We start from the raw sequence: 230,686 nt of genomic DNA on the forward strand, positions 1-230,686 counted from the left end.
TGTGCCCTTATTCTTTCAGACCCGCTTTTTCGTGTCAAACCAGCTCATTTTCAACCAGTTGACTCGATCTTGCTTATCTTAGAGAAATTCGAGCGACCCCGTTTCCAGGGCAACCCCTCAAACTTACCAGCCCTTGAGCGGCTCTGCGAACCGATCTTTGAAACCGTTGGTTTGAAAGGATCACCGGCAAACATGACGCAGCCATACTGAAGTCACCGGAGTGAACTAAGTGGTTTGCGCCGGACCCTGCCGACTTCGAAAGATTAGCAGTCCCCCAAGACCGCTCGGGACGTAACCGCGAAGCTCACGAGGCAACGGAGACACACGACGGACACCCGGCGGACGCGCAGCGGACACGGAGAGACCCGGAGAGCCGTGCCCGGAGGATGCGCGGAAGACTCGGAGGGGACCAGGAACCGGGTCCGGCGGGAAACATAGACTCGGCGGGGGGAGCAGCCAGACGCCGCCTACGGCGAAGAAGGTTCCCAGCGAGCGCGTGCACCACGGGGACACCGTGGTCGATGACTACGCGTGGCTGACGGTCAAAGACGATCCGGAGACTGTTGCCTACCTGGAGGCGGAGAACGCCTATACGCAACAGGCGACCGCGCATCTCAAGCCCCTGCAGGAGAAGCTCTTCCAGGAGATCAAGGATCGCACCCTGGAGACGGACCTGTCGGTCCCCACCCGCAAACGCGGCTGGTGGTACTACTCCCGGACCGAGGAGGGCAAGCAGTACGGCATCCAGTGCCGGGTGGCGGCCGAGGGAGAGACGCCCCCCGAGCTGAAGGCCGGCGAGGCCCTGCCCGGTGAGGAGATCATGCTCGACGGCAACGAGCTCGCCGGAGACAACGACTTCTTCTCCATCGGCACCAGCTCGATCAGCCCCGACGGCACCCTGCTCGCCTACTCCGTCAATTTCACCGGAGACGAGCGCTTCACCCTGAAGGTGAAGAACCTCACCACCGGTGAGACCCTCTCCGACGAGATCCCCGGCATCTTCTACGGCGGAGCCTGGTCGGCCGACGGCACCACGTTCTTCTACACGACGGTCGACGACGCCTGGCGGCCCAACCAGGTCCACCGGCACACGATCGGCACTCCGGCCGAGGACGACGTGCTCGTCCACGAGGAGAGCGACGAGCGGTTCTGGGTCGGCATCGGTCTCAGCCGAAGTGAGCGCTACCTGGTGCTCTCCGCCGGAAGCAAGATCACCAGTGAGATCCGCATCCTTGAGGCGGACGATCCGGCGGGTGAGTTCCGCGTCGTACGGCCTCGGGAGACCGGCGTCGAGTACGGCGTCGACCACGCGGGCGACCACTTCCTCGTCCTGCACAACCAGAACGCGGAGAACTTCGAGCTGGCCACCGCGCCGCTCGACGATCCCGGCAGCTGGACGCCGCTGATCGAGCACCGCGCGGACACCCGGCTGCTCGACATCGACGCCTTCCAGAACCACACCGTGGTGCACTTCCGCCGCGACGGGCTCACCGGCATCCGCATCCTGCCCGGGGACGCCGAGCCCTACGAGATCCCCTTCCCCGAACCCATCTACGATGTCGCACCTTCGGGCAACCCGGAGTTCGGCACCGGGCGGCTCCGGCTGGGCTACACCAGCATGGTCACCCCGCCCTCGGTCTACGACTACGACCTTCAGGCGCGTGAGCTGGTCCTGCTCAAGCAGAAGGTCGTGCTCGGCGGCTACGACCCGGCCGACTACGAGCAGTTCCGCGAGTGGGCGACCGCCGAGGACGGGACCCGCATCCCCATCTCGATCGTGGTCAGGAAGGGCACGGACCGCCCCGCGCCCACCGTGCTGTACGGCTACGGCAGCTACGAGATGTCGATCGACCCGTCGTTCTCCATCGCGAGGCTCAGCCTGCTCGACAGGGGCTTCGTCTTCGCCATCGCGCACATCAGGGGCGGCGGCGAGATGGGCCGCCACTGGTACGAGGACGGCAAGTTCCAGAAGAAGAAGAACACCTTCACCGACTTCATCGCCGCCGCCCGGCATCTCAGGGACGAGAGCTGGTCGAGCGCGATCATCGCCAGGGGCGGTTCGGCCGGCGGACTGCTCATGGGAGCGGTCGCCAACCTCGCACCGGAGGTCTTCGCGGGCGTGGTGGCCCAGGTGCCGTTCGTGGACGCTCTGAACACGATCCTCGACCCGTCGCTGCCGCTGACCGTGATCGAATGGGACGAGTGGGGCGATCCCCTACACGATGCGGATGTGTATGAATATATGAAGTCATATACGCCCTACGAGAACGTGGACGACCGGGTCTATCCGCCGATCCTGGCCATCACCAGCCTCAACGACACCCGGGTCTTCTACCACGAGCCCGCCAAGTGGATCGCGAAGCTCCGCGAGGTCGCGAACGGCGGGCCGTTCCTGCTCAAGACGGAGATGGACGCCGGACACGGCGGCCGAAGCGGCAGGTACGACTCCTGGCGCGAAGAGGCCTTCACCCTCTCCTGGATCCTCGACACAGCCAAGGTGACCCAATGACATATCTCGCAGCCGACGACCGCTACGACGAGCGGCAGCCGTACAACAGGGTTGGCAGGAGCGGGCTCAAGCTGCCCGCGGTCTCCCTGGGGCTCTGGCACAACTTCGGCGACGACAAGCCCTTCGAAATCCAGCGGGACATCCTCAGGAGGGCCTTCGATCTGGGAGTGACCCACTTCGACCTGGCCAACAACTACGGCCCGCCGGCCGGCTCCGCGGAGACCAACTTCGGGCGGCACTTCCGCGAGGACTTCGCCCCCTACCGCGACGAGCTGGTCATCTCCACGAAGGCCGGATACGACATGTGGCCCGGCCCCTACGGCGAGTGGGGGTCGCGGAAGTATCTGCTGTCGAGCCTGGACCAGTCGCTGGAGCGAATGGGGCTCGACTACGTCGACATCTTCTACAGCCACCGGTACGACCCGGAGACGCCGCTGGAGGAGACGATGGGCGCTCTGGACCACGCGGTCCGGTCGGGCAAGGCGCTCTACGCCGGCATCTCCTCCTACTCCCCGGAGCACACGGCCCGGGCCGCGCGGATCCTGAGGGAGATGGGCACGCCGCTGCTGATCCACCAGCCCTCCTACTCGATGCTCAACCGGTGGATCGAGGGCGGGCTGCTCGACGTCCTGGAGGAGGAGGGCGTGGGCTGTATCGCGTTCTCCCCGCTGGCGCAGGGAATGCTGACCGATCGCTACCTCGACGGCATCCCCGAGGGCTCACGGGCCTCCCTGGGGCGCTTCCTCACCCCCGAGATGCTCACCGACGAGACGATGCGGCACATCCGCACCCTCAACGGGATCGCGAGCAAGCGGGACCAGTCACTCGCGCAGATGGCGCTGGCCTGGGCGCTGCGCGACAAGCGTGTCACCTCGGTGCTGATCGGCGCGAGCAGCGTCGGGCAGCTGGAGAACAGCCTCGCGGCTGTGGAGAACCTGTCGTTCGCCGCCTACGAGCTGGAGGCGATCGACCGGGACGCGGTCGAGGCGGGCGTCAACATCTGGGCCGCGTCCAGCCAGGCCTGACTCCACCGCCCCCACCCTCCGAAGAAAACCCCCGCAGGACCCGTGAGGGTCTCGTCAAAGGGCCTCGTGTCGCTGCAGGTAGGTGAACGAGGCCCAGCCGGGGAGCACCGGCAGCCAGAAGGTGAGCAGCCGGAACAGCAGCACGGCCGAGGTGGCGACCTCGTAGGTGAGGCCCGAGAGCGTCAGGCCGAGCGAGAGGGCGCCCTCGACCGCGCCGAGGCCTCCGGGGGTGGGGGCGGCCGAGCCGATGGCGTTGCCCGCGAGGAAGACGATGGCCACGGCGGCGAAGCTCAGGGAGCCGCCGAAGGCGTGGACGCAGGCGTCGAGGCAGACCACAAAGAAGATCGTCAGCAGCAGGGTGCCGGTGAACCCCTGGACGATCTTGCGAGGTGACTGGATCACGTCCAGCAGCCTCGGGATGACGCCGGAGAACAGCGGGCGCAGGCGCGTGATGATCAGGCGTCGCAGCCGGGGGATGCCCATGATGACCACGATGAGCACGGCCGCGGCGAGCAACGTGATCACCAGCGTGCGCGACGGGGTGAACGACGTGGCGGCGCTGGAGCCGGTGACGTAGGCGAACAGCAGGAGCAGCACGATGTGGAAGGCCAGGCCGATGAGCTGGGAGGCTCCCACGCTGGCCACCGCCTGGCCCGGCGGGATGCCGCGCTTCTGCAGGTAGCGGGTGTTGATGGCGACACCGCTCACCGCCGCGGGGGCGACCAGCTTCACGAACGATCCGGCGAACTGGACGAGCACGGTCCGGCCGAGCGGGAGTTTCTCCGGCACGAAGCCCATCAGCATCAGCGCGGCGGCCACGTAGCTCAGCATCGCGGCGCCCAGCGCCACGCCGGTCCAGCCCCACTTGGCCGACGTGATCATGTTCAGGTTGATCTGGGTCAGGTAGTAGACCAGGAAGTACGCGGCGAAGGCGCTGCCGATGATGGTGATCAGGGTCCGGGGGCGGAAGCGCTCCAGGCGGACCCCTTCGACCTCGGCCTCGGCCTTGGGTTCGAGCTCGACGATCCGTTCGCGGATCGCGGTCAGCAGCTCCTTGTTCTTGGACAGCGCGGCCCTGGTCTCGCGGGTGAGCGCGATCCGCTGGAGCAGCGGGAGCGCGCCGGCCAGCGCGCTCGGGCCGGCCACCCGCGCGGCCGCGTCGACCGCGCGCGCGGCGCCGACGCGCAGGCTGAGATAGGTGAGCAGCTGAGCGATGTCGAGGCGGAGCAGCAGGTCCCCGGCGGCGATCTCACCGCTGCGGGCGTCCATGAGGATGACGCGGCCCTCGTTGTCGACGTGGATGCTGTCGCCGGTCAGCCTCCGGTGGGCGAGCCTCTGGACCTGCAGGAGCAGGACCTGCTCCCAGATCTGGGCGAGCAGGTTGTCGTCGATCTCCTCGTCGGGGATCTCGTCGAGCGCGCGGGTGTCGGTGTGCTCGTAGGCGAGCAGCGCGGCCTCGGTGCCGATCTCGCTGGTGCCGACGAGCCGGGGTGTGCTCGCCCCCGCGGCCTGCGCGGCGTACGCCATGAGGGCTTCGCGCTCCAGCTCGGGACGGAGCGAGCGGATGGCCCTGCGACGGGTCTCGGTGTTGAGCCGGATGCGCCGCCAGAGCCGGTAGAGCAGCCCGGCGACCTGACGGTCGCGGTCGAGCACGGTGACGTCGAGGCGGCTGCCGTCCTTGAGGCCGATGGCGTATCGGCGGCTGCTCTGGTGGTCGTCGTCCAGCCTGCGGGCCTTGACCGGCTTGAAACCCAGCTTGCGGATCGCCGCGACGATCGCGCTGCCCGGCGGCCGGGTGTTGGGGCTGCCCACGCCGTACAGGATCGCGTAGCCGACCGCCAGTCCGAGAAGGATCGAGACGACGATGCCGAGGATGGTGGCGGCCGTCGCGGCGAACAGGGCGACCGCGTTGAGGGCCACCGCGCTCCACAGGGCCGCCCGCCAGGTGGGCCGGCGGGATATTCGTACGGCGGTGACGTAGGCGATGACCGGGGTGAGCAGGGTGTTGATCGGCTCGACCTCGCTCCGGCCACCGGTCAGCAGGAGCCGCAGATCCCCCGGGCCCGCGTGGAGGATCCATTCGCCGAGGGCGAAGGAGAGCACCATCCCGGCGATGGCCGCGAAAAGTCCCTCGGCCACCCGCAGGCCGTCGCGGTGGAGAACCCTCTCGATCGCGAAGGCGGCGGGGACGCCCAGCATGGCCGCCCCGCTCAGCACCCCGGCCAGACCACTGAGGAGGAACGGCGCCCGGTTCGTGCCGTCCGTGACGTCGCCTTCGAGACCGTTGAGAGTCTTCTGCGCGACGAGCGCGAGCAGCACCACGGCCGTCAGGCCCAGCACGGTGGCCAGGAACCGCAACAGGTCGGAGGGCCGGCGGATCCGCTGCGGGAGCAACGGCTCGACGACGAGCACGACGGAATCATCGCCCGTCGATCGCCCCGCGCCATCGATGGACGTCATCTCGTCCCATTGCTTGATTTCCGTCACCGCCAGCGATTCTGCCCGGTTCGTATTACAAGTGCGTCATCGATCATCATTACAAGTGCGTCACTGATCTTCTTCTCCAGTGTCCACAATTGAAATTATGCGTATCTCAGTGGCCTCCGACAGCCTCGACGGCGTGGCTTCCATCTTGATCTCTGAAATCGAAGAAAGAGGTCATACGGTGATACCCCACGGTGCCGTGACCGATGAACGCGCCGACTGGGCGTGGTGCTGTTCTCGTGCCGCCGAGGATGTCGCCTCGGGCGTGGCCGATCAGGCGATCGTGTGCTGCTGGACCGGGACCGGGGCGTCGATCGCCGCGAACAAGGTGCCGGGAGTCCGGGCGGCCCTCTGCTCGGACGCGGCGACCGCTGCCGGAGCCCGGCGATGGAACGACGCCAACGTGCTGGCGATCAGCCTCCGGTTGATCTCGGCGCCCCTGCTGGAGGAGATCCTGGATGCCTGGTTCGCCGCGAGTGCCAGCCTCGACGAGAACGATCAGGCGAACATAGCGTACCTGTCCGAGATCGAGAATTGACCCTCCGAACTGCGGCGATGCTGGATCAATGAGGCTAAGGCCTGAAAAGCTGATCATCATGCGCTGTCGTCCGTTCGCCACCGCCTATGCCCCCTACGGGGTTCCGTCCAACGATCGCGATCGTTCTCGCCGCGTCGCGTCTCATCGTGAGCGCGGGAGGTCGCCCGCCCCGCTCTCGACGGAGGAGTTCCGTATGCGCGCCCGCGCCCGCAGGGGGCTGCTGGCCGCGATCACCGCGGCGTCGGTCCTGGCCCTGCCCGTCGTCGTCCCTCTCCCCGCCGGCGCGGAGGCGGATCTCGGAATGTCCCGGTCCGCCGGGACACCGGCCGCGGAACCAGGCCTCAAAGCGGCCGGCGCGGCGGTCAACGTAGCGGCGATCAAGCGCCACCTGGAACAGCTTCAGAAAATCGCCGACGCCAATGGCGGTACCCGCGCCTCGGGCACCCCCGGCCACGAGGCCTCCGTCGCCTATGTCGCCGACGTGCTGCGTTCCGCCGGGTATCAGGTCACCCTGCAGGAGTTCGAGTTCCCGTTCTTCCGTGACATCACGGAGCCCACGCTCAGGCGGGTGGCACCCGAGGCCAAGACCTATGTGCGCAAGGTCGACTTCAGGACCATGACCTACTCCGGATCGGGGAACGTCACGGCTCCCGTGCAAGGAGTGGACCTGGTCCTGCCGCCGTCCCCTGTGCCGAGCTCCACCTCCGGCTGCGAGGCGAGCGACTTCGCCGGGTTCGTCTCGGGGAACATCGCGTTGATCCAGCGGGGCACCTGCCCCTTCCAGGTCAAGGCCGAGCTCGCCCAGGCGGCCGGCGCCTCGGGCGTGATCCTCTTCAACGAGGGCCAGCCCGACCTACTCCCCGACGACCGCAGGGGCCTGATGGGTGGCACGCTCGGCGCCCCCACCACGAACATCCCCGTCGTCGCCACCACCTTCGCCGCCGGCGAGGAACTGGCCGTCCCCGGGACGACCGTGACGCTCGTCACGAACACCGAGGGCGATCCACACCGCAGGACGCGCAACGTCCTGGCCGAGAGCCGCTGGGGCGACCCGAACAAGATCGTCATGCTCGGCGCCCATCTGGACAGCGTCGCGGACGGGCCCGGCGTCAACGACAACGGCTCCGGCACCGCGGGCATTCTGGAGACGGCGCTGACCATGCGCGACATGCAGACCAGGAACCGGCTCCGCTTCGCCTTCTGGGGGGCCGAGGAGCTGGGCCTGCTCGGTTCCAAGCACTACGTGGCGGGCCTCCCCGCCGCGGAGAAGGCGAAGATCAAGATGTACCTGAACTTCGACATGATCGCCTCGCCGAACCACATCATCGGGATCTACGACGGTGACAACTCCGACGCGATCGGCGCCCCCGCGGGTCCTCCGGGCTCGGACCAGATCGAGAAGTTCTTCGAGGACCACTTCACGAGGTCCGACCTGCCGTACGTCGGCACCGACTTCACCGGCCGCTCCGACTACGGTCCGTTCATCGGTGTGGGCATCCCCTCGGGCGGCCTGTTCACCGGCGCCGAGGGCATCAAGACCGCCGCCGAGGCGGCCGCGTTCGGCGGCCAGGCCGGGGTCGCCTACGACGTTTGCTACCACAAGGCGTGCGACACCATCGCCAACGTCAACGACAGGGCTCTGACGGCGAACGCCGACGCGATCACGGCGGCGGCGCTCGCCTACGCCCGCAGCCGCAAACTGCCCGGCGGCGACGCCACCGTCGTCTCCGCCCCCGTTCTTCCCGTCCTTCCCGGGCCGGGAGTCGGTGCGGCCGGTCTCGAACCCGACCACGACCACGCCGTCGTCTCCAGGTAGCGCCCGCACGGTGACGGATCACCCGTCGCCGTGCGGGAAGCGCCTCGTGGAAAGCGCCTCAAACCGGCATCCCGAGCCGCAGCCCGTCGCCGTGCGGGAAGCGGCTCGACGCCTCGTGGGAGACGGCTCGTGGGAGGCGGGGAGGGCGCGAAGCCGTACCCTCTCCGCCTTCCCTTTTGCGCGCGGCTACAGTCGAGGGCATGTCGTTGGGTGAATTGCGAGTGTTGGGGGCGTGTCCGCTGGACTGCCCGGACACCTGTTCGTGGGTGGTGACCGTTCAAGACGGCAAGGCCGTCAAGATGCGTGGCAACCCCGACCACCCCTACACCCGCGGCGCGCTCTGCGTGAAGGTCAACCGCTACCTGGAGCACACCCAGGCGCCCGACCGCATCCTCCATCCGATGCGGCGGATCGGACCCAAGGGATCCGGCCGGTTCGAGCGGATCAGCTGGGACGAGGCCCTGGAGGAGATCTCCGTACGGCTGCGCGGGATCGTCGACGAGCATGGCGGCGCGGCCATCTGGCCGTACGTGGGCACCGGCACGCTCGGCTACGTCCAGGGATCCGAGGGGGTGGCCGGTCGGCGGTTCTGGAACGTGCTCGGAGCCTCCAGGCACTTCCTGAACATCTGCTCGGCGGCCGGGAACACCGGGCTGTCGCGGATCAACGGCACGCCCGGCGGCATGGATCCGGAGACCTTCGCCCTGTCGAAGCTGATCCTGCTCTGGGGCACGAACACGCTGACCAGCGGACACCACCTCTGGAAGTTCGTTCAGGACGCCCGCGCGGCCGGGGCGCACGTGGTGGCGATCGACCCGATCCGCACCCGGACCGCCGAACAGGCCGACGAGCACCTGCCGATCCGGCCCGGCACCGACGCCGCCCTCGCGCTCGGGCTGATGAACGTCGTCCTCTCCGAGGGGATGGAGGACCGGGACTACCTGGAGAACCACACGAACGGCTGGGAGAACCTCCGCGCGGAGATCCTGCGGCATCCCCCGGCGCGCGTGGCGGAGATCACCGGGCTGCCCGAGCCGGACATCCGGGCCCTGGGCGTACGGCTGGCGCACACCCGGCCCACCGGCATCCGGGCCACGATGGGCATCCAGCGGCACGCGGGCGGCGGCACCACGATGCGCACGATCGCCGCCATCCCGGGGGTGACCGGCGACTGGCGCCATCCCGGCGGCGGGATCGCGTACTCCACCAGCGGGCACATCCACCTGAACATCGACACCCGCGACGACCTGCTGGCCGAACCGGTCCGCACGCTCACCATGACCCGGCTGGCCGACGAGCTGGACGAGTCGGTGAAGTGCCTGTGGGTGTACGCGGCCAACCCGATGAGCTCCACCTCCAACCAGAACCGCATCCGCGAGAAGCTGCTGCGTGAAGACCTGTTCACGGTCGTGATGGAGCAGTTCCCGACCGACACCGTGGACTACGCCGACATCGTGCTGCCCGCGACCATGCAGATCGAGCACACCGACCTGCACGCGGGCTACGGGCACATGTATCTGATGTGGAACGAGCCCGCCGTCGAGCCGCCGGGCGAGTGCCTGTCCACCGCGGAGACGTTCCGCCGCCTGGCCCGGCACATGGGCCTCACCGAGCCGTCCCTGTACGACTCCGACCTGGAACTGGCCGAGCAGTTGCTCTCCTCCGGTCACCCGTCCCTGACGGGCATCACGGTGGACCGGCTGCGCAAGGAGGGCTGGGTCCGGCTCAACGTGCCGCAGCCGTTCGTGCCCTTCACCGATGGCTTCCCGACGCCCTCGGGGAGGATGGAGTTCGGCTCGGAGCCCGCGTACGTCCCCTCGCACACGGCCTCGGCCACGCGCGGGGCGTATCCGCTGACGCTGATCACCCCCGCCTCCCACACGTTCCTCAACACCATTTTCGCCAACAACCCCGAGCTGCTGCGGCGTTCGAAGGGGCCTCGGGTCCTGGTCAATCCGGCGGACGCCTCGCGACGGGATCTGAGCGACGGGCAGCGGGCCCGGGTGTTCAACGACAACGGCGAGTTCGAGGCCGTGGTGGAGGTCAGCGACAAGGTGCAGCCCGGCGTGGTGGCCTCCACGAAGGGGCACTGGCGCAAGCTGAGCCGGGGTGGATCGACGGCGAACGCGGTCGTGGACGCACGCGACGCCGACATGGGCCGGGGCGCCGTCTACCACGACAACCTGGTCGAGCTCGGTCCCTGTACTTCTTGAAGGCCATGAGGGTGCCTGATCGCCGGTGAGGAGCCGGTCGGCGCGGCCGGGCAGAGCGCCTTCGGCCCCTGATCGCCGGTGAAGGGCCGACCGGCGTGGTCCCCGCCGGGGAGGATGACCGGCAGGCGGCCGGCCGGCTTCACGGATCGGCGGCGAGAACCACCGCCTCGCCCGGTGCCGCCGAATGATCGGCCGGCTCGGCGCGGACCGCGACCCCCTTGAGAAGGGCGATCAGCTCAGCGCGAGCTTGTATCCCTCGTGGGACGCGGTGAAGCCGAGCGAGTCGTAGAACCGGTGGGCGTCCTTGCGGGACTTGTCCGTGGTCAGCTGGACCAGGGCGCAGCCGCGGGCCCGTCCGCGGTCGAGGGCCCACTCCATCATCTTCCTGCCCAGTCCCCGCCCGCGCAGATCGGAGGCGACGCGGACCGCCTCGATCTGCATCCGGAGCGCGCCCCGGCGGGAGATGCCGGGGATGTAGGTGAGCTGCATGGTGCCCACGACCTCGCCGCCCAGCTCCGCGACGATCAGCTCGTTGTTGGGATCGGCGTCGATGACCTCGAAGGCGGCGCGGTGCTCGTCCCCGAAGGTCCCCTGCCGGGCCGCGGCGACGACGTCGTCGGCGAGCATGGCCACGATGAGCGGGACGTCTTCGGCACGGGCGATACGGAAATCCACTGACATGCCAACCAACCTATCCAGCGCGGAAACGGATCCCTCAACGCGGCAGGGCGGCCGCGGCCGAGGAGGACTCCGAGGCGCGGGCACAGGACCCCTTTGGCCCGGCAGAGCCGCCACGGCCCAAGGGGGCTCCGGGGCGCGAGCGCGGAGGCCGAGACCGCCTGCCGGTTCGACCGGCCGTCACGGCTGCGGCTCGTTGGTTCCGTGCCGGTCCCGGATGCAACAACCCTGGGAACAATCAGGGTTGCTCCCCGATGTGCACAAGGGGCTCGAAAGGGCAACCTGAAGGCATGAAAGACGAACTGACTCGACAGGACGAGATGTCCCTCGCCGGAGCGGCCCTGCGCGGAGCTCCCTGGAAGGCCGCCGCGGTGACCGGTGGCGCGGTCGCGGCCACCAGTTTCGGCCTGGGCGCGATCACCGGAAGCGCCGATCTGACCTGGGCGATGACGGTCGGCATCGGCCTCTTCGCTCTCATCGCGGCCATCGGCTCGGTCAGCAAGCCCAACGTCGGCGACCGGGTGACCCGGCAGGCCCGGCTCTGGGCGCAGCGCCACCCCTGGAAGTTCTCCCTCTATCCCGCGCTCGGCTCCGCGGCGCTCATGTATCCGGTCCAGCTCATCGTCGACGGCGAGGGCGTGTTCGGCGCGGCGCTGGACGCGCTCCAGGGCGGGGTCCTGGTCTATCTGATCACGGCGATCGTGGCTCTGGCCATCAGGGGACGAGGCCAGTCTTCCCTGCCCTCCGGCCGCTGAACGGCATCAGGACCTGCGCGCGTCAGTCTGATCACGGCACTCGGCGGCCTCGGCGTGTTCGCCCTCGCCGCCGCGCTGCCGCACTCCACCCCGAACGCAGGCCGGAACCCGCCGCCCGGATCCTTCCGGTAAGGGCCCCCGCGCCCTACCGGCCGAACCCTCTACGACTTCTCGTACGCGGCGCGGCAGACACAGAACTCGTTGCCCTCCGGGTCGAGCATGACCACCCAGCCCTTGTCGTCGGGGTCGCGTCGTTCCTCGTGGACCACGGCGCCAAGCCCCACCAGCCGCTCGACCTCCTGGTCACGGGTCGTGCCATCGGATCCGGTGACGTCCAGGTGCAGGCGGTTCTTGACCGACTTCCCCTCGGGAACCCTGATGAACAGCAGGTTCAGCTTGCCCTGGAGAAGGACTTCGTCGTCCTCCTTCCCGTCGTCCGGGTGGATCTCCCAGCCGGTCGCCTTGCTCCAGAAGGTCGCCAGCTCGTACGGCTGGGCGCAGTCGAAAGTCACGAAGTGAACGTCAATCATGCGCCCACCCAACTCGACACCACCTAAGCTGTCAAGCAGGTTTTCGACACCGCCCATGCCGTAAAGCAGGTCACGGCACGCGACGCTCGGCATCAGCCGTTTCGGCGTTCCGGCCGGCACCCGTTCAGCGCTCTCGCCCGTGCCAGGTCAGCGCCTCCGGTCGGCGTTCCGGGGTATGGCGTCCCCGGTCAGTGCCCGCCACCGGCGAGGTTGAGACCGACGATGCCGGCGACGATGAGCAGGATCGAGGCGACCTTGAGAAACGACACCTCGTCACCCAGGAAGAGCATTCCGAGCGTGGCGGTGCCGACGGCGCCTATGCCGGTCCAGACGGCGTAGGCCGTACCGATCTCCAGACTTCTGAGGCCCATTGCGAGCAGGGCGAAGCTGAGAAAGGCGAAGATCAAGAATCCGAGACTCGGCAACAGCACGGAGAATCCGTTGCTCAGCTTGAGCGAATACGCCATTGCGACTTCGAACAGACCGGCGATGACGATGACAACCCAGGCCATGACGACTCCTCTATAAAGATCTATAAGGAGCGTCGTCTTTTCAGTCCGGGTACGGCGCGTCTCGTCCGGGAGGCCTCCCCGCTGGGGGCTCTGTTATTGAAACGGGGCAGATCTCACATTGATTCCCACCAGAGTGTGAACCACTGGTCGCGGGGCACCGGCCACATGTCCAGCTCGATCACGGTCGCGATCACCTCATCGGCCCGGTCCCGGCCGAGGCAGAGCCTCCGGCAGGCGCTCTCCGCCAGCTCGTCCAGATCGGCGAAGCGGGTCAGCGGCGCCAGGCGCCGCTCGTGGCGGACCTCGTGGCCGAGTGCCTCCGCCGTGGCGATCACGTCGTGGACCGTGGGCCGCGCCGGGCGGGTGATGCCGTGGAAGTGCTGCCAGAGGGGGTTGAGCCAGCTCATCGGGTGCCGCTCGGTGAGCTCCAGGACGACTCGACGGCGAGCGTGGGCGGACAGCTCGGTGAGAAAGCCGGACAGGTCAGGCACGTTGTAGACGACGTGCGCGGCGACCGCGACATCCGCCGGCGGGGTCTCGGCCGCGACGTCGGGCCAGCGTCCGTCGACGATCCGGGTGGGGACGCCCAGCCTGGCCGCCCGGGACGTCAGCTCGGCCAGCATCGCGGCGGAGGGGTCCACCGCGATCAGCTCTCCCATGCTCGCGGCCAGCGGAAGCGACGCCGCCCCGGTGCCCGCGCCCACGTCCAGCACGCTCCCGCCCCGCGGAAGCGCCTCGGCGACCCGTGTCAGGGTCGGCCCCTCGGGGTCGGCGAGGGCGCGATCGGTCCGCTCGGCGAAGCGTGCCGGTGAATAGCCCCAGGGATCGGCCGGGGCCTTCGCCGCGATCTCCTCCGGAATCCCCCACCCCGCGAGGTCGGCCCGCCACTGTTCGTCCATTTGAAGAGCCTAGAAGAGCCGGCCGGGCCGGTCGATCGACGCCGGGCCGTAGATGCGTGGCGGACCGGTCGATCGACGCCTGGCCGTAGGTGTGGCGAACACCCCAATTAAACAGTTTTCTACGGGTTACTGGCGGGTAGCATTCCGGGTAAGGTTACTGGTGAGTACGTAAGAGTCCCGGTTCCCCCGGTTTCAAGGAGCAGACCCCATGGGCCACTACAAGAGCAATGTCCGTGACCTGGAGTTCAATCTCTTCGAGGTGCTTGGACGCCGGGACATCCTGGGCACCGGCCGCTACCCCGACCTGGACGAGGACGTCGTGCGGAGCCTCCTCGAAGAGGTCAACCGCCTGTCCACGGGCGTGCTCGCCGACTCCTTCGAGGAGGGCGACCGCAAGCCGCCGGTGTTCGACCCCGCCACCAGCTCGGTGACGATGCCGGAGGGCTTCAAGAAGTCCTTCGCCGCCTACCGCGAGGCCGGCTGGACCAACATCGGCCTGCCCGTCGAGATGGGCGGTCCCGGCCTGCCCAGCAGCGTGAACTGGGCGCTCGCGGAGATGATCCTCGGCTCGAACCCGGCCATCTGGATGTACTCCAGCGGACCGGCCTTCGCCCACGTGCTGCACACGATCGGCACCGAGGCCCAGAAGCGCTACGCCGAGCTGGCCATCGAGAACCAGTGGGGCGCCACCATGGTGCTCACCGAGCCGGACGCCGGTTCGGACGTGGGCGCGGGTCGTGCCAAGGCCGTACGGCAGGACGACGGCACCTGGCACATCGAGGGCGTCAAGCGCTTCATCACCAGCGCCGAGCACGACCTGACCGACAACATCTTCCACCTGGTGCTGGCCCGCCCCGAGGGGCACGGCGGCGGCACCAAGGGCCTGTCGATGTTCCTGGTCTCGAAGTACCACGTGGACCTGGAGACCGGCGAGCTCGGCGAGCGCAACGGCGTCTACGTCACCAACGTCGAGAAGAAGATGGGCCTGAAGGTCTCCACGACCTGCGAGCTCACCTTCGGCGACAAGCACCCCGCCGTGGGCACGCTGATCGGCGAGGTTCACGAGGGCATCAAGCAGATGTTCATGATCATCGAGCACGCCCGGATGATGGTGGGCACCAAGGCGATCGCCACGCTCTCCACCGGCTATCTGAACGCGCTCTCCTACGCCAGGGAGCGGGTGCAGGGCGCCGACCTCACCCAGATGACCGACAAGTCGGCTCCGCGCGTGACCATCACCCACCACCCGGACGTGCGTCGCGAGCTGATGCTCCAGAAGTCGTACGTCGAGGGCATGCGGGCACTGGTCCTGCTCACCGCCACCTACCAGGACGACGTGCTGATCGCCGAGCACGAGGGCCGCAGGGACGAGCACGCCGAGGCGATGAACGACCTGCTGCTCCCGCTGGTCAAGGGTGTCGGCTCCGAGCGCTCCTACGAGCTGCTGGCCCGCTCCCTGCAGACCCTGGGCGGTTCGGGTTACCTGCAGGAATACCCGATCGAGCAGTACATCAGGGACGCCAAGATCGACTCCCTCTACGAGGGCACCACCGCGATCCAGGGCCTGGACCTGTTCTTCCGCAAGATCCTGCGCAACCAGGGCGCCGCCCTCGGCTCGCTGTACGGCGACATCACGGCCTTCGCCGCCTCCGAGGCGGGCAACGGCCGCCTGAAGGAGGAGCGCAAGCTCCTCGCCGAGGCCGCCAACGAGGTCAAGGCCATGGCCGACGCCATGGCGGGCTGGGCCATCGGCTCGCTGGAGGCTCCGAAGGAGGTCTACAAGGTCGGCCTCAACACCACGAGGTTCCTGCTCGCCCTGGGCGACGTGGTGATCGCCTGGCTGCTCCTGCGCCAGGCCGAGGTGGCCCTGACCGCCCTGGGCTCCTCCGCCATCGCGCCGGAATCGGGCACGGGCCGGAGCGACAAGGCCTTCTACACCGGCAAGGTCGCGGCGGCCTCGTTCTTCGCCCAGACCGTCCTGCCCCGCATCGCCGCCGAGCGCCGCACGCTGGACGCCACCAACCAGGACCTGATGGAACTGCCCGAAGAGGCCTTCTGATTTCTCCACCCGACCACCTGCTCCCGCGGCAGGCCGACGGGTGAGGGGCGATCCTGTTCGCAGGACCGCCCCTCACCCGTTTTCCCCGTCTTTCTCTGTACGGCCATGCACACCGCCCTCGTGCCGTTCACTCCCACAACCCTCGTCAGGAAGGGTTATGACGCCTGCTTGTGCTGATATTCCGCGACCGAAGCCATGATCACACTGATGGGAACCACGGCGTCCTGCCCGGCGAGCGCCGCCTCCACCCATTCCCTGATGAGCGCGGTGGGCTTGACTCCCCGCTCCCGGGCTCGTTCGCGGACCTGATCCATCACAGGCTTCGGCAGCCGCAGGGAGGTGACGATCATCACCTCGTCGGCGGGCACCGGCTCACGCGGAACCGCCCGCTCCAGATCCGCGGTCGTGTCGTGCTCGTCGTAGTAGGCGGCCAGTTCGTCGATCTTGTCTCGTGTCACAGTGATCATCTCGCCTTCTTGGTTCAATGGGCTGGTGGATGAGGTCGAGGCGCGGGCGAGGTTCGGGGCGGCCAGGGTGGCCCGGCTCGCCACGGTCGACGAGCTCGGCCGGCCCCATCTGGTACCCGTCACCTTCGATGTGGACGGCGACACGGTCTCCTTCGCGATCGACCACAAGCCGAAGCGCACCACAGATCTCCGTCGCCTGCGCAACATCGCGGCCGATGACCGGGTGTGCCTTCTGGTGGATCACTACGACGACGACTGGTCACAGCTGTGGTGGGTCCGCGCCGACGGGAGAGCCCGGATCGTCGAGGGCGGTGACGGCGGTGACGACAGTGACGCACATGAAGCCCGCGAGCGGGCTCTCGCCCGCCTGGCCGAGCGCTACCGGCAGTACCGCGACCGGCCCCCGCAGGGACCGGTGGTCCTCATCGCGGTGGAGTCCTGGACGGGATGGTCCTACACGGGCCTGTAGTCCCACATGTCTCGCCGGGCCCCCTATGCCCGAGTAACTCCGGACCGAACTAAGACATTGACATCTGAGCGCTGTTATTCTCATACTGAGATTATCTCAATCTGAGAAGGACATGCGATGGATGAATCCGAGTTCCTGGCCGGCTACGACCCGCGCGCCTACCCTGCGGTCGCGGTGACGGTCGACGTGGTGGCGCTGACCATTCGCGGAGAGGCGTTGCACGTGCTGCTGGTCCAGCGGGGCGAGCAGCCCTATGCGGGACTGTGGGCGTTGCCCGGCGGATTCATCCGGCCCGGGGAGGATCTGCCGGAGGCCGCGGCGCGGGAGCTGAACGAGGAGACGGGTCTCACCGGGCGGGTGCACATCGAGCAGCTCGCCAGCTACGGAGCCCCCGAACGGGATCCGCGCATGCGGATCGTGTCGATCTCCTACCTGGCCTTCGCACCCGACCTGCCCGATCCCCGGGCGGGCTCGGACGCGGCGGACGCCGCCTGGCATCGGGTCGACCGGCTGCCGAAGCTCGCGTTCGACCACGAGCGCATCCTCGGACACGGCCTGGAGCGCGCACGCGACAAGCTGGAGTACACACCGCTGGCCACCGCGTTCGCAGGCGAGAGGTTCACGATCTCCGAGCTGCGCGCCGTCTACGAGACGGTCTGGGGTGTGCCGCTGCACGCGGGCAACTTCCACCGCAAGATCCTCTCGGTGCCCGGGTTCGTGGAGAGCACCGGGGAGACCACCGAGAGCGGCGGTGCCAGGGGCGGCCCCCGCGCCAAGCTCTACCGGGCCGGCGACGCCCGGCTCCTCCACCCCGCTCTGCTACGGCCCTCGCGAGAGGAGGAGGTCAGATGACCACGACCGCCGAGGCGATCGCCCTGGTGGCCGCCGCCCGTACGCCGGGCGACCTGTTCGGCGGCGACTCGCCGGGCCGGAGATACCGGCGGCTGGCGCGGCTGCTCCATCCCGATCTCGCGCCGGGGCCGGACGCCGCCGCGGCCTTCGCCAGGCTGGCCGAGCTGTGGGCGGCACACGGCCGGGAGACGAGAACCGCCCGGGACGACGGTCAGGGCAGCGAGACGAGGACTTTCCGAGACGGCAGGACGGGAAACGGCGAACCGGGAACCGGTCAGAGCGGCGGCCAGGACCGTGAGACGGGGACCCGTCGAGGCGGCGAGAAGGTGATCACCACCAGGCGGGGGACCTACCGGATCGGAGCCGTCTTCCGGCGGGGCGCGTCGGCCGTGCTGTACGAGACCGGCACGGACACCTTGCTCAAGCTTCCGCACAGCCACGCGGACAACGACCTCATGCGACGCGAGGCCGACGCGCTCAGGACGATCGCGAGGGACGGCGACCCGCTGTTCCTGCCGTACGTGCCCCGGCTGGTGGAGTCGTTCCGGCACCGCTCGAACGGGGTCGAACGGCAGGCGAACGTGATCAGCCGGGTGCCGGACGGGTTCGTGAGCCTCGCGGAGATCGCGCGCCGGCGACCGGTGCTCGACCCGAGGGACGCGGCGTGGATCTGGCGGCGGCTGCTGGTGGCGATCGGACTGGCCCACAGGGCCGGGGTCGTGCACGGTGCGGTGTTCGGACACCACGTGCTGGTCCACCCGGTCGACCACGGCCTGGTGCTCGTCGACTGGGGCCAGTCGGTCCCGCTCGGCACCCCGCTCACCGCCCTCGTGGCCAGACACCGCGACGACTACCCGGCCGAGGCTCTCACCAGGAAGCCCGCCACCCAGGCCACCGACATCCACCTCGCCACCCGCTGCGTGGCCGCCCTCATGGGCAACCGCGTCCCGGCCCCTGTCCGCCACTTCGTCCGGGGAAGCCTGGCGAGCCCGCCGGGCGACGCCTGGCGGCTTCTCGGTGAGCTCGACGACCTCCTCGACGACCTGTACGGCCCCAGGAAACACCGACCGCTCCATCTCTGAACGCCCCCAGGAAGCACCGACCGCTCCATCTCTGAACGCCCCCAGGAAACACCGACCGCTTCACCTCTGAACGGCCCCCAGGAAACACCGACCGCTTCACTTCCAAACAGCCCTCTCCACCTCTGAACGGCCCCCAGCCGGCAGGCGGCCCCGGAAGCGCGGGCACCTCCGTCTCCGGCCGACGGCCTCGGGCCCCTTGCACGCCCGATCAGAAGCCTCAAAAAGCACGAGCCCCCCACCCCTGACTTCAGGAGACATCCCTCATGGGAAGCGGAATCTGGTCCACCGACGTCTACTCCGCCGCCGAGAGCTACCGTGCGGCCAAGGGCGACAGCGCCTTCGCCTACAGCGACAGCGGCGCCCGTACCGTTCATGACGATCTCGATCCGCTCGGCGTGGCGGTCCGCGAGAGCCGCGACTCCGCCGAGCACCCCAACACGCTGGCCGTCGCCGTCCTCTTCGACGTGACCGGCTCCATGGGCGGGGTGCCCCGCACGCTCCAGACCAAGCTGCCCGACCTGCTCGGCCTGCTGCTCCGCAAGGGCTACGCCACCGATCCGCAGATCCTCTTCGGCGCGATCGGCGACGCCACCTGCGACCGTGCCCCGCTACAGGTCGGGCAGTTCGAGTCCGACAACCGGATGGACGAGCACCTCGGGAAGATCCTGCTCGAGGGCGGGGGCGGCGGCCAGAAGAGCGAGTCGTACGAGCTGGCGATGTACTTCATGGCCAGGCACACCGCGATCGACTGTTTCGAGAAGCGGGGGCGCCGGGGTTACCTGTTCATCATCGGCGACGAGCTGCCCTATCCGAAGGTCAAGCGCCGCGAGGTCGGCAAGGTCGTCGGCGACAGGCTCCGACAGGACATCCCGACCAGGGACCTCGTCGCCGAGCTGACCAGGGTCTACGACGTCTACTACATCCTGCCCGCCGGAACGAGCTACGCGGGGGACGATCAGGTGCTGACCGCCTGGCGCGAGCTGCTCGGCCAGAACGTGCTGGAGCTGGACGACCTGGACGCGGTCTGCGAGATCATCGCGCTCACCGTCGGCCTCGGCGAGGACGCCATCGGCCTGCAGGAGGGGCTGGACGACCTCGACGAGCTCGGCTCGTCCGCCGGCGCGGCCGTGGGCAGGGCCCTCGCCCGGCTCGACCGGGGCACGCTCGTGGTGGCCGACGACCTCGACCTCGGCGGCAAGAGCGGCGTGATCAGGCTGTGAGCAAACCACCCTTGCCGGCGAGAGCGATGTGGCCGGACTTCGAGCGGCGGACGCCCCCGAGCACCGCCACTCGGCCCGGACCGAGAACGAAGGCGTCGTATGCGTGAGCACGTGATCGTGGTCGACCTCGGGTACGGCGACGCGGGCAAGGGCACCGTCGTGGACTGGCTCTGCGCGCAGGAGCCCGTCCAGGCGGTCGTCAGGTTCAACGGGGGCGGGCAGGCGGCGCACAACGTCGTCCTGCCCGACGGGCGGCACCACACGTTCGCGCAGTTCGGATCGGGGACGCTCAGGGGCGTGCCGACCCACCTGTCCCGGTTCATGGTCGTGGACCCGCCGGCGCTGGCGGCGGAGGCCGCCCACCTGCGTGAGCTGGGGGTTCCGGATCCGTTCGGGCTGCTCACCGTGGACAGGGACGCGCTGCTCGCCACGCCGTACCACGTGGCGGCCGGCCGGGCCCGGGAGCTGGCACGGGCCGCGGACCGGCACGGGTCGTGCGGGATGGGCGTCGGCGAGACCATGGCGTATGCCCTGGCCCATCCCGGTCTTGCACCGACGGTCGGCGACTGTGAGAACCCCGCCCGGCTCACCCGCAAGCTGCACGCGCTCCGCGAGACGCTGGACGTGACGGGGCCGCCCGTGGAGGACTGTGTCGCGGCCTACCGGGCGTTCGCCGAACGGGTGATCCTCGTGGACTCCTCGTTCATGACCGCGCTGCTGCGCAGGCGGCCGGTGATCTTCGAGGGGGCTCAGGGCGTGCTGCTCGACGAGTGGTACGGCTTCCACCCCCACACCACCTGGAGCACGACGACCTTCGCCAACGCGCTGGCCCTGCTCGACGGGTCGGGTGCCGTAAAGCTCGGCGTGCTGCGTACCTACACCCCCCGGCACGGGCCCGGTCCGCTGGTCACCGAGGATCCCACGATCGAGGTGGCCGAGGCCCACAACGGGACCGGCCCCTGGCAGGGTCCGTTCCGCGTGGGTCACTTCGACGCGGTGGCCCACCGCTACGCCCTGGCGGTCGCCGGCGGGGCCGACGCGCTCGCGCTCACCCACCTGGACGCACCGGTGTCACGGATGTGTGTCTCCTACGACATCGGCGAGCTTCCCGTGGGCCCGGCGGGCGACCTCGACGCGCAGGCCAGGCTGACCGATCGGCTGCGGACGGCCCGGCCCCGCTATGCCGACGGCATCGTCGACTGGCCCGCGGCCGTGACCGAGGCCCTGGGAGTCCCGGTGTTCCTGGGCTCCTCGGGACCGACCGCCGCGGACAAGGCCGTATTCAGTAGTGTGATCACGCACGAGAGGGTATGACCAATCTCGTACGCTCCCTTTACCTGATCGCTAACTTTTACCCGGAGGAACCGATGGGTGTCGGGGTCAGCATCTTTTTTCTCACGATCGGCGCCATCCTCCGATTCGCCATCGAACCCGACGTTCTCGGCAGGAACGTACACATCGACGTCATCGGCCTGATTTTCATGATCGTCGGTGCCATCGGGGTCGTGTTGAGCCTCGTGATGGCGCCCAGGCGCGGACGGGTGTCAGATGATCGCCTGCTGCACCGTGAGAACAACCCGCCGGAAGTCTAGGCCTGGAAGACGAACTGTGCGGCTGCCCGGGATGCCACGATCGGCTTGATGTGTTCGGCGATCGCAGCCTGGTGCACGGGGTGGTCGCGGTAGACCAGGAAGTCGTCGACGTCGTCGAAGTCCGCGACGATCGCGAACTCCTGGTTACCGGGGTTCACGCCCGCGTCGGGGCCGAGGGTGTAGGCGCGGATTTCCGGAATGGCCCCGGGCAGCTTGGCGAGCTCGGCCGCGACATTGGCCTTCTGCTCGTCGGTGGCCCCTTCGGTCCATGTGAACAGCACGACATGCCTGAACATGATCTTCCCTTCGTTCGGGTGCCCGGCCAGCGTACGGCCAGACAAGGGAAGCATCGACGGCGGGGACGCCCTCGGGCCGCCTTCCTCAACCGGGCTCCGCGCCGTGCTCGGCGGCCTCGATCCCTCCGCCTCCCCCTGGTCCTTCTCAGATCCGGCATGGTGTCGCGCTGCGTTTGACGGGCTCGGTCCTTCCGTCTTCCCGGGGTCCTCTCAGACCCGGCGCGGTGTCGCGCCGTTGCGCTTGACGGGCTCGATCCTTATCGAATCGGGCCCCTGAGCGGGACCGAGCACGATCGTGCGCGCCGTTTCGGGTATGAGGCGGAGGTCGTGCGTGATGAGGATGGTCGTGCGGCCGGACATGAGCCGCTTGAGGGGTTCCATGATCCGTGCCGCAGTGGGTGAGTCGAGCCCGGTCATCGGCTCGTCGAGGACGAGCACCGGGGAGTCGCGCAGGATCGCCCGGGCGAAGGCGATTCGCTGACGCTGGCCGCCGGAGACGAGCCGGCCGCGTTGCCCGAGGGGTGTGTCGTACTGCTGGGGCAGCGTGCCGATGAAGTCGTGCACGTCGGCCATGACCGCGGCCCGGACGATGTCGTCCATGCCGGCGTCCGGACGGCCGTAGGCGATGTTGTCGCGCACCGTCCCGGAGAAGAGCAGGCTCTCCTGCTGGAGGATGGTGATGTTCTCGCGGAGTGCCTGGCGCGACATGTCGCGAATATCCACTCCGTCGAGAAGGATGCTCCCGGCCGAGGGATCGTAGAACCGCAGCAGGAGCTTGGCGAGGGTGGACTTGCCCACGCCGCTCGGCCCGGTGCACACGATGAGCTCACCCGGATCGGCGCTGAAGGACAGGTGCCGCAGCGTGGGCCTGGACCTGTTGGGATAGGTGAAATCGACGTCGACGAACTCGACCCGGCCGTGACTTCGCGTCGCCGGCTGAGCGGTCGCGTCGCGGTCGGTGACGGCAGGCCGGATCTGGAGGATCTCCATGACGCGGTCGGCGCCCGCCGCCGCCTCGGAGACGTTGAGCGCGATCTGACCGAGGTTCTGGACCGCCGGGTAGAGGTAGGCGACGTAGGCGGCGAAGGCGAGCAGCCCGCCGATGGTGAGACGCCCCTCCACGATCTCCCACGCGCCGACTCCGAGGATGACGAGCAGGCAGATGGTCTGGATGACCTGGGCGACCGGTCCGTACAGTGCGGACAGCCGGGCCTGAGTCACGTTGGCCTGCAGCCAGGTGCTGCCTTCGGCGTGCAGCCTCTCGGCCTCGGCCTTCTGGCGGTTGTAGGCCTGGACCAGGGACTGGTTGGCCAGGCTCTCCTCGATGACGCTGTTCATCGTGCCGTTGCTGAGCCGCTCGCGTGCGGCGGCGTTCCTGAACTTCGCCGCGAAGTACTTGGAGACCAGCAGGAACGCCGGGACCATCACGAACGTCACCAGCGCCAGATCCCACCGGATGTAGAAGGCCGCTCCGGCGAAGAAGATCACGCTGGCGATCGTCATGAAGAGCCGTACCAGGCCGGAGCCGACCAGTTCCTCGATGGCCTCGATGTCGTCGGTGAGCCTGGCCATCAGGTCGCCCAATCGGCGGTTTTCAAAGAAGTCAGGGGTGAGCGTCTGGATGTGGGCGAATGCCTTGTCCCGCAACCGCAGCAGAAAGCGTTCCCCGCCCACGGCCGTGGCATAGGCGCCGATGAAGGAGGCGATCCCCGCGACAACCGCGAGACCCAGCCAGGCGAGCGCGGGAACCCAGAACGCCTCCAAGGCCTGACGGCTGAGCACCTCGTCCGTGATGAATCCGAACAGCCCAATTGAGGCCACCTCGCAGACCGCCGCCACGATCGCGAACAGAACGCCGACCGCAAAAAGTCTGCGAACGCCACGGGTATAGGGCCAGAACTGCTGGAAGGCCTTCCGGATGGAAACCGCCGGCGCGACTGGAGGTGGCTGCACCATTAGTTTTAGTTCCTCCTCGGCTTGGTTCTTCCTCATTGACGCGCCTCCCAGTCGGCCCCTCAGAAGAGTGAGAGCCGACGGTTTCACCGTCGGCTCTCAGGTGGAGCTGGTTACCACCAACCGCCCCAGCGACGGCGACGGCATCCACAGCCACCACCGCAGCCGCCGCGGCGGCGCCAGCCCCAGCCTCCGCCCCAGCCCCAGTCGCGGGTCGGGAAGACCTTGTTGAAAGTCATTGCGTTCTCCCCTCGAACTGATCTTTCGTGCCTTACCAACCATGACATTAGCACTCATACCCGGACAAACAGGCTAATACAGCACGTATTGAAGATGTTTTAACCGCCCATTCCAATAAGCTCCCAATGTTGACCTAGGTAAACTCTCCCAAAATTACAACCCGACATTCTCTCAAAGACTTTACCTAAGAAGTTGAACCTTAAAGAAAGATTCAGGTAAGCCCCAAGGAGCGATTTTCATAATTTGCAGGGCACCTCCACCGCGTACGGCATACCGCCCCCCAGATGGGCTTCTGACTTTCATCACAAGAATTGACGCGCCGGGTCAGTAAATGAACGACGGCGGAGAGTGGCATATCGAAGTGCCCCCGGAGGGGAGTTCCGAGCGGGGCCCGGACGGCAGCAGGGGTCTCCGGACGGACCCGGGCATCCGGCGCCCGACGGCATCCGCGCGTGACGGGAAGGGGCGCCGGGGAAACATCCGCGGAGACGCCGCGAGCCCGCCCCCCTTTCGGCGGGGACGGGCTCGTGGTCTCACGTGTCGGCTCCGGACAGGCGGAGCGTCCTATGTGCCGGCCTCGGACAACTGCTGCCTCCTACGCCTCCTCCGTGCCGGAGCACCTGGAGAGCAGGACCTGTCGCAGGTCAGCCCCAGGCGAGCATGCGGAGCGGATCCTGGAGCATGGCGCCGATGTCGCGCAGGAAGAGCGAACCAAGCTCGCCGTCCACGACCCGGTGATCGAAGGAGAGGGCGAGCGTGCAGACCTTGCGCGGCACGATCTGCCCGTCCACCACCCACGGCATGTCCCTGACCTGGCCGAAGGCCAGGATGGCCGACTCGCCCGGGTTGAGGATCGGGGTGCCGGCGTCCACTCCGAACACGCCCACATTGGTGATCGTGATCGTGCCCCCCGCCATCTCCGCGGGCTGGGTACGGCCGGCCCTGGCGGTTTCGGCGAGGGCGCCCAGGGCTCTGGCCAGATCCGGGAGGGAGAGGGCGTGAGCGTCCTTGACGTTGGGAACGAGCAGGCCACGCGGGGTGGCGGCGGCGATGCCGAGGTTCACGTAGTGCTTGACCACGATCTCCTGGGCGGCCTCGTCCCACGCTGCGTTGATCATCGGATACCGGCGTGCGGCGACGAGCACCGCCTTGGCCACCAGGAGCAGCGGCGAGACCTTGACCTCGGCGAAGTCGGGCAGCTGCCGTAGCCGCCTGACCGCGTCCATGGTCTCGGTCACGTCCACCTGGAGGAACTCGGTGACGTGCGGCGCGGTGAACGCGGAGCTCACCATCGCCTGCGCGGTCGCCTTCCGCACCCCCTTGACCGGGATCCGCTCCTCACCCTCACCGGCCCGTACGGCTCGCGCCGCCACCGCCGGGGCAGGCGGGGCGTCGATCGCCGAGTGGACGTCGTCCCGCGTGATCGAGCCCTGCGGGCCCGTCCCGGTGAGTGCGGTCAGGTCGACCCCGAGGTCCCTGGCCAGCTTCCGCACCGGAGGCTTGGCCAGGATCGCGCCCCGGCCCGGCGACGCGATCGTCTCCACGGCGGCCGCGGTCCCGGTGGGGACCGGCTCGCTCCTCCAGGCCGATGACCGGGTCTGCGGCTCGGCGGACGGGCGGGCCGGCGGCTCGGCATACGAGCGGGCGGACGGCTCGCGGGCAGGCGGTTCGGCGGAATCCGTGGGGGACGGCTTGCGGGGACGGCGCTTGGCCGTGCCCATCTTGACGCCGTATCCCACCAGGACCGGCTGGCGCTCCTCCTTGGGAAGCGACGGCACCATGTCGTCGTTCAGTGCCGCCCCACGTTCGGAGGCGGAATCGGGACCGGATACACCGGATACAGAGCCGGAGACGGGGCCGGGACCGGGGTCCGTGCCGTCGTCCACGGAGATGATCGGCCTGCCGACGTCCACGGTCTCGCCCTCGTCGGCCATCAGCGCGGCCACCACGCCCTCGAACGGGCAGGGCAGCTCGACGACGGCCTTGGCGGTCTCGATCTCCACGATGATCTGGTTGACCTTGACCAGGTCTCCGACCTTCACATGCCAGCGGACGATCTCGGCCTCGGTCAGGCCCTCGCCCACGTCGGGGAGCTTGAACTCCTTCATCGTCACCCCCTTCTCAGAACGCGAACACGCGGTCGACGGCGTGCAGGACCCGGTCCAGGTCAGGCAGGTAGTGATCCTCCAGCCTGGAAGGCGGGTAAGGCGTGGACGGCCCGCCCACGCGCAGTACCGGGGCCTCCAGGTTGTAGAAGCACTCCTCGGTGATCCGGGCGGCGAGCTCGGCCCCGAAGCCGTTGAAGACCGGAGCCTCGTGCACCACGACGCACCGTCCGGTCTTCCGTACCGACTCTACGACCAGCTCGACGTCCAGCGGGTTGAGTGAGCGCAGGTCCACGACCTCCAGTGACCGGCCGTCGTCCTCGGCCGCCTTCGCGGCCTCCAGGCAGGTCTTCACCATCGGCCCGTAGGCGAGCATGGTGACATCCGTGCCCGGCCGTACCACCTTGCCCTGGTCGAAGGGCAGCCACGCGGCGGAGCCGGCCGAGGAGGTGGGGATGTCCACCTCCGCCTTCTCCCAGTAGCGCCGCTTGGGCTCGAAGAAGATGACGGGGTCGTCGCACCGGATCGCCTGCTGGATCATCTCGTAGGCGTCGGAGGGGTTGGAGCAGGCGACGACGCGCAGGCCCGCGGTGTGGGTGAAGTAGGCCTCGGGCGACTCGCTGTGGTGCTCGACGGCGCCGATGCCGCCGCCGCAGGGGATCCGGACCACGACGGGCAGCTTCAGCTTGCCCAGCGATCGCAGCGGCATCTTGGCCAGCTGCGTGATGATCTGGTCGGCCGCGGGGAAGACGAACCCGTCGAACTGGATCTCGCAGACCGGGCGGTATCCGCGCAGCGCGAGACCGATGGCCGTCCCGATGATGCCCGACTCCGCCAGCGGGGTGTCGATGACCCGCTGCTCGCCGAAGTCCTTCTGCAGCCCGTCGGTCACCCGGAAGACTCCGCCGAGCTTGCCCACGTCCTCGCCCATGACGAGGACCTTGGGGTCGTCCTCCATCGCCTTGCGCATGCCCTCGTTGAGCGCCTTGGCCAGCGTCAGGATGGTCATCCCTCGAACCCCTCCAGGTAGGCGCCGAACTGGGCGCGCTCTTCGTCCATCAGCCTGTGCGGCTCCGCGTAGACGTGATCGAAGATGGCGAGCGGTTCGGGGTCGGGCAGCGCCAGACAGCGTTTGCGCACGTCACGTCCCAGGTCGTCGGCCTCGGCGTCGATCGCGTCGAAGAACTCCTGGTCGGCGATCTGGTTTTTGAACATGTAGGACCGGACCCGCTCGATCGGGTCCTTGAGCTTCCACGCCTCCAGTTCGGCGGCCACCCGGTAGCGGGTCGGGTCGTCGGAGGTGGTGTGGGCGCCCATCCGGTAGGTGAAGGCCTCGATGAGCATCGGGCCCTGTCCGGACCTGGCGTCGGCCAGCGCCTTGCGGGTCACGGCGAGGCAGGCGAAGACGTCGTTGCCGTCGACCCGGACGCCCGGGAACCCGAACCCGCTCGCCCGGCGGTACAGCGGGATGCGGGACTGCTTCTCCAGGGGCTCGGAGATGGCCCACTGGTTGTTCTGGCAGAAGAACACCACCGGCGCGTTGAACACCGAGGCCCAGATGAACGACTCGTTCACGTCGCCCTGGGAGGTCGCGCCGTCACCGAAGTAGACGATCGCGGCGGCGTCGGCGCTGTCGCGCTGGATGCCCATGGCGTAGCCGACCGCGTGCAGGGTCTGGCTGCCGATCACGATCGTGTACAGGTGGAAGTTGTGCTCCGCGGGGTCCCAGCCACCGTGGTTGACGCCGCGGAACAGGCCGAGCAGGTTCACCGGGTCCACCCCCCGGCACCAGGCCACGCCGTGCTCCCGGTAGGTCGGGAAGGCCATGTCCGCTTCGGTCAGCGCCCGGCCCGAACCGATCTGCGCGGCTTCCTGGCCGAGCAGGGAGGCCCAGATTCCCAGCTCGCCCTGGCGCTGCAGGGCGACGGCCTCCAGGTCGACGCGGCGGACCAGGACAAGGTCCCGGTACAGGCCGCGAATCTCCTCCGGGGTCAGATCGATGTCGTAGTCGGGATGCTGGACCCGTTCTCCTTCGGGGGTCAGCAACTGAACGAACTCTGGGGGTGCTTCTCCGTGAGAGGCGTCGGCTGTCACGTGCCGCTCCTGTGTGCTCGGGGCCGTCTGGATGGGTTCGCCACCCCTGTCCGGCCGATCAGCGTCGCATTCGACCCGTTTGGTGGTGGTTCGTCCGCGTCTGAGGACATCGTGGCAGAGGTCACATACCTATGCGCAAGACCCATCTCGACGTCCATAAGATCCCCGTTCCCCTCGTACTTCCTTTCACCCTCGCACGATAGGACTCTGGCCCCTGCGTCGAAGTGCCGGGCAGGCCCGTTACTCTTGAGGCGCCGGACCGGCTCCGCTACAACCAGGAGGAACACCGTGGCGCGCGTCATCGTCGACGTCATGCTGAAGCCCGAGATTCTCGACGCGCAGGGGCAGGCCATCGCGCGAGCGCTGCCGCGGCTCGGCTTCTCCGGTGTCTCAGCCGTACGGCAGGGCAAGCGGTTCGAGGTGGAGCTCGACGGACCCGCCGACGAGGCCGCACTTGCGGACGTCCGAAAGATGGCGGAGACCCTGCTCGCCAACACGGTGATCGAGGACTACACGGTCACCGTCGACGCGTAGGCCGTCACATATCACACATCAGATTTCCTCGAATCCGGTTAAATCCCGCTTCGGGTGCCGCAGAATCCCACGGCTTGACCACCACTAAATAACATTAAGGTTATTTTGCGGTTAGCCCGGATTCTGTAGGGAAGCCTTCACTGGGTGACATCTCACCCGGGAGGGAAACCGGTGAACATGGAGTTCTCGCTGGCTTTACCGAGAGAGGCCATCGGCATTCCGATGGTCCGCAGGGCGCTGGGTGACTCCCTGCGTTCGCTCGGCGTCACCGAGGATTGCATCGCCGACATCCTCCTCGCGGTGACCGAGGCATGTGCCAACGCCGTACGCCACGGCGGCCCGGCCAACCGCTACGAGGTGGAGACGGAGATCGGCTACGGCCGCTGCGACGTCCGCATCATCGACAGGGGCCAGGGGCTCGTCCGGGTGCCGGAGCGCTACCCGGCGACGGACGTCGAGAACGGCAGGGGCATCCTCATCATGCAGGCCGTGGTGGACGAGATCTCCTTCGACATCGCGCCCGGCAGGGGCACCATCGTGCATCTGCGCAAGCACCTCGACTGGGACGAGGACGCCCTGTTCCTCAACGATCGCGTGCTCGCCGCCGTCTGAGCCGTCCGGGTCATCCGAGCCCTTTGAGGCGCCTGAGCTGTTCGGGCCCTTCGCGACCGCCTGAGCCGTACGGCGGTGCACACCGCCGTACGCGCCGGTGCCCGCCGTACGATCCTCCGCCTCCCGAGCCGATCCCGGCGCGATGAGCTGTGCGATCGGACACGTCCGCGCGTGACCTCCCCCCGGGAGCGGATAGCCTGGGAGCACCGCCGCAGACCGACGTCCGATGTGTGAGACGTCGGCGCGGTGCTCGTTTGTGGAGGGGAACGCTGCCATGAGTGCTGCCCGCGTGGGCGTCGTCACTTTTCCCGGAACTCTTGACGATCAGGACGCGGCCCGCGCCGTGCGTCACGCGGGCGGCGAAGCCGTCCCGTTGTGGCACGCGGACCCCGATCTCAAGGGTGTGGACGCGGTCTTCCTGCCGGGTGGGTTCTCCTACGGGGACTACCTGCGCTGCGGGGCGATCTCCAGGTTCGCACCGTTGATGGGAGAGCTGATCCCCGCCGCCAAGGCCGGTCTGCCGGTTCTGGGCACCTGCAACGGCTTCCAGATCCTCTGTGAGGCCCACCTGCTGCCCGGTGCGCTGATGCGCAATGCCGGGTTGCACTACGTCTGCCGCGACCAGGGCATCCGGGTGGAGAGCAACACCACCCCCTGGACCTCGGACTTCACCGAGGGCCAGGAGATCGTCCTGCCGATCAAGCACGGTGAGGGCCGCTACGTCGCCGACGAGGCGACCCTGAGCGCCCTGGAGGCGGGCGACCAGGTCGTCTTCCGCTACACGGGAGGCAACCCCAACGGCTCCCTCAACGACATCGCGGGCATCCGCAACGAGGCGGGAAACATCGTCGGGCTCATGCCGCACCCCGAGCACGCCGTCGAGGACCTCACCGGCGCCCCGAGCACCGACGGCCGCGGATTCTTCTCCTCCATCCTGAAGAGCTGGGTGAACGCATGAGTCTCGACACCGTCAAACGGGCCGAGGACACCCCCGACGAGCCGCAGCCGTACGCCGCGCTGGGCATGAAGATCGACGAGTACGAACGGGTCCGCGAGATCCTCGGCCGTCGGCCCACGGGCTCCGAGCTGGCCATCTACAGCGTCATGTGGAGCGAGCACTGCTCCTACAAGTCCTCCAAGGTGCACCTGCGCCAGTTCGCCACCAAGGCCCCGAAGTCGGAGGCCCTGCTCGTCGGCATGGGTGAGAACGCCGGCGTCGTGGACATCGGTGACGGCTGGGCCGCCACCTTCAAGATCGAGTCACACAACCACCCCTCCTACGTCGAGCCGCACCAGGGTGCGGCGACCGGCGTCGGCGGCATCGTCCGCGACATCATGTCGATGGGCGCACGGCCGATCGCGGTGATGGACGCGCTGCGCTTCGGCGCGGCGGACGCCCCCGACACCAGGCGGGTGCTGCCCGGCGTGGTCGAGGGCATCAGCCACTACGGCAACTGCCTCGGCCTGCCCAACATCGGCGGCGAGGTCGTCTTCGACCCCTGCTACATCGGCAACCCCCTGGTCAACGCGCTCTGCGTGGGTCTGCTTCGCAAGGACCAGATCAAGCTGGCCATCGCCCCCGGGCCTGGCAACAAGGTCATCCTGTTCGGGGCGCTGACCGGCCCCGACGGCATCGGCGGCGCGTCCGTGCTGGCCTCGGCCACGTTCGAGGACGAGTCGCAGGCCAAGCGCCCCAGCGTCCAGGTGGGCGACCCGTTCATGGAGAAGCTCCTGATCGAGTGCTGCCTGGAGCTCTACCAGGCGGACATCGTCGTCGGCATCCAGGACCTCGGCGCCGCGGGCGTCTCCTGCGCGACGACCGAGCTCGCGGCCAAGGGCACCGGAGGCATGGACGTCAGGCTGGACCTCGTCCCCCTGCGCGACCCGTCGCTGCGGCCCGAAGAGATCCTGATGAGCGAGTCTCAGGAACGCATGATGGCGATCGTCACTCCCGACAACATCGATGCCTTCATGGCGATCTGCGCGAAGTGGGACATCCCATCGACCGTGATCGGGGAGGTCACCGACGGGGGCCGCCTGGTGATGACCTGGCACGGCGAGACCATCGTGGACATCCCGCCGGGCACCGCGGTCGACGAGGGCCCGGTCTACGAGCGCCCGTTCCACGAGCCTGCCGGTCAGGTCGCGCTGAACGGCGACGACCCGAACCGCCTCGACCGCTCCTCCGACCTGCGCGCGACGCTGCTGGAACTGCTCGGCTCGCCCAACCTCGCCTCGAAGGAGTGGGTGACCTCCCAGTACGACCGGTACGTCCGGGGCAACACCGTGCTGGCCCAGCCCGCCGACGCCGGAGTACTGCGGATCAGCGAGGTCATGCCGGGCGCCGAGGAGACGACCAGGGGCATCGCGCTGGCCACCGACGGCAACGGCCGCTACGCCCGTCTCGACCCCTACGCCGGGGCCCAGCTCGCGCTCTCCGAGGCGTACAGGAACGTGGCCGTGACCGGCTCCACTCCGCTCGCCGTCACCAACTGCCTCAACTTCGGCTCCCCCGAGGACCCCGAGGTCATGTGGCAGTTCTCCGAGGCCGTACGCGGCCTGGCCGACGCCTGCAAGATCCTCGGTGTCCCGGTGACCGGCGGCAACGTGTCGTTCTACAACCAGACCGGATCGACCCCGATCCACCCGACCCCGGTGGTGGGCGTGCTGGGCGTGATCGACAACGTGGCCACGCGGGTGCGGACGGGCTTCACCGGCGACGGCGACAAGGTCATCCTGCTCGGCGACACCGACGAGGAGTTCGGCGGCTCCGAGTGGGCTCACGTGACCCATGGCCACCTCGGCGGCCTGCCTCCCCAGGCCAAGCTGGAGTCCGAGCGCGACCTGGCGCTCGTCCTGACCGAGGCCGCTTCGCGGGGTCTGCTGACCGGCTCCCACGACTTGTCCGACGGCGGTCTGGCGATCGCCCTGGCTGAGGCCTGCCTCGCCCAGAGCATCGGCTGCACGGTCTCCCTGACGGGCGACGACGCGTTCGTGGACCTGTTCAGCGAGTCGTCGGCCCGCGCGCTGGTGACCGTGAGGCCGGAGTCGTTCGACGCCTTCGCGGAGCTCTGCGCCAGCCACGAGGTGCCCTGCTACGGCCTGGGCACCACCGGCGGCACCACGCTGACGATCGCGAACGTCCTGGAGGTTCCGATCACCGAACTCCGGGAGACCCACACGGCCACCCTGCCGGGCATCTTCGGCTGATCCTCACACACGCGAAAGGGGGTGCGGCTCGTACGAGCCGCACCCCCTTCGTCGATCAGAAGCCGAACGCGGCGTCTGGTGCGCAGTAGGCGTGGACCACGAAGTCGGCGATATCTGTCGAGCTGTGATTGGCGACGCCCACGCTCCAGCTCCTCTTGGAGGGGCCGTTGGAGACCACGCCGACGGGGGCAAGAGGGACGGAGGCGTTCGGACGCACTCTTACGTGCCCGCCGGAGAACGGCATCCGGCCCTCGGGGCACTCCGCTTTCGCGGAGGCGACCTCATTCGCCGCTTGCTCGGACGTGAACGGCGTGACCGCGTCGTGGAGCGGATCAGCTGAGGACTTCTTCCCGAATCCGCGCCTGGCGGCTACTCCTCCGGGCTGTAGAAGATGAGGGACATGTGGACGGGCACGCCGTCCTCGTCGTCGCTTCCGTCGAAGTATTCGTCAATCAAGGCGGCGAGGCGGTCGCGCAGCTGCACGGCCCGCTGGGGAGACAGCCGAGCTTCGACTACCGCACTGATCGGGTTGCGGTACGACGTCTCGGGGGACGTCCGCTGATCGAGGCGGACCCTGCCCGAGGTCACGGCTACCGCATAGTCCTGGAGGAAGCTCTCGCAGCTCGCCATGTCGATGGCCAGCAGGTGGTCGGACGGGTCGGCGGTCTGGCCGAGCAGCGCGCTGTCCCAGCGCAGGCCGAACTGGCCTGTTCGGTAGCGATATTCGACGATTCCCGACACCAGCCGGGTTTCGGCAACCACGATGAGGCTGCACGCCTCCAGCTGCTTGACGTGCCGGTACAGCTTGGTGGGCGGCTCCTCCAGCTCCGCGGCCATCTCCTTGACGGACAGTATCGGCGGAGCTTGGCGCGCACCGCGCATCAGCAGTCGGAGGATGGCCAACCGGAGCGGGTCCGACAGCACCCGCAGCGTCTCGACGTCGTTGACCAGGCGGACCGGAGCAGGGTCACCGACCGCTGCTGTTGGAAGCACCATGCCGACCATCCTGCCATTGATTCTTCCTCGCGACACCATTAACGTCGGCGTGAATGATTTCTCTTACGAGAACATTTACGAGAGGATGAACGCGATGTCGTCCGCCGAAGGTATCGAGGCCGCCCCAGTAGCGGGTGAGCCTCCTCCCCCGCTACGGCGCAACCGGCGCTTCCAGTTGTTGTGGATCGGGTCGACGGTCGGTTTCCTGGGCAGCGAGGCTGCGGAGGTCACCTACCCGCTTGTGATCCTCGCGGTGACGGGATCACCCGCCCAAGCCGGTCTGTTCGCGTTCGTGCAACTGCTGGCGGGGGTGGTGCTGGCGCTGCCCGCAGGTGAGGTGGTCGATCGCTGGGACTGTCGGCGCGTCCTCCTCCTCGCCGACGGGGGTCGCGCGCTCACCGCCGGCAGTGTCGCGGTGGCCCTGATGGCCGGTCATCTGACGATGGTTCACCTCGTGGCGGCCGCCGCCGTACTGGGCGCCGGCTCGGCGTTCGGGGGGCCGGCCCGCATGCTCGTGGTGCGTGCCGTGGTGCCGAGCAGCCAGCTGACCGCGGCCCTGACCCAGGAGGAGGTCCGTAACAGCGCCGCGGGCCTCGCCGGCCCTCCCCTCGGCGGACTGCTGTACGGCTTGAAGCAGATACTGCCGTTCCTCTTCTGTTCCGTGAGCTTCGCGGTGTCCTGGTTCTGCATCCTCATCGTCCGCACCCCTGCGCGGATCACCTCGTCGACGGCCGATCCGGCACCGGAGAATGAGGCCGGCGGCTTGCTGATAGGGGTCAAGACGCTGTGGAACGACCCCGTGCTGCGCAGCGCCACCTTCGCCGTCACCGCGCTCAACGCCGCGGGCGCCCCGCTCGTCCTGATCGCCACGATCATCCTGCAACGGCAGCACACCCCCTCGTGGATCATCGGAACGGTGATGGCCGGCCTGGCGCTTGGCGGCTTGGCGGGCGCCGCTCTCGTCGGTCCGCTCCACCGCCGATTACGTCCTGGTGTACTGCTGGTCGGTGTCGTGGTCATGCAGGTACCGGTGTTCGCGGCACTCGTGCTGCCGTTCGGGCCATGGTGGGTGATGGCCGTGCTGGGCTTCGCGATGCTCGGCGTACCGGCCCTCGGCGTCCTCATCGACGTGCTGGTGTTTCGCGGAGTCCCGGCCGACAGGCTGGGCAGGGTCATCGCGTCCGCGAGCATGCTTTTCGGCCTGGGTGGACCGCTCGGAGCGGTCGGCGCCGGCCTCATGCTGCAATATCTGAGCGTCTCCACGACGATGCTGGTGTTCGCCGCGATGCTCGGCGTCACGGGTGCATACGCCGCGTCCCGCAAGCATCTCCGGGAAGCCCCATGGCCGATCGCCGCAGCTCAACCACCGCTCAGATGATGCAGCCGGGGACGGGGTCAAACCGCCGGTCCCCCGCTTTTCAGGTGCAGCAATTGGATCACTGGCCCTCGCGGTCGGTTTGGCAGGGGCGGCGGGTCGCCGGCGGAACGGTTCCGGCAAAAGCAGCAGGCCCCTCCCGGTGAACGGGAGGGGCCTGGCTGGTCATGCGGGTGGCGTGGGCCGGAAGGGATCAGCTCTTCTTGAGGCAGATCGCGTAGACGGTGCCCTTGGAGCTGCCGCCGCCGCTGTTGACGCTGTTGCGGTTGTTGTCGCCGCCCGAGGAGAGCTTGTTGATCTTCACGTTCCAGCCGTTGCCGCTGGGCATGGAGGCCGAGGCGACGTAGTCCTCGTCACCGATGGAGTAGCCGCCGCCGGTCACGACCTCGTCGGAGGTGCAGCTCGCCGTGCCGCCACTGCTGGTGAGCGTCCCGGTCGCGGTCCGCGTGCTCAGCGTTCCGCCCTTGCCGTCCTTGCCGTCGGCACCCTTCGGGCCGGCGGGGCCCTGGGGGCCGGTCTTGCCGTCGGTGCCGTCGGCGCCCTTGGTGCCCGGAGCGCCGTCCTTGCCGTCCTTGCCATCGGTGCCGTTGGCGCCCTTCGGACCGGCGGGACCCTCGGGGCCGACCTTGCCATCGGTGCCGTCCGCGCCCTTCGGGCCGACGGGGCCCTGGACGCCGTCCTTGCCGTCGGCACCCTTCGGGCCGATGGGACCCTGGATGCCGTCCTTGCCCCTGAAGCCCGTCCTGCCCTGCGGGCCGGTGGGACCGGTGGGCCCGGTGGCGCCGGTCCTGCCCGCGGGACCCTGGGGGCCCTGCGGGCCGGCGGTCGCGAAGCTCTGGGAACTACCGCCGGCGCTCTGGGCCCACTTCACCCGGATCTCGGTCGGCTTGCACACGGTCGTGACGTTGACGATCCGTGTGTAGCGCGTCTTCTTGTGCACACACGCGTGGATCTCGGCGCCTGCCGACGACGACGCGACGGCGCTGCCGCCCATCGTAAGCAGGGATCCGGCCAGCACGCCGACGGCCACGACGGCAAGCGGGCGTACGCCCGGCAACTTGAAAGCCACGAGGCTTCCTTTCTGGGACACCAGAGCCTGGTGTGATTGGGGAGCTACAGGTAGTACACGCTTCAATCGTTCCAATGGTTGTCGCATGGAATGTCACGCTTTGGATTCGAAGGGAAACTCAGAGTTTGACCGCCCGTCCGGACTGACGGCGCCTGGAACGATCAGACTCCCGAGGGAAACCTCGCCCACCAGGCGCGAAGCGGCGAATCATGAGTCAGCGAAGAGGTTCCGGTCGCCGCCCGATCCATCCGATGCACACGCTCCGAATCCCCGCTCGGATGATCACCGCAGGGCCGGGCTGAAGATGGGCACGAGCGATTCGTCGCTGTCCGGTTCCTTACTCACATCTCGCGGCCAGACCACCGACGCCGAGTGCCGCTTCCCGTCCAGCTCCAGGTCGATCCTGATCGTGTACGGGGCCTGCCCCACGGCACGCAGCACGCTCTCGTTGGGCACCTCGGCTCGGAACCGGACCTCTCCCCTCGGCCGGCACTCATTCACCTCGCGGGGAAGCTCGTAGGTCGATCGGCCGTCCCGACCAAGAATCGTGAGCCTCGCACCGGCCTCGCGCGGTGTCGTCCGCAAATGATCGATCCCGAGTTCGAAGGTGCCGTAGTTGTCCGGAGTGCCGTCATGGTTGTAAAAAGCGCTGAGATTCGCCCGGGGATCGGGCATCGGGCCAGGAACCGACGTGGTGAGCGCGAACGCGACGACGAGATCTCCCCCGCCCGAAGCCCTGCCGAACAGATCGATCCGATACTTTCCAGGAGGTCCGGCGGGTTCCAGCCGCCAGCGCCCCGCTCCGGTGGGGACGACCCGCGCGGGGAGCCGGACGTCGCAGGGCGTCGGCCAGGCAACGGCGGGCTGGAGCTGTGTCGCCCCGAACGTCCAGTCCCCCAAAGGAAAGGAGACGGTGACGTCGCCTGTCACCGTACCCAGATCCGGTAGGTCCATCGGCCTGCCGTCGACGCACCCGGTGCGATGGCAATACGTGAAAGCGCCCAGAGACAACTCCGTGCCCCCGCCGCGCACCACCACCGACGGTGGCGCGGTCGTTCTCTTCGGAGCCGCTGCCTCCGACGACCTGGTGACAGTTGCCGCCGGAGCGGCCTCCGGCGGCACAGTCCTGTCGCGCACGCTCTCGGACGGCGCGCAGGCCATCACCAGAACCGCCACGGAGACGGATCCGACCATCCGATACCACCGCACATTGACCTCCCGAGGCTCCTACCGAGACGACGGATCATCGGCCGGTTCGGTTCGGGCTCGGCGGTGCGGCGGGACGTACCGGCATGAGCCGTACCCCCGTCATCGACCAGGACGGGCCCATCGGGGGTCGGAAACCCGATGAGCCCGCCCGAACGCCCGGAGAAGCCACCGGGGTACGGAGAACGACCGGCCCGCGCCGTGCGGACGACGACCGGACCGAGTTCACATGTTGATCATGTGGCCCGCCAGTCCGTGGATCGCCTCCTTGACCGCTTCGCCGAGCGTGGGGTGAGCGTGCACGTTCCGCGCCACCTCGTGGACCGTCAGGTCCCACCGCTGGGCCAGCGTCAGTTCGGGCAGCAGCTCGGTGACCTCGGGCCCGATCAGGTGGGCGCCGATCAGCTCCCCGTGCTCGCCGTCGCTGAGGATCTTGACGAACCCGACCGCGTCCCCCAGGCCGTGAGCCTTGGCGTTGGCGCTGAACGGGAACTTGGCCACCTTCACGTCGAAGCCCAGCTCTCGGGCCTGTGCCTCGGTGAAGCCGAAGCTCGCGATCTGGGGCTGGCAGTACGTCGCCCGCGGGATCATCACATAGTCGAGCTCCATCGTCTCCGCACCCGCGATGGTCTCCGCCGCGACGATCCCCATGGCCTCGGCGGCGTGCGCGAGCATCAGCTTGGCCGTCACGTCGCCGACGGCGAAGATGTGCGGCACGTTCGTACGGCCCCGGCTGTCGATGTCGATGGCGCCGCGCTCGGTGAGGGCCACCCCGGTGCGGTCGAGCCCGTACCCCTCGACGCGCGGCTGGAAGCCGATCGCCTGCAGCACCTTGTCCGCCTCGAGGACCTGCTGCCGCCCGTCACGTGAGACCGTCACGCGCACCTTGTCGCCGGAGTCGTCGATGGACTCCACGCGCGTCGAGGTCAGCACCTCGACGCCGAGCCGCTTGTAGCGCCGGGCGAGCTCCGCCGAGACCTCCTCGTCCTCCAGGGGGACAAGGCGATCGAGGAACTCCACGATCGTCACCTTGACGCCGTAGTTGTGCAGCACGTAGGCGAACTCGACCCCGATCGCGCCCGCACCCGCGATCACGATGCTCTCGGGAAGCGTCTCGCTGAGGATCTGCTCCTCGTAGGTCACCACCCGCTCCGTCACCGACGTCCCCGGCAGCAGCCTCGTGGTCGCGCCCGTCGCGATGATGCAGTGGTCGAACGTGAGCGTCTCGGTGCCGCCGCCGGTACGGGCCACCTCCAGCGTGTTGGCGTCGGTGAACGTGCCGCTGCCGTCGTACTCGGTGATGCCGTTCTTCTTCATCAGGTAGTGCACGCCCTTGACGCGCCCGTCGGAGACCTTACGGCTGCGCCTGAAGGCCTCGCCGTAGTCGAAGGTGACCTTGCCCTCGACGTGGATGCCGAACGTCTGGGCCTCGCGCGTGAACAGATAGGCGAGCTCGGCGTTGCGCAGCAGCGCCTTGGAGGGAATGCATCCCACGTTGAGGCAGACGCCGCCCCAGTAGCGCTTCTCGACGACCGCGACACTGAGCCCCAGCTGGGCGGCTCGGATCGCGGCCACGTATCCTCCGGAGCCGGCGCCCAGGACCACGACGTCATAGTGAATGCTCATGGTTCGGAGACTATTAAACGCGAGGTCACCGAGCTTACAAAGGGGTGGCAATCGGATACGCCATCCGCACTGGCGGCATACGGGATAATTAGATCGTTCGGGGGGAACCGCGCCTGTTGGGCGTGGGCCGGCAAATCGGGGGTCTTCCAAGGGCTCCCCAAGACACGGAGGCCACCGTGCCGACCATTGAGCCGACGAGCACATCCATCGAGAACCGCACCAAACAGGAACCGTACCTGCCACCGGCGACGCAGCCGGTCCGCACGGTTGTCTGGGTGATGCATCTGGCGTTACCGATGGCCGGGCTCTGGCTGCTGCTGGCCAACCCCGAGAGACTCGACATCATGTGGCAGGACAATCCCAGCCACTTCTGGTTGATCATCGCCGTGGCGGGGATCAACGTGGTCCTGGGCGCCATGATCAGCCAGGCGTCGACCCGGCGATCCGATGCCCGCCTGTTCCTCGTCTCGCTGGTGTTCCTGGGCACCGCGGGATTCTTCCTGATGCACGGCCTGGCCACGCCGAAGGTGATCCTGGACGGACCGAACTACGGGTTCGACCTGGCCCATCCGGTCGGTCTGCTCGTCGCCTCGATATTCGCGTTCGTCTCGGCGCTGCCGCTGAACCAGCGGGCGGCCCAGGCCGTGCTGAGATGGCAGGTGTGGCTGAGCGTCGGGCTCGTCCTCCTGCTCGCCGTCTGGGGATTCGCCTCCCTCGTGTCGGGCCTGACCCCGCTGAGCAGCAAGTCTCCGCCCCAGGGCGCCGGCCTCGGCGGATTCGAGCTGATCGGGGTCGCCCTGTACGTGGCTTCGGCCATCATGATGTTCCAGCTCCACCGCAAGCGCCCGGCGGCCATGCTGATCAGTCTGGTCACCGCCTACGCGCTGCTCGCCGAGGCGATGATCGCCGGAATGTCCCACCACAACTGGCACCTGTCGTGGTGGCTGTGGCACATCCTGCTGACCCTGGCCTTCGGCTTCGTCGCCTACAGCGCCTACATGCAGTTCCGGCGAGAGGGCACGAGCGCGGGACTGTTCGACTCGGTGGCGCTGTCCGCGACGGTCAAAAAGATCAGAGCCGACTACGAGGCGGCCCTGGAGGAGCTCGTCGGCCACCTCAGGAACAGCGAGGAGAGCAAGGTCCCGATCGCGAACAGGCTGGCGGGCAAGTTCGGGCTCACCGAGGCGCAGGCCGCGGTGCTCGACCGGGCGGGCGAGGCGCTCGCCAACGAGCGGGAGCTGTCGGAACGGCTCGCCGCGCTGGTCGACACGGGCAACCAGGCCCGCGTCGGCCTGCCCGAGGGCGAGATGCTGGCCCAGGGCCTTGAGCGCGTACGGCAGGCGTACGGGGACGTGCGCATCGAACTGGTCGCGGACGGGCGGTTCACCGTCGGCGAGGAGGAATACTCCAAGCAGGACTTCCCGGATAACCAGCCGCTCCGGCGTGAGGGAAAGGTCATCCACCCGCTCACCGTCAAGGGCGTGCTCGCCGGTGCGCTGGAGGTACCGGTGGGCAGGACCCCGCAGGACGAGGCACTCGCCGCCACGCTGGCCAGCCAGATGTCCATCTCCCTGGAGAACGCCCGGCTCTATCAGGAGCTGTCGACCCTGTTCCGGCAGTACATGTCCCCGGACGTGGCGAACTCCCTGCTGGCCGATCCGCAGACCGCGGCGCTCGGCGGCAAGCTGGTCGAGCTGACCGCGCTCTTCGCCGACCTCAAGGGCTTCACCAGCTTCTCCGAGCAGGCGGCGCCCGGCGAGATCGTCGAGATGCTGAACCGCTACCACACGGCGGCCGTGCCCATCGTGCTCGGCAACGGCGGCACGATCGTGCAGTTCGTGGGTGACGCGATGCTGGCGCTGTTCAACGCGCCCGCCGAGCAGCCCGATCACGCCCTGGCCGCGGCGAGGGCCGCCCTGGCCATGCAGGAGGCGGCCGAGGCGATCGCCGAGGGGATGCCGGGCTATCCTCGGTTCCGGATCGGCGTCAACACCGGGCTCGCGCTGGTCGGCAACATCGGCAGCCCCGAGCTGCGCGGCTTCAACGCGATGGGCGACTGCGTGAACGTGGCGGCCCGGCTGGAGGGCGTCGCCGATCCCGGTACGGTCGTGATAGGCCAGAGCACCCTCGACCAGATCGGCCCCGGGGCCACGACCCAGGCACTGGGCTGGCTCAACCTCAAGGGCAAGGAACAATCTGTCAACGCCTATGTACTGTCTGCGTTGCCGTAGAAATGCCTTTTGGCGCGTGAGCCGTACGAAGATAATCGAGATCGCCAGGAGGTGCTCATGAGTTCCACCCCCGAACCGGGCGAATTTGTCACTCGCCTCACCGAAGACGAAGTCACCGCTCTGTACGCGGCCGGGCGACCCCGGAAGTGGGAGAGGGGGGCGACGATATGCACCGAGGGCGATGTGTCCGACTGGGTGCTCGTCCTCACCTCGGGCCGCGTCAAGGTCTCCTCGCACACCGAGGGCGGGAGCGAGGTCGTCCTCGCGGTGCGCGGGCCCGGCGCGCTGCTCGGCGAGTTCGCGGCCATCGACGGCCTGCCGAGATCGGCCACGGTCACCGCGCTGGAGCCGGTCGAGGGCGTCACCATCCGCGATTTCTCCGGCTACCTGCACGATCACGGCCGGGTCGCGGTGATGTTGATGCAGATGGTGACCGGCAAGTTGCGCGACGCCGACCGCAAGCGGATCGAGTACGGCGCGTTCGACACCACGGGCCGGGTGGCGACCCGGCTGCTCGAGCTCGCCGAGCGGTACGGAGAGATGTCCAACGGCGCGGTCCGGGTGGCGCTGCCGCTTTCTCAGGACGAGCTGGCCGGCTGGACCGGAGCCTCCCGCGAGGCGGTCAGCAAGGCCCTGCGCTCGCTGCGGGACCGCGGCCTGATCGAGACCGGCCGCCGTCGAGTGATCGTCCACGACATGGAGGGCCTGCGCAAACGAGCTCGCTGACACCGGTTGCCCGACCGTCACCGGGTGACGGAGGTGACCGGCTTGTACGACCGTGACCAGGTGACGAAGGTGACCGGCGAGAAGTGCGCGTCGCGGGCCGGAGGAAGCGTGCGCGATCTCCCTGAGGATTACCATGCGACTCCCCAAGGATTAACGTACGGCGTACATCAGACTGGGATCCATGGTCGTAATAGCCCAAGACCTACCTGGATCCCCCGAATACGTATCCAAACTTCGCTACGCGTGGCGGGTCTGCTCGGTCACCAGCCTTGGCCTGGTGATGATCGGCATATCCGGAAGCACGCTCAACGTGGCCCTTCCCACCGTGGTCAGGCACTTCCACGCGGACGCCTTCGCCGCCGGATGGGTTCTGCTGGCGTTCTTGCTCGTCAACACCGCCACACTGGTGTTCTTCGGCCGGGTGGCCGACCTGCTCGGACGCAGAGAGATCTACCTGGCCGGATTCGCCCTCTTCACGCTGGGTTCGCTGCTGGCCGGGCTGTCGCCCGGCATCTGGTTCCTGATCGGGATGCGGGCGGTTCAGGCCGTCGGTGCGGCGATGGTCCTGGCGAACGGGACCGTGATCATCACCGATGCCTTCCCGCCCGACCGGCTCAGCCAGGGCATGGGCGTCTACATCGGCACGCTCTCGGTCGCCCAGCTCGCCGGCCCCACCCTGGGCGGGCTCGTCGCCGAGACCGCGGGCTGGCAGTGGATCTTCTGGGTGAACGTGCCCGCCGGACTGATCGCCCTCGTCTGGGGCGCGTTCACCCTCCGCCGGGTTCCCAGGGGACCGCGCCGGCCGGTGGACGCGCTGGGCAACCTGATCGTGTTCGCCGCGCTCTCCTCCGCTCTCGTCGCGCTGTCCGAGGCGGGGTCGCGAGGTCTGTCCAGCCCGGTCGTGATCGTCGGCGCGTCCATCGCGGCGCTCCTCGTCCCGGTTCTGATCGTCGTGGAACGCCGGGCGTCCCACCCCGTGCTGGACGTGCGGTTGTTCGGCGAACGCATGCTGGCCTTCGCCAACCTCGCCTCCTTCTGCAACGCGCTGGCCCGCGCGGCGCTGATCCTGCTGGTCGCCCTCTACTTCCAGGCGGCCATGGGCGTCGACGCCGTCACCGCCGCCCTGGGCGTGCTGCCGGTCCCGATCGGCACGGCCCTCGCCTCCCCGATCACGGGCGCCCTCGGACGCAGGGTCCCTCCCTACGCCCTGTCCGTCGGGGGGGCGCTGCTGAGCGCGACCGGGCTCGGGGTGCTGCTGGTGAGCACCGATCCCGGCACGCCGTACTGGATCATCGGGGCGGGCCTGTTCCTCTGCGGTTGCGGCAGCGGCACCTTCCTCACCGGCAACACCACGCAGGTCATGGCCGCTCTGCCCGCCGGGAGCCTCGGCGTGGTGAACGGCTTCCGCATCATGATCATGAATGTCGGGGCCGTGCTCAGCGTCGCCCTCACCCTGAGCGTCCTCACCGGCTCGGTCAGCGCCGAACTGCGCGGGCAGGTCTACGCGGGCACGCTGTCCCGCGTGTCGCCCGTCGCCGTGGATCAGCTCATGACGGGCTTCCAGAAAACCTACTCCGTCCTGTTCGCCGTCGCTCTCTGCGGAGCCCTCTTCGCGAGCCTGGCCCGCCCACGGACTGCTGTCCGAAAGGTGGGTAATGGTGAGTAATAAATTGGAATCAACGAGATAGCGACCATGAAGCGGGTATGACTGGCCGCGCGGCGGAAAATCACTAATTGGCACTCGACAAAAAGCGGGCGCCCTTTTTCGGGGGAATTGGAATGCGTAGTCGAGTGCTGGTCATTCTTGCCTTCTGTACGGCCGTGCCCGCGCTGAGCGTTTCCGGTGCCCTGGCACACACGGACGGCGTTTTCGCGGCCGTCTCGTCCGGGCCCGACGACAAGGACGCCCGGCAGCCGGGCAGGCCCGGTTCGTCGTCCACCGGCGTTTCGGTACGCGTGCTCGCTCCGACGCCCACGCCCACTCCGACCCAGTCCGGCTATTCCGGGTCCGGCAACTCGAACTCCGTGAACGTCCAGTCCGGTGGATCGGACTCGACGGGCTCCGGATCCGACGGTTCGTGCTCGGCCGGCTCCGGACGCGGCGGGCCCTGTTCCGTGAACTCCGGGACCGGCGGGGGTCCCGCCCTGCCGTTCACCGGTGTCGACGGCCGGCAGCTGATGATCCGGGTCCTGACGGGGGTGGGAGCCGTCCTGTTCGGTACCGCTCTGGTCTGGCTGTCCATCCGGCGCCGCCGCTTCCACGGCAGAGCCTGACCTCTCCGCCGCATCGCCCGCCCACACGGCGTCACGGCTCAACCCTCGCCATGGACGCCACCCGTCCACACGGCGTCACCGCGTCACGGCTCAACCCTCGCCGTGAAGGCCACCGTCTCCACCCGTCCACACCGCGTCACCGCTCAACCGTTACCACGGCGGACGGACAGGCTCTCGATGCCCGCCACGAGGAGGTCGACGCCGAAGGTGTCGTACAGGTCGGCGCTGCCACCCTCGACGAGGGGGACGGCCATCTCCACGATGTGCGGGTAGACGTCCGGGGGCAGTGACTGGAAGTTGACGCGCTTGAGACGCAGCTGCTCGGCTCTCTCCTGGTCCGACATGCCGGGACTGCGATGGCTCATCGGACCGGCGGCCAGGGCGATCGCTCCCTGGAGCAGGTATTTGGAGATCAGGCAGCTCTCCTCGTAGGAGAACCGGGCCTGTATGGCCAGGCCGAGGCTGGTGTCCCACACCCGGAGGAAATTGGGCACCGCCATGTGGTCCACCTCGCTCAGCACCTCCGCCGCGCAGGGGTGACGCCGGAGCACCCTGACGAGACCGCCGACGAGCTCGCGAAGCTGATCCTGCCAGGGACTGGCGTAGTCCTCCTTGATCACGAAGCCTTCGACCAGGTGGTCGGCCATGCCGATGGCCAGCAGTTCCTTGTTCTTGAAGTGCCAGTACAGCGCCATCGGGGTGACCCCCAGCTCCTGGGCGAGCCGCCGGATGGTCACCGCCTGCAGCCCCTCGGCGTCGCCGATCTCCAGCGCCTGCTCGACGACCACCTCGCGCGTCAGTTTTCCCATCACATTTGACAACTATACGTCGTACGGGTTCCACTATGCGGTGTACATGTACGTCGTACAAGTACACCGTAGAGGAGTGGGAGTGACGGACAACCGCAGATGGTGGGCGCTGGGCGCGGTAGCGCTGGCCACCTTCATGACGTATCTCGACAACAACGTGGTCAATGTGGCCCTGCCGACCATCCAGCGGGACCTCGGGCTGAGCATCTCGGGGCTCGAATGGATCGTGAGCGGCTACATCCTGGTCTTCGCCGGGCTGATGCTGGCCGGCGGGCGCCTGGCCGACGTCTTCGGGCGGCGGCGGGTCTTCATGATCGGTCTCGCCGTGTTCACCCTGTCGTCGTTCGCCGCCGGGATGGCCACGGACGGCACCATGCTGATCGCCGCCCGGGCGGTGCAGGGCGTGGGGGCCGCGTTCCTCACACCCACCGCGCTCGCGTTGCTCACCTCGATCTTCCCCGACGCGAGGGAGCGTGCGACGGCGGTCGGCCTGTGGAGCGCGGTGGGCGCGCTGGCCCTCGCCCTCGGGCCGCTGACCGGCGGGTTGATCAGCGAGCGCTGGCACTGGGGCTGGATCTACCTGCTCAACGTGCCGATCGGGATCGTGACCTTCGGGCTCGGGCTGTGGGCGATCAGGGTGCCCCCGCAGGATCGGGTACGGCGCAGCCTGGACGTTCCCGGCCTGGTGACATCGAGCCTGACGCTGTTCGCGCTGACCTACGGGCTGATCGAGGGCTCGGGGGCGGGATGGACCTCGCCGGAGATTCTGGGCGCGTTCGGAATCTCGGCGGCCTCGGCGCTGGCGTTCGTGGTGACCGAGATCAGGAGCCGGGAGCCGATGATCGACCTGTCGCTGTTCAGGTCCCGGGTGTTCAGCGGGGGCATCCTGTCGATGGGGCTGTGGTCCTTCGGGGTGTTCGGAATCTACTTCTTCACCGCGCTGTACCTGCAGAACGCGCTGGGCTTCTCACCCCTGGAGGCCGGGGTCGCCTTCGTGCCGATGGCGCTGGTGATGGCCGTGACCGCCGTCTTCGCTCCCAGGATCAGCCGGATCGCCGGAACCGCGCGGACCGTGGCGGCCGGGCTGCTGCTGATGGCCGTGGCGGTGTTCGGGATCTCGTTCATCGGGGAGGGCGGGTCGCTCGGTGACCTTCTGCCGTGGTTCCTGGTCTACGGACTGGGCGGCGGGCTGCTGGTGCCGCTCACCACCGCCATCCTGGGCACGCTTCCCGCGGGCCGGGCCGGGGTCGCCTCGGGTGTGCTGAACGTCTCGCGGGAGATCTTCGGCCTGCTCGGGATCACGATCCTCGGGGCGATTCTCAGCGCCCGGCAGACCTCGCTCGTGGCGGACGGCGCCAAGCCGCTGACTGCCTTCCTGGAGGCCTACCAGTCCACACTGGTCATCGCGGCGGCCATCGTGCTGGTGGGTGTGCCGCTCAGCCTGTTCGCCCTGCGGATCCCGCAGCCGGCGGACCCGGAGACGACCCCCGCCGAGCGTCCCGCCGTACCCGTGGCGTAGGAGGCGCGGAGCAAACCGAGCACTCCGCCGTACTCGTGGCGTAGGAGGCGCGGCGCGGAGAAAGCCGGGCGCCCCGCCGTACCGACGGCGTAGGAGGCGCGGAGAAGGCGGACGGCACCGTCCGCGCCCATCCCCCGCGTCCGCCCGCAGAACGGCTCGCGCCCTCTTTCTCGCAGGAGGGCGCGAGCCGAGGGCGTGATGCGGAACGGCTCGCGTCCTCCGTTTCTCACCGGAGGACGCGAGCCGTTCCCGAGGATCAGGAGCCGATCTTCTTGCCCTGCTTGTGCCAGACGACCGCGACGGACGGGCGGGGCTGGCTGGTTCCACCGTCGGGCCAGTGGCTGGTGGGGGCCTCGGGGGTGGCACCGGTGGACTCGCCCGGGTGCTGAACCGCCACGAAGACGCTGCGCTGGTCGCCGCTGATCAGCGGGCCGCAGGTCTCCGCATAGGCCGGCACGCTCAGGAACTGACGCAGGTAACCGCGCTCGGAGCCACGGACCGGCATGACGAACAGGCCGTCGTGGGCGCCCAGCTGGTTGCCGTCGGTGGAGATCCAGAGGTTGCCGTCGGCGTCGAAGGCGACGTTGTCCGGACAGGAGATCGGCGAGACCTTGGCCTTGTCGAACCCGCCGAAGTAGGTCGAGGGATCGGCGGGGTCGCCGCACACCAGCGGCAGGGACCAGGCGAAGGTCGTGGCACCGGCGTCGTTGCGCCGCTCGGTGATCTCCAGGATGTGGCCGTGCTTGTTGGCCGGACGCGGGTTGGCCTCGTCCACCTGGGCCGGGGTCCGGTTGGTGTTGTTGGTCAGGGCCACGTAGATGCCGCCGGTGACGGGGTTGCGCTCCACGTCCTCGGGGCGGTCCATCTTGGTCGCGCCGACCTTGTCGGCCGCCGTACGGGTGTAGACGAGGACTTCCTGGGCGGTCATCCCCGGCACGTGCGAGACGTTGCCGCTGACCAGGGGGATCCACTTGCCCGAACCGTCGAACAGCTTGTCCGAGGGAAGCTTCCCGGTGCCGTCGATCTCCGCGGCCGGGCTGTCGCCGGTGAACTGGGCCACATACAGGGTGCCCTCGTCCAGCAGCGACCGGTTGTGCCGGTCGAAGCCGCGGATGTAGCGGTTCTTCGAGACGAACTTGTAGACGTACTCGAAGCGGGAGTCGTCGCCCATGTAGGCCACGACCCGGCCGTCCTCGGCCAGGGAGGTGGTGGCGCCCTCGTGGGCCAGCCGGCCGAGCGCGGTGCGCTTGATCGGGACGGAGTCGGGATCGAACGGGTCGATCTCCACGATCCAGCCGGTCCGGTTGATCTCGTTCGGGTGCTTGGCCAGGTCGAAACGCTCCTCGACCCGGTCGAACCGGCGGTTGCCGCTCGGAATCCCGGTCGTGGCGCTCACGCCGTACCTGGTCAGATAGGGCTTCTGCGCCTCGGGCACGCCGTTGCCGTTGACGAAGTACTGGTTGAAGTTCTCCTCACCGCTCAGCACCGTGCCCCACGGGGTGGTGCCGCCGGCGCAGTTGTTCAGCATGCCGATCGGCTTGACGCCCGCCGGATCCGCGGCGGTCCTCAGCAGGGCGCTGCCCGCCGCCGGACCGGTGAACTTCATCGGGGTGTGCACGGTGATGCGCCGGTTGTAGCGACGCCGGCCCCGCGTGACCAGCTTCCACTGGCCGGACTGGCCGACCCGCTCGATCTCGACCACCGAGCCGCCGTGCGCGGCCATCGCGATCTTGATCTGCTCCGGTGTCGCCGCGTCGCCGTTGGTGTAGCCGCGGAACATCAGATTCTCGTCGGTGTACTCGTGGTTCACCCAGAGCAGGCCGCGCTGCTCGCCCATCGGGAAGAGCGTCACGTAGTCGCAGTTGTAGCCGAACTGCGCGGCCTGGGCCGCGGCGGTCTGGTGCTCGAAGTCGAACGCCGGGGCCCCGGGCAGGACCGGGTCGCCCCAGCGCACCACTGCCGCCGACGCGTAGCCCACGGGAACGGTCAGTTTGTCGTCGGTGTTCGGGGGGACCGCGGCGAACCGGATCTTGCCCTCGTCGCCGTGGCCGTGGCCACCGCCGAAGCCGGAGGTCCTCGCCTCGGCATCGGGGTCGGCCGCGGCCGGGAGCGCCGTGGTGGCCCCCACGCCGACCACGAGCGCGCCCAGGGCGCCGGCGCGCAACACTCCGCGGCGGGACATGGCATCGGCGACCACGTCGCCGAAGTAGGTGTTGTCGCTGGTGTTCAGCACGTCGTGGGCGCACTGGTTACCGCAGCGGAACTGGCAGGTGAGCGCGGTACGTCCGCCCTTGTGCGGGCTTCCGAGCAGCGGGAGCAGTCGGCGCGGCGATGGGTTGGCCACAGGTTCCTCCGGGGGGTGGTGTGTGGTCGTTCCGGCCCGGACCCTATGAGTACCCGCCTAATCCCGGATGAACGATGCCTGTCCGGACAATGAACCATTCCCCCGAATCGGCCGATCCGGCGGACGGGCATGATGGAGACGTGCCGCCTTACAAGCCTGACACCGCCAAGGTCCGCGCCGCTCTGGACGCTCAGCTGACCGCTCTCGACGAGCCCTCCTACGACGGGCCCGGGGGGCTCGCGGCCCTGCTGGACGCCTGCGTGAGCGTGGTACTGCGGGCATACGAGCGGCAGGTGCGCCCGGAGCGGGAGATCGCACGCTTCGCCGTACGGCATCTGCTGGACCGGCTGGCGACGGCGGCTCCCGGGCGGACCGTCGAAGTACGGGTTCCGCCCTACGCGGCGGTGCAGTGCGTGGAGGGTCCCCGGCACACCCGGGGCACCCCGCCGAACGTGGTGGAGACCGACGCCCGCACCTGGCTGGAGTTGGCCACCGGACGGCTGACCTGGGCCGAGGCGATGTCAGCCGGGAAGGTCGCGGCGAGCGGGGCCCGGGCCGACCTGTCGGAGCACCTTCCGGTGCGGTAGGCGCCGGCCGATGTGGTGACCGCCTTGCCCGCGTGGCGACCGTCTGTCCAAACGGAGGCGCCGCCAACACGATGAGCGCCTGTCCGAACGGACGTCCGCCAACACGATGAGCGCCTGTCCGAACGGACATCCGCCAACACGATGAGCGCCCGTGGAGGCGGTAACCGCCTCTCGGGCAGAGGCGCCCGGGACCCGACGGTCCCGGGCGCCCACTCGGCCGGTCAGGGCGTGGTATTGATCTGGACGCCGAACTTGTCCTCGATACAGCGCTGCTGAAGCTCTTGGGGCAGGCCGACGCAGTCGCCCACCTTGTTGTAGATCCAACTCACCAGCACCGCGGCGATGATCATCGTGAGGACGCTCAGGGCGATGCCCACCCAGGCACGGCCGCGGTGGGAGTTCTTGACGACCGCCACGATGCCGATGATCAGTCCGACGATCGCCGTCACCAGGCCGAGACCGCAGACGACGAGCAACAGGATGCTGACGATTCCGAGCACGAGCGCGGCGGTGCCGAGGCCTCCGCCCTGCCCTCGTCCGGGCTTGTAACCCGGTCCCGCCGGGTATGGCGTGCTGCCCGGATACATGGGACCCCCGGGCGAGGACGGCACCTGATACGGCGGCGGAGCCCCCTGGGGCGGGTAGGAGGGATAGGCCGGATCACCCCCGCCCATGGGCGACGGCTGCTGGGAGGGGCCTCCGTAGGGCTCTCCGGGCCGGGCGCCCTGGCCCGGGCCCTGGGAGCCTTCGCTGTGGCCCTGGGAGCCCTGGCCACCTTGGGAGCCCTCTTGAGAGCCCTGGGCTTGGAAGCCCTGGCCACCTTGGAAACCCTGGCCCTGGGAGCCCTGGCCATGAACGCCGCCGTAGGGCTCGCTCCCCTGGGCGCCCTCGTGAGCGTCCCTGGCGTGGGCGCCTCCCCCGAAGGACTCGCTGCTCTGGAAGCCCTCGCGGACCTCCCCGGTGTGAGCGCCTCCCACCGGGGACTCGCCTCCCCGCGAGCCACCCTGGGCATCTCCGGCGTGAGCTCCGCCTTGGTGAGGCTCGCTCCCCTGAGATCCCTCGTCATGGCCCTGCCCGGCGTGAGCGCCTACCGGGAACGCGCCTCCCTGCGAGCCGCCGTAGACGTCCCCGGCGTGAGCACCTCCCGAGCCTCCGTAGGCGTCTCCCGCGTGAAGATCCCCGCCAGGGGAAACGGCGCCGGAAGGCGCCCCCGGCGTACCCGTCGCGGGCGTGTCGTACGGGCTGCCCTGCGTCGGCGGCGACTCCGCGTGGAAGCCGCCGGCGGGCTCGTCGAACCGTGGCGGAACCTCCTCCGACCGCGGCGGAACCGAGGAGAAGCTCTCGGAGGCCGTGGGCGGGTCGTAACGCGAAGGCCGGGAACCGGCCAGTGGTGCCTCCGGCCCGTTCGAGCTCTCCGAGATGGAAGGCTCCGAGTCGCTCTCCCAGCCGGGATACGCCGGCGGTGTGGCGCCCGGCATGGAATAGGAGGTCCGCTGCTCAGCGGGCGGGGGACTCTGCAACCCGTACTGTCGCGTGGCGTCCGGGTCGGCCTGGTCCGGCAGGGGGATCTCGGGCGCGGCCGGAACGTCCGGATGCCGCGGCAGCGAGGGATCCTCGGGCACGGGAGACCGTGTCCACCTCGGGGCCCCGCTGGGATCGAGCGGCTCAAGTGGCTCAAGTGGCTCGATGGGCTCCCATTCCGGGGTCTGGCGCCCCGGGGAAGGCTCCCCCGAGGGAGACCCGGACGAGGCCGGGGGCTCCGGGGACCAGGTGTAGGGCTCGGCGGGCTCCGAAGGGGCCGGCGCCGACGGCCAGACAGGAGTGTCGGCGGGATGGTCGGACTCCCCGCGGGTGGTCCCGGCCGGATCGGAGGACCTCTGCTGCCAGGTGTACGGCTCGGCGGGCTCCGAAGGGGCCGTGGACGGTTCGGCCGAGGAAGGCGCGGCCCACGGGGGTGACTCGTCGCGGTGAGGCGGGGTTCGGGCAGGGTCGGGGGATCCCGGTTCGCCCGGGACAGCCGCCTCTTCTTCGGAGGTGCCCGACGGCTCCTCCGAGCCGGACCCTTCATGCTCTGGTCGCCGATCCCGCCGGGGATCGGGCTGACTCGGGTCCTTAGGTGTTGTCACGTCTGCTCTCCCGACGCATAGTCATGCCGGATACCTCACACTCCCCTGTTCACCGCCGATGAAACAGCCCGACACGGCAAAACACCGACGATCATTCGGTAACGGTGCTCCATACCCCAGAGGTGGACCCGGGGCGCGAGCAGGGAAGAGTCCGACCTAGAATGAAGCATGTGCTGAAAGGCGACGGCCATCTGAGCCATGACCTTGATCCCCACGACCAACCCCCGAAGGACGCATGTGGCGTCTTCGGCGTTTGGGCCCCTGGGGAAGAAGTCTCCAAACTCACCTACTACGGGCTGTATGCGCTACAGCACCGCGGGCAGGAATCTGCGGGCATAGCGGTCAGCGAGGGAAGCCGCATCCTCGTCTACAAGGACATGGGTCTGGTGGCCCAGGTCTTCGACGAGTCGGTGCTCGGGACCCTCCGCGGTCACCTGGCCATCGGGCACTGCCGATACTCGACCACCGGGTCGAGCGTCTGGGAGAACGCCCAGCCGACGCTGAGCTCGACCGAGGACGGCGGGCTCGCGCTCGCCCACAACGGCAACCTGATCAACACCCCGGAGCTGGCCCGGCGCCTGACTCCCGGGTCGACCAGGGCGACCACGGACACCGAGGTGTTGACGTCGCTGCTCGCCCAGGACCGCAGCCAGCCCATCGATGATGCCGCCGCCGAGCTTCTTCCCCAGGTCAGGGGCGCCTACTCGCTCGTTTTCATGGACGAGAAGACGCTCTACGCCGCTCGCGACCCGCAGGGCGTCCGCCCGCTGGTCCTGGGCCGGCTGGAGCGCGGCTGGGTGGTCGCCTCCGAGACCGCCGCGCTGGACATCGTGGGCGCCACGTTCGTCCGCGAGATCGAGCCGGGCGAGTTGATCACCATCGACGAGCGCGGCGTGCGCTCCCGCAGGTTCGCGCTGGCCGAGCCCAAGGGATGCCTGTTCGAGTACGTCTACCTGGCCCGCCCCGACACGACGATCGCCGGACGCGGCGTGCAGACCACCCGCGTCGAGGTCGGCCGCGTGCTGGCCCGCGAGCACCCGGTCGAGGCAGACCTGGTCATCCCCACGCCCGAGTCGGGCACCCCCGCCGCCGTCGGCTACGCCGAGGAGAGCGGGATCCCGTACGGCCAGGGTCTGGTCAAGAACTCCTACGTCGGCCGGACCTTCATCCAGCCGTCCCAGACGATTCGCCAGCTCGGCATCCGGCTCAAGCTCAACCCGCTGAAGGAAGTGGTGGCGGGCAAGCGCCTGGTCGTCGTGGACGACTCGATCGTGCGGGGCAACACCCAGCGGGCGATCGTCAAGATGCTGCGCGAGGCGGGCGCCAAGGAGGTCCACGTCCGGATCTCCTCGCCTCCGGTCTCCTGGCCGTGCTTCTACGGCATCGACTTCGCCACGAGGGCCGAGCTGATCGCCGGCTCGCTCACCGTGGAGGAGATCCGCGCCTCCCTCGGCGCCGACTCGCTCGGATACATCTCGCTGGAGGGCCTGACCGAGGCCACCACGATCCCCGCCGATCGGCTCTGCCGCGCCTGCTTCGACGGCGTGTACCCGATCCCCATCGATCAGGACAACGTGGGCAAATACGTCCTAGAGGCCAAGCGGTGAGCGGACGAGCCGACAGGCACGACACGATGGTCGTACGACCGAAGAAGGAGGTCGCATGACCAGCTATGCCGCTGCCGGCGTGGACATCGACGCGGGTGAGCGCGCCGTCGAGCTGATGAAGTCGAAGGTCGCGCGGTCACGCCGGCCCGAGGTGGTGGACGATGCCAGCGGTTTCGCCGGTCTCTTCGACGCCTCCGCACTCCTGAGCTACAAGCGGCCGCTGCTCACCACCTCGACCGACGGCGTCGGCACCAAGGTCATGCTGGCCCAGAAGCTCGGCAAGCACGACACGATCGGCATCGACCTGGTCGGCATGGTCGTGGACGACCTGGTGGTCTGCGGCGCCGAACCGCTGTTCATGACCGACTACATCGCCTGCGGCAAGGTCGTCCCCGAGCGGATCGCCGACATCGTGGGCGGCGTCGCCGAGGGCTGCCGCCTGGCGGGCTGCGCCCTCATCGGCGGCGAGACGGCCGAGCACCCCGGTGCCATGGGCGCGGACGAATACGACCTCGCGGGCGCCGCCACGGGCGTGGTGGAGGCCGAGAAGATGCTCGGCCAGGATCGGGTTCGCGCGGGCGACGTGGTCCTGGCTCTGGCCTCCTCCGGTGTGCACTCCAACGGCTACTCGCTGGTCCGGCACATCATCAAGCTCGCCGACCTGTCCCTGGAGGCCGAGCTCCCCGAGCTGGGCCGGACCCTCGGCGAGGAGCTGCTCGAACCCACCAGGATCTACTCCCTGGACTGCCTGGAGCTGGCCCGCTCGGTCGATGTGCACGCGTACGCCCACATCACCGGCGGCGGCCTGGAGGGCAACCTCTCCCGCTCCCTCCCCGCGACCCTGGACGCGCTGCTGGACCGCTCGTCCTGGACCCCGCCCGCCGTCTTCGACGTGCTCGCGGGGCACGGCAAGGTGGCACAGGCCGACATGGACCGGACCTTCAACCTGGGTGTGGGCATGGCGGCGATCGTTCCCGCCGACGCGGTGGAGCCGGCCCTGGCCCTGCTCAAGGAGCGGAGTCTCCCGGCCTGGGTGCTCGGCGAGATCGTCCCCGGCAGCGGCCAGGCGCGTTTCCGCTGAACCCGCCTCACGACTTCCCGTGATCCGTTGGGATCTGCCGCTTCCAGCCCGGCCGATCCCAACGGATCACGAAAAGCCCCGTTCACGGACCCCGTACGACCCGCCGGCCGCGCCGTACCCGTGAAGGCGGGCGCGGCTCAAACCGATACGGCCGACCGATACGGCCGACAGTCGCCCGGTATGACACAAAAAGATCTGGTGCGACCGAAAGATATGCGGCACGCCCAAAAAGATACGTTGTGGCCCTGGACACGCCAGAAGGCGCTTCGGGTCACCGAAGCGCTGCCACGGTCCGGCTCACAGTGAGCAGAACACCCGGCGGCTTCTCAGCCGCCGGGTGTTCTGTTGACACTTAATGTGAAGCTCGCCTAGCGGCGGCCGGATGTCCCGTCGTCGCGGTCGTCTCCGGAGCCGGAGTCCTCGGCATAATCGGCGTACCGAGCAGCCAGCTCATCGTAGGCGTCGTTGGAGTCGTCATTGTGGTTGGAGTCATCTCTGACCCCTAGCTCGTCGCGAAGACGCTCAAGATCAGTGCCACCGCTGTTGTACTTCAGCTGGCGAGCAACCTTGACCTGCTTGGCCTTTGCTCGGCCGCGCCCCATTGGCTCGACCCCCTCGTGTGGGGTCGTGCCCGACCCCTCGTCGCTAACGCACCACGCACTGACGCCACCTGACTTGAGGCGTCGGCTCTCGTTCGACTACAACCGTACATGTTTTACGCCCGGCTCGGTACGCCGTATGGGCGTGAGGGGCTAGTGGCCCAGCCAAATGCCCCTAATTCGCCCGACTTCCGACATTCTGCGCTCGGCTAGCCTATCGGCTGCGACGGCCGGGGGGACGCCATCCTTCGCCGCGCTGGCAAAGATCTTGAGAGTCGTGTCGTAGATCTGGGTGGCCTTTGCCTTCGCCCGGTCCATGTTGAATCCCTGGATCTCGTCCGCGACCTGGATGACGCCGCCGGAGTTGACGACGTAGTCGGGCGCGTAGAGGATCCCGCGATCGGCGAGTTGCTTCTCGACTCCGGGGTGGGCCAGCTGGTTGTTGGCCCCGCCGCAGACGATCGTGGCGCGCAGACGGGCGACCGTGTCGTCGTCCAGCGCCCCGCCGAGCGCGCACGGCGCGTAGACGTCGATGTCGGCGTCGGTGAGCTCCCGCCGTCCGGCGACGACCTCCACTCCCGGATGGAGTTGGCGGACCCGCTCGACGGCCTGCTCGCTCACATCGCAGATCACGACCTCGGCGCCGTCCTCGACGAGGCGGTCCACCAGGCGGTGGCCCACCTTGCCCACGCCCTCGACGCCGACTCGCCGGCCACGGAGCGTCGGCGCGCCGTAGACGTGCTCGGCGGCGGCGCGCATGCCCTGGAACACGCCGTAGGCGGTCAGGACCGACGAGTCTCCGGCTCCTCCGTTGGCCAGCGTGCGACCGGTCACGTAGGAGCTCTCACGGGCCACGATGTCCATGTCCTCGCTGTAGGTGCCCACGTCACACGCGGTGAAGTAGCGGCCTCCCAGGGACTGGACGAACCGGCCGTAGGCGCGCAGCAGCGCCTCGCTCTTGTCCGTCGCCGGATCGCCGATGATGACGGCCTTGCCGCCACCGAGGTCGAGTCCGGCCAGGGCGTTCTTGTAGGCCATCGCCCGGGAGAGATTGAGCACATCGGCCAGCGCGGCCTGCTCGCTCTCGTAGGGGTAGAACCTGGTACCGCCGAGGCTTGGGCCGAGGGCGGTGTTGTAGATGGCGATGATCGCGTGAAGGCCGCTGCGCTCGTCGGTGCAGAACACGACCTGCTCGTGCTTCGCCTGGCCGTTTACCGGGCCTGCGTCCTTGTGGGACAGCCCGAAGACGTCGGTCACTGTGGTGACTCCCAGTCGTCCGTTTCCGCCGCCCCGTCGCGGCGGAAATCACTCTTAGCGTAACCACAAGCTCAAGCGGGACAACGAGGCGAAGTGTCCCTTCTCAGCAGGCGAGACGCAGGGGGGTCGTCGCCACCGACACAAGGTCGATACCGGACAACAGCAGGTCCTTCATGACACGATGCGGTCGTGCTGCCCTATGCCGCGTACCTCCGCGTCTACGAACCGCTGGCCGCGTTCACCCCGTCGGAACGCCTCTCATGGGCCGCCTACGCCGAGGCGACCGACCGTCCACGCCGCGCGAGCGCGCTCCACGCCGAGCACGGCGAGGCGGTGCGCCGCCTCCTGGGGGTACCTCCGACCCCCGCACCCGCCCAGGAGAGCCCCAACGCCTATCTCAGGCGCGTAGAAGAGGTTCTGTACGTCTGCCCGTGGCAGAGCAGGCTGAGGTCGTGGCTGGCCTTCTCACGCTTCCGCGGAACGACCCCGGTCAGGCTGATGGAGCGGTTCGTGCCGATCTCCGTCGCCGAACAGACGGCCGACGACTTCGACAGGTTCAAGCGCCGCAGCGACTCGACCGCCCTGCGCACCAACATCCGCGGCTCCACGTGGCACATCCCGACCTCGTGGTTCATCCCCTTCGACGGGAACGAGCGGTGGCTGGTCCTCGACGGCGACAAGCAGCCCGAAGGCACGACCACCACCCGCAACCTGATCTACGTCACGTCCATGGCCCACGCCCGGCGCCGCAGCGCCCGCGCCCTGCAGATCATCCGCAGGCAGGTGGGCGAGGTCTCGGTCACCGCCGAGGTCGAGGATGTGGCACGCTGGCTGGAGGAATTCCACCCGCACTCGCTGGTCGAACTCGACTACGGCGGCATCGTCAACCTCATGGACGACGAGACACTCCAGGCCGACCAGTCGGTGGCCGAACTCGCGGCGGCTCTCACGGGTCTGGAAAGCGGCGAGGAAGAACTGGCGTTCGCCATGTACCAACGGGTCATCCTCCGCTGGCGATCAATACAACTTCTCGAATCGGCAAACTGAGTCGCAAATCATCCTCGCCACCTGCATAAGTAGGTCGGTCGATGACCGGGGATGCACCTACGAACTGAGTAGTTTGCCGTTTTCACTGCGATACCACGAAACGTGTCGCTAGAATCACCGAGCGTGACAACAACACGTGCACAAGAGAGATGAGTCGCTCAAAGGCTCGCCAATCGCTCTACGTGGCTGTATGGTCACATCGGGTGATGCCGCATATGGTCCGAACAGCCGCACGCAAGGGGCCATAAGGGGACATCCGTGACAAGCGTCAAGTCGCAGGATCGCTGTCGCCGGTCCACATGGAGGAGAGGCCGCACAAATGTCAGCTCGTACACCCGAGGCAGAGCCGCTGCTCACCCCGGCGGAGGTCGCAACCATGTTCCGCGTCGATCCCAAGACCGTTACTCGGTGGGCGAAAGCGGGCAAGTTGACGTCCATCCGCACTCTGGGTGGACACCGCCGGTACCGGGAGACTGAGGTTCGCGCGCTGCTGGCGGGGATTCCGCAGCAACGCTCTGAGTAAAAACGGGGGCTGTCACTGACTTAGGGGGAATCGAATGCGCGCTCACCCTGTGAGCGCGTAAGTCATACGGATTGTGGGGGGAGCGGCGTCGCCCGCCCGGCGCCGCCCCAGCATGCGTTCCGTACGGCTTCCATCGGCCCCCTCCCCCCGTCTGTGGCCTACGGCTTCCTGCCCGTGAGGATGGCCTACGGCCTCGCGTGCGGACAGGACTTACGAGGCCTGACCGCAGATCAGCTTTTCCAGCAACTCCCCGGCCTGCGGATCGTGTCTCGCGGCCACCTCGAGCAGTGCCAGCATCTGGTCGACCAGCATGCGCTCAAGCGCCGGCCGCCCCATGTCGCCGTGTTCCAGCCAGTCGAGGCCCGCCGTCTCCACGGAGGCGGTCCACGAACGCAGAGTGACGCGGAGTGCGGGTCCCGGCTTCTCAAGACGCATCTGCTTCATGATGAGGCGGAGCAGATGCTGCCTGACGGCGTCGACGATCTCGCCGATCTCGCCGTCGCGGTTGTCCGGACCCCCCTTGAGAAGCGCGGCGAAACCCGCCGCGTGCCCCTCGACGAAGTCGAAGTAGCACTTGAGGCCGTCGGCCAGTTCCTCGATCGGGCGTCCGCCCTCATGAAAACCACGGGGACCTTCGAGAACTTCGGGACTTTCGGGGCGGAGCCTCGCCTCCAGCTGAGCCGCCGCGCTCTTCAGCGCGGCGACGTAGAGCTCCTGCTTGCCGCCGAAGTAGTGGTAGACCAGGGCGCGCGACGCGCCCGCCGCCGAGGCCACATCGTCGATCGAGACGCCTTCGGCATCACGTTTGCCGAAGAGTTCGAGGGCCGCTGCCATGAGCTCCTCACGGCGCCGGTCAACACTGAGCCTGCGCCGCGCCGGTCGCGTGCCGCCCGCCACGGTTTTTACCTGTTCGGCGGCTCCGGATGTCGAACCCACGGGACGAAGACTATCGGAGGCGATACTCGGCGGCGGTGGGTCAAGATCCCAGTTACCTTCCGCTCAAGCCGTACCCCATTTGAGACTCGATCGTTTTGAGTGACAAGGTGCCCATCCACCATCCCGGGGGAGAGCCATGTCAGGACCGCCGGTCAACACCACCGTCACCGTCACCCGAGCCCGCGGGTTCGCCGAACCCGTCCTGCCGGACGGCTGCGGACCACGCCCACGACCCACGATCCGAAACGTGGCAGAGCGAGCCGGTGTCTCCAAATCACTGGTCTCGCTGGTTCTGCGTGGATCGCCGCACGTCAGCGAACACCGCAGGCAGGCCGTGCTGCAAGCGGCAAGAGATCTCGGCTACCGGCCCAACGCGGTCGCGCGCAGCCTGGTCGAAGGCCGCACCCATCTGGTCGGGGCGCTCGTCGCCGACCTGCACAACCCGTTCTACGCCGAGTTCCTCGACGGCCTGCAGGAGAGCCTGCACGGCGACGGACTCCGGTTACTCATCGGCAACAGCCAGTGGGATCCCTCCTTCGAAGACGAGGCGGTCGAGGCGTTCCTGGAACTCAGGGTCGACGGGCTCGTCCTCCTCGGCATCGCGCCCACCAGTGGGACGCTCATCGAGGCCACCGGCTACACGCCGACGGTCGTGGTGGGCGAGCGTGACATCGGTCTCGGCGGCGTGGACATCGTCGTGGACGACGACCAGCTCGGCGCACGCCTGGCCATCGACCATCTCGTAGATCTCGGCCACCGCCGGATCGCCCACATCGAGGGCGCCCGCTCCTCCTCCGGACGGTTCCGGTGCGAGGGTTACCTGGTCGCGATGCGGAGACACTCTCTGGCGCCGTACATCATGGTCGAGGAGGGCGACTGCACGGAGGAGGGCGGTGCGCTGGCCGCACGCAGCCTGCTCACCCGTGACCCCCGGCCCACAGCGATCTTCGCCGCCAACGACCTGGTGGCCATGGGCGTGCTCTCCGCGGCGGCCGAACTCGGTCTGCGGGTGCCCGAGGACCTGTCGGTGATCGGGTACGACAACATCCACCGCGCCGGGACCCAGCCGATCTCGCTGACCACCGTCGATCAGCCCCGCCGCGCCATGGGCCGCTCGGCCGCGACACTGCTGAACGACCGGATCGGTGACCCCGGCAAGGCCTCACGCCTGCGCCAGATCGCCCCACAACTGGTCGTACGGCACAGCACAGGTCCCACCGAAGGGTAAAAAGTCTGCCTGGAGCGTTACAGTCGCGCCCAGGCAGGCTTCAAGCCCTCGTCAAGGTCGGGTCAAGCACCTAAGTGGCGATAAAGCACTGGTGTTGACTCTGGGCTGTGACGAGGGGGGTAACAATGCGTGATCCAGAACTGGTGTCATGCGCCCAGCGCGCCGCTGCCGAGCTTGAGCGGGCATGGGCGCATTGGCGGTCCACCCGGGGCCGGAGCGGGGATGCCGGAGCCGAATCCGTGGCGAGCTACGTGGCCCATTCGATCGACCACCCGTGGGGACGCCCGCGCGTGGTCCTCGGACTGGACGCCGAGGACGCCAGGGAACTCGCCTCACTTCTACAGAAACAGGAAGTCGGGGAACACGTCTGGTGATAACGGCTTAGTCACGGCACCGAGCCCCGTAAGTTGGGTGCTTGACGATTCCTTCAGGGAGGTTGCCGTGACCAGCAAGGCACTAGCGACGGCCCTTGTCGCGTGCGCCCTGGGTGCCGCCGCCTGCGGCGCTACCGCCAACGGCGCCAGCGTGGGCTCCGCGCAGGACGGTGGGGCCATCTCTCCCGCACAGGACACCGCGGCGGACTTCGCGTCGCCGGCGAAGGAGGCGGGGACGAACTCCGCGCCTCTGGCAGAGAGCCCTGCGGCGAGCCCCGCGGCCGGCAAGGACATCCAGGCCAAGGCTCTGAGCGGCAAGGTCGTGGTCATCGACCCGGGCCACAACGGGGGCAACTACCGCGACACCGCGGCGATCAACAAGAAGGTCAACGTGCTGACCCAGTGGAAGGCCTGCGACACCACGGGCACCTCCACCAACGACAACTACAGCGAGGCGGCCTTCACCTGGGACGTCTCCCAGCGCCTGGCCAAGATCCTCAAGAGCCGGGGCGCGACGGTGAAGCTGACCCGGGCCAACAACACGAGCGTCGGCCCGTGCATCACCCAGCGGGCGGCGATCGGCAACAAGGCCAAGGCGGACGCGGCGATCTCGATCCACGCCGACGGAGCCCCCTCCGCCGACCACGGCTTCCACGTGATCATGCCGAAGAAGATCGACGGTCCGGTGGATCCCGTGGTCGGAGCGTCCAAGAGGCTGGGCATCGACGTCCGCAACGCCTTCAGGTCCGGCACCGGCATCCCGTACTCCACCTACATCGGCAGCAAGGCCCTGGACTACCGCAGCGACCTCGGCGGCCTGAACCTCTCCACCGTTCCCAAGATCTTCATTGAGTGCGGCAACATGCGGAACGCGAAGGAGGCGGCCGAGTTCCGGCAGCCCGCGTTCCGGCAGAAGATCGCGCTCTCCCTGGCCAACGGACTGCAGAGCTATCTGAAATAGCGGGAGCCCGGGCCGGTTTGACATGATCTAAGGCATGACCGACCTCCTGCCGCGTCCCGCTGTCTTCGAGCCCGGCGGCGGCTCCTTCGAGCTCTCCCCCGGCGCCTCCGTCTCCGGTCCCGCCGAGCTGGTGGACGCGGTGAGGCTCGCGCTCGCCGTACTGGACCTGCGTCCCGCCGAGTCCGGGACCGTCACGGTGGAGGCGGACGCGTCGCTGGGCGCGGAGGCGTACACCCTGGAGGTGACGGCCGACGGCGTGCGGATCACGGCCGGAGACCGGGCGGGGGCGTTCTACGCGGGCCAGACCCTGCGGCAGCTGCTCCCCCACGACGCGTTCCGTACGGTGGCCCGGGCCGGATGGACCGTTCCGTACGGCCGGGTGGAGGACGCGCCACGATTCTCCTGGCGCGGGGCGCACCTGGACGTGGCACGGCACTTCATGCCCAAGCGCGAGGTGCTCCGGATGGTCGACATCATGGCGGCGCACAAGCTGAACCGGCTCCACCTGCACCTGGTGGACGACCAGGGTTGGCGGGTCGAGAGCAGGGCGGCTCCCCGGCTGCACGAGGTGGCGTCGCACCGGCCGCGCACGACCACCAGCTACTACAGGGAGGAACCGGCCTTCGACGAGGTGCCGCACGGCGGTTACTACACGCTGGACGACCTCGCCGAGATCGGCGCCTACGCCCGCGCGCGGGCCGTGACGATCGTGCCGGAGATCGACGTGCCGGGGCACGCCTCGGCGATCCTCGCCGCCTACCCCGCGCTCGACGCGCGTGCCACGGCCGGCCGCGAACCCGAGCCGTTCGGGGTCCTGGAGCGATGGGGCATCTCCCCCGCGATCCTCTCCCCGCTCCCTCCGACGGTCGACTTCCTGGCCGTGGTGATCGACGAGATGCTGGAGGCGCTGGGCGAGACGCCGTACTTCCACATCGGCGGGGACGAGTGCGTGCTCGACCACTGGGCCTCCTCCCCCGAGATCGTCGCGTTCGCCGAAGAGCTCGGGCTGGAGAACCTGAGCGACCTGCACGCCTGGTTCCTGCGCCGGCTGGCGGACGTGCTGGCCGAGCGGGGCAGCCGGGCGGTCGTGTGGGACGAGGCGTTCGTCAGCGGCATGCTCAGGCCCGACACGATCGTGATGCCGTGGCGCGGGCTCGGGGTGGCCCGGCGCGCGGCCGAGGCCGGGCACGACGTGGTGCAGACGCCGGTCTTCCCGCTGTACTTCGACTACGCCGAGGCCTCGTCCGAGGAGGAGCCCATGGCGATCGGCGACGCGATCACCGTCTCGGACGTCGCGGCCTTCGTCCCGGCGCCGGAATCATGGACGGCCGGGCAGCGGGAGCACGTGCTCGGAGCGCAGTTCCAGCTCTGGAGCGAGCGCCTGCCCGACGGCCGGGCGGTGGACTACCGGGCCTGGCCGCGGGGATGCGCGCTGGCCGAGGTCGCCTGGTCGGGCTCGGCGGGCTCCGGGTTCGAGGCCCGCCTCGAAGGGCACCTGGGCCGCCTGGACGCGCTGGGAGTCGAGTATCGCCCGCTGACCGGCCCGCGCCCCTGGCAGCTCGGTGGGGCCGGTCATCGTCGTCACCGTCCGGGAGTGGTCAAGGTGGACGAGGTCATGAAGCACCTGGAGGAGATGACCCACGTCGCGGACTCGACCCGTCCGAGCATGTAACCGGGCTCAGGCCGTCACCTCGTAGCCGGCCTCCCTGATGGCGGCGCGGACGGCGTCGTCGTCAGGGGAGTCGCCGGAGACGTCGACCCGGCCGCTCTCCAGGTCGACGTCGACCCCGGTGACGCCGGGAACCTCGCCGACCTCTTCCTTGACCGAGCTCACGCAGTGCCCGCAGGTCATGCCGGTGACGGCATATGTGGTCACGCTCATCGCACCTCCAATGTCCTGAGTTACCCCCCAAGGGTATAGCTCAGGACGCGGTGCGGCCGATTATCTCCCGAACGCCGGTGGCACCGTGCCGGCGGAGGCGGCGGGCCAGGGCGCGGTTGACGCGATGGGCCCAGAGGGGCCCCTCGTAGATCATCGCGCTGTATCCCTGGACCAGGGTGGCTCCGGCGAGCAGGCGTTCCCAGACGTCGTCCACGTTCTCGACCCCGCCGACGGAGACGAGCACCAGGCGGTCGCCCACCCGGGCACGCAGTCTGCGCAGCACCTCCATCGAGCGGGCCTTCAGCGGACGGCCGGACAGTCCACCGGTCTCGGTGCTGGAGACGCCCTCCCGGCTGATCGTGGTGTTGGTCGCGATGATGCCGTCGAGCCCGAGCTCAAGGGCCAGGTCGGCGACCGCGTCCACGTCCTCGTCCGTCAGGTCGGGAGCGATCTTGACCAGCAGCGGGGTGCGCCTGGGGGTGCCGTCGGCGACCTCCTTGACCGCCCGGAGCAGAGGGCCCAGCAGCCTGACCGCCTGGAGATCGCGCAGACCGGGGGTGTTCGGCGAGCTCACGTTGACGACCAGGTAGTCGGCGAGCGGGGCCAGCTCCTTGGCGCTGGTCACGTAGTCGTCGACGGCCTCGGACTCGGGCACGACCTTGGTCTTGCCGATGTTGACGCCGACGATCGCCGGAACCCCCCTGGGCCGGCTCAGCGTCCGGGCCACGGCGCTCGCGCCCGCGTTGTTGAAGCCCATCCGGTTGATGATCGCCCGGTTCGCGATCAGACGGAACAGCCGGGGCCTGGCGTTGCCCGGCTGGGCGTACGCGGTGATCGTGCCGACCTCGACGTGGCCGAAGCCGAGCGCGGACATGGCCCCCACGAAGCCCGCGTCCTTGTCGAAGCCCGCCGCCAGCCCGAACGGGCTGGGGAAGTGCACTCCGAAGGCCTGGACGCGCAGGATGGGATCACGCGGCGCGAGACGGCGGTGAACCAGCCGTCTGACCACGGGCGTCACCGAGAGAAGGCGGAGCGCGCGGACCGTCAGATGGTGCGCGTCCTCCGCGTCGAAGCGGCTGAGGACCTGGTTGAACACGAGTCGATACATCACCGACCAGGTTAGTCCCCCGTCGAGGTGCGGCCGGTGCCAACCGCACCACTGGACTGCCGGATGACCAGGCACTGATCGAGCTCCAGCAGCCGCAGCAGCCGCAGGACCGGACCCGACGGCCGAAAGATGATCATCAAGCCGCCCCGGTCGCGCATGTGCTCGTGGGCCCAGAGCAGGGTCCTGACGCCGGCGCAGTCGAGGAAGGTCACGTGGGCCAGGTCGAGCTCCAGCCTCACCGCGGTGAGGGCGCCGAGGACGCGTCGCAGCTCGACGCCCGTTATGACGTCCAGATCGCCGTAAACACTGATCTCCGTCCTGCCCGTGACGGTCTCCGGCGACGTGAGCAGGATCACCGTGTGTCGCCCGCTCCTTCTCCCAGCACCTCCGCCGCCAGATCGGCCACCCGGCGGCGGCTGTCCCTGGCCTGCTTGCGCAGGCCGGTGAAGGCTTGGGTGGCGGTGAGGTCGTGCTTGCCCATCAGATAGCCGACGGCCCGCTCGATGACCACCCGGTAGTCGAGCGCGTACTGAAGCTGCTCGGCCAGGGCGCTCTTCTCCTCCGCGGCCATCGCGGCCGTGAGGAGCTGCTCGATCACGTCGGCGTAACCGTACAGAGCCTGGACGTCGGACTCGTCCCACTCGTAGGGCTTGGACTGGTAGACGTTCAGCGTGCCCACCGGATCGCCGCCGAGCCGTACCGGCACGCCGGCGACCGCCCGCACATCGGGATGGAGCCGGTCGGCGAGCTTCGGCCAGCGTGGATCCGTCTGAACATCGGTCGAGGTCACCGCGGTGTTCTCCGCGTAGGCGGACACGCACGGCCCCTGCCCGAGATGAAGCTGGGCCCCCTCAAGGCTGCGCCCCCGGTCATCGGTGGTGACCAAGTAGCGCAGATCCTTGCCCTCCTCCGCAAACATCAGACCCGCACCGGAGTATCCGAACAGCGTGTCCACCACACTCACAGCCCGCTCCAGCTGCTGGACTATGCCCGTCGTGGACGAGGACGTCTGAACCTTTCTCAGGCTAGCGACCAGCGCTTCCGGATCAATGTGAGTCATATGCGGGGCGCCTTCCAGCGTCGGCCTGGTTACTTGACGTGCGCACTACGACTTCCCTGAAATAGGAGAATTATGGGCAAGGGTCTGCAGGACCATCACCATGAGCCGGCCGAGGCCTTCTCCTGTCTGCACTTTCGAGGGCTGCCATTCATGGCTGATGCGGTCGTAGAAATTCAGGGTGCCGATCAGCTGTTCTTCCACTCGCAGCGGAACCGAGAGCACCGCGCGGACTCCGGAGACTCCCGCCGCCAGGCCGGGGAAACCGAAGGGACGTGCCGCGTAGAGGTCGTTGACCGCGACGTCCACCCCGTGGGTCAGGCTCTCGATGGCCGGTCCGGCCCCGATCTGCTCCTGGAGCAGCTCCAGTCTCCTGCCGTCGTCGTCGGAACCGCCGATCGCACGCAGGCGGTTCTGGTCGTCCAGGAGCATGAGTGCCGCACCATCGGCACCGAGAACGTCCGCCAGAGCGTTGAGAGTGCGCTCGACGAGCCGAGAAAATTCAAGAACCTGGGTCATGAGCGGGCTTCCTACATGCTGAGGTAGCTCCGCGGACACAAGGCGGAATGAGCTTCGTTCAAAGACTAGTGCTGCTCGATGACTCCGGCCAAACCGTCCGCCACGTTGATCACCGGCCAAGGTCACATATCGCCGTCAATACATCGTTAAGCATTCGGCAAACAAAGATCGACAGAGTGGACGCATGAACATGCCGTCACGTTCCGCCATCGTCCGCCGACGTCGCACCTTCGTGCATGTCGTGCTCCGGGATCTCTCGGAGACCGGCGACGTCACCGTGCCACCCTGGTGGGCGGACGAGATCCAGCGGGAGTTCGGTGGACTGAGCGGATTTCTGGCGGAGCTGAGCCGCCAGTGGTGGACGGCCTACGCCGCGCATCTGGACGCGCTGATCGAGCTCGGTGCGGGCGATCCTGCCCAGGCGTGGGCCGACGTCACCGAGCAGATGCCCCACCTGCGAGCCGTCCTCGACTCCTACGCCGACGAGGCCGCGCTCGCCGAGGCCGAGCAGCGTCACTGTGACGTCCTGCGCTGGACCACGCGGCGCGACATCCGCCGCGCCGCCTGAGGGCTCTCCGTCGCCCGCAGGCATATCCGCGAGCAATCGGGTAGCCATAAACGATGCTCAGGTTTCTCGATGGTCACTCTTCGTCAAATAGGTTCTCGCGGCGCCGGGTCGCGGATGATCAGGCCGCGGATCGGCGGCTGGGTGTACGGCTGACGCTGGCGGCTGTGGCCGTCGCGCTCTTCACCGTGCCGTTCGTCATCCTGCTCATCCTCGTGAAAACCTCGTTCGCCCCGCTGAGCGACTTCGACGAGAGCATCGCCCTCCAGTTGCACGCGCACGCGGTGGCGGACCAGGACTACACGAACTTCCTGAGCATAGGGACCGAGGTGTTCGGGCCCTGGACCTGGCGTGTCCTGGTGATACTGACCGGGATCTGGCTCTGGTACCGGGGAGCGCCGCGCCTGGGGATCTGGGCGGTCGCCACCATCACCTTCGGCGGCCTGCTCAACCTGGCCGTCAAGGCGGCCGTCGACCGCGCCCGGCCCGACCTGCCGGACCCGGTGGCCTCCGCGCCCGGCGCCTCCTTCCCGTCCGGGCACGCGATGGGCGCGGCACTCGGCGTGTGCATCCTCATGCTCATCCTGCTGCCCTCCCTGAAGAGCTGGGCCGCCCGGATCATCGCCTGGCTCGTCGCCGGCGCCATCACGGTGTTCGTCGCCTACAGCCGGGTGGCGCTCGGCGTCCACTGGGTCAGCGACGTGGTCGCGGGCGTCGCCCTGGGCATCGTGGTCGTCGTGGGCGCCGCGATCGGATTCGAGACCTGGCGCAGAGGTGAGGGCCGCAGGCCCGCCGAGCCCCTCAAGGAAGGCATGGAGCCCGAGGCGTTCTGAGAGTCACGTGGTGGCTTCCGGGGCGTTCTGGGCGCTGTATTGGCGGAGCCCGAGGCGTTCTGAGAGCCGGATCTAGGGTAGCTCGCGCGCCATGTCTAAAATGTCGATCGACTTCAAAGGCGCGGCACGCCTCATCCTGCTCCCCCTGGCCGTCATGGCCGCCCTGACGATCGGCGTCGGGCTGCTCATCACCCAGGTCCTGCAGACGACCACCCTCATCGCGAACGACGAGGGGGTCAACGAGCAGCTGGTCACCGACCGCACGGCGTTCTTGAACGACGTCACGGACAGGATGACCTCGTTCTCGGACATGCCGACGATCATCATCGCCACCGTGGTGCTCATCATCGCCTTCCGACTGGCGTTCAAGCGCTGGAACGAGTCGATCTTCCTGACGCTGGCCGTCTTCTCCCAGTCGGCCATCTTCCTGCTGGCGACCGTCTTCGCCCAGCGGAAGCGCCCCCTGGTCCAGCACCTCGACCCCGCGCCCCCCACCTCCAGCTTTCCCTCCGGGCACACCAGCGCCGCGGTCGCCTTCTACTGCGGCGTCGCCCTGGTGCTGACCGTCCACACCAACCGGTACAAGATCCTCAACGTGCTGTGGTGGGCGATCGGCCTGGCGATCCCGCTGGGGATCGGATACTCCCGGATGTATCGCGGCATGCACCACCTGAGCGACGTGAGCTGGGGCCTCCTGCTCGGCGCGGTCTGCATCGCGGTGGCCGCCAACGCGCTGCTGTTCCGGCCCGTGGTGAGCGAGAAGAAGGAGAAGGCCGCCACGCGGGAATCTCCGCGATCTCCGCGGCCCGTCTCCGAACGGTGACCGGGCATCACCGCCGGTCACCTCGTGCGAAAGCCGCGTTTTCGATCATGTGTACGCTTGGAGCGGTCTAGATTCGAAGGCGCGTAAATAAGGAAATGCACCCGTGCACGCAGATGACTGGAGCACGATGGACGAGTTCCGGTCATCGGCCCGGGCACCCGGACAACTCAGCGACGCGGAAAATCAGGAGACGGACGGCGGCTATCGTCGGCCCGGCTCAGCATGAGACGGTAGGAACCACCAGAACCAAGCCTCACATCTGTCACTTCATGTAGCCCAATGATCGCCCTATGCTACGAAGTAAGATAGAAACCTCGATAGGGAGATTCAACTCTCCCTTATGGGGGAAGAGCAGCCAGCCGGCCGGACCCAGACGCGTTCGACGGCTACCCTCTAGGAAGGAAGCCGGTCCATGGATCGTCAGTCCGTTGTCTGCCATACCTGCACGGGCGTCCTGCCCGCCACCGACTCTCGCACCTACACCATTCAGCGAGGGCGTCTCATCGTGAGCAACGGATACTGCACCTGTCCCCCCTCCGCACAGCAGCCCCCCGCGCAGACGAACCAGACCGCGCAGCAGTCCGCGCAGGCCATGGAGTCCGGCACGCACCGGCAGCCGCAGCAGGGCGAGCAGCAGCCCGCGAACCAGGGTGTGATGGCGGGCGCCTGAGAAACACCCGGTAAGTAGGGGAGCTGTCGTGGGTCGGGGGGCCTGCGCGCGGCAGCTTGACCCCTCCCATCGACCCGCCGACCACGTGTCGTGTCGCCGACAGCGTGGGTTCAGCGGGTCAGCCGGACAATCCCCACGCCGCGACCACGGCGAGGCCACTCGTTCCGAGTAGGCCGATAAGCACCACGATGGCAATCACTCGACGGTTCATAATCTGGAGCTTAGCCAGACGCCTCGGACGAAGAGGTCCGACAAGACGCCTCGCTCGGACCGGCGTGTCCACGCGCCGTCGTCACGGCTCCGGCACGGTTCCCGGCCACCTGGGCGTGATCAGCCGGCCCTGCTCGGCCCGGATGATGTGGATGACCGCGTTGATGAGGGCGAGGTGGGTGAATGCCTGGGGAAAGTTACCCAGGTGGCGCCCGCTGAGAGGATCGATCTCCTCGGCGTAGAGACCGAGAGGGCTGGCGAAGGAGAGAACCTTCTCGCAGAGCCTGTGGGCGCGGGCGTACTCTCCGATCTCCGTCAGCGCCGAGACGAGCCAGAACGAACACATCGTGAAGGTGCCCTCCTCCCCGGCCATGCCGTCGTCGGTGTCCTTCGTCCTGTAGCGCAGGACCAGGTCCTCGACGGTCAGCTCGTCGGCGATGGCGAAGACGGTGTCGCGGACCCTGGGGTCGGTCGACGGCAGGAAGCGCACGAGCGGGATGAGCAGGAGCGACGCGTCCAGGGCATCGGTGTCGTAGTGCTGTCTGAAGACTCCGCGCTCGCTGACGCCGTTGGCGCAGACGTCGGCGTGGATCTCGTCGGCGGCGGCCTGCCAGCGACCGGCCAGATCCAGTTCCTGGCGGAGCCGGGCGAGCCGCGCGCCCCGGTCGGCCGCCACCCAGCACATGACCTTCGACGAGGTGAAGTGCTTGGGTTCGCCGCGCACCTCCCATATGCCCCGGTCGGGATCCCGCCAGTATTTGAGGGCGGCCTCGACCTGACGCCTCAGCATCGGCCAGATTCGCTCGTCCAGGCGTTCACGGGTCCGGGTGTGGATGTAGAAGGAGTCGAGGACGGCTCCCCAGACGTCGTTCTGGCGGTGACGGTAGGCGGCGTTGCCGATCCGGACGGGTCTGGCCCCCTCGTACCCTTCGAGATGATCGAGGATGCGCTCCTCCAGGACGCGCTCGCCGTCGACGCCGTACATGATCTGCAGCTCCTCGTCCCTCTCCGCGATGTCGGCGATGAACCAGAAGAAGTCGTCGGCCTCCCAGTCGAACCCGAGCGTGTACAGGGCCCAGAGGGCGAAGGTCGAGTCCCGGATCCAGGTGTAGCGGTAGTCCCAGTTGCGGCCTCCGCCCGGCACCTCGGGCAGGGAGGTGGTCGCCGCCGCGACGAGCGCGCCGGTCGGGGCGAAGGTCAGCCCCTTGAGCGTGAGGGCGCTGCGTTCCAGGAAGCCGCGCCAGGGATGGTCGGGGAAGTCGCCTCTGGCAAGCCAGTGCTGCCAGTGGTGGGCGGTCCACACGAGCCGGGCGTACGCGTCCTCGAAGGTGTAGGGCGGCTCGTGCGTGGTCCAGGTCAGCGCGCAGAAGCGGGTGTCTCCCTCTCGCAGCAGGGTACGCGCGGTCGCCCGGCCGCCTTCGAACCCCAGTCGCAGGTCGGTGGTGAGCATGAGCTCCAGCTCCTGCCCGTCCGCCCTCGCGAGGCCCTGGTGGTAGCCCCGCTCCGTGTAGGCCCAGCGGACCGGTCTGCGGCCGTAGTCGAACATCGGCTCGCAGTCCAGGGCGACCTGCGCCTCCCCGCTGACGCAGCGCACCGTACGCAGCAGCACGTGGGAGGCGTCGTAGTCGGTCGGCGCCCTCCTGTGGGTCTGGGAGAGCTCCTCGTCGTGATGCCAGGGGCCCATGAGGAGCAGGTCGCGCACGATGATCCAGCCGGTCGGTGTGCCCCAGCTCGTCTCCAGCACCATGGTGCCCGGGAGATATCGGCGCGCGGCCGGGACCCTGATGTCGGCGGGACCGATCCGGAAGCCTCCGGCGTCCCGATCGAGCATCGCGGCGAACACGCTGGGCGAGTCCATCCGTGGCAGGCACAACCACTCGACGTTTCCGCTCGGCGCGACCAGGGCGCTGACCTCACAGTCGGACAGGAAGCCGTAGTCCGCGATCGGCGGAAAGAGCGAGGAACCGGAAAACGGGCCCACCGGTGGTTCGGCTGTCATGCGACTTTTCTACCCTGGACTCCCATTTAGGCACGCTCACCGCTGATCGAATCGGCCGCGGCCCCGAGAGCCCCTCTGGATAACAAATTGGTATCGGTGGCAGCGTAGCCTGGCAGGGAGTCGCCCCTCAGGAGGTCTGCCATGCGCATGATCAAGCTTCCGTTCGGGGAGGAAGTCGTGGCCCTTGGCCAGGGCACCTGGCACATGGCTGAGGATCCCTCGCGCCGGGAGGAGGAGATCACGGCGCTGCGTCTCGGGCTGGAGCTCGGCATGACGTTGATCGACACCGCCGAGATGTACGGCGGCGGCAGTGTGGAACGGCTCGTCGGCGAGGCGGTCGCCGGCCTCCGCGACGAGGTCTTCCTCGTCGGCAAGGTGCTGCCGCACCACGCCACGACCGAAGGCACGATCACCGCCTGCCGGGACAGCCTGCGCCGCCTCGGGACCGACTGGTTCGATCTCTACCTGCTGCACTGGCGGGGGCCCACTCCGCTGGAGGAGACGCTGGCGGCCTTCGAGAAGCTGACGGCCCGGGGCGACATCCGGAGCTGGGGCGTGAGCAACTTCGACCTCCCGGACATGGAGGAGCTCGCGGCCCTTACCGGTGGGAGCGCCGTACAGACCGACCAGGTCCTCTACAACGTCACCCGGCGCGGCATCGAATACGACCTGCTGCCCTGGTGCCGCGAACGCCGCATTCCGACCATGGCCTACTCGCCGATCGAGCAGGGCCGGCTGATCGGCCACCCCGCGCTCAACGCGGTGGCCGCCCGGCATCGGGCGACCACCACCCAGGTGGCCCTCGCCTGGGTGCTGCGTGACGACGATGTCATCGCCATCCCAAAGACCGGAAAGCCGGAGCACGTACGGCAGAACCAGGCGACTCTGGACATCCACCTCACCGAGGAGGATCTCAACGAGCTGGACATGGTTTTCTCGCCGCCGCCAGGGCCGCGACCCCTGGAGATACTGTGAACCGCCCCCTGACGTACGGGGCCCGCCAACGCCCCCGCCGCCGCCTCTCGTGCCGGGAAAAGCCATTTGGTCCCTATTTCTGAGTGAACTTTTCGGACAAATCACTGTCGAATCTGCTAGTAAGATGCCCGACCAGGTTCACGTCAGAGAGGTTCATCGTGGGGCGCGACGGCAATCAGGAACCAAACATAGAGAGTCCCGGCGAGCAGACGGGCCCGCTCGGGCCCGAGCCCCAGCGAGGGATCGATCACCACCCCACGGGCGACATGCTGTCGGACGGGTGGATCCAGGAAGCCGCTCAGGAGCCCGTTCCGAACGTCGGCGACCGGGTGATCCTCCACCTCGACGGGTCCCGGGAGATCATCAGCCCCGACGGATCGCGAAAAATCGTCCACCTTGACGAATATCGGGACACTTCCGAGTTCAACAGGGTGGACGCGCACACGGGCGCCCAGGACTCCGCGCAGGCCCGTGGTTTTCTCGGGGCGGGGTGGAGGGATGATCTCGATCTCCCTGACGAGCGTCGTCACAAGGGCAAACGCAAGAGCAGGATGCTCCTGGCGGCCGTCGGCGGGATCGTGATCGTCGGGCTCGCGAGTGGATGGATGATGTCCTCCCCCACGAGCACGACGCCCGGCACCTCGTGCTCGTCGGGCGCCCAGTGCACGACGGCCGAGCATCCTGAGCAGCCTTCGGAGTCGCCGACCGACCAGCCCGAGGAGACGACGGACCCGTCCGTCGAGCCGACCGTCGCCGTCACGCCGACGACCGTCCCCCGCGTCCGGGAGTCCCGCACCTCGGATCCCCGTCCGACGGTGACCAGAAGCAGCGCTCCCCCGCCGAAGCCGAGCCCCACGCGACAGCGGGAGGAGAGCAGCTCCCTCAACCTGGACCCCGAGTCGGAGACCCCGGCCAGGCCCGCACCCTCGCCGACGAAGTCGACGAATCCGGCGAATCCGAGCGAGAGCGCCCCTCCGGCCGAGAGCTCCACGCCGACCCAGGAGCCGACCTCGGGGGGAAACCCGAGCCCCAGCGACCCCCCGAAAAAGGGCGGACTGCTGGACTGGCTGTTTTGACGCACTCCTCGCCGATGAAGACCTGCTTCCCGCACCGGCCTGAGACCGAGGAGGCCGGTGCGCGCGTCGGCGCTCGCCGATCGGTGAGGGTCAGCCGAGGATGCCGCGGTCGTACGCGACCGCAACGGCCGCGGCCCGGTCCTTGACCCCCAACTTGCCGTAGAGATGGGTGAGGTGGGTCTTGACGGTCGCCTCGCTGATGAACAGCACGGCGGCGATCTCACGGTTCGACGTGCCCTTGGCGACGAGCGCGAGCACCTCGCGCTCCCGGGTGCTGAGCGGCTCGTTGCCCGGTGTCCTCACGTGCGAGATCAGGCGTGAGGCGATGGCGGGCGACAGCACCGTCTTGCCCTCGGCCGCCGCCCGTACGGCCGTGAAGAGCTCGTCGCGCGGCGCGTCCTTGAGCAGGTAACCGGTGGCGCCCGCCTCGATCGCGGGGAGGGTGTCGGAGTCGGTGTCGTAGGTGGTGAGCACGAGCACCCTGCAGCGCAGGCCGCGACGGGTCAGCTCGGCGATCGCGGCGACCCCGCCGGAGCCGGGCATCCGCAGGTCCATCAGGACCACGTCGGGGTCGAGGATCTCCGCGAGCACAACCGCCTCGGCTCCGTCCGCGGCCTCGCCGAGGACCTCGAAGCCGGGGGACGCCGCGAACATGCCGCGCAGCCCGTCACGGACGACGGGATGGTCGTCGACGATCAGCAGGGTGATGGTGCGCTCAGCCATGACGCACCAACGGTACGCGAGCCGAGACGGCCGTGCCGTGTCCCGGCTCGGACTCGATGTCGACGGTCCCGGCGATGCGTTCGGCGCGGGCGCGCATGCCGCCGAGGCCGAAGCCGCGGCCGGTCTCGCGCTGGAGCACCGCGTACGGATCGAAGCCGCCGCCGTCGTCGCGGACGTCCAGGCTCACCTCGTCGTCCATGTACGAGAGGGTGACGCCGACCCGCGTGGCGCGGGCGTGCCGGCCGGCGTTGGCGAGGGCCTCCTGGGCGATACGGAGCACGGTGGCCTCGATCTCGTCGTGCAGCGGCTCGACGGTGCCGGTGACGGTGAACTCGGCCCGTACGCCCAGCGAGGTCGACCACGTCTCGACGATGTTCTTGAGGGCGTCTGGAAGGGTGTCGTGCTCCAGCGCCCCGGGGCTGAGGTCCTGGACCGAGCGGCGGGCCTCCCCCAGGCTGTGGCGGGCGAGGTCCGCGGCTCGCTCGACGTGGGCGTGGGAGGCCGCGGGGTCGGCGCTGTCGACGGCCGCCTGGAGCTGGGTGATGATGCCGGCCAGGCCCTGCGCGATGGTGTCGTGGATCTCGGCGGCCATGCGCCTGCGTTCGTCGTTGACGCCCGCCTCGCGGGCCTGGACGAGGAGCTGGGCGTGCAGCCCCGCGTTCTCCTCCAGGGCCTGCTCCAGACGGGCGTTGGTGAGCTCCAGCTCCGCGATGGTGGCGACCTTGTCCTTGGCTCTCTTGGCCTCTTTGAGACTGATGTCGGCGAAGACGAAGGTGAGCGCGACGTTGAGCGCCAAGAGCGCGCCGAAGGCGACCCACTGCAGTCCCTCGGCGGGCGGCAGGCCACCGGACTGCGAGCCCGCCATGGTCACGGCGGTGGCGAACATTCCGGCGTACATCTGACGGCGTGGCAGCAGGCGGTCGGCGTCGAAGTAGCCGAGCACCGCGTAGACGGCGAAGAACGGGTTCAGCCAGGTGAGCGCGAAACCGAGAGCGAACCGTACGACGTAGTAGGCCCGGCCCGCCGCGTTGTGCTCGGGCCGGCCGGGACCGGTCCTGTTCCACCACAGGTGCAGGACGAGCGCGGCCACGATGAGTGCCCCGGTCGTGTACTTCTCACCACCGGTCATCGCAAACAGGTCGGCGGTGGCGGCCGCGAGCAGTGTGCCGAGGCCCAGCAGGGCGTACGGGCCCCAGCGGAAGAACCGGTCTCCCCAGTTCTTGGCCGTCGTGTCGCTTGCCATACGCCCCGTCTCTCCTTGTCCTGATATATCCGGTCACTCCCACCGGAACCAGCGTGCCGCAACAGAGATCAGAATCACAGTCCACAGTGCCGTGACCCCGAGATGGGACCAGCTGGGCCAGTCGCCCGCCGCCGCCTGGTTCAGCGCCTGCGCGGCGGCCCCGAACGGGGTGAACTCGACGATGCGCTGCAGGAGGTCCGGCATGGCCTGGACCGGCACGTAGATGCCCGCGGTGAACATCGCCGGGAAGAAGGCCGCCAGGCCGATGGCGTTGGAGATCTTCGTGGTGCGCGAGATCGCGGTGATCGTCGCTCCGAACGCGAGCGCGCCGAGCGTGGCGAGGATCAGCGCCAGCGCGTAGCCGAAGAACTGTTCGGGAAGCGCCACACCGAAGGCGAGGCGGCCCACGGCCATCGCGAGGATCGCCGAGCACAGGGCGGCCGCGCCGTTCAGCACGATCTGCGCCGTCAGCAGCGAAACGGGCCGTACCGGGGTGGTCGACATGCGTCGCAGGATGCCCCGTTCCCGGTAGCCGGTGAGGACGGGTGGCAGGACCTGCAGCCCGGCCATGATCATGGCGAGCAGTACGACCACGGGGACGTACAGGTCGACGGTCCGGAGGCCGCCGATCTTCGGATCGGGGGTCCGGAAGGACGGGATCAGGCCGAGGATCGTCAGCAACACGGTCGGGAAGGCGATGACCCAGAAGATGGCCGCGGGCTCACGGCTGAAGAGCCGGGCCTCGGACTTCAGCACGGCGGTGGACACGGACATGTCAGGCCTTCCGTTCTTCGAGGTTCGCTGTTTCTTCGAGGTCCGCCGTGGGGCCCGCCGTGAGGTCGAGGAACGCGTCGTCCAACGTGGCGTCGGCGACGCGGAGTTCCTGAGCGGTGATCCCGTGCCGCGCGAGCAGTGAGAGCACGGCGTTGACGGTCTCGTTCGTTCCGTTGATGATCACTTGGCCGTCCTTGCGCTCCACGGAGGCGACCGCGGGCAGCGTGGCCAGATCATCGTCGCCGAGTGGCCGCGAGGGCGTGAACGAGATGACGGTCGAGTGCGCGGAGCGGCCGATGAGGCCCGCCGGGGTGTCCAGGGCGGCGACCCTGCCCGTGTTGATCACGGCGACGCGGTCGCACAGGTGCTGGGCCTCCTCCATGAAATGGGTGACCAGCAGGACGGTCACCCCCGAGTCCCGCACGTCCTCGATCAGCTTCCAGGTGTCGCGGCGGGCCCGCGGGTCCAGGCCCGTGGTGAGCTCGTCGAGCACGACGACCCTGGGATTGCCGATGAGCGCCAGCGCGATGAACAGCCGCTGCTTCTGGCCGCCGGAGAGCTTGCCGAAGCGGGCGGTGAGCCGGTCGGTGAGGTCGAGCCGCTCGACGAGGGACCGCCAGTCGGCCGGCTTCGGGTAGAAGGCGCTGTAGAGCTCCAGCGCCTCGCGCACCGTGAGCTTCTCCTGCAGTTCGCTCTCCTGCAGTTGAGCACCGAGAATCCGGGTCACCTGCTCGTGGTCGGCGACCGGGTCGAGACCGGCCACTCGGACCGTGCCGGCGTCGGGCACGCGCAGTCCCTCGATGCACTCGACGGTCGTCGTCTTTCCCGCACCGTTCGGGCCGAGGATCCCGAAGATCTCGCCCTCCTCCACGGAGAAGGACACCCCGTCCACGACGGGTCTGCCCCCGTAGGCCTTGCGCAGCCCACTGACTTCGATAATCGCCATACCTTGAGAATCCCGGTGAACGACTGCCCGGCACATCGCCCATCGCGCTCGGAACCACCTCATCCGATCGGTTGATACGCGCCTACGACCTCCCGGACTGTCGCATTAAACGCTAAATGTCGCTTTTATAGCCGTTTGGTGGATTTGGACAAGGGTAAGGAGGTGAGAATTCATGTCGATCTCGGGGGAGAATGACAATGAGAGGACACGACCGGCGTCCCGAAGAGAAATCGAACATCAGGAAACCCGATGTCTCCGGGGGAATGTCGAGACGGCAGTTCTCCCTGCTGGGAGCCGCGGCGCTGGGCGGCGCGGCCATCCCGAAGGCGATGACACCCCAGCCCCGGCCGACCCCGCCGGTGCCGAGCGGGACCGGGAGGCAGGTGCCCCCGGTCGGGTTCGTCCTGGCCCACGAGCAGTTCCAGACCCCGGACCTGGTCCGGTTCGCCGAGATGGCCGATCGGGCCGGGTTCGGTCACGTCTGGGCGAGCGACCACTCCCAGCCCTGGCAGGAGAACGAGGGTCACGCCATGTTCCCCTGGCTCACGCTGGCCCTGGTCGGCGATCACACGTCGCGGCTGACGTACGGCACCGGCGTCACCTGCCCGCTCTACCGGCACCACCCCGCCCAGGTGGCGCAGGCCTTCGCCTCTCTCGGCGTGCTGACACCCGGCAGGGTCTTCCTCGGCGTCGGCACCGGTGAGGCGCTCAACGAGCTGTCCTCGACAGGGCGGTTCGACCGCTATCCCGAACGTCATGACCGGCTGATCGAGGCCATCCAGCTGATCCGCAGGCTCTGGACGGGCGAGCGGGTCACCTTCAAGGGGCGCTTCTACCAGACCGACCAGTTCAAGCTGTACGACGTGCCCTCCCCGCCGGTGCCGATCTACGTCGCGGCCAGCGGCCAGAAAAGCGCCTATCTGGCGGGGCGCTACGGCGACGGTTGGGTCGTGCAACCGAAGGATCTCGCCACCCCCCGGCTGAGCGACGCGTTCGCCCAGGGCGCCCGCGCCGCAGGCAAGGACCCCGGCACCATGCCGAAGCTCGTCGAGAGATGGGTCGTGGTGGGCGACCAGACCGACGCGGACCAGGCGGCGGAGAAGTGGCGCTTCACCGTTCACGGGTTCGGCGACCTGCTCTACCAGCCGAATCCGGTGACCATTCAGCGCCTGGCCGAAGAGCGCTGGAAGCTGGAGCAGGTGTATGCCGAGTGGCCGCGTGGCACGGACCCGCAGGTGCACATCAAGGCCACCCAGAAGCTTCTCGACGCCGGTGCCACGCCGTTCATCCATTCCGGCCAGGCGGACCAGCAGCGGGTGATCGAGTTCTACGGCCGGGAGGTCCTCCCGCACGTGCACCGCTGAGCGGACCCCGTCCCGCCCTCTCGCGGGGCAGCGGCCGAATGCGCCCTTCTCGCACGGGGCAGCGGCCGGGTACGCCCTCAGGAGCCACCCTCGTGGGGCGGCGGCCGAGCAGAAGGGGGCCATCGCCGCTCCCGGCGATGGCCCCCTTTGCCATCAGATGTCGGGACTAGGGCTGCCGGGTGAGCCGGAACGACTGCGCGGCGGTGCCGTCACAGGTGCGCTGGACCAGCTGGACGCTGTCGGCCGTCGAGGCGTTCGGCACGCTGATGCACTTGGCGCTGAGGCGGCTGACGAAGTGGTAGTTGCCGCCGCCTTCGGAGACCGCCTGCCACTGCTGGTTGTTGCCGCCGCCGTACGTCCACTGCTGGAGGGGAGCGCCGTCGGCCAGGGAGACGTTGGTCACGTCGATGGCCTGGGCGCCGTTGTTGCGGTTGTTGATCCGCGCGAAGCCGCCGCTGGTCGGCTGGACCTGGAACTGCTGGGCGAGGGTGCCGTTGCAGGCGTACTGCTGGATCGCGGCGCCGCTGGTCGTGGCCGCCGCGCGGACGTCCACGCACTTGCCGCTTCCGCTGTTGACGAGGGTGTACCAGGCGGTCGGCGAGATGGGGTCCGTGGGGTCGGGAGTGGGGGTGGGCGTCGGGGTGGGGGTGGTACTCACTCCGCCCAGCCACTTCAGGCCGTCGATGACAAACCGGTTCTGCACCTCGCTGGAGAAGGTGGACGACAGCCCGGTGTTGGTGGAGTAGTTCATGTCGTTGTGGCCGAAGTTCGTGTAGAGCATCTTGTAGTTCTTGTTGGTCCACATGATCGGGTAGTAGCCACTACGCCAGGACTGGTTGGGGTCCGTTCCGACGGGAAAGCTCGACGGGTCGATGGACCCGAGGATCTTGATGTTCGGGTTGTTCCTCAGGTCGTTGTTCCAGCTGTACCACTCGCTGATCGAGGAGGTGAAGGTGGCGGGAAGCCGCGCGGTGGAGGGATGGGTCCCGCCCTCCGTGCGCAGGGTGACCGAGGTGGGACCCCAGGTGTTGGACTTGAACGCCCCGGTGCCCAGGAACTCGTTGTGGTACCAGGACCAGCTCTGGGGGTCGGTGTTGAACGCGGAGACGTGGAATCCCATCCACCCTCCGCCGTTGCGCACGTACTGCTCGAACGCCGATCGCTGGGCGGCGTTCTGGGGCAGGTCGTCCAGGAAGAGCACCACCTGATACTGCTGGAGGTTACCGGCGTTCAGCAGGCTCCAGTTGTTGGTCGAGGTGTAGGAGAAGTTGTTCTGCGCGGCGGCCTGCGGGAACCACTTGTTGGCGTCCTGCACGAAGTTGATGTGGGCCGCGTCCCAGGTGCCGCTGTAGAAGGCGAGCACCTTGAAACTCGGGGCGGCCGAGGCCTGCGCGGTGCCGTGGATCGGGATGGCCGTGAGGCCGAGCATGACGGCGAACATGGCAATCAGCCTCATCCACGTCCGCGTCGTGCCCGCCATATTGTCCCTGGTCATGTAGGTAGCCCTCTATCTCGTGATGGACGACATCACCGAATGACAGCGGAATCCGTCCTGCCCGGGGCATGACGACAACCAGGCCTGCCGGCATTTCGGTAAGCCACATGGGCGATTCTTGTCGGGCTTAATTCAAGTTCTGTTAAATCTAATTGTCAAGTTTCTTTCATAAATCGAGGAGAGGTCGCCCGTTACGGACGCGGTGAAGGCGGTGAAGGCGGTGAAGGCCGGGCGAGGCGGCGAAGGGGGGCGAGGCCTACCGCATCACGCGCAACGGCATCGGGACCGCCGGACTGCGCCCCCTGACCCCAAGACCGTGCCTGACCGCGGAAGAACCGGTCACCCGGCATCGCCGGCTACCGCGCGGGGACTACGAGCTCATGCGTCAGGAGTCCGATGAGTCCTTTGATGCGAAAAAACACATATTTGAGCGATTGCCCCTCTTGTACCAGTACGGCAGGGTATCGATAAGTTGCATCTCATGAACATCGCTATTACCAATGGATTTGTCGTCCCCGTTGACGGCGAGACGATCGACGGCGGCACCGTCCTGATCCAGGACGGCAAGATCGTGGCGGTCGCCCCCGACGCCGAGGTCACGGTGCCCGCGGGCGTCACGACGATCGACGCGGGCGGCTCGTGGGTACTGCCCGGCTTTGTCGAGGCACACGGTCACCTCGGCGTCCACGAGGAGGCCGAGGGCTGGGCCGGCCAGGACACCAACGAGATGACCGACCCCAACGGCGCCCGGCTGCGTGCCCTCGACGCGATCAACCCGGCCGACGTGGGCTTCGCCGACGCCCTGTCCGGCGGCGTCACCACCGCCGTCATCAAGCCCGGCTCGGGCAACCCCATCGGCGGTCAGACGGTCGCCCTCAAGTGCTGGGGCCGTACGGTCGACGACATGCTGCTCCGCGAGCCGGTGAGCGTGAAGAGCGCGCTGGGCGAGAACCCCAAGCGTGTCTACGGCGACCAGAAGAAGCTGCCCTCCACCCGGCAGGGCGTGGCCGCGGTGATCCGCGACGCGTTCGTCAAGGCGCAGGACTACAAGGCCAAGCGGGAGCACGCCCAGGGTGAGGGCAAGCCGTTCGACCGCGACGGCACGCTGGAGATCCTCGTCCGGGTGCTCGACGGCGAGCTGCCGTGGTGCCAGCACACGCACAGGGCCGACGACATCGCCACGGCCCTGCGGCTGGCCGACGAGTTCGGCTACCGCCTGGTGATCAACCACGGCACCGAGGGTCACCTGATCGCCGACGTGCTCGCGGAGAGGAACATTCCGGTGATCATCGGCCCGCTGCTCACCAGCAGGTCGAAGGTGGAGCTGCGCCAGCGGTCGCTGCGCAACCCCGGCATCCTGGCCCGCGCCGGCGTCGAACTGGCGATCACCACCGACCACCCGGTCGTGCCGATCCACTTCCTCGTGCACCAGGCGACGCTGGCGATCAAGGAGGGCCTGGACCCCACGGTCGCGCTGCGCTCGATCACCGTGAACCCGGCCAAGATCATGGGCCTGGACGACCGGGTCGGGGCGTTGAAGCCGGGACTGGACGGCGATGTCGTCATCTGGTCGGGCGACCCGCTCGACATCATGAGCCGCGCGCTCCGGGTGTTCATCGAGGGCCGCGAGGTCTACAGCTTCTCGGCGGACAAGGGTGAGGGCGAGGTCGCCGACCCCTACTACCGCGAGGCCTGATCCTCAAGCGCGGAGGGGAGCCGTCCCGAGACCGGCTCCCCTCCGCGCTCCAGGACTCCGCGCTCCCGAGACCGGCTCCATCTGTGCTCCAGGGCTCCGCGCCCCCGAGGCCGACTCCCCTTCACGTTTCAAGGCTCCGCGCTCCCGAGACCGGCTCCCCTCCGTTTCGGGACTCCGCGTTTCACGACGGGCCTGACCGTGCGTCCCCCGAACATCACCGGGCACGGGGAGGCCCGGTTCGTTGCCTCACCACGAGCCTGACGTGCGCCCGAACATCACCGGACGCGGGGAGGCCCGATCTGCCGCCTCACCATGGGCCTGACATGCGTCCCGAGCATCGCCGGGCACGCGTGCCGACCCGCTCTCCCCCACCTCACAACCGCCCCCGGTCTCGGACTGGACATCGAATCACATACCCTCCATAAGGTTGCCTCAGGCAATTATATATAGTTGCCTTAGGCAACCATGTGGAGGCGGTCATGTCACCGAAGGACGTCCCGTATCTCCCCTGCACGGCTCAGACAGTGAAAGGACCTTGATGACAACCGCAGTACCGGCCGAGGCACGGGAGGCGGCACCTGATTCGGCTGCCCCGATGACGCATCGGCAGATCTTGGAAGCGCTGTCGGGACTGCTCCTCGGCCTGTTCGTGGCGATCCTGTCGTCGACCGTCGTGTCGAACGCGCTGCCTACGATCATTTCCGACCTGCACGCGGGCGAGACCACCTACACCTGGGTCATCACCTCGACCCTGCTCGCGACCACCGTCTCGACCCCCATCTGGGGCAAGCTCGCCGACCTGATGAGCAAGAAGCTCCTGGTCCAGCTCGGCCTGATCATCTTCGTGATCGGCTCGGCGATCGCCGGTCTCTCCCAGAATCCCGGGATGCTCATCACGGCCCGGGTCATCCAGGGCCTCGGCGCCGGCGGTCTCACCGCCCTGGTCCAGGTCATCATGGCCGCGATGATCTCGCCGCGCGAGCGGGGCCGCTACGCGGGCTATCTCGGTGCGGTCTTCGCCCTCGCCACCGTCACCGGGCCGCTGATCGGCGGCGTCATCGTGGACACCGACTGGCTCGGCTGGCGTTGGTGCTTCTACGTCGGCGTGCCCTTCGCCATCCTGGCGCTGATCGTCCTGCAGAGGACCCTCAAGATCCCGGTGCTCAAGCGCCAGGTCAAGATCGACTGGACCGGGGCCATACTGATCGTCGCCTCGGTGTCGTTGCTTCTGGTCTGGGTCTCCTTCGCCGGCACCAAGTACGACTGGCTGTCGTGGCAGACCGGGGCGATGGTCGGCGGCGCGATCGTGCTGGCCCTGCTTTTCATCCTCGCGGAGATGAAGGCCAGCGAGCCCATCATCCCGTTGTGGCTGTTCCGCAACAGGGCGATCAGCCTGGCCGTGGTGTCCAGTCTCATGGTCGGTGTCGGACTGTTCGGCGCCACGACGTTCCTCAGCCAGTACTTCCAGCTGGCTCGTGGGGAGACGCCCACGAAGGCCGGGCTCATGACCCTGCCGTTGATCGCCGGACTGGCGCTGTCGTCGACGATCACGGGGCAGATCATCACCCGGACGGGCCGATGGAAGATCTTCCTGGTCACCGGCGCCGTCCTGCTCACCGCCGGCTTGGGGCTTGTGGGCGGCACGCTGGCGTATGACAGCCCGTACTGGCTTCTGGCGATCTACATGTTCGCCATGGGCGCGGGCGTCGGCATGACCATGCAGAACCTCGTCCTGTCCGTCCAGAACCAGGTGAAGATAAGCGAACTGGGCGTGGCCAGCTCGTCGGTCGCGTTCTTCCGTACGCTCGGCGGTGCGATCGGCGTCTCGGCGCTGGGGGCCGTACTGGGCAACCGGATCATCCAGTACACGGAGGACGGCCTGGCCAGGCTGGGCATCCACAACTCCGTGAGCGACGGCTCCATCCCCGTGATCTCCGCGCTCCCCGCCCCGGTGCGCGCGGTCGTCCAGAGCGCGTACGGCGACGGCGTCGGCGACGTGTTCCTGTACGCCGCCCCCACCGCGCTTCTGGCCCTGATCGCCATCCTCTTCATCAAGGAGGTTCCGCTGCGGACCTCCGACAGCGCGCCGCTCCCCGTCGAAGCGGACGTGCCCTCGACCAATGGCGCGATCTCCGGTCGCCACGCCAACCGCAATCCGCAGGAGCTCCTACCCGTGGGTGCAGACCGTCAGAACAGCTTCAACGGCTTCGCCGCCGCCCAGACGCCGGCTCAGGGCCCGCCGATCCAGAGCCTGTCATCCCAGGGTCTGTCGCCCCAGGAGATGGCGTACGCGTCGGAACCGCAGTACGGCGACAGCGGGATCCGCGGCTTCATCCGCGGCGACAACGGAATGCCGGTGGGCCACGCCACCCTCACTCTGATCGACGTACGGGGCCATCAGATCGGTCGTGCGGTCGCCCAGGCCGACGGCTCGTACAGCCTGCGGACCCCCGGCAGCGGCACGTACGTCCTGATCGCCTCCGCCGGCGAGCACGACCCTCAGGTCGCGACCCTGGTCGTCGGCGACAAGCCGCTGGAGTTCGACCTGATGCTCACGGGCTCGGGCAAGCTCACCGGCACCGTACGCGACGCGGAAGGCACGCCGGTGGCCCAGGCCATGGTCATCGTGACGGACGTGCGCGGAGAGGTGGTCACCACGGGCATGACCGGCGCGGACGGCGTCTTCGCCTTCGGCGGGGTCGTCGCGGGGACCTACACCCTCGCGGTCAGCGCCGAGGCGCACCGTCCGGCGGCGGTACCGGTCGAGGTCGGAACCGGCCAGACCACGCAGAACATCGAGTTGCTGCCCGGCGCCCGGGTCCGCGGAACGGTCCGTGTCAAGAACGGAGACGGCCCGCTCGCCGACGCCCGGGTCACGCTGCTCGACGCGGCGGGCAACGTCGTCGGCACGGCGACGACCGGCGAGGACGGGGAGTACGCCTTCGCCGACCTCACGGGCGGTCAGTACACCATCATCGCCACCGGGTACCCGCCCGTGGCGAGCACTCTCAATCTGACCGGGCAGGGTGACGACGGTCACGACCTCTGGCTCGGCCATCCGGAATGACCTGGTACGCCGGGCCGTGTCCGCAAAAGGGACCGGCCCGGCAACCGGAAATCCGGCAACACAACCCGACGGCGAGGCGCCCGACATACCGGGCGCGGCCACCCCGTACCAATACGCCGGGCGCAGTCACCCAGTAAGCGAGTGAAAGCAGGATCACCATGTACACCAGCCCTCAGGCCACTGAAAGCGCCCCCTCGGAGCGGCGCGGCCTGCATGCCCTGGTGCGTACGAAAGACGGCTGGGCGGTACAGCACGCGGTCATCACCGTGACCGACGGGTACGGCAACCAGGTCGTGCGGACCGAGGCGGATGCCGAGGGCGCGGTGATGACCGCCCCGCTGGCGCCCGGCGTCTACACCGTCGTCGTCACCGCGGTCGGCTACTCACCCATCGCGTCGACGGCGATCGCGACCGCTTCCGGCACCGCCGAGCTGGGCGTCCTCGTGCTCGCGCGGCAGGGCGGTGTTGAACTGCCGCCGCCCGGCGTGTGGACCATCGATCCCGCTCATTCGAAGGTGGCCGCGACCGCGCAGCATCTCGGGCTGTCCAGCGTGCAGGGAAGGTTCACCGAGTTCGCCGGCCGGATCGACGTCGGCGCGACCGCCGAGACGTCCAGCGTCATGGCCGAGATCAACGCGGCGTCGATCACCACGGGCAACGGCACGCGCGACGACCATCTGCGCTCGGCCGACTTCCTCGGTGTCGAGTCGCATCCGACGATCTCCTACCGGAGCATCGGGCTGTCCGTCACGGGTCCGGACCGGTGGACGCTGTACGGTGTCCTGACGATGAGCGGCATCACCCGATCGGTCGATCTCGACCTCAGCTACCTCGGCACGAGCCCCGACCCGTGGGGTGGTCTGCGGGCCGCGTTCCGCGCCGTCACCGAGCTGCGCCGCGAGGATTTCGCGATGAACTACAACCAGGTGGTGCAGGCGGGGATCTCGCTGATCGGGGCCACCCTGAAGGTCGAGCTGGACATCCAGGCGATCCAGGGGGAACCCGCGCCGGAAGCCTGATCGTTTCCACTGTGTGGAGGATGACCGGCTCCGCTGAGTGGCCCGGCCGGCTCCCGGCCGAGTGGCCCGACAACCATCAACACCCGAAACCGACCGGTGATCGCCGGTACCCGAAAACGAAGGGAGAGGATCATGATGACCGAGGTGGAAACGGCAGCTATCCCCGCCGACGAGCACGAAGCCTACTGTGCGCTCGAACAACAGCTCGGGGTCCTCTTCCGGCGTTCGCGTGCGCTGTCCGCGCAGGTGGGACGTACGGTGCACCCCGAGCTGGAGCCCGGCGCCTACGGGATCCTGGGACGCATCGTGGAGGTGGCGCCGGCGCGTTCCAGCGACCTGGCCGCCTACTTCGGTGTCGGCAAGGCGACCGTCAGCCGCCAGTTGAAGGTGCTGGAGGAGCTCGGACTGATCGGGCGCGAGCCCGATCCCCTGGACGGCCGCGCCCATCTCCTGAATCTGACCGAAGAGGGACGCCAGCGGTTCGACCGCGCGCGGGTGGCACGCCAGGACCGCTTCTACGCCCTGCTCGCCACCTGGCCGGAGGAGGACGTGCGATCGCTGGCCCAGATGCTGGCCCGCTTCAACGCCCTCACCGAGACGATAGCGACGTGAGATCTCAGGGCTTGGAGGGCTCCAGCTCTTCATGATCCGCCTCGTGGCCGGGCTCTTCCACAGGTTGAGGCGCAGGCCCGCCGGCCTGTTCCCGCGAGAGCTCATCGGCTCCCGGAACGGGACGCCGGATGAAGAGGCAACCGGCCGCGAGCATCCCGACGACGGTGATGGCCAGCAGCAACAGCCGGTAGTCCAGGACCGCGATCAGGCCGGCCCCCACCGCCATGGAGGCCGTCTGCGGCACCGTGACGCTCAGTTCGAACGCCGCGAAGCTCCGTCCGAGGAGCTCGACCGGAGTGGTGCGCTGGATGGCGACCGACACGCCGATGACCATCCAGGGGACGGTGACACCCAGCAGGAACATGCCCGCCACCACAACCGCGTCGTACGGCGTCGTCAACATCGCGCTGCACACCGCGCAGGCGACCAGGCCCCAGGCGACCAGCAGGCTCTCTCCCGTCCTGCGCATCACGCCGCTCGCCGTGGCGCCTCCGACCACGGTCCCGACTCCCATCGCCGAGCCCAGCACACCGACATATGACGGCTCATGGCCCAGGCCCACGGTGACGACCACGAACCCGGCGGACTCGTAGAACCCAATCGCGAGCATGGCCAGGCCACAGGTCAGCACAAGCTGCCGGAGCACGCGGGTCCTCGCGATGTAACGGATCCCGGAGCCGACCTCGGTCACCCAGTGCTGCTCGGACGGCTGCGGGGCGGGCTCGTCCACCTTTATCGCCAGCAGTATGGCCGCCGCCACCAGAAACGTGACGATGTCGATCGCCACGAGAACGTTGGCCCCGTGCCAGGCGTAGAGCCCGGCGCCCGCCATCGGGGCGACGATCCTCAGCAGTCCGCGAATCGTCTGCAGTGCCCCGTTCGCATCGCCCAGTAACTCCTCGGGAACCAGCCTGGGCAGGAGAGCAGCCTGGGCGGGCCCGCTGAGGCTGCCCGACACGCCATAGGCGAACATCACCAGGTAGACCACCCAGATCCGGTCCTGCTCGGTGACCAGGATGAGCGGCAGCAGCAGCACGGGAGTCAGCAGGTTGACGGCGATCAGCAGCGGGCGCCGTCGCAGTCGGTCCACGACCAGACCTGACACCGGGAGGAACAGGCTTCCCAGGGCGAACGCGAACATGACCAGACCGGCCGAGCTCGCGCTGTGGGTGAGCTCCTGGACCGCGACGGCGAGCGCCAGCCACAACGCGGAACTACCGAAGTTGGAAAAGGTGTCCGCGATCAGAAACAACCTGACCTGCCGCTGGGCCAACAGCTTCAACATCACCGTGCTCCTCTGCCGATCCCTGTCGAGCCTGGTTACGAGTGACGTTCCTTGAGTTCCGCGCTCAGCTCTCCCGCGTCCTCGCCCGCCGTCGGTGTGGCGCTCAGGAAAATGCGCACCAGCCGGGCGTCATCCGGCCAGGACTCGGGATGGGTGAGGCGCTCGGTATAGGGCCGGAGCACTTCGAGGAGTTGCTCGGCGATCAGGTTCAGTTCTTCGACATCCACCGGCAGGGTCATTCCCCCGAGGAACGAGGCCCGGCGCCAGTCTTCGGGTTCGTCGGAATTGGACTCGGCCCATCGCGTGATCCGGTCGGCCTCACGCTCGACGAAGACCCGCCCCAACTCGTCGCCGGCCGCCCCGCCTTCCACCGAGGACCAGCTCTGCTCGATGGAGGTGAGCTGCCATGGGCGCTCGCGCCGGTCCTTTCCGCTCAGCTGCTCGACGAAGCCGTACTTGGACAGCTGGCGAAGGTGGAAGGAGCAGCTGGCCTGGCTGACCTTGAGATGCCGGGCACAGGTGGCGGCGGTGGCCGGGCCTATCACCGCCAGTAGTTCCAGCAGATCCAGCCGCAAGGGATGGGTGAGAGCCCGAAGGGCCCTGGGGTCGGTGACGCGCATATTCCAAAGATGTCTTTGGAATATAAAAATGTCAAGGATGTCTTTGGAATGTGCGCCGCGTGACCGCGTGACCGCGTGACCGCGTGACCGCGTGACCGCGTGACCGCGTGACCGCGTGACCGCGTGACCGCGTGACCGCGTGACCCCGTGACCCCGTGACCCCGGAGACGCGGATCACTCGCCCACCGGCAGAGCCCTCGGCCTTCGTTCGACCCGGCGACCTGCATGGCCGCCCTCTTCCGGCGCCGTCGACGCGCCGGCCCCCGGCCATAAACCACACCGAGTTGAGGCTTTTGTCCGCAAAGTAAGCGTTCAACCGTAAGGTGACTTCGGTGAACGTGATCGGCGGATACGTGCTCAGGCGTGAGCTGGGCCGGGGCGGCATGGGTGTGGTCCACCTCGCCACCACCCCGGCCGGCGGCCTGGCCGCGGTGAAGGTGATCCATCCGCAGCTGGCCGGCGATCCGGCCTTCCGGCGGCGCTTCGACCGCGAGGTCGCCGCGGCGCGCAGCGTGGCCAGGTTCTGCACCGCTCCCGTGCTCGACGCCGGGATCGAGGGAGGCGTCGCCTACCTCGTCACGGAGTACGTGAAGGGGCCTGACCTGGCGCAGGCCGTACGCGAGCAGGGGCCGCTGACCGGCGCCGATCTTGAGGCGCTCGCGGTCGGGATCGCCACGGCGCTCCACGCCATCCACGGGGCAGGGGTCATCCACCGCGACCTCAAGCCGTCGAACGTGCTGCTGTCGCCGCTCGGCCCGCGCGTGATCGACTTCGGCATCGCGCAGCTCGTCGACAGCCAGAGCCTGGCCAGCCAGTCGATCCTGGGCACGCCTGCGTTCATGGCGCCCGAGCAGGTGCGCGCCGAGCCGTTGACGCCCGCGACCGACGTCTACGCGTGGGGCGGGGTGATCGCGTTCGCCGGCACGGGACGGTTGCCGTTCGGCGGCGGCTCGCCGCCTGAGGTCCTCTACCGGATCGTCAACGAGGGGCCGAACCTCGACGGCCTCGACGAGACCATGCGCGCCGTCGTCGAACGGGCCATGGCCAAGGATCCCGCGCGGCGGCCGAGCGCCCAGCGGTTGCTGGACGAACTGGTCGGCGGCCGGCCGACCCCGGCGACGGCCACCCAGGTCGTCGAACACACCCTGGCCGTCGCCCGTGCGCCGGGCGCGCTCAGGTGGCCGGACGCGCCCGGGCCATCGGCCATGCCGGAACGGCCGGACACGCTCGAACCGCCGGAGACGCCCGAACCATCGGACATATCCAAACGGCCGGACGCGTCCGAACCACCGGGCATGCCCGGGACGCGGCCCGCGGGGACCCGGCGGCGGTGGCCGTGGATCACCGGCGCCGCCGCGCTCGTGATGGCGTCGGCGGCCGGGTGGGCCGCCTACGCCCTCCTCGGCGCGTCGGCGCTGCCCTACCACGCGGACTTCTCCCGATCCTGGGCGATCGGCACGTCCGCCGGCGGCAGCACCGAGCAGGACGGCGGGGCCTACCTGCTGACCGCGAACCCCGGCTGGCGGCTGTGGAAGTCGGCTCCCCTGTCGGTCGAGCCCGCCCAGGACATCGTGATCAGCTCCGATATGCGACTGGAGCGGGGCTCGGGGGAATTCGGCGTGTGGTGCCACGGCGACGAGGGCACCGGCGACCGCTACGAGTTCGCGGTCACCGGCACGGGAAAGGCCTCGATCACCAAGCGGCACGGCGGGCAGGGCACCCTCCTGTACGGGCCCGTGCAGGTGAAGAGGTCTGCCGACAGCCGCGTCGTCGCCCGGTGCGCGCAGCGGGGCGAGCGGGTCGCCCTGAGCATGTGGCTCAACGACGGCCTGGTGAGCGAGGCCGTCGACACGCGGAGCCCCTACGCCCCGGGGTCCGTCGGCGTCTACGCGGCGCCGGACACGGCCAAGCCCCTCCGGGTCGGGTTCCGCTCGTTCGACGTCCGCCCGGCGGAGGGTTGAGCGGTGCGGTTCGACGTGCTGGGACCGTTGCGGGTCCTTGAGGGAGAGCGCGACCTGACGCCCGGCCCCGCCAAGCACCGCACGTTGCTGGCCGCCCTGCTGCTGCGGCCGGGACGGTCGCTGACCGTCGACCGGCTGATCGCCGAGGTGTGGGGCGAGGAGCCGCCCGCGTCGGCCGAGGCGGTGCTCCGGGTGTACGTGAGCGCGCTGCGCAAGGTGGTGGACGGGATCCGCACCGTGCCCGGCGGCTACCTCCTCGACGTCGATCCCGACCAGGTGGACGCGCACAGGTTCGAGCGCCTGGTGGCCGCGGGCAGGCGGACCAGGGACGCCGGCAGGACCGCGGAGGCGGCCGACGACCTGCGTGCCGCCCTGGCGCTCTGGCGAGGGCCCGCGCTGGCCGGCATCGACTCGGGCGAGCTGCGGCGGGCGCATGCCGTACCGCTGGAGGAGCTGCGGCTGACCGCGCTCGAGGAGCGTGTCGCGCTGGATCTGGAGCTCGGCCGTGGCGGGGAGGTGGCCGGGGAGCTGCGCGCGCTCGTGGCGGCCCACCCGTTGCGGGAGCGGGCATGGGGGCAGCTCATGCTGGCGCTCGACCAGGCGGGACGCCGCTCGGAGGCTTTGCGCGCCTACCGGGAGGTGCGGCGGCTGCTGGTCGACGAGCTCGGCCTCGAGCCGGGTGCCGAACTGCGGGAGGCGCATGAGCGCGTGCTGTCGGGAGGGGCGCCCTCGCGGACCGTGCCGAACGAGACGCCGCCCGACATCGCCGACTTCACCGGACGCGAGCGCGTACTGGACTGGATCCGCCGGTCCGTGCCCCCGGCGGGGACCTCTCCCGTCCACCTGGTGCTGCACGGTCCGGCGGGATCGGGCAAGTCCGCGGTGGCGATCCACGCGGCCACCGCGCTCGACTTCCCCGACGGACGGCTCTACGCCTCGCTGAGGGCCAGGACGCCGGGCGCGATGCTGGAGGACCTGCTGCGCTCGCTCGGGTGCCCGGAGGGGGCCGTGCCCGCCGACCTGGACGAACGGATCCGTCTCTACCGCAGCATGGTGAGCGGGCGGCGGCTGCTGGTGGTGCTGGACGACGCGGCGGACGAGGCTCAGGTCCGCCCGCTGCTGCCCACCGGGCCCGGCTGCCTGACGCTGGTGACCAGCCGCTCGCCGCTGTCCGGGCTGGAGGCGGCGCGCGCCTGCGAGATCGGCGTGTTCGATCCCGGAGAGTCCGTGGCGATGCTGGCCAGGGTGGCGGGTGAGCGGCGCGTCCGGGCCGAGCCGCAGGCGGCCGCGCGGATCGCGGCGCTGTGCGGCGGACTGCCGCTGGCGCTCAGGATCGCGGGGTCCAGACTGGCGCGCCGATCGAGCTGGACGCTGGAGCACCTGGCGGGACGCCTGGAGGACGAGCGCGGCCGTCTCGACGAGCTCAGCGCGGGAGATCTGACCGTGCGGAGCAGCCTGGCGCTCGGCTACCGCGCGCTCTCTGACCCCGAACGCCTGCTGCTGCGCCGCCTCGGCGCGCTGTCCGCACCCGACTTCGCCCCGTGGGCGGCCGCCGCCGTCCTCGGCGCACCCGCCGACCGGCTGCTGGAGTCACTGGCCGAGGCGGGCCTGCTGCAGGCGCGCGGGCTCGACGCGACCGGCCAGGAGAGGTACGGCTGGCACGATCTGACCAGGCTCTACGCCGCCGAGCGCCTGGCCGATGAGGAGGGTCCGCCCGCCCGGGCACTCGCCGGCGCCGCCCGGGAGATTCTCGACCGCACTCGCCGGGCCAGGGCGCTGCTCCTGCCCGCCGAACCCGGCTCGGGCCAGACCCTGGTCCGTACGGCGGAGCAGGCCGTCGCCCTGGAGACCACGCAGCTGAGGGAGTCGGCCCGCCGGCTGGCCGTCGAACGGGGATTCCTGGTCGCGACCGTCGCCGACTTCCAGCGGACCGGCCTGGACGAGGCGGCCTGGCGGCTGGCCTTCTACCTGATGCCCTTCTTCGAGCTCGGCGCGCACCGCGAGGACTGGCGCCAGACCGTGGATCTCGGCCTGCGGTCCGCGCGGCGCACGGGCCACCGCCACGGTGAGGCGCTGCTGCTGCGGTCCCTGGCCGACCTGCACCGCGCGGAGGGACGTCTCACGGAGGCGGCCGAAGCCCTCCACCGGGCGCTTCCGCTGGCGGAGGCGGGCGAGGTGGCCCGCATCCGGCACCGTCTCGGCCTGGTCCACCTCGCCCAGGGACGGCTGCCGGAGGCGGGGGCCTGCTTCGTGGCCTGCCTGGCCGCGTTCTCGGCGGCGGGCGACCAGCGGGGCAGGGCCGACGCGCTGCGCGCCCTCGGCGGGTTGCGTCGCGCCGAAGACCTGCTCGTCATGAGTCTGGAGGCCTACCGCGAGCTGGGCGATCCGCGCGGCGAGGCGGCCGTCTCGTTCGACCTCGCCGGGCTCCACCTGGACCAGCGGCGGCCTTCCGAGGCGCGTAAGCGGGCCGAACGCGGCCTCGGCCTGGTCAGGCGGCTGGGAGATCGGCTGCCCGAGGCCGCGGGACTGGTTGTCCTGGCCAGGGTGGCCCTGGCGGAGGGCCGGCCCGACGTCGCCCGCGGGGCCGCCGAGGAGGCGCTCGGGACGTTCCGCGAGTACGCGGACCGCGGGGGCGCCGCACAGGCGTCGCTGACCCTGGCCGCGGCCTTCCTCGACCTTGATGAGGTAGATGGGGCGGTTGATGCCGTGACACGTGTTGTGGGAGAGTTCAACGCTCTCGGCGACCGGCAGGGTCTCGCCAGAGCCGAAGAGCTCGCCAACGAGGCGCGGCGGCGGCGTGGCCTGCGCATATAGCGCACTATGCGGATCCTGAAGGTGGCTCGCCTACGGTCGTGCTCGATTCGATCCACGAGAGGCAGAGGTGGGACGGGATGCGAAGAGGGATCACGCCCGTGACGGCGGTCGTACCGATTGTCGTACTGACGGCCGTGCTGACAGGCTGCGGGATACTGCCGGACCGGCAGGGCGGCGGCGGTGAGGAGAGGCAGGCCGCCTCCCAGTCACAGGCCGTCTCCCAGTCGCAGGCGGTCCCTCAGCCGCAGACGGAGGAGCCGGCCACCGCCACGGCCGAGGCGCAGGCGACCGCCGCGGCAGAAGAGCTCGGGGCGATCGCCAGCCGCAAGGTCTCGCACGGTGGCAGCAACCTGCGCGTCGACATCACCGGCCTCAGGCGGCAGGGCAAGATCGCCACGCTGACCTGGACCGTCGCCGACATCGACGAGCGCACCGACAGCTGGTACGTGGGCACCCGCCTGGGCTCCGCGACCCTGGACTTCACCGTCTCGGGTGTCTCGCTGATCGACCCGGTCAACGGCAAGCGTTACCGCGTCGCCCGCAACGGCACCGGCGAGGACGCCGAGTGCGTGTGCAGCAAGGCCAACGAGACCATCAAGGGTGGCAGCTCGCTTGAGCTGTACGCGGTCTACGGAGCGCCGCCCGCCGATGTCACGAAGGTCAATGTCGAATTCCCCAACCTGGGAGTGTTCGCCGATGTCCCGATCTCCTGAGCGGGCCGCGGCGATCCTGGTCACGGTCGCCCTGATGGTCGGGTCCGGCCAGACCGCCCGGGCCGATCCCACGACCCCGCCCGGCACCGCCCCGGCCGACGCGACCTTCACCGTCGAGGATCTGGTGTTCCCCATCGAGGACATCGTTCCCGAGACCGAGTCCATGGACGGCACGGAGAGCGAGTCCAAGAGGGGCGGGGAGATCACCGTGGGGCTCACCAGCGACGTGCTGTTCGCGCTGGACAAGGCCGTGCTGACACCGCAGGCACGACAGCGGCTGCAGCGGGTCGTCGCGAAGGTCCAGGCCGAGTCCGCGGGCGGGGCGGTCAGGATCGAGGGGCACACCGACGACCAGGGCGGCGACGCCTACAACGACGCGCTCTCCCTCAAGCGGGCGCAGGCCGTACGGCAGGCCCTCCAGGAGAAGCTGCCGGACGTGACCTTCCAGGCCACCGGCTACGGCGAGAGACGGCCCAAGCTGCCCAACATCGTCCAGGGAAAGCCCGTGAAGGAGAACCGGGCGAGGAACCGGCGCGTCGAGATCGTCTTCAACGCCAAGCAGTGATCTCCGCCAGGCTCGGCGACGATGCGGGGAGCACCCGGGAGCGCCCGCCGTCCTGACGAGAACGACCGCGGCCGGGGGATGCCCCGTACCGCGGTCGTCGTGAAAGCGCTCGAAGGGAACGAACTCAGAGGGGTGGAGCCGGGACGGGCGTCACTCCGGGGTCGGCCCGGAGGTCGGCGTCGTCGGGGTCTCCGTGGGCTCCGGGGTCTCCGTCGGCTCCGGAGTCTCCGTGGGGTCCGGCGTTTCCGTGGGGTCCGGCGTTTCCGTGGGCGGCGTCGGGAGATCTGTGGGGTCGGGGGTTTCCGTGGGCAGCGTCGGAAGGTCCGTGGGGATCGGGGTTTCCGTGGGCGGCGTCGGGAGGTCCGTGGGCGTCGGGACGGGCGGGGTGGGGCAGATGGCGGGAGTGCGCCACCGGGTGCCAGGCCGCCACTGCTTGGAGGACGACCAGCTGTCGCCGCGCCAGAAGTTCCTGTTGGGTCGCGACAGATCGAAGACGTAGGCGACCGTCGCCGTCTCGCCCACGGTCGTGGCGGTCACCGTCACCCAGTCGCCCTGCCTGACCTCGTTACCCCGCCGGCCGGTGAGGGTGCGGGTGGTGTCGCTGATCGCGTACACCTTCTCGAAGCCGTCCTGGCTTTTCACCGTGATCGAGTCCTGCGCCAGAACGGTCGCCTCCCCTGTCTGGGCGAACACCGTGAAGCCGCAGCCGTCCTTCGCCGGCAGGACGAGCTCGCCGTGCAGCGTGCCGGGGAACGCCAGCGGGGGGACGCGGGGCGCCGCCGGGGCGGTCGGGGGCGGGGTGGGGGTCGGGGTGAGCGTCGGTACGGGAGTCTCGGTGGGCGTCTCGGTCACCGTCACGCTGGGAACCGGCGTCTCCGGGTCCGTCGGGATGGGCGTCGGGGATGCCGCTGACGCCGCGGACATCCCGATACCGCCCGACGCCACCAGCACGACGGCGGTGGCGAAGACGAATGGGCGTGGGATGCGTCGGCGTGGCCCTCCCTGCCTGCTCGACAACAATTCGTTCGGCTCATCAGAGTTTCCTGGCGTCACCATGTTCTCCATCGGGCTTGATTTGGAACCAACGGGGGCATTGAGGATGCGCTCCTGTCTGCCCCTCCGAGATCGAGGACCGCTGCCCGGTCGCAGTCCTCCCTCGGGGGGCGCGGGGAAGAATGCCCGCTTCCAGAAGACCCATGCGAGCAACTTTGGCGATCAACTACCCGATGTAGGACCTTCCAGCAGCTCACCGCCGCATTTCACGAATTCAAATTAAAAGGGATGAGATCCCCATCAACCAGTCCCAGTCTTCGCATTAATGCATTTAAGGCCAATAGGTGACATAATTCGCAAATCGTCCAAATTCCTCGACATCGCCGGGAGCCGACCCGTCGTCCGTCCGCTCGCCGGCCGTCCGGGCGTGATCATCTGACGGTGACCGAGCAGGCGAGTGCGGTGACCGTTCATCCAGTCCGGGAGACGTGTACGGCGCCGGTGGCCCCGGAGGTGTGGAGCGCGTCAGGCGGAGGCGTAGCGGGCCGCCAGGGCGCGGGAGGTCTCGGCGAGGCGGGCCCGCAGTTCCGGCGGTCCGAGAACCTCGACGTCCGCGCCCAGGGCGAGGAACGTCCCGTGGGCGTGGTCGAGCGACTCGATGGGGAGCACCGCGCGGATCCAGCCGTCCGGCTCGGCGGTTCCGGTGCCGGTCAGCGCCCGGGCGGCCGCCCCCCTGAGGCGGGACGCGGCTCGGGGCGAGAGACGGACGACCGCCTCGCCCGCGTACAGGCGGGCGAGGAAGTCCGCCTGGTAGCGCCGCCAGTAGGCGGCCAGGTCGAAATCCTCGGGAGGCTGGAACTCCTCGTCCCGTACGGCGAGTTCGAGGATCTGGTCGACCCGGTACGTGCGCGGTCCCGGGCCGGGCCCCGCGACGATGTACCAGCGGCCCGCCTTGAGCACCAGGCCGTACGGCTCCAGGCGCCGGTCGACGTCGGTCGGCTCCTTCCAGCGGCGGTAGCGGATGTCGAGCACCCGGCTGTGCCACACCGCGTCGGCGACCTGCGGCAGATGCGGGACGTCGTCGTCCTCCGCGTACCAGCCGGGCGCGTCGAGGTGGAAGCGGGACCGCATCCGGTCGGCCTGCGCGCGCAGCTCGGGCGGGAGCGCCGCACGCAGTTTGAGCTGAGCGGTCGCGAGGACCGAACCGAGCCCGAGCTCGGCGGCGGGTCCCGGGATGCCGGAGAGGAAGAGCGCCTCCGCCTCGCCCGCGTTCATCCCGGTGAGCCGGGTGCGGTAGCCGGCGAGCAACCGGTAGCCGCCGGAGTGCCCGGCGTCTCCGTAGAGCGGTACGCCCGCCGCGTGCAGCGACTCGATGTCGCGGTAGACGGTCCGCACCGACACTTCCAGCTCCTCGGCGAGCCCGGCGGCGGTCATCCGGCCCCTGGTCTGGAGCAGCAGCAGGATCGAGAGAAGACGGCTCGACTTCACTGACACAAGATGTCAGTGAAGTGGCCCTACGGTCCAGCCATGGCTTTCACGGAGAAACTGCTGCGGGTGCCACACCCGATCGAGGTGGGCGGCCGCAGCGTCAAGCGCTATCACGTCACCGCCGACCCCGCCGGTATCGATCCCGACATCGAGAAGGCCGCGTACGCGATCCTGCCCGAGCTCCTGCCCGAGCCGGACGGCACACCCCCGGCCACCTTCGTGGTCCTCCACCGGGGCGGGGACGACGGGGCTTATCTCATCGCGTACAGCTGGGTGTGGGACAACGTCCTGCACTCCGGCGGGGCGGTGGCGGGCCAGCCGGTGCTGGGCTGCCCGGACAGCGATCCCACACACTTCGTCCGGCTGGACCGGCCGCTGATCGGCTGCGTCTGGGAGCTGCCGCCCATCCTCCACGAACGCGACGCCTGGGTACGGCACATGCTCGCGCCCGAATCCCCCGACCTCGACGCCTACCTCGCCGACTCGTTCCCCGAGGGCACCACAGGAGACCGCTCATGAACGACTTCGACTTCCTCACCGGCACCTGGAACGTCGCCAACCGGTGGCGTACGGACTTCCTCGACGAAACGAGCGAATGGGAGGAGTTCCCCGCCGTCAGCCGCGCCTCCCGGCACTTCGAAGGCGGAGCGAACTTCGACGAGATCGAGTTCCCCACCAAGGGCTTCACCGGGCTCACCCTGCGGCTGTATGACACCGAACGCGAGCAGTGGTCCCTGTACTGGTCCAGCAATCGCACCGGCAAACTGTTCCCGCCGGTCATCGGCCGCTTCGTCGACGGCAGGGGCGAGTTCTACGGGGACGACACCCACGCGGGCAAGGAGGTCCGGGTGCGCTTCATCTGGTCGGGTACCACCGAGGATTCCGCCCGTTGGGAACAGGCGTTCTCAACCGACGAGGGAGAGACCTGGACGACCAACTGGATCATGGATCTCACCCGTAACTGATCCTGCGCGCGGCGGGGGTGCCGGGACGCGGGGCCGCAGCACGGGGTGCGGGGCCGTGGCGCGGGGGCGGGGCCGTGGCACGAGACGGCGGAGCTGTGGCGCGGGACGGCGGGGCCAAGACGCGAGGCCGTGGCGCGGGACGGCGAGACCGGTCACGGGGCCGGGACCCGCGGCGCGGCGACTGGAACGTCCCGCGCCCGGGACGGCGGGGCCGGGGGACGCGACCGGCTCCGCCGCCGGGGTGCCCGGCGACCGCCGTCCCGGCCGGCGAATCGCATCGTGACGGCCGCCTCAACGACCAGAGGAGGCCGGGTCTTGCGGTCTTAATATTCGGAGTCGTGTTCGGCAAAATGCCGGTTTTCCCGACGTGGAACCGTCCCTGTCCCACGTTGTAGATGTTGTGGCCGGGAGTAGGCCGAAGCCCCGTCCCTCCTGGCTATCTGTCCTGCCGAGTCCGTACGGAGAACCGGCGATCAGGCCGGCGGAGCACCCGTATCGCGTTCGGTGCCGCTCCTGATTCCAGTGCGGGAGGAACAGCATGAAGATCGAGAACTCTGTGGCGGTGGTGACCGGCGGCAACCGCGGGCTCGGCCGTCACTTCGTCACGCAGCTGATCGAACGCGGCGCGAAGGTGTACGCCGCCGCGCGCAACCCCGAGGCGGTCGACGTGCCCGGCGCGATACCGCTGCAGCTGGACATCACCAAGCCGGAGTCGGTGGCGAAGGCCGCCCAGACCGCGACCGACGTGACCCTGCTGATCAACAACGCGGGCATCTCCACCCACTCACCGCTGATCGACGGCGACTTCGACCAGATCCGCCTCGAGATGGAGACCCACTACTTCGGCTCCCTCGGCGTGACGCGTGCGTTCGCGCCGGTCATCGAGTCCAACGGCGGCGGTGCGATCCTCAACGTGCTGTCCATACTCTCGTGGGTGCACCCGCCGGACTACGGCGCCTACAGCGCCGCGAAGGCCGCGGAGTGGGCGATGACCGACGCGGTCCGGCAGCAGCTGGCCCCGAGGGGCATCCACGTCTCCAGCCTGCACGTCGGCTACATGGACACCGACATGGCCTCGTACGTCGACCCGGAGAACAAGGTCGACCCGGTCATGGTCGTCTCCACCGCCCTGGAGGGGATCGCCTCCGACACGGCAGAGATCATCGCCGACGAACGCAGCCGCATCGCCAAGCGGAACCTGGCCGCGCCCCTGACGGTCTCGGCCTGACCCGAGACGCCCCGGCTCCAACCCGATCTGCCCGCCCAGTCTGGTTCCGAGCGGGCGCGGCGACGGCGAGACCCTGGCCGGGCCCCGCCGTCGCCGCGTCGTGCTGTCCGCTATCGCACCAGGCCGAGGCCGGCGAGCGAGCGGTCGTACTCGGTGAACGACTGGTTGTTGTACGGCCCGTAGACCCAGGTACGCAGCGAGTCGGCCTTGGTGTCGATCTCCACCAGGCGCACCGGGTTGGTGGTGTTGGAGTGGAACGTCTGCAGGAACGAGTAGATCTTGTTCCCGTGCACGCCCGTGTCCACCCGGCTGCCCGCGACGCCGACGTGCCCGGAGAAGACGAACTTGATGTTGGCGTACTGCTTGATCAGGTTGTCGAACAGGTACTGCGGGCTGTTGGCTCCGTACGAGCCGCTCTGCTCGATGTTGCCGTTCCCGTCGATGTAGTCGTGCGTGACGACGACGACGTTGTGGTGCGGGTTCGCGGCGACGACGTTCTTCGCCCAGTTGACCACCTCGGTCCGCGGCCACAGCTCAAGGGTCATCACCAGCCACTGCACGCCGCCGGCCTCGTAGGTCGAGAAGGAGTTGTCGACCTTGCCCGCCTCGAACTGCCCCTTGACGGCGCCGTACTGCGCCGCGGTGAAGTAGCGGTTGAAAACGGTCGTGTCCCGGACGAGCTCCCGGGTGTGGGCGGGGTCACGAGCCGAGCCGCCGACACCGGTCGCCTGCGTGTCGTGGTTGCCGAGCGCCATCGAGTACGGCACCTTCGCCGACTCAAGCGCCCGCATCGCGTTCTGGGCGATCGCGTACTGCGAGTGATCGGGGGTGTCCCAGTTGACGACGTCGCCGGAGTGCGTCACGAACCGGAGGTCCAGCGCGGACTTGTTGCTGACCAGCCAGTCGGTACGGTTCCGGAAGCGGGTGTCGCTCGCGTTCAGGACCTCCTGCTGGGTGTCGGGCATGACGGCGAAGCTGAACTTGGTGTCGACGGTGGCCGGCGTCTCCATCCGGGCATAGGCCAGGTGGACGTTGCGGTCGCACGCCGCCGACCGGAAGTCGTTGATGAACTCAATCTTGACGTCGTGCCGGCCCGCGCCGACCGCAGTGCCCACCGGGTAGGTGCCATAGCTGGTGGCGCTGACGATCGTGGAGGTGCCGACGACCTTGCCGTCCACCGTCACGCGGATGGTCGGCCAGCCCTCGCAGTTGTCGCCGATCGCACCGACCGCCACCCGCCCGGAGCCGTCGATCGTCGTGGTGGCGTAACTGGAGTTACCCCACAGCGAGGCCTGGGTGCCCGACGCGGGCACCGGGGTGCCGGTCGCCGGGCGGATCGCCCCATCCGTCACGGTGAACTGCGAGGGGGTGTCGGCGCTTGCGACGCCGGCGAGACCGACTCCCGCCATCGCCATCCCCGCGACCACCGCGATCATCGCGGATCTGAGTCCCTTGATTCGCATCGCCAATCTCCTCCATGCACGTCACTTCCGCCGCTTGGACACTGGGATGGTAGGAAAGATCAGATACGGCAATGCAAATACCTGAAGCACATTCCAGATACACAAGACGTACTTCACGTCCGCCCACGTAACGGACCTCGATCACCTCCCCTGGAGCGGTCGCCGACCCCGATCAGGTACTCGGTAGTGCCCGGCAAACGGACGTCGGGCACCTTCCCGGGATCGGGTCACCGACCCCGATCAAGTGCCCGGTAACCGACCGCCGGCCCACCCACCGCCGACGGCCCTTCGCAAATTCAGCACGCGTTCGGAGCAGCCCTTCGACAAGCTCAACGCGTATTCAGAGCGGCCCTTCGACGAGCTCGGCACGCATTCGGAGCAGTCCTTCGACAAGCTGGGCGGCGTTCAGAGGAGATCGGCGTCGCGCACCTTCATGGCGACGTGGACCCGGTTGTCGGTCCCCAGCTTGGCGAAGATCCGGGTGATGTTCGCCTTCACGGTCGCGACGCTCACGTAGAGGCGTTCGGCGATTTCGGCGTTCGAGCTGCCCCGGGCCACCTCGATCGCGACCTCGCGCTCGCGCTCGGTGAGCCTGGCCAGCTCGCGCCGTGCCTCCGGACGTCGCGGCTCGTTCCTGCCGGTGGCCGCGGCGATCACCTGGTAGGTGACACTCGGCGACAGCACCGGCTCCCCCCTTGCCACGGCACGGACCGCCTCGATCATCTTCGGTGGCGGTGTGTCCTTCAGCAGGAAGCCGTCAGCGCCGAGTCGCAGAGCCCGCAGCACCATGTCGTCGGCGTTGAAGGTGGTGAGCACGAGGATCCGGGGCGGGTCCGGCTGGGCCAGCAGCAGCTCGGTGGTGATCAGCCCGTCCTGGTTGGGCATCCGGATGTCCATCAACACGACATCGGGCCGCAGGTCACGGATCACGTCCATGGCCTTCCGTCCGTCCTCGGCCTCGCCGACGAGGTCCAGGTCGGGCTCGCCGCCGAGGATGAGGCGCAGCCCGGTCCGAACCATCGGGTCGTCGTCCACGATCACCAGTCGGGTCACGATGTCAGGCCTCCCAGGGCAACCGGGCGTCGAGGATGAAGCGTCCATTCTGGACGGCATGGCTGAGAGTGCCGCCGGCCATCCGGGTCCGTTCGGCCAGGCCGACCAGCCCCAGTTTCCCGCCGGGACCCGCGGACGTCCCGGACGGTGCCGGGTTGCTCACCCGAATCCGCAGGCCGTCGCCCGGCCGCCCGTCGAGCTCGGCCGCCACCCGGCTGCCCGGCGCATGCTTGCGCGCATTGGTCAGGGCCTCCTGCACGATCCGGTACGCGTGCCGCCCGGTCTGCGTCGGCAGCAGCTCCCGGTTGTCGATGGTGTCGTCCACCTCGACCTCCTGGCCGGCGGCGCGCACCTCGTCGAACAGGGCGTCCACCTGGGCCAGGGTCGGCTGCGGGGCCTCCAGAGCGCCGTCGCTCCGGAGCTCACCGAGCACGGTGCGTAGTTCGTTCAGCGACTGGTGCGCGTTCTCCTGGATCGCCAGCGCGACCTCGCGGGTCTCCTCGGCGGAGAGGTCCGTCCGGTACGCCAGGCCGCCGGCGAGCATCGACAACAGGGAGATCCGGTGAGCCAGGACATCATGCATCTCCAGGGCGATCTGGGCCCGTTCGGCCAGCTTGGCCTGCTCGATCCGCTGCGACTGTTCGCGCTCCGCGGCCAGTGCCGCCTGTCGCTGTGAGGCGGCCAGGTCACGACGCCCGCGTAGGTACAGGCCGAAGACGGTCAGCCCGCCGAGGAAGACGGTTCCGCCCACCACGGAGATGACGGACGCCTGTTCGCTGCCGTGCAAGCTGGAGAACGCCACCAGGCACAGCCATGACACGACCGCGACCGGGATCAACTGACGCCACCGGCGATGCGTGCACAAGGATACGTACGCGACGTAGGCGGGACCGGTCGCCGTGCCGGAGAAGACGGTCAGCAGGGCGGTCGCCAGCGCGATCAGCACCGGCCGGCGACGCCGCCATCGCATCAGGACCAGCCCGACCACGCCGAGTCCCACGTCGACCAGTATCGGCACAACGTCGCGTTCCTGGTTCCCGGGGGCGGCCGCGACCAGGATGATGCCGTAGAACAGCATCGGCAGCACGGCACACAGGTAGCGCAGCGCGATGCCCTGCCGGTCCAGGGGCGGCTGGTACTCCTTGTGGTCGGCCACGGTCCCAGCCTAAAGACCACGGTGCCGGCACCCTAGCGACCTGGGTCTACATCCGGGTGGCCGCAGGTCCAGAACCGGGGCGACGGACCTAACCCTGCGCGCGGCACCCCTCGACCCGGGTCCGATGCTCGGCGGCCTCACATCCGGTGGACTGGATCAATGATCGAATTTCACCATGTCAGCAAGGTCTACAGAGGAGTGAAGGCACTCGACGACGTGTCCTTCACCGTCGGACCAGGAAGCGTCACCGGGTTCATCGGACCCAACGGGGCCGGAAAATCGACGGCCCTGCGCATCCTGGCCGGGCTCTCCCGCGCCACCTCGGGCTCGGCCACCGTGCTGGGCGAGCCGTACGCCGAGCTGGACTGCCCGGCCTCCCAGGTCGGCACGTTGCTCGACGCCGGCGCCCAGCATCCCGGCCGCACAGGGCGGGAGATCCTGACCCTGGGCGCGATGACGCTCGGCCTGCCGAGGTCGCGGGTCGGCGAGGTCCTCGACCTGGTCGGCCTGACCGCCCGGGAGAGCCGGCGGACCTTCGGCGGCTACTCGCTCGGGATGAAGCAGCGGCTCGGCATCGGTCACGCGCTCCTCGGCCGGCCCCGGGTGCTCATCCTGGACGAGCCCGCCAACGGTCTCGACCCCCAGGGCATCCAGTGGATGCGCGGGCTGCTCCGTGACCTCTCCGACTCGGGTTGCGCGGTTCTGCTCAGCTCGCACCTGCTGCACGAGGTGGAGCAGGTCGCCGACCACATCGTGATGATCGGCCGCGGCCGTGTCCTCACCCAGGGCGCCGCCGGCGAGCTCGGCCAGGGTCGGAGCCTCGAACAGACCTTCCTCGAACTGACCGCGAACACCGATCGGAGTGCGGCATGACCGCCACCCCCAAGACCGTCGGCATGACCACGAACGAAACCGTCACCCCCAAGACCACAGGCGTGACCACGGACGACACCGCCACCCCCGAAACCGCAGGTGTGACCACGAGCAAAACCGTCACTCCCAAAACCACAGCCGTGACCACGGACGACACCGCCACCCCCAAAACCACAGCCGTGACCATGACAGACGACGTCAACACCGTCGGCCCGAAGACCGCGGACATCCATCGGGCACCGGCACCGATCCCGTTCCACCGGCTGCTGGCGGTCGAGACCCGCAAACTCTTCGACACGCGCAGCGGCAAGATCATGACTGGGATTCTGGTCGCCCTGACCCTCGCGTCCGTCATCGGTCGCGGCGTCGTCTCCGGTCCGCAACTGCACGCCATGGTCGGCGCCGCCGGAATCGGCTTCGGGACCTTGCTCCCCGTGCTCGGCATCCTTACGGTGACCGGCGAATGGAGCCACCGCACCGCCCTGACCACGTTCGCGCTCGAACCCCGGCGACGGCGGGTGCTGGCGGCCAAATGCCTGCCTCCGTTGATCACGGCCGTGGCCGCCTCCCTGTTCGCGATACTGGTCGCGGTGCCGGTGACGGCCGTCGTCGCCGGTGTTCAGGGCGTCCCGGCCACCTGGGAAGTAGACCCTCTCGCCCTGCTGGGCTGGACCGGGACGGGCGTTCTCGTGGTCGCGGAGGGGCTCGCCGTGGGCATGCTGCTCCTGAACGCACCGGCCGCGATCGTGATCTGCCTGTCGACCCCGGTCCTGTGGAGCGCCGTCAGCGGGCTCGGTGCCACCGGCGAGGTCCTGGCCGAGTGGTTCGACCTGAACACCACCACCGATGCCCTGATGGCCGGTGACATGACCGGTGGCGACACCGCCCGGCTGGCCGTGTCGACGATCTTCTGGATCGTCATCCCGATGGCGGCCGGCGTGGTGCGCGTGACCCGCAAAGAGGTGACCTGACAGACAGTCCACCTGGTGCGCACGGTCCGCAAAGAGGTGCCCCGACAGACAGCCGGCGTGGTGCGCATAGTCCGCAAGGAGGTGGCCTGCCAGGGGGCGTACGCTCGTCCGCCCCGCGACTCTCGACGCGCGCCGCCGGTAGTTATGCTGACGGCAGGCATACGGCTTGCAGGGGGCGCGGATGGCTAGGCCCGGGATGCGCGCGACCGTGCGCGACGTCGCGGCGGAGACGGGCCTGTCGATAGCCACCATCTCGCGGGTCCTGAACGGGCAGGCCAACGTCGCCCCGCACACCCGGGAGCTGGTGCTACAGGCCGTCGGCCGCCTCGGAGACCAGGCACCCCGGCCGCGCGCCGGGCAGGAGACGATGGCCGGCGGCACGATCTACGTGCGCTGCCCCTATCTGCTGACCGACTACTTCGGGCTCATCGTCTCCTCCGTCGGTGAGACCATCGAGCTACACGGCGGGCAGATGATCCTGGGCACCGGCGAGTCGGGCCGGCACTCCCCCGCGATCTCCGGCCTGCCCGACCGCTCCGACATCGCGGGCGCGATCCTGATCCTTCCCCCGGAGCCGGGTGACGAGCTCGTACGGCTCCGTGACCGGCAGTTCCCCTTCGTGGTGATCGATCCCAGGACCCCGCTGCCCAAGAACATCGTGGCGGTGTCGGCCGCGCACTTCGCGGGCGCGCGCAAGCTGATGGCGCACGTGGTCGAGCTCGGCCACCGCCGGGTCGGCATCATGGGCGGTCCCGTGGAGTGGCTGCCCAGCGAGGCCAGGCTGGCCGGATACACCGCGTCGCTGGCCGACGTCGGCGTCCTGCCGTCGGCCGAACTGCTCCGCAACGTGCTGGAGCCCAACACCGAGAACGGCTACCGCGCGGCCTGCGAGCTGCTCGACCTGCCCGAGCGGCCGACGGCGCTGGTCGCGTTCAACGACAAGATGGCGGTCGGTGCGCTCTGGGCGGCGGCCGAGCGCGGTCTGAGCGTCCCCGGCGACCTGTCGGTCGCGGGTTTCGACGACATCGACCTCAGCCGGGCGACCCTGCCGATGCTGACCACGGTGCGCCAGCCTCTGCAGGAGATGGGCCGGATGGCGGTCACGCTGCTGATGCGGCTGCTCAGCCGGCACACGCTGGAGGCGTTGCACGTCTCCCTGGGGACCGACGTGATCGTTCGCGGCTCCACGGGTCCCGTCCCCGGCTGAGCGTTTGTTTCATTTGTTTCATTGTGGGTTGCCCCCCAGCTCGCGCGTTAAGTGCATGGATTTGGGCCTTGACAACCAATTTCACCATGTGTTGTCCTATGCCGTAACAGGTAAGTTTCTTATCTGTTACATTCGTTACAGTGACGACTCCCAGGTGAGGCACGTGGCCTGATTCGCACATCCTGGGACGTCGCGGGCCCAATCGCACCCCCCGAAGGGACCCCTGCCTTGTCTCGACCTCCCCGCCGGGCGCTCACCCTCGCCCTCGCCTGCGTCGCCGCCATCTGGGCGGTGGGGCCTGTCGCCGCCACACCTGCCCTCGCCGCGGGCGAGCCCGTGAACATCTGGCTCACCACCACCTCCGACGCGGGTGGCCGAACCGTCACGCGAGGTCTTCAGCAACAGGCCCCGATCGCCTTCGGTCCCGCCGGCGGCAGCGCCAACCAGACCATCACCGTCAACGAGGGAACCACCTACCAGCAGTTCGAGGGCGGCGGAGCCTCGATCACCGACACCACCGCCTACCTGCTGCGCGGCGGCCCGATCAGCGCGGCCACCCGCGACACCGTGATGCGCAAGCTCTTCGACCCCGTCGACGGCATCGGCCTGTCGTTCGTGCGCAACCCGATCGGCGCCTCCGACCTCTCCCGTCCGGGCAACGTCTCCCTCGACGACACCTGCTGCAACCTCAACGACTTCGGCGCCAACGGGTACGACACCAACGTGCGCCTGCTCACCCAGCAGGCCAAGTCGCTCAACCCGGCTCTGCGCGTCAAGGGCGTGCCGTGGAGCGCCCCCGGCTGGATGAAGGACAACGGCCGGATGGACCAGATGGGCTGGCTCAAGGCGGAGTACTACCCCATGTACGCCCAGTACCTGGTCAAGTACGTCCAGAGCTACCAGGCCGCCGGGATCCCGGTGAACTACATCTCGGTGCAGAACGAGCCCAACTGCTGTCAGGCGGGTAACCCGACCGCGATGAGCTACCCCGGCATGAGCTGGAACTCCTCCGGGCTGGCCGAGCTCACCAAGAACCACGTCTACCCGGCCTTCCGGGCCGCCGGCATCACGACCAAGGTGCTCGTCCACGACTGGAACTACGGCGACTACGCCGGTATGGGCGCCGGCGTGCTGAACGACGCGGCCGTGCGCAACGACCCGCTGTTCGGCGGCATCGCCTGGCACGGCTACGGCGGCGACCCCGCGGTCGGCACGCAGGTCCACAACCAGTATCCGGCCGTACGCCAGTTCAGCACCGAGCACTCGGGCGGCATGTGGGTCGGCAACCAGCACAACGACGACCTCTCCGACATCGTCAACTACACCCGCAACTGGAGCGGCAGCGTCGTCAAGTGGAGCCTCGCGCTCAACCAGAGCATGGGCCCGCACAACGGCGGCTGCGACACCTGCACCGGTCTGGTCACCGTCCAGGAGGGCGGCTCCCGCGCCGGCCAGGTCGACTACACCATCGAGTACTACACGACCGGCCACCTCACGAAGTTCGTCAAGCCCGGGGCGTTCCGGATCGACTCCACCGCCAACGCCACGATCCAGAACGTCGCCTGGCGCAACTCCGACGGCACCAAGGCCCTGATTGCGCACAACCGCGGCACCTCGGCCCAGTCCGTCCGGGTCAACTGGGGCAACCAGTCCTTCGTCTACTCCATGCCCGCCCGCACCACCGCCACCTTCACCTGGGGCGGCACCCCCGGCACCGGCAACCCCGGCGGCGGCACGGGTGGCACCGTCACCGGCCTGGCCGGCAAGTGCATGGACGTCGCCGGCGGCAGCAGCACGGACGGCACCGCCGTTCAGCTCTACACCTGCAACGGCACCACCGCCCAGCAGTGGACCCGCCCCGGCGACGGCACGATCCGCGTGCTCGGCAAGTGCCTGGACGTCGTCGGCAACGGCACGGCCAACGGCAGCCAGCTCCAGCTGTGGACGTGTTTCGGCGGCCCCAACCAGCAGTGGACCTACAACTCGGCGACCAATGACCTGGTGAACCCCGCCGCGAACAAGTGCGTGGACGTCACCGGCAACACCAGCGCCGACGGCGCCCGGCTCCAGCTGTGGAGCTGCACCGGCGCCGCGAACCAGAAGTGGACGATGTCCTGACCTGAGCGAGATACGGACGCGAACCCTCCGAACGGGGGGGTTCGCGTCTCGGCGGTCAGACCCACGGACGCCCACAACACCTCGCCGGCTGTGACCAGAGTTCAAGGAGAACGGCGGTGCCCGGTCGTCAGTTCACGGATCGGGCCGTACCGGGGCCGTCCTGAGCGGCCTGGTTCTGTTCGAGTTCGCCGTCGTAGTAGGTCAGGCCGTGGTGCGGCGGGGTTTCGGCGAGGGGCCAGGAGGTGTATCCGGTCCGGGCGCCGGGAAGTTCGACGGCGCCGGCGCCGTAGGTCAGGGCCAGGTCCAAGGTCGGATTCCAGGCCGACGGCGGGCAGGGGTCGAGGCCACCGCATAGCTTGGCGGCCGTGGCGGTCTGGAAGGAGATCGGGCCGCCCTTCGCCGCGATGTAGGCGTACATGTTGTGATAGCTGGTTGGACGGTCGGGGTCGAGCGAGTTGTTGCCGAGCACGCAGCGCTCGCCGAGCGAGGCGCGGCAGTAGTCGATCATCTGCTCGGTGAACGCGCTGTCGACCGAGCCCTTCCACGTCGTGGTGTTGATCCGCTGATAGGGATTGAACGCCAGGTAGGAACGGGTGCGCTGCCACACCTGGTGGGCGTCGATCTCGTCGCGATGGCACTGGTCGTCGGCCGCGGAGGTGTATCCCGCCGCTTCCAGCCCGGGCCGGTTCTCCGGCAGGTTCCCGGTCTGGCGAATGTACGGTTCGGCGAACTCGGTGGTGCACCGCGCGATGACGACGTCCAGGAGCCGGGGGTCGTCGTCGTACAGCGCGGCCAGCCTGTCCTGCAGGTTCTGATACGCCGTGCCGTACGCCGTGGTCCAGAAGCGGCCGATCGTGCCGATGACCTCGCCGTCGGAGTGCCAGGGGATCGGCGTCGCGCCGCCGAGTCGCTTGGCCCAGTCCGGTGCGTTGATCCCGCCGTACACCCGCAGGCGCACCGCCATCCCCGCGCCCTCGGGATCGGCCAGGGCCTGGTCGATCTGAGAGGTGTCCAGCGCGGCCCCGTGTCCGGTGCCCGGCTCCTCGACCGGTTGCAGGTCGCTCCAGTTCACCTTGATCACAAAGTTGTCGACGACCGGCGCGTACGCCGCGTTCGACGGCCCGTCGCGATCGATCAGCCCCCTCATGGGCTCCTTCAGCACAACGGGTTCATTGAGCGGAACAGACTCATTCGGAGCGACCGGGCCCGCCGCGCCGACGCAGGCCAGCGCAAGCACCGAGCACACCACCACATGGACGAGCCTCATGAGGCGACCCTTTCTCCCGCGAAAACGGTGAAGATCATGACTCAAGTCCACCATCATCCCCGCGCTGGGGGAAGACCGCGGTGAGAGGGACGGAGCGAGTGCGGCACCGCGCGGCTACCTCACTCAAGCCGTCCGATCCGACCGGCGCCGGAGCGGTAGGGTCTCGCCTCGGCGGACCCTGCCGCTCCGATGTTCCGAACGCGCCGGGCCTGCTATCGGCTCGGGATGACGACGGCGTCGGGGTTGCCGGGAGCGTAGACGGTGATGCCCTGGGGGAGGGACTTGAGCTTGTCGATCTCGGCGCAGGCGGGGCACTTGTCGTAGCCGTTCTGCCTGGCGCGGTTGGCCTCCGCCTCGGCCTTGGCCTGGTCCACCTTCGCCCGGGCCTCGGCGACGCCCGCGGCCGCCGCGAGGGAGCCGTCCACCGACTGCTGGACGCCCTGGGGCAGGGTCACCCGGACCAGGTTGAAGCGCAGGCCGGTGAGGAAGGCGCCGCCGAGCATCTGCGGGAGGTCGCGCTCCAGCGTGGCGTTGACCCCCGCCTGCACCTTGGCGACGTTGGCGTTGCTGCTCCTCGGCTCCAGCTCCGCCCCGCTGTCCAGCATCGCGCAGGAGGGCACCAGTTCGGCGCAGCGCAGGTCGCCGATCTGCACGCGCAGCGCGTTGTCGATCACCGGGCGGACGGCCTGGCCGAAGAAGGCCGACCATCCCGCGTCTCCCTCCCACGCGTAGTAGGACTCGTTGTCCTGCCCGCGGAAGGTACGGGTGCCGAAACCGTCGTCGAACCGTTTCAGGGTTTCCCGGTCGAGGTTGAGCGTGAAGTAGAGCGTCCCCTCGATGCCCAGGTTGACGCCGTCACTGCTGGGGGTCGTGACGAGGTCGACGCCGAGGGCGGTGGCGCGTTTGGGGTCGGAGGTGATGGTGTAAAAGCGTTGCTGGGCCGGATAGGGGTGAATGTCCGACCACAGTCCGGTCCAGGTGAGCCCGGACGCGGGATCGAGCACCTGCCTGATCCCGTTGTCGTCGAAGAGACCGCCGTCCCGGACGACCGCGACCTCGCCGGCCTGGGTGCTCGCGAAACCGGTGATCGCGCCGATCACGGTGGGGATCGTGAAGCCCAGGACCGCTGCCAGCAGGATGATCGCCATGATGGTGCCGAGTCTGCGCATCGCCTGCGCTCCTTGGATGGGGGGCATCTGCGTTCACCCCGATTATCCACAATCCCCTTATAGAATTGTTCAACAATCCTCCGAAATGTCCGACGCGGAAGACACATATTCGTACGGCGTGGCAGTCCGGCCCAGGGCGCGCCGCCGTCAAGCGGTGCCCGTGACGCTCACAGCTGGGTCTGGCCGCCATTGACCTCGTACACCGATCCGGTGACGAACGACGCCTGGTCGGAGAGCAGGAAGTTCACCACGGCGGCGACTTCGTCCATCTCACCGGAGCGTCCCATGGCCGTCTTGGCCGCGATCGCGGCCCGCACCTCGGGCGGCAGGGATCGGGCGGAGGGCGCATCGATCGGACCCGGTGCGACGGCGTTGATCCGGATGTCGCGCTTGGCGTACTCGACCGCGGCCGAGCGGGTCAGTCCGACGACGCCGTGCTTGGAGGCCGAGTACGCGGCGCGCCCGGCGTGTGCCATCACGCCGGCGGTCGAGGCCATGTTGACGATCGCCCCGCCGCCATGCTCGACGAAGTAGGCCAGCTCGGCCCTCATGCTGTAGAAGACGCCGGTGAGATTGACGCTGATCACCCGCAGCCAGTCCGCCGGATCGATCTCGTGGACATCGATCAGGTTCGGGGTGACGCCGGCGTTGTTGAACGCGATGTCGAGCCGCCCGTACGTGGACGCGGCGAACTCCACAAGCCGCTGAGTCTCCTCGAAGACCGACACGTCGACGACGAACGGTGTGGCCTCGCCGCCGGCGGCGGCGATCTCCCCGGCGACCCGTCCGGCCGTGTCCCGGCTCCGATCGGCAACGATGATCTTGGCGCCTTCCCGGGCGAGCCGTTTGGCGCCCGACTCGCCGAGTCCCGAGCCGGCGCCGGTGACGATGCCAACCTTTCCCATGACAGACATGGTGGTTTCTCCCTGATGTGTGCTGCGTCGTGGGATGCCGCGAACGAGCGGGCGGTCAGCTCTTGGGGGCCATGACGGTGAAGACCGCTCCGGCCGGATCGAGGAAGACGGCGATGTGACCCGCTCCGATGTCCGTGGGGGGCATGAGTTGCGTGCCGCCCGCGTTGACGGCCGTTTCGGCGGTCGCCGCGGCGTCGGCGACGGTGAAGTAGACGTCCCAGTAGGGCGGAATGTCCTTCGCCATCGCCGGCGGGCGGGGAAGAAGCCCGGCGATCGATCGACCGTCGAGCCGCCACTCCCGGCGATTCATCGGGCCCTCGGGTCCGGTGACGGTCCACCCGAACACCGACCCGTAGAAGGCGGCGGAGGAGTCGACGTCGTCGCTGATCAGTTCGGCCCAGGAGAACGTGCCGGGTTCGTTGACCGCCGCGGCGCCCTTGCGGTCACCGGCCTGCCAGACCGCGAACCGGGCCCCACTGGGGTCGGCGAAGACGATTTCCCGTCCGGCACCCGAGGCGTCTTCCGGGCCGACGATCGAGGCGTCGCCGGACCGGGAGAGGATCGTGCCGCCGGCGGCGGTGACCTTGCTCGCGACCTCGTCGACGTCGGCCACGGCGGCGTAGGCCGTCCAGCCGGGACGGCCGGGCTCCCGGATCGACCCGACCCCGGCTGCGGGGCGTTCCCGCAGGAGCGCCGTCCGATATCCGTTGGCCTCCGGTGACGTGTCGCCGAACTCCCAGCCGAACAGCGTGGCGTAAAACCTCGCCGCGGCATCCGGGTCGGGGGATTGGAGGCCGACCCGGCTGGGCGTTCCGAGTTCGCGGTTGTCGATGTCCACGTCTGCTCCTTCGATCGATGCCTGGTCCACGCTGATGACAACCATAGACAGTTGTGTCAGTCAATGACAAACCCAACAGTAAGCGACTGGAATGACAGCGTGCTGCTACCATGGGAGCCATGACTAGCGCACCGGTCTCGCAGCGCGGCCTCCGCGAGGTGACCCGCCGGGCGGTCCAGGCGGAGATCGCCGCCAGAGCGATGGAGCTCTTCCTGGAGCAGGGATTCGACGAGACGACCGTCGACCAGGTCGCCGCCGCCGTCGGCATGTCCGGGCGCAGCGTGTTCCGCTACTTCGCCACCAAAGAAGACATGGTCCTGGGAGACATGCTTCAGATAGGCCACGCGCTGGCCGCCGCGTTACAGTCCCGGCCGGCCGAGGAGCCGCCCTGGGAGGCGTTGCGACGAGCGCTGGACGAGCCCCTTGACGCCCTCAAGAGCGACGGCGGCAAGGCGTTGGCCAGGGCGACCATGCTGGCGACCACCCCCGCGCTCCGGGCCGCCGCGCAACAGAAGCACACCCAGTGGGAGGAGTTGCTCCTTCCCTACGTCGTTCAACGCATGACGGGGCCCGCGGCCACGCGCGAACTGCGCGCCCACGCGATCGTCTCGGCCGCGCTCTCATGCCTGGACGTGGCAGTCGAGATGTGGACGAGATCCGGCGGAACGAAGGCGCTGGACACCCTGCTGGACACGGCCATCCAGGCGGTTCGCAGCTAGCCGGAATCGTCCGGCCCACGTCGCGGCAATCGGCCGGCCACAGGCCGGCTCGGTCGGCCTGGTCGGCCGCGTGAACGGCACGCGCACGGTGTTCGCCCTGACGTTGAAGACGTCTACCGCTCCGGGCACGTCCGTCTCCGTGATGCGGGCCAGGTCGGGACCCTCAGCGCCCTCGGCTGCCATGTCCGCGGATCGTCCGGGAAAAACTTCGCTCACGAGCGACGATTCCGTCCCGCCGCGGGGGTCTCCCCTTCGACCGACCGTTGCCGCCCCTGCCAGAAGGCCACCCATGACCTCGACCGGACACCACCCCGCGCCCACGTGGTTCGGCGCTCCGCGAGCGCGACGCTTCCACCAGGCGATGTTCGGCTGACCGGTGAATACCATTGACGAGACCTCCGTGCTCGTCGACCCTGACGGCAGCCCCGCCGGCCTGCTGAGCCCCTGACGACCGAGACCGCCCGACACCTACCCCCCGGCTGCTCCGGCCCAGGCGCAGCGAAGGTCACGACCCACGACAGGAGACCGTCCGACATGGCCGCGACAGAACCGAGAGCAGACCGCCACCGCGTGACCGACATCTGGCCGCTGGTCCACGCCGAGCGAGCGGCCCTGGCGGCCGACCTCGCGGATCTGACCGACGAGCAGTGGACGACGCCCTCACTGTGCACCGAGTTGACGGTGCGCGAGGTGCTCGCGCACCTCACCGCGGGAGCGAGCCTCAACACCGTACGGTGGATGGCGGGCGTGATCCGCTGCCGGTTCGACTTCGACAAGCAGGTGGCCATGCGGCTGGCCGAGCAGCTCGGCGCGACCCCGGCCGCGACGCTCGAAAGGTTCCGCCGCGTCATCACGAGCACGACCAAGCCGCCCCTCCCGGCCGTGGCGCTGCTCGGTGAGTCGATCGTGCACGGGGAGGATATCCGACGGCCGCTGGGCATCCGCCGTGCCTACCCGATCGAGACGATCACGAAGGTGGCCGAGTACTACCAGGGCTCCGACCTCGTCATCCCGGCCAAGGGACGGATCGCCGGCCTGCGGCTCGTCGCCGGTGACGGACCCTTCACCACCGGCTCGGGGCCGCGCGTGTCCGGCACCACACTGGCGCTGACGATGGCGATGGCCGGGCGCACGGCGTACTGCGACGAACTCGAAGGCGACGGTGTCGCGACCCTGCGGGACCGCTGCGAGACGGCGTGACCCGGGCACATCGGGCCAGGTGCGCCGGTATCAGGCGCCGAGCAGCGGTGACGGCGCCGTCGTGGCCCATCCCCCGTCAACGCTGATGATCTGGCCGGTGATGTACGACGAGGCGGGTGAGCTGAGGAAGAGCACGGCGGCGGCGATGTCCTCGGGCTCGCCGACGCGGCCGAGTGGCACCTTCGTGAGGTAGCCGGCCCGAACGGTCTCGTTGTCGACGATCCACGCACCGAGGTCCGAACGGGTCGCCCCGGGGCTCACAACGTTGACGCGCACCTGTCCGTGGCCCCATTCGGCGGCCAGCGCCAGGGTGTACGACTCCAGTCCGCCCTTCAGCGCGCTGTACAGGCTGGTACCGGCCATGCCTTGCCTGCTCAGGCTCGAGGAGATATTCACGATGCTGCCGCCGCCGTTCCTCGCCATGTCCGCGGCGGCATGTCCCGCGAGCAACAACGGCGCACGGAGGTTGAGGGCCCATCCCCGGTCGGCAGCCTCCGTGGTGAGCTCGTCACTCCGGCCACCGCCTCCTCCGCCGGCGTTGTTGACCAGCACATCGATCGTGCCTACCGCCTCCCTGGCCTGGTCCAGCACGGCCAGGGGCGCCCCCGCCTCGTAGAGGTCCGCCGCGATCACCACCGGGTTGTTCGGCAGCTCCGCGGCGAAGGCGTCGAGCGTGGATCTGTCCCGCCCCACGAGCACGAGTCGCGCGCCGGCACCGGCCAGGCTCCGGCTGATGCTCGCGCCGAGCCCTCGGGCACCACCGGTGACAAGCGCGGTCCTACCCGCCAGCGGAAGATCCAGATGGACGGCGGTGGTGACTGTGGACATGAACGGCTCCTGGTGACTCTGAACAATCGACTGAGGGCACGATCTGAAATGCCGCAGACGCGGGCTGATCCCACGTAGGCCGCGAGGATCCACGACGGTGACGTCGAGGTCAGCGCGTGATGGCACGCACGCATGACGTTAGGGGCGACGCCGACCGTGAAACAGGCACCGATTTATGCTGGTGTGCCTGCTAACAGGCATCGGCGGACGGGGGCCCGATTCGATGGAGGACATGGTCCAGCGCAAGGAACTCGCGGAGTTCCTGCGGTCGCGACGTGAATCGACCGCCCCGGCCACTCTGGGCCTGCGCCCCGGGCCACGCCGACGCACACCGGGGCTGCGGCGGGAAGAGCTGGCTCAACTGTCCGGGCTCAGCGTCACCTGGTACACCTGGCTGGAGCAGGCCCGCGACATCAGCGTCAGCCGGCAGGTCATCGACAGCCTGGCGCGCGCGCTCCGCATGGCCGCACCCGAGCGCGCTCACCTGTTCACTCTCGCGGGGCTCGCCTCGCCCGCGGAGAGGACCGACAGCCCGAATCTCGACGACACGCTGCGCCGCCTGATCCACACGCAGCACCCCAACCCGGCCTACGTCACCAACCCCTGGTGGGATCTCCTCGCCTACAACCGCACCTATGCCACGCTGCTCGGCGGGCTCGACGACCGTCCGGCCATCGAGCGCAACAACGCCTGGCTGATCTTCACCGACGACCACGTCCGTGACCTGTTCGTCGACTGGCGCACCGAAGCCCGCAAACTCCTCGGCCAGCTCCGGGTGAACCTCGCGCGCTACAACCGCGATCCCCGCGGTCGCGAACTCGTCGAGGCTCTCCGTGTGGCCAGCCCCGCGTTCACCGAACTGTGGGAAGAGCACGAGGTACGGCGCTTCCACGTATCCCGGAAGAGCATTCGCCATCCCGGGGCGGGGATGTTCACCTTCGACTACATCAAACTCGCCACCGCCGACCACGAGCAACAACAGCTCCTGGTCTTCCTGCCGGCGGACGCGGCCACCGCCGCGAAATTGCTGGATCTGTGACGCCTGGGGCAGCCTCCGGCGTGCTGTCACCGGACGTGTTCAGGACCGGGTTTCCGGCGTTCGCGGGACCTCCGGCGGCAGGATGCGCGTCACCATGTCGCCGATCAGACCGTCGAGGGGGTAGGGCGCGAGGAGGCCGGGCACGGTGAGGTCGTCCACGATCAGCCCGCGCATGGCGAGGTAGAGCAGCACGACCGCATCGCGGTCACCGGGCAGACCGGCGTCGAGGTGGAAGCGGATGTTCTCGTCGAGCTCCGTGCTGAAGACACGGGTCAGCTCGGCTTGCAGCTCGGGGCGTCGAGTGGCCTCCAGGCGCAGTTCCAGCATGGCCAGGTGACTGCTGCGGTCACCGCGCACGCGCTCGATGAGCTGGTGCATCAGCGTGGTCACCAGCTCGCGGGAGGGCTCCGCCTTCATGGTGTCGCCCAGCGCGGACGCGTCGGGGGTCATGCGTTCGCGGGTGCGCTCCATGACCTGGCGCAGCAGTTCGGCGCGGTTGGCGAAGTAGTTGGACGCCGTGCCGTTGGGGACGCCCGCCTCGGCGTCGACGGCGCGCAGCGTCAGCCCGCGCGAGCCTTCGCCGGCGAGGACTTCGATGGCGGCGTCGAGCAGAGCCGTACGGCGTTCCGGGTTCTGTCGCATGGAGATCTCCAAGAAGCTCATTGACACCACTGCAAGTGAAGTACTACGTTCAAACCACTTCAGTCAGAGTACATCGATTGCACCGCCTTGAAAAGGAACCAACCGAATGCGCAAGCTGACCTACTACATCGCCTCGACCCTCGACGGCTTCATCGCCGGCCCCGACGGGCAGTTCGACTTCTTCTCCTTCGAGGGAGACTCCGCGGCGGCCATCCTGGCCGATTATCCCGAGACCATTCCGATCCAGGCCCGCGAGCCGCTCGGCCTGACCGGCGTCGCGAACAAGCGGTTCGACACGATCCTGATGGGCCGCGGCACCTACGAACCCGGCTTGGCCGTCGGCGTCACCAGCCCCTACCCCCACCTGAAGCAGTACGTGTTCTCCCACACCCTGACCGGCGCCGACCCGGAGGTGGAGATCGTCTCCAGCGATCCGGCGGAGCTCGTCCGGGGCCTGAAGCAGCAGGACGGAATGGACATCTGGCTGTGCGGCGGTGGGAAACTGGCCGCCCAGCTGCTGCCGTACATCGACGAGCTGGTCATCAAGCTCAACCCGATCGTCCTCGGCTCCGGTATCCCCCTGTTCGACGGCCCCTTCGCCCCGACCCGCTTCACCCTCACCGCCACCCGTCCCTTCGACACCGGCGTGGTGATCATGACCTACGCCGGGAACTGACCCCTTCCGCCACCCCGGAACCCCCTCCTGCTCATTCCACCGGCACGGAGTCGGTTCCATCTGTTCCGCCGCTTATCGGAGGCATCATGTTGTTCCGTCCCACGACCGAGGCCGACCTCGATCGTGTCATCGCCTGTACGGTCGACGAGCCCATCAGCTGGATCCCCGCCGACCGCTACCTGGCGGAGCTGGCCGAGGGAATGTACCGGCCGCAGTGGACCTGGATCGCCGAGGACGGCGAGCGGGTGGTGGCTCGCGCGCTGTGGTGGGGGCAGTCCGGCAGCGAGCACCCGATCGCACTGGACTGCCTGTACGTCGACGCTTCCGTCCCCGACCGCGCGGCCGTGGCGGCCGAGCTGCTCGCCGCGGGCCTGCGGGAGTTCGGCGAGCAGGGCGCGCGCAGGCTTCCGCTGTACAACCTGACGCTGCCCAACGGCTGGCGCGCCGACGTGGCCGCCAGCGCCGCCCTGGCCTGGCGGCGGGAGGCCGCGCTGGCGGCCGGGCTGACCGACCAGGTGGAACGGCTGCGCTTCGAGTGGACGCCTGACCTCGGCGTTCCCGCCTCCCGCGGCCGGCTCATCTTCGCCGACGCCTCCGACGAGGAGTTCCTGGAGGTGTTCCGCCGGATCGCCGAGGGCAGCCTGGACGCCGAGACCCGCAAGAACCTCGCCACCAAGGGCGCCGAGGCCACCGCCCGTCACGAGATGGACTTCTATCTCGGCTGCCTCGGCGAGCGCGAGTGGTGGCGGATCGCCTATACCCCCGAGGGCGCGGTCGCCGGGCTGGCGATCCCGTCGGCGACGCCGTACAACGTCAACGTCGGCTACCTCGGCGTCGTCCCGGAGCTGCGCGGCCACGGCCACGTCGACGACATCCTCGCCGAGATCACCCGCATCCACGCCGAGAACGGCGCGGAGCTGATCACGGCCACCACCGACACGACCAACGCGCCGATGGCCGCGGCCTTCGAGCGCGCCGGCTACCGCAACACAGAGATCCGGATGCTCTTCTCCGCGCCGTCCGACTGACGGCCCCAAGCTCGTGGGCTTACGGGCCTCCTCCACGCGCGGCCGCCGGGCGAGCTCGCGCGGCATGGACGGCCGGCCCGGGCGCGCATCGCACAACGGCCGGCCCGGGCGCGCATCGCGTACGTCGTTCCGGTCCGCGCCGGGTGCCGCCTACCAGGCGACGACGCCCTGGTTGCTGGGCTGAACCGTGCCGACCTGGAGCGACTTGAAGGTGATGCCGGACCGCTCCGGGCTCGGGAAGCCCTCCAGGGTCGCCGCCACGAGCGGCCCGCCCTTCGCGAGCCCGACCTTGACGGTGTTGCCGGTCGGGCAGTCAGTGGCCGCCTTGTCGCAGATCGTCCACTTGATACCGGCGAACGCGCCCGTACCCGGGGCCAGGTCGGCCGGCACCGACTCGCCCGGCTCGGCGACGTCCTTCGTCGGCACGTTCACCGCCTTGTCGGCCGCGTTCACGAGCGTGATCACCGGCCAACCGCCCACGCTGCAGGTACGGCCGGACGCGTTCGTCAGCTGGACGAGCGCCATCCGGCTGTCGCCCTCGCGTCGTTGCGGCTGCTCGGTGAGGGTCACCGTGATGTCGGTCGCCGTACAGGCCGGCACGGCCTCCGGTGTGCCGTCACCGACCGGCGCGGGCGACGTGGCAGTCGGATCGTCGCCCACGCTCGGCGCGACGCCGGTCGGGGTCGACGTGACCGGGGGCGTGTTCGATGCGGATCCTGCCGTCGTGGGGGCGACCGGCGACGAGGTCCCGCAGGCCGAGATCATCATCCCCGGTACGGCGAGCAGCAGAACCGCCCTGGCACAGTTGACGGTCCAGCGGGCCGTACGACGTCGCGACACCACGTTCTTCCCAATCCCTCGTTGACGGGTCACGGTTGCCGAGCACCCGGTCTCCCTCGGACACCGGTTCGGCGAACGCGTTTCGAACACAGCACGGCTCCGGCGTCGAAATGGTTCAACCACGACGCCGGAGCGAGCATGTAGCGCAACGACTCTACGAGGACCGCGCCGGAGCCACTGATGACGAGTACGGCTCTCGCGCGGCCGCTCCCCCGTTCAGGCTCACCCGAAGGGTGCTGTCACCGGGCGATCTCGGTCGTGCCGCCCGAGTCGATCGACCTCGGGGCCGGCTGATCCGATCCTAGGAGTTGGTGACGACCCGGTGCGAACGGGGGTCCGCATCAACCGGCAGGTCCCCCCGGCGATCACGCCACGAGGCAAGCAGCGCGAGCGCGACGATGATCTGCACCGCCAGGATGGATGCCTGCGTCACGGGCGAATTGACGCTCAGCAGCGCCACCGTCGTGTTGATTCCGAAGTGGACCGCGATCGCCGCCACAACCCCGGCACGCTCGTAGGCATAACCGGTCAGCAACGCCATCGGAATGACGCTGAGTGTGAACAGCAACCCGCTCCAGCTGATCAGACCGAATGTGGCCTGGACGGTCCCGGGGATGAAGAACAGCGGCAGATGCCATACCGCCCAGACGACACCCAGCAGCAGGCCGGCCTGAAGGCGGCTCATCGACGCGCGCAGGCGTGGGTATGCCGTGCCGCGCCAGCCGGGCTCCTCGGCCAGCGGACCGCCGATCAGCATGCTGACGATGAACGGCACGGGTCCGCCGACGGTCGCGATCAGTTTCTGCCCCTCCGTCAGGCTCACCGCGGGACCGCCCAGGAGATCCGCGAGCAGCGCGGCTGCCAGCACGGTTGCCGATGCCATCACCAGCAGGGGCAGCACCCAGAACAGCCGCAGGCCCAGCCGGAGCCTCACCGTATGGGCGGGGACGGGTTGACGGCGGCGGGCGCGGCGCACCCGGACCGCGATCGCGCCGAGCACCGGGCCGAAGCCGCCGAGCAGGTAGGGGATGACGGTGGGAGAGCTCATCGCCGGTCCACCGAGTTTGATCGCGACAAACCAGAAAGCCCAGGTCGTCGCGAACGTGACAGCCCAGAAGAGGGCAAGGCCGCTTTTCTGACTAACGGGGGGTGTGATGGTCACGCTTTTTCCCTTTCACGAGTATCGCAGGAAGGAATTCCTGATTCCTTCCGCGGGGGACGAGCGGAAACGGCAATCGAAGTGCTCTTGGAGGTCAGCGCGGACCGATACGGCCGGCGGCGAGTCCGAGAGCAACAAAAAACAAGCGCGCCGAACAGAGGCAGTGCCCTATCGGCACCGACCGGACGAAATGATCGGACTAAGGATTTTTAACTAGGAAGTTTTCGTCCCGCCGGGAGGATCCGCACGCCCCGCGGCGCGAATCTCCTGGGGCGTCTCCCGGAGCCGGTGAGCGAGCCAGCCGGCCACCTGTGCGAGCAGGTCGGCGTCGACCGGCCGGCGCAGCAGCCGGGGATAGGAGCGCGCCGACGGACGGCCGGGGTCACGACGCAACAGGTGGGTGAGGTCGGGGATCCGGTGGACCTCGACCTCGCCGGGCACCAGCCTGCGGATCTCGTCCAGGTCCGCGGGGTCGACCTGGACGTCCTTGCCGCCGGTGATCGCCAGGACGGGGACCCGGATGTTCGCCAGGTCGGGGCGCGGGTCATGGCTGAGCAACTCCCGCATCCACCGGGCGTTCATCGGCACCCCGACGACGCGCGCCACGTCCGTGCTGGTCGTCTTGATCCGAGCCAGCTGCCGGTCGGCCAGGGCTCGCAGAGCCGGCAGCAGCGGCCGCACGAGCGCGGGGAGATCGCGGGCGATCATCCCGGCCTGCCAGCGCAGGGCGTCCTCGCCCAAGCGGGCGAACCCGGCCAGCAGCACCACCGCCGCAACCCCCGGGTGCGCGCCGAGGGACATGGCGTGGACGGCACCCTCGCTGTGCCCGACCACGCCGATGGCGTCCGCCCGAATGTCGGGCCGTACGGCCAGGGCACGTAGTGCGGCGGCGGCATCGCGACGGTTGTCGGCGAATCCGGTCGCGCGCCAGTCGCCGGATGTGGCACCGACGCCGCGCCGGTCATACCGCAGTGTGGCGATCCCGTCCTTCGCGAGCGCGGCGGCCAGTGGTGGTCCGAGCTCCATGCGGAGCCGTCCGGTGTTGGCGTCGCGGTCCAGCCGCCCGGATCCGTGCAGCAGCAGAACGGCCGGGTGCGGGCCGGGGCCCGCGGGCAGGGTCAGGGTGCCGACCAGGGGCAGTCCGTCGTCCGCGGTGACTGTCATGTCGACGTCCCGCATGTCCCGCCTCCTCTCATCATTATCGATCGTGCGAACTTTATCATCTGTGAGAACATTACCGTATGTGAGAACATGGGTTCATGGCAACCGCAGATCTTCTCCTGCATCCCGTCCGGATGCGCATCCTGCAAGCGCTGTTCGACGCCGATCCGCTGACCACCTCACAGCTGCGAGACCGCCTGCCCGACATCGCACCGGCGACGATGTACCGGCACATCGCCGTGCTGGTCGACGGGGGTGCGCTGGAGGTGGTGGAGGAGAAACGGGTGCGCGGCACGGTGGAGCGCAGCTACCGGATGCGCAAGGAGCATGCGGCGGTCGACCCGGCCGCGCGGGCGGCGATGACGCGGGAGGACCACCTACGGGCGTTCACCACGTTCGCAGCGTCGTTGATGGCGGATTTCCACCGCTACCTCGCCCACAAGGACGCCGATCCCGCTTTGGATGGCGTGGTCTACCGGCAGGCAGCGGTGTGGCTGACCGAAGAAGAGTTCGCCGCGATGATCGAGGAGATCGAGAGCGCGGTCGTCGCACGGATGGGCAACGCCAGGGACGACGGCCGCATACGTCACGTCATCAGCCTCGTTGCCGTACCGGACCAACCCCGGACGGAAGCCGGGCCGGACGCCGGCGCCGAGCGGGGGTCCGATTGAACCGTCTCTCGCTCTTGCCGGGCAGTTCACAACCCGGGCGACAGGCGCCGCGGCCGTACCATCGGGCGGCGCCGTCTCTCGGGCGACCGCCGTTATCCTGCGGCAATGTCTGGTTCTGCGGACCGTCCGTTGCTGTTCCTCGATGTCGACGGACCACTCATTCCGTTCGGGGCGCCACAGCCGCATCTCGATGAGCGCTCCGGTAACCGGACAGCGCCGCCGGCAGCGGGCTCGAACCCTCTGCTGGCCAGGATCGATCCCCGGCACGGGTCGCGATTGTCGGCGCTGCCGTGTGACCTGGTGTGGGCGACGACATGGATGGCCGATGCGAACGAAGTGATCGGCCCGCTGCTTGGCCTGCCCGAGTTACCGGTAGTGGACTGGCCGGACTCGGAGGAGGAGAGCCCGCTGCACTGGAAGACCCGCGGCCTGGTCGACTGGGCGGCCGGGCGCTCGTTCGTCTGGGTCGATGACGAAATCACCGACGCCGATCGCGCCTGGGTGTCCGCCCACCATCACGGGCAGGCTCTCCTCCATCGCGTTGACCCTCGTCATGGCCTCACGCACACCGACTTCGCAGCCATCGCCGACTGGTTGGCCCAGCTGTAACCGAGCCAGCCGCGAGCCTCGCCGCCGCTCTTCCGGCAACACCAGAATGAAGATCACAAAGACTTCTCAATGCCCTCTCTGGGACCGTGAGAGCGAAGTGCTCAGCACCGTCAGCCTTATTTCATCGTGCGGTTGACCGAACAGGGTCACCAGCCTGCAAGAAATCCTGCCGGTGGACGTTGCCGTCACCGGAGATCAAAAAAGCCCCGAACGATGATCGTTCGGGGCTTTCATGCTGATCGGCGAGATGGTCGGGAGCGGGGCCGAACCACCGGCCTTCCGCGTCCGGAGGAAGGGCCCGTCGCTTCCAGGCCCTGTCCGGTGGAGTGGTGTCGGCCGGCGGAAGGACCAGCCGGACCGCTGATCCTTCCGCCGGATCGTTCTTGGGGCGTGACGCGCCGCACATCGGAAGCGTCGTGGTGGATCAGAAGGAGTGGCGGTAGTAGTTGCCCCAGTCGAAGTCGCGGGAGTTGCCCTCGCCGATGCGGGTGCGGAAGCCGTCGAAGCCGCTGTTGCGGCTGTAGCTGAACTTCCACTCGCTCTTGCCGCCGGTGAAGAACCGGCGGTTGTGCCAGCCGTTGTTGTCGTGCCAGCTGAAGTCGACGTAGGTGTTCTGGCGGTCGCGGTCGTGGTCACGGGCCTCGATGTCGAAGTAGTAGCGACCATTGGAGTAGTACCAGTAGCCCTTGTACTCCGAGCGCTCCCCGCGCGACTCGCCCCGGCCGAAGCTGGAGGAGCCGGAGAACCAGTGCTTGGTGTATTGCGCCTGGGCAACCGAAGCGGTGCTCGCCGCACTGGCGGTGGAGGCGGTGGCGGCCTGGGCGGGGGCGGCGGCGATGCCGGCCGCAAGGGCGCCGGCCAGGGCGGTGCCGACAAGGACGCTACGAAGCTTGCTCATGAGGGGATTTCCTTCTGGTGAGGACGCTCGGGTGAGCGGGTGGAGATCTTGGTGTCCGGTGCGCTTTTTGGTGCTGCGCGTTCCGGACAGCACTGACATTAGGCAGGGGGAAAGTCCCGTTCTGCGTACAAACGCACGCTCAGCGCCGAGCGTGCACTACGACACACAAACGACCCTGGTTTTCCCCGCTCCCGTGGTGGCACCTGATGGGACCGGACGACCTCCGACGGACCCGGGCAGCCACCAGAGCATGCTCACGGCGCAGCCCTGGACGCGCTGTGCCGTATCCCGCCCGCTCTTGAGTGAGCTTCTTGCGTCCCTGAGACCGCTCCCGGTTCTTCCGGATCTCGAAGTCCATCACATCCCCTCAGCTGGGGTGTTGCGACGACCGCTGGAACGGAAGCATCGTTCACGGGCCTTCGCAGAGTGCACGTCCTTATGCGGCTTCTTGGGGCGTGGAGGGACGGCTGTCGGTCCAGTCGACGATGATCTTCCTTTCGGCGAACAGCCACTGCCCGTCCCTGCGGACGAAGACGTCCTGGTTGCGGATGGACATCACCATCAGCATCCGCCGGCCGTCGTGTTCGAACAGGTGGTAGGCGAGGCAGTGGGTCTCGCCTGCGGCGCCGTCCTCGTTGAAGTCCACGACATGCTGACCGATGAAGTGCGTCGTGGCCTGGAAGGTGTTCAGAAATTCCAGTGCGTCGGTCAGCTCGGCGCGGCCCCGCAGGAGCTGGACGGGCTCGTTGCTCGCGGGGTCGCCCTGGTAGACGGCGAGACGGGCGTCCTCGGCGAACGGGCCGCCTGCCCTCTGGCGTCCCGGCGGTCGGCGTAGTGGGCGTAGAGATCAACGAGCCTGCGGACGGCCATCCGGTCGGCGATCTCCGGGAGAAGTGCTTCGGGGGATCCTGCACCCTGAGCGGTCATACGGGTTGCTCCTTTGTATTCGGTGCCGGGTCAGACGGTGACGTCGGTGGAGCGGCTGACTTCCTCCCAGCCGGCCACGTCCTCCAGCCGGGATGCCAGCTCGGCGCGGATGCCGTCGACCGCGTCGCCGCCCAGCGCCAGCCGCAGGGGTGGGTTGTCGCTGTGGACGGCGGTGACGATGGCGCTTGCGGCCTTGGCGGGATCGCCCTGCTCCTGGCCCCGCATCGAGTCGATGGCCGTGCGGAAGGCGCCGACGCTGCCGTGATACGCCTCCGGAACCGAAGTGAGGATCTTGCTCGCGTTGATCTGGGTACGGAACGCTCCGGGTTCGACGATCATCACGCGGACGCCGAGCGGGGAGAGCTCCCTGGCGAGCGTCTGCGACAGGCCCTCCAGGGCGAACTTGCCCGCATGGTAGGCGCCGAACCCGAGGTAGGTGACCTGTCCGCCCATGGAGCTCATCTGCACGATCGTGCCGCTGCCCTGCTCGCGCAGATGCGGCAGGACCGCCTTGGTGACCTCGGCGGCGCCGAAGAACACCGTGTCCATCTGGCTGCGCAGCTCGTCCATGCTGAACCCCTCGACGGCGCCGAAGAGCAGGTTGCCGGCGTTGTTGACCACGACGTCGATCCGGCCGTAGACGGCCAGTGTCGCCTCGACCGCGTCCTCGATGGAGGCGGAGTCGGTCACGTCCAGCGTGGTGGTGCTGACCCGGCCCCGGCCGAGATCCACCAGGTCGGCCAGGACCTCGGGGCGACGGGCGGTGGCCATCACCCGGTCGCCCGCGGCAACCGCGGCACGCACCAGCTCGCGGCCGAACCCGGTGGAACAACCAGTGATCAGCCAGACCCGGGACTGGTCGGCGGCGCTGTCGGACATCGGTGAACCCCCTTGTGCATGCGGGTCGCCACGTGCTTCCCGCTGTCCACCAGCCTGGCCGGGGGCCATGATCAAGATCCAACACTTGCTCGCTGCCCGCGCTACAGTCAGAAGCTGTGACCCATCCTGAGCTGCGGCAACTGCGATATTTCCTTGCGGTGGCCGAGGAGTTGAGCTTCACCAGGGCAGCGGAGCGCCTACTGATCGCCCAGCAGTCCCTCTCCCAGCAGATCACCGCTCTGGAGCGCCGGCTGGGGGTGCGGCTGTTCGACCGCGACAGCCGCGGCACCCGGCTGACCGCCGTCGGCGGGGTGTTCGTCTCCGAGGCCCGCGCCGTCCTGGAACGCACGGACCAGGCCCTCGCCGTCCTTCAGCGGGCCCAGCGGGGCGAGGTCGGCGACCTTCGCCTGGCCTTCTTGACCACCGTCGCCAACCATCTTCTGCCCCCCATCGTCCGAGCCCTGCGCGAGCGCCTGGCGGACCTGCGGATCACTACGGAATCGACGACCATCGCCGCCCTCGTCGAGGGCGTTACCAGCGGACGCTACGACGCCGCGTTCACCCGCCCGCCATTGGTCGACGGTCTCGCGTCCCGGACCTTGACCAATGAGCCCGTATGCGCCGTCCTGCCCGAAGACCACGCCTTGGCCCACCGCGCCGAACTGGATCTGCGGGACCTGGCGGAGGAACGCTGGGTCCTCACCCCGCCGAGTTCCTGGGAGCCCTGGCACCGGACCTATGACGACCACTTCCAGGAGGCGGGCTTCATTCCCAACATCGTCCATACCGACGCCAACCCCCAGAACCTCCTTGCTCTGGTCGCCGCCGGCGTCGGCATCACCCGCCTGGTCCGCTCTTCTCAGAGCCTCCGCCGTACCGGCGTCGTTTTCATCCCCTTCACCGACGCCTACGCCCCCACCGACGTCATCTGGCTGCCGCGTAACGACAACCCCGCGCTCCCACGCCTCCTTGAGATCGTCACCGACCTCGCGGCGACTCGTGACCTCACGCAGAGCGGATGATCCACCACAGCCGAGGCGGCCCGTACGCCCCCTGCCATGCCGAAGGCCGGTTGAGTGTGAAACTTCTGCGTACTGTTCTGCGTGGTCTGTGATCTTCCACGCGACTTGAATGGAGGACCTCGGACAGGTATCGAGCCCGTCCATCCAGGCCAGGAGTGACCATGACGGCAATCAGGAACGTCGTGCTCGTGCACGGTGGCTTCGTGGACGGATCCGGTTGGCAGGGTGTCTACGACGACCTCGCCAGGGACGGCTTCCGCATCCGGATCGTGCAGAACCCGACGCTGTCGCTGGAGGGTGACGTCGCCGCGACCCGCCGGGTCCTGGACGCGCTCGACGGCCCGGCCGTCCTGGTCGGCCACTCCTACGGCGGGGTCGTCATCAGTGAGGCCGGCTCCCACCCCAACGTGGCGGCACTCGCGTACATCGCCGCGTTCGCCCCCGACAAGGGCGAGTCGGTCAACACGCTCATCGCCGACCCGCCGCCCGGCGCGCCCGTCCCGCCGATCCTGCCCCCGCACGACGGTCTCCTCTATCTCGACCGTGACAGGTTCCACAACGCGTTCGCCGCCGATCTGCCCGCGCAGGTGGCCGCGTTCATGGCCGACGCGCAGGTCCCCTGGGGCGTGGACGCCCTCGGCGGCGCGGTCACCGAGCCGGCCTGGCGGCACAGGCCCAGCTGGTACCTCGTCGCCACCGAGGACCGCATGATCCCGCCGCCGGCCCAGCGCGCCATGGCCGAGCGCGCCGGAGCGTTCGTCGTCGAAGCCATCGGCAGCCACGCCGTCTACGTCTCACAGCCCGCCGCGGTCGCCGGCCTCATCCGCCAGGCCGCCGCCTGATGTCGGCCGTCACGCGCGACGTGCTTGTGCTGGGGCCGGCCGACCGCTTCATCACGGCCCGGCCGACGATCACCGAGCGCACGGCCGGGGCGCGCGTGGCGCAGATCTTCGCCACGCCGGGGTCGCACGACTCAGGTCTTCGCCACGCCGGGGTCGCGCGACTCGCCGGGTTCGCGCTGCCGCGTCCTGGCGGTGCGTACGCGCATCCGCGCGGGCCGGCATTGGACGGCTCGGGGCGTGCGGTGTGAGCATCGTTCTCGTGAAACCGCACGACCTCGTGGGTCGAGACGCCGAACTGCGTGACCTGTTGGCACTGCTGGACGGCTTGAAGGAGGGCGGCGGCGCGCTCGTGTTGAGCGGCGCGGCGGGCGTCGGCAAATCGGCGCTGCTCGGGGCCGCCACGGCCGAGGCCGCGGCCAGGAGGGCGCGCGTGCTGACCGTGACCGGCGTGCCCGCCGAAGGTCAGGTCCCGTACGAGGGTCTGCGCAGGCTGCTCGCGGGGACCGGATTCCCGCCCGGCGATCTCGACGGCGGGCCGCTGCGCGTCGCGATGTCCGTACTGCACCGGCTGTCCGCGCTGGCGGGCGACACGCCCGTGATGCTCGCCGTCGAGGACGCGCACTGGCTGGACGGGCCGAGCTGGGAGGCGCTCGCGTTCGTCGGGCGCCGGCTGCGTTCGGACGCGGTGGTGCTGCTGGCGACCCTGCGCGACGACGCCGACGCGCAGGCCAGGCTCACCGTGTCGGGACTGCCCGCACTGACGGTGCCGCCGCTGACCGGCCAGGCGGCGGCGGAGCTGCTAGCGAGGGTCGCGCCCGACCTGGGCATCGCGCTGCGCGCCCGCGTGCTGGCGGAGGCGGCGGGCAACCCGCTCGCGCTGATCGAGTTCGCCGCGCTGGCGTCCCGGCAGGACCAGGAGTTGCTGGCGTCGAGCAGGCTGCCTCTGACGGAGCGGCTGGAGCGCGCGTTCGCCCAGGCACTCGCCGCGCTGCCCGCCGACACCAGGCTCCTGGCGCTCGTCGCCGCCGTCAACGAGGACGACACGATCGAGGAGAACACGCGGGCCGCGTCCCTGCTGGCGGGCGCACCGATCGAGGCGGCCGCGCTGGCCCCCGCGACCCGGGCGGGACTGGTCGTGGCCGACGCCGTGCGCGTCCGGTTCCGGCACCCGCTGATCAGGTCGGCGATCACCCAGGCGGCCGGGCCCGACCTGTTGCGCGACGCGCACGCCGCGCTCGCCGCCGCCCTGCCCGATGACGACGACCGCAGGATCTGGCACCGAGCGGCCGCCGCGACGTCCTACGACGACGACGTCGCAGCCGGGCTCGCCGACGCCGCGCTGCGCGCCGAAGACAGGGGCGCGTCGGGGCGTGCGCTGGAGGCGCTGGAGCGCGCCGCCTACCTCAGCGCCGACCCGGCCCGCCGGGGCACGTGGCTGATCGACGCCGCCATGATGGCCTGCGATCTCGGCGACCGTGCCGCCCTGGAACGCCTCGTCGTCCGCGCGGAGGACGCCGACCTCGCCCCGATCGACCGGTCCAGGCTCACCAACCTCCGCGACATCAGCCTGCATTTCGTGTGGACCGGCGTGGACCGGCTGTCCGACCTCGCCGGGTTCGTCGACGAGATGCGCGTACGTGACGGCTCGGCGTACGCCCTGAACTGGCTGTCCTGGGTCGGCCTGCGCTGGTTCTTCTCCAACCCCACGCGGGAGGCCCGCGCGCCCGTGCTCGCCGCGATCGACCGGCTGGACGTGTCTCCGGACGACCCTCAGCTCGTCACGTCACTCGCGATGATCGCACCGGTGGAGCGCGGCAGGCAGGTGCTGGCCCGGCTCGACGCGCTGAGCAGGGCGAGCTGGGTCAGCCCGCACAACCTGCTCCGGCTGGGCGTCGCGGCGAACGCGGTCGGGGCGTTCCCGCTGGGCGCGCGGCTGTACGCGGAGGCGATCGCGGGGATGCGGGCGCGGGGGCCGTTCGGGTCGCTCGCGCAGGCGCTCGTCGGGCAGGCGACGGCGGCGGCGCGACTCGCCGACACCCGGCTCGGGGTCGTCGCCGCCGCCGAGGCCAGGGCGCTGGCCGTGGAGACCAGGCAGCGGCAGTGGGTGTTCACCGTGGACGCCGTATCCGCCGAGATTCACGCGCTGCGCGGCGCGACGGACGTCGCGCGCGACCTCGCCGCGCAGGCCGAACGGGCGTTCCTGTCAGCGGGCGCGTACCCGATGCTGGCCCTGGTGCAGCTCGCGCGGGGGGCCGCCGAGCTGGCCGACGGGACCTTCGGCGCGGCCTGGGACGCGCTGCGCCCGATCTTCGACCCCAGCGAGGTCAGCCACAGCCAGTACGTGCGGCTGTGGGCGCTGCCGCACCTGGCGGAGGCGGCGCTGCTCAGCGGACGGCAGGAGGAGCTGCGCGCGGTCGCCGACGAGCTGACCCCGGTGATCGAGGAGAGCGGCTTGCCGATCGGGCACGTGGCGCTCGCCTACGTCAGGGCCGTCACCGCGCCCGACGAGACCGCGGAGGAGCTGTTCACGCAGGCACTGCGCGAGGACCTGGTCGGCTGGCCGTTCGAACGGGCGCGGCTGCGGCACGCGTGGGGCGCGTGGCTGCGCCGTCAGCGCCGCGCCGCCGAGGCCAGGGCTCCGCTGCGCGCGGCGGCCGAGGCGTTCGACGCCCTCGGCGCGGTGCCCTGGTCGGAGCGCGCGCTGCGGGAGCTGCGCGCGAGCGGCGAGCGGATCCGCCGCAAGCGCGACGCCCGCGACCGGCTCACCGCCCAGGAGCTCCAGATCGCGCAGCTCGTCGCGGACGGCCTGACCAACCGCGACATAGGCCAGCGGCTGTTCGTCTCGCCTCGCACGGTCAGCTCGCACCTTTCGCACATCTTCCCCAAGCTCGGCATCACGACGCGCGGCGAGCTGAGCCGTCTCATGGCCGCGAGGGAGGGCGATTACATCATTTGACGTACGCGAGGGGAGCCGCCCCGTTCCTACCGTGGGAGGTGTTCCACTCCTTCTCCCCTCGCAGAGGAAAGCCATGATCCGCAACATCGTGCTCGTCCACGGCGGCTTCGTCGACGGCTCCGGCTGGCAGGCCGTCTACGACCTGCTCGTCGCCGACGGCTTCCGCGTGTCAATCGTGCAGAACCCGACCCTGTCCCTGGCCGGGGACGTCGCCGCCACCCACCAGGTCATCGACGGTCTGGACGGCCCGTGCGTCCTGGTCGGTCACTCCTACGGCGGCGTCGTGATCAGCGAGGCCGGCGGCCACCCCAACGTCGCGGCGCTGGCGTACATCGCGGCCTTCGCCCCGGACAAGGGCGAGTCGGTCAACACGATCATCGCCGACCCGCCGCCCGGCGCGCCCGTCCCGCCGATCCTGCCCCCGGTGAACGGTTTCCTCTTCCTCGACCGGGACAAGTTCGCCGCGTCGTTCGCGGGGGACCTTCCCGCCGACCAGGCGGCGTTCATGGCCGACTCGCAGGTCCCCTGGGGCGTGGACGCCCTCGGCGGCGCGGTCACCGAACCCGCGTGGCGCGCCAAGCCGTCCTGGTACCTGGTGGCGACCGACGACCGGATGATCCCGCCGCCCGCACAGCACTCCATGGCGCAGCGCGCCGGCTCGACCGTCGCGGAGACGCCGGGCAGCCACTCGGTCTACCTGTCGCAGCCCGCCGCGGTCGCCGCCCTCATCCGCCAGGCCGCCGCCTGATCGCAGGCCCCGTTCGGGAAGAGACCGACGGAAAGGATCCGGCCAGGGGCGCCTCGCTGGCAGGGCCCCACCCCGGCCTGCCGGCGAGGCGCCGCGCGGGGTCGGGCATCAACGGGACGCTCGTTCGTCGGAACCGGGCACCTTGCCGGTCGCCGACGACCTGGTCATCGGTTGCGCCACGCCACCGGAGCATGCTTACGGCGCGGCCCTGGACACGCTGTGCCGCGCCCTGCCGCCCGGTGCCGCCGGTGGCTGAGGACGGACCCCGGGCTATTCCACCAGCGCGCCGAAGACGTAGGTCCCGGGAGCGTTCGGGTTGTCGCCTGCCCAGAACTCCGTCCAGTGGGTGCGGAACTCGTCGCGGGTGAGGTGGCCGTCACCGTCCAGGTCCAGGCGGGGGAAGATCTCATCGGTCGCCGTGGGCGTCCCGTTCCACGTCTCGATGAGCGCGCCGTACTCCGAACGGGAGATGAGACCGTCCCCGTTGAGGTCGATGGCCTCGAACATCGCGTCGGCGGTGCCGGAGACGGCGTCCGCCATGTCGTCCAGGCCCTCCACGGCGAGGAGCACCTCGTCGAGGGTGACGGCTCTGTCGCCGTCGGGGTCGGAGGTGGCCTGGAGCACCGGCCACCAGCCGGTCATGATGGAGGCCAGCCGCCCCGGATCGACGGACCCGGCGACGGCCGTCCAGCGGTGGGCGAGCGCCTGGAAGTCGGCCTCGGTCAGCCGGCCGTCTCCGTCGACATCCATCGCACGGAAAACTCCGACGACCTTTCTACGCTGGAACTCACTGGCCACATCGGTCTCCGTTCTTCGGGAGGCTTCATGCTGTCGGCCGGTCACCGTTGGCGACCATACTCCTTTAAGTAAGAGATCCGTTACGTACCGTAGGCAGCACCGGAACGATTCAATGCCGTAGCTCTGGAGGCGTCGCTGAGGTTCAGAAGGAGTGGCGGTAGTGGTTGCCCCGTCGAAGTCGCGGGAGTCGCCCGCGCCGATGTGGGTGCGGAAGCCGCCGCGGGCGCCGATGGTGAACTTCCACCACGGGCGACCAGGTCTCCACCGAACCCGCGAGGCCGAGGGGCGGGTGCCTCGTTCAGCGAAGGGTGGATCCGGGCAGGGAGTCGAGCAGCCCGAGCTCGTTCCTGGTGGGCGCCCCCTCCCAGTCGCCGGGTGAGGCGACGGCGAAGGCGCCCGTGGTGACCGCCCGATCGAGACGGCCCGCCAGGTCGAGGTCGTCGAGCAGTCCGGACAGGTAGCCGGCGACAAACGCGTCGCCGGCCCCGACGAGATCGGTGACACGGACGCGGCGGGCCGGGACGTGTTCGGTCGTTTTCAGGGTGTGGCCGCTCGCGCCGTCGCCGCCGCGCTTGACGACCACCTCGTCCACCCCCGCGTCGAGCAGGGAGGCCACGCGGTCGCGTTCCGTCGTCGCCGAGGCCGGTGCGACCAACTCCAGCTCGTCGTCGGATGCGACGACCACCGACAGCGAGGGAACCAGCGGGCGGAGCGCCTCGGCCGCCCGGCCGCGGTCCCAGAGCCGGGAGCGGTGGTTCACGTCGAGGCAGACGCGCACGCCCGCCTCCGCGGCGGCGGTCACCGCCACGCGAACCGCCGCGGCGGGTCCCGGGCCGAGCGCCGGCGTGATCCCGGTGACGTGCAGCAGCCTGGGCGGCGGATCGAGCGCGGGCAGGACGTCCTCCGGGGACATCAGGGACGCGGCGGAGCCCGCCCGGTGGTAGATCACCCGGGTCAGATCGCCGATGCGCCGCTCGAACAGAACGAGCGCGGTGGGCCCACGGCCGTCGACGCGAGCGTGGGTCACGTCCACCGCCTCCGCGCGCAGGGTGCGCAGCACGAGTTCACCGGTCTCGTCGTCCCCCACCCGACCGGTCCAGCCGACCCGGTGGCCCAGCCGCGCCAGGCCGATCGCCACGTTGGACTCGGCTCCCGCGACCGAGAGCCGCATCGTCCCGCCGAGCCTGATCGGGTCGTCCGCGCGTAGAGATGCCATCGTCTCGCCGAAGGTGGCGACCTCGATCGGCCCTCGGGCCGGGTCGTCCGCGCGCGGGGCCGTCGCCTCACCGAAGGTGGCGGTCACAGCGCCTTCCTGAAGCCACGGATCCGCGCCCTGAGCTCCTCGACGCTTCCACCGGCGGCGGCGTCACCCACGAGGGGCGAGCCCACACCGACCGCGACGGCACCGGCACGCAGGTAGTCGGCGGCCTCGGTCATTCCGACTCCGCCGACCGGAACGAACGGAACCTCGGGGAACGGGTCCCGCAGCGCGCGCAGGTGACGCACTCCGCCGAGCGACGCGGGGAACAGCTTGACCGCCGACGCCCCCATGCCGAGCGCGGTCACCACCTCCGTCGGGGTGAGTGCCCCGGCGAGGACGGGCAGACCCAACCGGCCGCCCTCGGCGACCGCCTCGCTCACCGCGGGAGTGACGAGGAAGGTCGCGCCCGCCTCGGCCGCCCTGCGGGCGTCGTCCGCGGTGACCACCGTCCCCGCGCCGAGGTCTGCCACCTCTCCCAGCGCGGCCCGGGCGTCACGGATCACCCGCAGCGCGTCCCCGGTCACCAGGGAGACCTCTATCAGCTCCACGCCCTCCTCGGCCAGGGTGATCACCGTACGGAGCGCGGCATCGGGGTCGGCGCCGCGGACGATGGCCAGCAGGCGGTGCGTGGCGAGCACTTCGAGAAAGCGTTTCGCCTCCGGTGTGGCGGAAGGCCCGGCCTTCGTGACAGCGGGGATCTGTTCGGCCATCAGTTCATCCGTTCCGCGGCCAGCACGAGCCGCCAGGTCAGTTCGCCGGACGACGGGATGACCGCGGCATCGCCCGGACCCGCTTCCGAGAGATCGAATACCGCGCCGAGCATGGGTTCCACGCCGATGCTGCGGTACGGCGAGCCGGCGGGGAATCCGCCGAGGTTGCGCCAGAGGGCGGTGGACACCGGAACCCCCTCGGGGGCCTCCACGCGCAGGTCGAGGACATCGTCGCCGTCCACGACCCGCACGGCCTCGCATCGCAGTACGGCGCCCACGGCGGTGCCGTCGTCGGGACCGAACCGGTCGAGCCGCAGCCCCAACGGCGCGGGCCAGCGACCGTCCAGGTGAGCCGAGCCGTACGGCCAGGCGCGATCGAGCAGCGGGGCCGCTTCGGGGAAGATCCTTGCCGGAGTGTCCTCGGGGGCGAGGAGCCGGGCGTTCTCCCCGAGGTCGAGCAGGGCGTGGGCGGCCCAGACGAACGTGTATCCGGGGTTGGCGGACATCCGGTAGGTCGCGACGACCGTTCCGGCTTCCTCTTCGACCTCGCGCAGCAACTCGAAGTCCTCGCAGCTCACCGCGCTCTCGGCCGGCGAGCCCTTCCAGGCGCGGCTCCACGCGTCGCCGTGGTCCGGGATCCCGCGCACCGTGGGAACACACTCCTCGACGCCGCCCGCGTCGACGAACGCCGATCCCGGGACGACCGAGGCACGAGCGGGCTCGGGGCGCGACCACAACCACTCGCGGCCGCCCCCGGACAGCGAGACCCAGCGGCCGCCCCGGTCGAGGTCGAAACGCGCGTGCAGGGGGACGCTCGCCGTCACCATTCGGCGATCCCGCCGTCGTCGTGCCGCCACACGGGGTTACGCCAGGCGTGTCCCGCCCGGTCGGCCCGCCTGACCGCGGCCTCGTCGATCTCCACGCCCAGGCCCGGCGCCTCCGGACGGGAGACGTATCCCTCCGTGAAGCGGAACACCTCGGGGTCGAGCACGTAGTCGAGGAGGTCCGCGCCCTGGTTGTAGTGCAGCCCGATCGAGTGCTCCTGGATCAGGAAGTTCGGAGTCGCGAAGGCGACCTGGAGGCTGGCCGCGAGGGCGAGGGGGCCGAGCGGGCAGTGCGGGGCGAGCTTGGCGTCCCACACCTCTGCGAGCGCGGCGATCCTCCGGGTCTCCGAGATCCCGCCCGCGTGTGACAGGTCGGGCTGCACCACCGCCACCCCGGCCTCGAGCACGGGCCGGAAATCCCAGCGTGAGTACAGCCGCTCTCCGGTGGCGACCGGGACGCTGCTGGACGTCACGACGTCGCGCAGCAGATGCGGCCGGTCGGGCAGCACCGGCTCCTCGGCGAACATCGGCAGGAACTCGGCGATGAGCGGCAGGATCCGCCGCGCGTCGGCCGCGGACACGCGGCCGTGGAAGTCGACGGCCACGTCGCGGCCCGGCCCGAGGATCTCCCTGGCCAGGGCGACCCGTTCCACCACCCCGGCGACGTCGGCGACCGTCGCGAGGGCGGGCATGCGGCCGCTGGCGTTCATCTTGACCGCGCTGAACCCGGCCTCGATCCTGGCGCCGATGCTCTCGGCGAGCTCGGCCGGCTCGTCGCCGCCCACCCAGGCGTACATGCGGACCCGGTCGCGGACGTGCCCACCGAGCAGCGCGTGGACGGGCACGCCGTAGGTCTTGCCCGCGATGTCCCAGAGTGCCTGGTCAAGGCCCGCGAGCGCGCTGGAGAGCACCGGTCCGCCCCGGTAGAAGCCGCCGTTCGCCATGACCTGCCAGTGATCCTCGATCCGCAGCGGGTCCTGCCCCATCAGGTATTCCGCCAGCACGTGGACGGTGGCCCTGACCGCCTCCGCGCGACCTTCCACCACGGGCTCACCCCAGCCGACCACGCCCTCGTCGGTCTCCACGCGGCAGAACAGCCAGCGTGGCGGCACGAGGAACGTTTCGACATTGACGATTTTCACCGCGACCTCCGACCCCCGATTCCCTGCTTGTCCCCGGCCGCCTTCTCCCTCGTCACGCGGAGTCCTTCACCGCGGTCCATCCCCCGTCGACCACGAGGCAGGCACCGGTGACGTACGAGCTCTCCCCGCAGGCGAGGAAGGTCACCGCGGCGGCCACCTCGTCGGGCCGGCCGAAACGCGCGGCGGCGGTGGCCGCCGCGCTCCGCCGGCGGTCCTCCTCGCCGATGCCGTCCCAGGCGGGGGTGAGAATCGGCCCGGGAAGCACGGTGTTGACCCGCACCTCCGGGCCGTACTCCACGGCCAGCTGGCGTCCGAGTGACACGAGCCCGCCCTTGGCGGCCGCGTAGGCGGGGTGTCCGGGAAGGCCTACCAGGGCGTGCACGGAGGAGCTCAGCACGACGGAGCCCCCGTTCTCCCGCAGGAGCCCGACGCAGGCGTTGACCGCCAGATACGTCGCCGTGAGGTTGACGGCGATCTGCCGGTCCCAGGCCTCCTCGGCCAGCTCGTGGGCGGGGGCTCGCACCACCACGCTGGCGTTGCTGTAGAGCACGTCCAGCCGCCCGAACTCGGCTCGCGCCGCCTCCGCGACCCGCCGCCAGGTCAGGGCCTCGGCGACATCGCCGGTGATCACCAGAACGTCCGGCCGGTCCTGTCGCTGCTCGGTCACGTCCACCGCGATCACGCGGGCGCCCTCACCCAGGAACCGGTCCACCACCGCGGCGCCGATGCCCGAGGCCGCGCCGGTCACCACGGCCACCTTCCCGGACAACAGTCCTCGTTCCATGATCTGCACCTTGTCCCCGGGAGCGGACGACACGTCGGTCCGGTCATCTGGGGGCGGGGCCAGGCCGGCCACCGCAACAACGTTGTCATTCATCGAGATCAGTCAACACGGCGTCACCGGTCGCGGGGAATGTCGGATATTCGGAGCCACCTGGACGATCCGATGGTGTGTGCCATACTGACCCCATGCCGATCCAGGAGGGTTTCCTTAACCAGCGGCTGACCGTGGTGCCCCGCCGGGTCGTGGTCGAGGCGAGTTCTCGCCCGGTGACCAGACGCCTCATGGTCACGGACACCGGGCACTATCCGATCGCTGCGGATCACTTGATGAGGCGGCCAAACGGCATCGAGGAGACCATCCTCATCCTGTGCACGGCCGGCACCGGATGGGCGAACATCGCGGGCGCCCAGCACCGCGTCGGAGCGAACACGGCGCTGGTGATCCCGCGGGGCACCCCGCACGCGTACGGCGCCTCCTACGACAACCCCTGGACGATCTGGTGGTGCCACCTCCGAGGCGCCGACTTGGCCGAGCTCATCGAGGAGGTCGGCGGGCCGGCAATCCCCATCCGCCGCATCGATCGAGCGATCGCCCTGCTCGACGAGATCGTGACCACCCTCGAACGGGGTCACTCGCCGGCGAGCCTGATGGGCGCGGCGGGCGCCGCGTGGAAGCTCCTCACGCAGATCGTGGTCGACCGCACCATGCCGGCGCCCGGTGATCCCCTGCAGCGCGCGATGGCCTACCTGGCCGAGCGGCTGGACAGCACCGTCCGGGTCGCCGACCTGGCGTCGCTGGTCGGCGTCTCACCCTCCCATCTGAGCGCGCTGTTCCGCCGCGCGACCGGGGGCGGAGTGCTCGCGCACCACACGGCGCTCCGGATGGCGCAGGCCCGCAGCCTTCTCGACACCACGGACACGACCGTCGCGAACATCGCCCGCGAGGTCGGCTACCCCGACCCGTTCTACTTCTCCCGTCACTTCAAGCGGATGCACGAGGCCAGTCCCACCGAGTACCGCAACCGCGCGAAGGGCTGAGCCACCCGCGTCACGGCGCCGCCGTCGAGCTCACGACGCGCAGCAGCACCGATCGGTCGACGTCCAGCGACGGCGCCTCGACGCCGACGAGCCGCAGCACGCGCCCGGGAAGGGTCACGCCGTCGTGCTGCCACGGCGGGAGCACCGTACCGGCCGCGGGCGCGGACCCGGGGTGGACGGCGTGGACGGTGTAGTCGCGCGCGTCGTCGAGACCGGGCAACCGGATGCGCCCCGGCGGCCACGTCGACGGGCGCTCGACGACGCTGAACGCGTAGAGCGCCTCACCGCGATCGCCCGCCACGACGCCCTCAAGACGGAACGCCGCGTCGGCGAGGTCGGCGTGGACGACCTCCCCCGAGTGCAGCAGCTCCCGGTGCTCCTTGTGGAACGCGATCCACCGCGCGAGCACCGCGAGGGTCTCGTCGTCGGCGGTGAGCAGGTTCACCTCGACGCCCAGGTGTCCCCACAGCGCCTTCTCCGCGCGATAGTCGAGCGGATGCGTCCGGTGGGTGGTGTGCGACTCCTCGGCCCCGATGTGCGTGCCCTGCATCTCCGGGGGAACCAGCAACCCCGTCCAGCGTTGGATCTCGAGCCGCTCGTGCGGGTCGTTGCAGTCGCTCGGCCAGACCCGGTCGGTGAACTCCAAGACGCCGAGGTCGATGCGTCCCCCGCCGCTGGCGCACGACTCGATCTCCAGTCCCGGGTGGGCGGCCTTGAGCTCGGCCATCAGCCGGTAGACCTGCTCGACCTGCGTGCGCACTCCCGGCCGCCCGCTGGGCGTGTGGCCGGCGTCGAGCAGATACCGGTTGTGGTCCCACTTGATGTAGTCGATGCCGAGCGATCCGACGAGGGCGCTCATCCGGTCGAACAGACGGGCGTACGCGCCGGGGTGGCCGAGGTCGAGCACGTGCTGGTGACGGGAGGCGAGGCCGGGGCCGTGTCCCGCGTCGAAGATCCATTCTGGGTGCTCGCGAGCCAGGTCCGAGTCGAGGTTGACCATCTCCGGCTCGAACCAGAGCCCGAAGTCCATGCCGAGCTCGCGCACCCGGGCGACGAGCGGTTCGAGGCCCTCGGGCCAGACGTCCGCGTCGACCGTCCAGTCGCCGAGCGAGCTGGTGTCGTCGCGGCGGCCGAGGAACCATCCGTCGTCGAGCACGAACCGCTCGGCGCCGGCCTCCGCTCCGCGTTCGGCGAGCGCGCTCAGGGTGTCGAGGTCGTGGTCGAAGTAGACCGCCTCCCAGGTGTTCAGCACCACGGGCCGGGGCGAGCGAGGATGTTCCGGCCTCGACCGCAGGTGCCGGTGGAATCGCGCGGCGAGTTCGTCCAGCCCGACCCCCCACGATCCGTACTGCCACGGGCTCCGGTGCGAATCGCCCTGCCCGAGCACCACCTCGGCGGGAAGCAGCACCTCTCCCGCCGTGAGGTGCCTCGTGCCCGCGGGTGTCCGCTCGGCGGCGAGCACCTGGTTGCCGCTCCACGCGAGATGGGTCGCCCACACCGCGCCGTGCCGGAACCCGAAGCCCGCCTCACCGGCGACCAGCAGCAGAGTGTGCTCGAGTCCCGGCTTGCCTCCCCGCGAGGCCCGGACCCACTCCCCCACGTGGAACGGACGTCGCTGCGGCACCCGTTCGAGCGCCCAGCGACCGGTCAGGTCGAGGATCTCCGACGCGTCCGACGGCACCGGGAGCGCCAGTTCGAGGGAGCCGACGCGGTACGGCGTCGCCGCGTCGTTCCTGATCCGGACTCGCTGGCGCACGAGCCCGCTCGCGGCGAGCACCTGGATCTCGAAGTCGGCGGCCAGGCCGTACTCCGGGTCGACGGCCGTGGTGCGCAGCACGGGCCCGTCGGCCGCGTCGTCGACGTCGTGCGTCGCGTCCCGGAACTTCGGGGCCCAGCGCCGGCCGTCGTCGTCGCCGACGAGACCCGGGCGTCCGAGCCAGCCCTCCGCCGGCTGCGGGAGCACCGGGACGGGCTGGGGGTAGGTGACCGCGCTGTCGCCGATCGCGGGAAGCGCCGCCTTCCGCACGTACGCCAGGGCGTCGTCCCCGACCTCTCCGAGATCCGGCCCCCAGTGCAGGATGCGCGGCAGCCTGCCCCCGTCGACGGCGACGACGAGGCTGGTGCCCCCGGCGCGCAGGTGGATCGGTATGTGCCGGTCGTCGTTCACTGTCCGTCGTTCTCCATCGTTTCCGTCATCCCTTGAGTCCACTGCTCGCGATGCCCGCGAAGAACTGCCGCTGCAGAACCAGGAAGACGACCACGAGAGGTATCGAGCATACGAACGCGCCCGCCATGAGGGTCGGGTAGTCCGTACCGAACTGTCCCTGCAGTCCCGCGAGGCCCACCGGCAGCGGCCGGTTCTCCCCGGAGGGAGAGACGATGAGGGGCCAGAGCAGGTCGTTCCACGAGTAGAGACCCGTCAGCACGGCGAGTGCGGCCAGCATCGGCCGGGCCATCGGCAGCATCACGTACCAGAACACCTGGAAGGTGTTGGCGCCGTCGAGCCGGGCCGCCTCCTCGTAGTCCTTCGGCATTGTGAGGAACGCCTGGCGCATCAGGAAGGTCCCGAACGCGGAGAAGAGGCCGGGAATGGCGAGCGCCGGGAGGGTGTCCAGCAGTCCCAGGTCGCGGACGAGCTCGTACTGGCCGATCAGGAAGAGCTGGCTCGGGACCATCAGCATGACGATGAACAGGCCGAACAGCACGTTGCGGCCGCGGAAGGGGATGCGCGCGAACGCGTATCCGGCGAGCGCGGCGACCACGATCTGACCGACGACCCGCAGGGCGAGCGAACCGGTGGAGACCGCGAACATCGACCAGAACGGCACGGTCGAGAAGAACGTCTCGAACGAGTGCAGGCTGAGATCCCCCGGCAGGATCGTCGGCGGGATCCTGGTCACCTCGGCGGTCGTCTTGAACACGGTGAGGATCTGCCAGACGAACGGCACCACCATGAAAACGGACGCGCCGATGAGGATCACATGGATCGGCCAGGTGGTGGCCGGCTTCCCGCGCCACCGGGGACCCGGCGTGCGGCGGACGGTGGACTCAGCCATAGAAGACCCAAGATCTCTGCAGACGGAACTGGAGGGCCGTCGCGATCATGATCACGATGAGGAGCACGATCGCGATCGCGGCGCCGTAGCCCTGGTGGAACTGGACGAACGCCTTCTCGTAGAACAGGTACACGATCGTCTTGGAGTCGGCGAGGGCCGTGTTGTTCACCCCGCGCAGCATGATGAAGATCAGGTCGAACATCTGCAGGGCGGCGATCACGTTGAGGATCGTGACGAAGAAGATGCTCGGGCTGAGCAGCGGCACGGTGATGTGGAAGAACTGCCGGACGCGGCCGGCGCCGTCGAGGGCGGATGCCTCGTAGAGGGCCTTCGGGATGGCCTGCAACCCGGCGCCGAGGATGATCAGGTTGATGCCGAGGCCCATCCAGATGCCGACGACGCCGAACGCGAAGATCGTGAACCGGGGGTCGGCCACCCAGAACTGCCCGTCGACGCCGAACCACGACAGCACGTAGTTGAGCAGCCCGAAGTCTCCGTTGTAGATGAACCGCCAGACCATGCCGATGGCCACGGGCAGGGTGACGACCGGCAGGAAGAAGAGCACGCGGTAGATCGCGCGTCCCCGGCCGACCTGCTCGATCAGCGCGGCGAGCGCGATGGCGAGGGGGATGCCGAGCAGGATGATCGCGGTGTAGAGCGCGGAGTTCCCGAACGCCTTCCAGAAGTCACCGTCGCCGATGAGGGTCGTGTAGTTCTCGATCCCCACGAAGGTCGCGGGCCCGAACGCCGGGACGTCCTGGAAGCTCTTGATCAGGGTCGACAGGAACGGCCACAGGTAGAGGACCACCAGGCCGATCGTCGCGGGGGCGATGAACGCCAGCGCCCACCACCCGCTGGGTGTGCTGACGCCTGTGCGGCGGCCGGTCGGCCGCCGCACGAACTTCGTTGCCACGTTCGTCATTTCTTGGCGAGCACCTGGTCGACGGCGTCCTGATATTCCTTCGCCGCGTCCTGCACGGGCTTCTTACCGTCCCACGCGGGAGTCAGGTACTGCGCGGCGAGCCCCTGCCACTCGGACGCGTTCCCCGCGACCGGGAGCGGGACGCTGTAGTCGATGGCGTCGATGAACACCTGCAGATGGAACTCGGGCATCGCGTCGAGCCACGGCTTCTGGGTTCCCTTGTAGGCGGGGAGCACCGTTCCGGTGGCCGCCTGGATCTCGGCGGCCTTCGTACCGCCGAGGAAGGCGAGGAACTTCTTGAGCTCCTCCGGATGCTTGCTGCCGGCGTATCCGGCGTTGCCGATGCCGCTGGTGACGGTGGCGCGCTTGACGCCCTGCGGCAGGGGCGCGACGTCGACCTTGTTCTTCAGCTCGGGATTCTTGTAGAGCCGCAGGGCCCAGTACGCGCCGGAGAAGTACATGGCGACCTTCTGGTTCTCGAACATCGAGACCGCCTCGGTGTCCGACAGCTGCTTCAGCGTCGGCGACGAGCCGGCCGCCTGCAGGTCGGTCCAGAACTTCAGGCCGGCGACTCCCGCCGGGCTCGCGAAGTCGGAGGCGGTGCCGTCCGGGTTGATGATGGAGCCGCCGGCCTGCAGGATCGTGTTGTAGAAGCCGCCCTGCGAGTCGATCGGCGCCGCGATGCCCCAGACGCCCTTCGCGGGGTCGGTCAGCTTCTTGGCCGCGTCCTGCACGTCCTGCCAGCCCCACGTGTCATCCGGGTACTTGACGCCCGCGGCGTCGAAGAGCGCCTTGTTGTACCAGATGCCGTTGGTGTCGAAGTCCTTCGGCAGCGCGAAGGACTTGCCCTCGTAGGTGTAGGAGTCGGAGACGGCCTTGGGGTAGACACTCATGTCGATCTTGTTGGACTTCACCGTGTCGGACAGGTCGAGAAGCTGACCGCCCTTCGCGTACTCGCGGAAGTGGTCGGCGAGCATCCAGAACGCGTCCGGCGCGGTGCCGCCGGCGGCGCCGACCTGGAGCGTCGACCAGTATTCGGTCCACGGCAGCGTCTGGACCTTGATGGCGATGTTCGGGTTCGCCTTCTCGAACTCGGTGGCGATCTGCTGCATCGCGGGAGTCTGGTCCTCACTCCAGTTCGCGTAGGTGAGGGTGACCTTCTCGTCAGACGCGCCACTGGATGATCCGCCCGAGCAGGCGGTGAGGAGCGTTGCCGCCGCGACCATCGCCGTGGCGGCGATCCAATTGCGTTTCATGGTGTTCCTCTGATCGTGTTGTGTGCCGGTCGTCCATGACCGGCACGGGTGTTACCGGTTGGGGGATGCGACGTGAACGGCGGTGTCGACCCAGTCGACGTGCACGCCGATGTCGTCCGGAGCCACGGTTTCGCTGCGCAGGCACAGGGTCTGGGCGCCTGAGACGTCCAGGCTGAAGGTCGTGACGGGCTTCCCCGCCTCGACGACGGCGGTGAAGAGCTCGTGGTCGTCCGCGAGGACACTCACCTTGGCGCTGCCGGTCGACTCGTCGTCGACGCCGACCGCGCCGGTGAACGTCTCCGCGCGCCCGCCGAGGTGGAAGCGCGCCTCCGAGTACGGCGCCGTGCCGAGGCCGCGTTCGAATCCCGTGCCCGCGATGCGCATGGGCCGGCCGTCGCCGGGGTTTCCCGCCCCGTTCGACTGGTCACGCTCGACGGGTCCGTCGTCGTTGACAAACGCGATCATCGGCAGGTCCGGCAGCTCGTACGTGCCGGGGGTCATGGGGCGCACGACGCGCGCGTGCGAGACCACGGGGACCACACCGTCGCCGTCCCGTTCGACCGTCACGACCCCGAGCCGGCCGGGTCGCAGCGAGCGATCGGGACGGATGGCCCAGCCCGTCCCGCCGACGCGCTCGGCGGACCAGCCCGCCGGGAGGCGCAGCCGGGCGTCGACGTCGGTCGTCACGGACGCGGTCCCGTCGGCTCCGATCTCGGCGACGGGCGGGTGCACGACCGGTGCGGGACGGAGCGGCCTGGGTGCGGCCCTGAACAGATCGGCACCCGCCGGCGCCACGATGGCGACGAAGCCGCCGTCCCGGGCGACCGCGACGTCGATCGCGTCCGTGGCGGTCGTGGTCGTCTCCGCGAGCCCGGTCGCCGGCACCTCGCCGGACGTCGGCGACGCGTCGCCGACGATCCACACCCGGGCGTCCGGCCCCGCCCCGAGCTCGCCGAACGGCACGTGGATCGTGCGCGCGTCCCCGGTGGCGACGCCGCCCACGAACCAGCGGTCGCCCGCTCGGCGGGCGATGACGGCGTGGCTGTCGGGGTCGCCCGCCAGCAGCGTCGTCTCGTCCCAGACCGGGGCCAGCTCCGCGAGGAACCTGGCCGCGAGCGGGCGTGAGGCATAGGCGTCGACGTGGTCGGCGAAGTGGGTGATCCCGCACTCGAACGCGACCGAGAGCCCGAGCTCGTGGCCGTCGCTGGTCGTGCGGTTCGCGGCGCCGAACGCGACCGGCGTGGCGTCCATCGCGCCGACGATGTTGCGGGTGAACGGCTGGATGACGTTGTGGGACGCGGTGAGGGCCTGGTTCTCGAAGAACACGTAGTACTCGGCGCCGCGGATCGCCTCGTACCCGATCACCTGGGGGAACGTGCGCGCCCAGCCGCGCGGGATGACCGAGCCGTGGAAGTTCACCATGAGGCCGAGCCGGGCGGTTTCCGTGAGGACCGTGTCGTACCAGCGGTAACGGTCCTTCGACTCCGACTCCATGAAGTCGACCTTGATGCCGGCGACGCCCCAGGAGCGCCACAGCGCCAGCTTCCGCAGGTCCTCCGGGCTGTTGAGGTCGCGCCAGATGGTCCAGAGATGAACCTGGACTCCCCGGCGGCTCGCATAGGCGACGATCTCCGGCACCCAGGTCTCCTCCCATCCGCAGTCGATGAGCAGGTGCTCCCAGCCGAGGTCGGCGGCGACGTCCACGAAGTGTTTCTGCCGCTCCAGCTGCGCGCCCGAGTAGAAGTCGGACCACCACGACCAGGCTGCGCGCCCCGGCCGGACCCAGGTCGCGTCCTCCAGGTCGGGTGAGACGGCCGGCGCCAGCTCGTCGACGAGCAGCGAGGACACGAGCTGGGGCAGCGTTCCGACGAGGATGACGCGCCACGGCGTCACGACGCCGCGGGCGACCTCGACACCGTCGTCGGCGAGGGTGAACCGCAGCGTCCGGCCGCCGTCCGCGTCCGGCTCGCCCGCCTCGGCGTGCGTGCCGGCGAAGCGCCCGTCGATCCCCGATTCGGTGATCAGGATGTGTGTCGTCGCGTCGAGACGGGTGAGGAACGGGAATCCGTACGCGCCGCTCGCCAGCTCGGCGGTGTCCGCCCCGAAGCGGGGCGTCTCGTACCAGGTCTGGTAGTCGAGCACCCAGCTCCTCGATCCGGCGGGAAGCGTCACGGCGGTACGGTCCCCGGTGACCCGGGCGGTTCCGTCGAGGGTGGGCATCGCGTAGCGGATCCCGACGCCGTCACGCGCGACCCGCAGAATGACCTGCCACTCGACGCCGTCGGCCTCGCGGAAGGTGTGCACGCTTTCGTGGTGCTCGTAGTCGTGGTCTCCGGCGGATTTGCCGGAACGGAGGCTCATCCGGTCGCGAACCGTGCGATCCGAGACGTGCACGAGTTCTGCGTCGATGCCGAGCTCTCTGCCGTCGATCGCGAACCCGAGCGGAATCCGGTCCAGGACGATCTTGTCGTTCCAGGTGACGGTCAGCTGCACGCCCGTGTCCGCGTTCCGGACCTGAGCGCCCACCGCACCTGTGCTCGTCGCGGGGCGGGGGCGTACCTCGTCGCTCAACACGTTCTCCATCGGAAGCCTTCGGATTGTTCAGGTGGCGATAAACCGCCGTTCAACGGTGACGCTATAGGTCGCGTCCCCCTTGGCCACATGGGCCTTCATAGTTGGGGGATGGACGATCCGACGATTCGGAGCCGGGCGGCGTCCACACGGGCCGCCCGGCCCCGGACTCACATCACGACGTCAAGCGAGTCGACCGTCACCGCCGCCCCGGACGCGTTCTTGATCAGGATGGTGTTGGCGCCGGAGCCCAAGGGGAGCCCGACGGTCGCGGTGGCGAGGGCGTCGCCGCCGCCGGTCCCATGGAGCGCGACCGTGACCGGGGTTCCCCCGTTGACCGTCACCTTGATCGACGCTGCCGCGGCCGACGCGTAGTGGATCCGCACCGTCTTGTCGCCACTCGACGCGGCCTGGAACGGCACCGACAGCGAGCCGGCCGCGAGACCGGACACCCCGGTGCCACCCGTGCACTGCGAGCACGCATCCAGAACGGCACCGCCCGCCCGGGTGTTCGCCGCCGCCTCTGCCTCGACCGTGCGCGCGATCGTCAGCGCGTCGATGTCCGGCGAGAAGGCGCTCGCGTTCAGGAATGCGACGGTGTTCGCACCGGCGTTGAGCGGCACGTCGAGCGACCACTTGCCCACGTGCTCCCATCCACCGGAGTCCTTGACGTTCTCCGTCGACACGGTGGCGCCGTTCACCCGGACCTGCACCGACCGTGGGTCGCCGGAGGTGTAGGTGAAGGTCAGCCTGTGCGTGCCCGCGGTCGCGGCCATCACACCGTTGAACTGTACGGAACCGCCGGATCCGATGTTTCCGACCTTCTGCCCACCCGAACATCCCTTGCACGCCTGCACACCGGCACCGCCGCCACGCGTGTTGGAGGCGCTCTCCGCCTCGTACCGCGCGTCACCGGATCCGATCATCGCCAGAGGCGTCCTGGAGATGTGCACGGAGACCCCGCCCGTGGCGATCATCGGCAGCGAGAGCGTGGTCGCGCTCGTGACGGCCTGCGTCGAGACGGTGAGCCTCCCCGAGTCGTTGTCCGAGAAGATCGTCGCCGTGTGGGCGCCGGAGCCGAGGAACGACAGGGGAACCGTGGCGGTCCTGGCCGGTGACGTCATCGCGCCGACGAACCAGTCGTCGCCCGACCGGCGTGCGACCGTGATGTGGTCTCCGGGGAAGCCCTCGACGACCTTCGTCTCGTCCCACGTCGTCGGCAGCGCGCGCATCAGCCAGCGGCCGTCCCACTGCTCGTAGGCCGCGGCCGAATCCGCGTAGTTGACCATCGCGGAGGTGAACACGACCGCCTGCGCGAGCGTGTGACCCTGCGTGAGGATCGACGCGTTCTCCGAGATCATCGTGGGCGTGTAGTCCATTCCGCCGAGCATGTTGCGGATGAACGGATAGGTCACGTCCTGGCGGGCGGTGGTGGGGGGCGGGTACAGGTAGTGCTCGGTGCCGGCCACGGCCTCCGAGGTCACCAGCCACGGCCAGCTGCGGTTCTCACCACCCGGCTTGGTGCTGCCGTGGAAGTTGAGCATCATCTGGTGGTTCGCCGCCGCCTGGCCGATCGACTGGTACCAGCCCATCGACTCCTTCGAGTCGCTGAGGAAGAAGTCCACCTTGAGACCGTCGATGCCGTAGCTCTTGTGCTCGGCCATCAGGGCCTCCGCGGCGGCCGGGTCGGCGAACGGTTCGGCGTTGACCCAGGCGAACATGCCCACCCCGCGCTGCCTGGCGTAGGCCGCGATCACCGGCAGGTCGGTCGACCTGTTGTAGCAGCAGTCCATGGTCACGTACTCGAAGCCCATGGACTCGGCGAAGTCGACGTACTCCCTCTGCTTGTCGAGGTCGCTCGCGCTGTCCTCGTCCGCGTACCACGACCACGCGGCGCGCCCCGGGCGGACCCACGAGGAGTCCGCCGTCGCCGGCGGGTTCAGGTTCTGTACCAGGTCAGAGTTGTAGAGCGTGTCGAGATCACCCGCGATGATCGCCGCGCGCCAGGGCGTCTCGAACGGGTACGTCGTCGAGATCGGGAACGCCTGATCCGGCGTCCGCTTCAGGTTCAGCAGCCCGTCACCCGCACCGCTGCCCTTCAGCAGCGACGGGACGTAGGAGGCGTTCGCGTTCACCACCTGCGCCTCGGTGATGACCGTGAAGTAGGCATTGTCGTCGATCGACGCCAGCAACGGCATCGTGAGCTCCGTGCCGGAGTTCAGCTGGGACGCGTCCCTGTAGGTGTAGTCCTGCTCGTAGTTCGCGTTCCACGGGGCCGCCCATCCGCCGGTCGTCGCCGGCAGGCGGAACCCGCCGGTCTCGTCCGTGATCGACACCGACCCGCTTCCCGGCAACCGGTACCGGTAGGCGATGCCGTCGTCGTAGGCGCGGACCACCAGTTCGAGCGTCCGCCCGCTCTTGGAGTACCGCAGGATCAGCTCGTTCGCATGATCGCGGTACGACGGCTTCGTTCCCGCCGGCAGCGAATAGGCGGTGTCGATCGCCGTACGCGTCTCGCTGACGTAGCTGAGCCCGGACCGCAGATCGACCGCCGAGGTGGCGATGCCCAGGGGGGAACTCCCGAAGATCGACGTGGCGCCCGCCGTCACCGCGAACGTCAGGGCACCTCCCGTCTGCTCGGTGACGGAGAAAGCGATCTGTCCGTTTGGAGAGCTCACGCTGTGCGTTGTGAGGGCGAGCGCGGGAGTTGCCGCGAAGAGGGAGAGGAGCATCCCCAGTGCGGCAACGACGGCTAACAGACGCGGACGTCGTCGCCCGGTTCTTCGCGACATTTCGCCTCCAGTTTGCATGGTGGACCGGTCCTAACTAGACATATCCACTCGGGTGAGGCAAAACTATGGGCCTAGCTGAACGTGGTCGGAATGGTGGAACCTGTGGATTGAATGGATATTCCGACTAATTCAGCGAAGCTTTCTCCGGCAGGGTCGGCCACGACGAACGGCCGGTTCCTCGGCGCCGTCGACGGTGATCGCGACCGTGCGGCCGTGGAGGGCGAATCACCGGTATGCGACGGGGTTACAAAGGAATGCCCAGGCGGGGAACCGCTCACGGAGAACGCGTAGCACTGGGGGCGCGGTGCTCATGGAGCGGGCGGAGCCGTTCGACCGGCGGAGCCACCCTTGACTCCCCAGTCGGTGGTGAGAGCGGTCGCGAGGTGGCGTTTACGCGGATCGCTGGGAGGAGTCAGGCACCCCCGGGCGGCGGGCGTGCGCCGCAGCTATTACGGTCGAGGTATGGACTATCGCAGCCTTGGACGTACCGGTATGCAAGTCAGCCCCCTGTGCCTGGGAGCCATGATGTTCGGCGCGTGGGGCGAACCGGACCACGACACCTCGATCAAGATTATCCACCGTGCACTGGATGCCGGAATCAACTTCATCGACACCGCTGACGTGTACTCGCAGGGCGAATCGGAGACGATCGTCGGCAAGGCACTGGCGAACGGCCGTCGCGACGATGTCATCCTGGCGACGAAGTTCCACGGCCAGATGGGCGTGGCCCCGGGCCAGACCGGCGGCGATCCGAACAAACGCGGCAACTCGCGGCGCTGGATCATCCAGGAGGTGGAGAACAGCCTTCGCCGTCTCAACACGGACTGGATCGACCTCTACCAGGTGCACCGGCCGGACCGGGACACCGCGATCGACGAGACCCTTTCGGCACTGACCGACCTGCAGCGCCAGGGCAAGATCCGCGCGTTCGGCTCCTCGACCTTCCCCGCCCACGAGGTCGTCGAGGCGCAGTGGACCGCGCGGGATCGCGGGCTCAGCCCGTTCGTCACCGAGCAGCCGCCGTACTCGATCCTGGTCCGCGCGATCGAGGCGGACCTGCTGCCGGTGACCCAGCGCTACGACATGGGCGTCCTGCCGTGGAGCCCGCTGGCCGGCGGCTGGCTGACCGGCCGCTACCGCAAGGGGCAGGAGATCCCGGCCTCGCGTCGTGCCGAGCGCATGCCGGCCCGCTACGACCTGTCCGATCCGGACAACCAGCGGAAGCTGGAAGCCGCTGATGCGCTGGCGGTGGTGGCCGAGAACGCCGGAATGTCCCTGGTCCACATGGCATTGGCCTTTGTACTGCAGCACCCCGCGGTGACCGCACCGATCATCGGACCGCGCACGATGGAACAGCTGGAAACACAGCTCGGCGCCGTCGACGTCACCCTCACCACCGATGTACTGGACCAGATCGACAAAATCGTCCCGCCCGGCGTCACCCTCGCACGCGCGGACAGAGGCTACGTGCCGCCGGCACTCCAGGATCCCTTCCTGCGCAGGCGCCGTACGAGCTGAGCTCTGGCCCCGGGGACGGCACCGACCGGCAGAAGCGTCAGCCGAATCGCTGGTTGCTTCTGCCGGGTCGTCTTCGGGGCGTTCCGTCCCGGAAGCGTCGCCGGTGGTTCCGGAGGCGTCGCTGGGTTAGGTCGTCGAGAGCCGGGCCACTGGGTTAGGTCACTGAGGGTTGGGTCGCAGCGGTTCAGAAGGAGTGGCGGTAGTAGTTGCCCCAGTCGAAGTCGCGGTTGTTGCCCTCGCCGATGTGGGTGCGGAAGCCGTCGAAGCCGCCGCGGGCGCTGATGTTGAACTTCCACTCGCCGTGGCCGCCGGTGGCAAACCGGCGGGTGTGCCAGCCACCGTTGTCGTGGTAGGAGAAGTCGACGTAGGTGTTCTGGCGGTCGCGGTCGTGGTCCCAGGCCTGGATGTCGAAGTAGTAGCGGCCGTTGGAGTAGTACCAGTAGCCCTTGTACTCCGAGCGCTCCCCGCGCGACTCACCCCGGCCGAAGTCGGAGTAACCGGAGAACCAGTGCTTGGTGTACTGGGCCTGGGAAGCCGAGGCGGTGCTCGCCGTGGAGGCGGCCGAGGCGGTGGCGGCCTGGGCGGGAGCCGCGGCGATGCCGGCGGCCAGCGCGCCGGCGAGGGCGGTGCCGACCAGGATGCTACGAAGCTTGCTCATGAGGGATTTTCCTTTGAGTGAGTGCGCTCGGGGGGAGCGTGTGGGGCCTGGTGTCCGGTGAGCTTTGTGATGGCCGCTCGTTCCGGACAGCACTGACATTAGGCAGGCACAACGTCCCGTTCTGCGTACAAACGCACGCTCAGCACCGAGCGTGCACTACGACACACAAACAACCCCACTTTCCCCTCCCGGCACGGTGACAGCACCGGACAGCCTCCGACGAACCCGAGTAGCCATCTGCAAGGCCGTCGGCCCATTGATTGATCTGGTCAGGCCTGGCCGTATGCCACCATTCCCCGGCATGCCGTGCGCTGGAGAGGGCCGGCCATTGCCATCGATGGATGTCTACCGTCTTCCTCCCATCACCCGACGGCGTCGAGTATCCGTACCGGGGCATTCGCGCACATCCCAAAGTCAGGTAACAGCGCCAGAGGTCCAGCACCTCGCAAAGCTGCCTAACCAGCACATCCGGCGGCTCAACCTCGAACGGTGGTTCTGCCGCCGCTGCGCTGCCGGTCAACCACTGGCGAGTTCGCCGGTGGCGGTGTTGCCCGCAGTTGTCGTGCGACGGAGGAAGCCGGCGATGAGCTCGAGTTCGGCGTCGGTATAGTCCTCGCACAGCTGATCCATCTGGGCGTTCATGCCGGAGAAGAGCCGATACAGCTCGGCGTTGCGTTCACGGCGCGCCCGTACGGTGACGGCGCGGCGGTCGACGGCATCGGGATCGCGCTCGCGGACGATCCAGCCGCCGCGCTGAAGCCTGTCCAGGACGCCGGTCAGAGTGGCCGGGTGCAGCCCGGCCACGCGCGCCAGCGCGCTGGGGCTGAGAGGCCCCTGCCGGTTGATCAGGTCCAGGCAGTCCCAATCGGCGTCCTTGAGCTCGACACGCGCGCCGAACTGGCGGTTGAGCAACGACAGCTGGATGTTCAGGTCGCGCAGCGCCTCCTTGACCGCCCGGACCTGCTGTCGACGCTGGCGCATTCCATCTTGTACGGAACTCATATTGCATGACCTTCATATGAGATAGTATGGTTCTCATATGATACGACATTCGGATAAGGAATGTCATGAAAAAAGAGGTGCGCATGAAGATCACAGTCTTCGGGGCAACCGGCGGCATCGGCGGACACGTCGTTGAGCAGGCCCTGGACGCCGGCCATCACGTGACGGCGGTGATCCGCAACAGCTCCCGATTCGAGACGGCACATCCGGCACTCGGCATCGTCCGCGTGCCCGGCCTGACCGATCCCGAGCTCCTGCTGCCCGCGCTGGAGGGCAGCCACGCGGTGATCTCCGGAGTCGGTCCGCGCGGCCGCAAGGAAGGCCTCATAGCCACCCAGCTCACCCGCACCATCCTGGACGCCATCGGAGCCACCTACGTCCGGCGTTTTGTGGCCGTGAGCGCCGCACCGGTCGGCACGGTGCCCGACGGCGACAGCTTCGTCAACCGCCGCCTCATACTCCCCTTCTTCAGCGCTTTCCTCCGCGACCTGTACGCCGACCTGACCGAAATGGAACGACAGATCCAGCTCAGCACCACCGAGTGGACCGTCGTCCGCCCGCCCAAACTCACCAGCAAGCCCCTGACCGGCACCTACCGCACCGCCCTGGGCGCGAACGTGCCCCGCGGCTACTCCATCTCCCGCGCCGACACCGCCCACCTCATGCTCGCCACCCTCGACGACCCCGCCACCATCAAGCAAACGATCGGCATCGCCTACTGACTCTCAGGAGGAACCGTCGCGGTCCTTGTCACCGGAGCCACCGGCAACGTCGGCCGCCCTCTCACCGAAGACCCGGCCCGTTTCCTGCTGTCCGGGTTGCTCCCTGTTGCTGTCATCGGACATCAAAAAGCCCCGCTCCGTGATCGGCTCGAGGTGTTTCCACTCAGATGAGGTGATCAAGTGCGGGGTCGAACCGCGACCTCCCGCTTTTCAGTCGCGGTAATCACCCTGCTCACTCCGTGGGAGCTGAGAGTGGGGGTGCTGACGGTGGCCGAGGCGTGGCTGTAGTGGTGGACAACGAGGACACCCGAACTTGGCCGTGTCATCGACTTCCTTCGGTGTAAGCCGACGTTTCCAGCCGCCCGGTTCGGCAGAGCACGTTTCCCCCAGAGGCGGAGATTTCACATGATTCAGGGACGTACGGCAGGATTGTGACCATGACCTACGATCCGCGAACCGCCGCCGTTCTCGCCCTGCACTGGCAGGTAAACGTCATCAAGCCCGAGGGGTTTTTCGGCGCGATGCTCGGCGAGCCGGTCGCGCGCAGTGGCGTCGTGGAGCGTGCCGTACGGTTCCACCAATCCATGCGCGCCGCAGGAGTGCCGGTGGTCTTCACCCGGTTCACCGTGCCTGTGGGAGAGGGTGGCCTGGTCCGCAACACGGGCTTCATGAACGCGGTCGGCGATGCGCAGAAGGCCTTCCGTCCGGATGCTCCGGGGTCGCAGTTGATCCCGGAGATGCGGGCCCTGGCCGAGGTCGACCAGGTCGTCGACAACCAGAAGCTGTCCGGCCTGGCCGGGAACCACCTCCCCGAGTGGCTGGCCGAGCACGGGATCAACACGCTGTTGGTGACCGGGGTCGCCACCAACCTCACCGTCGAGCAAACCGCCAGGCACGGCACCGACCTGGGCCTCACCGTCCACACGATCAGCGACTGCGTCACGGCTGCGACCGACGAGGTTCACCACATGTCGCTGGCCAACCTGGATCTGGCGACGGCCGGCTGCCTGACGTCGGAGCACGTACTCAGCCTGTTCTCCTGAGCCGCCGGACATACAACGGACTCGATCGAGCCCAACGGCGCGACCGAACCGAGTCGGCTCCAGTGACGCGGCGACGAACCATCCTGACCGCGGCTTCCCCTCGTGGTGCTTTCGGCCGTCACCATCGCCGGGAAAGGAGACCGTTGCTGTCACTGGAGAGCAAAAAGCCCCGGCCGTGATCGGCTCGGGGCGTTTGTGCTGTTCAGTGGTGGGGCCGAACCTCTGGCCTTCCGCGTCCGGAGGAACGGTCCGTCGATTCCGGGTCGTGCCCGGTGAATTGGTGCCGGCCGGCGGAAGGATCAGCTGGCTTGCTGATCCTTCCGCCGGGTCGCCCTCGGAGGTGAAGTGCGTCGCTCCGTCATCGGGGGTTAGAAGGAGCGGCGGTAGTAGTTGCCCCAGTCGAAGTCACGGTTGTTGCCCTCGCCGATGTGGGTGCGGAAGCCGTCGAAGCCGCCGCGGGCGCTGATGTTGAACTTCCACTCGCCGTGGCCGCCGGTGGCAAACCGGCGGGTGTGCCAGCCGCCGTTGTCGTGGTAGCTGAAGTCGACGTAGGTGTTCTCCCGGTCCCGGTCGTGATCCCGAGCCTCGATGTCGAAGTAGTAGCGGCCGTTGGAGTAGTACCAGTAGCCCTTGTACTCCGAGCGCTCCCCGCGCGACTCACCCCGGCCGAAGCTGGAGTAACCGGAGAACCAGTGCTTGGCGTACTGCGCCTGGGAGACCGAAGCAGTGCTCGCCGTGGAGGCGGCAGAGGCGGTGGCGGCGGTGGCGGCCTGGGCGGGAGCGGCGGCGATGCCTGCGGCCAGCGCGCCGGCCAGGGCGGTGCCGACCAGGACGCTACGAAGCTTGCTCATGAGGGGACTTCCTTCTGGTGAGGACGCTCGGGTGAGTGTGTGGTGCTGGTGTCCGGTGAGCTTTGTGATGGCCGCTCGTTCCGGACAGCACTGACATTAGGCAGGCACAACGTCCCGTTCTGCGTACAAACGCACGCTCAGCACCGAGCGTGCACTACGACACACAAACAACCCCAATTTCCCCTCCCGGCACGGTGGCAGCACCGGACAGCCTCCGACGAACCCGGGTAGCCATCCGCAAGGCCGCCGGCCCATTGATTGATCTGGTCAGGCCTGGCCGTACGCCAACGTTCCCCGACATGCCGTGCGCTGAGAGGGCCGGCCACACCCCCGAAGATTGCCGCAGCCTTTTGTGCAACGGTGATCACTGTCGGCGTAGGGTGCACGCAGGTCACCGCACGGCAAGAACGGCGATGGGCGACACGATGGACTTGGCGAGTTGGCAGGATCGGTTCGACGGCCTGGCCCGCCGGCATGGTGTGCCGGGAGCCTCCTTGGCGGTATTGGCCGACAAGCAGGTGCAGGCGCTGACCACCGGGGTGCTGCACTCCGGGACCGGCGTCGAGGCGACGACCGATTCACTGTTTCAGATCGGGTCCATCACCAAGGCCTACACCGCAACCGTGGTGATGGGGCTGGTGGAACAGGGCCTGACCACGCTCGACACCCCGGTGGCCGACGTCCTGCCGGGGTTTCGGGTCGCCGATGCGGAGGTGAGCGAGCGCGTCACCCTGCGGCATTTGCTGGCCCATACCTCGGGGATCAACGGGGACCTGTTCATCGACACCGGACGGGGTGACGACTGCCTCGAACGGTACGTCGACGCGTGTGCGGACCTGCCCCAGTGCCACCCGCTCGGCGCCATGTTCTCCTACTGCACCGCCGGTTACGTCATCTTGGGCCGCGTCATCGAACTCTTGACCGGCACCTCGTGGGACACCGCGATACGCGAACGGTTACTCGACCCGGCCAAGCTGGACCGCACCTGGACGTTGCCCGAGGACGTGCTGCGGTTCCGCGCCGCCATGGGACACCTCACGCAAGACGGCCAAACCCAACCGGCGCCCGTGTGGAGTTTTCCCCGTAACGGGGGGCCGGACGGCGGGATCTGCGCCACCGCCACCGACGTGGTGACCTTCGCCAAGCTGCACCTCGACAGCGACGCACCCCGTTTCACCGACATGCGTAAGCCTCAGGTCGACGTACCCAATCCTTACGGAACCTACGACCGGTGGGGTCTGGGCTGGGCCCTGTTCGACTGGGACCGGCCGGTCTTCGGCCATGACGGAGACACGATCGGCCAGGCTGCGGCGCTGCGCGTCGTACCCGACGCGGGAGTTGCGGTGGCACTGCTGGCCAACATCGACGTGTTCGGCGCGTTTTCCCGAGAGGTGTTCTCCGAGCTGCTCCCGGTCTTGTGCGACCTCAGGATGCCGGAACCGCCGGCACCCCCTCCCGTCCCTGCCCCCGTGGAGTTGAAGCGCTACGTCGGAGTGTACGAACGGGTGGGCACACGGGTGGAGGTGGCGCTTCGCGACGGGCGACTGCGGACCCTCGTGACACCGACCGGTGCGCTTGCGGCCCTCATGCCACCCCAAGAGAGCGAGCTCGTCGCTGTCGCCGACGGCCGATTCCTTCAAAAGCAGCCGGAATCCGATCGGTGGGTGTCTACCGTCTTCCTCTCATCACCTGACGGCGCCGAGTATCTGTACCGGGGCATTCGCGCACATCCCAAAGTCAGGTAACAGCGCCGGAGGTCCGGTACGCGGACACGATCACTCTCATGGTCGGTCTCAGGCCAGAAGGCGAACACGGGCCTGCAGCGGGAACCACCGGCGCACGCCAGACCGCCTCGATGGCGGGGAGGGTTGTCGCGACGTGAAGGGGTGCGCACGCCCGTCTGGGCGAGCCGGCGGCCGATTCGGCCTGTGCGTCCCGCGTGGCCAGGTCAGGGGCGAGCTCCGATCGAACCGCACTCGTCAGCGGCGATACGAACCGATGGCTCACAAATCGGTATCATGCTACCGTATTTCCATGCCGATTATGTGATAACCGGCTTGATAAGAACGCAAGGCGGTCGACAAGGACCCCAGATCGCCTGCCGGGCAACACCCACACGTTCGCCGGGCAATGGACAGCTGCCTCCGACACGCCTGCGGTCATCGGCACCCGGCTCACACCAATTCCGCGAAACAAGATCGGAAAGATATCAACATGCCCCTCTCTTCAGCCTCCCATCTCCTCTCGTCCGTCAGAGGGCCCGTCCTCTTCGCGGAAGACGACGGTTTCGCCGATGAGGCGTCGGTGTTCAACATGACCGTCGCGCATCATCCTCATGTGATCGTCGGTGCCACCGGCGTGGCGGACGTCCAGGCGGCGGTGCGCTTCGCAAGAGACCTGAACCTCCCCGTCGCGGTCCTCAACACCGGTCACGGCCCTTCCGTGTCCGCTTCCGAAGAGACCGTCTTGATCACCACGCGTCGCATGACGGGGGTGAGGATCGACAGCGTGAAAAAGACCGTTCGGGTCGAAGCCGGCGTCCGCTGGGGACAGGTGGTGGAAGAGGCCGCCAAGGTCGGACTCGCGCCGCTCGCCGGTTCCTCACCACAGGTCGGTGTCGTCGGTTACACGCTCGGCGGCGGGGTGAGCATCGCGTTGGGGCGGGCCTTCGGCTACGCGGCCGACCATGTCCAGGAGATCGAGGTCGTGACCGCGGACGGCGAACTCCACCACGTCACACCGGATTCCGACGCAGACCTGTTCTTCGCCCTGCGCGGAGGCAGGGGCAACTTCGGCGTCGTCACCGCGATGGAGTTCAGCCTGTTCCCCGTACGGGAACTGTACGCGGGAGCCCTGCATTTCCCGGGTGACAACGCGCGCGAGGTGCTGCAGGCCTACGGGCGGTTCGCTTCCAAGGCGCCCGACGAATTGACTTCGTCGATCGTCTTCCTGCGCGCGCCCGACCTGCCTTTTGTCCCCGAATTCATGAGGGGGAAGCTCACCGTCTCCATACGGATCTCCTATCTGGGCTCGGCGCATGACGGTGAATCACTGGTCGCCCCTTTGCGGGCGGCTGCGCCGGTACTCGCCGACACCGTGACCATGATGCCCTTCTCGGACATGGCTTCCATTGCCAATGATCCGACCGAACCGGGCGCCGCCGTGGAGCACTTCGCCATGCTCGACGAACTGTCTCCGTCAGCAATGGAAGCGATCCTCGACATTGTCGGACCGGATTCCGATACGCGCATCACCATGGTCAACGTGGCCCATCTCGGCGGCGCACTTGGAATGCCGCCGGAAAGGGCGAACGCGGTGGGACGGCGCGATGCCGCTTTCTCCCTTTTCGCATTGACGGCCGTCCCGCCCAACGCTGTGGCCGCCTACAAGAACGTGGGCCTGGAACTGACCGACAGAGTCACGTCCGGCCGGAAGCACCCCGGATATCTCTCGCCGGCGGACGCCTCCGTCGAGAGCGTACGGCTGGCGTACGACGAGCCGACCTATGAGCGTCTCCAGGCGGCGAAAACCCTGCACGACCCGCGCAACATGTTCCGCTGCAACCACAACATCCCGCCCCGCGCGTAGTCGTCGGCGACTCAGCGGGCTTCGTTCTCTCTCCGCTCCACGGCAACGCTCTCGGCCATTGCCGGCCGCCCCCGGCTCCGGCCGGACGACGTGGGGGGATGCATGATCCGGGAGACGACTCGCACCTGTCCGGATCAGACGTCCCGCCTGGCTTGACTGCCATCAGGCATGACCTTACGGTACGGCCATGCCTATAGCGAGTCGCAAGAAGCGTGCCGGCGGGGCGAAACGCACCCTTGTTCTGGACGCGGTGATAGTTGTACTCGCCGAACGCGGATATGAGAACACACGCTTTGCCGATGTATCGACCGCCAGCGGCGTCGCGATCAGCACACTGCAGAATTACTTCGGCTCGCGCGAGGACATGGTCATCGAGGCCATGGAGCTCTCCGCCGACCGGGAGGTGGCCGCCCTTGAAACAGTGGCCACCACCGAACTCGATCCGTGGGAGCGCCTGGTTGCAATGATCGACCGCAGCCTGGGGCTTTCCGATCACGATCAGCAGATGCTCGTCGAATTCTGGCGGTCCGCCATGCGGGACGACGAACTTCGCGAATACAGCGTGGAAATGCGGATGCGCTACCAGGCGCCTTTTCTGGCCGCGTTAAGGGAAGGAAGTGAGCGGGGAGCATTCAGACTCACCCATAAACCCGACGACGTGGCTGATTTTGTGCTCTCCGCACTGGCCGGAGCCATCATCTCCCGTGCCCTGCACCATCCCTCGCCGTCTCCCGCCGACTTCCGCGGTGTCCTCTTGTCCCAACTCCGGCTGATGCTGGGACTCGGAGGCTGAACGACGTTTCGGGGTTCGGCCTCGTGATGGGGTGGAAGGGGTACACCCTACCCGCGCGCACACGATCGGGCCGGATGCGTCTCTGACGGCATCGTTTCAGGGGCGAGCCGCGGGCCCGAGTGCACGCGGTCATGCCGCTGGACCGGTCGCCAGTGCCCACCGGCCATGGCCAAGGGCGGGGTGCGCGGTCGCCACATGCACAGCCGAGGCGGAGCCGCGGTCGCTACGTGCTCGGGCCCTGACCAGCCAGCCCAGCCGGGCGCTCGCGTCCTTCACCCGTGCCAAGACCCGGGTCCTCGGTCGATCACCTCGCCGACGTCGGAATTCGCCGGCACATCCCCATGACAACGAATGGAATGAGCATGATCTGGACAGCAGGTTTCCGCACGGCCGTGATCAGTCCCTACGAGCAGATCCAGCTCACCCAACCGCGCGGCTTCGCCGACCAAACGGTGCGCCAGGTGCTGCACATGGCCGGCGGCGGAGAACGCCTCCGAATACGCCTGACAAACCGTTACGGTCGCACCCCCCTGATCATCGCCGCCGCGACGGCCGCCACCGAGCACGGACGGGCCGCCCTCACCTTCGACGGTGCCGAGACGGTCACCCTCCCGCCGGGAGATGAGATCGTCGGCGACCCGATGGATCTCCCGGTCGCCTCCGGCGCCGACCTGCTCCTCAGCCTCTATCTCCCCCAGGAGACGGGCCTGGCCACCTATTCCCACATGCCCATGGAGACCGCTCACATCGTCGGCGGAAACCACGTCGCCTCTCCCGCCCTCCCTGTGACCGAGCAGGTGGAAGCCAGGTTCTACGTCTCAGGCGTCGACGTGCTCACCCCGGACGACACCGCGATCGCCGTGGCGTTCGGCGACTCCTGGTTCGAAGGGGTCGGCTCCACCACCGGCGCGAACAACCGTTCCGTGGACTTCCTCAACCGGCGCCTCAAGCGGGGATGGGTCGTCAACCAGGGCATCGCCGGAAACCGCCTCCTGAAAAACGAGGTCGGCGAGCACGCGCTGGCGCGCTTCGACCGCGACGTCCTCACGATTCCCGGCCTGACCCACGTCCTGGTGCACTTCGGCATCAACGACCTCGGCCTGCCCGGCATGCTCGGCGAGCCTCCCGCCACCGCCGATGCCCTCATCGAAGGCTTCACGGCCCTGGCCCGCCGCGCCCACGCGGCCGACCTGAAGATCCTCGCTGCCACCATCGGCCCCTTCGCGGGCGCCTACCCCGGGATCAGTACGCCTGCGGGCCTGGCCGCCCGACGCGAGGTGAACGACTGGATCCGTACCACCGACACTTTCGACGCCGTCTTCGATGTGGCCCGAGCCGTCGAGAACCCCGAAGCCCCCGACTACATCCACCCCGCCCTGGACAGCGGCGACGGCATGCACCTGAACGACAGAGGCGCCCAGGCCATGGCCGACTCCGTGAACCTGGAAACCCTCGCCCTTGGCGTTCGGCCCGGACGGCCTTCCGCCACCCGGTGATGTCCCCCGCCAGACCTGCCCCTCTGGGGGTTGGCAACGGTCACCTCGTCCTGGTCTGGCGCTCGGCGACCAGCTTGAAGACGCGTTTGAACTCCGCGTACGCCTCCTCGCCGACCGTCCGCGCGTGCTCGGCCTCCATCTCCGCGAGGACGGCGTCCGACTTCACCAGGTGCTCGCGGCCCAGTTCGGTGGGCACTATGAGCTTGGCCCTGCGATCGGCGGGATCCGGCTGCCGCTCCACGTACCCGATCGCCACCAACTCGTCCACCAGGGTGCCGATCACCTGCTTGTGCTGGCCCGACTGAGCGGCCAGGTCGGAGGCCCGGCTGCCCTCCACGTCCAGGTAGGCCAGCACGGCCCCGTGCCGTGGCCGGACCTGGGTTTCCCCCATCTCCGACAGCCGGGAGAACAACTCTTTCTGCAGGCTGAACAGCGTCCGGCTGGACAGGATCCCCAAGTCGGGCATCTCCCGCTTGCGCTCGCTCCTACGCACCGCACGCCCCTCATTTAGTCACCAATTTTGACTGTCACTAATTCTTACTATATCGTCGTGGTGTGACGACGACAGTAGAACTCACCAGGTTCCGCGTCTCTTCCGAGCACGCGACGGACCTCATCGCCGCCCGTGGCGGAATGATCGCGGATTTCCAGGCCGACCGGGACGGTTTCCTGGGCGCCAAGCTGATCCAGCTGTCCGATGGCGAATGGCTGGACATCGTGGAGTGGCGCTCACCGGCCGACTTCGCGGCCTCCCGCACCAAGGGCGGCAATCTGCCTGGAATCCGGGCTTTCTTCGCCCTGATCGACGAACTCATTTCCACGGAAGAGGGGACATTGCGATGACCATCCTGATCACCGGTGCCAACGGCAACGTCTCCGGCGAGGTACTGCGCTCGCTGGAGGGCACGGCGGACCTGCGGGTGCTGGTACGTGACAGGGCCAAAGCGCCGTCAGGTGTCGAGGTGGCGGTCGGCGACCTCCACCACCCGGAGACGCTGGACCAGGCGTTCGAGGGCGTGGACACGGTGTGGCTGCTGAACGCCATGGGCCCGGACTCCACGCATGCCAGCAGCAACGCACTCTGGGCGGCCAGGAAGGCGGGCGTACGGCACATCGTCCGCATGTCGGCCATCGGCGCGGGGCACGACGCACCGACCCGCAACGGCCGGCTGCACATCCTGTCGGACACCGAGCTCGCGGCCTCGGACCTCGGCTGGACCATCATCCGCCCGGCGTACTTCATGCAGAACATTCTCGGCTCGGTCAACGGCGACACCTTCTACGGTGCTCCCGGGGAGGGCCGGGTCGGCATGATCGACGTAAGGGACATCGCCGACTTCGCCGCCACCGTACTCCGTGACCCCGCGCGCCACGAAGGGGAGACCTACACGATCACTGGGCCGGAGAGCATCAGACTGCGGGACATGACGGACACGCTGTCGGAGGTGTACGGCAGGCCGATCACCTACCAGCCGGTGAGCCCGGACGACGCCTACCCCGCGATGCTGAAGGCCGGGATGAAGGAGTGGGACGCGGCGGTCTCCAAGGAGTATCTGAAGGCCTACGACGCGGGCTGGGGCGACTACACCACACCCACGTACACCGCCGTGACGGGCCGTCCGGGCAGGACGTTCGCCCAGTTCGCCCGCGACTACGCCTACAAGCTCGGCGGATGAGGCCGCGCCGGCACGCGATCAGAAGTCGGTCAGTCAGGAGTCGGTCAGAGCGAGTGGTGCCGGCCGGCGGAAGGATCAGCTGGCTTGCTGATCCTTCTGCCGGGTCGCCCTCGTACGTGAAGTGCGTCGCTCCGTCATCGGGGGTTAGAAGGAGTGGCGGTAGTAGTTGCCCCAGTCGAAGTCGCGGTTGTTGCCCTCGCCGATGTGGGTGCGGAAGCCGTCGAAGCCGCCGCGGGCGCTGATGTTGAACTTCCACTCGCCGTGGCCGCCGGTGGCAAACCGGCGGGTGTGCCAGCCGCTGTTGTCGTGGTAGGAGAAGTCGACGTAGGTGTTCTCCCGGTCACGGTCGTGATCACGAGCCTCGATGTCGAAGTAGTAGCGGCCGTTCGAGTAGTACCAGTAGCCGCGGTATTCCGAGCGCTCCCCGCGGGATTCGCCGCGGCCGAAGCTGGAGTAGCCGGAGAACCAGTGCTTGGTGTACTGCGCCTGAGAAGCCGAGGCGGTGCTCGCCGTGGAGGCGGCAGAGGCGGTGGTGGCGGTGGCGGCCTGGGCGGGGGCCGCGGCGATGCCGGCCGCCAGCGCGCCGGCCAGGGCGGTGCCGACCAGGATGCTACGAAGCTTGCTCATGAGGGATTTTCCTTTGCGTGAGGGCGCTCGGGTGAGTGTGTGGGGCTTGGTGTCCGGTGAGCTTTGTGATGGCCGCTCGTTCCGGACAGCACTGACATTAGGCAGGCACAACGTCCCGTTCTGCGTACAAACGCACGCTCAGCACCGAGCGTGCACTACGACACACAAACCACCCCACTTTCCCCTCCCGGCACGGTGGCAACCCGGCGCAGGGTGACACCCCGACGGAACCGGATAACCTCCGGCGAAACACGGGAAACCATCCGCAGGGCCGCAGGCCTCAGGGACACGCACTTTCACGACCTCCGCAGCACACACGCGATCCTGCTGCCCAACCCAGAGGTCCGCCTCAGACAGCGCTCGGATTCACCGACGAGCACGCTTCCTCTGCCAACTGAAGGTCGAGCGCACCGATGACCTCACCGCCAAGGTCAAGCAGGTCAGTGCGCCCCTTACCCACCGACGGGCCGATTTTCGAGCCAGGCGGACCAATCACCCTGCTCTGCAAACGCAGAAAAGGGCCACCCCAAACGGGGTGACCCTTCTCTGAATGATTGTCCGGCGGTGACCTACTCTCCCACACCGTCCCCGGTGCAGTACCATCGGCGCTGAAGAGCTTAACTTCCGGGTTCGGAATGTAACCGGGTGTTTCCCCTTCGCCATAACCGCCGTAACCCTATTAAACAATCAACCACACACGGCGCATACGCCAGCGGTGTTTGCTGTTTCAGAATCACATAGTGGACGCGGGCAACACAATCTGCATACCATGAACCGATCACGCGCTGCTCCGGACCCGGCGAGGATACAGAGCGCAGCGACAACCACATTCACACACACAGCACTGTTGCTTTGTGGTCAAGTCCTCGGCCTATTAGTACCGGTCAGCTCCACACGTTACCATGCTTCCACCTCCGGCCTATCAACCCGGTCGTCTCCCGGGGGCCTTACCCACTTTCGTGGTGGGAGACCTCATCTCAAGGCGAGCTTCCCGCTTAGATGCTTTCAGCGGTTATCCCTTCCGAACGTAGCCAACCAGCCATGCTCCTGGCGGAACAACTGGCACACCAGAGGTTCGTCCGTCCCGGTCCTCTCGTACTAGGGACAGCTCCTTTCAAGTCTCCTGCGCGCGCAGCGGATAGGGACCGAACTGTCTCGCGACGTTCTAAACCCAGCTCGCGTACCGCTTTAATGGGCGAACAGCCCAACCCTTGGGACCTACTCCAGCCCCAGGATGCGACGAGCCGACATCGAGGTGCCAAACCATCCCGTCGATATGGACTCTTGGGGAAGATCAGCCTGTTATCCCCGGGGTACCTTTTAGCCGTTGAGCGACGGCGCTTCCACATGCCACCGCCGGATCACTAGTCCCAGCTTTCGCTCCTGCTCGACCCGTCGGTCTCACAGTCAAGCTCCCTTGTGCACTTACACTCGACACCTGATTACCAACCAGGCTGAGGGAACCTTTGGGCGCCTCCGTTACTCTTTAGGAGGCAACCGCCCCAGTTAAACTACCCACCAGACACTGTCCCTGATCCGGATCACGGACCGAAGTTAGACGTTCAAAACGACCAGAGTGGTATTTCACCAATGACTCCACCGCCACTAGCGTGACAGCTTCACCGTCTCCCACCTATCCTACACAAGACGTTCCAAACGCCAATGTCAAGCTGTAGTGAAGGTCCCGGGGTCTTTCCGTCCTGCTGCGCGTAACGAGCATCTTTACTCGTAGTGCAATTTCGCCGGGTCTGCGGTTGAGACAGCGGGGAAGTCGTTACGCCATTCGTGCAGGTCGGAACTTACCCGACAAGGAATTTCGCTACCTTAGGATGGTTATAGTTACCACCGCCGTTTACTGGCGCTTAAGTTCTCAGCCTCGCAGGACTTACGTCCCGCTAACCGGTCCCCTTAACGTTCCAGCACCGGGCAGGCGTCAGTCCGTATACATCGTCTTACGACTTCGCACGGACCTGTGTTTTTAGTAAACAGTCGCTTCCCCCTGGCCTCTGCGACCCCCACCAGCTCACAAAGCAAGTCTGATCACCAGCGGAGGCCCCCCTTCTCCCGAAGTTACGGGGGCAATTTGCCGAGTTCCTTAACCACAGTTCACCCGATCGCCTTGGTATTCTCTACCTGACCACCTGAGTCGGTTTGGGGTACGGGCCGCCACGACACTCACTAGAGGCTTTTCTCGGCAGCATAGGATCACCCACTTCGCCACAATCGGCTCGGCATCACATCTCAGGATACATAGACCGCGGATTTGCCTACGGTCCTCCCTACATGCTTACCCCAGGACTACCATCGCCTGGGCTGGGCTACCTTCCTGCGTCACCCCATCGCTTACCTACTACCAGTTCAGGTCAGGCGTTCGGCCTCACCCCAAACACCCCGAAGGGTGCGTGCAGGGGACTTAAGGACCCTTAGTATCACTGGATTCAGTATTGGCGCATCGTAGCGGGTACGGGAATATCAACCCGTTGTCCATCGACTACGCCTGTCGGCCTCGCCTTAGGTCCCGACTTACCCTGGGCGGATTAGCCTGGCCCAGGAACCCTTGGTCATCCGGCGCAGAAGTTTCTCACTTCTGATTCGCTACTCATGCCTGCATTCTCACTCGCACGGCCTCCACAGCTGGATCACTCCGCTGCTTCGCCGGCCGCACGACGCTCCCCTACCCATCCACACACCTAAACCACAAAGGCTCAGCTATTGTGTGAATGCCACGACTTCGGCGGTGTACTTGAGCCCCGCTACATTGTCGGCGCGGAATCACTTGACCAGTGAGCTATTACGCACTCTTTCAAGGGTGGCTGCTTCTAAGCCAACCTCCTGGTTGTCACTGCGACTCCACATCCTTTCCCACTTAGCACACGCTTAGGGGCCTTAGTCGGTGGTCTGGGCTGTTTCCCTCTCGACTACGGAGCTTATCCCCCGCAGTCTCACTGCTGCGCTCTCACTTACCGGCATTCGGAGTTTGGCTGACGTCAGTAACCTTGTCGGGCCCATTAGCCATCCAGTGCTCTACCTCCGGCAAGAAACACGCAACGCTGCACCTAAATGCATTTCGGGGAGAACCAGCTATCACGGAGTTTGATTGGCCTTTCACCCCTAAACACAGGTCATCCCCCAGGTTTTCAACCCTGGTGGGTTCGGTCCTCCACGCGGTCTTACCCGCGCTTCAACCTGCCCATGCCTAGATCACTCCGCTTCGGGTCTACAGCATGCGACTAAAGAGCGCCCTATTCAGACTCGCTTTCGCTACGGCTCCCCCACACGGGTTAACCTCGCCACACACCATAACTCGCAGGCTCATTCTTCAAAAGGCACGCAGTCACATCACAAACAAGGCAAGCCTTGTTTACGCTCCTACGGCTTGTAGGCACACGGTTTCAGGTACTATTTCACGACCCCTCACCGGGGCGCTTTTCACCTTTCCCTCACGGTACTTGTTCACTATCGGTCATCAGGGAGTATTTAGGCTTACCAGGTGGTCCTGGCAGATTCACACAGGATTTCTCGGGCCCCGTGCTACTTGGGATCCCCTCAAACAGTCAACAGGATTTCGCCTACCCGACTCTCACGGTCTACGGCGCCCCTTCCCAGAGGCTTCGACTATCCCACTGATTTCTTACTGTTTGCAGGAACGGCAGTTCCTGCTAGAAGGTCCCACAACCCCGCCCGCGCAACGCCTGCCGGCTATCACACGCGAACGGTTTAGCCTGATCCGCTTTCGCTCACCACTACTCACGGAATCACTATTTGTTTTCTCTTCCTACGGGTACTGAGATGTTTCACTTCCCCGCGTTACCACCAGCCGCCCTATACATTCAGGCGGAGGCAACACCACATGACTGGTGCTAGGTTTCCCCATTCGGACATCCCCGGATCAAAGTCTGGTTGGCGACTCCCCGGGGCTTAACGCAGCCTCCCACGTCCTTCATCGGCTCCTGATGCCAAGGCATCCACCGTGTGCCCTAAAAAACTTGGCCACAAAGATGCTCGCGTCCACTATGCAAATCTCAAACAACAAACAGCGACCGTGCCAGACCCATCACCAGACACCCGGTCAGAAACCGAATCGATGTGATGGAAGGCCGGTCCCGCACACGAGGAACAACGGCACCCACCCTCCACAGAAGGAAGAGATGAGCAAGCCTCAAGGCCGCCACCCGACGGCGGCAGCCCCAAAGCGGTCCGTTTCCTCAGGACCCAACAGTGTGTCCAGACCCATCTCGATTCCCTAGCCGGTCTTCCCACTCCCGTCCCCCGCAAGGGGGTTCAGGCGGTACCAACCGACCCAGGCGAACCCAGATCATCCGATTAGCCAGTGCTCCACTAATGAGCGTGTCACGCAGGAAACATTCGCCCCTGACCGTGACGTAGACCCCGCAGCTTCCGCTGCGCGGCCGGTGCTCCTTAGAAAGGAGGTGATCCAGCCGCACCTTCCGGTACGGCTACCTTGTTACGACTTCGTCCCAATCGCCAGCCCCACCTTCGACCGCTCCCCCCAGCAAGCTGGTTGGGCCACGGGCTTCGGGTGTTGCCGACTTTCGTGACGTGACGGGCGGTGTGTACAAGGCCCGGGAACGTATTCACCGCAGCGTTGCTGATCTGCGATTACTAGCGACTCCGACTTCATGGGGTCGAGTTGCAGACCCCAATCCGAACTGAGACCGGCTTTTAGGGATTCGCTCCACCTTGCGGTATCGCAGCCCTCTGTACCGGCCATTGTAGCATGTTTGCAGCCCAAGACATAAGGGGCATGATGACTTGACGTCATCCCCACCTTCCTCCGAGTTGACCCCGGCAGTCTCCAATGAGTCCCCAACCACCCGAAGGTGTTGCTGGCAACATTGAACAAGGGTTGCGCTCGTTGCGGGACTTAACCCAACATCTCACGACACGAGCTGACGACAGCCATGCACCACCTGTCACCCGATCCGAAGAGGCACCCATCTCTGAGTGTTTCCGGGCAATGTCAAGCCTTGGTAAGGTTCTTCGCGTTGCGTCGAATTAAGCAACATGCTCCGCCGCTTGTGCGGGCCCCCGTCAATTCCTTTGAGTTTTAGCCTTGCGGCCGTACTCCCCAGGCGGGGCGCTTAATGCGTTAGCTACGGCGCGGAAACCGTGGAAGGTCCCCACACCTAGCGCCCAACGTTTACAGCGTGGACTACCAGGGTATCTAATCCTGTTCGCTCCCCACGCTTTCGCTCCTCAGCGTCAGGTAAGGCCCAGAGAACCGCCTTCGCCACCGGTGTTCCTCCTGATATCTGCGCATTTCACCGCTACACCAGGAATTCCGTTCTCCCCTACCTACCTCTAGCCAGCCCGTATCGAATGCAGACCTGGAGTTAAGCCCCAAGCTTTCACACCCGACGTGACAAGCCACCTACGAGCTCTTTACGCCCAATAATTCCGGACAACGCTTGCGCCCTACGTATTACCGCGGCTGCTGGCACGTAGTTAGCCGGCGCTTCTTCTGCAGGTACACGTCAACTTCGTCCCTGCTGAAAGAGGTTTACAACCCGAAGGCCGTCATCCCCCACGCGGCGTCGCTGCGTCAGGCTTTCGCCCATTGCGCAATATTCCCCACTGCTGCCTCCCGTAGGAGTCTGGGCCGTGTCTCAGTCCCAGTGTGGCCGGTCGCCCTCTCAGGCCGGCTACCCGTCGTCGCCTTGGTAGGCCGTTACCCCACCAACAAGCTGATAGGCCGCGAGTCCATCCCCCACCGAAAAGACTTTCCACACCCACCCCATGCGAGGAGGTGTCATATCCGGTATTAGACCCAGTTTCCCGGGCTTATCCCAGAGTCGGGGGCAGGTTACTCACGTGTTACTCACCCGTTCGCCGCTCGAGTACCCCGAAGGGCCTTTCCGCTCGACTTGCATGTGTTAAGCACGCCGCCAGCGTTCGTCCTGAGCCAGGATCAAACTCTCCAAACAATGTCTGAAAAAGTTCACCCCAGCTGAAAGCACCCACTTCACCCCGCACCACAGATGGCGCACGATGACAGCGGATGTATCAACCAAAGGAATCCGTCCCCCACCCCAAAGGGGTGGGATGAACGGGGTTGTGCATCATGCACTGGCTTTTAACACACTGTTGAGTTCTCAAGAAACGGACGCGTACACCCTCCGCCGACCCTGTTGCAGGCCCGACGTCCGGGGCGTTCGTTCTGTTTTATTGTGTTCTTTCGTTGTGCCCTTATTCTTTCAGACCCGCTTTTTCGTGTCAAACCAGCTCATTTTCAACCAGTTGACTCGATCTTGCTTATCTTAGAGAAATTCGAGCGACCCCGTTTCCAGGGCAACCCCTCAAATTTACTCCACCACCCGGTTCATGTCGAATCGGGCCGCCCCGGGACACAAGTATCCCAAAAAGAGTGGAGATGATCGGGGAGGGTTCCGGGGACCCGGCGCTGCCGCCGTTTCCCTCAGGCCTGGTGGACTTTATGGACCCCCGTCCATCTCGTCAAATCAACCGGCCCCATCACGGCGGGTTCATCCGAGCCTGTCCGGCGGTCTACCTGGTCCAAGGTCGCCTGAACATCCTTGTTACTCAGTTCTGGCTGGTTGGCTGCAGGTGGCGACTTCGTCTTCATCGTCGACGACAGGCACCCGTGGCCCGTGGTTCACATATTGCGAGTGCCGATAATTCATTCGCACAGGTCACAGGGTTGACGAACGATCACATGCTTCGATCTGGGGCCCGAGGGCTCTGCCAGCAAGCATGATGATCCGCCGCGCTGCTGCGCCCGGGCGGCCAGGCAGATCCGCGGCACTCACCCAAAACCCGGCGTTGTCCTGCTCTCCCAGCGTGTCGAGACCCGACACTCCGTCGACCTGGTGTCTCGCAGGAAGTTCGGCTACCTACTCAAAGACCGGGTCTTCGACGTCGGCGACTTCCTCGACGCGCTGCGCCGGGTGGCGGCCGACGGCTCCATCCTCGCCCGCGTGCTCAGCGCCCAAGCGATCGGGATCCTCGCCTGCACCCAGAAGTAGCAGGTCATCGCGGCCGGCGAGTGGCGAGGTGAGCGATCGTCACGGGACGGACCGGCGACCCGCATCCGCTGTGTCACGGCTTCGGGTGGATCCTCGACGAGCGATTGAGCCGTGTCAGGGCGACTCCCGCGCTTCGGGAGTGAGCAGTCGCCGGTTGAACGCCTCGGCTACGGCGGCGGCGCGGTCCCCCACGCCGAGCTTGGCGTAGATGTTCAGAAGGTGACTCTTGACCGTGGCCTCGGTGATGAACAGCCGAGCGGCCGCCTCACGGTTGGTGTTCCCGGCCGCCACGAGTTCGAGGACCTCGAGTTCCCGCTGGCTGAGCAGTTGCGGGGCGGGCGTTCTGACCCGGTTCATCAACCTTGCCGCCACCGAGGGGGACAGGACGCTCTCGCCTCTGGCGGCGGCCCGCGCACCTCGCAGCAGTTCCTCCCGGGGAGAGTCCTTGAGCAGGTAGCCGGTCGCACCCGCCTCGATCGCCGGCAGTACGTGGGTGTCGTTGTCGTAGGTGGTCAGGACCAGCACGCGCGCGGTGACGCCGAGCCTGGTCAGCTCGGTGATCGCGGTCAGCCCGTCCATGCCCGGCATGCGCAGGTCCATCAGGATCACATCGGGCCGGAGCTCCTGGGCGAGCCGTACGGCCGCGGCGCCGTCCGCGGCCTCGCCCAGCACCTCGAATCCTGGCGCGGAGGCGAACATGCTGCTCAGTCCATCCCTGACGATGGGATGGTCATCCGCGATCAGCAGCCGGATCGGGGTCTCGGCTGCCGGCGTGGTCGTGCGATCGGTCATGCGTGACTCCCGGCCGGCAGGGTGGGGACGCAGGCCGAGATCCCGGTGCCGACGCCGGGCTCGGACTCGATCCGCAGACTTCCCGACAGCCCCTCGACGCGCTGCCGCATGATGGCCAGGCCGAACCCGCCCTCGCCGAACGGCGGCTGCGACACGCCGTTTCCGGCCGTGCCGGCTTCGAGACTCGCGAGATCGAAGCCCCTGCCGTCGTCACGCACGTCCAACGCCACCTCGTGTTCCAGATAGGACAACGTCACCCCGACCCTCGTCGCGTGCGCGTGCTTGGCCACATTGGCCAACGCCTCCTGTGCCGTGCGCAGCAGCGCGAACTCGGTCTCCGGTGTCATCGATCGCACCGTACCGGTCGTCGTGACCTGAACGGCGAGCCCGTGCAACGTCGACCACCGGTCGGCGACGTCGGCGAGCGCGTCGCCCAGGCGCGCGGTCTCCAGTGGCTCGGGCCGGAGCGCGTCGACCGAGCGCCGGGCCTCCGCCAGGCTCTCCCTCGCCAGCCCCTTCACGGCGTCGAAGGGACGGCGCCACGGCGCCGGGACCTCGTGGATCTGCTCGGCGGCCTGGAGTTGCGTGATGATCCCGGTGAGCCCCTGCGCCAGGGTGTCATGGATCTCGCGAGCCATCCGCTGGCGCTCGTCGAGAACCCCCGCCTCCCTGGCCTGGGCGAGCAGTTGGGCGTGCAGGCCGGCGTTCTCGGCGAGAGTCGCCTCCAGCAACCGGTTCGTCCGGCTCAGCTCGGCGAGGGCCTGGACGCGCTGCTCCCTCTCCTTCTCGGCGAGCTGGAGGAACCAGGCGGTGACGCACATCATGACGATGTTGACGACAATGATGATCACGGAGATCGTCACGCCGAGAGCGGTCGTCTTGGGCACGTCGGATGCCTGTGCGGCACCGGCCACGACCGCCACGGAGGCCACGCCCAGCAGCCGCCACGGCCAGCGGAGGATGGTGAAGGCATAGATGTAGGGGGCAGGGGTGAACAACGCGAACGCGGGGTCCCGCGCCACCAGGACCGCGGTGATCGCCAGCAGTCCGGTGAAGAACACCCCCATGATCAGTGGCCGCTCCCACCAGGCGGGCCGCAGGGTGAACATGACGAGCATCCACCCCGCGACCAGCCCGCACAGGCCGAGGTCGATGAGCAGGGAGTCGCCGCCCGCCGGCTGCTCCACGATCACCTTGAAGACGACGAGGGCGGCCAGCAACGTGTACGGCACCACGGTCACCAGCAGAAGAGGATGTTGTCCCCGCGCCGCGATCCAGGGTTTTGGCATCTGCCCGCTCACATCCCTCTCCCTCCGCCGCGCGCCTGTTACCAGCGGAACCAGCGGACCGCGACGACCGAGCATATGACCGCATAACCCGCCAGGGTCAACAAAGGCTGGGCGGACGGGAAACGGCCCTCGAAAGCAGCCTCCTGGAACACCTGCATGCCCGCGCCGAGGGGGGTGTAGTGGCTGATGTTCTGCAGCAGCGGGGGCATCTGCGCGATCGGCACCCAGAGCCCGGCGAAGAACATCATCGGGAAGAACAACACCGTGCCGATCGCCGTGGCCGGGCCGCGTCCGGGTGCCAGCGCGGTGATCAGCAGGCCGATCGAGAGCAGCGCGGCGGCCGCGAGCAGCCAGCCGACGGCGAAGCCGGCGAGATTCTGCGGCAGGCGGACGCCGAAGCCGAGCCTGGCCACGGTGAGAAACAGGATCACCGCGACGAGCGCGATGGCGAGGTTGGCCACGAGCTGGGCGGCGAGCACGCGGGCCGGGCCGATCGGCGTAGTCCGCATGCGCCGTAGCACACCGTTCTCACGGTATCCCGCGAGTATCGTCGGCAGGGCGGTCAGGGCCAGGATGGCCAGGTTGAACAGGATGATGACCGGCACGTAGAGGTCGAAGTACGTCAGGTCGCCGTTGGCCTCCACGGGCTCCCGCAGAGCGGGGACGTTGCCGAGGATGACCAACAGGATCAGCGGGAAGCCGACTCCCCAGAGGGGGCCGGTCTTTTCGCGGATGCAAAGCTTGATCTCGGCTTTGGTGAGCCTCCACGTCGCGGAACCGCGGTTGGCGGCGACGGGGGTGGCCGTGTTCAGGACTGACATGAGTGTGGCTTCCTTTCCATGGGCGGTCTGCATCGGTTCAGATCACTCGGAGTGCTCGGATCACTCGGATCACGAGGTGGCATCGGGGCGTTTCCCGGTCAGCTCGACGAACGCGTCCTCCAGGCTCGCCTGCTCGACGCGCAGCCGTTCGGCCACGATCTGGTTGCGGGCCAGTACGGCGGTGACGGCATTGAGCGCGTCGCCGTTGCCGCTGACGATGACCATCTCGCCCCGGCGGGTGACGCTGGAGACGTCGGGCAGGCTCGTCAGCAGTTCGTCGTCCAGCGGCCTGGACGGGCGAAACTGGATCCGTTGCTCGATACGGGCCCGCTCGGCCAGGCCGGCCGGGGTGTCCACCATGACGACGCGGCCCGCGTCGATCAGCGCCACCCGGTCACACAGACGCTCGGCCTCTTCCATGAAGTGGGTGACCAGCACGATCGTCACCCCGCGGGAGCGCACATCCTCGATCAGGTCCCAGGTGTCGCGCCGTGCCTGCGGGTCGAGGCCGGTGGTGAGCTCGTCGAGTATCGCCACCTGGGGGCTGCCGACGAGCGCCAGCGCGATGGAAAGCCGCTGCTTCTGGCCACCGGACAACTTGGCGTACCTGGTCTTCGCCTTGCCCGCCAAGCCGAGGCCGTCCATCAGCCCGCGCCAGTCGGCCGGATTGGGATAGAAGGAGCTGTAGAGCTCCAAAGCCTCGGCGACCTCCAGCCGCTCCTGGATCTGCCCCGCCTGCAACTGCACACCGAGCCGCCGGGTCAGCTCGGCGTGGTCCCGGCGGGGATCGAGCCCGAGCACCTTGATCTCGCCCCGGTCCGGCACCCGGAGGCCCTCGATGCACTCCACGGTCGTCGTCTTGCCGGCGCCGTTCGGACCGAGGATCCCGAGGATTTCGCCCTCCTGAACGGTGAGCGAGACATCGTCGACCGCGACGTTGTTCCCATAGCGCTTGTGGAGATTGCGTACCTCGATGACCGGTGGCATGCGCGTGTCCTCTCGGGCTCAGACCCTGGCGGCTGGTTACGTTCAGCCTTCTATCTCGGCACTCATTCCGACATCGACCGGTGGACGGGACCTGACTGCCGTCCGGTGGTGGGGTCGGCCCCACCGAGTGGTGGTCGCGATCCACCGATCGGTGGATTGCCACCCGGACGAGGGAACGGAGAGTGACAGGCCCGGTCCCCCCGAAGGTGACGAGTTCCGGAGCGTTCTATCGAGGAGAGCCGGCTGGAGTCGCTCCGGAACAATGCAGAATTCGGATCCCGGCGTGGATCAGGAGGAGCACTCACCTCGGCAGGGAAGGACTGCTTCCTGAATATGCGAGGCCGTTGCTGTCATTGGAGATCAAAAACGCCCCGAACGATGATCGCTCGAGGCGTTTTTGCTGCTTAGATTCGTGCTGCGCAGATGAGGTGGTCAGGGGCGGGGTCGAACCGCCGACCTTCCGCTTTTCAGGCGGACCAATCACCCTGGTCGGGTAGCGGAGACCGTGGTCAGAGGGCGGTGGACGGTAGCCGCAGTGAGTCCTTGTGCGGGGATGTTGCTGTCAGGGCCGCTCTCACCACTCATGCGGGGTCATGACCTTCGTCCGCTACTGTCGCCCAAGTCGATCTACCGGCGAGCGGCGGAAACGGAGAGGCCATCATGGCGCAGGCACCGTATGCGGAGACGCCTCTCCTTGCGGGAGCACTCCGTATCGGGGCAGTCCTGGCCGCCTCCGGACCGGTCGTCCTGAGAACCTCCAGGATCAGCGCGGCCGAACTGAGCCCCGGGATCTGCTGGGGGACCGACTCCCTCGTCTTCTTCCCCATGACGACGAGCCCATGGTGGCAACTGCTCTCGTGGGTCGAACTCCTGCTGCCGATGGTCCTGGCCGGCCTCCTGCTGCGCGCCTCGCCCCGGACCACGAGCCTGGGAGTCGCGACGATCTGCGCCGTCATCGCGTTCCGGATCTTCGCGATCTCCCTCCCACCCGGCACCCGGCCGCTTCCCGTCGACGGACCCTGGCCGTCCATCGGCTGCTACATCGTCGCCGTCATCGCGCTGCTCCTGGCGGCACGTTCGCCCCTGCCTCCGGCACGGCAGGGAACCGCACTCTGGGATCGAACATCATCAACCGAGCCTGAAGTACCTCACCCGCTGTAGAGACAGACCGGAGAACGGCGGAGACCCCTTCATCGCGAGTTAGGGGACAACCGTCCAGAACCGTCCACGGCTATTTCATCGGAGCTTCGCCTTCCCAGAAGACCGTTGCTGTCATTAGAGATCAAAAATGCCCCGAACGATGATCGCTCGGGGCGTTTGTGCTGCTCAGATCTTTGCTACGCAGATGAGGTGGTCAGGGGCGGGGTCGAACCGCCGACCTTCCGCTTTTAGGTGGACCAATCACCCTGGTCGGGTAGCGGAGACCGTGGTCAGAGGGCGGTGGACATCGGGCGGTGTGCCCGGCGGGCACGCTCGGCCGTCGGGTGGGTGTGACGAGGACGGGGCCACCGCGAGAGGATCGCGACGGCCCCGTCCGGGAGGTGCCGGTGATCAGTCGTGCAGCGGAGAGCGGCTTCTGATCACTTCTTACCCACGACCCGCAGGGTCGCGGACGCACTGCGCGTCTTGTAGACCTTGCCATCGATCGTGTTGGTGTAGACCGCGCGGTACTGGGTCCCGTCGACGGACTTCGACGCGGCGACCTCGAGGACGTCGGAAGTGGCGCCGCGGATCGGCGTCCACCCGTCGTTGCCCGGGGCCCGCTTGCGCATCTCCCAGGTCACGGTCACGGCGGGCATGCCGTGTCCGCTCGCGTCGAAGATCGCGGTCTTGCCCGCGATGGCGATCTGCGCGACCGGGGACTGGTCGATGCTCGGCGCCTGCTTACGGCCGACGACGATCATCGCGGCCGGGGACCGGTCGGCGCTCGCGAGGTAGACGATGCCCTTTCCGGAATCGACACCCACACCACCGATCGAGGTGCCGAGCTCCGGCTTGTCAAAGCGGGTCACCTTCCCGCCGATCAGGTCGACGATGGAGAGACCGTCGTTCTTGGCAGCCCCCGCCACCGGCGCGTGGCCGACGTAGGCGACGCCGACCTTCATGTCGACGTCGAGGAAGGCGGCACCGGCGTCGAGCCGGTACTCGGCGAGCTTGCGCATGCCGTCGCGGGTGTCGAACAGCCGGAGGCCGGGCTCGCCGTCGGTGGCGTTGTTGTACGTCGCGTACAGGGTGCCGGAGGCGTCGTCGATGCGGATGGCCGAGAGCCCGGCCCCCACGTTCGCCTGGCCGACCGGCTTGAAGTCCTCGTCGAGCCACACGACGGTGCCGTCCGCGAGGCCGAGGAAGACCTGTCCGGTCAGGCTGTCGTACTGCGTCGAGATGACCTTCATCCCCGTCTCGATCGGCGGGATGTACGGGGCGCCGAAGTTGCCCGGCGCGACGATGAACGACGCGATCCGACCGTCCTGGTAGACGACGAGGACGCCGTTGAAGGCCGGGTCGTAGGCGAGGTCCTCGATCGGCGCGCCGGCCTCGAACGAGCCGATGACCTTGCCGGTCTTGGGGTCGACGGCCTCGACCCGTCCCTTGCCGGTGCTCGTGCCGTCGGCGACGTACACGGCGCCGGTGCTCGGGTTCACGGTTGTCGGGCCGGGCTTCGCCACGGTCGGCGCGGTGAGGGTGCCGACGCGCTCGTGGCCGAGCGGGACGTCCGCCGGCTCCTGGGCCGGGGCCTCGTCCGCCGTGCGCCTGTCGCTGACCTTGGCGGTGCTCTGCGGCTTGGGGACCGGCATGCCGGCCTCGGTCACGTACTTCTCACCGTCGTCGTACTTGGTGATGGTGAAGGAGTCGAGCGTGCCGCCGACGGGGACGTCCGTGTCCGACTTGTCATCCCACTTCGCGGCGACGATCGACTCGTAGTGGATCTGGTCCTCCGAGACGTGGATGCCCTGGAAGGTCGACGTGTGGGCGGCGTGGACGACCTGGGTCGCACCGTTCTGCGTCCACGTGTTGTTGTCGGCGGGGGCGGGCTCGTAGTACTTCGGTCCGGACACCGAGATGGCGTAGACCGGGCCGGTCGTCATGCCGGCGGTGTCGGTCGCGTCGGCGTCCACGTAACCCCGGACGTAGTTGTGGTCGTGGCCCATGAGGACGAGGTCGATGTCGTCGCGCTGGAAGACCGGGAGCCACGCGGCGCGCAGGTCGGCCTCGTCACGGCCCTCGGAACCCGAGAAGACCGGCTGGTGGAAGACCGCGACCGCCCACTTGTTGGGGTTGTTCCGGAGCACCGAGTCGAGCCACTTGCGCTGCATGTCGAGCCACAGCTCGGTGGGGTTCGGGCAGGCGACGTGGCACTCGGGGAGGTTCTTCGGGGTCATCAGCGGGATGGCCTCCGAACGGCTCGCGTTGAGCCCGATGAAGCGCACGCCCTGGTAGTCCGTGTAGTACGCGGTCTCTGCGAGCGCGATCTCCATCTGCTTCCGGTAGGCGACCGTCTGCTTCTCGCCGTCCGTCATGCCCCTGGTCGATGGGTAGGCGGCGACCGGTCCGTTGCCGGGGAACTCGAAATTCGACTTCCAGGTCTTGAGGAAGTCGGTCTCCTTGTACTCGTGGTTCCCGGGGGCCGCGATCACGTTACGGGTCTGGCTGTAGCCGTTCATCGCGCCGAACCACTCGTTCCACTGGCCGTTGTCGCTGCCCACGTCCACGAGGTCGCCCGCGTTGACCGTGCCGACGGCATCCGGGAAGCGGTCGAACGCCTGGGCGATGACGGGGGCCCACTTCCCGCTGATCTCGTTCTGCGCGTCGCCGACGTAGATGAACGAGAAGGGATCGCCGGCCTTGCCCGCGGTGGTGAACGTGTAGGTGTCGCTGACCTTGGTCGCGTTGCCCACGTAGTACTCGTACCGCGTGCGGGGCTTGAGACGGTCGATGGTCACCGAGTGCGTGCGGGTGGGAACACCCGAGCTCACGAGCTCCTCGTTGACGCGGGCGTTGACGACGCTCCAGCTCCTTGTGCCCGCCTTGCGGAGGTGCACCTGTCCGTCCTTGACCTTCGAGCCTGTCTGCCAGGTGAAGGCCTGTGCGGTGTCGGCGTGCTCCGCGGGCGTGAGCACGATGTGCGCGGGAGTCGCGTCGTCGGCGCCGGTCGCCGCGGACGCGGGCCCGGCCGCCGCGATCGACGTCAGGGCGACGGCGATGGTCGCCGCGGCGGCGATCGCGTATCTCGGATGGAGACGCGATCTCGTACGGGGGTTACCCACGTGATGGGTCCTTTCGTTTTTCGGGGGACGCGGCCGGATGCTCGGTACTGTGGAACAGGCGGCGCCACGACGGTGCCGGCCGACCGCTAAGCCGAGACCACCGATGTGCCGCCGGGGCCCGGCCGGTCCAAGCCGCAGCAGGTGCAGCGCAAATCCCCCAACAACACCGAGCAGCACCGGGTGCGGGTCGGGCCCGACAACCGTCAGCGAGCATGCGGAGACGCATGGGATTGCTGGTGCGTATGTGTCGCAGGTATCTGATCAGCGCAGGGAGAATAGGCGGCACCGCATACGCGAACCCGACATGAATGCCAAAAGTCCAACAAATCGTCTTTATCTGGTCATATGAGTTGATCGGAGCGTCGAGCCCGCTCTGGCCCTCGTCGCCGACGGCCTCGGCAAGGCCGTTCGTGGACCGAAGCGCATCACCATGACCATCTACGCCCATGCCTCACTCACCGAGAAACGCAAGGCTCTCGGTAAGCCGGGAGACCGCCTCGGCTGATCGTCACTCCTCCGCGACGCGCCGTGAGCTCATCCACTGGCGGTGCATCAGCCGCCAGCGCCCGTTTCACGGTGTTCTTCGAGATGCCCATGCGCCGAGCGACCGCCTTGATCGGCATCGCCTCGGCTCGATGCAACCGGCGGATCTCCGCCCGGTCCTCCACCTTGATCACCCTCCAGAGCACCTGCGAGGGGGGTCGATTTTCGGGTTCAGGCACACATTTCGTGATCTCCCTGCGGCGAGTCAACGGGCGCCCGAAATCATCACCTCGAATGAGCGCTACGGCGGCAACCCACCCACGCAGTCGGCACATCTCAGACCCGGGACATCAAGAGCCTGGGGCCAATCCCACCTCGCGCTCGGCACCGTCGCTGTCACCGGACGTCGAAAAGCCCCGGGCCGTGATCGGCTCGGGGCTTTTGCGCTGCTCAGATGAGGTGGTCAGGGGCGGGGTCGAGCCGCCGACCTTCCGCTTTTCAGGCGTGGCAATCGCCATGCCGGCCCTCGACGGTCTAGGAGTAGAGGGTGCTTGAAGGTGTCCCGCGTGTGCCTCTTGGTAGTGGACGTTGCCGTCAATGGCACCGTCGCGACCGCTAGGAAGGCCTGGGAAACGAAGAGCGCGCCACGGCGATGAACGACGCCCGACCCGTGCCGTGGAACCCGAGTGCGCGGTCGTGGCGGCATCTCGCACTGGAGACGTAATGATCGTGATCGAGGATCACACCCGCCTTCATCGAGGAGGCCTCGGAGCCGGCCTCTCGGGCCCGGAATGCGCATGCGAGAACAGCGCCCCACCACACGCGAACGGTACGAGGCACCGCGGTTTCAACTTCTGAGCGGACATCAGTCGAGCACCGACGAAGACCCGGCGATGGCTGCCAATTGGGCTCGGGAGGTGATACCCAGCTTGGGAAACGCCTTGTAGAGGTGGTAGCCCACGGTCCGCGGGCTGAGGAAAAGCTGGGCGGCGATGTCGCGGTTGGAGGCGCCATTGGCCGCCAGCCGTACGACTTGGCGTTCCTGGGGGGTGAGCACGCTGAGCGGGTCGTCGGCCCTGCGCGGCGCCGCCGGCACGTCCCCGGTCGCGCGCAGCTCCGCACGGGCGCGCTCGGCCCACAGCTCCGAACCGAGTCGATCGAAGATCTCCAGTGCGCCGCGCAGCTGCACGCGGGCATCTGCGCGCCGCCGTGCCCGTCGCAGCCACTCGCCGTAGGCGAGCTGCGTCCTCGCCTGCTCATACGGCTGAGTGTCTTCCTCATGGAGGTGTACGGCATGCACGAAGTGTGCCTCGTCCTCCTCGACGAGGGCGCGGCAGCGCAGGGCGATCGCGTCCGACGACGGCTGACGGACGTGCCGCGCCCAGGCCAGGTAGCGGGCGAGTGGCTCCTTCGTCCGCTCCGGCCGGCCGCTGCGGATGGCCGCCTCGACCTGGTCGGCGGCAGAGAGGACGGCAATGCCCGTCGACGGGATGGCCTCCAACTGCTGGAGGGCAGCGTCCGGGCGACCCAGGCCGAGTTCGAGCAGGCCGAGTGCCCACCGCCCAATGGCTGCAGCAAGAACCAATCCTTGTGCGTTGGCTCTCGCGACGCCTTCCTCAGCGTTCGCGCGACACTCCTCCACATCCCCTTGATGAGCGAGCACCCAAGCGAGAGAGCATGTGATGTGGCTGATCCGGTGCTCGTAACCCAGATCCGCCGCCAGCCGCAGCCCTGCGTTCAGGACCGCCCTGGCCTCGCCGTACCGGCAGAGCCACCCCTGCGCGAGACCATGATCCTGGAGCGCGAATGTGAGCCAGCCGATCATCCCGCTCTTCCGGCAGTCCGCCACGGCCTGGCCGGTGATCTCCTCGTAGAGGATGGCACGGCCCAGCGGGAAGCACAGAGAGGCGGTGAAGGTCAGTCCAGGCACCCCCAGCCCGGCGAGCGCATGTACGTCGACCGCCTCGCCCATGAGCTTGATCCCACCGCCGACGTCACCGCTCAGCAGGCGGGTCAGTCCGAGCGCCCCGCTGACCAGCGGCGAGTCGACCTCGGGGAGCGCGCAGAGGCTCGCGGCCGCCTCTTCGGCCAGCCGCGCATCACCGGCGAACCAGGCACAGCGGATGGCCTCCACCAGCAGCCAGGTGGCCCACTCGCAGGAGCGGGCCACCACGCGAGAGACGCCGTCCATGATGATCCGGCCCGCCGCGAGCGGTGTGCCCAACTCGAACTCGCGATGGACGCGCACCTGGATCAGCGCGGCCATCACGTCAGGGTCGTCCACCTCGGGCGTGGCGCTGTCAGCGAGCGCAGCGGCACGGCCCATCAGACCGGCGTCGCTCGCTGCCAGCGCGGCAGCGGCCAGCCGTCCGGATCGTCGTACCGGATCGGCGGTGAGCTCGGCGGCCCGCTCGTAAGCGGCCGCCATCGCGGCGTGGCCGCTGCGGGTACGTGCCCGTTCCGCCGCTTCCTCCAGCTCCCGTGCGACGTCCTCATCAGGACCGAGCGCGGCGGCGGCCAGGTGCCACACCCGCCGGTCGGCCGCATCCGTGGCAGCCGAGCCGGTGAGGGCGTCGGCAAGGGCTTGATGTACGGCAAGACGCTGGGTGACCGGTGCGCTCTGATAGACAGCCGCCCTGATCAGGGGATGGCGGAAACCGACGATCATCCCTCTGATCTCGATCAGCCGGCTCCGCTCGGCTGACTCAAGGCCATGGAGGGAGGCACCCGCACCTACCACCGTCTCAAGCTCACCGGAGCCGTCCGCCGCCGCGATCAGCAGCGCGATCCGCGCGGGCTCGGCAAGCGCTGCTATCTGTGTTTGGAACGCCTCCTGGACTCGATCGGCGACGGGCATCGCACCCACCGGTGACAATCGTCCCGCCCGCTGTTCGGCGGAGAGCGCGGCGGGCAGTTCGATGAGCGCCAAGGGGTTGCCGTCCGACTCCTCGATGAGTCGCTCTCGCACCTGCGGCAGAAGGTCGGCGGGGAGCAGGGCGGCGGCGGCTGCACTGTCCAGCCCGCCCAGCCGGAGCTCGGGCAGCCCCGCGGCAGGGAAACCCGTGCGAACGGCGAAGATCATAGCGACGCCTTCAGCCTCGAGGCGGCGGGCGGCGAACACCAGCGCGTCGACGGACGCCTGATCGAACCACTGCGCGTCGTCAATGAGGCAGAGCAGCGCACCGTCCCCTGCGAGCTCGGAGAGAAGGCTCAGCGTGGCCAGCCCGACCAGGAACCGATTTTCTGGAGCGATGTCGCCCAAGCCCAAGGCACCGTTGAGCGCCGTGGCCTGCACGTCGGGCAGTGCGTGGATCCGGTCGAGCCCAGTGCGCAAAAGCAGGTGAAGTGCGGCGAAGGGCAACTCGGCCTCGGATTCGATACCGACGCCGCGCAGCACTCGCATGCCCTCCGCTCGCCCGGCGGCATAGTCCAGGAGCGCCGACTTGCCGATCCCCGCCTGACCTCGAATGACCAGGGCCCCGCTCTGGCCGGTCCTGGCTTCCGCCAGGAGCCGTTCGATGTCCGCTTGTTCCCCGGCTCGTCCGTACAACACGGTCAGGAACCTACCGTCACGATGACTGATTCGGGTTGGTGGAGGCTTACGTAGCTTCGTGATCACAGGCACGTCAGTAATCCGAAGGGACTCCGAAATGGCCAACGTCGCCAGCACCGTCAAGATCACCGCCGACGCCAAGTTGCTCCGCTTCGCCCTCAAGCTGGATGCGATGGGCTCGGGCGCCAATGGAGTCGTCTACGTCGTCACCGCAGCGCTCTTCGGCGAGATGTTCGGCCTCCCCGCCGCCTTCCTCTACCCGGCCGGTGCGTTCCTGGTCGCCTGGGCAGCCGCCCTGTTCTTTCTCGCCTCGCGGCCTACGGTGAGCAAGGTCGCCGTAGGCGTCGTGATGGCTGTCAACATCGCTTGGGTGGCCGCGAGCGCGGAGTTGCTCATCGCCGGTTGGTTCCCGCTGACCGGCTTTGGCACCGCGCTGGTGATCGCACAGGCGGTAGCGGTCGCCGGCTTCACCGGCCTGCAGTTCGCCGGTCTTCGTAAGACCGCGTGAACTCGCTGCGATCCATCGGTGCCCGTCCCTGCGCAGGAGCGAGCACCGAATCACATCGGCCGCGCTCAGCCCACCGCACGAGGAGCGGCCGAGCTGTCACCATGCGCTGAATCAGGGTGTCCGTCGTCAGAGATCGTCGGACACAGCGACATCGAGGTCACTGTGACGATCTACGCTCACGTCTCTCTTGACGACAAGCCCCGCGCCCTCGGCAAGCTCGGCCGTGTCCTGACGAAGACCGTACCGATCAACAACGCCCCCAGCTCCTCTGGGGCGTCTCTCCCGTCAAGTACAACGACGACCGCTAGAAGGCAAGGGTTGGCCCGGGGCGTTTGTGCTGCTCAGATTTTTGCTACGCAGATGAGGTGGTCAGGGGTGGGGTCGAACCGCCGACCTTCCGCTTTTCAGGCGTGGCAATCACCCTGCTCACCTACTGGAAGCCGGGAGCAGAAGGATGTCCGCGGTGCCCTGCGTGTGGCTGCGGTGGCGGACGTTGCCGTCAGGGTTGCCGTCGACAACCTCGGATTCGTCGGCTGAGAGGTCACTCCTTTTGCGTAGCACCGTGGGACACAAGGAGCTACATTGGAAGCATGAAGACGATTACCCAACGCGAGTTTCGCAACAACTCCGCAGCCGTCATGGACGCGGTGGAGATGGGCGAGGTGTACCACATCACGCGCAACGGCATCGAGGTCGCCGAGCTGCGACCCCTGCCCCGCCGACGGCGCCTGACCGCGGAAGAACTGGTCGCTCGCCACCGCCGACTACCGCGCGTGAACCATGAACTCATGCGCCAAGAAGCCGACGAGTTCTTCGGCACGGAAGACCGCGTCGGCAGCGACGACGATCCCTGGGAGCGCGATCATGCCTGACCGTGACGGGTCGGGAGTGCTCGACACCTGCACGTACATCGATCTGGATCTGATCGATCCGGCACGGCTGCCGGCCATCCCCGAGATCACCGCGATCACTCTCGCCGAACTCCACCAGGGTGTCGCCATGGCCAAAGACGCCGGAGTCAGAGCCGCACGCATGGAAAAGCTGGGAGCGGCCGTCGCCGACTTCGAACCACTGCCCTTCGACGGCGACGCTGCCGCACGCTACGGAACCCTGGTGGCCCTCACCATCGCCGCCGATCGCGACCCCCGGCCTCGCAGGATGGATCTGATGATCGCAGCAGTGGCCTCCACCCGAGGCCTGCCGCTCTACACACGCAACGACGCCGACTTCAAGGGACTCGAAAGCATCGTGACCATAGTGCCCGTGTGACGGCCCCGCAGAGCACACCGGAAACCTGGAATCACCCGCTGCCATCAAAAACAACGAAAAGCGCCCCGGAGCAATGAAGCTTCGGGGCGTTTGTGCTGCTCAGATCTTCGCTACGCAGATGAGGTGGTCAGGGGCGGGGTCGAACCGCCGACCTTCCGCTTTTCAGGCGGACGCTCGTACCGACTGAGCTACCTGACCTCGGTGGTTGATCAAAAACCTAACTAAGCGGTCCTGACGGGACTTGAACCCGCGACCTTCACCTTGACAGGGTGACGAGCACTCCAAACTGCTCTACAGGACCTTGCTTGACCAGGGAGCTTATCCCCCGGCCCTTTTCGACTTCGCTTAGCTTACCAGTTTTTCGGAGGTCTTCGACCTGCCGTTTCCCTGACAAGCATTCGCTTGGCCGGTGCCCCCAACGGGATTCGAACCCGTGTCGCCGCCTTGAAAGGGCGGTGTCCTAGGCCACTAGACGATGGGGGCTCGGAATTTTCATTCCGTTCCGTTGCCGTCTTCCGCTGGAGACCTCTGAAGCATAGGGGACTTTTGCCCCGATGCCAAAGCGGCTTTCCGGCTTAAGGCGTCACTGTGCCGCTGATCGATCCCGTCGGAGACGGGGCGATCGTTGGTACAGGAGAAATTGTACGGCCAGGGTCGGCCTCAACGTGACGTTCGATCTGAACCGACTGCTCGCCGAGTCCTCCCAGAGTGATGTCGTCCCAGGCTCGCAGGCGATGCGTCTTGCGGTCGAAGTACAGAACCGAGGCCGCGACGGGGGTGGGTTCGTCGTGTTCCAGGGCCCTCAGGCCGGCGCCGCCGGTGGATCCCTGGACCAGGAGACGGGTCCCCGAGGGCAGCAGTTCGCTGGAGCGTTCGTGGGAGTGACCCGAGAGCACCATGGGAGCCGCGCCCGAGAACGCCTTGGCGATCGTCGGATCGTGCACCGCCACCAGGTCGATCCGCTTTCGGGACTGAGCCAGCTTCAGAGCCTGGGTATGGCCCAGGGCGCTCAGGGACTCGAGGTCCGAATCGACGGCCACGGACTTGTCGGGGGTGAACCGGGGATCGCCCAGCCCGTAGATGCGCAGCCCCGCCACGGTCTTGGCCGAGTCGTCCAGGACGACCGCGCCCCTCTGCTTGGCCACGGCTCGCTGGGTGGCCTTGGAGTCGTGATTGCCCCTGACGAAGACGTACGGCACGCCGAGGGTGCCGATCTCCTCGACGAACTTGTCCTCGGGACTGGTGCCGTGGTCGGTCAGGTCGCCGGTGTCCACGATCGCATCGATCTTGAACTGGGTGGTGATCGAGCGGATGAGATTCCACGCGATGGGGCTGAGATGGATGTCGGAGACGTGCAGTACCCGGATCGAGGTGGGGTCGGCGTCGTAGACCGGCAGGACGGAGACCGTGTCGTAGAGCTGGGAGACGTTGTTGACCAGTTTGGCGAGCTGGACCCGGTAGGACTCGAATTTGGTCACGATCGACGCGGCGTTGCCGACCAGGGATGGCGCGCCGGTCAGCAGACCGGTGTATTTCGGCTCCACCACCGAGTCCGGACGGAACGTCAGAGCGATGGCCCCGCCCGTACCGGCGATCAGGACCGCGACGCTCAGCAGGCCCGCCAGAGCCGCCCCCGGCCGACGAAAGACGACCAGTGTGGCGATCAGGCCCCCCGCCAGGCCGCAGAGCGCGGCGCGCAGGATCAGCGTCCTGACCCCGTCGCCCAGCTCCTTCTCCAGCAGCGCGGGCAGACGGTCGGAGAACCGCGCGTCCAGCAGGATCGCCTTGGCTCGATCGGGATTGATGTTCTCCAGGGTGATGCGCAGGTTGACCGGGGCGTTGTGGGTGTCGAACAGGAGCGTGCCGAACGGGTGGGCGTCCACGACGGTCTCCCCCGCCCACGAGGGCTCCGCCCTCATGCCCAGCTCCACGGGACCGACGTTGGTCCGTATGGCGCCGCCCAGCATGATGCCTATCCAGGCCCCGGCGACGGCGACGGCGACGATCGCCGTCACACGCACGATTCGCCCCTTCGCGAAGCGGCGGGCGCTCTCAGTCCAGTCTGCGAGATTCATACGCCTCCACCTCTACCCGGGAACACCGGGCAGAATGACGGGTGTGATCGAGGTCTCGAGAGAAAAATTCGAAGAGCTCGTGGCCGAAGCACTGGACACGATCCCCTCTGAGCTGACGAAAGTCATGGACAACGTGGTGATGGTCGTCGTCGACGATCCGCCTGAGCCGGATCTACTTGGCCTTTACACGGGCATTCCACTCACCGAACGCGGGGACTGGTACGCAGGAGTGTTACCCGACCGGATCGAGATCTACCGCAACCCGATCTGTTCAATCTGCGAGACCGAGGACGACGTCGTGGCTGAGGTGAAAATCACGGTAATCCATGAGATAGCCCATCATTTCGGCATCGACGATGACCGGTTGCATGAGCTCGGCTGGTAGTTAAGGTCGCATCACTCCCAAACGTCGTCATGACCGAAATATCTCCACTTATGACTACATTTTGCATGCGTTTGGTTGCTTTCGGTTGCGCGTAAGCTCTCCAACAGGCACCGTAGGTTACACACTGAACACCCTCAGTCAATATGCCTGCGAGCTCAGCGGAGTCCTATGGCGGCCACCAAATCCGGCCGGCTACCCGGGCGGCACCGCCGTCCGGCGGAACGCCAAGCGACCTACGGCGAGGTCATCGCCCTCGGGGAGTTTCGTGCGCTCTGGATCGGTCAGGGGCTTTCACTTCTCGGCGATCAACTCTCACGAGTGGCGCTGTCGGTTCTCGTCTTCGAAGGGACGCAGTCAGCGCTGGCCACGGCGTCGGTCTACGCCCTGACCTATCTGCCGCCGATCATCGGCGGGCCGCTGCTCGCGGGGCTCGCCGACCGCTACCCCCGGCGACGCATCATGATCGTCTGCGATGTGCTCCGAGCCGTCATGGTCGCGCTCATGGCGATCCCCGGCACCCATTTCCTCGCGCTGTGCGTGCTGGTCTTCTGCGTGGTGCTGCTCAGCGCGCCGTTCTCGGCCGCCCGGGCGGCGCTCCTCCCGGAGCTGCTCGAAGGCGACCGCTATGTCGCGGGTTCGGCGCTTCAGAACATGACCAACCAGGGCGCGCAGATGCTGGGCTTCGCCCTCGGCGGCGCCCTGATCATGGGGATGGGGCCGTACCGCGCGCTGGCGCTTGACGCGGCCACGTTCATGGCCTCAGCGCTCATCATCGTCTCCGGCGTACGGCGGCGCCGGGCCCCCGTCCGGAGCGACACCGGCCGTCCCTCGATGTGGACCATGACACGCACCGGCGCCAAGCTGGTCTTCGGCGACCGCCGGCTGCGAACGCTGGTGCTCTTCGCCTGGCTGTGCGGCTTCTACGTGCTTCCCGAGGGGATCGCGACCCCCTACGCCGCCAGACTGACCGACGATCCGGAGCAGATCTCGTTCGTCGCCGGCCTGTTGATGGGTGCGATGCCGACCGGAACGGTCGTCGGCGCGTTCCTGTTCAGCCGTTACGTCCCCCCATCGAAGCGGCTGCGCGCGATGGGGTGGATGGCGATGCTGACCTGCGCGCCGTTGATCCTCTGTGTGCTGCGGCCGCCGCTCGCCGCGGTGCTGATCCTGTGGTTCATATCCGGTATCGGTGGGGCCTACCAGCTCGCGGCCAACGCCGCGTTCGTGCAGTGCGTGCCCGCCGAACAGCGGGGCCAGGCCTTCGGACTCGTGCAGTCAGGTCTGCTGGCCTCTCAGGGCGTCGGCATCCTGATCGGCGGGGCCGCGGCCAACCCGCTCGGCCCCGAACTCGTGGTCGCCATGGCCGGCGCGGCCGGACTGGTGTCAGCCGCCGCGCTGGCCGTGCTCTGGAGGGGATCCCGCAGGGAGGTCATCGAAAAGGTTCGCGCGGAGGCGACCTCCTGAGTCACACCTGGGGGTTGGGGGTGTCGTTGTGCGGCGCCGTGCCGTACTGGCCGGTGGTCGGGTAGGGCTGGGCCGGATACTGCGGGGCCTGGTTCTGGTGGGTGGCCTTGGTCCATCCCTGCTCGGCCTTGGCCCAGCCCTGCTCCGCCTTGGCCTTCGCGTCCTGCCAGACCGGGTTGTCCTTGTTCTTGTCGACCAGATCCTGGACGATCGACCTGTCCTTGCTCTCGTCCGGCAGGAGCAGCCAGCCGATCGCGTAGATCCCGACCCCGAGGCCACCGAAGAAGGTGGCGACGGCGAGGGCCGCGCGGATGATGTTGGGGTCGATTCCGATGTACCGTCCGAGGCCGGAGGCCACACCGGCGACGATCCGTCCGTCCCTGGTCCTGCGGAGCTGCTTGACGCCCGAGAAGTCGTTTTCGTTCATGTCTTCAGACTGCCCAATGAGAAGCCGCCATCACATAGGGATTCCCCCTGGCACGACCCTGACATTCCTGCCCGCAGCATCGGCAATACCCTGACAGGGACCGAAGAAAGGAACACCATGGACGACCTCCTGCGCATCGACGACGCCCTTTCCGAGGAGCAGCACCTCATCCGTGACACCGTCAGGGAGTTCGTCTCGGACCGGGTGCTCCCGCACGTGGGCGACTGGTTCGAGGAGGGCGTCTTCCCCGCCCGCGAGCTGGGACCGGTGCTCGGCTCGCTCGGCGTGCTGGGCATGCACCTGCAGGGGTACGGCTGCGCGGGCCTGGACGCCGTCTCGTACGGCGTGGCCTGCCGGGAGCTGGAGGCGGGCGACTCCGGGCTGCGATCCTTCGTGTCCGTGCAGGGCTCGCTCGCGATGTTCCCGATCTGGAAGTACGGCTCCGCGGAGCAGAAGGAGGAGTGGCTGCCCCGGATGGCCGCGGGCGAGGCGATCGGCTGCTTCGGCCTGACCGAGCCCGACCACGGCTCCGATCCCGCCAACATGCGCACCCAGGCCAAGCAGGACCCCTCGGGCGACTGGATCCTCAACGGCTCCAAAATGTGGATCACCAACGGCTCCATCGCCGACGTCGCCGTGGTCTGGGCCCAGACCGATGACGGGATCCGCGGCTTCGTGGTCCCCACCGACACGGCGGGATTCTCCGCCCCGGAGATCCACAAGAAGATGTCCCTCCGGGCGTCGGTGACCTCGTCCCTCTACTTCGACGACGTCCGCCTTCCCGCGTCGGCCGTACTGCCTGAGGTCCGTGGTCTGAAGGGGCCGCTGTCGTGCCTGTCCGAGGCCCGCTACGGCATCCTGTGGGGCGTTGTGGGCGCGGCCCGCGCCTGCCTGGAGTCCGCCCTCGAATACTCCAAGACCCGCGTCCAGTTCGGTAAGCCCATCGGCGGCTTCCAGCTGACCCAGGAGAAGCTCGCCTGGATGTATGTCGGTCTGGGGCAGTCCCAGCTCACCGCGCTCCATCTGGGCCGCCTGAAGGACGCGGGCACCCTCACCCCCCGCCAGGTCAGCTTCGGCAAGCTCGCCAACGTCCGCGCCGCCATGGACATCGCCCGCCAGGCACGCACGATCCTGGGCGGCAACGGCATCACGCTGGAGTATCCGGTGATCCGGCACATGAACAACCTGGAGAGCGTCCTGACGTACGAGGGAACCGAGGAGATCCATACCCTCGTCCTCGGCGAGGCCCTGACCGGCATCCCCGCCTACCGCTGACGGAGGCCCCCGCCGGGCCTCCCGGCGGGGGCTATTTCCGGACCCCTGTTTCCGGTCTCTGGACCTGCCGTCTCCCGGCCCGCTGTTTCCAGGCCTGTCGTCTCCGAGCCGGCTGTCTTCGGGCCGGCTGTTCCCGGATCTGCTGTTTCCGGGCCTGCCGCGGGACAGGCCCGCCGCTGAACGGACCGGTTACAGGTGGATCTGCCGCTGGCGGGCCTGTCGCTGGGACACGCCGCAGGGGCGCCACTCGTCACAGGTGTGGGCGGCTCTGTTCAGCTCCTTCTGCCAGGAGACGCCACTGCGCAGGTAGAAGCGGAGCAGCTCGGCCGCGGCGCGGGCGTCGACCAGCGCGGCATGGGCGTTGAAGAACGGGATGCCCGCGCGCTCGCAGCAGGCGGCGAGCGTCCACTTCCCGTCGGGCAGGAAACCGGGGGCGAGCCGCTGCGTGCACAGGGTCTCGGTCACCCAGTGGCTGCCGGGAAGCACATTGAGGAAACGGAGATCGAAGGAGGCGTTGTGGGCCACCAGAACCCGACCGGCGATCCGCTGCCAGATCTCGTCCAGCACCTCCTCGATCGCCGGCGCCCTGGCGACCATCGCGTTGGTGATGCCGTGGACGTGAACGGCTCCCGTGCTGCGGCGAGGGTTGATCAGTGAGTGCCACTCTTCGACGATCGTGCCATCGGGGTCCATGGAGATCAGCGCGATCTCACAGATCTGGTCGCCCTTCGCCGGAGAGAAACCGGTGGTCTCCAGGTCGACCACGACATAACCTTGGCGCGTGGACATGCTGGGGCGGTGGGCCGACTCAAGCCCCGATGTGGTCATGGCTGCCACTCTAGGAGCCGATCGCTCCCCCTACCTGCCGTTCCGCAAACAGATGACCACCGGCGGGCCTGGCGACGGGCGTTAGTGGACACTATTCTCGGTACGCTGTCACCTGCGGGGCGTTAGCTCAATGGTTAGAGCTGCGGACTTTTAATCCGTAGGTTCTGGGTTCGAGTCCCAGGCGCCCTACCACTTCTCGCCAGGAACTTAGGCCCTGACCTGGGCCTTTGTTCCTGGCGATCTTTCTCGGCCCGTGCAGCCGCCTGCCAGGATTCCGGACCGTACGCGGAATGGGATCGCCCCTGTTTTCCCAGGTCAGCCCCAGCGCTTCGGAAGCTCGCGGAACGATTCCGGCGCTGCGGGAGCCGACACGACGAAGGACCCCGGGGGCTACCCGAGGTCCTTTCTGTCCGGTCATCAGGGATCTGACGACGGCACTCCGCGCCGCCGTACCCGAGTCTCCGCCGCCTGCCGTCCCAGGCATACGGTCTGGGGATCGGCCCTGGACGGCGGAGGCCCGGCCGAAGCCGCACCGTGCGCCCGCCGTACCCAAGCAGCGCGCCGAGCGCCGTCGCGACCACCCCGGATGCCGGGCCGGCGCGAAACCGGCCCGGCGGAGGTCAGCGGGTGAGAGCGGTCCCGCGCATTCGGGAAGCGGGATAGGTCATGCCTCTGCGTTCTGGGCGGCCCGTTCGGCGGTTTGGCGGATCTGTTCGATCTGCGCCTGCGTGACGTTGAGGGTGCCGAATTGCCTGACCGCTTGATAGTAGGTCCAGGCGAGGCTGTTGCAGGTGGCCTTGGGGATGGTGGAATATCCCGCGCAGACCTGCTTCATATCGAAGTAGAACGAGTCGTCGATGCGTGGCTTGTTCGCCGGGAACTGGCTCACCGCCTTGTAGTTGCGGTAGCCGAAGTCGTGACGTCGGCACGGCATTCTGAAGTCGAAGCCGAGTGGCTGGTCGGGGCTGGTCGAACACAGGTCGGTCGACCAGTCAAAGGCGTAGTCACCCCAGCCCGCCTGGTTCTGCCAGGCAGAGACCCAGCTGGCGGCGCTGGCCGTCGTGGGCTGACTGAAGCCGGAAAGTGCAGCAAGCTTTTGTTCCAGCGTCACCGCGTAGGCGGGAAGTGTTAATCCGAGTAATGTGGCGAGGGAAAGGGCGACGGTTGCAAGGGCTCGTTTGAACATGGGCTCTGCCTCTGTCCGGGGGGTGCCTCTCACGGCAGGATTCTGCCATCGCCTAACAATGAGACGAAATATTCCGAATTGCCGGAACGGATCTCTGTCAAGATTGGCGCAGATATCAGCAACTACCGCCCTTTACAAGAATGACAATATTCTGTAATGGCGTGTCATGAGGGGTCTGACTACGAGGGTGGGCACCCTTCTCGCGGCGGTCCGGAGTGGTCGTGCCAGACGCGTGCCGGAACAGGCGGGGAACCACGGTCACTCACGGGGACTCAAGGTCACTTGATCCGTTCGACCGATCGCACCCCGGAGCCCCGCTGCGCTTCCTGTTGCAGTCCGAGGCCGTTCCAGGCGATTCGGGAGGGACCGGCTTCGGTGAAGATGAGGTGCCCGGCGGCGCGGGTCGATACCTCCGCGGGGCAGGTGGCCGACCCGGCGCATGTGCACCAGGTCGACGCCGGTGACCTCCGGGACGGTCGCGAGCACCTGCTCGGCTCGCGCGATCGACGCGGGGTCGGCCGTGCCTGCCGAAAACATCATCCAAGCAGTTCAAGCGGCATGTGGATACGCGGGTAGGACTCCGCCGAGCCGGTCTCGTCGGCGTATGTCCAGGCCGAGGATTCACTCCGGATCGGTGATCGGAACCGCGCGCGTCCCGGCCGGGATGGGAGGCGGCGGGTCAGTTCGGAGCGGGGTCGCCCAGTTGGGTCAGGAGTTTCTGCATGCGGTCGATCTCGATGCGCTGGTCGGAGCCGACGTGGGAGGCGTAGGTGAAGATGTCCGTTTCCTGGCCGCCGCCGCCTTCGCCGTTGAACAGCTTGTCGACCATCTGGAGCGCGCCCAGATGATGGGTGATCATGCTCTGCACGAAGGCCCGGTCGAAGTCCGTGCCGGTGGTCTTCTTCAGTGCGGCGAACTGCTCCTCGGTCAGCATTCCGGGCATGAGCTCCCCGCCCGTGCCGGAGTGATCATGGTTCGTGTCCGGGACTTTCTGGTCGCGGTCCTGGAGCCAGCGTCGCATCAGCGCGATCTCGTCCTCCTGGGAGGCCTGGATCCGCTTGGCGATCAAAGTGATGTCCCGGTTCTTACTGCGGGAGGGGACGAGGGCGGTCATCCGTAGCGCCTGGGCGTGGTGCGGGATCATCCCCTGCATGAAAAGCACGTCCGCGGCGGTGAACGGAGCGTCAGCGACCGGTGACAGTGAGGCGGCGGGGAGCGTCTGCCCGGGCTGGCCCGGGGCTCCCGGCTGAACGATTACCGGAGCGACCGACGCCTTGGGTGTCTCCGTGGTGCATCCGGTGATCACGCCCGTGACCAGCACGAACATGCCTATATATCGCAATGTGGGCAGCGAACTCATTATTTGGACCTGTTTCGCATTGCTTGGTTATGGCCACCCGGAAGTGTAGAGATGTCACGCTATGGAACATCAAGGTCGTCTCGGTTACAGTTCGCGCTGAACACCAAAGTGGATCTCCCCCCAGCTGGCGTCGCAAAAGGCACCGGCTAGATCCCGGGTCGCCCTTCGCGATGATCAACTAGGGAGGAGATGCCCGAAAGAAGGGAAACGACCCGTGAGAAGTAGCCGTTCGGCACGTGGGGGACGTGCCAGACTACAAAAGCTCGGGATACTCGTCGCAGGCGTGTTATTGGCAGCGCTACTGCCAACCACGACCTCCGCAGCATCGGCCGACGTCGACCCCCGAGTCGGTCTTGGCGCTGGATGGCTGGACGCCCAGCAGGCCATCAGCGGACTGGAAATGACCGCGCACCGGGACAGGCCGGAGGGCTTCTACGTCGCCTCCAACCCCGGTAACGGTTCGTACCTCAACTCCGACCTTGCATTCAGCGGAAACTACGCGTTCTCCGGCAACTATAACGGTTTCAACATCTACGACATCTCCGAGGGCGGCAACCCCGTCCTGAAGACCTCGGTGGTCTGCCCCGGCGGGCAGGGCGACCTGTCGGTGTACGGGAACCTGCTGTTCATGTCCGTGGAGGAGACCCGCGGCCGGATCGACTGTGGCACGCAGGGAGCCACCGGAACCGTCAACCCTGACCGGTTCCGCGGTGTCCGTGTCTTCGACATCAGCGACATCAGCCACCCGGTGCAGGTGGCGGCGGTGCAGACCTGCCGTGGCTCGCACACCCACTCGTTGGTGACCAGCAAGAACGAGCCGGAGAACGTCTACGTCTACGTCTCCGGCACGTCCAGCGTTCGCTCCGCCCAGGAGCTCGCGGGCTGCGCCAACACGGCGGCGACCGACCCGACCACCTCGCTGTGGCGGATCGACGTCATCCGGGTGCCGCTGGCCGCTCCGCAGAACGCGGCGGTCGTGAACAACCCCCGGCTGTTCACCAACGCGGAGACCGGCGCGATCAACGGTCTCCAGAACAGCCCGCCCACCCCGCAGCACCCGTCGGGTACCAACTGGTCGCCGTCGCCGGTCACCAACCAGTGCCACGACATCACGGCGTACCCGGAGATCGGTCTGGCCGCCGGCGCCTGCGCGGGTAACGGCATCCTGATCGACATCTCCGACCCGACGAACCCGAAGCGGCTCGACGCGGTCTCCGACCCCAACTACGCGTACTGGCACTCCGCCACCTTCAACAACGACGGTACGAAGGTCGTCTTCACCGACGAGTGGGGCGGCGGCTCCGGCGCACGCTGCCGGACCACCGACCTGCCGTCCTGGGGCGCGAACTCGATCTACGACATCGTCGACGGCAAGCTCGTCTTCCGGAGCTACTACAAGCTTCCGGCGCCGCAGACGACGGCGGAGAACTGTGTCGCGCACAACGGGTCGCTCATCCCGATCCCCGGTCGCGACGTCATGGTCCAGGCCTGGTACCAGGGTGGCCTGTCGGTGTTCGACTTCACCGACTCCAGCAACCCGAAGGAGATCGCGTTCTTCGACCGTGGCCCGATCAGTGCCACCTCGCTGGTCACCGGTGGCTTCTGGTCGGCCTACTGGTACAACGGCCACATCTACGGCAACGAGATCGCGCGCGGTTTCGACGCCTTCAAGTTGAAGCCGAGCCAGTTCCTCAGCCAGGCCGAGATCAACGCGGCGGCGGCCGTGAAGCTCGACAGGTTCAACGCGCAGCAGCAGCCGAAGCTGACTCCCGGCCTCTCGCTGGCCGAGACCGCTCAGGCCCGCTGCGTGGGCACGTCGGCGTACGTTGCGGTCACGGCGGTCAACGATGGGACCGTTCCCGCGACCGTGACGCTGTCGACCCCCTACGGTTCCAAGACCGTGGCCGACCTCGCCCCGGGCAAGCAGGCGTACCAGTCCTTCAACACCCGGGCCAAGCAGCTCGCCGCCGGCACGGTGAACGTGACGGGCGCCGCGACGATCGGTGGCCAGCAGGTCACCTCGTCGCACGACCCCGCCTACGCCGCGATCAGCTGCGGCTGACCGGATCGGCGGTAGCCACGGTGTACACACCGGGGACGCCGCTTAGTTGAACCGGGGCCGGCCGGCCCACAGGCTGGCCGGCCCCACCCCCCATAAGTGGAGTAATCATATGAAAAGCAATAGAACCACCCAGGTACTGGCGGCTTCCGTGCTCGCTTTCGCCCTGGCCGGCCTGGCCGGTCCCGCGATGGCGGCCGACGAGCCCGACCCCGAAGGCGTCGAGGTCTCGGTGACGATCGAGCCCCTCCGCGTCCCGGGCACGATCTCGATGACCGTGGCAGAAAACAGCGGCGTGACCCTCGCGGAGAACGGATCCAACGCCGCAGCCCGCCAGTTCACCGGCACCCTGCCCACCGTCACGGTCACCGACACCCGCCTCCCCGACGAGATCCCCGACGGGGAATTCTGGGCGGTCGTGGGCCAGTCCAGCCAGCTCGTCGCGACCGGCGACCCGGCCAAGACCATCGACGCGAAATACCTGGGCTGGACCCCGCACTTGCTGAGCGACACCACCACCGGAGCGGTCGCCGCCGGCGAACCCGTCTCCAGCGCCGTCTCCGACGGCACCGGAGCACCCACCGAAGGTCTGACCGGCCAGGAACTGCTCGTCTCGATCGCGAACTCCACCGAAGAGATCGGCACCCACAAGGTCAACGCCGACCTCGCCCTGCGGACTGAGCCCGACGTCGCCGCCGGGGAGTACCACTCGACCCTGACGCTCTCACTGTTCAACCAGTAAGCCAACGGGGCGAAACGCCCCCGCCCGCTGTGGCGAGACCACGTTCACCGTCGTCGTGACGAGGAGAGCCGGGCACTTCCCACACCACCGACACACCCTCAGGTGACGACCGGCTCCGTACCTGCCGGCCTTCCGGCAGATACGGAGACCCGCCGGTAGACGGGCGTGTCACAACTCGGCTCCGGTGGAGTTCCCAGCTCCCCGACTCCACCGGAGCCGCCGTCCGCTCAATCCCCGTTCCACGGAGTTTGGTACGGAACTATTAGGGCTAAATGGGACGATACATCCCTAAAAATACCTAGAAATAAGACCGTTACCGAAATAGACCTTAAACGGTAAAAATGATCGCTTGACGGAAATCGGAACGTTGCAAAAGACTTCCCTCGACTTGCGTGCGCCCTGCCAGGCCGACCCCCCGCCTGGCCCACGCAGATGGAGGAACGTCAATGAGACGCGCTGCCAACAGCAGCAGAGTTCGCCGATTCGCCGTTGTGCTCGCATTACCCCTGGCGATCGCTGTCAGCACACTTCCGGTGCTCGCCGACCCGGGCCCTCCGCCGGTGAGCGACGTGGCCCCCGACCGTCTGCCCGCCACCGACCAGAACGGCGTCGCCCTGATCCGGATCGTCGTGCCGGACCAGGCCGATGTGGACCGGCTGGCCGATATGGGTGTCGACCTGGCCGAATACAAGAAGCCCGTGGATGACGGCCTCGAGGTGCACGCCATCCTCAGCCCCCAGGAGGCCGACCGTCTCCGGGACCAGGGCTTCGATCTCCGTGGCGTCATCTCCGACGAGAGCGACTTCGCCGCCAACAAGGTCGAGCGAGGCCAGGCCCTGGCGAGGGAGGCCGTGGCCGAGGCCGAGACCGACAAGCTGACCGTGCTCCGCGCGGAGTGGTTCACCTCGACCGACAACCAACGCTTCCTGTCCGTCGAGGTGAAGTCGAGCGCGACCGACGCGCAGACCGTGCTCACCGCCACCTGGGACAGCGGCAAGAACACCGCCCCCGACTCGGGCGGCACGGCGACGATGTCCCGATTCACCGACGCCGGTCAGTACATGTACCACCGGTTCACCTCGCCGCTCGCGATCGACCAGGAGCCGGCCAAGGTCACCATCACCAGCAGCCGCGGCGGTTCGGTGACGGCGGAGGCGGCCAAGTGGCTGGGGGCGCCACGCAAGGCACCGCGCCCGCACTACGTCTCCGACTTCGTCGACCACTACATGGACGCGACCGAGGTCACCGACCGCATCGTCGGCCTGGCCGCGGAGTTCCCGGCAACGGCGGAGATCGTCGATCTGCCGTACAAGACGAACGGCTACCGCAGGCTCGCCCAGGCGCAGTTCGGCACGGGATCGGCCGCCATCGTCTACCTGAGCTCCAAGGCCTACGGCAGCGAGGGCGGCAACGACGTCACCGCGGCGCTGGTCAACCCGAACGCCGCCGACTCCCCGCTGTCGGTCGGGGTCAACGGCAAGAACATCGTGGTCAACCTGGCCACCAACGCGACGGGCGCGATCACCAGCACCGCCAAGCAGGTGGTGGACGCCGTCAATGCCAGCCCGGCGGCGTCGACGCTGGTGACGGCGAGCACCTATCGCGGCAACGCGGGTGCGGGCGTGGTGGTCGCGGCGCCGACGACCAGGCTGACCGACTTCCTCAAGGCGCCGGCGAGCGTGTCGCGCGCACCGTTCCAGATGAAGGCCCTGCGCATCGGCAAGCATCGGGACGGTTCCAAGGTCGGTGTGTTCCTGTACTGCCAGGAGCACGCCCGTGAGTGGGTGACCCCGCTGACCTGCGTGGAGACCGCCGAACGGCTGCTGCGCAACTACGCGCAGGACAAGGCGACCAAGAAGCTCGTGGACAACCTCGACATCTTCCTGCTGCCGACCGCCAACCCCGACGGTTCGCACTACTCGATGTACGACTACAACATGCAGCGCAAGAACCTGACCAACCACTGCGCCGCCACCGCGGCCGACCCCGCGAACCGCAACGCCTGGGGTGTGGACCTGAACCGGAACTTCTCGGTCGGCTCCCTCTTCGACGGGTACAGCGGCGCCTCGGCGACCTGCACCGGTGAGACCTACGCGGGTCCCGGCGAGCTGTCGGAGCCGGAGAGCCGCAACGAGGTGTGGCTCACCCAGCAGTACCCCAACATCAAGTTCGCGATGAACACCCACTCCTACGGCGGCTACTTCATGTGGCCTCCGGGGGCGTACAAGTCGGCCGGGCGCGAGCTGCTGCCGCGGGTCGACTACGGCACCGAGAACTATTTCTGGGAGGCCTCCGACCACATCCTGTCCGCGGTGCAGGACTACCGCGGCACGGCGATCTGGCCGGGCCGTACCGGTCCGGTCCCGGACGTGCTGTACTCGGCGGCCGGCAACAGCGCGGACGAGCACTGGTTCAACCGGGGCATCATCGGCTGGGACTTCGAGGTCGGCGCGGACCTGTACAACCCCGTCACCAAGCGGTTCACCGCGGTCGGCTTCCAGCCGCCCTTCAGCGAGGGACACGAGGAGGCGATGGAGTTCACCAACGGTCAGATCGCCATCCTCGAGGTCGCCCGCGCCTTCACCGAGGACCGCGACCTGCCCGAGTCGAAGCTGAAGGTCACCGCCAAGAACGCCGGCTCCTCCGCGTTCACCTTCAGGACCGACGAGCCCGCCAACGTGTACTACACGCTGGACGGCAGCCGGCCGACGCTGAACTCGCCCAAGCTGGTGTCGGCGAACATGCGTGAGGGCGCGCAGCAGATCACGGTCGACAAGACCACCGAGGTGTCCTGGTTCTCCGTCGACATCGCCGGCAACGTCGAGAACGGCTACCAGCCGGACGGCAGCGGTCAGAACTACAAAAAGGAGACCGTGGAGGTCAAGGCGGTGCCGGTGACGACCGCGACGACCGCCCCGGCCGAGCCGGCCAGTGGCTGGTTCACCGGTCCGGTGTCGGTCACGCTGTCCGCGGCCCCCGGAGAGCGCAAGATCGACCGTACCGAGTACCAGCTCGACGGCGGCGCCTGGACCAAGTACACCGCGCCGATCGCCGTCACCGGGAACGGCTCGCACACGCTGGCCTACCGCTCCGTCGACTCGGCGAACAACGTCGAGGCCGCCAAGACGCTGACCGTCAAGGTGGACACGACCGCGCCGGTGACGACGGCCGCGGTCGGTACGGCGGTCAACGGCGGTGTGCCGGTGACCCTCTCCGCGACGGACGAGACGTCCGGCGTGGCAGGCACCGAACACTCCCTGGACGGCGGCGCCTGGACCCCCAGCGCCGGTACGGTCACCGTCTCCGGCCAGGGCGAGCACGAGCTGCGGTTCCGTTCGACCGACAAGGCCGGGAACGTCGAGGAGATCAAGGCCGTCACGGTGCCGGTCGCTCCGGAGATCGCGATGACCGTGACCGCCCAGGCCCGCTGCGTGGACACGTCGGCGTACGTGGCGGTCACGGCCGTCAACGACGCCTCCGTGCCGGTGAACGTGACGCTGTCGACCCTCTACGGTTCCAGGACCGTGGCCGATGTCACCCCGGGCAAGCAGGCGTACCAGTCCTTCAACGCTCGCACCGGGCAGCTCGCCGCCGGCACGGTGAACGTGACGGGCGCCGCGACGATCGGTGACCGGCAGGTCACCTCGTCCTACGACGCCGCCCACCCCGCGATCAGCTGCGTCTGACCCGACCCGCTGGTGGCCCCGGTGCACGCGCCGGGGCCACCACCCTGCCCCTCATAAGTGGAGTACTCATATGAAAACCGCTCAGGTGCTCGCCGCGTCCGTGCTTGCTTTCGCCCTGGCCGGCCTGGCCGGTCCCGCGATGGCGGCCGACGAGCCCGACCCCGAAGGCGTCGAGGTCTCGGTGACGATCGAGCCCCTCCGCGTCCCGGGCACGATCTCGATGACCGTGGCAGAAAACAGCGGCGTGACCCTCGCGGAGAACGGATCCAACGCCGCAGCCCGCCAGTTCACCGGCACCCTGCCGACCGTCACCGTGACCGACACCCGCCTCCCCGACGAGATCCCCGACGGGGAGTTCTGGGCGGTCGTGGGCCAGTCCAGCCAGCTCGTCGCGACCGGCGACCCGGCCAAGACCATCGGCCCGGAATTCCTGGGCTGGAAGCCGCGCCTGCTGAGCGACACCACCACCGGAGCGGTCGCCGCCGGCGAGCCCGTCTCCAGCGTCGTCTCCGACGGCACCGACGCACCCACCGAAGGTCTGAAGAGCCAGGAGCTGCTCGTCTCGACCGCCAACTCCACCGAAGAGATCGGCACCCACCAGGTCAACGCCGACCTCGCCCTGCGCACCCCGGTCGACATCGCCGCCGGGGAGTACCACTCGACCCTGACGCTCTCACTGTTCAACCAGTGAGCCAACGGGGCGGAACGCCCCTGCCCGACGGGTCCGTCCGGGACGTGTGCCAGTCTGGCGCACGTCCCGGAACGTTCAAGATCAGACAGGAGACACCTCTGTTGGCCATGAGCAGTCCGCGCAGGGCACTTGCCCTCCTCGCGCTCCTGTGCGCTGCCGGCGCGACCACCCTGGCCGGATTCGCCGGCCCGGCCGACGCCGCAGGCCGGAGCGACATCACCTGGTCGGTCGCGCCGGCCGACGCCAAGGGCCCCGACGGCCGCCGCGTGATCGATGTCGAGCTGGCCGGTGGGCAGGAGGTGACCGAGCATGTCGCGGTCATCAACCGCTCCACCGAGGAGGTCGTCTTCGCGATCGACGCCAACGACGGCTACCTGACCGCCAAGGGACTGTTCGACATGCGGCCCTCGGACGCCACGCCGACCGACGGCGGAGCATGGATCAAGATTCCCGACAAGGTGACCATTCCCGCCGGTGCCACCGCCATCGTGCCCGTCAAGATCTCGGCGCCGCCGAACGCGACGCCGGGAGACCACCCCGCGGGTGTCACCGCGTCCGTGGACACGGTCTCCAAGCAGGTCCGGGTCCAGAACCGGGTAGGCGTCCGGGTGAACCTCCGCGTGACCGGCGACTACGTGGCCAAAGTCGCCGTGACCGGTCTGCGGGCCGAATACACCGGTTCGTGGAACCCCTTCGCCGCGGGCTCCATCGACGTGACCTACACCGTGGCCAACGTCGGCAATGTCCGGGTGGCCCCGGACTCGCAGGTCCGAACGTCCGCCCTGGTGGGGGAGAGTGGCTGGGACGACCCGTCCGAAGCCAAGGCCAGGGAAATCATGCCGGGTAGCAGTCGCGAGTTCACCGCACGGGTGACCGGCGTCTGGCCGATGGGGTCGCTCACCACAGAAGTCATGGCGATCCCCTCACCCGTGGGTAATTCGCCCTCGGGCGTCGTCGCCCAGCAGGTGGCGATCGACACCACGCTCTGGGCACTGCCGTGGCCGCAGCTTGTTTTCCTCGTCCTCCTCGTTGCTGTCTTTCTCGTCGTCCGGGTGGCCGTTTCCCGGCGCCGCAAGCGCCTCAAGCGGCAGGCCGAGATCCTGCGCGAGGCCAACGAACTGATCGCCAAATACGGCGGCAAGCCGAAGGACTGACCATGGCTCGGGGGTGCCGGGCGATCGAAAGAAGGCACTCGCACCTTTGAAGGGTCCCTGCTTCAGGGCCCCTTCCTTTGAAGGGCCCCTGCCCAGGGTGCCCCAACACGCGAACGCGTCGCGGGGCACCCTGCACGTCGGTTCGGGCGGCACGCCGTACCCGATCAACGCGCCGACCGCCGACACGCCGCCGGCGAGGCGTCATCGATCATTTCCGGGGCCGTTTCCCCAGGGCAGGACCCACGAGGCGTTGCCGGAACAATCGGCTTGACTCTCCAGCGACTGGAGGGTTGATGCTGCTGTGGTGAACAACCGCGACAGCCTTCTCACCATCGGACAGCTCTCCGAGCGCACGGGCCTGCCGGTGCGGACGATCCGCTTCTGGTCCGACGCCGGTGTCATCCCGCCGACATGCCGGTCGGCCGGCGGCTACCGCCTGTACGACGCGGAGGCCGTCGTCCGGCTCGACCTGGTGCGGACGCTACGCGAACTGGGACTGGACCTCGACACCGTCCAGAAGATCCTGACGAGGCAGTGCACGGTGGCCGAGGTCGCCAGGGCCCATGTCGAGGCACTGGACGCCCAGATCCGCTCTCTCCGGTTGCGCCGGACGGTGCTGCGGTCGATCACCCGTCAGGAGAGCACGACCGAGGAGATGATGCTCATGCACAAGTTGACCCGCCTTTCCGCTCAGGAAAGGCAGCGAATGATCGACGACTTCGTCGACCGGATGATCGACGGCATAGACCCGCAGACACCGGGAGCGCACATCGCAACCCGAATGCGCCGCCTCCCGGCAGAGCTGCCGGATGACCCCACCCCGGAACAGGCGGAGGCCTGGCTGGAGCTCGCCGAACTCGTGGGTGATGCCGGCTTCCAGGAGCGCGTACGTCAGATGGCGGTGGCCGGCGCCGCGCCCCAGAACGAATCCGGACCACAGCCCTATGACTCCAACCTGGTCCTGGAGCACGCCGGAAGAGCCGTGGCCGCCGACATCGATCCCGGCTCAGCCGAGGGCAGGACGATCCTGGACCAGATCGTGGATCCGGCACTGCCTGCCGAAGACCGCAGCCGGATGGCCGACGGGGTGGAGACGTTCACCGATCGCCGGGTGGAGAGATACTGGCAGCTCATGGGCGTGCTCAACGGCAATGCGCCGTTCTCGCCCAGCGTCCCCGCCTTCGAATGGTTCATCGCCGCACTGCGCGCATCCCGGAGCTGACCTCGACGTCACTCCGCTCCTCCACGCGCGAGGCAACCCCGCGAGGCTGTGCTTCGCGGGGCTGCCGTTGTCATCGGGACTGCTCGCCGATGCGGCTAGCCCTCGGAGCCGCCGTTGCAATGCTGTTGCTCCCAGCTTCCGGTCCTGTAGCTGTAGCAGTAGTAGCAGCCGTCAGTTCTCCATACGCATTGGCCGGGAGGTTGCTGGGCCGAGGAGCAGACATTTGTCGCGGAGGCCTGCGCGGTGCCGGTGACGGTTCCGGTGACGAGGAGCGCGGACACCGCCAGCACGACGGCGAAGAGCAAACGCTTGAGCATCAGATCACTCCCTGAGGTGAGGACCGAATCCCGATTGACGGGGATGACGAGTGTCGGTTCCGGGTCTCGGGATACGCCGATGCGGCGCCGAACAACACTCAGACTAATCGCGATATCAGGCGGAATCGCCCAGTCAGAGGCAAAACATTATTTCCGGCAATCACTACACAAATATGATCATACGAATTCACCAGAGAAATACGGCACTGCGTCTCAGCCAACCGCTGCGAGCCTTCGAACCGCGGATTCTTACCGCCGACGGCGGCCCGGACGACGCTTCCCCGGAGGGTCCAATGCAGCGTCACAGGAACGGAAAATGACAGTCAGGGAAATCGGCACACCGTTGGCCAACCAGCGCCAACGAGGAGCATGGAGAATCTCGCGACCGGAGCCTGGCCGTCGACCCGGATGGAGTACCGGCTTCAATTCTCCTCGCCGATCTCGGCGAGGAGGCGATCTGCGGGCTGACCAATCGATCAGCAGCGACGCGTCCAACGCTTGCTCACAAAAACGTTACGGCACCTGTTGGAGGTCGACCCCAGGAAGCCGTCCTCGGCCTTGGTGCAAACGCCGTTCGTGGTTTCTGTGCATTCGTTCGTGGCAACGCACTCACCGTTGATAGTCGTGGTGCAATATTCCTCTTCCACCTCGGGCATGTCCGGATCTTCGTAGTCGATCGCGGCCTTGGTGGCGTCCCCACCGCTTCTACGGGCACGGTGCGCCGGCGCGTATGGCGTCCGGAAAGAGCCGTCCTCTGCTTTCCTGCCTACGGCCGGAACGTAGCCGTCGATTCGTATGTAGTACCAGTTGTAGCCTTTCTCGCCGTCGTCGCACCTGATATCAGAGAACCGAATTCGAGTACGCTTGAGAACGCAGAATTTGTCACTCGACGCGATCAATTCCTTGGCGTGCGGTTTCACGTGGAACCGCCAAGAACGCGACAAGGCCGACACCGAGGAAGACCGCGGGAAGCAGCATCACAGCGCCCACGGCCCAGAGGCCGCTGTCGTCCGACGTAGCGGCGTCGATCGACCAGGCCAGCCACATCACACCCGCGATACTGAGCGTGCCGATCTTCGGGTGACCGCGCCGACCGGCGACAGCGGCGAGGATTCCCAGGACGATCACCAGGCCTGCCACCTGCCACGGCTGATAGGGGCCGCTGAGACTGCCGTCCGGTTCGACATCCCGCTCCTGGTCCCACCCCAGCCAGGCGAGATAGTTCGCCAGAGACGCCGCGGCCAGAACCGCACCGATCCGAACGCTCGCCCCGATACGACGAGCACGGGGTATGCCGTTTTCCGTCACGGTCTCCATGCTTTCGTTGGCGATGGTCGCCTACGAGCCTACGCACTGCTGAATGGGTCCGGAAGCGGCATCTCCACCGTGGTCAGGGTGCGGCCGGCCGCACCGCGGCATTGACGCACAGCAGTAGGACGCTCTTCGGCAGAACCTCCGCGACAAGGTCGGCAAAAGAAATCCCAAGATTCTGTCATTTTTCGCGACTTCTCGCAGCCAGAGCGTTGCCAACGCTCGAAGAGCCAGAGACGTGATAACGCGATAAAGGTCTCAACGGACGGAAACTCGGCGATGGAAATCGTGCTCTGGGCGGTGATCACGGGTGTGATCGTTGCCGCAGTCCTGGTCTTCACGGCCTTGAGCTACCACTACCTCCAGGTTCGCCGGCACCACCAGACGGGACGGTCCTGCGGGATCGATGACACGACGACTCCCCCTCAGCATCCTGCCGGCCAGGGGAGTCATTCCTCCCCGTGCGGGGATCCGGACCTGCCGGACGGCGACGGGTACGAGTGAGACGCGACGAACCCCGCAGAGCAGTTCCTGGGGGCGCCGAAGGTCACCAGGAGTACGGAACTGGAGAGCCGAGATCACCAGGCGTACGGAGCGGGAGAGCCGACTCTGAGACACCGGAGGTCACCGGACGTACGGGGCGTGGGAGCCGAGCCGGCCGGGACGGCTGTTCCTTCGGCAACCGGGACGGCTGTTCCTGGGAACGGCGCAACCACCACGCCAATGAATTAGTGACATAACGTTACGAAATGGACAGTCACAAGCTTTTGGGTGAGTTCCTGCGCGCTCGGCGTGAGGTCACCACCCCTGAGCAGGTGGGGCTACCGTACTCGGGCCCCCGCCGGACGCCGGGGCTGCGCCGCGAGGAGGTGGCGCTGCTGGCCGGGGTCAGCATCGGCTATTACATCCGCCTGGAACAGGGGCGCGAACGCCATCCGTCCGACCGGGTGCTCGACGCCCTGGTACGGGTGCTGAGCCTCTGCCCCGAGGCCACGACGCACCTGTACGAACTCGCCCACCCCGGGTCACGGCAGCGCGAAACAGCCGAACGGCCGGAGCAGGTGAATCCGGACCTGCTACGGCTGATGCACGGCTGGTCGCACACCCCGGCGCTGGTGATCGGTCGCTGGATGGACGTGCTGGCCATAAACGCGATGGGCGCCGCCCTCCACCGTGATCTGGGATGCATGGACAACCTGCTCCGGCTGGCCTTCCTGAATCCCGCCGCGCGCGAGTTCTACCGGGACTGGGAGCGGGTCATCGCCTCCTGGGTGGCCCATCTACGCTCCGCCGCGGGAGCGGATCTCAACAATCCGCGCCTGACCGAACTGGTCGATGAGCTCTCCCTCAAAAGCACGGACTTCCGCCGCCTGTGGGCTCGTCATGACATATCCGGCGTAACCCGGGCGGCCAAGTCCCTCTGCCACGGTGAACTCGGCGAGCTGGACCTTACCTGCGAGCTGTTCGGCGTCACCGACGCGCCGGGTCAGAAACTGATCGTCATGCATGTCGACCCCGGCAGCCCGTCCGAGCGCGCCCTGGCCCGGCTGAACAGTCTCACGGTCTGAGCCCTGGCTCAGCTGAACGGCCCCATGGGCCAAACCGCCCAGCTCAACAGCGTCACGGTCCAGGCCCTGATCCAGCTCAACGGTCCCATGAGCCAAACCGCCCAGCTGAACGGCCTCACGATGTGACGCGGCACGCCGGTCATCGTGGCTCAGGGCCGTGATCGGGCACAGGAGTTTCCTCGGCTACCGCCCAGCCCGTCGCGGCGGGCGGTAGCGCGCCGGAGGAGGGCGCAAGGTCCCGGCCGCACGCCAGGACCTCATCTGTTGGACGCCGGTGCGGGGCGGGGAGTTCACCTCGAACCCGAATCGGTCTCGGAGAACCCGAATCCATCTCGGACATGACGACGCCCCCACCGGATGAGAGAAGTGGGGGCGTCGCCTCGATCAGGATCCGGCTCCCGGGCCCGGTTCCCCGATCAGGGGATATGGCCTGGCAGCGGGTTGGTCGTCGTCCTAGCCGACGGGGGGGTTCGGGCCACCACGGCCATTGCCATGGTTGCCGGGGCCGTTGCGGTTGTTGCCGTTGGGACCGTTGTTGCCGTTGGGACCGTTATTGCCGGCGGGGCCGTTATTGCCGGCGGGGCCGTTGTCGTTGATGCCGGGGCCGTCAGCGCCGGTGAAACCGCCGGGGCCTTCATCGCCGGTGGCGTCGCCGTTGTCCGAGGGGGGCGGCGCGGGCTGGCAGCTCTCCCCGCAGCCGCCGAACCGCTCCGCGTTGATCGGGGTGAACGACGACGGCGGAACGTTCTTCAGCGCGCCGATCATCGTGTCCTTCCAGATCGGACCCGGGATGCTGGCGCCGAACACCGAACCGTAGTACCGGCCGCCGATCGTGACGCCGTTCAGCTTGTGGTCCTGCGAGCCGCGCGGGTCGCCGATGCTGACCGCGCCGGCCAGGTCCGGGGTGAACCCGGCGAACCACGCGCTGGCGCTGCTGTCGGTGGTGCCGGTCTTGCCTCCCGCGTCGCGGCCGATGCCGCCGACGGCCTTCATCGTGCCCTTGTCGAACACACCCGACAGCACGTCGGCCGCCGCGTCGGCGACCTCGGGATCGAGCGCCTGACGGCACTTGGGCTTGTAGGCGGTGGTCTTGCCGTCGCGGTCGGTGATCTGAGCGATCGCCATCGGCGAGCAGTACTTGCCCCGGGCGCCGATCGCGGCGTACGCGTTGGCCACCGTCACCGGGTCCATCTCGTTGATACCGAGCGTGAACGTCTCGAACTCCTGAAGGCTGCCCCCGTCGGAGCGGTGGATGCCCAGCGACTTGGCCGTGTTGATCGTGTCGCAGAGGCCGACCTTCTGCTCCAGCATCAGAAAGAACGTGTTCACCGAGTCCCAGGTGCCGGTCTGCAGCGTCTTCCAGCCCGGACTGCCCTCATCGTTGGTGATGGTGTGGGTCGGGTCGCCGATGGGCTGGCCCTTGCAGTTCTTGAACGCCGAATAACCCGGCGAGGTGTAGCCGGCGCCGGCGGTGAACCCATCGTTGATCTTCATGCCCTCCTTCAGGGCAGTGATCAACGTGAAGGCCTTGAAGGTGGAGCCCGCCTGGAAACCGACGGCACCACCGTGCGCGGCGTCGGCGACGAGGTTGTAGGAGATCTCGTTCTTGGCCTTGCTCCGGCCGTAGGTCCGGCTGGTCGCCATGGCCTTGATCGCCCCGGTGCCCGGCTGGACCAAGGCCTCGGCCGCCGCCGGGTTGTCCGAGGGATGGACCCACTTCTTGATCGCCTTGTCCGCCGCCGCCTGCATGGCCGGATCGATCGTGGTCTTGATCGTCAGACCACCGCGGTTGAGGAACTCCAGACGCGCCTTGGCCGTCTTGCCGAACTCGGGGTTCTTCAAGATCTCGTTACGGACGTAGATGCAGAAGTACGGATACTTGCTGGACTCACACCCACCGGGCAGCTTCGTGCCCTTGTAGCCGAGCTTGGTGGCCTTGGCCTCCGCCAGCTCGGCCGGAGTGATCTTTTTCAGCTCCGCCATCCGGTTCAGCACCACGTTGCGCCGGTTCAACAACAGCGCACGGCTCTTCTTACCCAGATTGGGGTCGGTGGAGTTGGGATCTTGCACCGCGCCGGCCAGCGTCGCGGCCTGCGGCAGGGTCAGATCGGCCGCGGTCACCCCGAAGAACCGCTTGGCCGCCGCCTCCACCCCGTAGGCGCCCGCCCCGAAGTAGGCGATGTTCAGATACTTCTCCAAGATCTCGTCCTTGGAGTACTTCTTCTCCACCGCCATCGCATACCGCAGCTCATTCAGCTTGCGCGCGTAGCTGGACTCCAGCGCGGCGTTCTTCTCTTTTTCGGTGTCGGCGGAGTTGAGCAGCACCTGCTTGACGTATTGCTGGGTGATGCTGGAGCCGCCCTGGCTCACCCCGCCGGCCTGCAGGTTCTTGGCCAGCGCGCGGATCGTGCCCTCGATGTCGATCGCGCCGTGCTCATAGAACCGGTAGTCCTCGATCGAGATGATCGCGGTCTTCATGACCTCGGCCATCTCATCGAGCTTGACGACCTCGCGGTATTCCTCGTAGAACCGCCCGATCTCGTTGCCCCGGGCGTCCTGCACGACCGTGACCTCGGCCGGAGGCGGCTCGGTGAGGTCTTCCGGTTTGAGGTTCACCTCGTTGGTCGCCGACACGATTCCCAGGCCCGCGCCCCCCACGGCCGGCAACGCGACCCCCGCGACCAGCACGCCCACCGCCGCCCCAATGGCGACAAGCCGCATGATCTTGGACGCAATCCCTGATTGATCTTCACCCCGTTCTGGCATGAGCCTAGATTATGGGGCTTTTAAGCCTCTATCTGCCACAAAGGGCATTTAGCCAGGAAATCGTAAGACTTGGTCCCGGGCCCCACTTCATGGTCATCTCCGGAGCCAGAGCGGGAGTGATGCAATGGTAGCGGCAGCGGCGCGGGGGAAGGCGATCCTGCCGTAGTGGGTGGCCAGGGCGCGCAACTGCTTGAACCGGTTGAAACAGATGACGCTCCGGCGTTTATAGACCGTACGGTCGAAAAGCGGGCACCCGCCACGACCGCCCGACGCGCGGAGCGGGCCCTGCACGCCCCACCGGAGAGGCACCGCCTCACCGCCCTTGATCTGGCACTGCCCGCTCACCGTGCGAGAACGACCGGCATGGCCCAGCCGGGTGAGCCTCGCGGGTTCCCCCGTCCTCGCAGGACGCATCCGACTCCCCCGGACCCGAGACCGCCCTGGCCGCCGGTGGCGGGTCCCAATGGGGAGAAGGCAGCTCTGGCGGTCGCCGGAATGCACTCTTTTCATCATGACGGAACAGCCCATAGATCTGCCGCACCAGGACGGAAAGGACCCGCTGTACGGTGCCCCCATGCCTGCCGTGTTCGCCTTTCGAGCCGCCGAAGCCGCCGATGAAGGATTCGCCGCCGTCCGGCGGTTCGAGGGCGCGGACACGATGCTTTTCGAGGCGAGACAGCGGGTGCGGTACGCCGAGCCGGCACCAAAGTGAAAAATGCTCGCGAATTTCATATTGGCTACTAAACGTACCGATATAAATTCATAGGGCTATGGTCGAGGCCTGACCCTTCAGGTAAGGCTCCCCATGAACCGAAGCACCGGCGCGTCCCTCACCATGCCCCTGGCCGTCGCCGTCCGCATGGGCGAGGCCGGCGGATGAGCGCCTGCCGCGACTCCGCATCTCGCACCCACGGCGACCTGTTGTCCCATGACGACGCCTACGCCGCCCGCCTCGTCACGCTGGCCGAGCTGGCCGTGTCCCCCGAGGTCCGGGCCCTCGTCAGGCCCTGGGGGCCGCCCACGCCCCGCCGCCTCGCCGGGATCGCCCGCATCTTCGGTGGACGAGTCGAGCCGGCTCCCTCTCGGAAGGTGCCGGCGTGAGCACCTCCGCCGACGCCGAGCGTCAGCCGTTGTCGACCTCGATCACGATGCCGGTCCCGCTGGAGGCGTTGAAACGATCCGTCGTCCCATCGGTGGTGAGGTTGATCCGGTCCGACCGGTAGTCCATCGTGCGGGGCATGTGCTCCTCAAGCAGACGCACGACGGCCCAGCCGGCAGCCTCGGCCTCCGCTCTGGCGGCCATCAGGTCCATCCCGACGTATCGCTGGATCTGTTCGTCGGTCTCAGGCAGGGCTTCCGAGAAGGTCATGACGGCATCATTTCCCAGGCGGGCCACCTTGTATGCGCCGTCACCGAATGTCAGCTCCAGCTTTCGAGGCGTTCGGCCGATCCGGCGAGGAGGACGCGAGCGGGCGGACCGGCACAGATGATCCGTTCCATGCCGAAACAAGACCACCGGCCGACGCCTCCTTGAGGAAAGGACGCCGCGGTTGGAAGCTCGAAGGGACCGCGATGGTCGAACCAGGGAGTGATGTGACCACCTTATTGGTGGATTTGCGACATACGGTGATGAAATGGACCGCGATAAGCTCCTAGGTGAGTTCTTGCGCGCTCGGCGTGAGGTCACCACCCCCCGGCAGGTGGGGCTGGTGGACTCCGGTTACCGCCGGACTCCGGGGCTGCGCCGGGAGGAGGTGGCGATGCTGGCCGGGGTCAGCAACGACTACTACATCCGCCTGGAGCAGGGGCGCGAACGCAATCCGTCCATGCAGGTGCTCGACGCCCTGGTGCAGGCGCTGGATCTCGGCCCCGACGCCGCGGCGCACCTGTACGCACTCGCACGCCCCCAGTCCTCGACGCGCAGACCGGTCGCCCCGGTCGATCAGGTCCACCCGAACGTGGTGCGGCTCATGGAGAGCTGGGAACACGCGCCGGCGTACGTGGTGAACCACCGGCTGGACGTGCTGGCCAAGAACAAGATGGCCACCGCTCTCTACGACGGGCTGGAATACAACGACAACCTGCTCCGGCTCGCCCTGCTCAACCCCTCGGCACGCGAGTTCTACCTGGACTGGGAGACCGACACCCATTCCAAGGTGGCCCACCTGCGGGCCGCGGCGGGGGCCGGCACCGACGCGTTCGTGATCGAACTGGTCGAGGAGCTGTCACGCGAAAGCGAGGAGTTCCGCCGACTGTGGGATCGCCACGACGTGGAGGCCAGGACCCGCGCGCCCGTGCGCTTCCACCACCGCGAGGTCGGCGACGTGTTCACCTCCATGGAGGTGCTGACCATCGACAGCACCCCCGGCCAGAAAATCATCGTCTTCCAGGCCGAGCCCGGCAGCCCGTCCGAGGCGGCTCTGGACCTTCTGGGCAGACGGACCCGCCACGACGTATGAGACGGCACCCGGAGCCGGCGTACTCACCGAGAACTTGATGTAGAACCGCCGTTCCGCGGGGCCTCGTTGCGCATCGGGCCGACCTCACGCCGCACGCGATCGACCTGTGACCTGCACCGCCCGCTCGATCGCCTCGGCATTCGCGTGCTCCGCCGGCCCTGCCCCCGCCGCCCGCGGTGACACCGATAATTAAATTTACCTCAAGAGATCCAAAGATTCGTTGATTGCCGTCTTGCCCGACTTGTACCTTCACGTCGAGCCGCTTTTCACGCGGTTCTCACAAAAATGTGAGGGAGGGCCATCATGGGCGGCACGGCCATGGACCATGTTTCTTCCCGAGATTCAAAGGAATCTGGCTCGGACGGAAAAAATCCTGGTTTCGCACCTATCAACCTCGACCTGGTTCCCGAAGTCGACCTGTTTCTGCGAAAGCTGGGAGCCGGTGACTTCCATCGCGAATCACTGACGGCTCCGGTCGGCAGAAACGACACCTGGGCAGGCCTCACCGACAGCGGCAGGAAAGTGTTCGTCAAACGGCTTGATGGGCCGTCGGACGACGTGCAAGCCAGAATGCGCCGCATGCTCTCCTTTGAAAACTTCGTCGGCCTGGTCAACAAACCGGCTCTCCGATCCCCGGCATTTCTGGGAATCGACATGGATGCCCGGCTCGTAGCCTTCGAATTCGTTGACGCCGGGATGAGCGGCGCCAAGCTGATGGTCGACGAGACCTTCGACGACGAGTTGGCCCGGGCGGCGGGTGAGGCGATCGGATCACTGCACGACGGTGTCCCCCCGGAAGGGGAGGAGCTTGACGAATCCGCCCCGACCCTGCCGGCACTCGTGCTGCAGCAGGGCCTGACACTCCGTGCGTTCAACAACTTCAGCTTCGCTGAGCTGGAGGTTTGGCGCCTCCTGCAGAACGACGCGGCGTTGATCGAGGCGATCGTGGAGCTCTGCCGCAGGGAGCGCGAGGCTCCGAGGGTTCCTTCCCACTGCGATCTCCGCGTCGACCAGTTCATCATCGTGCGCGACCTCGTCTACATCGCGGACTGGGAGGAGTTCCGGCTCGCGGACGCGGCTCGCGACATCGGGAGTTTCGCCGGAGAATGGCTCTACCGATCCGTTCTCGACATCGTGACCTCCCGTGGCGACTCGGTATTCATCGATATCGACCTGGACCATGATGCGGTGCTCCGGCGGGGCGCCGAGAAAATCGAACGCCTGCGACCGAGGGTGCAGAATTTCTGGCGCGCTTATCTGGGGAAGCGCAAGCAGGTGGACGCAGAACTCGCCGAGCGTGCGACGGCTTTCGCCGGTTGGCACATGCTGGACCGAATGATTGCAAGCAGTCCTCAACGGGCCAGAATATCCGGCATCGAAAGGGCTGCGGCCGGAATCGGGCGAAAGATACTTCTTGAGCCGCGTAAATTCGCCTCAACGATAGGGCTGGGGGAATAGAAATGAATGTTGGCACTGTTTCTCTGCCTGCCGCATTGATATCCGCGCTGGACGAGATCAAGATTTCCACAGATCAGTTGACGGCCACGGTATTCGACCGTGACCTCAACGCGGAAAACCCCCGCGAACTGCAGTCGCTTCTTGCCTCGACGCTTTATGAAGTGCTGCACGCCGGCATGCGGAGCGACGGGACCCAGGTCCCGAGAAGGCTCAGGGAAGCGGGATTCGAGCAGGAGCTGGCCGCCGCCGTACCCCACTCGACGACAACGGTCTCGGCGGTCGTCCGCTTCGTGCCGGAGCAGGTCACCGAGGTCACGCCGGACGTGCTCGTCCAGTGGGACGGCGTACGGGTCTGGATCCCGCGGGACGCGGTTCAGACGCCGGGACCGTGGGCGCCCGGTCAGCAGGTCACGCTGGCGGTGCCGCCGTCACGCCCCGCGCTGTCGCCTGGTTTTTTCCTGGCCGACGGCTCCGCGGGGGGAGCGGATTCGCGCGAGACGCTCCGGATGTACGTGCACCTGAGCGATCGGCGAAGTGCGGCGTCGGTGTGGGGGCGTGTCCTGACCCACCTGGAGGAGCACCGGACGCGCTATCGGGCGAAGGTGCTCTCCTCGTCGCTGATATATCCGCGGCGTGACGCCCTGGTCGTCTACCTGGGACCGGAGGCATGGCAGATCGTCCCCGGACTCGCCGAACTGGTCGGCGGGAGCCCCGGGGTCGGTGAGGAGGTCTCGGTCTTCTGCCGGCGAATCGGTCCCGGGGTCGCGATCGCGTGGGAGCCCGATGACGCCCGCCCGGCGATGCGGGGGCTCAGTTTCGGGCAGCACCGCGCCGGCGTGCTGGCACAGGCTCTTCTGGACAGTGCCAGGGAAGGCACCGCCCGGGAGACGGCGATTCTCGCAAGGTTCGCCGAGAGCAATATCGATCCGGCCGATCCGGCTCGCAATCAGACCTCGTCGGAGGCGCCGTCCCGAGAGGACATGGCGCTCTTCTGAAGCGATTGCAGGAAGTGAGTGCACGCCCTTCCTGTTTTGGCTTCAGCCACTCCGAAGAGAAGGAAGAGAACGATGACGAATGGCACCTCGATGATGGAGCTCGTCGCCGGTTACAACGCGTACGCCAGCGCCAATGAGCTCAGCATCGCGGCAAGCGTCGACGCCCCCGCCACCACCCCCGTGTGCGCCGCTTCCGTCGCGGTCAGCGTGGCCAGCTCGTGGTACTGCGCCAGCGCCGCTGCCAGCGCCGCCGGCGGAGCCACCTACCGCCTCGGCTGCTGATCGACCACCGAGCCCCCGCAAACCCCCGAACCTCGACTACTGAAAGGAGGTGAATTCACATGAAGGAGACGATGTTGATTGAGGAGATGGTCACCGGATACCGGTCGTATGCCGATATCTCGGACCTGAACGTCGCCGCGGCGGTTGACGCCCCTGCGACCACTCCGTTCTGCGGCGCTCTGGCGAGCTTCGCGTTCAGCTACATCACGACCGGCGGCCCGGGTGGCGGCTGATCGTCCACTTGAACACTGATCATGGCTCCGCAGCGCGAATCTGCGGAGCCATGGTCGGTGGAAAAGCCTACATGGCTCGATGAAATGTGGCGGTGCGCACCAGATATGAGGGACGAGAGGGCGCAACAATGACAAACGGATCAAGCGTCGAAATCTTGCTGGACATGGCGGACCTGCTGAGGCCGAACGCGATCCGTGTCGCTGCGGCCCTGAAACTCGCCGATCACATCGCCGAAGACTCCATGACAGCGGAACTGCTGGCGGAGCGTACGGGTGCGCATCCCATCATGCTCGGAAAGCTCCTGCGTTATCTCGTCGAGCTCGGCGTCTTCGGCGTGGACGACGCGGGGGTGTACACGGTCCTGGACCTGGGGCAGCCGCTCCGGCGGGACGCGCCGCAGAGCGTCGGCCAGTTCCTCAGCGCGGAGGGGTTGTTCGGCCGGGTCGAGCTCGGTCTCGTTGGCCTTCTGCACACCGTGCGGACCGGTGATCCGTGCTATTCCGCCGTCTTCGGCCGCGAGTACTGGGACGAGATCAACAATGATCCGGCCTTCGTCCAGGCGCTGGAGGCAGAGGGCCCGACCCAGATCGGCTGGGACGCGGAGCTGATCATCAAGGGCTACGACTGGAGCGGCGTAAGCCGCGTCATGGACGTGGGCGGGAACAACGGGACGCTCCTCATCGAGCTCCTCACCCAACACCCTCACCTGCACGGCACCGTACTGGACCTGCCGAACGTCGCGCGCATCGCGGAGCGGAGGATCGCGCAGGCCGGCTTGGCCGAGCGGGGCGGGTCCCTCTCGGGCAGCTTCTTCGACCCGCTTCCCACGGGCCACGACGTCTATCTGCTCTCGGGGATCCTCGCGGACTGGAACGACGAGCGGGCGGTCGACATCCTGCGCGCATGCGGAGCGGCGGCCGGGCCGGAGGGCAGGGTGCTCCTCGCCGAGATCAGCATGGAGATCCCCCCCTCCGCACCGGGCGCGGCCCGCACCGACCTGGTCGTGGCCGCCGCGGTGGCGACGCCGGTGCGCACCGTCGACCAGCTGCACGAGCTGGGCAGATCAGCCGGGCTCCAGGTCACCTGGGAAGGTCCGAACACTCCGGTCCGGTCCCTGATGGAGTTCTCCGGCCTCAACCCGGACGCCGGCACGGCCCTCGGGGCTCCGCGGGGAGCAGGACATGCTTGAGTTCGACGGACTCACCAAGGGCTTCTCCGGCAAGCAGGTGCTGCGCGGGTTGAGTTTCACGGTCAAGCCCGGCGAGCTCTTCGGCTTCTGCGGGGCGAACGGCTCCGGCAAGACCACCGCGATGCGGATCGCGCTGGGCGTACTGTCCCCGGACGCGGGCCGGGTTCTCTGGAACGACATGGAGATAGACGCCGGCATCCGCCGCCGCATCGGCTACATGCCCGAGGAGCGGGGCCTGTACGGCAAGATGCGCCCGCGCGACCAACTCGTCTACTTCGCGCAGCTCAGCGGGGTCCGCACGGAGGTCGCCAGGCGCCGCGCGGACGAGTGGATCGAACGGCTCGGCGTGGACATGGGGGCCAAGGACCCGCTGGAGCGGCTCTCGCTCGGCAACCAGCAGAGGATCCAGCTGATCGCGGCGCTGATCCACGACCCCGACGTGTTGATCCTGGATGAGCCTTTCTCCGGCCTGGACCCGGTGGCGACGGACGCGATGGCCGACGCGCTGACGGAGTTCAGCCGCCGCGGCACCCCGGTGATCTTCTCCAGCCACCAGCTGGACCTCGTCGAACGGCTCTGCGACAGGGTGGGGATCATCCGCGACGGCGCCCTGGTGGCCGAGGGGACCGTGGCCGAACTCCGGCGGAACACCGGTCGCCGTCAGCTGCAGATCGCCCTGACCGGCGCCCCGGAGAACTGGGCGCGCACGCTTCCCGGGGTCAAGATCGTCACCGAGAGGGAGGACATGGTCACCCTGGAAGTGGGACCGGAAACCGACGTCCGCGAGGTGCTCGCCGCCGCCCAGGCCCTCGGAGACCTCGAATACTTCGGCCGGCGCGAATCGACGCTCGCGGAGGTCTTCCGGGACACGGTGACGACATGACGGCGCAGATGACGGAGACGACGCAGTCGCGCCCGGAGATGGAGCACAACAGACCACCCACCGGATTCACCCTGATCCGGATGATCGCCCGTCGCGAGATCGTCACCCAGTTCCAGCGCAAGGAACTGTGGATCTCACTGACCCTGATGGTCGTGGTGTTCTCCGCCTCGCTCGGAGTCCAGACCCTCTTCTCCCCCGACGCCCGCCCCTCCAGGCTCGGCGTCGTCGGCACGCAGCCGGAGTTCACCGCGGCGCTGCGGGCACAGGCGGACGCGCGGGGATCGGTGATCGAGGCCGTGCCGTACGGCACCGCCGACGTCGCGCTGACCGCGGTCCGTGAGGGCGAGGTGGACGCGGCGCTGCTCAACGGACAGGACGTCGTCGTCCTCGAGAAGATCCCCGACTCCCTGGCGGCGCCCGTGCGGGAGGCGCACCGGGCGGTCGCCCTGGCCGATCGGCTGCGGAGCAGGGGGCTCGGCGAGCCGGAGGTCTCCGCGGTGCTCAACGTGGCACCGCCGACGGTGAGAGCGCTGGAACCGGACGCGGACCGTACCGCCCAGCGCACGACGACGGCCGCCATCGGGGTGATGGTGCTGTTCTTCCTGATGTTCATGTTCGGCCAGGGGATAGCCCAGGGCGTGCTTGAGGAGAAATCCAACCGCATCGTCGAGATCCTGCTGGCGAAGGTCAAGGCCTGGCACCTCCTGGCGGGCAAGGTCCTCGGGATCGGAGTGGTCGCGCTCACGCAGATCACCGCGATCGTGGCAGGCGGCCTGACCGTCGCGCTGCTCGTCGGCCTCGTCGACGCACCCGCGGACGCCATCGGCATGGGGGCGCTGGTCATCGCCTGGTTCATCCCCGGTTACTTCCTCTTCGCCACGCTCTGGGCCGTGGCCGGATCGCTGATCTCCCGGCAGGAGGACATCCAGCACGCGGCCGGCCCGGTGAGTTTCCTGCAGACCATAAGCCTCCTGGCCGCACTCGTGCCGTTCTCCGGGGTGAACGACACACTGACCCGGATCCTCTCACTCGTACCGGGGCTGTCGTCGTCGGTCATGCCGGTCCGGATGGCGACCGAGCAGGTGCCCTGGTGGGAGATCACCGTCGCGGTGGTTCTCACGCTGGTGGCGATCGTGGCGCTGCTCCGGGTCGGTGCCCGGATCTACAGCGGAGGGCTCCTCCAACACGGCGGGATCGTCAAGGCCCGAGCGGCCATGCGCGATGCCCGGGAAGGCGGGATGTCATGAAATCTGTCAGCGACGCGAATCCGGGCAGGGAGTTCCCACCCGGAGACCTGAAGATCATGCGGGAGCTGGTCTCCGGCAGGTACGGCCAGGTGCTGGCCATCGGGGTGCTCGCGCTCCTCTCCGCGGCGGCCACCCTCTCGCTGCCACTGGTGGTCGCGGCACTGGTCGGGACGGTCCAGGCGAACAAGGGCCTGACCTGGCCGGCGCTGACCATGGTCGGGGTCGGGCTGGGCGCGGCGCTGGCCGGCACGCTGGCGGCCTACCTGTTGTCGAGGCTGGGTGAGCGGCTGATCTGCCGGCTGCGGATCCAGACCATGCGCAAGTCGCTGGACCTGCGGCTGTCCGACGCGCGCCGGGAGGGCAACGGAAACCTGGCCACCCGGCTGACCTCGGATGCGATGCAGCTCAAGGGTGCGATCGACATCGGGCCGATCCAACTGCCGATGGCGCTCATCACCCTGGTGGGCACCCTGGTCATCATGGGGTTCCTCGACTGGGTGCTTCTTCTGATCACGATGGGCGGCTTCACGGTCGCCGTGGGAATCATCATCGCCGTGATCATGGGATTGCGGCGCAAGTACGGGGCGATGCAGGAGAACCTCGGAGAGCTGACCCAGCAGTTCATCACCGCCCTGGACGCATTGACGATCATCAAGGCCTATCGGGCCGAGGACCGGGTGACGCGAACCCTGGCGGACAGGGCGGAGCACCTGGCCAAGCTCGGCGTCCAGGTCGCCCGCATGGAGTCGCTGATGATCCCGGTGATCAACCTGGGGCAGCAGGTCGCGCTCCTGACCGTCCTCGTCGGCGGAGGCGCCCGGCTGCTCTCCGGCGAGCTGACCCTCGCCGAGTTCGTGGCGTTCCTGCTCTATCTCCTGCAGCTCACCGCGCCGCTGATCCTGGCGGCCTCGGGCGCCTCCAACATCCAGGCCGGACTGGTGGCCCGCCAGCGCTTCAGCCAGCTGTTCACGCTTCCGATCGAGAACGAGGATCTGGAGATGGGCACGGTCGCGGAGGCGGGCGGGGAGAGTGTTCACCCCGGCACCCCGGCCATCCAGTTCGAGCAGGTCACCTTCGCCTACGGCGACCAGCCGGTACTGCACGGAGTGGACTTCACGGTTCCCTCCTCCGGGCTGACCGCGATGGTCGGGCTCTCGGGCGCGGGCAAGTCCACCATCCTCGGGCTGGTCGAGCACTTCGTGACCCCCGAGTCCGGCCAGGTGCGCGTCTTCGGCCAGGACATGACCCGGATCCCGACGGACACGCTCCGCAGCCAGATCGCCTACGTCGACCAGTCCTTCACGCTGCTGCGCGACACCATTCGCGCCAACCTCTCCCTCGGTCACGGCGACCTGCTGCCGGACGAGGTGCTGCTGCCGGCGCTGGCCAAGGTCGGTCTGGAGGAGGAGATCCTGCGCCTGCCCGATGGGCTGGACACGGTGCTGGGCGGGGAGAACGACCTGTCCGGCGGCCAGCGCCAGCGCGTGGCGCTGGCCAGGGCGGCACTCACCGACGCCCGGCTCGTACTGCTGGACGAACCGTCCTCCCAGCTGGACAGCGTCAACGAGGGGAAACTGCGCGAGGTCGTGGACGAGCTCGCGCGGGACCGGGCGGTGCTGGTCGTCGCGCACCGCATCTCCACCGTCCAGCACGCCGACCAGGTGATCGTCCTGGACCGGGGGCGGGTCGTCGCCGAGGGGACCCACGCCGAACTGCTCGGCAACTCCCCCGAATACATCGAGCTGGTGAGCGGGCAGCTGCTGAGGGCTCCGGAGGCGATGCTCGCCGGAGCGAACGGGGCCGGCGCGTGACCACCTTCTCCGTCCTGCTGCCCTTCATGCCGACCCGGCCCGAGCACGTACTGCCGGTGGCGGCCCTGGTGCAGCACAGCGCGGCCACGAGACTCTGGCAGGGCCAGTCGCTGATCCTCGAACCGCACCAGACGTTCACCTACGCGGCGGCCTCCGGCTTCCGGGTGCCGGTCGGGACAGGCGTGACGCTGATGCCGTTCCGGCACCCCCTTGAGGCCGCGCTGCAGGCTCGGTCGCTGGCGGTGACGACGGGGCATCCGGTGGTGGCCGGCTTCGGACCGGGCGCGGCCGTGCTGCAGAAGAGCGTGCTCGGCGCCCCCTACGCCAGCCCGCTGACCGCGGTGCGCGAATATCTCACCATCGTCGGCGGGCTGCTCGCCGGGCAGGCCGTGGAACACCAGGGTGAGTATTTCTCCTGCCGCATCAACATGGGCTGGCAGCCCGGCCCCCCGGTGGAGCTCGGCCTCGGGGTGCTGCGGCCGGCGATGGCACGGCTGGCCGGAGAGCTCGCCGACGTCGCCATCACCTGGCTCACACCGGCGGGCTACCTGCGAGACGTGATCGTGCCCGCCCTCCGCGAGGGCGCTCGGGCGGCCGGGCGGCCGATGCCCCGGCTCGCGGCGATCGTGCCCGTGGCCCTGAGCGCGCCCGATCGCGACCCGGCCGAACTCGTGCTGGCGGCCAACTCCGGCCACCTTTCCATGCCTCATTACCAGGACATGCTCCGCAGGTCGGGGATCGAGGTCGATCCGGACAACCTCGCCGTGACGGCCAAGGGCGTGGTCGCGAGCAACGCCTTTGTCAGCGGAGACCCCGGCGAGTTGCGGGCGGCGCTGCAGGAGTACCGGACGGCCGGGGTGGACGAGATCGTGCTGAACATCACCGGGGTCTGCCAGCTGTACGGCCTGCCCGTGGCGCTGGCCGAGCTGGAAGCGATCCTGAGGGAGGTCGCGGCGTGAGCCCGCGGCCGTTCGAGTATCAGGGCGTCCCCGAGCTGGGGATCTCACGGATGCTACTGGTCGTCACCGGATCGGTCTCGGCGGCAGACCTGCCGTTCTGGGTGGAGTGGCTCCGCGCCTCCTACCCGGATCTCCAGATCCGGGTGGTGGTCACCCGCAGCGCCGAACGCTTCGTGACCAGGGTGGCGCTGGCCGGTCGTAGCGGGGGCGAGGTGTTCCTCGACGCGTGGCCCGACGACGAGAGCGTGGCCAGGCACGTCGAGTGGGAGCGGTGGGCGCAGGCGATCGTGGTCTATCCGGCGACGCTGAACTTCATCGCCCGGCTGGCCCTCGGCCTCGCCGACACGCCCGCGATGCTCGCCGCGCAGTGCGCCACCGTGCCCGTCGTCCTGGCGCCCGCGCTGCCGCCCGGCGGCCTGGACAGCGCCGCCTACCAGCTGCACTGGACGGCATTGCACGCCCGGCGCAACGTGGCCGTGGCGCCGCCACGACCCGGCGCGAGCGTGACGACCGGTCAGGAGGACGCCTGGGTGCCCGCGCTGATGCCCGACGTCCTCGAACTGGTGGAGCAGCGCCGCCTCGAACTCGCCACCGGGGCGGGCGCCGCACGGCCGGCGGTGGCGTCCCTCGCGGACCGGGTGCGGGCATGACGGCGCCCACCGCCCAGATGCGGACGGACATGACGGCGGCCGCCACCCAGATGCGGACGGACATGACGGCGGCCGTCACTCCGGTGGAGGTGGACCGTTTCGGCACCGGGCTGCTCCAGACGACGATCTCCGCCGTCGAGGGCGGCGGGTTCGTCTGGACCAGGTATCCGGGGCCGCTCGCCCCGGCGCCGTTCTCGCCGGCGAACCCGAAACTGGACGCCCGGCTCGCGGCGCTCGGCACCGCGGGCGGAGCCAGGCCGGTTCCCGGCCTGTCCCGGGGAGAGGCACGGATCTATCACGTCGCGGGCGAGCAGTCGGTCGCCGGTCACCTCCTCCGGGAGGGACTCCACCCGGATCTCGAACCCGCGCTGCGTGGCATGGGCCGCGCGCTCGCCGCGTTGCACGCGCTGACGCCCTCCGATGATCGACCACCGTCGACCTCGCGGGGGCTGGCCCGGATCGACGACTGGCTGAAGGGCCGCGCGCTCCAGGTGCGGGCCGCGCAGGCGGGAGCCGTCCTGCGTGAGCGGCTCGGACCGGCCCGCTGGAGCACGCTGCGTGCCTGGTCCGCCCGGGCCGTCGAGGACGGAGACGTGGTAGTGGCGCACGGCGCCCCCGGGCTGGGGTCGCTGGTGCTCGATCCGTCTTCGGGCGTCGCCGAGCTGCTCATCGGCGAGGACCTCTGCGCGACCCCGTGGTACGCCGATCTCGGCTGGGTGATCGGTGAGATCGTCGAGCTCACCTGGCAGCTGGGCGGCGAGCCCCGGCTCTGGCAGCGCCTCACCGACGCGCTGGTGGACGGGTACGGACGCGATCTCGGCGCTGAGTGGAACCACATGGCGGCCGTGCGCATCGCGCTGCACCTCCACGACTACACCGCCTACGTCGGGTGGAATCCCTCCGAAGTCGAGCGCTACGCGTCTTTTCTGAGCTTTCTCATTGATCTGTGACATGGAGGTACCGCGCCGATGACCGGTGATCGGTCGAGATCCGAGCTGCTCAGGATGACCCTGCCCAACGGTCTGCGAGTGCTCCTCGCACCGTGGTACGGAACGCCGCGTGTCGCGGTGACCGTGCACTACGGGGTGGGATTCCGGGTCGAGCCACCGGGCAGGGAAGGGTTCGCGCACCTCTTCGAGCACCTGATGTTCCGCGGCAGCGAAAGTCTGCCGGACGGCCGTTTCTACGACCACGTGCACCGGCTGGGCGGCACGGCCAACGGCAGCACCCACCAGGATTTCACGGACTACTACCAGGTCGTCCCGGCGTCGGCCCTGGAGCAGGCGCTCTTCAGCGAGGCCGACCGCATGCGGGCGCCGAGGTTCACCTCCGGCAGTCTCGCCGAGCAGCTGAGCGGGGTCGAGGAGGAGATCCGGCAGGCCACGGTCGGGCGGCCCTACGGGGGCTTTCCCTGGCCGCTCATGCCCGAGGTTCTCTACGACACCTTCGCCAACGCGCACGACGGCTACGGAGACGTGGAACTGCTCCGCCGGACGACGCCCGACGACTGCGCCGAGTTCTTCGACGCCTACTACGCTCCGGCGAACGCCGTGCTCACCCTGGTCGGCGATTTCGACCCGGAGCACGCGCGCGGCCTCATCGAGCACCACTTCGGGGACATCCGCGCGCGACCGCTCCCGCCTCCGCCCGACCTCCGTGAGCCGGAGCCGGCGGCCGACCGATGGGCGAGGTGCTCCGAGCCCGGGATCCCCGCCCCCGCCGTCGCGCTCGGCTACAGGCTGCCGAACCCGGAAGACGATCTTTCTGGTTACCTCGCCCACGTCGTGCTCGCCAGGCTCCTGGCCCAGCGGGGGCTGGCCGACCCCGGATGGCCGCGCCCCGACAGCAGCTGCGGCTTCTTCGGCCTGCTGGACGCGAGGGATCCGGACACGCTCGTCCTCGCGTCCCTCCTCGCGCCGGGTGTCACGCCGGAGCAACTGGTGGCGGCGGTGAACGAACGCTGGGACGAGTGGGCCGAGGGCGGGAAGATCGCAGACGCCGTGGACGAGGCCGTCCGCGTCCTGATCTCCGAACACCATCGGCAGCACAGCGACCTCCAGACCCGAGGCCGCGCCCTTGGCCGGCTGGAGGTGCTCTTCGGACGGGGCGAGCTCCTCGACGAGCTGCCGGGTCTCCTGGCGAAGGTGTCCCCCTCCCAGGTCGCGCGGGCGGCCCGATCCCTGCGATCCGCCCACAAGGCGGTTCTTGTCATCGAGCCCGCCGCGGACCGGATCCGGCCGCGACCGGCGACCGCCCCGCCGCACGAGCGTCCCGGACCCCCGGCGGTCCACCGCGACGCGGTACGGCTCGCCCGCACTCCGGCCGGGCCACGGCCGCTGCCCGCCCTTCTCCGGGCGCGGCGGGAACCGAGGCTCGAGGGTCTGTCCGACACCGTGCTGAACAGCGGCCTGCGCCTGGTCACCGTCCGCGACGCCCGCGCGCCCCTGGTCGAGATGCGGCTACGGGTGCCGCTCAGGACACAGGGCTGGGCCTGCCCCGATCACCTGGAGCTCCTCGTCCACCTGATCGGCGTCCGCACCGGGGCTGCCCGGCTGGCGCAGGCGATCGGCGGCGAGTTCCTGCTGTCCACCGACGGGCAGTGGTTGGACGTGACCGGCCACGCCCCGCGCGCGCGGCTGGACGACTGGCTGAACATCCTGGCCGGCGTGGTCGCCCCCACGGTCTTTCCCCAGCCCGTCGTGCCGCCCCCCGGGGCGTTGACCCGGCGTGGCCGTCTCCCCCACCGAACCGGTGACGACGCGCTGCGCCGTCACTGGCTGACCGGGGCCGCCGCCGACGGCCCCGTCGATCTCGCGGAGCTGCACCGTTCCATCATGAGCCCGCTCGGCGCGTCCCTTGTCGCGGTCGGCGACCTCGATCCGGTGAGCTTCACCGCAGGCGTCGAGAAGGCTCTCCTCGCCTGGTGGGCCGCTGACCTCTCCCCGCCTCCCCGGCTCGCGCTGCGCGGAACCGGGGATCTTCTCGCCCTGCGGCAGGGCGGGCTCACCGAGGTTCACGTGACCCTCTGCACGGTGCGACCGCCGGAGAGGGCCGGCGAACCGGCGCGCTACCTCGCCACCGCGATCTTCGGCAGTTACATGCGTTCGCGGCTGGTGACCCGGATCGCGAGGCGGGGTCCGGCGGCGTATGAGGCGTACGCGGGCAGGGAGACCTTCCTCGACACGCACCGGGCGTACGTACGGGCGAGAATCCCGAACGGGCTCGTCAAGGACGCGTTTGACGACATCCGCGACGAGGCGCGCAGACTGGCCGCCGATCCTCCCTCCGCCACCGAGGTGGACCTGGCGCGGGAGTTCTGCGCCGCGCAGCTGCTGTCGGTCTTCGACTCCCCGGCCGTCCTCGCCGACCTGCTCCGCCAGACGGTGTCCTCCGGCCTGGAACCCAGCTGGCTCGAACGGCTCCCCGGCCTGCTCCGCGAGGTGCCGGTGGCGGACGTGGCCGGGGCCGGAGCCGAGCTGTACGGCACACCGCACCTGGCCGGCGTGGTCCTGGGGGACATCGATCCCGGCCGGTTCGTGGCGGAGACCGGCCTCACCGTCACGGAGGTCCATCTCGATGACATGGCCGGCCACCGCTGACCCGGAGATCAGGCCCTGTCTCGTTGAGCCGTGTCCTTCCGGCTCTGCCGTCATGGTCGTCATGGCGCCCGTGGGCGACCCCCAAGGGTCTCGAATCCCGCGTCGCGGGTCCGTCTGCCCGTCGGCGAGGAACCCGTCGAGGAACACGGTTCTGCGCGACAGAGCGCCCAGCACAGATATACGGCTTTTCATATCTGACCCTTGATTAAATGTAGTAGGTCTACTACGTTCCTAGGCATGAGTACTGTGATCACAATCCGTGGACTGCGGATGAACTATGGCGCAGTCGAAGTGCTACGAGGAGTCGACCTCAACGTCGAGCGTGGAGAGATCTTCACGCTGCTCGGCCCCAACGGAGCGGGAAAGACCACCACGATCGAGATCCTGGAGGGTTTCAGGCGCCGGTCCTCCGGTGAGGTGAGCGTGCTCGGGATCGACCCCGAGCGGAGCACCGAGGCGTGGCGGTCAAAACTCGGCGTCGTCCTCCAGGCCTGGCGCGACCACAACAGATGGGGCACCCGCCAGCTCCTCGCTCACATGTCGGAGTTCTTCGACAACCCGCACGACCCCGATGAGCTGCTGGACGCGATCGGACTGACCGCGCAGGCCGGGCAGAGGGTGGGCCGCCTGTCCGGCGGGCAGCGCCGCCGGCTGGACGTCGCGCTGGGCATCATCGGCCGCCCCGAGCTGCTGTTCCTCGACGAGCCGACGACCGGGTTCGATCCGGAGGCGCGCCAGGAGTTCCACCGGCTCATCACGAAGCTGGCGACCGCCGAGGGCATGACCGTGCTCCTCACCACTCACGACCTGGCGGAGGCCGAGAAGCTGGCGCACCGGACGGCGATCCTGGTCGACGGGCAGGTGGCCGTCTGCGGGACTCCGAGCGAGCTCGCGGAGGCCGTGAACACCCAGTCCCACGTGCTGTGGCTGGAGGACGGCCGCGAGCAGGTCCTGACCACGCCCGATCCGTCACAGGTGGCGTGGGAGCTGCACCAGCGGTTCGACGGGCCGGTGCCGGGGCTGACGATCCGTCGGCCGTCGCTGGAGGAGAGCTACTTGAACCTGATCGGGAGGGCGTCGTGAACCTGAAAATCCTGCGCATCGGAGTACGTCGCGGCTGGGCCGAGCACACGCACCTGCTCAAGGACCGCAAAGAACTGATCACCAGCATGATCGGCACGGTCGGGGTCTTCGCCGGGCTGATCCTGTGGGTCGGCGACACCCCGGTGGAGGGCGCGAACGTGAACGCCGCCACGTTCATGACGGCCGGGTTCCTGGCCTTCACCGTCTTCGGCGCCGGTCTCATGACGTTTCCGATGGCCCTCACCACCGACCGCGAGGAGGGGACGCTGCTGCGGCTGCGCACCATCCCGGGCGGGATCCCCGCCTACCTCGTGGGCCGGGCGACCACCCTGATGTGCCAGATCGTCGTGCAGAGCGTGCTCATCCTGGCCACGGGCGTGATCGTGGGCGGGGTCACGCTGCCGCACGACTGGCTGACCCTGACGTGGGTGCTGCTGCTCGGCACCCTCGCGGTCGTTCCCCTGGGAGCGGCGATCGGCTCCCTGCTGCCCGGCCCGAAGACCGCCGCCGGCATCCTCATCTTCCCCTTGATGGGTCTGATGATCACGTCGGGGGTTATGCTGCCCATGACCTACATGCCCGAGATCGTCCACTCGATCGCCCAGGTGTTCCCGCTGTACTGGCAGGGACTCGGCCTGCGCTCGGCTTTCCTGCCCGATTCCACGCTCGCCGTGGAGATCGGGAAAAGCTGGAGGCTTCCGCAGGTCGCCGGCGTGCTGACGGCGTGGGCCGTCGTCGGGATGCTGATCGCTCCCTGGCTGATCCGGCGGGTCACCCGGCGGGAGTCGGGATCGCGACTCACCGAGCGACAACTGGCCGCGCAGAGTTCCTGAGAGCCGGGAGATCACTGCGATGTCCGCCGAAGAAGTGCACAACCGCATCTCGATGCTCAGGGTGGAGCGGGGAGTCTCCCGCAAGGATCTGGCCGGCGCGTTGGGCATCCACTACCAGACGGTCGGCTATCTCGAACGTGGTGAGTACAGTCCCAGCCTCTTTCTCGCCCTGCGTATCGCCGAGTACTTCGATGTGCCGATGGAAGTCGTCTTCTCCCTCAAGTCGTTCCCCCGGCTTGGAAGCGAGGCAGTGAAATCATGAACGAGCTGAACCGCAAGCAGGTCGAGGACGTCAGGCGCGTCTTGCGGCCCAAGTGGTACGGCACCCGCCAGGGCCGCCGGATCACGGCCGCCCTGGGCTCCGCCGCGCTGGCGATGATCTGGGCCGGCGCGGTCGTGTGCTGGTTCCTGGCGCCCAGTACCACGGCAAGATGGATCACCCTGGGCCTCACGGGCGTCGCTCTGGTGATCTACGCGGGGGTGTTCTCGGTGCTCATCGTGGCGTCCGAGGGTGTGGTCAGCCTGGCCGAGAAGAATCTGGACGAGCGCCAGCTGGCCGAACACCGGCACGTCTACGCCCTCGCCCATCGCGGCAGCAACTGGATGCTCGGGTCGGCCACCACGGTGGTGGCCGTGATGTCGGTCGGTCACTCCATCCTGCGGATCCCCACGGCCGCGGCCTTCATGTTCATGGTCGCGGCCTGGACGACCCACAAGATCATGCCTCACCTCATCGTCTGCTGGCGTCTCGAGGACGCGCTGCCGGACGACGAGTGACCTCGCGGCAGCGCCCGTGAACGAGACACGGACGACAACAACGACCGACCCGGTCTGTGGCCTCACGAGGGAGACGGCATGCGCAGGCGGTTGCTGATCATTGTCATCGGGCTGATCACCGGCTTGATGGTCGCATTCGGGCTGCCGCTCGCGCTGATCAGCGCGGAGGAGGAATCCCAGGAGCTCTTCATCAGCCGGGCCAACGACACGGCCCGGTTCGCCGACAAGGCGGAATCCACGCTCTCCACCGGGCGCACCCAGCGCCTGACCGCCGATATGGCTCGCTACGACGAGCTGTACGCGACACCGATCCTCATATTGAACACCGATGGGCTGGTCATCTCCTCGTCCAGGGAGGGGCTGACCGCGGTGATCCCGGGAGTGGAGACACCCCTGCTCCGCGCGCTCGCCGGTCAGCCGGCGAGGCGTCCGCACGTCCTCTGGCCGTGGGACGATCGGCCGTACGTCATCGCCGAGCCGATCGTTCGCGACAGCCGGGTCCTCGGCGCGGCGGTCACGATATCGCCCACCACAAAATCCCGGATCAGGGTCGCCGACCGTCTCATCGGTCTCGGGCTCGGGGTGGCCGCTCTGCTGGTCATAGCGCTGGTCGCGGCGGTTCTGGTCGTACGGTGGGTGCTCAGTCCGGTGCACAACCTGAACAGGGCCGCCCATGCCGTGGGGTGTGGCAGGACCGCCGTACGGGTCGCCGACCGGACCGGACCGCCCGAGCTCCGGCAGCTTGCCGCGAGCTTCAACGCGATGGCCAACAACGTCACCGCCGCCGCGCGTAACCAGCGGGCCTTCGTCGCCCAGGCCACGCACCAACTGCGCACTCCCCTGACGGCGCTGCGAATACGGTTGGAGAACGCCGATTCGTACCTCTCGGACGGCGATCCGGACGGCCGTACGGAGCTTCAGTCCGCCCTCGAAGAGGTGGACCGGCTCAACGAGGTCATCGAATCGCTGCTCCAGCTCGCGCGGGCCGAGGCCATCCAGACGATGCCGCTGCCGGTGGACGTGTCCGCGGTGGTCCGGTCACGCGTGCAGGCCTGGCAGGCCGCCTACGCCCGCTCGGGCACCGGGCTGTCGATCGACGTGCCGGACGAGATCACCGCCATCTATCTTCCCGGCCTCCTCGGGCACGCGCTGGACGGGCCGCTGGACAACGCGCTGAAGTTCGCCCGCGGCTGCTCGGTGGCGATCTCGGCCCAGAGCTGCGAGGACTTCGTGGAGATCCGCGTGTGCGACTCAGGGCCGGGGCTCACGGCGGACGAACTCGCCCGGGCGGGCGAGCGGTTCTGGCGTAGCCCGCGCCACCAGAACGTGCCGGGAACGGGCCTGGGACTGGCGATCACACGCACCCTGGTCGAGGAATGCGGCGGCTCGATGGAGCTGTCCGCCAGGGAGCCCCGCGGGTTCCAGGTCCTCATCCGCCTGTCCGTCAGCGGTGCACCGAGCGGTACCAGCGGGCCGCGCCCTCATGCAGTTCCAGCGGATAGGTTCTGATCGCCGTCCACTGGTCGAGATGGTGCCCCTCCGGATGGGTCTGTGCCAGCTTCTGCTGCTCGTCGAAGAGCAGCCTGGTCAGCCAGTAGGCCTTGGTCAGGGGCATGTCGCGTCCCACGACGAGATAGTTCGGCACGCTCACGGTCGTCACCGCGCTGGACAGCCCGTAGACCGAGGCGGGAACCGTGGTCTCGGTGTAGAGCTCTCCGTGCGCGCGGATGAGGGGCTGCGCGACCTCCTTCAGGTCGATGAGCCGCACGTCCGTGCCGTGCATGAGCTGGGTGATGGCATCGCTGGGCAGGCCGCCGCTCCAGAAGAAAGCGTCGATCTCGTTCTCCGCCAGCGCCCGGGCCGACATTTTGATGTCCAGATTCCGGCGGATGACGTCGTTGCCGAGCCCGGCCACGTTGAGGATGCGTTCGGCCACCACCGCCGTACCGGACGCCCGTGAGCCCACGGAGATCCGCCTGCCCGAGAGGTCCTGGAGCGATTTGATGGAGCCGTGGTCGCGCACGACCAACTGCACGTAGTTCTCATAAAGGTTGGCGAGCGCGACGATCGGCTGCGGCTCGGTGAACGGCGGCCGGCCCGCGACCGCGTCGGCCGCCACATCCGCGAGGGCGAATCCGACCTCGACCTTCCCCGAGGTGACCATGGTGATGTTCTCCACCGACCCGTCGCTGGCGACGACCTCGGTGGTCACCTGAGCGAAGTTCTCCCGGACCGCCTCGGCCATGCCCTCCCCGTAGACGGCGTAGACGCCGCCCGCGTTGCCGGTTCCGATCCGCATCAGGCCCTCCGGGGCGGAAATCACCTCGGAGCCCTGGCACCCCGTGACCAGTACGATCGCGAATACCATCCCGAACGACCTGCGCATGAGCGGTCCTCCCGTGGCTGCCGGTGCCGAATCAACGTCGCGTTCGGTCTTTCACATGCGCCGTGGCCAGGATGGAGGACCTCGTGACCCCGCCGTCGCCATGGTGGCGGACGGCCCTCGCCGGCCCGCCGATCCGCCGGTCGTCGCGCGGCGATCGATTGGCCTCGCCGGGGTCGATCTCCCGGGTCCTGACCGGTTCTGTCATGATCCAATTTTCGGGTGATCACCCCGGCGAGTGGGGGATCTCGATCGGCGTGTCACCATAAAACAGACGAATATGAATTAAAGGCGACTTCATCTTCATCGGCTAGGAAGCGTTCCCTCCCAGCCGATAGCCGACGCCGCGGACCGTTTCGATCACGGCGGGTTCGCCGAGTTTGTTACGCAGGGTCGCCATGTGGACGTCGAGGGTGCGGCCCACGCCTCGCCACGCCGTACCCCAGACGTCAAGGAGCAGGCGCTCCCTGGGGACGACCATTCCGGGCGTCCGGACGAGACAGGCCAGCAGAGCGAACTCCTTGCGCGCCAGGACGATCGGCTGTCCCGCCCTGGCGACCGTGTGAGCGGCCAGGTCGAGCCGGAGGCCGTCGACGTCGATGACCGGCTTGGGCCGCGGCCGGACCCGGCGGATCACGGCCTCGATGCGTGCCCCGAGCTCGGCCAGCGAATAGGGCTTGACCAGGTAGTCGTCGGCTCCGGAGCGGAGCCCGATCACCCGGTCTCGCTCCTCGCCGCGAGCGGTGACGGCGATGATGGCGACATCGACGCCGTTCCGGCGCAGCTTGCGGCAGATGTCGACCCCGTCGCCGTCGGGCAGTCCCAGATCGAGCAGGATCAGATCCACGGCCGGCGCATCGAGTGCTTCGGCCGCGCTCACCGCGCGCAGGACGTCGTAGCCCTGACGGCGGAGCGCGGTGCTGAGTGCATTGCCCAGACGGATGTCGTCTTCCACGACCAGCACACGCAGGGTATTCACGCTAATCCCCAAATATGCCGTGGTCCCGTTATTGTCCACTGGCAATTCATGGTTGAGTACAGGTACATGGCGCGCAATACCCGATTCCTTGTTTGATGATTTACGCCTGGGCGGCATTCGAGAACAGCCTCACAGCGCGCCACAGGCTAGGTGAAAATCTCCCCCGAGCCAAGGGGTAATTTTCGGCTGCCCCTTTATCCGAAGATCCCCTGGTTTAAGTTTTATTTCATGAGTGTGACCCCTGAGTCAAGCTCTCCCGGCGCAGGCTCCCGGAACCGGACGGCACACCCGTCGTCGATGACATCGATCGCCGAATGGAACCCCGCGTCAACGCCTCGTGACGCTCCGCCATCGGCGGGGTAGACCCCGATGGGGAGGCCTCGAAGGGCCCCTTCACCCCTCTCGCTTCGCTCAAGGACAAAAAAGCGCACGGGGGCACGTTTCCTAAGTGTTCATCAAATACGTTCCAATACCTCCTCACCTGCGCACCGGAGTATCTACGTTTCCCCTAGGGCCGACGCTCCACCCTTGGCGAGGTCGCCCGGAGTGCGACCACGGAATCGGGAGGCAACAGTGACATCCGCCGCGCAGCGCGTCGGACATCCCACCTCGGACGACGAGGGGGAGGGGACCGTTGGAACGGCGCAGACCCGCAGCACGGAAGAGCTCATCGCCGAGTACGACGCGGAGAGGCCGGCCCGGCGGATCACGGGCCCGCTGGCGCACGTCATCGGTGCCGTCGCGCTCGGAGTATCGCTCTACGCGCTCTACGCGGTCTTCAACCCGATACCGGTGCTGCCCTACCGGATGAGCTTTCTCGCCGCGGTGCTCCCCCTGACGTTCCTGTCCTACCGCCCGGGAATGCGCCTGCCCCGATGGGTGCCGCGTCCGGCTCGCCTCGGGAAGACGGAACCTCGCCTCGGGAAGACGGAACGGAGCAAGGACGCCCCCGGGGTCGCCGACTGGATCCTGGCCGGGGCCTCCGTCGTGGTGTGCGCCTATCCGCTTCTGGGCTTCGACGACTTCATCCGGCGCACCTTCGAGCCCTCCACCCTCGACATGGTCATGGGCGCGGGATGCGCGCTGCTGGTGCTGGAGGCCACCCGTCGCACGGTGGGGGCGATCCTGCCCGGGATCTGCCTGCTGTTCGTCGGCTACGCGTACTACGGCGGCTACCTGCCGCTCGACTGGGCCGTCGGGCATCGTGGCTACGACATCGAGCGCATCCTCGTCCACCTCTACATGGGCACCGAGGGACTGTTCGGCGTGCCTCTCGATGTGGCGGCGACCTACATCGTGCTTTTCGCGATCTACGGCGCGGTGCTGGAGTATTCGGGAGCCGGCGCGTTTTTTGTCAACATCTCGTTCGCGGCGTTCCGGCGGTCGGCCGCCGCGTCCGGCCGGACCGTCACCCTGGCCGGTTTCCTGCTCGGCACGGTCTCAGGCTCGGGTACGGCCACCACCGTATCGCTGGGCAGCGTGGCCTGGCCGATCCTGCGACGGGCCGGATACTCACCCGAGAGCGGCGGCGGCATCCTCGCCGCGGCGGGCATCGGCGCGATCCTGTCCCCTCCGACGCTCGGAGCCGCGGCGTTCATCATCGCCGAGTACCTCAAGGTCTCCTACCTGACCCTGCTGCTCTACGCGGCCGTGCCCACCGTGCTGTACTACCTCGGGATCATCCTCGCCATCGAGATCGACTCCCGCCGGCTGGGCACGCGGGACCTCGATCTGGAGATCCCCTCCGCGGGGCGGCTGCTGGCCAGGTTCGGCTACCACTTCTCCTCGCTGATCGCGATCGTGGTGCTGATGGCGCTGGGAGTGTCGCCGTTCCGCGCGGTCGTC

General features: G+C 68.2%; 200 protein-coding genes, 5 tRNA genes, 3 rRNA genes, 3 pseudogenes and 1 riboswitch (1 of these 212 running past the window's edge). Of the genes and pseudogenes, 114 read left to right on the top strand and 97 right to left on the bottom strand.

What is annotated here, in order from left to right:
• From DKM19_RS51360 to mgrA, 4 genes and pseudogenes are all read left to right on the top strand, one after another.
• Nucleotides 1-210: hypothetical protein (locus DKM19_RS51360; RefSeq protein WP_204358500.1), on the top strand; the 210-nt coding region annotated here is incomplete at its 5' end.
• 265 nt (nt 211-475) lie between these two features.
• Nucleotides 476-1,672, top strand: a pseudogene (locus tag DKM19_RS53180) (oligopeptidase B); the annotation flags it as partial.
• Between the two features lie 168 nt (nt 1,673-1,840).
• A complete protein-coding gene (locus DKM19_RS53185; protein ID WP_369990753.1) occupies nt 1,841-2,509 on the top strand; it encodes a prolyl oligopeptidase family serine peptidase in 669 nt (222 codons plus the stop codon).
• Nucleotides 2,506-3,534, top strand: a complete 1,029-nt coding sequence (gene mgrA, locus DKM19_RS44180) for an L-glyceraldehyde 3-phosphate reductase (RefSeq protein WP_110704598.1) — start codon at nt 2,506-2,508, stop codon at nt 3,532-3,534. Before DKM19_RS53185 ends, mgrA begins: the two co-directional genes overlap by 4 nt.
• Before the next feature lie 54 nt (nt 3,535-3,588).
• On the opposite strand, the gene DKM19_RS44185 is transcribed toward mgrA, so the two are convergent.
• Nucleotides 3,589-5,994: a lysylphosphatidylglycerol synthase transmembrane domain-containing protein gene (locus tag DKM19_RS44185; protein WP_110706415.1), complete on the bottom strand. Its 2,406-nt coding sequence runs from the start codon at nt 5,992-5,994 to the stop codon at nt 3,589-3,591.
• Nucleotides 5,995-6,130: 136 nt separating this feature from the next.
• On the opposite strand from DKM19_RS44185, the gene DKM19_RS44190 reads away from it, so the two are divergent.
• The 3 genes from DKM19_RS44190 to DKM19_RS44200 all read left to right on the top strand — a co-directional run bounded on the left by DKM19_RS44190 (nt 6,131) and on the right by DKM19_RS44200 (nt 10,585).
• Nucleotides 6,131-6,556: an RpiB/LacA/LacB family sugar-phosphate isomerase gene (locus DKM19_RS44190; protein WP_305000285.1), complete on the top strand. Its 426-nt coding sequence runs from the start codon at nt 6,131-6,133 to the stop codon at nt 6,554-6,556.
• Nucleotides 6,557-6,749: 193 nt separating this feature from the next.
• On the top strand, nt 6,750-8,372 hold the full coding sequence (locus tag DKM19_RS44195) for a M28 family metallopeptidase (protein ID WP_110704602.1): 1,623 nt from the start codon (nt 6,750-6,752) through the stop codon (nt 8,370-8,372).
• 200 nt (nt 8,373-8,572) lie between these two features.
• Entirely contained in the window at nt 8,573-10,585 is a 2,013-nt protein-coding gene (locus DKM19_RS44200) for a molybdopterin-dependent oxidoreductase (protein WP_110704604.1), read from the top strand.
• 231 nt (nt 10,586-10,816) lie between these two features.
• Here the strand turns inward: DKM19_RS44200 and DKM19_RS44205 are convergent, their stop codons facing one another.
• Nucleotides 10,817-11,266 (bottom strand): GNAT family N-acetyltransferase, encoded by a 450-nt coding sequence (locus DKM19_RS44205; protein WP_110704606.1) that lies wholly within the window; start codon nt 11,264-11,266, stop codon nt 10,817-10,819.
• A 287-nt stretch (nt 11,267-11,553) separates the two neighbouring features.
• Here DKM19_RS44205 and DKM19_RS44210 point away from each other — a divergent pair, with 287 nt between their 5' ends.
• Nucleotides 11,554-12,018 (top strand): hypothetical protein, encoded by a 465-nt coding sequence (locus DKM19_RS44210; RefSeq protein ID WP_110704608.1) that lies wholly within the window; start codon nt 11,554-11,556, stop codon nt 12,016-12,018.
• A 161-nt stretch (nt 12,019-12,179) separates the two neighbouring features.
• On the opposite strand, the gene DKM19_RS44215 is transcribed toward DKM19_RS44210, so the two are convergent.
• From DKM19_RS44215 to DKM19_RS44225, 3 genes are all read right to left on the bottom strand, one after another.
• Nucleotides 12,180-12,548, bottom strand: a complete 369-nt coding sequence (locus tag DKM19_RS44215) for a VOC family protein (RefSeq protein ID WP_110706416.1) — start codon at nt 12,546-12,548, stop codon at nt 12,180-12,182.
• A 188-nt stretch (nt 12,549-12,736) separates the two neighbouring features.
• Nucleotides 12,737-13,060, bottom strand: coding sequence for a multidrug efflux SMR transporter (locus tag DKM19_RS44220; protein ID WP_110704610.1), 324 nt, complete (start codon nt 13,058-13,060; stop codon nt 12,737-12,739).
• Between the two features lie 26 nt (nt 13,061-13,086).
• Nucleotides 13,087-13,154, bottom strand: a riboswitch (guanidine-III (ykkC-III) riboswitch).
• A 19-nt stretch (nt 13,155-13,173) separates the two neighbouring features.
• Nucleotides 13,174-13,959, bottom strand: coding sequence for a class I SAM-dependent methyltransferase (locus DKM19_RS44225; RefSeq protein WP_110704612.1), 786 nt, complete (start codon nt 13,957-13,959; stop codon nt 13,174-13,176).
• Nucleotides 13,960-14,167: 208 nt separating this feature from the next.
• On the opposite strand from DKM19_RS44225, the gene DKM19_RS44230 reads away from it, so the two are divergent.
• Nucleotides 14,168-16,018, top strand: coding sequence for an acyl-CoA dehydrogenase (locus tag DKM19_RS44230; protein WP_110704614.1), 1,851 nt, complete (start codon nt 14,168-14,170; stop codon nt 16,016-16,018).
• A 155-nt stretch (nt 16,019-16,173) separates the two neighbouring features.
• On the opposite strand, the gene DKM19_RS44235 is transcribed toward DKM19_RS44230, so the two are convergent.
• Nucleotides 16,174-16,485: a CopG family antitoxin gene (locus tag DKM19_RS44235; protein ID WP_110704616.1), complete on the bottom strand. Its 312-nt coding sequence runs from the start codon at nt 16,483-16,485 to the stop codon at nt 16,174-16,176.
• 25 nt (nt 16,486-16,510) lie between these two features.
• Here DKM19_RS44235 and DKM19_RS44240 point away from each other — a divergent pair, with 25 nt between their 5' ends.
• The 6 genes from DKM19_RS44240 to DKM19_RS44265 all read left to right on the top strand — a co-directional run bounded on the left by DKM19_RS44240 (nt 16,511) and on the right by DKM19_RS44265 (nt 21,700).
• Nucleotides 16,511-16,954 carry a TIGR03668 family PPOX class F420-dependent oxidoreductase gene (locus DKM19_RS44240; protein ID WP_110704618.1) on the top strand — a complete coding sequence of 148 codons (444 nt, stop codon included), beginning with the start codon at nt 16,511-16,513 and terminating at the stop codon, nt 16,952-16,954.
• A gap of 117 nt (nt 16,955-17,071) precedes the next feature.
• Entirely contained in the window at nt 17,072-17,806 is a 735-nt protein-coding gene (locus DKM19_RS44245) for an NUDIX domain-containing protein (protein WP_110704620.1), read from the top strand.
• Entirely contained in the window at nt 17,803-18,888 is a 1,086-nt protein-coding gene (locus DKM19_RS44250) for a lipopolysaccharide kinase InaA family protein (RefSeq protein WP_110704622.1), read from the top strand. The genes DKM19_RS44245 and DKM19_RS44250 overlap by 4 nt, the downstream gene beginning before the upstream one ends.
• 263 nt (nt 18,889-19,151) lie before the next feature.
• A complete protein-coding gene (locus DKM19_RS44255) occupies nt 19,152-20,108 on the top strand; it encodes a hypothetical protein (RefSeq protein ID WP_110704624.1) in 957 nt (318 codons plus the stop codon).
• A gap of 99 nt (nt 20,109-20,207) precedes the next feature.
• Nucleotides 20,208-21,422 carry an adenylosuccinate synthetase gene (locus DKM19_RS44260; RefSeq protein ID WP_110704626.1) on the top strand — a complete coding sequence of 405 codons (1,215 nt, stop codon included), beginning with the start codon at nt 20,208-20,210 and terminating at the stop codon, nt 21,420-21,422.
• Nucleotides 21,419-21,700, top strand: a complete 282-nt coding sequence (locus DKM19_RS44265; RefSeq protein ID WP_239513924.1) for a hypothetical protein — start codon at nt 21,419-21,421, stop codon at nt 21,698-21,700. The genes DKM19_RS44260 and DKM19_RS44265 overlap by 4 nt, the downstream gene beginning before the upstream one ends.
• Here the strand turns inward: DKM19_RS44265 and DKM19_RS44270 are convergent.
• From DKM19_RS44270 to pdhA, 6 genes are all read right to left on the bottom strand, one after another.
• The gene (locus tag DKM19_RS44270; RefSeq protein ID WP_110706417.1) at nt 21,697-21,996 is read right to left on the bottom strand and encodes a Dabb family protein; all 300 of its coding nucleotides are present in this window, start codon (nt 21,994-21,996) and stop codon (nt 21,697-21,699) included. The genes DKM19_RS44265 and DKM19_RS44270 overlap by 4 nt on opposite strands.
• A 210-nt stretch (nt 21,997-22,206) precedes the next feature.
• A complete protein-coding gene (locus tag DKM19_RS44275) occupies nt 22,207-23,952 on the bottom strand; it encodes an ABC transporter ATP-binding protein (RefSeq protein WP_239513925.1) in 1,746 nt (581 codons plus the stop codon).
• A 110-nt stretch (nt 23,953-24,062) separates the two neighbouring features.
• Nucleotides 24,063-24,188 (bottom strand): hypothetical protein, encoded by a 126-nt coding sequence (locus DKM19_RS52680; RefSeq protein WP_255415479.1) that lies wholly within the window; start codon nt 24,186-24,188, stop codon nt 24,063-24,065.
• Nucleotides 24,189-24,833: 645 nt separating this feature from the next.
• Nucleotides 24,834-26,297, bottom strand: coding sequence for a dihydrolipoamide acetyltransferase family protein (locus tag DKM19_RS44285; RefSeq protein ID WP_110706418.1), 1,464 nt, complete (start codon nt 26,295-26,297; stop codon nt 24,834-24,836).
• Between the two features lie 13 nt (nt 26,298-26,310).
• Nucleotides 26,311-27,303 carry an alpha-ketoacid dehydrogenase subunit beta gene (locus DKM19_RS44290; RefSeq protein ID WP_110704629.1) on the bottom strand — a complete coding sequence of 331 codons (993 nt, stop codon included), beginning with the start codon at nt 27,301-27,303 and terminating at the stop codon, nt 26,311-26,313.
• Nucleotides 27,300-28,388: a pyruvate dehydrogenase (acetyl-transferring) E1 component subunit alpha gene (pdhA, locus tag DKM19_RS44295; RefSeq protein WP_110704631.1), complete on the bottom strand. Its 1,089-nt coding sequence runs from the start codon at nt 28,386-28,388 to the stop codon at nt 27,300-27,302. The genes DKM19_RS44290 and pdhA overlap by 4 nt, the downstream gene beginning before the upstream one ends.
• 288 nt (nt 28,389-28,676) lie before the next feature.
• Here pdhA and purS point away from each other — a divergent pair, with 288 nt between their 5' ends.
• The 4 genes from purS (at nt 28,677) to purL (ending at nt 32,744) form a co-directional block, all read left to right on the top strand.
• On the top strand, nt 28,677-28,922 hold the full coding sequence (purS, locus tag DKM19_RS44300; protein WP_110704633.1) for a phosphoribosylformylglycinamidine synthase subunit PurS: 246 nt from the start codon (nt 28,677-28,679) through the stop codon (nt 28,920-28,922).
• Nucleotides 28,923-29,099: 177 nt separating this feature from the next.
• Nucleotides 29,100-29,534, top strand: coding sequence for an ATP-binding protein (locus DKM19_RS44305; protein WP_239514538.1), 435 nt, complete (start codon nt 29,100-29,102; stop codon nt 29,532-29,534).
• A 274-nt stretch (nt 29,535-29,808) separates the two neighbouring features.
• Nucleotides 29,809-30,492, top strand: coding sequence for a phosphoribosylformylglycinamidine synthase subunit PurQ (gene purQ, locus DKM19_RS44310; protein WP_089211120.1), 684 nt, complete (start codon nt 29,809-29,811; stop codon nt 30,490-30,492).
• Complete coding sequence (purL, locus tag DKM19_RS44315) at nt 30,477-32,744, top strand: phosphoribosylformylglycinamidine synthase subunit PurL (RefSeq protein ID WP_369990761.1); 2,268 nt, start codon at nt 30,477-30,479, stop codon at nt 32,742-32,744. Before purQ ends, purL begins: the two co-directional genes overlap by 16 nt.
• Before the next feature lie 369 nt (nt 32,745-33,113).
• Here the strand turns inward: purL and DKM19_RS44320 are convergent, their stop codons facing one another.
• On the bottom strand, nt 33,114-33,740 hold the full coding sequence (locus tag DKM19_RS44320) for a winged helix-turn-helix domain-containing protein (protein ID WP_162642227.1): 627 nt from the start codon (nt 33,738-33,740) through the stop codon (nt 33,114-33,116).
• A gap of 94 nt (nt 33,741-33,834) precedes the next feature.
• Between DKM19_RS44320 and DKM19_RS44325 the strand changes: the two genes are divergently transcribed.
• A complete protein-coding gene (locus DKM19_RS44325; protein WP_162642229.1) occupies nt 33,835-35,118 on the top strand; it encodes an MFS transporter in 1,284 nt (427 codons plus the stop codon).
• Between the two features lie 190 nt (nt 35,119-35,308).
• Here DKM19_RS44325 and DKM19_RS44330 read toward each other — a convergent pair whose 3' ends face one another.
• The 3 genes from DKM19_RS44330 to lpdA all read right to left on the bottom strand — a co-directional run bounded on the left by DKM19_RS44330 (nt 35,309) and on the right by lpdA (nt 39,016).
• The gene (locus DKM19_RS44330; protein WP_110704641.1) at nt 35,309-36,184 is read right to left on the bottom strand and encodes a collagen-like protein; all 876 of its coding nucleotides are present in this window, start codon (nt 36,182-36,184) and stop codon (nt 35,309-35,311) included.
• A 282-nt stretch (nt 36,185-36,466) separates the two neighbouring features.
• Nucleotides 36,467-37,138 carry a hypothetical protein gene (locus DKM19_RS44335; RefSeq protein WP_162642231.1) on the bottom strand — a complete coding sequence of 224 codons (672 nt, stop codon included), beginning with the start codon at nt 37,136-37,138 and terminating at the stop codon, nt 36,467-36,469.
• 477 nt (nt 37,139-37,615) lie between these two features.
• Complete coding sequence (lpdA, locus tag DKM19_RS44340) at nt 37,616-39,016, bottom strand: dihydrolipoyl dehydrogenase (protein ID WP_110704645.1); 1,401 nt, start codon at nt 39,014-39,016, stop codon at nt 37,616-37,618.
• A gap of 176 nt (nt 39,017-39,192) precedes the next feature.
• Between lpdA and DKM19_RS44345 the strand changes: the two genes are divergently transcribed.
• From DKM19_RS44345 to DKM19_RS44360, 4 genes are all read left to right on the top strand, one after another.
• The gene (locus tag DKM19_RS44345; protein ID WP_204358501.1) at nt 39,193-41,247 is read left to right on the top strand and encodes an adenylate/guanylate cyclase domain-containing protein; all 2,055 of its coding nucleotides are present in this window, start codon (nt 39,193-39,195) and stop codon (nt 41,245-41,247) included.
• Between the two features lie 57 nt (nt 41,248-41,304).
• Complete coding sequence (locus tag DKM19_RS44350; RefSeq protein ID WP_110704647.1) at nt 41,305-41,973, top strand: Crp/Fnr family transcriptional regulator; 669 nt, start codon at nt 41,305-41,307, stop codon at nt 41,971-41,973.
• Nucleotides 41,974-42,154: 181 nt separating this feature from the next.
• The gene (locus tag DKM19_RS44355) at nt 42,155-43,639 is read left to right on the top strand and encodes an MFS transporter (protein WP_110704649.1); all 1,485 of its coding nucleotides are present in this window, start codon (nt 42,155-42,157) and stop codon (nt 43,637-43,639) included.
• A 113-nt stretch (nt 43,640-43,752) separates the two neighbouring features.
• Complete coding sequence (locus DKM19_RS44360) at nt 43,753-44,247, top strand: hypothetical protein (protein WP_162642233.1); 495 nt, start codon at nt 43,753-43,755, stop codon at nt 44,245-44,247.
• 143 nt (nt 44,248-44,390) lie between these two features.
• On the opposite strand, the gene DKM19_RS44365 is transcribed toward DKM19_RS44360, so the two are convergent.
• Nucleotides 44,391-45,056: a TetR family transcriptional regulator gene (locus DKM19_RS44365; protein WP_110704653.1), complete on the bottom strand. Its 666-nt coding sequence runs from the start codon at nt 45,054-45,056 to the stop codon at nt 44,391-44,393.
• Between the two features lie 82 nt (nt 45,057-45,138).
• On the opposite strand from DKM19_RS44365, the gene DKM19_RS44370 reads away from it, so the two are divergent.
• Nucleotides 45,139-46,575 carry a DHA2 family efflux MFS transporter permease subunit gene (locus DKM19_RS44370; protein ID WP_110704655.1) on the top strand — a complete coding sequence of 479 codons (1,437 nt, stop codon included), beginning with the start codon at nt 45,139-45,141 and terminating at the stop codon, nt 46,573-46,575.
• A 256-nt stretch (nt 46,576-46,831) separates the two neighbouring features.
• Here DKM19_RS44370 and DKM19_RS44375 read toward each other — a convergent pair whose 3' ends face one another.
• Nucleotides 46,832-48,919, bottom strand: coding sequence for a PhoX family phosphatase (locus DKM19_RS44375; protein ID WP_110704657.1), 2,088 nt, complete (start codon nt 48,917-48,919; stop codon nt 46,832-46,834).
• A 140-nt stretch (nt 48,920-49,059) separates the two neighbouring features.
• On the opposite strand from DKM19_RS44375, the gene DKM19_RS44380 reads away from it, so the two are divergent.
• Complete coding sequence (locus tag DKM19_RS44380) at nt 49,060-49,506, top strand: sterol carrier family protein (protein WP_110706421.1); 447 nt, start codon at nt 49,060-49,062, stop codon at nt 49,504-49,506.
• 221 nt (nt 49,507-49,727) lie between these two features.
• Here the strand turns inward: DKM19_RS44380 and DKM19_RS50305 are convergent, their stop codons facing one another.
• Nucleotides 49,728-51,128: a DUF4190 domain-containing protein gene (locus DKM19_RS50305; RefSeq protein WP_162642234.1), complete on the bottom strand. Its 1,401-nt coding sequence runs from the start codon at nt 51,126-51,128 to the stop codon at nt 49,728-49,730.
• Nucleotides 51,129-51,793: 665 nt separating this feature from the next.
• Between DKM19_RS50305 and purF the strand changes: the two genes are divergently transcribed.
• Both purF and purM read left to right on the top strand, forming a co-directional pair.
• Nucleotides 51,794-53,239, top strand: coding sequence for an amidophosphoribosyltransferase (purF, locus tag DKM19_RS44390; protein WP_110704660.1), 1,446 nt, complete (start codon nt 51,794-51,796; stop codon nt 53,237-53,239).
• 55 nt (nt 53,240-53,294) lie between these two features.
• Nucleotides 53,295-54,320, top strand: coding sequence for a phosphoribosylformylglycinamidine cyclo-ligase (gene purM / locus DKM19_RS44395; RefSeq protein WP_110704661.1), 1,026 nt, complete (start codon nt 53,295-53,297; stop codon nt 54,318-54,320).
• 368 nt (nt 54,321-54,688) lie between these two features.
• On the opposite strand, the gene DKM19_RS44400 is transcribed toward purM, so the two are convergent.
• Together DKM19_RS44400 and DKM19_RS44405 are read right to left on the bottom strand one after the other, a co-directional pair.
• On the bottom strand, nt 54,689-54,922 hold the full coding sequence (locus tag DKM19_RS44400; protein ID WP_089211141.1) for a DUF3073 domain-containing protein: 234 nt from the start codon (nt 54,920-54,922) through the stop codon (nt 54,689-54,691).
• A gap of 150 nt (nt 54,923-55,072) precedes the next feature.
• On the bottom strand, nt 55,073-56,176 hold the full coding sequence (locus DKM19_RS44405; protein ID WP_204358502.1) for a Glu/Leu/Phe/Val dehydrogenase: 1,104 nt from the start codon (nt 56,174-56,176) through the stop codon (nt 55,073-55,075).
• 189 nt (nt 56,177-56,365) lie between these two features.
• Here DKM19_RS44405 and DKM19_RS44410 point away from each other — a divergent pair, with 189 nt between their 5' ends.
• Both DKM19_RS44410 and bldC read left to right on the top strand, forming a co-directional pair.
• Entirely contained in the window at nt 56,366-57,223 is an 858-nt protein-coding gene (locus tag DKM19_RS44410) for a hypothetical protein (protein WP_110704662.1), read from the top strand.
• A gap of 319 nt (nt 57,224-57,542) precedes the next feature.
• On the top strand, nt 57,543-57,746 hold the full coding sequence (gene bldC / locus DKM19_RS44415) for a developmental transcriptional regulator BldC (protein ID WP_013133571.1): 204 nt from the start codon (nt 57,543-57,545) through the stop codon (nt 57,744-57,746).
• Nucleotides 57,747-57,956: 210 nt separating this feature from the next.
• Here bldC and DKM19_RS44420 read toward each other — a convergent pair whose 3' ends face one another.
• Nucleotides 57,957-58,580, bottom strand: a complete 624-nt coding sequence (locus tag DKM19_RS44420) for a TetR/AcrR family transcriptional regulator (protein WP_110704663.1) — start codon at nt 58,578-58,580, stop codon at nt 57,957-57,959.
• Between the two features lie 238 nt (nt 58,581-58,818).
• Between DKM19_RS44420 and DKM19_RS44425 the strand changes: the two genes are divergently transcribed.
• The 4 genes from DKM19_RS44425 to DKM19_RS44440 all read left to right on the top strand — a co-directional run bounded on the left by DKM19_RS44425 (nt 58,819) and on the right by DKM19_RS44440 (nt 62,917).
• Nucleotides 58,819-59,910: a LacI family DNA-binding transcriptional regulator gene (locus DKM19_RS44425; protein ID WP_110704664.1), complete on the top strand. Its 1,092-nt coding sequence runs from the start codon at nt 58,819-58,821 to the stop codon at nt 59,908-59,910.
• Nucleotides 59,911-60,035: 125 nt separating this feature from the next.
• Nucleotides 60,036-60,284, top strand: coding sequence for a hypothetical protein (locus DKM19_RS44430; RefSeq protein WP_089211145.1), 249 nt, complete (start codon nt 60,036-60,038; stop codon nt 60,282-60,284).
• A gap of 67 nt (nt 60,285-60,351) precedes the next feature.
• Entirely contained in the window at nt 60,352-61,245 is an 894-nt protein-coding gene (locus DKM19_RS44435) for an N-acetylmuramoyl-L-alanine amidase (RefSeq protein WP_110704665.1), read from the top strand.
• A gap of 34 nt (nt 61,246-61,279) precedes the next feature.
• The gene (locus DKM19_RS44440; protein WP_110704666.1) at nt 61,280-62,917 is read left to right on the top strand and encodes a beta-N-acetylhexosaminidase; all 1,638 of its coding nucleotides are present in this window, start codon (nt 61,280-61,282) and stop codon (nt 62,915-62,917) included.
• 6 nt (nt 62,918-62,923) lie between these two features.
• On the opposite strand, the gene DKM19_RS44445 is transcribed toward DKM19_RS44440, so the two are convergent.
• Genes DKM19_RS44445 through DKM19_RS44465 form a run of 5 tightly spaced genes read right to left on the bottom strand, consistent with a single transcriptional unit; the run spans nt 62,924 to nt 65,811 of the window.
• The gene (locus DKM19_RS44445) at nt 62,924-63,127 is read right to left on the bottom strand and encodes a heavy-metal-associated domain-containing protein (protein WP_110704667.1); all 204 of its coding nucleotides are present in this window, start codon (nt 63,125-63,127) and stop codon (nt 62,924-62,926) included.
• Between the two features lie 40 nt (nt 63,128-63,167).
• The gene (locus DKM19_RS44450; protein ID WP_089211149.1) at nt 63,168-64,235 is read right to left on the bottom strand and encodes a quinone-dependent dihydroorotate dehydrogenase; all 1,068 of its coding nucleotides are present in this window, start codon (nt 64,233-64,235) and stop codon (nt 63,168-63,170) included.
• 11 nt (nt 64,236-64,246) lie between these two features.
• The gene (locus DKM19_RS44455) at nt 64,247-64,591 is read right to left on the bottom strand and encodes an STAS domain-containing protein (RefSeq protein WP_110704668.1); all 345 of its coding nucleotides are present in this window, start codon (nt 64,589-64,591) and stop codon (nt 64,247-64,249) included.
• The gene (locus DKM19_RS44460; protein ID WP_110704669.1) at nt 64,588-65,295 is read right to left on the bottom strand and encodes a GAF and ANTAR domain-containing protein; all 708 of its coding nucleotides are present in this window, start codon (nt 65,293-65,295) and stop codon (nt 64,588-64,590) included. Before DKM19_RS44460 ends, DKM19_RS44455 begins: the two co-directional genes overlap by 4 nt.
• A gap of 45 nt (nt 65,296-65,340) precedes the next feature.
• Nucleotides 65,341-65,811, bottom strand: coding sequence for a GAF domain-containing protein (locus DKM19_RS44465; RefSeq protein WP_110704670.1), 471 nt, complete (start codon nt 65,809-65,811; stop codon nt 65,341-65,343).
• Nucleotides 65,812-65,995: 184 nt separating this feature from the next.
• Between DKM19_RS44465 and DKM19_RS44470 the strand changes: the two genes are divergently transcribed.
• The 4 genes from DKM19_RS44470 to DKM19_RS44485 all read left to right on the top strand — a co-directional run bounded on the left by DKM19_RS44470 (nt 65,996) and on the right by DKM19_RS44485 (nt 68,702).
• Nucleotides 65,996-66,379 (top strand): hypothetical protein, encoded by a 384-nt coding sequence (locus DKM19_RS44470; protein WP_110704671.1) that lies wholly within the window; start codon nt 65,996-65,998, stop codon nt 66,377-66,379.
• 53 nt (nt 66,380-66,432) lie between these two features.
• The gene (locus DKM19_RS44475; RefSeq protein WP_110704672.1) at nt 66,433-67,209 is read left to right on the top strand and encodes a phosphatase PAP2 family protein; all 777 of its coding nucleotides are present in this window, start codon (nt 66,433-66,435) and stop codon (nt 67,207-67,209) included.
• Between the two features lie 91 nt (nt 67,210-67,300).
• On the top strand, nt 67,301-68,032 hold the full coding sequence (locus DKM19_RS44480) for a phosphatase PAP2 family protein (protein ID WP_110704673.1): 732 nt from the start codon (nt 67,301-67,303) through the stop codon (nt 68,030-68,032).
• Between the two features lie 412 nt (nt 68,033-68,444).
• Nucleotides 68,445-68,702: a hypothetical protein gene (locus DKM19_RS44485; RefSeq protein ID WP_110704674.1), complete on the top strand. Its 258-nt coding sequence runs from the start codon at nt 68,445-68,447 to the stop codon at nt 68,700-68,702.
• A 292-nt stretch (nt 68,703-68,994) separates the two neighbouring features.
• Here DKM19_RS44485 and DKM19_RS44490 read toward each other — a convergent pair whose 3' ends face one another.
• Complete coding sequence (locus DKM19_RS44490) at nt 68,995-70,911, bottom strand: glycoside hydrolase family 15 protein (RefSeq protein ID WP_110704675.1); 1,917 nt, start codon at nt 70,909-70,911, stop codon at nt 68,995-68,997.
• 141 nt (nt 70,912-71,052) lie between these two features.
• On the opposite strand from DKM19_RS44490, the gene DKM19_RS44495 reads away from it, so the two are divergent.
• A complete protein-coding gene (locus DKM19_RS44495) occupies nt 71,053-71,886 on the top strand; it encodes an aldo/keto reductase (protein WP_110704676.1) in 834 nt (277 codons plus the stop codon).
• A gap of 143 nt (nt 71,887-72,029) precedes the next feature.
• Here the strand turns inward: DKM19_RS44495 and DKM19_RS44500 are convergent, their stop codons facing one another.
• The 6 genes from DKM19_RS44500 to DKM19_RS44525 all read right to left on the bottom strand — a co-directional run bounded on the left by DKM19_RS44500 (nt 72,030) and on the right by DKM19_RS44525 (nt 76,648).
• Nucleotides 72,030-72,416 carry a hypothetical protein gene (locus DKM19_RS44500; RefSeq protein ID WP_110704677.1) on the bottom strand — a complete coding sequence of 129 codons (387 nt, stop codon included), beginning with the start codon at nt 72,414-72,416 and terminating at the stop codon, nt 72,030-72,032.
• Complete coding sequence (locus DKM19_RS44505; protein WP_110704678.1) at nt 72,413-72,967, bottom strand: hypothetical protein; 555 nt, start codon at nt 72,965-72,967, stop codon at nt 72,413-72,415. The genes DKM19_RS44500 and DKM19_RS44505 overlap by 4 nt, the downstream gene beginning before the upstream one ends.
• Nucleotides 72,968-73,052: 85 nt before the next feature.
• The gene (locus DKM19_RS44510) at nt 73,053-73,685 is read right to left on the bottom strand and encodes a response regulator transcription factor (protein ID WP_110704679.1); all 633 of its coding nucleotides are present in this window, start codon (nt 73,683-73,685) and stop codon (nt 73,053-73,055) included.
• On the bottom strand, nt 73,678-74,928 hold the full coding sequence (locus DKM19_RS44515; protein ID WP_110704680.1) for a sensor histidine kinase: 1,251 nt from the start codon (nt 74,926-74,928) through the stop codon (nt 73,678-73,680). Before DKM19_RS44515 ends, DKM19_RS44510 begins: the two co-directional genes overlap by 8 nt.
• 33 nt (nt 74,929-74,961) lie before the next feature.
• Nucleotides 74,962-75,702, bottom strand: coding sequence for an ABC transporter permease (locus DKM19_RS44520; RefSeq protein ID WP_110704681.1), 741 nt, complete (start codon nt 75,700-75,702; stop codon nt 74,962-74,964).
• Between the two features lies 1 nt (nt 75,703).
• Nucleotides 75,704-76,648 carry an ABC transporter ATP-binding protein gene (locus tag DKM19_RS44525; protein ID WP_110704682.1) on the bottom strand — a complete coding sequence of 315 codons (945 nt, stop codon included), beginning with the start codon at nt 76,646-76,648 and terminating at the stop codon, nt 75,704-75,706.
• 197 nt (nt 76,649-76,845) lie between these two features.
• Between DKM19_RS44525 and DKM19_RS44530 the strand changes: the two genes are divergently transcribed.
• On the top strand, nt 76,846-78,012 hold the full coding sequence (locus DKM19_RS44530; protein WP_204358504.1) for a F420-dependent hydroxymycolic acid dehydrogenase: 1,167 nt from the start codon (nt 76,846-76,848) through the stop codon (nt 78,010-78,012).
• A 166-nt stretch (nt 78,013-78,178) separates the two neighbouring features.
• On the opposite strand, the gene DKM19_RS44535 is transcribed toward DKM19_RS44530, so the two are convergent.
• Nucleotides 78,179-79,507 carry a ThuA domain-containing protein gene (locus tag DKM19_RS44535; protein WP_110704684.1) on the bottom strand — a complete coding sequence of 443 codons (1,329 nt, stop codon included), beginning with the start codon at nt 79,505-79,507 and terminating at the stop codon, nt 78,179-78,181.
• Nucleotides 79,508-79,988: 481 nt separating this feature from the next.
• Here DKM19_RS44535 and DKM19_RS44545 point away from each other — a divergent pair, with 481 nt between their 5' ends.
• The 4 genes from DKM19_RS44545 (at nt 79,989) to DKM19_RS44560 (ending at nt 85,901) form a co-directional block, all read left to right on the top strand.
• On the top strand, nt 79,989-81,203 hold the full coding sequence (locus tag DKM19_RS44545) for an amidohydrolase (RefSeq protein WP_110704685.1): 1,215 nt from the start codon (nt 79,989-79,991) through the stop codon (nt 81,201-81,203).
• A gap of 538 nt (nt 81,204-81,741) precedes the next feature.
• Nucleotides 81,742-84,270: an MFS transporter gene (locus DKM19_RS44550; protein WP_204358505.1), complete on the top strand. Its 2,529-nt coding sequence runs from the start codon at nt 81,742-81,744 to the stop codon at nt 84,268-84,270.
• Nucleotides 84,271-84,428: 158 nt separating this feature from the next.
• Nucleotides 84,429-85,289: a YceI family protein gene (locus tag DKM19_RS44555; protein WP_110704687.1), complete on the top strand. Its 861-nt coding sequence runs from the start codon at nt 84,429-84,431 to the stop codon at nt 85,287-85,289.
• 132 nt (nt 85,290-85,421) lie between these two features.
• A complete protein-coding gene (locus tag DKM19_RS44560) occupies nt 85,422-85,901 on the top strand; it encodes a MarR family winged helix-turn-helix transcriptional regulator (protein WP_204358506.1) in 480 nt (159 codons plus the stop codon).
• Nucleotides 85,902-85,905: 4 nt separating this feature from the next.
• On the opposite strand, the gene DKM19_RS44565 is transcribed toward DKM19_RS44560, so the two are convergent.
• Both DKM19_RS44565 and DKM19_RS44570 read right to left on the bottom strand, forming a co-directional pair.
• Nucleotides 85,906-87,186 (bottom strand): MFS transporter, encoded by a 1,281-nt coding sequence (locus tag DKM19_RS44565; protein WP_110704688.1) that lies wholly within the window; start codon nt 87,184-87,186, stop codon nt 85,906-85,908.
• A gap of 35 nt (nt 87,187-87,221) precedes the next feature.
• On the bottom strand, nt 87,222-87,806 hold the full coding sequence (locus DKM19_RS44570; RefSeq protein WP_110704689.1) for a winged helix-turn-helix domain-containing protein: 585 nt from the start codon (nt 87,804-87,806) through the stop codon (nt 87,222-87,224).
• Between the two features lie 332 nt (nt 87,807-88,138).
• On the opposite strand from DKM19_RS44570, the gene DKM19_RS44575 reads away from it, so the two are divergent.
• From DKM19_RS44575 to DKM19_RS44590, 4 genes are all read left to right on the top strand, one after another.
• Nucleotides 88,139-89,767: a serine/threonine-protein kinase gene (locus DKM19_RS44575; protein WP_204358507.1), complete on the top strand. Its 1,629-nt coding sequence runs from the start codon at nt 88,139-88,141 to the stop codon at nt 89,765-89,767.
• A gap of 3 nt (nt 89,768-89,770) precedes the next feature.
• Entirely contained in the window at nt 89,771-92,581 is a 2,811-nt protein-coding gene (locus DKM19_RS44580; RefSeq protein WP_110704690.1) for an AfsR/SARP family transcriptional regulator, read from the top strand.
• A gap of 98 nt (nt 92,582-92,679) precedes the next feature.
• Complete coding sequence (locus tag DKM19_RS44585) at nt 92,680-93,294, top strand: hypothetical protein (RefSeq protein ID WP_204358508.1); 615 nt, start codon at nt 92,680-92,682, stop codon at nt 93,292-93,294.
• Complete coding sequence (locus DKM19_RS44590) at nt 93,278-93,859, top strand: OmpA family protein (protein ID WP_110704691.1); 582 nt, start codon at nt 93,278-93,280, stop codon at nt 93,857-93,859. Before DKM19_RS44585 ends, DKM19_RS44590 begins: the two co-directional genes overlap by 17 nt.
• Nucleotides 93,860-94,009: 150 nt before the next feature.
• On the opposite strand, the gene DKM19_RS51365 is transcribed toward DKM19_RS44590, so the two are convergent.
• Nucleotides 94,010-94,717 (bottom strand): hypothetical protein, encoded by a 708-nt coding sequence (locus tag DKM19_RS51365; protein WP_204358509.1) that lies wholly within the window; start codon nt 94,715-94,717, stop codon nt 94,010-94,012.
• Between the two features lie 660 nt (nt 94,718-95,377).
• On the bottom strand, nt 95,378-96,346 hold the full coding sequence (locus DKM19_RS44600; RefSeq protein WP_369987381.1) for a helix-turn-helix transcriptional regulator: 969 nt from the start codon (nt 96,344-96,346) through the stop codon (nt 95,378-95,380).
• 33 nt (nt 96,347-96,379) lie between these two features.
• On the opposite strand from DKM19_RS44600, the gene DKM19_RS44605 reads away from it, so the two are divergent.
• The 3 genes from DKM19_RS44605 to DKM19_RS44615 all read left to right on the top strand — a co-directional run bounded on the left by DKM19_RS44605 (nt 96,380) and on the right by DKM19_RS44615 (nt 98,533).
• Nucleotides 96,380-96,859 carry a hypothetical protein gene (locus DKM19_RS44605; RefSeq protein WP_110704693.1) on the top strand — a complete coding sequence of 160 codons (480 nt, stop codon included), beginning with the start codon at nt 96,380-96,382 and terminating at the stop codon, nt 96,857-96,859.
• Nucleotides 96,856-97,305, top strand: coding sequence for a hypothetical protein (locus DKM19_RS44610; RefSeq protein ID WP_110704694.1), 450 nt, complete (start codon nt 96,856-96,858; stop codon nt 97,303-97,305). Before DKM19_RS44605 ends, DKM19_RS44610 begins: the two co-directional genes overlap by 4 nt.
• Before the next feature lie 538 nt (nt 97,306-97,843).
• Nucleotides 97,844-98,533, top strand: coding sequence for an SDR family oxidoreductase (locus DKM19_RS44615; protein ID WP_110704695.1), 690 nt, complete (start codon nt 97,844-97,846; stop codon nt 98,531-98,533).
• A gap of 110 nt (nt 98,534-98,643) precedes the next feature.
• On the opposite strand, the gene DKM19_RS44620 is transcribed toward DKM19_RS44615, so the two are convergent.
• The 3 genes from DKM19_RS44620 to DKM19_RS44630 all read right to left on the bottom strand — a co-directional run bounded on the left by DKM19_RS44620 (nt 98,644) and on the right by DKM19_RS44630 (nt 102,205).
• The gene (locus tag DKM19_RS44620) at nt 98,644-99,996 is read right to left on the bottom strand and encodes a carbohydrate-binding domain-containing protein (RefSeq protein WP_110704696.1); all 1,353 of its coding nucleotides are present in this window, start codon (nt 99,994-99,996) and stop codon (nt 98,644-98,646) included.
• A 405-nt stretch (nt 99,997-100,401) separates the two neighbouring features.
• A complete protein-coding gene (locus tag DKM19_RS44625; RefSeq protein WP_239513927.1) occupies nt 100,402-101,049 on the bottom strand; it encodes a response regulator transcription factor in 648 nt (215 codons plus the stop codon).
• Nucleotides 101,050-101,053: 4 nt separating this feature from the next.
• Nucleotides 101,054-102,205: a sensor histidine kinase gene (locus DKM19_RS44630; RefSeq protein WP_110704698.1), complete on the bottom strand. Its 1,152-nt coding sequence runs from the start codon at nt 102,203-102,205 to the stop codon at nt 101,054-101,056.
• Between the two features lie 159 nt (nt 102,206-102,364).
• Between DKM19_RS44630 and DKM19_RS44635 the strand changes: the two genes are divergently transcribed.
• The 4 genes from DKM19_RS44635 to DKM19_RS44650 all read left to right on the top strand — a co-directional run bounded on the left by DKM19_RS44635 (nt 102,365) and on the right by DKM19_RS44650 (nt 107,374).
• Nucleotides 102,365-103,078 (top strand): ABC transporter ATP-binding protein, encoded by a 714-nt coding sequence (locus DKM19_RS44635; protein WP_110704699.1) that lies wholly within the window; start codon nt 102,365-102,367, stop codon nt 103,076-103,078.
• Nucleotides 103,075-104,049, top strand: a complete 975-nt coding sequence (locus DKM19_RS44640; protein ID WP_110704700.1) for an ABC transporter permease subunit — start codon at nt 103,075-103,077, stop codon at nt 104,047-104,049. The genes DKM19_RS44635 and DKM19_RS44640 overlap by 4 nt, the downstream gene beginning before the upstream one ends.
• A gap of 181 nt (nt 104,050-104,230) precedes the next feature.
• On the top strand, nt 104,231-105,256 hold the full coding sequence (locus DKM19_RS44645; RefSeq protein ID WP_110704701.1) for a LacI family DNA-binding transcriptional regulator: 1,026 nt from the start codon (nt 104,231-104,233) through the stop codon (nt 105,254-105,256).
• A gap of 228 nt (nt 105,257-105,484) precedes the next feature.
• Nucleotides 105,485-107,374, top strand: coding sequence for a ricin-type beta-trefoil lectin domain protein (locus tag DKM19_RS44650; protein ID WP_204358510.1), 1,890 nt, complete (start codon nt 105,485-105,487; stop codon nt 107,372-107,374).
• Between the two features lie 127 nt (nt 107,375-107,501).
• On the opposite strand, the gene DKM19_RS44655 is transcribed toward DKM19_RS44650, so the two are convergent.
• The 4 genes from DKM19_RS44655 to DKM19_RS44670 form a co-directional block, all read right to left on the bottom strand.
• Nucleotides 107,502-108,521 carry a hypothetical protein gene (locus DKM19_RS44655; RefSeq protein WP_162642236.1) on the bottom strand — a complete coding sequence of 340 codons (1,020 nt, stop codon included), beginning with the start codon at nt 108,519-108,521 and terminating at the stop codon, nt 107,502-107,504.
• Nucleotides 108,522-108,853: 332 nt separating this feature from the next.
• A complete protein-coding gene (locus DKM19_RS44660; RefSeq protein ID WP_239513928.1) occupies nt 108,854-109,810 on the bottom strand; it encodes an SPFH domain-containing protein in 957 nt (318 codons plus the stop codon).
• A gap of 167 nt (nt 109,811-109,977) precedes the next feature.
• Entirely contained in the window at nt 109,978-110,724 is a 747-nt protein-coding gene (locus DKM19_RS44665; RefSeq protein ID WP_110704705.1) for an SDR family NAD(P)-dependent oxidoreductase, read from the bottom strand.
• Nucleotides 110,725-110,779: 55 nt separating this feature from the next.
• A complete protein-coding gene (locus DKM19_RS44670; protein ID WP_162642238.1) occupies nt 110,780-111,562 on the bottom strand; it encodes a VOC family protein in 783 nt (260 codons plus the stop codon).
• A 119-nt stretch (nt 111,563-111,681) separates the two neighbouring features.
• Between DKM19_RS44670 and DKM19_RS44675 the strand changes: the two genes are divergently transcribed.
• A complete protein-coding gene (locus tag DKM19_RS44675) occupies nt 111,682-112,281 on the top strand; it encodes a TetR family transcriptional regulator (protein WP_110704707.1) in 600 nt (199 codons plus the stop codon).
• A 570-nt stretch (nt 112,282-112,851) separates the two neighbouring features.
• Nucleotides 112,852-113,481: a maleylpyruvate isomerase family mycothiol-dependent enzyme gene (locus tag DKM19_RS44680; RefSeq protein WP_239513929.1), complete on the top strand. Its 630-nt coding sequence runs from the start codon at nt 112,852-112,854 to the stop codon at nt 113,479-113,481.
• Nucleotides 113,482-113,511: 30 nt separating this feature from the next.
• Here DKM19_RS44680 and DKM19_RS44685 read toward each other — a convergent pair whose 3' ends face one another.
• Nucleotides 113,512-114,309: an SDR family NAD(P)-dependent oxidoreductase gene (locus tag DKM19_RS44685; protein ID WP_110704709.1), complete on the bottom strand. Its 798-nt coding sequence runs from the start codon at nt 114,307-114,309 to the stop codon at nt 113,512-113,514.
• Between the two features lie 232 nt (nt 114,310-114,541).
• Between DKM19_RS44685 and DKM19_RS44690 the strand changes: the two genes are divergently transcribed.
• On the top strand, nt 114,542-115,348 hold the full coding sequence (locus DKM19_RS44690; protein WP_110704710.1) for a helix-turn-helix transcriptional regulator: 807 nt from the start codon (nt 114,542-114,544) through the stop codon (nt 115,346-115,348).
• 39 nt (nt 115,349-115,387) lie between these two features.
• Here DKM19_RS44690 and DKM19_RS44695 read toward each other — a convergent pair whose 3' ends face one another.
• Complete coding sequence (locus DKM19_RS44695) at nt 115,388-115,990, bottom strand: TetR/AcrR family transcriptional regulator (protein WP_110706426.1); 603 nt, start codon at nt 115,988-115,990, stop codon at nt 115,388-115,390.
• A gap of 106 nt (nt 115,991-116,096) precedes the next feature.
• On the opposite strand from DKM19_RS44695, the gene DKM19_RS44700 reads away from it, so the two are divergent.
• Entirely contained in the window at nt 116,097-116,666 is a 570-nt protein-coding gene (locus DKM19_RS44700) for a dihydrofolate reductase family protein (protein WP_110704711.1), read from the top strand.
• An 86-nt stretch (nt 116,667-116,752) separates the two neighbouring features.
• The gene (locus DKM19_RS44705; protein ID WP_110704712.1) at nt 116,753-117,694 is read left to right on the top strand and encodes a GNAT family N-acetyltransferase; all 942 of its coding nucleotides are present in this window, start codon (nt 116,753-116,755) and stop codon (nt 117,692-117,694) included.
• 150 nt (nt 117,695-117,844) lie between these two features.
• Here the strand turns inward: DKM19_RS44705 and DKM19_RS44710 are convergent, their stop codons facing one another.
• The 3 genes from DKM19_RS44710 to DKM19_RS44720 form a co-directional block, all read right to left on the bottom strand.
• Nucleotides 117,845-118,537, bottom strand: a complete 693-nt coding sequence (locus DKM19_RS44710; RefSeq protein WP_162642239.1) for a DUF4232 domain-containing protein — start codon at nt 118,535-118,537, stop codon at nt 117,845-117,847.
• A 298-nt stretch (nt 118,538-118,835) separates the two neighbouring features.
• Complete coding sequence (locus DKM19_RS44715; protein WP_110704714.1) at nt 118,836-119,696, bottom strand: CPBP family intramembrane glutamic endopeptidase; 861 nt, start codon at nt 119,694-119,696, stop codon at nt 118,836-118,838.
• A 210-nt stretch (nt 119,697-119,906) separates the two neighbouring features.
• The gene (locus tag DKM19_RS44720; RefSeq protein WP_110704715.1) at nt 119,907-120,872 is read right to left on the bottom strand and encodes an alpha/beta hydrolase; all 966 of its coding nucleotides are present in this window, start codon (nt 120,870-120,872) and stop codon (nt 119,907-119,909) included.
• Between the two features lie 80 nt (nt 120,873-120,952).
• On the opposite strand from DKM19_RS44720, the gene DKM19_RS44725 reads away from it, so the two are divergent.
• Nucleotides 120,953-121,525, top strand: coding sequence for a helix-turn-helix domain-containing protein (locus tag DKM19_RS44725; RefSeq protein WP_110704716.1), 573 nt, complete (start codon nt 120,953-120,955; stop codon nt 121,523-121,525).
• A 129-nt stretch (nt 121,526-121,654) separates the two neighbouring features.
• Nucleotides 121,655-122,134 (top strand): HAD domain-containing protein, encoded by a 480-nt coding sequence (locus tag DKM19_RS44730; protein ID WP_239513930.1) that lies wholly within the window; start codon nt 121,655-121,657, stop codon nt 122,132-122,134.
• Nucleotides 122,135-122,558: 424 nt separating this feature from the next.
• On the opposite strand, the gene DKM19_RS44735 is transcribed toward DKM19_RS44730, so the two are convergent.
• The 4 genes and pseudogenes from DKM19_RS44735 to DKM19_RS44745 form a co-directional block, all read right to left on the bottom strand.
• Nucleotides 122,559-123,032, bottom strand: a complete 474-nt coding sequence (locus tag DKM19_RS44735; protein ID WP_110704718.1) for a hypothetical protein — start codon at nt 123,030-123,032, stop codon at nt 122,559-122,561.
• A gap of 436 nt (nt 123,033-123,468) precedes the next feature.
• Nucleotides 123,469-123,768 (bottom strand): annotated as a pseudogene (locus tag DKM19_RS44740) (nuclear transport factor 2 family protein); the annotation flags it as partial.
• Nucleotides 123,741-123,959: a hypothetical protein gene (locus DKM19_RS51370; protein ID WP_204358511.1), complete on the bottom strand. Its 219-nt coding sequence runs from the start codon at nt 123,957-123,959 to the stop codon at nt 123,741-123,743. The gene DKM19_RS51370 and the pseudogene DKM19_RS44740, both read right to left, overlap by 28 nt.
• Nucleotides 123,960-123,989: 30 nt before the next feature.
• A complete protein-coding gene (locus DKM19_RS44745; protein WP_110704719.1) occupies nt 123,990-124,838 on the bottom strand; it encodes an SDR family NAD(P)-dependent oxidoreductase in 849 nt (282 codons plus the stop codon).
• Nucleotides 124,839-124,954: 116 nt separating this feature from the next.
• On the opposite strand from DKM19_RS44745, the gene DKM19_RS44750 reads away from it, so the two are divergent.
• The 5 genes from DKM19_RS44750 (at nt 124,955) to DKM19_RS44770 (ending at nt 130,406) form a co-directional block, all read left to right on the top strand.
• A complete protein-coding gene (locus DKM19_RS44750; protein WP_162642241.1) occupies nt 124,955-125,860 on the top strand; it encodes a LysR family transcriptional regulator in 906 nt (301 codons plus the stop codon).
• Nucleotides 125,861-126,021: 161 nt separating this feature from the next.
• Nucleotides 126,022-126,702 carry an alpha/beta fold hydrolase gene (locus DKM19_RS44755; protein ID WP_110704720.1) on the top strand — a complete coding sequence of 227 codons (681 nt, stop codon included), beginning with the start codon at nt 126,022-126,024 and terminating at the stop codon, nt 126,700-126,702.
• A complete protein-coding gene (locus tag DKM19_RS44760; RefSeq protein WP_110704721.1) occupies nt 126,702-126,950 on the top strand; it encodes a hypothetical protein in 249 nt (82 codons plus the stop codon). The genes DKM19_RS44755 and DKM19_RS44760 overlap by 1 nt, the downstream gene beginning before the upstream one ends.
• Complete coding sequence (locus tag DKM19_RS44765; RefSeq protein ID WP_110704722.1) at nt 126,947-129,658, top strand: LuxR family transcriptional regulator; 2,712 nt, start codon at nt 126,947-126,949, stop codon at nt 129,656-129,658. The genes DKM19_RS44760 and DKM19_RS44765 overlap by 4 nt, the downstream gene beginning before the upstream one ends.
• Nucleotides 129,659-129,731: 73 nt before the next feature.
• Entirely contained in the window at nt 129,732-130,406 is a 675-nt protein-coding gene (locus tag DKM19_RS44770) for an alpha/beta fold hydrolase (protein ID WP_110704723.1), read from the top strand.
• Nucleotides 130,407-130,676: 270 nt separating this feature from the next.
• On the opposite strand, the gene DKM19_RS44775 is transcribed toward DKM19_RS44770, so the two are convergent.
• The 6 genes from DKM19_RS44775 to DKM19_RS44800 form a co-directional block, all read right to left on the bottom strand.
• Nucleotides 130,677-131,249: an EF-hand domain-containing protein gene (locus DKM19_RS44775; RefSeq protein ID WP_369987394.1), complete on the bottom strand. Its 573-nt coding sequence runs from the start codon at nt 131,247-131,249 to the stop codon at nt 130,677-130,679.
• 253 nt (nt 131,250-131,502) lie between these two features.
• The gene (locus DKM19_RS44780; RefSeq protein WP_239513931.1) at nt 131,503-132,507 is read right to left on the bottom strand and encodes a sugar kinase; all 1,005 of its coding nucleotides are present in this window, start codon (nt 132,505-132,507) and stop codon (nt 131,503-131,505) included.
• A complete protein-coding gene (locus DKM19_RS44785; protein ID WP_110704725.1) occupies nt 132,504-133,175 on the bottom strand; it encodes a bifunctional 4-hydroxy-2-oxoglutarate aldolase/2-dehydro-3-deoxy-phosphogluconate aldolase in 672 nt (223 codons plus the stop codon). The genes DKM19_RS44780 and DKM19_RS44785 overlap by 4 nt, the downstream gene beginning before the upstream one ends.
• Complete coding sequence (locus DKM19_RS44790; protein ID WP_110704726.1) at nt 133,175-134,002, bottom strand: hypothetical protein; 828 nt, start codon at nt 134,000-134,002, stop codon at nt 133,175-133,177. The genes DKM19_RS44785 and DKM19_RS44790 overlap by 1 nt, the downstream gene beginning before the upstream one ends.
• Nucleotides 133,996-135,141, bottom strand: a complete 1,146-nt coding sequence (gene dgoD, locus DKM19_RS44795; protein ID WP_110704727.1) for a galactonate dehydratase — start codon at nt 135,139-135,141, stop codon at nt 133,996-133,998. Before dgoD ends, DKM19_RS44790 begins: the two co-directional genes overlap by 7 nt.
• Nucleotides 135,142-135,193: 52 nt before the next feature.
• Nucleotides 135,194-135,925: an SDR family NAD(P)-dependent oxidoreductase gene (locus DKM19_RS44800; protein ID WP_110706429.1), complete on the bottom strand. Its 732-nt coding sequence runs from the start codon at nt 135,923-135,925 to the stop codon at nt 135,194-135,196.
• A 185-nt stretch (nt 135,926-136,110) separates the two neighbouring features.
• On the opposite strand from DKM19_RS44800, the gene DKM19_RS44805 reads away from it, so the two are divergent.
• A complete protein-coding gene (locus DKM19_RS44805) occupies nt 136,111-136,962 on the top strand; it encodes an AraC family transcriptional regulator (protein WP_110704728.1) in 852 nt (283 codons plus the stop codon).
• 10 nt (nt 136,963-136,972) lie between these two features.
• Here DKM19_RS44805 and DKM19_RS44810 read toward each other — a convergent pair whose 3' ends face one another.
• From DKM19_RS44810 to DKM19_RS44835, 6 genes are all read right to left on the bottom strand, one after another.
• The gene (locus tag DKM19_RS44810) at nt 136,973-139,129 is read right to left on the bottom strand and encodes an alpha-galactosidase (RefSeq protein ID WP_110704729.1); all 2,157 of its coding nucleotides are present in this window, start codon (nt 139,127-139,129) and stop codon (nt 136,973-136,975) included.
• Nucleotides 139,130-139,154: 25 nt separating this feature from the next.
• Nucleotides 139,155-140,018 carry a carbohydrate ABC transporter permease gene (locus tag DKM19_RS44815; protein WP_110704730.1) on the bottom strand — a complete coding sequence of 288 codons (864 nt, stop codon included), beginning with the start codon at nt 140,016-140,018 and terminating at the stop codon, nt 139,155-139,157.
• Complete coding sequence (locus DKM19_RS44820) at nt 140,011-140,931, bottom strand: carbohydrate ABC transporter permease (RefSeq protein ID WP_239513932.1); 921 nt, start codon at nt 140,929-140,931, stop codon at nt 140,011-140,013. Before DKM19_RS44820 ends, DKM19_RS44815 begins: the two co-directional genes overlap by 8 nt.
• A gap of 5 nt (nt 140,932-140,936) precedes the next feature.
• Nucleotides 140,937-142,196, bottom strand: a complete 1,260-nt coding sequence (locus tag DKM19_RS44825) for a sugar ABC transporter substrate-binding protein (RefSeq protein ID WP_110704732.1) — start codon at nt 142,194-142,196, stop codon at nt 140,937-140,939.
• Between the two features lie 51 nt (nt 142,197-142,247).
• Nucleotides 142,248-144,767 (bottom strand): glycoside hydrolase family 97 catalytic domain-containing protein, encoded by a 2,520-nt coding sequence (locus DKM19_RS44830; RefSeq protein WP_162642243.1) that lies wholly within the window; start codon nt 144,765-144,767, stop codon nt 142,248-142,250.
• A gap of 170 nt (nt 144,768-144,937) precedes the next feature.
• Nucleotides 144,938-147,445, bottom strand: coding sequence for a glycoside hydrolase family 97 catalytic domain-containing protein (locus DKM19_RS44835; protein ID WP_162642245.1), 2,508 nt, complete (start codon nt 147,443-147,445; stop codon nt 144,938-144,940).
• A 606-nt stretch (nt 147,446-148,051) separates the two neighbouring features.
• Between DKM19_RS44835 and DKM19_RS44840 the strand changes: the two genes are divergently transcribed.
• A complete protein-coding gene (locus tag DKM19_RS44840) occupies nt 148,052-149,077 on the top strand; it encodes an aldo/keto reductase (RefSeq protein WP_369987400.1) in 1,026 nt (341 codons plus the stop codon).
• Nucleotides 149,078-149,261: 184 nt separating this feature from the next.
• Here the strand turns inward: DKM19_RS44840 and DKM19_RS44845 are convergent, their stop codons facing one another.
• Both DKM19_RS44845 and DKM19_RS44850 read right to left on the bottom strand, forming a co-directional pair.
• Nucleotides 149,262-149,735: a hypothetical protein gene (locus DKM19_RS44845; protein ID WP_110704736.1), complete on the bottom strand. Its 474-nt coding sequence runs from the start codon at nt 149,733-149,735 to the stop codon at nt 149,262-149,264.
• A gap of 516 nt (nt 149,736-150,251) precedes the next feature.
• On the bottom strand, nt 150,252-150,737 hold the full coding sequence (locus DKM19_RS44850) for a MarR family transcriptional regulator (RefSeq protein WP_110704737.1): 486 nt from the start codon (nt 150,735-150,737) through the stop codon (nt 150,252-150,254).
• A gap of 83 nt (nt 150,738-150,820) precedes the next feature.
• Between DKM19_RS44850 and DKM19_RS44855 the strand changes: the two genes are divergently transcribed.
• The gene (locus DKM19_RS44855; protein ID WP_110704738.1) at nt 150,821-151,459 is read left to right on the top strand and encodes an NAD(P)-dependent oxidoreductase; all 639 of its coding nucleotides are present in this window, start codon (nt 150,821-150,823) and stop codon (nt 151,457-151,459) included.
• A gap of 437 nt (nt 151,460-151,896) precedes the next feature.
• Nucleotides 151,897-152,502 (top strand): cysteine hydrolase, encoded by a 606-nt coding sequence (locus DKM19_RS44860; protein ID WP_110704739.1) that lies wholly within the window; start codon nt 151,897-151,899, stop codon nt 152,500-152,502.
• 368 nt (nt 152,503-152,870) lie between these two features.
• Here the strand turns inward: DKM19_RS44860 and DKM19_RS44865 are convergent, their stop codons facing one another.
• Nucleotides 152,871-153,353, bottom strand: a complete 483-nt coding sequence (locus DKM19_RS44865; RefSeq protein WP_110704740.1) for a hypothetical protein — start codon at nt 153,351-153,353, stop codon at nt 152,871-152,873.
• Nucleotides 153,354-153,766: 413 nt separating this feature from the next.
• On the opposite strand from DKM19_RS44865, the gene DKM19_RS44870 reads away from it, so the two are divergent.
• The 4 genes from DKM19_RS44870 to DKM19_RS44885 all read left to right on the top strand — a co-directional run bounded on the left by DKM19_RS44870 (nt 153,767) and on the right by DKM19_RS44885 (nt 159,230).
• Complete coding sequence (locus DKM19_RS44870) at nt 153,767-155,098, top strand: serine hydrolase (RefSeq protein ID WP_239513933.1); 1,332 nt, start codon at nt 153,767-153,769, stop codon at nt 155,096-155,098.
• Nucleotides 155,099-155,666: 568 nt separating this feature from the next.
• Entirely contained in the window at nt 155,667-156,941 is a 1,275-nt protein-coding gene (locus DKM19_RS44875; RefSeq protein WP_239514539.1) for an FAD-binding oxidoreductase, read from the top strand.
• 187 nt (nt 156,942-157,128) lie between these two features.
• Nucleotides 157,129-157,734: a TetR/AcrR family transcriptional regulator gene (locus DKM19_RS44880; protein WP_110704742.1), complete on the top strand. Its 606-nt coding sequence runs from the start codon at nt 157,129-157,131 to the stop codon at nt 157,732-157,734.
• Between the two features lie 362 nt (nt 157,735-158,096).
• Nucleotides 158,097-159,230, top strand: a complete 1,134-nt coding sequence (locus tag DKM19_RS44885; RefSeq protein ID WP_204358514.1) for a GDSL-type esterase/lipase family protein — start codon at nt 158,097-158,099, stop codon at nt 159,228-159,230.
• Nucleotides 159,231-159,270: 40 nt separating this feature from the next.
• Here DKM19_RS44885 and DKM19_RS44890 read toward each other — a convergent pair whose 3' ends face one another.
• The gene (locus DKM19_RS44890) at nt 159,271-159,723 is read right to left on the bottom strand and encodes a MarR family winged helix-turn-helix transcriptional regulator (protein WP_110704744.1); all 453 of its coding nucleotides are present in this window, start codon (nt 159,721-159,723) and stop codon (nt 159,271-159,273) included.
• Nucleotides 159,724-159,785: 62 nt separating this feature from the next.
• Here DKM19_RS44890 and DKM19_RS44895 point away from each other — a divergent pair, with 62 nt between their 5' ends.
• Both DKM19_RS44895 and DKM19_RS44900 read left to right on the top strand, forming a co-directional pair.
• Nucleotides 159,786-160,073, top strand: a complete 288-nt coding sequence (locus DKM19_RS44895; RefSeq protein WP_110704745.1) for an antibiotic biosynthesis monooxygenase — start codon at nt 159,786-159,788, stop codon at nt 160,071-160,073.
• Nucleotides 160,070-160,906: an SDR family oxidoreductase gene (locus DKM19_RS44900; protein ID WP_110704746.1), complete on the top strand. Its 837-nt coding sequence runs from the start codon at nt 160,070-160,072 to the stop codon at nt 160,904-160,906. The genes DKM19_RS44895 and DKM19_RS44900 overlap by 4 nt, the downstream gene beginning before the upstream one ends.
• A 144-nt stretch (nt 160,907-161,050) precedes the next feature.
• Here the strand turns inward: DKM19_RS44900 and DKM19_RS44905 are convergent, their stop codons facing one another.
• From DKM19_RS44905 to DKM19_RS44920, 4 genes are all read right to left on the bottom strand, one after another.
• A complete protein-coding gene (locus tag DKM19_RS44905) occupies nt 161,051-161,533 on the bottom strand; it encodes a hypothetical protein (RefSeq protein ID WP_110704747.1) in 483 nt (160 codons plus the stop codon).
• 556 nt (nt 161,534-162,089) lie between these two features.
• Nucleotides 162,090-162,206: ribosomal RNA gene (gene rrf / locus DKM19_RS44910) — 5S ribosomal RNA — on the bottom strand.
• 181 nt (nt 162,207-162,387) lie between these two features.
• Nucleotides 162,388-165,525: ribosomal RNA gene (locus DKM19_RS44915) — 23S ribosomal RNA — on the bottom strand.
• Nucleotides 165,526-165,956: 431 nt separating this feature from the next.
• A 16S ribosomal RNA gene (locus DKM19_RS44920) occupies nt 165,957-167,478 on the bottom strand.
• Together the 16S, 23S and 5S rRNA genes form the textbook arrangement of a ribosomal RNA operon.
• Before the next feature lie 903 nt (nt 167,479-168,381).
• Here DKM19_RS44920 and DKM19_RS51375 point away from each other — a divergent pair.
• Nucleotides 168,382-168,537, top strand: a complete 156-nt coding sequence (locus DKM19_RS51375; protein ID WP_204358515.1) for a hypothetical protein — start codon at nt 168,382-168,384, stop codon at nt 168,535-168,537.
• A 114-nt stretch (nt 168,538-168,651) separates the two neighbouring features.
• Here the strand turns inward: DKM19_RS51375 and DKM19_RS44930 are convergent, their stop codons facing one another.
• The 5 genes from DKM19_RS44930 to DKM19_RS44950 all read right to left on the bottom strand — a co-directional run bounded on the left by DKM19_RS44930 (nt 168,652) and on the right by DKM19_RS44950 (nt 172,912).
• Complete coding sequence (locus tag DKM19_RS44930; protein ID WP_110704748.1) at nt 168,652-169,329, bottom strand: response regulator transcription factor; 678 nt, start codon at nt 169,327-169,329, stop codon at nt 168,652-168,654.
• Nucleotides 169,326-170,630 (bottom strand): sensor histidine kinase, encoded by a 1,305-nt coding sequence (locus DKM19_RS44935; RefSeq protein ID WP_239513934.1) that lies wholly within the window; start codon nt 170,628-170,630, stop codon nt 169,326-169,328. Before DKM19_RS44935 ends, DKM19_RS44930 begins: the two co-directional genes overlap by 4 nt.
• Before the next feature lie 26 nt (nt 170,631-170,656).
• Nucleotides 170,657-171,439 carry an ABC transporter permease gene (locus DKM19_RS44940; RefSeq protein WP_110704749.1) on the bottom strand — a complete coding sequence of 261 codons (783 nt, stop codon included), beginning with the start codon at nt 171,437-171,439 and terminating at the stop codon, nt 170,657-170,659.
• Nucleotides 171,440-171,508: 69 nt separating this feature from the next.
• Entirely contained in the window at nt 171,509-172,426 is a 918-nt protein-coding gene (locus DKM19_RS44945; RefSeq protein ID WP_110704750.1) for an ABC transporter ATP-binding protein, read from the bottom strand.
• Between the two features lie 429 nt (nt 172,427-172,855).
• A tRNA-OTHER gene (locus DKM19_RS44950) sits at nt 172,856-172,912 on the bottom strand.
• Nucleotides 172,913-173,086: 174 nt separating this feature from the next.
• On the opposite strand from DKM19_RS44950, the gene DKM19_RS44955 reads away from it, so the two are divergent.
• Entirely contained in the window at nt 173,087-173,587 is a 501-nt protein-coding gene (locus tag DKM19_RS44955) for a hypothetical protein (RefSeq protein ID WP_110704751.1), read from the top strand.
• A 419-nt stretch (nt 173,588-174,006) separates the two neighbouring features.
• Here the strand turns inward: DKM19_RS44955 and DKM19_RS51380 are convergent, their stop codons facing one another.
• The 3 genes and pseudogenes from DKM19_RS51380 to DKM19_RS44970 all read right to left on the bottom strand — a co-directional run bounded on the left by DKM19_RS51380 (nt 174,007) and on the right by DKM19_RS44970 (nt 180,727).
• The gene (locus DKM19_RS51380; protein ID WP_204358516.1) at nt 174,007-176,691 is read right to left on the bottom strand and encodes a fibronectin type III domain-containing protein; all 2,685 of its coding nucleotides are present in this window, start codon (nt 176,689-176,691) and stop codon (nt 174,007-174,009) included.
• Between the two features lie 542 nt (nt 176,692-177,233).
• Nucleotides 177,234-177,368: pseudogene (locus tag DKM19_RS52335) on the bottom strand (helix-turn-helix domain-containing protein); the annotation flags it as partial.
• Nucleotides 177,369-178,039: 671 nt separating this feature from the next.
• On the bottom strand, nt 178,040-180,727 hold the full coding sequence (locus tag DKM19_RS44970) for an AAA family ATPase (protein ID WP_204359258.1): 2,688 nt from the start codon (nt 180,725-180,727) through the stop codon (nt 178,040-178,042).
• A 97-nt stretch (nt 180,728-180,824) separates the two neighbouring features.
• Between DKM19_RS44970 and DKM19_RS44975 the strand changes: the two genes are divergently transcribed.
• The 3 genes from DKM19_RS44975 (at nt 180,825) to DKM19_RS44990 (ending at nt 182,504) form a co-directional block, all read left to right on the top strand.
• The gene (locus DKM19_RS44975; RefSeq protein WP_110704752.1) at nt 180,825-181,235 is read left to right on the top strand and encodes a hypothetical protein; all 411 of its coding nucleotides are present in this window, start codon (nt 180,825-180,827) and stop codon (nt 181,233-181,235) included.
• A 590-nt stretch (nt 181,236-181,825) separates the two neighbouring features.
• Nucleotides 181,826-182,107, top strand: coding sequence for a type II toxin-antitoxin system Phd/YefM family antitoxin (locus DKM19_RS44985; RefSeq protein WP_110704754.1), 282 nt, complete (start codon nt 181,826-181,828; stop codon nt 182,105-182,107).
• The gene (locus DKM19_RS44990; RefSeq protein WP_110704755.1) at nt 182,100-182,504 is read left to right on the top strand and encodes a type II toxin-antitoxin system VapC family toxin; all 405 of its coding nucleotides are present in this window, start codon (nt 182,100-182,102) and stop codon (nt 182,502-182,504) included. Before DKM19_RS44985 ends, DKM19_RS44990 begins: the two co-directional genes overlap by 8 nt.
• 124 nt (nt 182,505-182,628) lie before the next feature.
• On the opposite strand, the gene DKM19_RS44995 is transcribed toward DKM19_RS44990, so the two are convergent.
• The 4 genes from DKM19_RS44995 to DKM19_RS45010 form a co-directional block, all read right to left on the bottom strand.
• Nucleotides 182,629-182,702: transfer RNA gene (locus DKM19_RS44995), tRNA-Phe, on the bottom strand.
• A 28-nt stretch (nt 182,703-182,730) separates the two neighbouring features.
• Nucleotides 182,731-182,805 (bottom strand) — tRNA-Asp (locus DKM19_RS45000).
• 109 nt (nt 182,806-182,914) lie between these two features.
• A tRNA-Glu gene (locus tag DKM19_RS45005) sits at nt 182,915-182,987 on the bottom strand.
• A 92-nt stretch (nt 182,988-183,079) separates the two neighbouring features.
• Nucleotides 183,080-184,525 (bottom strand): metallophosphoesterase, encoded by a 1,446-nt coding sequence (locus DKM19_RS45010; protein WP_239513935.1) that lies wholly within the window; start codon nt 184,523-184,525, stop codon nt 183,080-183,082.
• Nucleotides 184,526-184,613: 88 nt separating this feature from the next.
• On the opposite strand from DKM19_RS45010, the gene DKM19_RS45015 reads away from it, so the two are divergent.
• Both DKM19_RS45015 and DKM19_RS45020 read left to right on the top strand, forming a co-directional pair.
• Nucleotides 184,614-184,964, top strand: coding sequence for a metallopeptidase family protein (locus DKM19_RS45015; RefSeq protein WP_204358518.1), 351 nt, complete (start codon nt 184,614-184,616; stop codon nt 184,962-184,964).
• 168 nt (nt 184,965-185,132) lie between these two features.
• Nucleotides 185,133-186,428: an MFS transporter gene (locus DKM19_RS45020; RefSeq protein ID WP_110704757.1), complete on the top strand. Its 1,296-nt coding sequence runs from the start codon at nt 185,133-185,135 to the stop codon at nt 186,426-186,428.
• 1 nt (nt 186,429) lies between these two features.
• Here DKM19_RS45020 and DKM19_RS45025 read toward each other — a convergent pair whose 3' ends face one another.
• The gene (locus DKM19_RS45025) at nt 186,430-186,855 is read right to left on the bottom strand and encodes a PspC domain-containing protein (RefSeq protein WP_110704758.1); all 426 of its coding nucleotides are present in this window, start codon (nt 186,853-186,855) and stop codon (nt 186,430-186,432) included.
• Between the two features lie 117 nt (nt 186,856-186,972).
• Here DKM19_RS45025 and DKM19_RS45030 point away from each other — a divergent pair, with 117 nt between their 5' ends.
• The gene (locus DKM19_RS45030) at nt 186,973-188,130 is read left to right on the top strand and encodes an acyl-CoA dehydrogenase family protein (protein ID WP_110704759.1); all 1,158 of its coding nucleotides are present in this window, start codon (nt 186,973-186,975) and stop codon (nt 188,128-188,130) included.
• A gap of 189 nt (nt 188,131-188,319) precedes the next feature.
• Here DKM19_RS45030 and DKM19_RS45035 read toward each other — a convergent pair whose 3' ends face one another.
• Complete coding sequence (locus DKM19_RS45035) at nt 188,320-188,895, bottom strand: 3'-5' exonuclease (RefSeq protein WP_162642247.1); 576 nt, start codon at nt 188,893-188,895, stop codon at nt 188,320-188,322.
• A gap of 179 nt (nt 188,896-189,074) precedes the next feature.
• Between DKM19_RS45035 and DKM19_RS45040 the strand changes: the two genes are divergently transcribed.
• Nucleotides 189,075-189,150 (top strand) — tRNA-Lys (locus DKM19_RS45040).
• A 472-nt stretch (nt 189,151-189,622) separates the two neighbouring features.
• Here DKM19_RS45040 and DKM19_RS45045 read toward each other — a convergent pair.
• Both DKM19_RS45045 and DKM19_RS45055 read right to left on the bottom strand, forming a co-directional pair.
• Nucleotides 189,623-190,144, bottom strand: a complete 522-nt coding sequence (locus tag DKM19_RS45045; protein WP_110704761.1) for a phospholipase — start codon at nt 190,142-190,144, stop codon at nt 189,623-189,625.
• Between the two features lie 679 nt (nt 190,145-190,823).
• Nucleotides 190,824-191,504: a DUF305 domain-containing protein gene (locus tag DKM19_RS45055; RefSeq protein ID WP_110704762.1), complete on the bottom strand. Its 681-nt coding sequence runs from the start codon at nt 191,502-191,504 to the stop codon at nt 190,824-190,826.
• Between the two features lie 289 nt (nt 191,505-191,793).
• On the opposite strand from DKM19_RS45055, the gene DKM19_RS45060 reads away from it, so the two are divergent.
• The 6 genes from DKM19_RS45060 to DKM19_RS45085 all read left to right on the top strand — a co-directional run bounded on the left by DKM19_RS45060 (nt 191,794) and on the right by DKM19_RS45085 (nt 201,058).
• A complete protein-coding gene (locus tag DKM19_RS45060) occupies nt 191,794-193,566 on the top strand; it encodes an LVIVD repeat-containing protein (protein ID WP_204358519.1) in 1,773 nt (590 codons plus the stop codon).
• 109 nt (nt 193,567-193,675) lie between these two features.
• Entirely contained in the window at nt 193,676-194,305 is a 630-nt protein-coding gene (locus DKM19_RS45065) for a hypothetical protein (protein ID WP_110704763.1), read from the top strand.
• Between the two features lie 446 nt (nt 194,306-194,751).
• Entirely contained in the window at nt 194,752-197,991 is a 3,240-nt protein-coding gene (locus tag DKM19_RS45070) for a M14 family zinc carboxypeptidase (protein WP_110704764.1), read from the top strand.
• Nucleotides 197,992-198,061: 70 nt separating this feature from the next.
• The gene (locus DKM19_RS45075) at nt 198,062-198,682 is read left to right on the top strand and encodes a hypothetical protein (RefSeq protein WP_110704765.1); all 621 of its coding nucleotides are present in this window, start codon (nt 198,062-198,064) and stop codon (nt 198,680-198,682) included.
• 101 nt (nt 198,683-198,783) lie between these two features.
• A complete protein-coding gene (locus tag DKM19_RS45080; protein WP_162642249.1) occupies nt 198,784-199,836 on the top strand; it encodes a DUF916 domain-containing protein in 1,053 nt (350 codons plus the stop codon).
• A gap of 301 nt (nt 199,837-200,137) precedes the next feature.
• Nucleotides 200,138-201,058, top strand: a complete 921-nt coding sequence (locus tag DKM19_RS45085; protein WP_239513936.1) for a MerR family transcriptional regulator — start codon at nt 200,138-200,140, stop codon at nt 201,056-201,058.
• Nucleotides 201,059-201,153: 95 nt separating this feature from the next.
• Here the strand turns inward: DKM19_RS45085 and DKM19_RS45090 are convergent, their stop codons facing one another.
• On the bottom strand, nt 201,154-201,375 hold the full coding sequence (locus tag DKM19_RS45090; RefSeq protein ID WP_110704767.1) for a hypothetical protein: 222 nt from the start codon (nt 201,373-201,375) through the stop codon (nt 201,154-201,156).
• A gap of 882 nt (nt 201,376-202,257) precedes the next feature.
• Nucleotides 202,258-202,692 carry a hypothetical protein gene (locus tag DKM19_RS45095; RefSeq protein ID WP_110704768.1) on the bottom strand — a complete coding sequence of 145 codons (435 nt, stop codon included), beginning with the start codon at nt 202,690-202,692 and terminating at the stop codon, nt 202,258-202,260.
• Nucleotides 202,693-202,965: 273 nt separating this feature from the next.
• Here DKM19_RS45095 and DKM19_RS45100 point away from each other — a divergent pair, with 273 nt between their 5' ends.
• Complete coding sequence (locus DKM19_RS45100; protein WP_110704769.1) at nt 202,966-203,190, top strand: hypothetical protein; 225 nt, start codon at nt 202,966-202,968, stop codon at nt 203,188-203,190.
• Between the two features lie 245 nt (nt 203,191-203,435).
• The gene (locus DKM19_RS45105; protein WP_110704770.1) at nt 203,436-204,254 is read left to right on the top strand and encodes a helix-turn-helix domain-containing protein; all 819 of its coding nucleotides are present in this window, start codon (nt 203,436-203,438) and stop codon (nt 204,252-204,254) included.
• A 453-nt stretch (nt 204,255-204,707) separates the two neighbouring features.
• On the opposite strand, the gene DKM19_RS45110 is transcribed toward DKM19_RS45105, so the two are convergent.
• Complete coding sequence (locus tag DKM19_RS45110) at nt 204,708-206,975, bottom strand: transglycosylase domain-containing protein (protein WP_239513937.1); 2,268 nt, start codon at nt 206,973-206,975, stop codon at nt 204,708-204,710.
• 921 nt (nt 206,976-207,896) lie between these two features.
• Here DKM19_RS45110 and DKM19_RS45120 point away from each other — a divergent pair.
• Nucleotides 207,897-208,121, top strand: a complete 225-nt coding sequence (locus tag DKM19_RS45120) for a hypothetical protein (RefSeq protein ID WP_110704773.1) — start codon at nt 207,897-207,899, stop codon at nt 208,119-208,121.
• 22 nt (nt 208,122-208,143) lie between these two features.
• Here DKM19_RS45120 and DKM19_RS45125 read toward each other — a convergent pair whose 3' ends face one another.
• Nucleotides 208,144-208,389: a hypothetical protein gene (locus DKM19_RS45125; protein ID WP_110704774.1), complete on the bottom strand. Its 246-nt coding sequence runs from the start codon at nt 208,387-208,389 to the stop codon at nt 208,144-208,146.
• Nucleotides 208,390-208,684: 295 nt separating this feature from the next.
• On the opposite strand from DKM19_RS45125, the gene DKM19_RS45130 reads away from it, so the two are divergent.
• The 18 genes from DKM19_RS45130 (at nt 208,685) to DKM19_RS45210 (ending at nt 226,988) form a co-directional block, all read left to right on the top strand.
• Complete coding sequence (locus DKM19_RS45130; protein ID WP_239513938.1) at nt 208,685-209,479, top strand: helix-turn-helix domain-containing protein; 795 nt, start codon at nt 208,685-208,687, stop codon at nt 209,477-209,479.
• A gap of 303 nt (nt 209,480-209,782) precedes the next feature.
• The gene (lxmK, locus tag DKM19_RS45135; protein WP_204358520.1) at nt 209,783-210,937 is read left to right on the top strand and encodes a class V lanthionine synthetase subunit LxmK; all 1,155 of its coding nucleotides are present in this window, start codon (nt 209,783-209,785) and stop codon (nt 210,935-210,937) included.
• A 77-nt stretch (nt 210,938-211,014) separates the two neighbouring features.
• Nucleotides 211,015-211,932 carry a T3SS effector HopA1 family protein gene (locus DKM19_RS45140; protein WP_162642251.1) on the top strand — a complete coding sequence of 306 codons (918 nt, stop codon included), beginning with the start codon at nt 211,015-211,017 and terminating at the stop codon, nt 211,930-211,932.
• A 72-nt stretch (nt 211,933-212,004) separates the two neighbouring features.
• Nucleotides 212,005-212,214 carry an LxmA leader domain family RiPP gene (locus DKM19_RS45145; RefSeq protein ID WP_110704777.1) on the top strand — a complete coding sequence of 70 codons (210 nt, stop codon included), beginning with the start codon at nt 212,005-212,007 and terminating at the stop codon, nt 212,212-212,214.
• Nucleotides 212,215-212,273: 59 nt separating this feature from the next.
• Nucleotides 212,274-212,447, top strand: a complete 174-nt coding sequence (locus DKM19_RS50310; protein ID WP_162642253.1) for an LxmA leader domain family RiPP — start codon at nt 212,274-212,276, stop codon at nt 212,445-212,447.
• Between the two features lie 128 nt (nt 212,448-212,575).
• On the top strand, nt 212,576-213,637 hold the full coding sequence (locus DKM19_RS45150) for a methyltransferase (RefSeq protein WP_110704778.1): 1,062 nt from the start codon (nt 212,576-212,578) through the stop codon (nt 213,635-213,637).
• Nucleotides 213,630-214,520 carry an ABC transporter ATP-binding protein gene (locus tag DKM19_RS45155; protein WP_110704779.1) on the top strand — a complete coding sequence of 297 codons (891 nt, stop codon included), beginning with the start codon at nt 213,630-213,632 and terminating at the stop codon, nt 214,518-214,520. The genes DKM19_RS45150 and DKM19_RS45155 overlap by 8 nt, the downstream gene beginning before the upstream one ends.
• Nucleotides 214,517-215,767: an ABC transporter permease gene (locus DKM19_RS45160; protein ID WP_110704780.1), complete on the top strand. Its 1,251-nt coding sequence runs from the start codon at nt 214,517-214,519 to the stop codon at nt 215,765-215,767. Before DKM19_RS45155 ends, DKM19_RS45160 begins: the two co-directional genes overlap by 4 nt.
• A complete protein-coding gene (locus DKM19_RS45165) occupies nt 215,764-217,578 on the top strand; it encodes an ABC transporter ATP-binding protein (RefSeq protein WP_110704781.1) in 1,815 nt (604 codons plus the stop codon). Before DKM19_RS45160 ends, DKM19_RS45165 begins: the two co-directional genes overlap by 4 nt.
• Nucleotides 217,575-218,537 (top strand): LLM class flavin-dependent oxidoreductase, encoded by a 963-nt coding sequence (locus DKM19_RS45170; RefSeq protein WP_239513939.1) that lies wholly within the window; start codon nt 217,575-217,577, stop codon nt 218,535-218,537. Before DKM19_RS45165 ends, DKM19_RS45170 begins: the two co-directional genes overlap by 4 nt.
• Nucleotides 218,534-219,187 (top strand): flavoprotein, encoded by a 654-nt coding sequence (locus DKM19_RS45175; protein ID WP_239513940.1) that lies wholly within the window; start codon nt 218,534-218,536, stop codon nt 219,185-219,187. Before DKM19_RS45170 ends, DKM19_RS45175 begins: the two co-directional genes overlap by 4 nt.
• Nucleotides 219,184-220,137, top strand: a complete 954-nt coding sequence (locus DKM19_RS45180) for a phosphotransferase (protein WP_110704782.1) — start codon at nt 219,184-219,186, stop codon at nt 220,135-220,137. Before DKM19_RS45175 ends, DKM19_RS45180 begins: the two co-directional genes overlap by 4 nt.
• Nucleotides 220,138-220,155: 18 nt before the next feature.
• Nucleotides 220,156-222,786 (top strand): pitrilysin family protein, encoded by a 2,631-nt coding sequence (locus tag DKM19_RS45185; RefSeq protein ID WP_110704783.1) that lies wholly within the window; start codon nt 220,156-220,158, stop codon nt 222,784-222,786.
• A 270-nt stretch (nt 222,787-223,056) separates the two neighbouring features.
• Nucleotides 223,057-223,869: an ABC transporter ATP-binding protein gene (locus tag DKM19_RS45190; protein ID WP_239513941.1), complete on the top strand. Its 813-nt coding sequence runs from the start codon at nt 223,057-223,059 to the stop codon at nt 223,867-223,869.
• Nucleotides 223,866-224,702: an ABC transporter permease gene (locus DKM19_RS45195; RefSeq protein WP_089210124.1), complete on the top strand. Its 837-nt coding sequence runs from the start codon at nt 223,866-223,868 to the stop codon at nt 224,700-224,702. Before DKM19_RS45190 ends, DKM19_RS45195 begins: the two co-directional genes overlap by 4 nt.
• A gap of 19 nt (nt 224,703-224,721) precedes the next feature.
• Nucleotides 224,722-224,964, top strand: coding sequence for a helix-turn-helix transcriptional regulator (locus tag DKM19_RS45200; RefSeq protein ID WP_110704785.1), 243 nt, complete (start codon nt 224,722-224,724; stop codon nt 224,962-224,964).
• Nucleotides 224,961-225,479 (top strand): hypothetical protein, encoded by a 519-nt coding sequence (locus DKM19_RS45205; protein WP_110704786.1) that lies wholly within the window; start codon nt 224,961-224,963, stop codon nt 225,477-225,479. Before DKM19_RS45200 ends, DKM19_RS45205 begins: the two co-directional genes overlap by 4 nt.
• A 78-nt stretch (nt 225,480-225,557) precedes the next feature.
• The gene (locus tag DKM19_RS45210; RefSeq protein ID WP_110704787.1) at nt 225,558-226,988 is read left to right on the top strand and encodes a HAMP domain-containing sensor histidine kinase; all 1,431 of its coding nucleotides are present in this window, start codon (nt 225,558-225,560) and stop codon (nt 226,986-226,988) included.
• Here the strand turns inward: DKM19_RS45210 and DKM19_RS45215 are convergent.
• Nucleotides 226,924-227,865, bottom strand: coding sequence for a TAXI family TRAP transporter solute-binding subunit (locus DKM19_RS45215; protein ID WP_110704788.1), 942 nt, complete (start codon nt 227,863-227,865; stop codon nt 226,924-226,926). The two genes, DKM19_RS45210 and DKM19_RS45215, sit on opposite strands and share 65 nt — an antisense overlap.
• A 307-nt stretch (nt 227,866-228,172) precedes the next feature.
• Nucleotides 228,173-228,832: a response regulator transcription factor gene (locus tag DKM19_RS45220; protein ID WP_239514540.1), complete on the bottom strand. Its 660-nt coding sequence runs from the start codon at nt 228,830-228,832 to the stop codon at nt 228,173-228,175.
• Nucleotides 228,833-229,414: 582 nt separating this feature from the next.
• On the opposite strand from DKM19_RS45220, the gene DKM19_RS45225 reads away from it, so the two are divergent.
• Nucleotides 229,415-230,686: the 5' portion of a TRAP transporter fused permease subunit gene (locus DKM19_RS45225; protein WP_204358521.1), read on the top strand. It continues 813 nt past the right edge of the window; only the first 1,272 of its 2,085 coding nucleotides appear in the window; it begins with the start codon at nt 229,415-229,417; the stop codon falls past the right edge of the window.

It is taken from the genome of Streptosporangium sp. 'caverna', assembly GCF_003203775.1.
In the GTDB taxonomy this organism is placed as follows: domain Bacteria; phylum Actinomycetota; class Actinomycetes; order Streptosporangiales; family Streptosporangiaceae; genus Streptosporangium; species Streptosporangium subroseum.

Coding starts and splice junctions, on each gene's coding strand:
- DKM19_RS44825 (WP_110704732.1), bottom strand. CDS start 142,196: ATGAAACGCAATTGGATCGCCGCCACGGCGATGGTCGCGGCGGCAACG.
- DKM19_RS45105 (WP_110704770.1), top strand. CDS start 203,436: ATGGACAGTCACAAGCTTTTGGGTGAGTTCCTGCGCGCTCGGCGTGAG.
- DKM19_RS44360 (WP_162642233.1), top strand. CDS start 43,753: ATGCGTAGTCGAGTGCTGGTCATTCTTGCCTTCTGTACGGCCGTGCCC.
- DKM19_RS44490 (WP_110704675.1), bottom strand. CDS start 70,911: ATGACAGCCGAACCACCGGTGGGCCCGTTTTCCGGTTCCTCGCTCTTT.
- DKM19_RS44270 (WP_110706417.1), bottom strand. CDS start 21,996: ATGTTCAGGCATGTCGTGCTGTTCACATGGACCGAAGGGGCCACCGAC.
- DKM19_RS44185 (WP_110706415.1), bottom strand. CDS start 5,994: ATGACGTCCATCGATGGCGCGGGGCGATCGACGGGCGATGATTCCGTC.
- DKM19_RS44860 (WP_110704739.1), top strand. CDS start 151,897: ATGACCTACGATCCGCGAACCGCCGCCGTTCTCGCCCTGCACTGGCAG.
- DKM19_RS45185 (WP_110704783.1), top strand. CDS start 220,156: ATGACCGGTGATCGGTCGAGATCCGAGCTGCTCAGGATGACCCTGCCC.
- DKM19_RS44250 (WP_110704622.1), top strand. CDS start 17,803: ATGACCACGACCGCCGAGGCGATCGCCCTGGTGGCCGCCGCCCGTACG.
- DKM19_RS44445 (WP_110704667.1), bottom strand. CDS start 63,127: ATGAGCGTGACCACATATGCCGTCACCGGCATGACCTGCGGGCACTGC.
- DKM19_RS44955 (WP_110704751.1), top strand. CDS start 173,087: ATGGCGCAGGCACCGTATGCGGAGACGCCTCTCCTTGCGGGAGCACTC.
- DKM19_RS44495 (WP_110704676.1), top strand. CDS start 71,053: ATGCGCATGATCAAGCTTCCGTTCGGGGAGGAAGTCGTGGCCCTTGGC.
- DKM19_RS45070 (WP_110704764.1), top strand. CDS start 194,752: ATGAGACGCGCTGCCAACAGCAGCAGAGTTCGCCGATTCGCCGTTGTG.
- DKM19_RS44940 (WP_110704749.1), bottom strand. CDS start 171,439: ATGTCAGTCCTGAACACGGCCACCCCCGTCGCCGCCAACCGCGGTTCC.
- DKM19_RS44200 (WP_110704604.1), top strand. CDS start 8,573: ATGTCGTTGGGTGAATTGCGAGTGTTGGGGGCGTGTCCGCTGGACTGC.
- DKM19_RS44230 (WP_110704614.1), top strand. CDS start 14,168: ATGGGCCACTACAAGAGCAATGTCCGTGACCTGGAGTTCAATCTCTTC.
- DKM19_RS45090 (WP_110704767.1), bottom strand. CDS start 201,375: ATGCTCAAGCGTTTGCTCTTCGCCGTCGTGCTGGCGGTGTCCGCGCTC.
- DKM19_RS45190 (WP_239513941.1), top strand. CDS start 223,057: ATGAACTATGGCGCAGTCGAAGTGCTACGAGGAGTCGACCTCAACGTC.
- DKM19_RS45210 (WP_110704787.1), top strand. CDS start 225,558: ATGCGCAGGCGGTTGCTGATCATTGTCATCGGGCTGATCACCGGCTTG.
- DKM19_RS44755 (WP_110704720.1), top strand. CDS start 126,022: ATGACGGCAATCAGGAACGTCGTGCTCGTGCACGGTGGCTTCGTGGAC.
- DKM19_RS45120 (WP_110704773.1), top strand. CDS start 207,897: ATGAGCGCCTGCCGCGACTCCGCATCTCGCACCCACGGCGACCTGTTG.
- DKM19_RS44770 (WP_110704723.1), top strand. CDS start 129,732: ATGATCCGCAACATCGTGCTCGTCCACGGCGGCTTCGTCGACGGCTCC.
- DKM19_RS44815 (WP_110704730.1), bottom strand. CDS start 140,018: ATGGCTGAGTCCACCGTCCGCCGCACGCCGGGTCCCCGGTGGCGCGGG.
- DKM19_RS44530 (WP_204358504.1), top strand. CDS start 76,846: ATGAGAGGACACGACCGGCGTCCCGAAGAGAAATCGAACATCAGGAAA.
- DKM19_RS44275 (WP_239513925.1), bottom strand. CDS start 23,952: ATGGTGCAGCCACCTCCAGTCGCGCCGGCGGTTTCCATCCGGAAGGCC.
- DKM19_RS44900 (WP_110704746.1), top strand. CDS start 160,070: ATGACCATCCTGATCACCGGTGCCAACGGCAACGTCTCCGGCGAGGTA.
- DKM19_RS44520 (WP_110704681.1), bottom strand. CDS start 75,702: ATGTCCGTGTCCACCGCCGTGCTGAAGTCCGAGGCCCGGCTCTTCAGC.
- DKM19_RS44205 (WP_110704606.1), bottom strand. CDS start 11,266: ATGTCAGTGGATTTCCGTATCGCCCGTGCCGAAGACGTCCCGCTCATC.
- DKM19_RS44285 (WP_110706418.1), bottom strand. CDS start 26,297: ATGAAGGAGTTCAAGCTCCCCGACGTGGGCGAGGGCCTGACCGAGGCC.
- DKM19_RS44635 (WP_110704699.1), top strand. CDS start 102,365: ATGATCGAATTTCACCATGTCAGCAAGGTCTACAGAGGAGTGAAGGCA.
- DKM19_RS44565 (WP_110704688.1), bottom strand. CDS start 87,186: ATGTTGAAGCTGTTGGCCCAGCGGCAGGTCAGGTTGTTTCTGATCGCG.
- DKM19_RS45055 (WP_110704762.1), bottom strand. CDS start 191,504: ATGAGTTCGCTGCCCACATTGCGATATATAGGCATGTTCGTGCTGGTC.
- DKM19_RS45045 (WP_110704761.1), bottom strand. CDS start 190,144: ATGTTCAAACGAGCCCTTGCAACCGTCGCCCTTTCCCTCGCCACATTA.
- DKM19_RS45065 (WP_110704763.1), top strand. CDS start 193,676: ATGAAAAGCAATAGAACCACCCAGGTACTGGCGGCTTCCGTGCTCGCT.
- DKM19_RS44805 (WP_110704728.1), top strand. CDS start 136,111: ATGCCGATCCAGGAGGGTTTCCTTAACCAGCGGCTGACCGTGGTGCCC.
- DKM19_RS44290 (WP_110704629.1), bottom strand. CDS start 27,303: ATGACCATCCTGACGCTGGCCAAGGCGCTCAACGAGGGCATGCGCAAG.
- DKM19_RS44985 (WP_110704754.1), top strand. CDS start 181,826: ATGAAGACGATTACCCAACGCGAGTTTCGCAACAACTCCGCAGCCGTC.
- DKM19_RS44990 (WP_110704755.1), top strand. CDS start 182,100: ATGCCTGACCGTGACGGGTCGGGAGTGCTCGACACCTGCACGTACATC.
- DKM19_RS44195 (WP_110704602.1), top strand. CDS start 6,750: ATGCGCGCCCGCGCCCGCAGGGGGCTGCTGGCCGCGATCACCGCGGCG.
- DKM19_RS44450 (WP_089211149.1), bottom strand. CDS start 64,235: ATGTATCGACTCGTGTTCAACCAGGTCCTCAGCCGCTTCGACGCGGAG.
- DKM19_RS44720 (WP_110704715.1), bottom strand. CDS start 120,872: ATGCGGGACGTCGACATGACAGTCACCGCGGACGACGGACTGCCCCTG.
- DKM19_RS45145 (WP_110704777.1), top strand. CDS start 212,005: ATGACGAATGGCACCTCGATGATGGAGCTCGTCGCCGGTTACAACGCG.
- DKM19_RS44685 (WP_110704709.1), bottom strand. CDS start 114,309: ATGTCCACAGTCACCACCGCCGTCCATCTGGATCTTCCGCTGGCGGGT.
- DKM19_RS45075 (WP_110704765.1), top strand. CDS start 198,062: ATGAAAACCGCTCAGGTGCTCGCCGCGTCCGTGCTTGCTTTCGCCCTG.
- DKM19_RS44545 (WP_110704685.1), top strand. CDS start 79,989: ATGAACATCGCTATTACCAATGGATTTGTCGTCCCCGTTGACGGCGAG.
- DKM19_RS51370 (WP_204358511.1), bottom strand. CDS start 123,959: ATGACCGCTCAGGGTGCAGGATCCCCCGAAGCACTTCTCCCGGAGATC.
- DKM19_RS44605 (WP_110704693.1), top strand. CDS start 96,380: ATGGCTTTCACGGAGAAACTGCTGCGGGTGCCACACCCGATCGAGGTG.
- DKM19_RS44570 (WP_110704689.1), bottom strand. CDS start 87,806: ATGCGCGTCACCGACCCCAGGGCCCTTCGGGCTCTCACCCATCCCTTG.
- DKM19_RS44555 (WP_110704687.1), top strand. CDS start 84,429: ATGTACACCAGCCCTCAGGCCACTGAAAGCGCCCCCTCGGAGCGGCGC.
- DKM19_RS44355 (WP_110704649.1), top strand. CDS start 42,155: ATGGTCGTAATAGCCCAAGACCTACCTGGATCCCCCGAATACGTATCC.
- DKM19_RS44485 (WP_110704674.1), top strand. CDS start 68,445: ATGGATCGTCAGTCCGTTGTCTGCCATACCTGCACGGGCGTCCTGCCC.
- DKM19_RS45200 (WP_110704785.1), top strand. CDS start 224,722: ATGTCCGCCGAAGAAGTGCACAACCGCATCTCGATGCTCAGGGTGGAG.
- DKM19_RS44875 (WP_239514539.1), top strand. CDS start 155,667: ATGACCGTCGCGCATCATCCTCATGTGATCGTCGGTGCCACCGGCGTG.
- DKM19_RS45095 (WP_110704768.1), bottom strand. CDS start 202,692: ATGGAGACCGTGACGGAAAACGGCATACCCCGTGCTCGTCGTATCGGG.
- DKM19_RS44880 (WP_110704742.1), top strand. CDS start 157,129: ATGCCTATAGCGAGTCGCAAGAAGCGTGCCGGCGGGGCGAAACGCACC.
- DKM19_RS44350 (WP_110704647.1), top strand. CDS start 41,305: ATGAGTTCCACCCCCGAACCGGGCGAATTTGTCACTCGCCTCACCGAA.
- DKM19_RS45020 (WP_110704757.1), top strand. CDS start 185,133: ATGGCGGCCACCAAATCCGGCCGGCTACCCGGGCGGCACCGCCGTCCG.
- mgrA (WP_110704598.1), top strand. CDS start 2,506: ATGACATATCTCGCAGCCGACGACCGCTACGACGAGCGGCAGCCGTAC.
- DKM19_RS44845 (WP_110704736.1), bottom strand. CDS start 149,735: ATGAGCAAGCTTCGTAGCATCCTGGTCGGCACCGCCCTCGCCGGCGCG.
- DKM19_RS50310 (WP_162642253.1), top strand. CDS start 212,274: ATGAAGGAGACGATGTTGATTGAGGAGATGGTCACCGGATACCGGTCG.
- DKM19_RS44265 (WP_239513924.1), top strand. CDS start 21,419: ATGACCAATCTCGTACGCTCCCTTTACCTGATCGCTAACTTTTACCCG.
- DKM19_RS44645 (WP_110704701.1), top strand. CDS start 104,231: ATGGCTAGGCCCGGGATGCGCGCGACCGTGCGCGACGTCGCGGCGGAG.
- DKM19_RS45155 (WP_110704779.1), top strand. CDS start 213,630: ATGCTTGAGTTCGACGGACTCACCAAGGGCTTCTCCGGCAAGCAGGTG.
- DKM19_RS44660 (WP_239513928.1), bottom strand. CDS start 109,810: ATGCGCAGACTCGGCACCATCATGGCGATCATCCTGCTGGCAGCGGTC.
- DKM19_RS44675 (WP_110704707.1), top strand. CDS start 111,682: ATGACTAGCGCACCGGTCTCGCAGCGCGGCCTCCGCGAGGTGACCCGC.
- DKM19_RS45180 (WP_110704782.1), top strand. CDS start 219,184: ATGACGGCGCCCACCGCCCAGATGCGGACGGACATGACGGCGGCCGCC.
- DKM19_RS44510 (WP_110704679.1), bottom strand. CDS start 73,685: ATGGCTGAGCGCACCATCACCCTGCTGATCGTCGACGACCATCCCGTC.
- bldC (WP_013133571.1), top strand. CDS start 57,543: ATGTCAGCTCGTACACCCGAGGCAGAGCCGCTGCTCACCCCGGCGGAG.
- DKM19_RS44885 (WP_204358514.1), top strand. CDS start 158,097: ATGATCTGGACAGCAGGTTTCCGCACGGCCGTGATCAGTCCCTACGAG.
- purQ (WP_089211120.1), top strand. CDS start 29,809: ATGAGTGCTGCCCGCGTGGGCGTCGTCACTTTTCCCGGAACTCTTGAC.
- DKM19_RS44840 (WP_369987400.1), top strand. CDS start 148,052: ATGCAAGTCAGCCCCCTGTGCCTGGGAGCCATGATGTTCGGCGCGTGG.
- DKM19_RS44700 (WP_110704711.1), top strand. CDS start 116,097: ATGCGCAAGCTGACCTACTACATCGCCTCGACCCTCGACGGCTTCATC.
- DKM19_RS44225 (WP_110704612.1), bottom strand. CDS start 13,959: ATGGACGAACAGTGGCGGGCCGACCTCGCGGGGTGGGGGATTCCGGAG.
- DKM19_RS44725 (WP_110704716.1), top strand. CDS start 120,953: ATGGCAACCGCAGATCTTCTCCTGCATCCCGTCCGGATGCGCATCCTG.
- DKM19_RS44560 (WP_204358506.1), top strand. CDS start 85,422: ATGATGACCGAGGTGGAAACGGCAGCTATCCCCGCCGACGAGCACGAA.
- DKM19_RS44690 (WP_110704710.1), top strand. CDS start 114,542: ATGGTCCAGCGCAAGGAACTCGCGGAGTTCCTGCGGTCGCGACGTGAA.
- DKM19_RS52680 (WP_255415479.1), bottom strand. CDS start 24,188: ATGACTTTCAACAAGGTCTTCCCGACCCGCGACTGGGGCTGGGGCGGA.
- DKM19_RS45125 (WP_110704774.1), bottom strand. CDS start 208,389: ATGACCTTCTCGGAAGCCCTGCCTGAGACCGACGAACAGATCCAGCGA.
- DKM19_RS44470 (WP_110704671.1), top strand. CDS start 65,996: ATGAACATGCCGTCACGTTCCGCCATCGTCCGCCGACGTCGCACCTTC.
- DKM19_RS44695 (WP_110706426.1), bottom strand. CDS start 115,990: ATGCGACAGAACCCGGAACGCCGTACGGCTCTGCTCGACGCCGCCATC.
- DKM19_RS44420 (WP_110704663.1), bottom strand. CDS start 58,580: ATGGCAGCGGCCCTCGAACTCTTCGGCAAACGTGATGCCGAAGGCGTC.
- DKM19_RS44440 (WP_110704666.1), top strand. CDS start 61,280: ATGACCGACCTCCTGCCGCGTCCCGCTGTCTTCGAGCCCGGCGGCGGC.
- DKM19_RS44760 (WP_110704721.1), top strand. CDS start 126,702: ATGTCGGCCGTCACGCGCGACGTGCTTGTGCTGGGGCCGGCCGACCGC.
- DKM19_RS44735 (WP_110704718.1), bottom strand. CDS start 123,032: ATGAGCAAGCTTCGTAGCGTCCTTGTCGGCACCGCCCTGGCCGGCGCC.
- DKM19_RS44870 (WP_239513933.1), top strand. CDS start 153,767: ATGGGCGACACGATGGACTTGGCGAGTTGGCAGGATCGGTTCGACGGC.
- DKM19_RS45025 (WP_110704758.1), bottom strand. CDS start 186,855: ATGAACGAAAACGACTTCTCGGGCGTCAAGCAGCTCCGCAGGACCAGG.
- DKM19_RS45160 (WP_110704780.1), top strand. CDS start 214,517: ATGACGGCGCAGATGACGGAGACGACGCAGTCGCGCCCGGAGATGGAG.
- DKM19_RS44430 (WP_089211145.1), top strand. CDS start 60,036: ATGCGTGATCCAGAACTGGTGTCATGCGCCCAGCGCGCCGCTGCCGAG.
- DKM19_RS44590 (WP_110704691.1), top strand. CDS start 93,278: ATGTCCCGATCTCCTGAGCGGGCCGCGGCGATCCTGGTCACGGTCGCC.
- purM (WP_110704661.1), top strand. CDS start 53,295: ATGACCAGCTATGCCGCTGCCGGCGTGGACATCGACGCGGGTGAGCGC.
- DKM19_RS44790 (WP_110704726.1), bottom strand. CDS start 134,002: ATGGTGACGGCGAGCGTCCCCCTGCACGCGCGTTTCGACCTCGACCGG.
- DKM19_RS44945 (WP_110704750.1), bottom strand. CDS start 172,426: ATGCCACCGGTCATCGAGGTACGCAATCTCCACAAGCGCTATGGGAAC.
- DKM19_RS45015 (WP_204358518.1), top strand. CDS start 184,614: ATGACGGGTGTGATCGAGGTCTCGAGAGAAAAATTCGAAGAGCTCGTG.
- DKM19_RS44235 (WP_110704616.1), bottom strand. CDS start 16,485: ATGATCACTGTGACACGAGACAAGATCGACGAACTGGCCGCCTACTAC.
- DKM19_RS44425 (WP_110704664.1), top strand. CDS start 58,819: ATGTCAGGACCGCCGGTCAACACCACCGTCACCGTCACCCGAGCCCGC.
- DKM19_RS44640 (WP_110704700.1), top strand. CDS start 103,075: ATGACCGCCACCCCCAAGACCGTCGGCATGACCACGAACGAAACCGTC.
- DKM19_RS44865 (WP_110704740.1), bottom strand. CDS start 153,353: ATGAGCAAGCTTCGTAGCGTCCTGGTCGGCACCGCCCTGGCCGGCGCG.
- DKM19_RS53185 (WP_369990753.1), top strand. CDS start 1,841: ATGTCGATCGACCCGTCGTTCTCCATCGCGAGGCTCAGCCTGCTCGAC.
- DKM19_RS44785 (WP_110704725.1), bottom strand. CDS start 133,175: ATGGCCGAACAGATCCCCGCTGTCACGAAGGCCGGGCCTTCCGCCACA.
- DKM19_RS44850 (WP_110704737.1), bottom strand. CDS start 150,737: ATGAGTTCCGTACAAGATGGAATGCGCCAGCGTCGACAGCAGGTCCGG.
- DKM19_RS45030 (WP_110704759.1), top strand. CDS start 186,973: ATGGACGACCTCCTGCGCATCGACGACGCCCTTTCCGAGGAGCAGCAC.
- DKM19_RS44550 (WP_204358505.1), top strand. CDS start 81,742: ATGACAACCGCAGTACCGGCCGAGGCACGGGAGGCGGCACCTGATTCG.
- DKM19_RS44320 (WP_162642227.1), bottom strand. CDS start 33,740: ATGGTGCTTCCAACAGCAGCGGTCGGTGACCCTGCTCCGGTCCGCCTG.
- DKM19_RS44535 (WP_110704684.1), bottom strand. CDS start 79,507: ATGACCAGGGACAATATGGCGGGCACGACGCGGACGTGGATGAGGCTG.
- lxmK (WP_204358520.1), top strand. CDS start 209,783: ATGGGCGGCACGGCCATGGACCATGTTTCTTCCCGAGATTCAAAGGAA.
- DKM19_RS45100 (WP_110704769.1), top strand. CDS start 202,966: ATGGAAATCGTGCTCTGGGCGGTGATCACGGGTGTGATCGTTGCCGCA.
- DKM19_RS44480 (WP_110704673.1), top strand. CDS start 67,301: ATGTCTAAAATGTCGATCGACTTCAAAGGCGCGGCACGCCTCATCCTG.
- DKM19_RS44525 (WP_110704682.1), bottom strand. CDS start 76,648: ATGGCGATTATCGAAGTCAGTGGGCTGCGCAAGGCCTACGGGGGCAGA.
- DKM19_RS44610 (WP_110704694.1), top strand. CDS start 96,856: ATGAACGACTTCGACTTCCTCACCGGCACCTGGAACGTCGCCAACCGG.
- DKM19_RS44245 (WP_110704620.1), top strand. CDS start 17,072: ATGGATGAATCCGAGTTCCTGGCCGGCTACGACCCGCGCGCCTACCCT.
- DKM19_RS45110 (WP_239513937.1), bottom strand. CDS start 206,975: ATGCGGCTTGTCGCCATTGGGGCGGCGGTGGGCGTGCTGGTCGCGGGG.
- DKM19_RS44705 (WP_110704712.1), top strand. CDS start 116,753: ATGTTGTTCCGTCCCACGACCGAGGCCGACCTCGATCGTGTCATCGCC.
- DKM19_RS44335 (WP_162642231.1), bottom strand. CDS start 37,138: ATGGACCTACCGGATCTGGGTACGGTGACAGGCGACGTCACCGTCTCC.
- DKM19_RS45150 (WP_110704778.1), top strand. CDS start 212,576: ATGACAAACGGATCAAGCGTCGAAATCTTGCTGGACATGGCGGACCTG.
- DKM19_RS44800 (WP_110706429.1), bottom strand. CDS start 135,925: ATGGAACGAGGACTGTTGTCCGGGAAGGTGGCCGTGGTGACCGGCGCG.
- DKM19_RS44930 (WP_110704748.1), bottom strand. CDS start 169,329: ATGACCGATCGCACGACCACGCCGGCAGCCGAGACCCCGATCCGGCTG.
- lpdA (WP_110704645.1), bottom strand. CDS start 39,016: ATGAGCATTCACTATGACGTCGTGGTCCTGGGCGCCGGCTCCGGAGGA.
- DKM19_RS44210 (WP_110704608.1), top strand. CDS start 11,554: ATGAAAGACGAACTGACTCGACAGGACGAGATGTCCCTCGCCGGAGCG.
- DKM19_RS44745 (WP_110704719.1), bottom strand. CDS start 124,838: ATGTCCGACAGCGCCGCCGACCAGTCCCGGGTCTGGCTGATCACTGGT.
- DKM19_RS44215 (WP_110706416.1), bottom strand. CDS start 12,548: ATGATTGACGTTCACTTCGTGACTTTCGACTGCGCCCAGCCGTACGAG.
- DKM19_RS44515 (WP_110704680.1), bottom strand. CDS start 74,928: ATGGCAAGCGACACGACGGCCAAGAACTGGGGAGACCGGTTCTTCCGC.
- DKM19_RS45205 (WP_110704786.1), top strand. CDS start 224,961: ATGAACGAGCTGAACCGCAAGCAGGTCGAGGACGTCAGGCGCGTCTTG.
- DKM19_RS45165 (WP_110704781.1), top strand. CDS start 215,764: ATGAAATCTGTCAGCGACGCGAATCCGGGCAGGGAGTTCCCACCCGGA.
- DKM19_RS44905 (WP_110704747.1), bottom strand. CDS start 161,533: ATGAGCAAGCTTCGTAGCATCCTGGTCGGCACCGCCCTGGCCGGCGCG.
- DKM19_RS44665 (WP_110704705.1), bottom strand. CDS start 110,724: ATGTCTGTCATGGGAAAGGTTGGCATCGTCACCGGCGCCGGCTCGGGA.
- DKM19_RS44655 (WP_162642236.1), bottom strand. CDS start 108,521: ATGAGGGGGCTGATCGATCGCGACGGGCCGTCGAACGCGGCGTACGCG.
- DKM19_RS44220 (WP_110704610.1), bottom strand. CDS start 13,060: ATGGCCTGGGTTGTCATCGTCATCGCCGGTCTGTTCGAAGTCGCAATG.
- DKM19_RS44475 (WP_110704672.1), top strand. CDS start 66,433: ATGCTCAGGTTTCTCGATGGTCACTCTTCGTCAAATAGGTTCTCGCGG.
- DKM19_RS45215 (WP_110704788.1), bottom strand. CDS start 227,865: ATGCGCAGGTCGTTCGGGATGGTATTCGCGATCGTACTGGTCACGGGG.
- DKM19_RS44855 (WP_110704738.1), top strand. CDS start 150,821: ATGAAGATCACAGTCTTCGGGGCAACCGGCGGCATCGGCGGACACGTC.
- DKM19_RS44460 (WP_110704669.1), bottom strand. CDS start 65,295: ATGACTCACATTGATCCGGAAGCGCTGGTCGCTAGCCTGAGAAAGGTT.
- DKM19_RS44615 (WP_110704695.1), top strand. CDS start 97,844: ATGAAGATCGAGAACTCTGTGGCGGTGGTGACCGGCGGCAACCGCGGG.
- DKM19_RS44255 (WP_110704624.1), top strand. CDS start 19,152: ATGGGAAGCGGAATCTGGTCCACCGACGTCTACTCCGCCGCCGAGAGC.
- DKM19_RS44620 (WP_110704696.1), bottom strand. CDS start 99,996: ATGCGAATCAAGGGACTCAGATCCGCGATGATCGCGGTGGTCGCGGGG.
- DKM19_RS44400 (WP_089211141.1), bottom strand. CDS start 54,922: ATGGGGCGCGGCCGAGCAAAGGCCAAGCAGGTCAAGGTTGCTCGCCAG.
- purF (WP_110704660.1), top strand. CDS start 51,794: ATGAAGCATGTGCTGAAAGGCGACGGCCATCTGAGCCATGACCTTGAT.
- DKM19_RS44465 (WP_110704670.1), bottom strand. CDS start 65,811: ATGACCCAGGTTCTTGAATTTTCTCGGCTCGTCGAGCGCACTCTCAAC.
- DKM19_RS44305 (WP_239514538.1), top strand. CDS start 29,100: ATGGAGTTCTCGCTGGCTTTACCGAGAGAGGCCATCGGCATTCCGATG.
- DKM19_RS44325 (WP_162642229.1), top strand. CDS start 33,835: ATGTCGTCCGCCGAAGGTATCGAGGCCGCCCCAGTAGCGGGTGAGCCT.
- DKM19_RS44975 (WP_110704752.1), top strand. CDS start 180,825: ATGGCCAACGTCGCCAGCACCGTCAAGATCACCGCCGACGCCAAGTTG.
- DKM19_RS44260 (WP_110704626.1), top strand. CDS start 20,208: ATGCGTGAGCACGTGATCGTGGTCGACCTCGGGTACGGCGACGCGGGC.
- DKM19_RS44365 (WP_110704653.1), bottom strand. CDS start 45,056: ATGGGAAAACTGACGCGCGAGGTGGTCGTCGAGCAGGCGCTGGAGATC.